We start from the raw sequence: 230,686 nt of genomic DNA on the forward strand, positions 1-230,686 counted from the left end.
TTTGAATACATAGAGGTGTTTTTGATTGGTGCTAAATTTAGAGGGTATCCCTATGTATAAAGACGTATATATGTTACAAATGGTTGCCTAGAATTTGATGAAATTCCTCTTTTTAAATTATTGCCAATCTTGCATTTTCTTTCTCGTTTTATAAATTCCGAGATAATTTTCTACGTTTAAATTACCCATCTATCGAAACTCCAACCTGTTTATTCTTCTCAAAATGAACATTGAAAAAGTAGTTTTGTCCTTCCTTTTCCTGAAAAGCCATTTCAAATCCTTCATCGCGCACCGATATTCCTGTGAGCTCGAAATGCTCTTCAATGGACACAAATTCCATTTCCGCGTTTTCAAATTGTTCTTTAAGTGCTTTTTCCGATTCAGATTTTATTACCGTTTCGTTATTAAGTGCATTGATTAAAATCCGTTTTTGATTTTCAGATATTCCATCTTTATCTCCTGCGATTAAAATTTCAATATCAGAATTCAAAAATCTTTTATTTACTTGCCAACCAACATCATTTCCGCTAGTACTAAAACTCTTAATTTCTCCAAAATCTGAGTCCGTCATTTTTAAATTTTTACTTCTAAATAGATTTCCAAATATTCCCATTCAGTTTGTTTTTTAGTTCGGTTGCTCAAATTACACACAAACATGGGGATAAAGGCCACAATAGCATTTAATACTATTAAAATTTGGTTTTTAATTTTTGAAAGAGATTATAATTTTAGCGAATGTTGGTTTCTATTTCTTTTTCAAATGTTGCATAACATTTACTTATAATATAAAATGTGGTTCTGTATAGAAGGATTTTCCGAAGAAAAATTAGCTATAACAAAACAGCCCTAACCTTTAATTAAGCAGTAACTACCGTATAATTTTAAACATTTTTGCCAACCTTCTTATTGCGGATCATCTGCTGCAATTTCTACTACATTTTTCCATTCTCCATCTTTATTTTTTTTCCAAATAGTAACTGCTCTACCTGTCGAAATAATCGGATTTCCAATGGAGTCGTTAATAGTCATCGTATTTTTTTCAATCATATATGCCATATCTCCACTTTCTGATACAGATACACTAATTGGTTCCCAGCTAATCGTAAAACCAGGTACTTTAGACATAGCCTCGACCATTTGTTTAATACTCTGTTTTCCTTCAAGTGTTGGTTGTCCAGACGAAATAAAAATGGCATCATCAGACCAATAACTTACTGTTTTGTCAATATTATTAGTTGCAGCAGATTTAGACCATTCTCTACTCAATTGCATCAGTTTTTGACCTTCCTTTTCAGTGTCAACTTTTTCTTGGTTACAAGAAATCAATAAAATTAAAGCGAATAAAAGTGATAATCTATTCATAATTTTAGAATTAAAAGTTTGCAATATTAGTTTTTCTTTCTTTTTAATTTTTGCCCACGATTATGTATAAAAATAGTTGCGGGTTTACTTACGAGGCTTTTCCGAAGGAAAATTAGCTATAACAAAACAGCCCTAGACTTTCATTCAGCAATAACTACCACATTATTTTAAACATTGCTGGCAGTAGTATATTTTTTATTCGAGGTTTTTACTCTACAGCTACAGATTTTGCTGGGGTTTCAGAAGCGTGTTCGTACACAATTTTCCATTCATTGTCTACTTTGCTATAAAGTAAACTTGCAGTATGAACGTCATTCTTAAAGCGCTCACCAGTTTTAAGCTCAACTTCAACAGTTCCTATCCAAGTACAAAGCACAGAAGTATCAGAGATAAATAGAAAATCCTCACTTACTTTCGTCAGAGAGAATGAATTTAAACCGCCAAATGCTTCTTTTAAGCCATTTTCCAAAGCTTGATAATCTGAAGTCGCACCCATTACACTCACACTCGTAACATCCTTAGAATATCCCTGCATTGCAGCCTCAACATTAAGGGCATTCAAATTTGAAACGATTTGGGTATTGGTATTCGAAATTTCTGTTTTTGCCGTTTCCTTATCGGCAGCTGTCATTTCTGTTTTTTCAGTTGCAGTTACTTGGGGTTCAGCCGTATCCTTACAGCCGATACATAAAATCGATGCGAAAAAAACTAAGACCCCTAAAAATTTGATTTGTTTCATTTTTTTAAATTTATTTTTTTCGCTTACTCTGTTCAGTTTTCAGCTTCCCTGTTATTAATATTAAGTTTGTTTACACGGTTGTATTACAATACTGTAAACAAATGCATATTCGCTTACAACTATTACGTTTATCTCACACATATGAGCTGTGATTCTTATTTATTTTTACAACAAAATTTTAAAGCATTCCAAGTCCCAGGCTACGCAGGGGTTTAAATTAAAAGGGGGAGAATAGCGCCTTAAGCACTAACCCAAATATATTAAAAAAATTTTATTATCATCTATGTATCAGACGCTTATTAGATCAATAGACTAGCTGACACCCAAACGTTTTACAAAAACCACCACGCCCTTGCCTTTCACACTTCGAGATTTCAAGCTCGTACTTCTCAGAGTAAAACTTCCAGTAAAAACTGATTGTGTTTAAAACAAAAAAAAAGCCTACAGATCTATTTTTTCAATCTGTAAGCCTAGAATAATAATGTCAAAAATTAATGAAGAAATTAGTTGTTTTTCACCTCAGTTCTTAGTTGGTCACTGGCATTTCTTTCACGTTATATTGAATGTCCGTTATTTTTAATTTCAACCAAGTCCATTTACCACTCTCCAATTCCCAACTTGCAATGCACTCAACAGGTATTTTTATTCCATTCCTTTCTTCGGTCTTAGTCGCAGTCACAGTCCATTCGGTAGGTTCGGTATCATTTGAATTTTGATAGCGCATTGCTACGAATTTTTCAAAATTCCCGTCTTTATCAAAGTGAAATTCGCCTGAACCTTTGGTTCCTTTATATTCCATTATGGCTCTGGCAGAATAGTCATCAATAGTTTCCCATTTTATGTAGTGACTTAAAGCCGCTGAAGGAAACCAAACGATTTCAGCCAAATATCGTTGCAAAGTTGCTTGGTTTACCTTTTCGTCATTTTTTGCATTTGCAACTTGAATAAGTGATAGTAGTTTAATTATCATTTCGCCTTTACCATCTTCAAATTTGTCTCTACCTACTACACTTAAAATTGAATTCATTTCAGTATTAATATTCCAATTGAACGCTGGCGGTTGAATAGTAAAATATTGTTCTGCCGTACCATTGTTCCAACTTGTTTGTTCGGGTTTCATTTTGAGCTGTAGTTCTTGAACTAAATGCACATTTGCAATCAATTTCTTTCCTATTATTCCGCTATTAGTCAACCATGTTTGAACAATTGGTGGTAAGCCAAGCATTGCTTTTTCGGTAACAATCTCTTGATTTTTGAGTTGCGAATTTTCAAACAGCCTTATTCTTTCTTCTTTTATTTTATGGTTAAAGTTGAAACTTGAATAACCAATTATTGTCGCCAATAGAATAATTAAATTGGCTACTGTACCAAATTTTGCGTCAGACCAATAATTAAAAATCAACAGCTGCGAAATAATCACAGCCAAAAAACCACTTAACCACCAATAGTCCGAATGAACAAGCATTAAAATGATTGTAATAGCAAAAAGTAGAAATGTCAAGAACCAAAATATTCCATAAGTTTTTGAAATAGGTTCTGAAATCGCATTAAATTCAGAGATACCAAAGGCTTTGAAAAATCCGAATAAATGGATAATTCCGTGTATTCCAATTAATATGGTTAGGGCTATTCGCATTGTTTTTTTTGCGGTTTGGCTAGGAGCAGCAGCGTTCCGTGGGGCTCCATTGATTATAGGTTTTGTTAGCAGAAGCTCCTATGTTGTTCATCATGGGGTGAATTTTTCAAATGTTGTCCCATTAAATTTAAATGCTCCATTTTCGTGTGTTCCAAGCCAAAGGTCGCCATTGTTGTCTTTGTAAATGCTGAATAAAGTAATGTCTTTAGAATTATCTTGAACTACATAATGCGTAATTTTCGTTCCATCATATTTCCAAACGCCACTTCGATAGGTTACAAACCACAAATTATTATTGTTGTCTCTTACTGTTGATAGATACTCGTCCAAATCGCTGTCCATTTCCCCATCTAAACCGCCTATGCTTTCGTGTCTTGTGTAAAATTTATTGCTTTTTAAGGTTGCGCTGTCGTAAACACTATACCGATATTCGGTATTGAACCAAAAGTCGCCATTTTTGTCTTCCGTAATTGAACGCACTCCGTTTGCACCCTCGTTGCGAAATTCTGTTACATCTTCTTCTGTAATCCATTCAAACGATTTTCCATCGTATCGGCAAACTCCAACAGGGTTTGTACCAAACCAAATGTTTTCTTTCTTGTCTTTATAAATGCTATAGATTTCAAAAGGAGTATAGAGGTCTGGTGGTTTAGGTAACTGCAATTCATTTAAAGTTATACCGTCATACCGATATACTTTCTCATTTTGATAAGCATGTTTAAACCATATATCTGTTGATTTAAGTTTCCAATCATTACTGGGTATGGCAGTTAATATCGTAAATGTATTTCCGTCAAACTTAGATATCGTAGAATTTGGGTGGCAACTGGTGAAGTATATGTTGCCAGATTTATCTTCTTTTATTTCATCAACTCTATTGTTTGGCAAACCATGCTTGGTAGTAAAATTAATCAATGTCTTTCCATCATATCTATACACTCCCGTTTCCCAACTTCCAAACCAATAAATATTCTTTTTGTCTTGATAAACAACCATTATACTGCTTCCAAGTTCTGTTATAGTATCGCCTTTTACAATGTTATCTGTTTTAACTTGTTGTTTATTGGTCTGTCCATTACAAGATATCAATAACATCAATGCGTTGAAAAATATAAATATGTTCAATTTTATTGTCATCTGTTTAAAAATTGTACTGTCATCATAGCGTTAAAACTAACCGGGTTTGGACATGAAAAGTTGCGAGTTGAAGCCGAAATTTTCCAATGTTTGTTAATTAGTTTAAAAGAACTAAAATTTTCCTATTTACTAAAATTAAGCATTTTTATGTGCGATGTTGCAATTTAGTGGTATGTGTCTACGGTGTGTAATCCTCTCAAAAAAAGTATAATGATTAATGAATTTAGGAGTTGTTTTTTGAAATTGAAAACACCGGATCCTGAATATTAAATTTTTGACAAATAATTATAAGCACGGTAGAAATAGTCATATGAAAAACCGGTAAAAGTAGTAATGCATATAATGGGACACCTAAAACTTGATATGGCCAATTATACGTCCATACGTCCAGATAAATGGTAATGACTTCCCCAAATGCAGGAAAAAAGGTCGAAATCAATAAAACTATCAGAAACTTTCTTTTTAAAGAGGTCACTTTTTGTAAGGTAATAATTGTTCGTTCCACCTTGTAAAGAAAAATAAAAGCAAGCATCCATGCGAAGGGTAACCAATAAGGAAAAGTTCTGCCAGCGTCTAAATCGTGATACTTCCAATGATTATTTTCAATCCCCCAGTTTTCTACCAATATTCCCAAAATAGCTGATAAAAACATACCTGCCATAAAAACCCATTTTTGAGTACTCTTTTGTTTGAGTGTTTTTATAAATACTTTTACGCATACCACAGCTAATATAATTGCAATTATAAAATCATATGAATGATAAAAACCAATTAATGCCCCCACAAAAGACAATTTCAAAAGTTCAAAGAGAATTTTACTGAACAACATTAACATACTACCAATGGTTAGCGAATCTATTAGGCCGATTTCGTGAGTGAAAATATTAAATTACGTGTGGCGAAACAAATAAAAGATAAATTTATGTCGTCGTGAAATGTTTTACTCAAGAAAAACACAATAGGCTGAAAGTCCTTTAGACTCACTCGCATTTGCCCGTGAGCACATAAATCCGATTGAGTACCTTTTTCAGATATCCAATTCGTCTTTAGAAGTTCAATTTTGAATTTATTCGAGATCATTTTTTAATTGTTGCCAACGTTAAATATTTGGCGACTTTGTAATTAAACAACTATCTTTCGATTTGGCACTAATCGCCCTATTTGCTAACCACAGTGTTACTCACCGTATTTATTTTTCAGGTCGATTACTAAATTCTTAAATACATAATCGTGTTCTTGTTCAATTCCAATTTTTTCTAAAGGTTGCCAATAAAACCGAGGGTATAATTCAGATGTATAAGTTGTTATTCTTGTCATTTTGGTCTGTCCGTTTCCTAACTCGTCAAATAAATAAATAGCTTCTTTAAATCCAAGCCATTTTCTACCAGTCAATTGATAGTCTATTACGTCCATTTTAAGAATTTTTCCTTTTTCTAGTTCCGTTATTTTTTCGACTATTAAACCACCCTCAAAATAACAAGTTCTTATTCCTCCGACTTTTTCTTCTTCCAAAATACATTTTTGAGGAATTGGAAGGTCAAGTTTCATTAAAAAAGGCTTTTCGGCATTTAATGTGTCAACTGATTTAATTGTTTCGTAAACTTTCATTGAAGAATAGGGAAGAATTATTTCCGACTTAATTTCAATAATATTAGTGTCGTTTTCTGTTAGTTTAGTCTCTACAAATCCAAATGTTAAGAATAGACACAATGGAAGAATAGAACTTTTTATTAAATTTTCTTTCTTACCCTTTTTGTTAGTCAAGTATTTAACCAGTGCTCCTAGAGCTACCGCTCCAATTATTAAAGGCATTGCCATTAAAATACAAACCATTCCTTCAAGTCCACCAGCAAAAAGTAATATAAAGAATATTACAAGTGAGATAATCAATCCCCATAAACTTGCCGACTTTAATGTCGATTTCCCTAAAATATATCCGAGTGCAAATGGTAGAAATACAAAGAAAGATATTCCATATCCGAATAATTCATAATGAAGTAATAGAAAGCCAAGTGACAAGAATGTCAGACTAATAATTATTGAAATTACGAACTCTTTTTTCATATGGTGGTAACGTTGTTATGTATGGTTTGTTCCGTGTTTAAGTACTTAATTAGCAAATAATAACCGAACCCGCCAGAACGACTCTGTCGGGCTAGTTGAGAATCCGCGAGTCCCGATTGTTATTGGGATTCGTAAGTAAGCTAGAACTAGCAATAAATTATATACGGTTTGTTGTAAAACGTTATTAATTCAACGGAAAGGTTAGTCCAACTGCAAATGCTCCAGCGTACTGTTCAACAGATGGCTGAAAATAATAGGTCAATCCTAAATCAACATTATTAGTGCTACCTAATTCTAATCCCAATGAAAAAGGTATATGGTAAATTATTCCACTTTTATCAATATTATGGTAAGCTGTAAATGTTTCGAATTTTCCAATTGAAGTTCCTATTCCAATTTCTACATATGGTGCTACATAAGGTATAGGTGCTCTTACTCTTACTTTCCCTCCTAATAAAAACGCTTTAGATTCGGCTTTTTCATCTGTTGGTTTATCATTCAAATCTTTCCCGTTTGAATAAGTTAAAATTAAACCTGCATATGGCCTCAATTCAAGCCAGGATTTGACTTTAAGGACTAGTTCGCCTTGGCCAAAAAAGCCATCAGCTACAATTTCGTCTATGCTGTTATTAGGTGCGCTAAGGCCGTATCCTATTTGTACGTTAATCGACTTTTCCTTTATAAATTGGGCATTAACTAAATTAGATGTCAGAATTATTACAATTAATATGAATGTTTTTCTCATAATGTTTTACAACAAGTGTATATTCAAAACAACAATTGCATATATCCGGCAATGTGCGTTATGATTTTAATTTTTTTCAATACCCAAGCATTCGAAAACCAAGCCAGCCATAGCCTACAAGGATTAATTAAGTGGGGAGAATATGGCGAGGAAGCAAAGCTTCAAATATATTAAAAAACCCATGTGTCTTGCGTTTCTTTAGGCTTTTTATGTGAAGAAAAAACAAAGCCGCTTAAAGCGGCTTATATTGGTTCGGTTTTTAAAAATTAAGGGGTTGTGCAACGGTTACCTGTGTTAGCTACAGTTTTTGTTCGGTATATAATTCCGCTTTATTTATGTCAATCAATAAATATTCTTTTTCTCCCAAAACAAAGTCGAAATAGAACGTTTTATCAATACATTCCACTTCGTCTGGCAAACAGTAATTCATATTCACTCTGATGATTTCTAAATCTCCAATATTTTCCTTTTTACTATCTGTTATCACAAATGAAAAATCCGTGTCAATATTTCCAGTTCGAGGCTTTATTTTGTAACACTCATTTATGATATTTTGCAAAGATAAAAAGTATCGAAGATTCATTTCTTTCTCCGATTCAGATTTTATGTCAAGGTGAGTTTTTAGATGTTTGCTTTTGTCAGTTCCGTGATAAGCAATCAATTTCGCAAAAGCTTCTTTATTTTCAGTTTCTACCAAGTGCAATAGGTCAATAACTTGGATTTCTGCATCATCATATCTTTGTTCCATTTTGATTTTTTCCGAAATATTTTCATTCGGACATTTTTCCGAAATCCATTTATCCCATTTGTCAATATCCGCTTGCCTAACCATCATTTTTCCAATTAGATTTCCTTGGTCTTGATTCATTATTCCTGAAATAGATTCCAATGCTTCTATATTACGTGTAATCTCACTTATAGACCTCTCTTTGTTATTAGGTTCGATATATTCCTTAAGATAAGTCAGACTTTCCTTAAATTCAGGATAACATTTATCTTTTTGTTTACAAGACAAAATGCTGAAAATTATTAGTATGATGAATGTTTGTCTCAAATTGTAACTAATGGAAAAGTGTGATTTTAATCTATTTGGTAGATGGTAAAAAACGTTATAATGAACTCCATAAACTCATATCTACTATCACCGAACGCACCTTAAGCTTGCAATTAAAACAACTGGAACACGATGGCTTAATAACCCGAAAGGTTCACACCAAAAAACCACCATTAAAGGTTGAATACGCCTTAACACCATTTGGTGAAAGTCTAACTCCCGTGCTTACATCTATTGCCAATTGGGGAAAGATTGTCGCTGAAGAAAAAGGCGAAATTTTAGAATAAACACCTTAGCAAAAGTTGAAAAACAACTACTGTACGTTCCGTTTATTATATTTGAAGAAGTATGGAATGTTATTTCACTAATAATATATAAAAGAAAAAACTAAATGGCTGGAGAAACAAATTTATCTGAATTAATAAAAGGAATGACGCCAAAACTGAACGAGGGAGCGTATGTGTTTTCAACCTTAAAAGATGTTAGTATAGTTGACCGGAAAGATACTATTTGTGAGTTCAAAGAAGAGGAAGGAACAACGATTGTTATTGCGAAAGAAAAAGCAGACGCGCTAAACTTGACCTATGAATATATTGCTTCTTGGATAACGCTTACGGTTCACTCCTCTCTGGATGCTGTAGGCTTGACAGCGGCATTTTCAACCGAATTATCAAAAAATGATATTAGCTGTAATGTAATTGCTGGGTATTACCACGATCATATTTTCGTCGATAAAAAAGACGCTGAAAAAGCAGTTAAGGTTTTGACGGCCTTATCTAAAAATCAATGATAAAACCAGTTGCTATTTCGTTAAACTAGTCGTCACTCCCTCGCAAAGACCCCAAAGGTTTTAAAAACCTTTGGGGTCTTGAAACTATTCAATTTTATAAAATCTAGTTTTATTTATCCAGTCTTTCTCAACACCTCCAGCGGCGAACTCCTTAAAACCTCTCGAATATTACTCAACCCAATCCCCAAAACCAATAGGGAAATTCCAGGTAGAAAAACCAAGAATGGGATTAGCGAAGGAGTAAATGGTTCTTCAAATACAAATACTGCCAAGAGCAAGCTGCTAATCAGTGCCAAAAGGATTCCCAAGAGGCTGCCCAAAATTCCTAGAAATAGATATTCTAGGGCGGTAATGGTTAGGATCTGTTTGTTTTTTGCGCCCAAAGTCCGCAATAAAACACTTTCCTTTATTCGCTGATATTTGCTGGTACGCACAGAGCCTATCAAAACAATAATCCCTGTAAGTATGCTGAAAAACGCCATAAAATTAATTATCCACGAAACCTTATTCAAAATATCTTCTACTACGGTGTACATCTGCCGTAAATCTATAACCGACACATTGGGGAATTTAGTTACCAAGGCGCGTTGCAACTTAGCCGAGCTGGCTTCTGTGGGCGCATAGGTTGTTAGTACATTAAACTGTGGCGCGCTTTCCAAAACGCCGCTAGGGAAAAGCACTGTAAAATTAGGTTGCAGATTTGCCCAATCCACTTTTCGGATGCTTTTAATTACGGTTGGCATCAGTACGCCTTGCACATTAAAAACAATAGAATCGCCAACACTAACATCAGCATCTACAGAAAGATTATCGGAAATGGAAACAGGAACAATCTCGCCTGCCTTTTGCGTTGCCACCCACTCCCCTTCCATAATTTCTTCGGAATCTATAAGATTTGCGCGGTAGGTGGTTCTAAATTCGTGACTTAAAACCCAGCCTTTTATTTGGATAGTACTATCGGTTCGCAAGCTGTTTACCAATTCATTTTTGATGCTGTGCATTCGCATAGTAACCAGCGGAATATTGTCTAAAACTGGCAAATCATTCGCTTTAAAAGTGTTTACAACCTCAGCTAATTGATCTGGTTGCACGTCTAAAGTTATCAGGTTCGCACTTTCTGAGGTTTGTCCTAAAGCAGTTTTATCCAGTAGAATATCCTTTGTAAAATATAGCGTACTGATTAAAAATGTACCTAAACCAATAGCTACAAGCAACACGATAGTTTGGTTGTTGGGACGAAATAAATTGAGCAGACTTTGCCGTGTAGTAAATCCTGCTCCTTTCGGAAAATAGGTTTTAACCAATTTCATGCTACCAATTGCAATTCCTGAAAGTATCCCGAAGGTTACCATAATTCCACCGATAAAGGCTAGCGCAAATAACCAATCTTGCAGCAACCAAAAGGAAAAGGCGTATAAAAACAAGACAATTACGGCAATAACAGCATATTTGGCCAACTGTGATTGCTTTGAAGATTCGCCACTAAATCGTAGCACTTCTAATGGCGAAACGTACCAAGTGCGCAATAAAGGCAGTAAAGCAAACAAAACCGACATTACTAAGCCCAAGAAAACGCCCATAATTAATGGCTGGGCGGTAATGCTAATTGTAAGATCGAAAGGTAAAAACTCTTTTAATACTATGGGGAAAAGTTCTTGAAGCCCTACTCCTATTGCGGTTCCTATAATTCCTCCTAAGATTCCTATTCCCGCAATCTGTATTAAGAAAATTAAAAAGCTTTGTTTTCTGGACGCGCCTAAACATTTTAAAACTGCAATAGCCTTTATTTTTTCTTTGATGTAAATATTCACCGAACTGGCAATACCTACACAGCCTAGCAATAGCGCAATAAAAGCGGTTAGATTTAAGAACGATCCTACATTGTCATAACGTCGCCCCAATCTGCTACTGGTGCTGGTGTGCGTATCTAAGTCGGCATCTTCTGCCTCGAGCATCGGTTGTAACTGTGCTTCCAAAGCCACCAAATCTGTATTGGGTTGCTTGTAAAAAAACTGATATTCTTTTCGACTTCCGAATTGTAACAATTCTGTGGCCTCAATAAACTGAAAAGGTATAATTACCAAGGGTGCTACAGAACTTGAAACCGCCGTATTGCCCGGTATAGCTTTTAATGCCCCCGCAATGGGCAAGGTTATTTCGCCTATTTTAATCGAGTCGCCAGCTTGAAGATTATATTGCAACATTAAAGTTGCATCTACTAAAACTCCCCCAGAAACTTGATAGGTAGTTGCTGCGCTAACAGGTGCTGTTTCAAGGGTGCCATAAAATGGAAAATCGCCTTGCAAACCACGAACACGCACTAATTTAGTACCGTCGTTTTTCGGAAAAGCAACCATGGACACAAAATTTACTTCGGAAGCATCGGGTTTTAGAGAATCAATAATTGCTTGAGCGCGCTCATTAGGAAGCTGCTTAGTATCAATAATAAAATCGGCACCCATCAAAGATTTTGATTGCCGTTGAATATTGGCTGTTAGGTTTTGGCTGAAAAGTTGAATGGAAACTACGGCAGCAATTCCTAAGATAATGGAAGCCATAAAAAGCAGTAATCGCGCCCTACTTGCCTTTGCATCGCGCCAGGCCATTTTAAAAAGCCAGGCGGTGTTGCTATTCGATTTTAACGGTGACTTGTTCAAATTTTTACAGTTGTTTCGTTCGTTAAAATCTTACCGCCTTTTAATCTTAAAATTTGCTGTGTTCTTGCAGCTAAATCTAAATCGTGGGTAATAATCACCAGCGTTGTTCCTGTCTCTTCATTAAGGTTGAAAAGCAACTGAATTACTTTCTCGCCAGTTTCTTCATCTAGATTCCCGGTAGGTTCGTCTGCAAATAAAATTGAAGGGCTATTGGAAAATGCTCTTGCTACAGCAACACGCTGCTGCTCACCACCAGATAATTGTGAAGGGTAATGATGCACACGATCGCCCAATCCAACCTTTTCTAAAAGTTCTTTTGCTCTGCTATTTGCGTTTTCGGCGCCTTGCAGCTCTAAAGGCACACTTACATTTTCTAGGGCCGTTAATGTTGGCAATAATTGAAAGTCTTGAAAAATGAAACCCACTTCTTCATTTCGAAGATGGGCGCGTTCGTCCTCATTTAGCGTGTTTAAAATATGACCGCATAATTCAACCGTGCCAGCGCTAGGGGTGTCTAAGCCTGCCGCTAATCCTAATAGTGTGGTTTTTCCACTACCTGAGGGACCGACGATGGAGAATGTTTGTCCTTTTTCAACGTCGAAAGAAACATTTTGAAGGACTGTTAATTGTTTAGAACCACTTTTATAAGTCTTCTCCAGCCCGTTAATCTTTAATATCTTTGCCATTTAAATTTTATAATAATTACCGACCTTATGCCGAAGCCCAAAATTAAAGAAACCCTTTTGAATAGTACAGTTTACAAATACCGAAACCTCATAAAGTTTTGTTATTTCGTACTGGTTTTTGTGGTGATATCCTGTGGAAATGACACAAAATCAAAAGCAACTGTAGTTACTGACGAAAATGCTACTACTGAAAATGAGACTACAGAAAACACTTCAAGCAAAACCATATTGTTTTTTGGCGATAGCATTACTGCCGGTTATGGCTTAAATGATACTAATGATGCCTTTCCCGGAATTATACAGTCTAAAATTGATTCTTTAGAGTTGAATTATGTAGTTGTAAATTCTGGAGTGAGTGGTGAAACTTCCGCTGGCGGAAAAAGTAGAATCGATTGGATTCTAAACCAAGATATTGATGTATTCGTTTTAGAACTTGGCGCAAATGACGGGTTGCGAGGTGTAGCTATAACTGAAACTAAAGCTAATTTACAAGCAATTATAGATGCGGTAAAAGCGAAAAGCCCCAGTACAAAAATTGTTTTGGCGGGAATGCAATTGCCACCCAATATGGGACAGGAATATACAACACAATTTAAAGCTATTTTCGTTGATCTTGCTTCAGAAAACAGTCTTGAGTTTATTCCTTTTATTTTGAAAGATGTAGGCGGCATTAAAGAATTAAATCAGAATGACGGGATACATCCCACGGCTGAGGGGCATAAAATATTAGCGAATACCGTTTGGGAAGTACTGGCTCCTGTGCTTAATTCTGAATCCTAAATTTTAAAATTCATTTATTGAAATCAATGTTGCCATTGTTCGCGTATTGTTCGCAAAAAGCACCTTTTCACGAACAATACCTGAACAATTAAAAAACACTCAAACTTCGAGTTTCAGCCCAATTTCGATTTCACTTTCGATTTCGATTTCGATTTCATCAGTGACTATGTCCTCCGCCACCTTCTTCCTTCAATAACACAAAAGCACCTTTAATTAAAAACCTGCTGTCGGGTTTAATTTCGGAACTGTTTTCAATAGCTGTAAAACCGCGATATGTGGGTCCTATTTTAACTTCCATTTGGTGGATTTCAAACTCTTCGTCATTTTCGTTTTCAATTATCAAAACATATTTTTTGCCATCCATTTCAACAATAGCATTTTCGGGAAGCGCCATTTGGTTTTTCGTGCCCGTAATAATCTGTGCTTCCACAAACATTCCGGCTGTAAAGTTATGCTCGTCTTTCTCCTCAATATGACCGTGAATTAAAGCCACGCGCGAAGTTGGGTCTATGGAAGTGCCAACTAAATGCACTCCGCCATTAAAGGTTTCTTTTGAAGCTTCGGGCACCGTAAATAGTATTTCCTGTTCCTTTTTAAGTTGCATTAAATCCTTTTCAAAAACTTTCAGTTCTAAGTGAATATGGTCGGTATTCATAATTTCCATAATCTTATCGGCTGGCGAAACATAGGTGCCCGTATTCACAAAAACTTGGGTTACATTGCCGTCAATAGGGCTGTAAATATTTACTTGCGAAACAATATTGCCCGCTTGCACCGAAGCAGCATTTATATTCAACATTTCTAGGTTTTTCTTCAAGCTGTTGTAACGCGCCAAATTAGATCTATATTCACTTTCGGCCTTTAAAAAACTCTTTTGTGAAGTAATTTTTTCATCCATCATTATTTTCTGTCGGTCGTACTCAGATTTTAAATACGAAAGCTTCTCTGCGGTTTCTAAAAAATTCTGCTGCATCGTTATAAATTCAGGATTTTCCAGCGTTACCAAACGCTGTCCTTTACTAACTTTACTGCCAATTAATAAGGGCGTGTTTTTAATATATCCGCCAGCAAACGCGCTTATAATCGCTCTGCTCTGTGGCGGCACGTCAATCATTCCGCTGGTTTGCACTATTTCTGCAAAAGGTTGTTCGGTGAGTTGGCCGATTTCCATTTTTGCGTTTTCGAATTGCGCTTTGGAAAGATGAATATTCCCAGAATCGGTTACTTCTTTACTGATTTCTGAGGAAGCTTCTTCTTTATTTGAATTGTTGCAGGACACCGAAACAAGTACCAAAAGCAACAAAAGTGATTTTATATATTTCATAATTATTATTTTATAGAATTAAATAGTTGATTGCGATAACCGCTTGATTGTATTTATTGAGGTTTTCTAGATGTTGCAATTCAATTTCGTAAGCGTTTTCAAGACTTAAGATGTATTGAAAAAAGTCTATTTCACCATTTTTGAAACTGATATTTGCCGTTTTTAGAATTTCTTCGGAAAGTGATTTTCCTTCGGTTTCATAATATAGAAGTGCTTCTTCATATTTTGAAACTTCATTTAGCAGTTGAACTCTCCGCGAATTCAAATGAATTTTATAATCTTCCGTTTGCTGTAGACTTACTTCCGAAGCAATTTTCGAAGCTCTTATTTTTGAAGCATTCCCGCTAAAAAGCAACGGAATTTTTAGACCAATTTGGTATCCATACAGATTCTCGTTCAATCCAGAATTACTTCCCAGCGAATAAGTAAGGCTAATGTCTGGCAGCAAATGTTGCTTTTCGAGACTTTGTTTTGCTTGATAAAATTCATTTCTGTTTTCGTAATAATCTATCGCCGGATGTGCTTGCAAATCTGAAAGCGATAGTTGCAATTTCTCCAATGGCTGCGCCGCAATCAGCAAACTATCCTTAGATTGAACGACTGTTTTTAAACGCGACATTGCAATTTTCACATCCTCTTTACTCTGCCTGTAATCGGTTTCTAATTGTCGTTGTTTGGCGCGGGCGGTTATTTTTTCTAAATAATTGGTTTCTCCCAATTCAAAACGACGCTGGGCAGCGTGGGCAAAATTTTGATACAAACTGTCCAAACTTTCGTAAACGCGTTCTCTATTTTTCTCAAATTGAAATTGATAATATGCAGCTGCAACCACCCCATCAGTTTTGCGTTTCTGAATTTCGTATTGGCTGCTTTGCATTTCAAACTGGCGTTTATTTACATTTTTCTCTGCGAAATAAACCGTTGGAAATAGGAAGTTTTGCTGCACGCCAAAAATCTTAAGCGGCTCATTGTTTGGCCCCATATTATTTTCGTCAAACTCATAAAACACATTGGTTTTATCGAAGTTGAAAGCACTTCCTATCAAAGCGTCTGCTTCATCAACCTGAAGTGAAGATGCTTTTAAACCTGCATTATTTTCCAAAGCCATTTGCTGCAAATCGTTCAAATTATTCGACTTTTCTTGCGCTATTCCCGAAAAACCGAGGAAAAACAAAATAGTTATCATCGGTAAAGTCTTTCTTTTAGATTTCCGAATCTTTATCTTTTTATCCGAATCGAAAATTGAAAACAGCACCGGCAACACAACCAAAGTTAAAATGGTTGCAGTTACTAAACCGCCAATTACAACAGTTGCCAAAGGTCTTTGTACTTCGGCACCTGCATTGGTTGAAATAGCCATTGGTAAAAAGCCGAGCGCCGCAGCGGAAGCCGTTAGCAAAACCGCTCGTAGACGATTTTTAGCGCCGTGCACGATAAGTTCGTTTTTATCTGTCATTCCCTCTTTTTTAAGTTCTTTAAAATGTTCTATTAAAACAATTCCGTTGAGGACGGCAATCCCGAAAAGAGCAATAAATCCAACCCCAGCCGAAATACTAAAAGGCATATCGCGAATCCACAGTAACAATACACCACCTACTGCAGCTAGTGGAATTGCGGAATAAATCATCAATGCTTCCTTTACAGAATTAAAGGCGAAATAAAGCAAGAAGAAAATTAGCACTAATGCCACTGGCACCGCAAACAGTAATCTATCTTTCGCGCTTTGAAGATTTTCAAACTGCCCGCCATAATCTATACTGTAGCCCACGGGGAGCTTTACATTATCGTCAATCAATTTTTGCACATCGTCTACAACACTTTGCAAGTCGCGACTACGTACGTTGATGCCAACTACAATCCGGCGTTTGGTATCGTCTCGCGATATTTTTGCCGCGCCTTTGGTATATTTTATTTCAGCAAGTTCGCGCAACGGAACCTTTTCGCCAGTAGGTGTATCTACATACAGATTTTGCAGATTTGAAAGATCGCGACGGTTGTTTTCGTCAAGCCGCACCACGAGATCGAAGCGTTTTTCTCCTTCAAAAATGCTTCCCACAGATTTACCTGCAAAACCCATTGCAATCATTTCGTTTAAATCTTCAATATTGAGGCCGTAACGAGCAATTTTAGCTCGATCGAATTTCACATTCATCTCTGGCAGACCCACTACTTTTTCCACTGTAATATCATCGGCGCCATCAACATTTTCAACAAGACTCTTTATTTCATTAGCCTTATTGTTAAGCACATCCAAATCTTCACCAAAAATTTTGATTGCAATATCTGCCCGCACCCCTGTAATAAGCTCGTTAAAACGCATTTCAATGGGTTGGGTGAATTCCACTTCCATTCCCGGGATTATCGCCAAAGCTTCTTTAAATTTATCTGCCAATTCATTTTTACTGCTTGCCGAAACCCATTCGCTTTTTGGTTTAAGAGTAACAATAACATCACTTTCTTCCATAGACATAGGGTCTGTGGGAACCTCGGCAGCTCCAATGCGGCTTACCACCTGATCTACTTCTGGGAAATTTTCTAAAAGGATTTTTTCAATATGCGTCGTTATAGCAATCGTATTACTGAGAGAAGTACCCGTTTTTAGTACAGGTTGAATTACAAAATCGCCTTCATCGAGCGTTGGCACAAACTCGCCGCCCATAGTTGTGAAAAGATAAATTGTTGAAATAAGAATTAAAACCGCAACGCCTAAAACCAACTTTTTAGCACCCAATGCCCAACGAATTGTTGGTTCGTAAAAACGGTTTAGGAAAGTCATTATTCTAACTGAAATATTTCTTTTTGAAACTTCGGTAGGTTTTAAAAATACCGCTGCTGCCACAGGCACATACGTAAAGCAAAGCAACATTGCCCCCAACAATGCGAAGCTAAAAGTCATCGCCATTGGTTTAAACATTTTGCCCTCTACCCCGCTAAGTGATAGGATTGGAATAAAAACAATCAAAATAATAAGCTGCCCGAAAATGGCAGAATTCATCATTTTTGAAGAACTTTTTGCTGTGAGATTATCTTTTGCTATTTGTTTTTCTTCGGAAGAAAGTGCGTTTAGTTTTGAAGCATTTGTACTTATTTGAAACGCTACAAACTCAACTATAATAACCGCTCCGTCAATAATAATTCCGAAGTCAATCGCGCCAAGACTCATTAAATTTGCATCTACGCCGAAAATATACATTAACGATAAAGTGAAAAGCAAAGACAACGGTATAACCGAAGCTACAACGAGTCCCGAGCGGAGATTTCCTAATAAAAGCACCACTACAAAAATTACGATAAGCACTCCCAGAATAAGGTTTTCGGCAATGGTGAACGTGGTTTTACCAATTAGCACGCTACGGTCTAAAACTGGATTGATGTAAACACCTTCGGGCAGGGATTCTGCAATTTCAGCCACACGTTTTTTTACATCTTCGATTACTTGGTTTGAGTTGCCGTCTTTCAACATCATAATTTGTCCCAAGACTTTTTCACCTTCACCGTTTCCGGTAATTGCGCCAAAGCGAGGGGCACTTCCAAATTGTACCTTTGCGATATTTTTCACATAAATTGGAAAGCCATTATCGTTTTTCACAACGATGTTCCCGATATCTTCCAAAGAAGAAGCTAAACCCTCTCCGCGAATAAAATAGGCCTGATTTTCCTTTTCAATATAACCGCCGCCAGAAACGCTATTGTTCTTCTCCAAAGCTGTAAATACCTCCTGCGCCGTAATATCCATTGCGTTGAGTTTGTGCGTATTTATTGCAACTTCATATTGCTTTAAATGACCGCCCCAAGTGTTTACTTCTACTACCCCAGGAATTCCGGAAAGCTGCCTTTTTACAATCCAATCCTGAATTGTGCGAAGTTCCATGTTTGAATATCGATCTTCAAACCCAGGTTTTACATCTAGAATATATTGATAAATTTCGCCCAGTCCGGTGGTTATTGGACCCATCTGCGGAGTGCCAAAACCTTCGGGAATATTCTCTGCCGCAGACTGAATTTTTTCTGCAATAAGCTGTCTTGGCAAATAGGTGCCCATGCTTTCTTCAAAAACTATGGTAACTACTGAAAGTCCAAATTTTGAGGTGGAACGAATTGCCGTCACTCCTGGCAAATTCGCCATTTCGAGTTCCACGGGATAGGTTATAAATTGCTCCATATCCTGAGTAGACAGGTTACGCGAAGTGGTAATTACTTGTACTTGATTATTGGTAACATCAGGAACCGCACCAATAGATAATTGGGTAAGTGAAAACACGCCAAAGCCTATTAACACAAGCGTAAACAACCCAATAATGAGTTTGTTTGCAATGCTAAATTGAATGATTTTTGAGAGCATAACTAATTAAAGATTTATCCTTTTCAACGAAAATATTCGCTGAAAAATGAAATACTAAAAATTGATTTTATCCGCTTTAAAAAAAACGGTAAATAGAGACCATAGAAGTAATTGGAAATTTATATTTCCAAAGTGGTCTATTTAGTTATGCAAATTTTGGGGGTTGGAAAATAGAAACCTTTTCCAAAGAAGAATATAAATTTTGGTAATAGAAAGTGTGAGAATGGGCAATGAACAAATCGTCTTTTATAATAGCAATTTCAAAAGGTACAATTACAATATCAGTTGTAATGTGATGGCAAGAAATATGCTGAAAAGGTAGCTCTTGGTGTTCTTGCTCTTCTTCGTTATGATTTTTTTGATGTTCTGTTTTTAAAGAGCCATAATGTTTTTGGAAAAAGGTAGCGAAGTCGTCGCCGTAATTATCTGAATGATATTCAGCGTGCTCCATAAACCTGCCGAAAAGAAAAATATCTGACATACCAAGCCCTGCGCTTTGGAAAAAAACGAGAAAAGAGAGCGATATGGTTAGTAATATTTTCACTAAGGCAAAACTATTGAATTATATCGAGATAAATTATGATAAACATCAATTTAGCTGTTAACTCTATTTGCCCCTTAACGCAATAGTAAAAATAGCACAGTTTTAGAAATTTGAAAATATAGTGAATTCAAAAAATATAGGCTGAATTATTCCGTTCGTCAACAAGAAATTTTAACTTCGTATTAATTCATTCAAAGAATATGATAATCCACGATTTCAGTTACGAAAAATCAATCCTCAATCAGTTTATTTTGGAGATGCGCGATGTTTCCATCCAGAAAGATTCGATGCGCTTTCGAAAAAACATTGAACGCATTGGTGAAATTCTCAGTTACGAAATGAGTAAAACGCTTGTTTATAAAACTGAAGTTATAACAACACCTTTGGGAGAAAAGGAAATGCAAGTACCCGAAAATGATATGGTGGTTTGCTCCATTTTAAGAGCTGCATTGCCACTCCACAATGGAATAATTAATTTTTTCGATCGTGCGGAAAATGCTTTTGTTTCTGCGTATCGCCACCATCCAAATGATAGCGACGACTTTGAAGTAATTGTAAATTATTTAGCTTCTCCCTCTATTGAAGGAAAAACTTTAGTGCTTACCGACCCAATGCTGGCCACGGGTAAAACTTTGGAAAATGTGCTTAAAGCATTTGAAAGTCACGGTACACCGAAACAAATTCATATACTTTCAATTATTGGCGCCAAACCCGGAATTGAATACATAGAAAATATCTTTCCAGAAAACACCCATCTTTGGATTGCAACCGTGGACGATAAATTAGATAATCGCGGCTACATTCTTCCCGGACTTGGCGATGCCGGTGACCTTTGTTTTGGTCAAAAACTGTGATTATTTAAAATCCTCGACGTTATCGCTCAGGTCAAAAACTTTTTTCGATTTCAGAACTTTCGCAAGAATACTATATCCAGCTGCACTGCGATAACCGCCCGCACAATGCACTACTATTGGTTTGCCTGTTGGTATTTCATCAGCCTTTTCGCGTAATTGGTGTAGCGGAATAGCAATTGCACTATCGAAAAATTTACCTTCGGCAACCTCGCTATCATTGCGAATATCTACAATAGTATAATTTTCAGTATTGTTTTTGAAATCTTCTAAATTGAAATTATCAGATTTTTCTAAATCCTTTACTTCTATGGTGAATACAGATTTTACATTTACTTCATAGCCAATTTTTGCTGTGCGTTGCAGGATGTTTTCGGCATTTTCTATAGAATCTACGACTAAATGAAACTTTTCCTCCGGTCGAATAATGGAACCCAACCAAGTTTCAAACTTCGAAGTTGCAGAAACGGCCATAATATTTATACTGCCTGGTAAATGATGCTTTTTAAAATCTTCTTCATCCCTAGTATCTACTATTAAAACTTCGTTTTTTATCGTGCTAATAGCTACCTTATATTCAATTTCACCTAAAGTAGCACGCAAGTTTTTTGCACCGTTTTTGTTTACGTCCACATTATACCCAAAATAATGGGGAATAAAAGGTTGGGAGTCTAACAAATGGTTTACAAATTGTTCTTCGGTTTGCTTTTTGAAAGCCCAGTTACCCACTCGCTCATTTCCAAGGGTGCTGGACGAAGCGTCTGCGCTCATCCCTTTTCCGCAGAGTGAACCTGCCCCGTGCGCGGGATACACATAAGCAGTATCTGGCAAATCAGAGAATTTATTTTGAATAGAATCATACATCATTTTCGCCAAATCCTCGCGTTTTGCTATTTCATGACCTGCCTTTTCACGTAAATCTGGACGTCCAACGTCTCCTACAAAAAGCGTATCACCCGTAAAAAGTGCGGTTTTATTTTCTGCTGAGGCAACTATTGTAATGCTGTCTGGGGAATGGCCTGGGGTATTAATTGCCCTAAATGTGGTGTTTCCCATTATAATTTCATCGCCATCATCAAAAGGTTCATGCGGATAATCTGCACCAGTTTTTTCGCTGCAATATAGTTTTGCTCCGGTTTCATTATGAATTTGAAGATGCGAACTCACAAAATCGGCATGTGGATGCGTTTCAAAAACAGCGACAATTTTAGCGTCATTTTCTTCGGCATATTTATAATACTGAATTGGGTTTCTTTCGGGATCAACCAGAGCCATTTTTCCATCACAAATAATTGCGTACGAATAATGTGAAAGTGGCTTATATTCAAATTGTTTGATTTTCATAACTATATTTTTTTATGAATTTATGAAAGTCTTCTTAGACCTTAAAAAGAAGTGCAGAATTATAACAAAATTTTAAAACTATTGCTTTCTAATTTTAAAGAATAGCTCGTTTCCTTCCCTCTCTGGGATTGAATTATAAGCCGTCTCCATTTTTTCAATTTTGAATTTAGTTTCAAAAAGCGAACGGTATTCCTCTTTATTTCCTCCAAAAGGTGGCTTATCATTATTGAGTGGAATATTGAAAAGGAGCCCAACAAGTTTCCCGTTGGGTTTTAGTAATTGGTGCATTTTTTTTACATAATCTTCGCGAAGTGATGGATTTAATGCACAAAAAAAGGTTTGTTCCAAAATAAGATCGAATGTATTATCTAATTCAAAAAAATCTGAGTGTAGTAGATTTTCCTTTGGAAACAATGGCACGCGTTCTTTTAAATTTTTTAGCGGAATTGAAGAAAGATCGACCACCGAAACATTGGTAAAACCATTGTTTACAAGATATTCGGCTTCATAAGAGCTCCCTCCTCCTGGAATCAAAATCTTTAAATTTTTATCTGAAAGTTGATCGATGTATTCTTTTAAGGGTGTTGAAACATAGCCAATATCCCAGCCCATTTCGCCCGAAATGTATCTCCCACTCCAAAACGATTCGTCTAAATTTTTGCTATCCATATATTTATCGAGCAGGTTTTGTATAGTTACTCTCTATCCTTTTTCATTCCAGAACCTTTACCGTGCATTTTACCGTAATGCTCCTGAAACCATTCTGGCTCTTCTACTTCATTATCATACATATAATCGGCAATTTCTCGAATCGTATTCTCTGGAAAGAATTGGTAAGGCATCATTCCAAATTTTTTAATCGCCCCGGGCATTTTAGATATTTCTTCGGAAGGTTTTTTAGACCAAGCAACCATAGACTCTATAAATTCTTCTTTTGAAGTATCGTCAGTAATATAATGCATTTTCACAGCTACCATAGGCGGGGCCATCATTTGGTCTTCAGAAGATTTCGGATTGTGGCAAACATAACAGTTATTCTCCATCAATTTCTTCCCTGGATGCTCTTGAAATTCAGCAAATGCCAAATCTTTCGAGTCATTGTTTATACTGGAATATTTCTCTTTGGATTGCGTATTGCAAGCAAATAAAATACTTCCTAAAATAGCTAATGCGATTAATTTCATAAGTTTACTTTTAAGAATCAATTAAAAATTAAAGTGATTTTTTCGCCAAATAAAAATCGATTTTTTCTACTGAATCATCATTTATTCGTGCTTCCATCTCTTTTAAAGTTTTTGGCGGTGGAACGATAACTTTATCACCTTTTTTCCAATCTAAAGGCATTGCAACACCAAATTTATCTGAAGTTTGCAGAGCTTCTAGTGCTCTCAAAATTTCATTCATATTACGACCCACATTTAACGGGTAATACATAATCAACCTTATTTTCTTGTTTGGATCTATGAAGAAAACTGCCCTAACGGCCGCGGTTTCACTTTCATTGGGCTGTAGCATGCCATAAAGTTTGGCAACTTTCATATCTATATCGGCAATGATTGGGAAGTTAAAATAGACTCCAGTTTTTTCGCGCACATTGCTTACCCACCCTAAGTGAGAGTGAATGCTGTCAATACTCAATCCTAACAATTCGGTATTTAAATCGTCAAATTCGGGTTTACGAGTAGCAAAACCACTTAACTCAGTAGTACAAACAGGTGTGAAATCGGCTGGATGCGAAAACATAAGTATCCACTTATCTTTTGCGAATTCTGAAAGTTTTATTTCGCCCGTAGTTGTTTTGGCTGTAAAATCTGGCGCAATATCGCCAATTCTGGGCATTGACGTTGTTTCTTTGGTATCTTGATTCTCCATAATTTATTTACATAATTTTGAATTATAAAGGTAACCAATGACAACCCGTCTGGCAGTAACAATAGTTACATTTCAAACAAAATTTTTAAAAATTAGAGTATGAAATTAAAGCGAAATGATCTTAATACTGTTTCTAAAAAGTTCGATTTTACCTAGCGTTTCTAATTTTTTCAATAAACGCGAAACCACCACGCGCGAAGTGTGAAGTTCGTAAGCTATTTCCTGATGTGTAGAATTAATCACAGAATCATTCGTAACCTTTTGTTTGTTCTGAAGATATTTTACCAAACGTTCATCCATATTGTAAAAGGCAATACTATCAATGGTTTCGAGCATCTCAGTAAGGCGTTCTTGGTAACTTTGGAATACAAAATTACGCCAGCTTTTATACTTACCCGTCCACTCTTCCATTTTTAGGATGGGTATCATTATTAAGGTAGTATCAAGTTCTGCAATGGCGCGAATTTCACTTTTCTTTTGTCCCAAACAACAGGTTAAAGTCATGGCGCAAGTGTCTCCACGCTCCAAGAAATAAAGCAATAATTCATCGCCATTTTCATCTTCCCTCAAAATTTTTACGGCGCCCGAAATCAAAAGTGGCATAGACCGCACATAATCACCGATTTCGATTAATTTTTCACCTTCTTTTATTTCTTTTAAAGTCCCTACTTGATTTATTTCCTCGATGAGGGCTTCTTCAAAAATATTGGAAAAATTTTCTTTTAAATTATTGAGCATGCCACATTTATTTTGGTTGGATTTAAAAGAACGAAAATACCGAAATAAAACTAATTTTTCTTGGCTTCTCGCCTTTGCTGTCGCTCCAGTTTGTTGAAATATCCTCGAAAAAGAAAATTATGCTTTAATGCTTCCATATTTTCATTCAATTTCTCGGCTGCCTCCTTTATGTTAACCATTGTAGAATCAATATTTTTCACCAGAACTTCATCTTGAGTAATTTGATTTAATGCTCCTTTTCCAGATTTAATTTCGTTGATATATTCTTCCAAATTTTTGGTCACGTCATTGATATTATTGCTAGATTTTTCAAGATTTCCAAATACTTTCTGAAGTTGGTTTTTTGAAACTGTATCGCTCAAAAGTACGGCTGCGGCGCTTTCGTCGTAATTTATTTTGAAAATAATATTCTTGATTTGAGTAATTATCTCGGTAGCTCCCGAAGTCATATTTTTAAGTTCTTCCGCAGATTGCTGTATATCTTTTGCCATCAAACTATCGTTCACCAATGCACCCAAAGTACCTTTACCTGCAACTATTTGGTTTGTTATCTTCAATAAATCAGCAGTTAATAAGGCGGCATTTTCATTGGTAGTGTTTAGCGTAGAAAGCATTTCATCTGTACTAACTTTATTGTAGATTTTAATTGTATCACCAGAAACCACCTGTCTTGCATGCTCCTCTTTCCCTGGAATGATGTTTACCACCATGCTACCAACCAACCCGTCTGAACTGATTGAAGCAATAGCATCTGTTTTAATGAATTTTGAAGTTTTCTCTTCCACTGTCATTTGGACGGTGATGTTACCTTCATTTACCATTTCTATATTGCTTACTGTACCGATGTTAATTCCTGAATAACGCACGTTGTTACCCAAGGTTAACCCGTTTACGTTCGAGAACGTGGCATAGATTTCAATATTTTTACTGAACATTTGCTGCTTGCTTCCAATAAAATAAAGAGCAGCTATAAGAAGTACTGTGCCGATGACTACAAAAACACCGACCTTTATTTTTTGTGAAGTTGATTTTTCCATACTATTAGTTTTTAAAAAATGCTTGTACTTGAGGATCTTTAGATTGTGAAAGCTCCTCGAAAGTACCTTCTGCATAATTGATTCCATCCACCAATAAAATCATTCTATTTGAGATTACTCTCGCACAATCCACATCGTGCGTGATAATAAGGGAGGAGGTATTATATTTTTCTTGAATACTTCGCATTAGCTCAATAATTTCCTTTGCCGTAATCGGGTCCAAACCCGTTGTAGGCTCATCGTACATTATAATTTTTGGTTTCAGAATTAATGCTCTAGCCAAAGCAACACGTCGCTGCATTCCGCCAGAAAGTTCGGCGGGCATTAAATCTATAGCCTTTGATAAGCCAACATTTTCCAAAGCTTCTTTTACTAAAATTTCAGTTCCTTGAAAATTTTCAATTTTATCTTTATGACGCCGCAATGGAAATTCCAGATTTTCGCGCACAGTCATAGAATCGTATAATGCGCTTCCCTGAAAAAGAAAGCCTATTTCGGTTCTAAGAATGTCCAATTCCTTATGTCCCATTGTAATAATATCTTGATCTTTTATTCTGATACTACCGCTGTCGGGCTGAATTAAACCCACCAAACATTTTACCATGACCGATTTTCCCGAACCCGATTTTCCCATAACTACCAAGTTTTCTCCTTTAAAAAGTTTTAGGTTGAAACCTTTGAGGACGTGAATGTCTCCAAAACTTTTTTGAAGGTTTTTTAACTCGAGTACTGGTTTTATGTTTTCTTCAGAATTCATTTATATTTCAAAAAAGATATCGGTTACAAAAACAGCAATAAAATCGATAATAAATAGTAGCATCGAGATATAAACTACTGCACTATTTGATGCCTCTCCCACCCCAACGGTTCCTTTTGCACAATTATAGCCTTTATAACATCCTACCAAGCCAATGGCAAAACCGAAAAAAACCGATTTTACGGTTGCCGGAATTATATCGCCAAATTTTAAGGCATCGAAAACCTGATTAAAATAGAGCAAAAAGGAAACATCTCCTTTTAAATTTTCGATTAAAGCAGAGCCAAAAAGTGCAATTGCATCTCCCATAATTATTAATAATGGCAGCATTAATGTAGTGGCTACAACACGCGTAACTACTAAATATTTAAAGGGATTAGTGCCTGAAACTTCCATGGCATCTATCTGCTCTGTAACACGCATAGAGCCAAGCTCGGCGCCAATTCCGGAACCAATCCTGCCCGCGCAAATAAGTGCGATTATTACGGGCCCTATTTCGCGAACTATGGAAAGACTCACCATGGAAGCCATCCAAGATTGTGCGCCAAACTGCATTAAAGTAGGCCGTGACTGCAGTGTAAATACCAACCCTAAAATAAAACCAGTTACACCCACCAAAAGCAAGGAGCGATTGCCCATGTTGTAACACTGGCGAAGTAATTCCTTAAATTCAAATGGCGGACTAAATACTTCCCTGAAAAAACGCCCAGCAAACAAAGTCATATCGCCGATTTCGGCAAAGAATGATTTCGTGTTGGATACTATAGAAGTGGATTTATTCATAAAAAGTAAAATTCAAATGTAGTGTTCGTTATGTGCTATAAATATGATTTTAGTCAGCATATCAAGTCTTTAACAGATGAACTCATCTAAAAAGAAATAGCCCTAAACTGACTAATGTCATACCATTTTGATTAATAACTGCTTAGGTTTGACTTTTAATAAAGCTGAACTAATTTACTGTAAATGAATTAGTTTCGCAAAAAGAAACAACGAATCTAACAAATGAAAAATATCTTATTACTCACTTTCTCTTTCTTACTTATTGGCTGCTTAAATAGCAATAAAGTGATCAATGATGCGAAATCTGTTGACCAAAACACGTCAATTGAAACGGATAGTGAGTTAGTTGAAATTAACAGTATTATTCAACAAAATATTCCAATACCGATTGAAATAGTCGTGAATAAAGATGTGCCTATTCGCAAATATTTTAAGTGGATGGATAGTATTGTTGCCGATTATAATGAAAACCACAACTATGCTATTGATGAGTATATTATCGTGCATAACAACAAGTGGATTATGGACACGCTGGCACATACAGATTATTATTACTTAATGGATAGAGGAATTTTCAACGAAGATTCTCAAGCATTGAATGCACTTTATGAAGGACAAACACTGCTGATTCCAGATTCTGTACAAACTCAAAATATTAGAAAAGTTATGGCAAACACCTATCTAGATATAAATATTCCGGAGTATAAACTTCGTATTATAGAAGATGGAAAGGTTATAAAGAAGTTTCCTGTTAGAGTTGGCCAAAATAACAAGCGTTACTTAGCCATGGCAAAGGGCGTTGTAGATATGCGTACAAAACCTGGCATAGGAAAAATCGTTAGAGTTAATAAAAAACCATGGTTTATCAATCCGAAGGACAACCATAGGTATTTCAAAACAAATCGGGATGATAAGAAGGTTACGGAGCTTCCTGCAATTCCTTGGATAGAACCAGAAATTGACGGTCGCCGTTTTGGGCAACTTATTCACCCTACCACCAATTTGGAGACCTTGGGTAAAGCCTATTCCAATGGTTGTATTGGCTTACGAGAATCTGATGCTTGGATTGTGTATTACTATGCTCCTTTAGAAACGAAAGTGGTTATTAGATACGATTTATCGGGAAAAGATGCGGATGGGAAAGACGTTCAATTCGAAAATATTTATCCTGGTTTTGAGAATAAAACGTACAGAAGAGAAACCATTGAAGCTGCATTTGAAGCTATGGATGGAAAAACTGTAAACGTTTGCGATTGTGGCGATTTAAACAACTAATAGTTAAAGTAAAACATTAAAACTAATATTTATTGAATCGAAATATTATCGTGCTAATACAGCGAATGAGCGAAACATTTCAAAATTTAAAAATCCCACGCCAACCCTATTCCAAAAGAAATATAATTAAGCTTTAGTTCCGTTGAAACATTTGCAATTTCCAAATCTCTTGACAGCGAGCGGTACCGAAACATTGGGCGTAAAGATAGATTAGCGGTAAACTCATAATCAACGCCCACTGCAAGCTGCCATCCTAAGCCGTAGCTGGTTTCTTCGGAAATGGTGCCAGCATTATTTTCCAATTCTATAAGGTTGTAAATCACGCCAGCCCTTGCCAAATACGAATATGAAGAAGTACCAATGGGCCGGATAATCTGAAGCCCAAACATATATCCAGATTCCTGAAAAGTAATTTCTTCTGTTGAGAAATTATCTTCTCCTTTAAACTCATTCCATCCCCAACCCGCATAAGCAGACAAGTGTGGCATAATTTTATAAGCGCCAGTTAATTCAAATCCGAAACCGACTTTCGCATCAATATTTCCCATATTATTAGTAGGAAAATTAAGCGCCGGCCTAAATTCTACGGTCCATTTTTCCTGTGCGTTCACAGTAAATGAAATTAGCAGAATTGTCGCCGCGATTATAAAACTAGATCTCTTCATATTAGAATATTAGTTGTAATTCAAAATTAGCTTGAATATAAATTCTACGGAATGACAAAAATCATTTAAACATTGTTTCCCAATAACTTAACACACACTATTGTGTTAAGTTAGAATTATTCGCGAGTTGTTGACGTTTCCACCATTTTACTATTTCGTACCATAACGCGCTTAAAAAACCAATCCCAACGCTAATGCTTAACTGATTTAGACCAAGTCTTTCAAATTGAAAAAATCTAGTAAATGATGGTATAAAAAGAAGCGCCAAAGTTATACCTGCGGTTATTCCAATGATAATAGGCACCAAGTTATTTTTGTATTTAAAAGTGGTGAAAATTGAATTTATAAAAGAACGGTTTACGAATGTTAAAGCAATGTTTGCGCTTATTAGTGCCGTAAATACCATTGTGCGAGTAACCGCTTCATTGGCGCCGTTATTGACCGCAATTTGGTAAACAATGAGTATAGCTGCAGTTATTACCAATCCTTGAATTATACTTGTAAAAAGTTCATTCCAATTGAAAAACGTACTAGAAAAAGGTCTCGGTTTTTGAAGCATGGAATTCTTTTCCAGCGGTTCGTTTTCGTAGACTATAGAACAAGTTGGTCCCATTATTAGCTCCAACAAAATAACGTGTACTGGTGTGAAAATATTGGGGTAAACCCATCCCAACACTAGTGGAATAAAGACAGTAAGAATAATAGGAATATGTATTGAAATTATATATTGAATGGCTTTTTTTAAATTTGAATAGATTTTTCTACCCATCGCCACTGCCGCTACCATCTTGGAAAGATCGTCGTCTACAAGTATGAGCGACGCAGATTGTTTTGCTATTTCAGTTCCCTTTTTTCCCATCGCCACGCCAATATTAGCAGCTTTTAGCGCGGGACCATCATTAACGCCATCGCCAGTCATAGCCACGATGTGACCTTGTGCTTTAAGGGAATTGATTATTTTCAACTTTGCTTCGGGAAACATTCGTGCAAATATGTTTCTTTCTGAAGTAATTTTCTGCAGTTCAGCAGTATTCAATTTCACAAGTTCATCGCCCGAAACAACTTCTTCGGAACCTCTGAAATTCACTTTTTTAGCAATGGCAGCAGTAGTTTCAGCGATATCTCCAGTAATAATTTTTACTTCTATTCCCGCATTGTAAAAATCTTGAAACACCTTTGAAATGTTTTTCTTTGGAGGATCATAAAAACCGATTAATCCCTTAAACTCAAATTTAAAATCTTGCTGCTTTTTGGGCCAATTGGTTCCTTCAAAATGCGAAGTTCCAACCCCCAAAACACGATACCCTTGGGTAGCCAAAATCTCTATTTTTTGTTTGAGAAGTTCCTTTTGTACTTCACTTAAATTTGAAACAGCAATCAATGCCTCGGGTGCGCCTTTTGCAGCAATTATACGATTACCCGATTCATTTTCAAAAATATGGGTCATCATTGGGGGTTTACCGCTCAACGGATATTCATGAACCATTTTAAAATTTGGCCTTTCATCTTTTTTAACAATGGAACCGTAAAACTTGTGCAGCGACTGCTCCATCGTATCGAAAGGAATAGGCTCACTCGCCCACATTGCAATTGTGGTTAGCGCTTTTTCACTAACAGAAAGGGTTTCTTCAATCGAAGTAATTTTATCAGTTTCTAAGGTATAAAACCTATCGAGAGTCATTTTGTTTTCTGTAATTGTACCAGTTTTATCTACACAAATTACCGTGGCACTTCCTAATGATTCTACAGTTTTCATCTGTTTTACGATCACGCCCATATTCATAAGTCGCCACGCACCAAGCGCCATAAATGTGGTAAAAGCAACAGGAATTTCTTCTGGCAAAACGCTCATTGCAAGTGTGAGTGCTTTTAAAAGACTGTCCAAAACATCTCCAGAGTTGAAGTAATTAATTCCCCAAACCAATAAAAAAATAATCGCTCCCGCAATTACCATCTTCTTCACAAAATTGTTTATTTGAAGTTCTAATGTGGATTTTTCGGTAGAAATTTCTTCAATGCTTTTACCTATTTTTCCAACCTTTGTTTGATTTCCAACGGCAGATATTTCAGCAATTGCGAGTCCGCCCCCAACTTGGGTGCCCATAAATATTTTATTGTCTTCAGAAGTGGCATTTTTTTCTACCGAAAAGGATTCCCCCGTCAAAATGGATTCGTTAACCGAGAAATCATTGGAATGAACAATAGTTCCATCTGCAACTATTGTGGCACCTTCTTCCACCATTAAAAAATCGCCAACTACAACGTCTTGACTTTTTATTTCCACCACAATTCCATTCCGAATTACCTTGCAATTTGGTTGTGAAAGTTCTTTCAGCTTGTCTAGTGCATCGTGCGTTTTAGCATCTTGATAGAGGGATATTGCAGCAACTAAAAGAATTGCCGCTGCGAGAAAAATTCCGTCACCCGTATTTCCCGTAAAAAAATACAGCGTAGCGGCAACCAATAACAAAATAACCATTGGTTCTTTTATTAGCCCCTTTACTGCTTCAAAAAACGGATTCCTTTTCTTGGATTCAAGAACGTTTACACCAAATTTTTCACGTGCAGCTACTACCTCAGAATCAGAGAGACCCTGAATATCAAAATTTTCAATCGCCATATTTAAATATTACTGCCAATTTATTGGGAGGTAAAGTATTAATACTCCTCATTAATTTCTATGATTAATATCAATTGGAAAAACTAATGAACTTTTAATCTTCACAAAAAGTAAAAATTCAACAAAAAGTAACCTTCAATTTTTTAAAATAATGGTTAACCTTGTAGTAAACATTCTAAAAATAAAATCCTTTTATGGAATTCACTGAAATATTAGGTTACTTTGGCGCACTTATGGTTGGTGTAGTTCTTGGTCTAATAGGCGGTGGTGGATCAATCTTAACTGTTCCGGTACTAGTTTATCTTTTTGCATTAAATCCAGTTGTAGCAACTGCATATTCGCTATTTGTAGTAGGAATTTCGGCACTAGTAGGCGCTATTCGCAATATGAAAAAAAAGCTAGTCGATTTTAAAACAGCTTTTATTTTTGCTACTCCAGCCTTTATTTCTGTGTATTTAACAAGAAGATTTGTGCTTCCTGCAATTCCTGAAAACATATGGGTTTTAGGCAATTTTACGCTTACAAAGGACATTGCAATAATGTTGTTTTTTGCAATAGTTATGCTCGCAGCTTCTATTACAATGATTGTAAACAAAAGGCCCGAGCCAGAAACTGGTGCAAAAGTTTCATACAACTATCCATTAATTATTCTCCAAGGAATTTTTCTAGGTTTTGTAACTGGCGCAGTGGGCGCTGGCGGTGGATTTTTAATTATTCCAGCTTTGGTTTTATTGGCCAAAATACCAATGAAAAAAGCTGTGGCAACCTCATTGCTTATTATAGCCGTAAACTCGTTGGTGGGCTTTACTGGCGACCTTTCAACTCTTGAAATTCATTGGAAATTCCTATTAACTTTTACCGCGATTTCAGTCGTCGGAATATTTATAGGAATTAAACTAAATACCTTTGTTGATGGCAAAAAGCTCAAAAAAGGATTTGGTTGGTTTGTGCTACTAATGGGGATTTATATTATTTTTAAAGAGTTTTCAAATTAGTTCCTTTTGCTACTATTATAGAGGAATGTTCCCATGTTTTCTATTAGGTCGTGGCGCATCTTTGGTTTCTAACATTGCGAAAGTCTTCAGCAATTTTCGGCGTGTTTCCCTAGGTTGAATAACCTCATCAATAAATCCGCGTTGCGCAGCTTTAAAGGGATTGGCAAATTTTTCGGCATATTCAGCTTCTTTTTCTGAAAGCTTTAATTCAGGATTTTCAGAAGCAGCGATTTCTTTTTTGAAAATAATTTCACTTGCTCCCTTTGCTCCCATTACCGCAATTTCCGCAGTTGGCCAAGCGTAATTCATATCTGCGCCAATGTGTTTGCTGTTCATAACATCGTACGCGCCACCGTATGCCTTTCGAGTAATTACTGTAACTCGCGGCACAGTTGCTTCGCTTAAAGCATAAAGCAGTTTTGCACCATTTAAAATAATACCATTCCATTCTTGATCGGTTCCCGGAAGAAAGCCAGGTACATCCACCAAAACCAAAAGAGGGATATTAAAACAATCGCAAAAGCGAGTAAAACGCGCGCCTTTTTTAGAACTGTCCACGTCCAAAACACCCGCCAAACTCATTGGCTGATTTGCAACAATACCAATGCTTCTGCCTCCCAATCTAGCAAAACCAACAATAATATTATCTGCGTAATCTTTATGTACTTCAAAAAAGGAATCTTGGTCTATAATCCCCTTAATAACGTCGTGCATATCGTAGGGTTTGTTTGCAGAATCTGGAATAATAGTTTCCAATTCTTCCCTAAATTCATCACCCGTTTCAAAAGGTAGTTTATCTGTAACCATTTTGTTATTCTGGGGAAGGTAGCTTAGCAAGGTTTTAATCTGTTCTAAACACACAATGTCGTTTGAAGCTGTAAAGTGCGTCACACCGCTTTTAGTTGCGTGTGTTCGCGCGCCACCCAATTCTTCGGAAGTAACATTTTCATTGGTAACGGTCTTTACAACACTTGGGCCCGTTACAAACATATAACTACTGTCTTGCACCATTAATGTGAAATCGGTCATCGCCGGAGAATAAACTGCCCCTCCAGCACATGGCCCCATAATTGCCGAAATCTGCGGAATTACGCCCGAAGCTTGTACATTTCTGTAAAAAATATCTGCATAACCACCCAAAGACCGCACACCTTCCTGAATACGTGCGCCACCAGAATCGTTTAAACCGATAATTGGAGCGCCAACACTCACCGCGTGATCCATTATTTTACAAATTTTCTCGGCATGTGTTTCAGAAAGCGCACCGCCAAAAACCGTGAAATCTTGTGCGAAAACATACACCAAACGCGAGTTAATTGTACCGTAACCGGTAACAACGCCATCGCCGTAATACACTTCTTTTTGCATATCAAAATCGGTGGTTCGGTGGGTTACGAGAATGCCCATTTCTTCAAAAGAACCTTCATCGAGTAGGTATTCCACGCGTTCGCGAGCGGTAAGTTTTTTCTTTTCGTGCTGTTTTGCAATTCGTTTTTCTCCGCCGCCCATTTTTGCTTCGGAAATAATTTGGTGCAGTTTTTTATTGTTGTCGGTCATAGTTTTACTTATTTCTCCGCGTAACTCTTTGTTTTTCTCTGTGCCACTCTGTGAAATCGCAATTACGCAGAGTGGTACAGAGAACCGCAGAGGTTCACAAAGGTTTTAGTTAATAGGTAATCGAAGCTTTTCTGAATCTTTTAAATATTGTTTTAATGCGAAAAGCGCCGCAACCTTTGCTTCTTTTTCATTGATTGCATTTAACTTTTCTTCGGAATAGTATTTCTTTACAAAATTTGTATCGAAATTTCCGCTTCGGAAGGCTTCGTGTTCAAAGACGAATTTTCCAAAAGGAAGCGTTGTACTTACGCCTTCAATATGGTATTCTGAAATTGCTTCCAGCATTATTTGCATCGCCTCATTTCTATCTTTTCCGTAGGTAATCAATTTAGAAAGCATCGGATCGTACTGAATTGGAACTTGCATTCCTTCAGTAAATCCATCATCAACACGTATATTTTTCCCGCTCGGCGGACGATAAACTTCTAATTTACCGACGCTCGGCATAAAATTATTAAGAGAATCTTCCGCATATACACGAACTTCAAAAGCGTGTCCTTTAATTTTTAAATCTTCCTGCGAAAAGGAAAGTTTTTCATTATTGGCAACTTTTATCTGTTGTTCAACCAAATCGAGCCCAGTAATAAGTTCGGTAACGGGGTGCTCAACTTGAAGGCGGGTGTTCATTTCGAGGAAGTAGAAATTGAGTTCATCATCCAAAAGAAATTCTACCGTTCCAGCGCCCACATAATCGCATGCTTTTGCAACTTTCACGGCTGCCTCGCCCATTTGTTGGCGCAATTCTGGCGTTAATACTGACGATGGAGCTTCTTCCACAACTTTTTGGTGACGACGCTGAATGCTGCATTCGCGTTCGAAAAGATGAACCGTGTTTCCAAAATTGTCTGCCAAAATTTGAATTTCAATGTGCCTTGGTGAAGTAACATATTTTTCAATAAAAACCGAGCCGTCGCCAAAAGCATTTTCAGCTTCACTGATAGCGCGTTTCATTTGGTCTTCAAATTCTTCTGAATTTTCAACGATGCGCATTCCTTTTCCGCCACCGCCGGCAGAAGCTTTTATTAAAATTGGGAAGCCTATTTCTTTGGCAATTTCCTTGGCTGCATTAACATCAGTAATGGCTTCAGCAGTTCCCGGAACCATGGGAATGTTGTATTCTTTTACGGCGTCTTTTGCCGCAAGTTTGCTTCCCATAATACGAATGGCATGCGACTTTGGACCGATAAAAAGCATTCCACTTTTTTCAACAAGTTCGCCGAAATCTGCATTTTCACTCAAAAATCCGTAGCCGGGATGGATAGCATCCACGTTCAGCTCCATTGCAACTTTTATAATTTTATCCCCCAACAAATACGATTCGTTTGATGGTGGTGGACCTATGCAAACAGCTTCATCGGCAAATTTTACGTGCGGTGCATTTCTATCTGCTTCGGAATAAACTGCAACCGTTTTAATGCCCATATTACGGGCGGTTTTCATTATTCGCAAAGCTATTTCGCCTCGGTTGGCAATTAATATTTTTTTAATCATTTTTTTCAAATTCAATTAACAAAGCTCCTTTATCTACAGTTTCACCTTTGGAAATATTTACTGATTTGATAATCCCGTCGCGGGGTGCGGTTAAAGTGTTTTCCATTTTCATCGCTTCCAAAACGCAGAGAAAATCACCTTTTTTTATAGTATCTCCCGCAAAAACATTTACCTCTAAAATTAAGCCCGGCATTGGAGCATGCACTTCGTCTTTCTCCGAAACATTCCCCAACGAAAGTCCCATTTTGGAAATAAGGGCGTCAAGTTGGTTTTCTATCTTAACTTGATAGCGGTTACCATTAATTGAAACAGTATATGTTTTTTTATTAAAATCTGAGTGAAGGGTTTCAACAGAAATGGATTTATTGTTAATTATAATATTGGATTTATCTGTATCGGAAATTACATCGAGTGTTTCCAAATCTTTCGAATTCAATGAAAATTCAAAATTCTCATTGACAATCGCTTTATATTCTTCTTCCATAAATAGAAATTTTGCTAAAGGTAATATTTGTGGAAAGATAATGCCAATAGGATTTCCTTATAAATGAAAAAGGTGTTTAAAAAGTAGTATTTCTGTCGGTTCTGACGCAGTCGAGAACTTCTAGTTTTGGTTAATACTTTTTAGACACCTTTATTTGAAAAAAGAATGTTACAACTATTTTTTAGGTTTGTCTGGTGCCGATTTATCTGGCTTTTCTTTTAGTTCAGCTTCAGACTTTATTTTTTTCCGTATTCCACTTAGGGCAGTTCTTAATTCGTTTATACGGGTTTCTAAATCTTTATTCGGCTTATAGTCTTCTCCTTTGGCACCGGCCTCAATATTAATTGATTTGGTTAAAAAATCGAGATGCTCTAATTCTGCTACCTTTTTTGCTTTGGAACCTGCTTTTCGCCAGATTTTCTTAAAATTCTGATTAACCTCATCCCATTTGTTATCAATTTTTTCATCTTCAAGAATTAAGAGCAGGCACAAATCTATATTCAAAAATGCGATCATATCCCAATAGTCAAGATCTTCAGCCTCAGATTTTTCATTTAAATTATTTTGCTGCTCTTCAAGTAGCTGTTGAGCATCGATAACCGATCTAAGTTTATATTTTTCTTTATCTATTGTAAATTCACTTCCGTGATTTGTAGTACCACTAAAAGCCAATAAACACGCGATTTCTATAGAATTTACAAGCGAGTAAATTTTGTTTGTGTTACCGTCATTTTCATATGCTCTTTCGTAATGAGAAATTGCATTTTTATAGGCAGTTGTTCGTTTCTTACTATCTGGTGCAAGCAGGGCCAAACGTTTGTAGGCACTTCCCAAGAGATTGTGACGCTCCGCAGTATTGCCCGCAAAAAGCAATATATCAAGCTCGTTAATTACACGTTCGCTGTTTTTATACGCCGCCGCTATCAAATCTGGAGTAACATTTTCATTTTCGAAAATTTCCTTGATATACAACTTTGAGCGCGTGTTGCAATATTTTTCCATACAGGAAAATGAGAATTCAGCATTTTCTCTTTTTAAAAGCTCTTCATAATTTGCGACAGCTTCAACGTACATAGCTAGTTCTTGGTAAATTTTCGATACTCTTTCAATAATTTGCGGAGTTCTAAAAACGTCCCTATCTACCGCCGTCATAATAATATCCAATTCAGCCAAATGGTCATTATCTGCACTAGTTGCCATTTGTAATTGATTGAGCAGATTATCGAGATGAATTTCGGCCTCTTGTGGCACAATATAACTTGGCGACCAAGAACCTTTACTGCCAGATATTCCTTTTAGTTTAAAGAACGGATCTCCATAACATTGATATGCACCCCACGTATTGTTACCTGGGTGTTTTTCATAAATAAAATTACGCGCATTTTTTACGGCATCGCCAAAATTATCGCCAGAGAACATACTGCTGTAAAAAACCTGCGCAAAATCTAGCGCCGCGGCATCGTTCACTGCCCATCCAGCAGCTATTACAGCTTTTACACCTATGCTAATTAATTCGGTGCCGATATTTGCCGCCAGTTTGTAGCGATTGCGATAAAATCTTTCATCTTCGGCATTGCTATATCCAAGGTGGCAGCAGTTTACAAAAACGAGTTCTGGCACCACTGGCATCTGTTGAATTTCGAATACAGTAAGAAAAATATCCTTCCCGATAACCATTCCAGATTGTCGTGGAGATTTTGGATTGAAAACTCCGTGACCGGCTAAATGTATTATGGTATAATCGTTACAGAAAAAATTCTTGACAATGCTTTCGGCATTAGAACCTATAAGTTCGGTTGTAGGATAACCCACGTTTTCCAAAGTATCTTTCACCATTATTCCTTCTTCTTTTGCACCGGGCAATTGAGAGATAAAACCATCTAATATAGGATCTGCAATTATTAAAGCTCCTTTATTGGCAACTCGTTTAATATTAATTCTATAATCTTTTGTGGATAGTTGCCGTATCATTCCCGCATTTATGCATAATGGTTTAGAATTGGTAGTATTATCTTGAAGCAGTTCCCAAGGATAGGAAGCAGTTTTAGCATCGAGAATCCACGAAATATTTCCTTTTCGTTTTAGTTTCTCTTTTAAATTATTTGGAATTAATAACTCGAAGAGCGTTTTGGCAGTGCAAGCAGACCATTGGTTGCTGCTGGAAACTTCAGAAATAAATAAGTCTATTAGCGGTGTACTGCTGAAAAGTTCATTTTCTTCTTCTCTGGAATCGCCCGTAGATGAACCAAAAACCATACTTGCAGGTTCGCCCGTTTGCTCATTAGCCGCTTTATATTTTATGGTAATTCGGTTCCACCATCCTTCAGATGTGTCTAGTGGCGTTCTTTTTTGAATTCCCAATAAATTTTTAATTCGTTTATTACCTATAATTATATTGTAAGTTGAATTTTCCTTATTGGCTATTTTATTGAGCACATACATACAGTTTAAAGCTCTGTCTGCGTAAAGTTCAATAATTTCAATATTTTGAACGGTTCTATACCCTTCATCAGACAACATTTTTACTTTGTCGTTTGCACGGTTTACCCCGTCAATAATGGCTTTAAGAGAACCTTCAACAGAAAGCCCTCCATAACCAGTGGCCACAATTAAAGAGGAAACGCCAATCCCTTTTTTAGGAATTGCCGCACCACGAATGCTAAGCAAATAATTTAATACTCCTTGCTCTACAGATTTCGACAATTGAAAAGAGGTTAGTTGGTCTGGCTCTCCCAGCCCAACTATAATGGCACCTTCAAGATCGCTACCTTCCATCTTGTGGAAAACTGCATTGGTGCCAATTTCACCCGGATAAAGTCCCAATCTATGTTTGGAAGTTAGGCTACCGGCGAGATAATTATCTATGGACCTTTCGGCATAAAGTACTCCATCATTTAAAAAATGACCGGCTATAATTGGGTATGAAGAGTACAATAAATCGCCATTACTTACGCTTACCGTTACCGGAATTTGGCTGCTAACTGCTTCTGTTTCTTCGTCAAGTCCTAGGATTGTTCTTTCTAATCCAGTTTCTGAAAGGTCAAAATCAATGTCTGGTTCTGCTCTAAATATTTTTTCTTCGCCACGTAAAAGTGGTTTTGTATTACGAAGTAATTTTGTTTGCCCTGTTGAAAGTATTTCTTCTATGGCATTAAACATATCGGGTTCGTTAGCCAGTGCACCGTGAGTAACAGTTGAATAATAAACGTCATTGCTTTCAACAAGCTGTTTTGGTATGCCCAATGCCCAAGTTACACTTTGATCGCCTTCACTGGTGTAAAGGAAATAGAGTTGTTTTTTCGGAGGAATTTCATCAAGGTAATAACCACAAGGAGTCATTTTATCTTTTCCAGCAATATATACCATACTTGAATAATCTATTTCGTCCCTTTTCTTCAATATATTATCGCGGTAATTTTTGAAATATTCTAAATCTGATTTAAGCGGAAGTGGCCAATCTGGTTTTCCGAAGTATTTCCGCATATTTTCCCAAGTTTCCATTTTCGCAAAATCATTCTTAGCATCAGTAGTTAAAGGCAACAAAGCCAATAGCCCCGGAAGTTTAGAGAACATTTTAAGCAGTCCTTCTTTAGTATGGAAAAGATCTAATTTGCTCAGCTTTTTAATAATGGCGTCTTCCCCAAACAAAACAGTAGGAATTCTAAATGAACCACCAAGAGGCGATCCCAAATAGAGTATTCTAAAACCTTTTGAAGCTTTTAAATCTTGCCAAGTATCATCGTGATTCAGAATAAAATCGCGCACCAAAAGTCCACCCATGGAGTGTCCAATAATTTTTATAGGTTGCCCAATTTTAAGCAAACTTTTAATTTTTGTATTGAATTCACTCGCACATTCAGGCAATGGTTTGCGCCAATCAAAAGGATAAACAACCACATCATATTTAGCAGATAACCATTTATAAAGTTTGTAATACGAAGTTTTTACAACAGAATCTGCCACAATCTTGTTAACATTGGAATACCCAAGATTTATCAATCCACCGGAAAGAATACGGCCGTAATGAAGCCATATTTCCTTGTCTTTTTGTGAAAGGTTGGAACCCATAATTCCGGGAAGCATAATCACGATAGGCTTTAAGCCTGAAGGTGGCAATTCGGAAGGATACAATTCGCCACATTCCAAAAGTGCTCTATCGCTGCCGGGAATTTGACTTTGTGGTATAGATTTAAAGCCGGGTATCAATTGACCTTCGGCAGTTTTAAGCACTAGCTCTATCGCTTCCCGCGTTTTATCATTTATAAAATATTTTACGTGATTTACCTCTGCACCTTGGTCAAAGAAATACTGAATATTGTTTTTGCGTTTTGCACCCAAATACATGGAATCTGTATTCACAACCAAATCATTACGCTGCCAATAGAACAATTTTCCTAAGATTACAAAAAGTCCCTGTCCTGAAAAACTTACTCTTCCGTTCCCCGAAATAATTGCCAACGGCTTACCGTCAATAGCAGATTCTGGGGCGGGATCGTTCAAGATTTTTATAAAGGGCGATTCTGGTCTTTGCGCCTCCAAGCCCGGAAGTACGTTTATATCGTCTTTACTTTCTACGGCTGCTGAGAGGAGTTCTTTCAGAATATCTCCAAATGCACCTCCTACAACATTCAATAAATTGAAGAATACGTTTAGAATATGATCTAATCTTTTTGAAGCCAATTTGGTTCCTGCCGCGGGACAGCCTACCCTAATAAACTTGGCAACGGTAATCTTTTTATCCTTAAATATTTTATTAAGTGCTTCTATATTATCAATATCAGCTTGCCTGTCGCCTTCCTTTTCAAGTAACGCAATGTGGCGATTATTAAACCCAATGGAAATTTCGTCGTTACTATTACTGTATTTATTTAAAATGTCGCCTACAATTCCTCCTCTAGAATGGGTGAGCATATGCACCACAGAATTATCGGGGAGCATTTGAGCGAGTTTCACAACATTCTCCAACGGACTTTCAGTAAGTGTTCTGTGCTGAAATGCGAGTACATTTTTACCGTAAAGTTGGTGAAGCGTGCTCCAAACAGGAGTAGCTTTTAAATCTTGAAAGGCCCCAAATGTGTCTGAATTTGTACCGTGTATAAATAGAAAAAACGGACTGCTAGAAGCTTTACCGTCAAAGGTTCCGAATTTAAAATTTGAATCTACAGTAAATAAAGCCGCTCCAGTAGCCAGAAAGTCTTTTGGAATTACGGTAGGGTCAATTTCATTTTGCAAATGTTTGTCTTCCAGTTTTTTTGAAAGATCTGCCACGCCTTTGCTTATGGTTTTTTTTGCTAAAACTTTCAAAAGTTTTAGTGCAATTTTTCCTATTATTCCCCTTTCTGTTGAAGGCGCTTCCACAGAATGTGGCAGTACAAAAACATCTGAATGTAAATCGCGACTTCCGGGCGGTTTCAATGCTGGATCGAGCTCAGGAAATACTTCGTGCATCGTGGAGGCATCGCACATCCAAGTGGTGCCATCGTCAAGAACTAACTCCAGCAACTTATCATTAGCCTCCAGATGTATTTCGTGTTGGTTAGAAACATCTCTATTGCTTGCCTGTAAATTATAAACTACAGCTCCTTCATCATCGGTTTCCTTTTTGCCATAAACCACCAGTTTTTTAATTGGATCCATATTATTGGGTATTAGGTTATTTGAAAAAATTGATTCATTTATTTAATTTAAAAATCACACATCAAGCATATATCGCTTAAAAACAGCAACTTAAATAAATAGTTGCAGACTGATTGAAGCACTACTAAAAGTGTATTCTTCTGAAAATGAGCTAATTAAATAAAGGGGAATTCTATTTTGAGGAGTTTAAAAAGTTACAATAATTTTTCAAACTTCAAAGGATTTTTACGTGACGTATTTTAAACGGCGGAATTAGAAATGATTTTTTGAAAATATCTTTTAGCTTTAATATCTTTAGATAAAATGAATAGATATGAAAAAGTATATTTTTTTGGCCACCGTTTTTGTTTTTTTCACTTCCTGTGCTCAGCAGAAAAAGAAAAGCGATGTAGCACTAAAAACAGAGCCGCAAACCTATAAAATTGAAGAAGTAGTTAAAGACCTCAATAACCCATGGGGAATGACTTGGCTTCCCGATGGCAGCATACTCATTACGGAAAAAGAAGGTAGATTAATTCATTTTAAAAATGGCGAAAAGACCGCGATAGCAAACGTACCAAAGGTTTACAATAGTGGACAAGGTGGTTTACTCGATATTGAATTGCATCCCAACTATAAAGTAAATGGGTGGATTTATATTACGTATGCTTCAGAAGAAGGTCCGGGTAATGGTGGCCACACAGCTTTAATGCGGTGTAAATTAGAAGGCAATTCGCTTATAAATATTGAAACACTTTATAAAGCGACACCCAATACTACTGCTGGGCAACATTTTGGGTCACGGATAGAATTTGATAATGATGGATTTGTGTATTTCTCAGTCGGCGAACGTGGCGAACGAGAAGTAAATCCGCAAGATATAACACGTGATGGCGGAAAGATTTACAGGTTGAATGATGACGGCAGCATCCCAACAGACAATCCTTTTTACAACGAACCAAATGCTAAAAAAGCAATTTACACCTACGGAAACCGAAATCCACAAGGCATGGCGAAACATCCCGAAACCGGGAAAATCTGGATGCACGAGCACGGACCAAAAGGAGGCGACGAAATAAACATCGTTAAAAAAGGCGCTAATTACGGCTGGATGACGGTTACTTATGGAGTAAATTACAGCGGTACAAAAATTACTGATGAAACTACAAAAGAAGGAATTGAGCCACCTGTTTATTATTGGGTTCCATCAATTGCACCTTGTGGGATGGCGTTTGTAACAGGCGATAAATACCCACAATGGAAAGGCAAGTTATTAGTGGGCTCGTTGAAATTTGCTTATGTGGAATTGCTTACCCTTGATGGTGAAAAAGTAATAAACCGTGAAAAAATCGCGCAAGATATAGGTCGCGTACGCAATGTAAAAATAGGTCCCGATGGGTTAATTTATATAGCTGTAGAAGGGCAAGGAATATTTAGATTAATTCCTGAATAATCGAACATAAATTGTCCGGTTTAGCGCAGTCGAAACCTAATTAGTTTCGACTGCGCTAATAGTTCTCGACTGCGCTCGAACAGACAGGGCTTTTACTTTTTAGTTCCTTTTTTCTTTTTTCTGAAAAAATCAAAAGCGAACCAACCTATTAAAACAATTACAAAATACATTAAATATGAAACTGGTTTTCCGCTACCACCAACGGTTGTGAAAAGGCGTTCCCAACGTACTCTTTTATTGATTCCATCCCAGCTCATCCACACAAAAACAGGTTTCCCTACCACGTGGTTAAAAGGCACAAAACCCCAAGTACGAGCATCTTCACTGTTGTTGCGGTTATCCCCCATCATCCAGTAGTAATCCATTTTAAAAGTATAATCTGTAATAGCTTTTCCGTTCAATAAAATTTCAGTTCCAGATTGGGTGATTTTGTTTTCTATGCCAATCTCACTTCCTTCGTAAACTTCAATTACGCGTTTGTACAGTGGCAATGTTTCGGGAGTGATGGCAACTGTTGCGCCTTTCTTCGGAATATACATAGGTCCGAAGAAATCGTTATTCCAAGGATAATTTTGATTGTTTGGAAAAATACCTTCGTTCCATTCACCTTTTTCACTTCTAAGACGAGAAACACTAACCACATTTGGGTTATTTTTCAGCATATTCAAAGATTCGTCCGAGATTGCACCAAAACGATATGTGTTGTTTCCAAAACCATAACGGTCGGTAATGTCATAACGATTATGCAACATTTCAGGATTTAGCTGGCCGCTTACTTGAACGTCATAAGAAAATTGAAGTCGCGCTCTATCTGGCAACTCATTCTTTTTTCCGTTTATATATACATAGCCATCGCGTACTTCCAATGAATCGCCCGGAAGCCCAACACAACGCTTAACATAATTAGATTTTTTGTCGATTGGTTTATAATAATATTTACCATCGCCGTACTGCTGAAAAGCATTCACCGTATCTACAGGCCAGTTGAAAACTACAATATCATTATGCTTTATATCTTGAAAACCTGGAATTCTGAAATATGGTATTTGAGGCTCTGGCAGATAAGATTTTTTATGAACCACAGGAATAGTATCGTGAACCATAGGAAACGATACAGGGGTCATAGGCGTGCGAGCCCCGTAGTGGAATTTGCTCACAAAAAGGAAATCGCCAACCAAAAGTGTTTTTTCCAACGAAGAAGTTGGAATGGTAAAAGGCTGCATAAAATACGTATGCACAATGGTTGCAGCAACCACGGCAAAAAGAATAGAACTAACCCACTCGCCAGTAGAAGTGCGGGGCTTTAGGCTCCTATCTGCTATATACGTAACCTTTTGTGTGTAGTTGATGTAATAAATATAAAGGCCAAAAGTTACAATCCCCAAAATAGTATCGGTTGTAGAATTGCGACCAAAACTGCGCAATGTTTCCACCCATACAACTGGAAACATAATTAAGTTTACAATTGGAACAAAAAGTAAAATCGTCCACCACCACGGACGATTAATAATCTTCATTAAAACCACCGAATTGTAAACTGGCACAGCGGCCTCCCAAGCTTTTCTACCTGCTATTTGATATAACTTCCATGTTCCAGCAAAATGGATTACCTGAACTATCAAAAAAAATATAAACCATTCTGTCCAACTCATCGTTTTATTCTTTATTACTATTTTTTATTCTTTATTGATGTTTACGTTTAAATTCCCAAAACATCTTTCATCGTAAAAACACCTTTATTATCCTTTAAAAATTCTGCGGCTAAAATAGCACCTTTTGCAAAACCTTCGCGACTGTGTGCTTCGTGTTTAAACGATATAGCGTCTATCTCAGAATCATACGAAACTACATGTGTTCCTTTTACGTCCTTTTCTCTTTTAGCGGATATCTTCAAACTATTTTTATCTGAAGTATTTAGTTTCCAATCCTTTTTATCACTGTATTTTAAAATTCCTTCAGCAATAGTAATTGCTGTCCCGCTTGGCGCATCCTTCTTTTCAAGGTGATGAATTTCCTCTACCGAAACATTGTATTCCTTCCAAGGTGCCATCAACTTTGCAGCGTATTCATTTATACTGAAAAAGAGATTTACTCCAACACTGAAGTTGGACGCATAAATGAAACTTCCGTTACGCTTTTCACATAAATTTACCATTTCATCATAACTGTCCAGCCAACCAGTAGTGCCCGAAATTATCGGAATACCGGCTTCAAATGCCTTTGAAATATTTGCAATGGCAGCCTCTGGAGAAGAAAATTCAATAGCAACCTCTGCATCTTCAAGATTTCCTTCGGAAGAATTGCTGCTGCTTTTAAAAACAATTTCATGACCTTTTTCCAAAGCTATCTTTTCAATGATTTTACCCATTTTCCCATAACCTAAGAGTGCTATTTTCATAGTAAATTTATTTGAAACGATAGGTTAACGACATTCCATACTGCGGTTTTGCCGTAAATTGATTGTAATCAAAATTAGGCTCGAACGATAGATCTTCACTCACTTCATATTGTTTAAGATGCGCATCTACATTGGCATCTACAACGTTCAACAAATAAAATACAACAGTTACAATTACGCTAAGGCCTTTGTTTTTTTGTGCAGATTTTTGAGCGTTTATCAAACGGTCGTCTGATATTCCTTGAAATTCATCATCGCTAAAACCCGCAAGTCTGCGTTTATAAGCATTTCTGAAGCGTTGGTATTCATCATCTTGTTGCTTATAAAAATAAACTCCTGTTGCCATTCCGGCATAAATAACTGGAATTTTCCAGTATTTTTTATTGTAAGCCTGCCCCAGTCCTGGCAACACGGCAGAATAAAATGCAGCTTTGGCCGGAGCCAGTGGCTGGTATTCTTCCTGTGGCAAAATAGTATCGTTTACAACAATTACCCTTTCTTCCTTTTTTACAGTCAAAGAATCAGGAGTCTGCGCAAACATTGATGTAGCGAAGATTAGAAATAAAATATATAGGAAATTACTTTTCACTTTTTATGAGCTTCAAAATACGTTCGAAGTCTTCTTGACTTTTAAAAGGAACAACCAATTGACCTTTACCAGATTTTGTAACCTTTACATCAACTGAAGTTTCAAAAAGATCTGTTAACTCTTTTTTTGCTTTTTTGGCGAAAGTTGGAGCTGCCGGTTTCTGTGGAGCCGCTTTTTGATTGGGATTTTTAAAATTTCGAACCAAAGCTTCTGTGTCGCGAACAGAGAGATTCTGACTTAAAATCTTTTCGTAAATATCAAGCTGATCGCTTAAATCGTCAACATTTATCAACGCTCTACCGTGCCCCATTGTAATGAAACCATCGCGCATTCCGGTTTGGATAATAGGATCTAATTTCAGCAAACGCAGATAGTTAGCGATTGTGGAACGGTTCTTCCCTACTCTGTCGCTCAGTTCTTCCTGAGTAACGCTAATTTCTTCAATTAATCGTTGGTACGAAAGTGCAATTTCAATAGGATCTAAATCTTGCCTCTGAATATTTTCAACCAAAGCCATTTCTAAAGACTCTTGGTCATTTGCAATACGAATGTATGCTGGAATGGTTTCTAAACCCACCAATTTTGAAGCACGGAAACGACGTTCCCCACTTACTAATTGGTATTTATTGAAATCTAATTTACGAACCGTTATTGGCTGAATTACGCCAAGTTCTCTAATAGACGAAGCCAATTCGCGAAGCGATTCTTCATTAAAACTGGTTCGCGGCTGAAAAGGGTTTACTTCAATACTTCCCAAATCTAGCTCGACAATACTCCCAACAACTTTGTCGGCATTTTTGTCTGCTACAGATTTTATATCATTGGACGGGTCTTTCAACAAAGCTGAAAGTCCGCGGCCTAAGGCTTGTTTTTTGGTCGCTTTCGCCATTTATTCTTTTTCGTTTTTCTTAATTAATTCGTGCGCAAGGCTTAAATAATTATCGGCTCCTTTGCTGGAAGCATCGTAACTAATAATGCTTTCGCCATAACTGGGCGCTTCACTTAAACGTACATTGCGTTGAATGATTGTTTCAAAAACCATTTCATCAAAATGCTTTTTAACCTCATCAACAACTTGGTTTGAAAGGCGTAAACGCTGATCGTACATTGTTAGCAACAAGCCTTCAATATCTAGGTTTGGATTGTGGATTTTCTGAACGCTTTTAATCGTATTTAAAAGCTTTCCAAGACCTTCCAAAGCAAAGTATTCACATTGAATTGGGATAATTACAGAATCTGCTGCCGTTAATGCATTCAGTGTTAATAAACCCAATGATGGGGCGCAATCTATAAGTATATAATCATAATCTGCTTTTAGGTCTTCAATGGCCTTTTTCAGCATATATTCGCGGTTTTCTACATCTACCAATTCAATTTCAATAGCCACCAAATCTATGTGCGATGGTATTAAATCTAGGTTTGGTGAATTTGTGGAAATTATAGCATCCTTTGCAGTAGCACTGTGCTCAAGTAATTGGTATGTGCCAATTTCAACGCCTTCTACATCTACACCCAATCCCGAGGTAGCATTTGCCTGCGGATCTGCGTCTATGAGCAGTACTTTTTTCTCAAGAACGCCTAAAGAGGCTGCTAAATTTACTGAGGTCGTGGTCTTGCCTACGCCTCCTTTTTGGTTTGCAATTGCAATTATTTTACCCATTAATTTGCTTGAGATTTTAGCAGATAAAAGTACAATTAATTATGAGGATAGAAAATCATTTTTGTTAACAGGAACCCCTCCTTCAAAATAATTAGGTTTCTGGCAAATGCAGAAACCTATTATTTTGACACCTCCCCTTAAAAAAAAGGGGAGGAACCATTTTTAGTTTTATTTGGAGTTTTTTACTTGGATTTTTGTGAACGAATCATTTCTTCAAGCATATCCCACATTTTTTGAGGTACTTCTTCCAGCTGATTCATTTGGCCTGCGCCTTTTAACCATTCGCCACCGTCAATAACTACTACTTCGCCGTTAATGTATGCTGAAAAGTCTGAAACTAAATAAGCGGCGAGATTAGCCAATTCTTGGTGTTCGCCAACACGTTTTACCGGTACTTTTTTAGCAGGATCGAATTTTTCTTTTAAATCGCCCGGAAGTAATCTGTCCCAAGCTCCTTTTGTTGGGAATGGACCCGGAGCAATCGCATTAAAACGAATGCCGTATTTTGCCCATTCTACCGCCAAAGAGCGCGTCATTGCCAACACGCCAGCTTTTGCCGTTGCACTTGGCACAACATAAGCTGAGCCTGTAAAAGCATAAGTTGTAACAATATTTAAAACGGTTTTATTGATTTCTTTTTTATCTATCCAATGTTTTCCGAAAGCGAGTGTACAGTTTTTTGTTCCTTTTAAAACAATGTCGATTATAGTGTCGAAAGCATTTGCAGAAAGTCTTTCGGTTGGTGAAATAAAGTTGCCTGCAGCGTTATTCAAAAGAACATCAACGCTACCAAATTCTTTTACCGAAGCTTCAACCATTGCTTCTACTTCGTCATAATTACGAACATCGCATTGCACGGGCAATACTTTTCCGCCGGTAGATTCTTCAAGTTCTTTTTTTACGGATTGTAGTTTTTCTATATTTCGCGAAGTAATAACCACATTGGCGCCCAATTCTAAAAAGTAGGTCGTCATTGCTTTACCAAGGCCGCTTCCGCCGCCAGTTACTACTATTGTTTTTCCTTTTAATGCGTCGTCACGCAGCATTTTTGCAGTGTAGTCCATTTTTTTCTAAATAATGATGTTGTACAAATATACGCAGACTTAAAGGAGCACAATTTATATTACGAAAGTTTTTAAATCTGCTCTAATACAGAATAGCTATTTCAAAATAAGGATTGTAAAAGGCGATGCTTTCAGAAAAAAATCATAATTTTATAAACGCCACTCATTCAGCATAATAAAGCTATCCCCTCCCCAATTTTAATCTTTTAATAGTTACTGTATGGAACCATTATGTAAAATTTCAGTGAAAATGCTATTGCTCGTTTTTACTTTTTGCCTTTTAACATCCTGTTATTCGGTTCGAATTGTAAGCACTAAAGGAGCTCCCATGCCGCCGGATGAAATGACGCGAGATGATTGGTACAGAGATAAAATGGTGTTTGAGCTGGATACCGTTATAAAAGCTGGAATAACTACAGACGATATTACTTTCCGTGTTTTAAAGGATAAATGTGAAACCGGAAAATTGTTTTCGGTTGAATATAAAAACACCTTCAGCGGCAGCCTACTTTTCCTTGTTTCTTTCGGCAACAAACGCAAAGTGAAGCTTAAATATGTATGTATGAAACCTGAAAATTAAAACTATGGCTACAACTACCGTTTTCAATAAAACCGAATGGGATACACTTCATAAAAATGGACCCTTCCCATTAAAGAAACTCTATATAACTAGGCTTGAAGGGAAGGCGAACATGCCGTCCACAATAGATCGTTACAACGATGTTGCCCTTGAAATACAAAGGCTTCTGAAAGATAGCAGCGATAACAACGAAGGGTTTAGAGCCTACGGATCGCGCTGGTCTATGTCTAGCATTGCACATCAAAAAGACCGTGTGCACCAAAACAATTTAATGAATTTAGACATTAATATTTTCCCTACAGACTTGCATCCTCAATCTCCTTTTGATGCGGAAAATCTATATTTCTTTGAATGCGGAAATACAATTAAAGAAATTTCCCAAAAGCTGGAAGAACACGGTAAATCGCTAAAAACTACTGGCGCCAGTAATGGGCAGACAATTGTTGGCTGTATATCAACAGGGGTTCACGGTTCAGCTTTAGATGTTGGGTCTGTACAAGATTACGTGGTTGGGCTCAATTTAATAATCGGACCAAAGCCAGAAGACAATATTTATTTGGAACGGCACACCAAGCCAGGTCTTAACAATGCTTTTGCGCAAAAATTAAACTCAAAAGTAATTCGCAATGATGATTTATTTAACGCAGCCTTGGTGGGATTGGGCTCCTTCGGCTTTATACACGGCGTGCTGCTTGAAGCCGAAAATATTTTTCTATTAAAAAGATATGTGCGTAAAATAGATAAAAATGTAGCCTTGGAGCTGGCGAGAACAATGGATTTTAAAAATTCTACTTTTAAAATTAATGGCGAAGTTGATGCAGCCGGAAAGCCTTTGCGCCCTTATCATTACAAGGTTTTTATGAATCCATACACCGATGAAAGTAAATATGTGGTGGAAGTAATGTATAAAAAACCTTATAAATTACCCTATCCCGATCCGTTTACAAAAATACAGCAATCTATCTATCGAGATTTGATTTATCTATTGATAAAAATAAGTGAAAGCTTTCCCGCAAGTATTCCGTGGTTTATAAAAAGACTGGAGAAAACAATTCTTCCAGCAGTCGACGAAGAAACCATTGGAACTTTATACGAAACTTTTTGGGATGCTGCCTATCAAGGCCCCGCCTTCGCGTGTTCCGTAGGCGTAGATATTAAAGATAGTGCGAAAGCGTTGGAGGTTGTTAGCGCGATGACTAAAAAAGAGGGGCCAATACCCGGAATTTTTGCGATGCGTTTTGTGAAAAAATCTGATGCCACGTTGGCCTTTTCTAGATTTCCTATTACGTGTATGCTAGAAATAGACGGCGTGCTTTGGACCGAATCTGGCAATCTTATGAGTCTCGAAAATTATGGAAAACGAATTATCGAAACTCTTCAAAAAAACAATATCCCTTTCACTTTACATTGGGGGAAAAATGCAAATTGGGCATTTCCCGGACTGGCAACGAAAATGTACGGTACTAATGTAAAAGTTTGGAAAGAGCATCGAAGCAGTTTTTTATCCAAAGAAATGGCGAAAGTTTTTACAAATGATTTTCTGAATACTTTGGGTTTAGCAGATTTTGAGGAAAACGCCGACCAAGATTTAATTGCTTCAAGGCTGTAGTAAGTTAACAAAGCTATAAAAGATGGCTTTTTAAGGGTTAAAGAATGTGAAATATTATAACTACGCGTTAATCTAGCTATATATTGTAGCTATGGAAAAAATATTAGTAGCAGGTGCCAACGGTACCACGGGGAAAAAGATAATTTCAATTTTAAAGAATTCTGATAAATATGAACCTGTTGCAATGGTTCGAAATGAAGAACAAGTTTCGCATTTCAAAAATGAAGGTGTAAAAACTATTCTTGCAGATCTTGAAAAAGATGTAAGCCAAACAACAAAAGGCATAGATCGCGTAATCTTTGCAGCTGGCTCAGGCGGAAACAAAGTTAAAGAAGTAGATCAGGACGGTGCAAAAAAGCTAATGGATGCATCTAAAAAATACGGAGTAAAGAAATTTGTAATGCTAAGCTCTATGGGAGCTGATAATCCCGAAGAAGCTTCAGATTTAAAAGATTATTTAAAGGCCAAACACAACGCAGACGAACATCTGAAACAATTAGGTATGGAATACACGATTGTACGTCCCGGTGCTCTGACAAATGACGATGGAAACGGAAAAATTGAAATAGCCGATAAACTCAATAAAAGCGGTGAAATTTCCCGTCGCGATGTAGCTGAAACATTAGTGGGCTCGCTGGAAGATTCAGTTGCAAAAAATAAAACCTTCGAAATTTTGAAAGGTGACACTTTTATTAAAGCAGCACTCGAAAAAATTTAAAAAGTAAGATTACATAAATACCAAAAAAGCACGTGAGTTTTATCACGTGCTTTTTTTATGAAAAATGTGGAATAATGATCATTTCGAAGTCCAAAGTAATTTCTGCGCCGTACCGTGATCGCCTAATTGGTATACGCTCATAGAAGCTGCTTTAAATTGTATCGCTTTGAAAACATTTTGTGCTAAGCTGTCTAAAAGTATTGTTTGCGCCACCCCAAGACTTATGTGTGGGTCAAAATTTTCATAACTGTATTTCTCCACAAAATTTGGAACATATTCTACGGTAGATTCACTTATCGAACTGCCATCAGGGTTTTGTACAAACGATTTTTCGGTGCCGTTACTTACATTAAAAGGTTTTAAAAGTTCGATTGTTTTTTTGTGAATTTCCATCAATGGCGCTGAATTTTCAACGCGAATCATCGAAAAACTTTCTGCTTTGTCTTCGTAATAAAAAAGACTTTCTGCCTTTAAACTGTCATCTTTAATATTTTCAAACAAACCTTCCAAAGCTGTATTCACTTTCGACAAATCGCTTTCATTTATAAAACACTGCAATAATGTAATATGCGGCACATGCTTTTCGTCCAGCCTAATTGTTTCAGGATTGTTGTTTTTAATAAGTGAATTAAGCTGAAGCGCCTGCACATTCATTTCTTCCGAAGGGATTAATAACACATCAATCGCAATAACATTCTGTTTTTTTGGAGCACACGATAGAAGCCCGAAACCAATAGCCGCGGCTAAAAAATATTTCTTCATAAATTAAAACTGATTACTCAACGATCATTTTTATGGTTTGCACAAAAGTACCTTCTTCCAGTTTCAACAAATAAATTCCTTGAGATAGATTATGATTCCAAGTTATTTTTCCGCTTGCGTTCGCCCAAGTATTTTGCATAAGTTTTTGCCCAGTAATACTGAAAACCGTGGTTGTTAGATTTTTTGCTGAAGTGTTATTCGGAATTACAATATTGATAGTTTTTTCAACAGGGTTTTGCGCAAGAATAAATTGATTGATAAATTGATTTTCGCCAACCGATAATACACCATTTCGTATTTCGTCTAAAGCAAATTGGGCACTTGCCGCAGTTACGGTTACGTGGTCTTCATTTTCGGTGGGAATGTAAAAATTCACAAAAGGTGAATCGCTTAAATTTGGAATTGCAAACCAATCTGGATTATCAATCGCCAAAGAACTCATTGTAGGTATAAAAGAATATAAATCTTGTTGCAGTGCGTCAATAAAATCTATCAGCACTGGGTTGCCGCCACCATCGCCAAGGGCATCGCTGATGCTACCCGTCCCACCTGGTGCGCTGTCCACACCATCTGTATTAGTTGGTGCCCGCGACGTTGTTTGGTAAGTGTCAACTGGAGCGCCAAAAAAGTTTACAGTAACATCGGTAACCGTGTTGGTCTGATTTGCCAATGGCGTAAATTTAAGCGCAACATCTACATCTGTAAAAGCATCTATTTCGAGGTTGGTATCAACAATCGTGATACCGGGGCTAGCAGTAGTAGTACCATTTCCGCTGCCGTTAATCATTGTTACATTTCTTACGGAACTGGGGAAACCAAGTGCATCGAGTTCAGCCTGAAATTCATTTCTAAAACCGGGAGCTCCCAAGGGCAATACTTTTGTTGGGTCCTGCTCATAAGTGGATCCCGCCAAAAGATGGCCAAGCAAATGATCTGTAAGCATTTCTTTAGCAGCTGGCGAATTTAATAATTGGTCAACAACCTGTTGTGCGGTGGGATCACCCACTTGTTCTGCAAAATAGTTTATCAAATACTGAACACTTATCGGAATATTTGCGCCGCGATGTGGCGAATCAAACGAAATATAAAGTCTTGTTTCAGGGTCGAGGCTATTGCTTTCCATATACGAAAGCGCATAGCGCGCAATCAGCCCACCCATACTTGGGCCAAGTACTACGAGTTCGTTATCGCCAACTTTGTCTGCATTTAATTGCTCAATCATAGCAACTAGAACCATGGCGTTACGCAGAATATAATCACCGCCGCCGTCAATGGTTTTACCATCAGTGGTATAAACCGGAGCGTTTAGAATTACAATATCATAACCCTCATTTCGTAAAATGTCTGCCATGTTTTGTCCACCAAAACTTAAGCTCGCATAAAGGCCAGGAATATCTCGACCGTCACCCGGATCGAAGCCATCCAATACAATAATGGGATTATCTAAAATGCCATCAACATTATCTAAATAGATTTCATATTCACCTTGGCCAAAATAAGCTTGGGTTTCTTCATAACCTTGATAGGCTATGTTTGCAGTAATTGTTTCAACTGCTAAACTCTCGGGATATACTGCGTTTTCAGGGATATTTTGAAAACGTATTTGAGCGAAAGCGAATTGTGTGCTGAGGATTAATAGAAATATGTAAAACTTTTTCATTGGTAGTGGGTTTGTGATTCTGCTCGGTAAGTTAGTGAAATTTAAAAAGATAGCTTTTGCTTAAAAAATGAATTTCACATTTAAAACTTCAAAAACCAGCGCATCAACTTCAATCTAAAAGGGGTATGCGGAGAATAACGAATGGATGGATCAAGCCAAGTTGGTTTATCCATCACGCTTTTGTAATGTGTAAAAGTTTTGAAACCTGCCTCGCCGTGGTAGTTGCCAATACCACTATTTCCTACCCCACCAAAAGGTAAGTTGGAGTTAGTAATATGCATCACAGTTTCGTTAATGGCGCCACCACCAAAAGAGATTTCTTTTAAAATTTTCTTTTTTATAGAACTGCTTTTAGTGAAAAGATAGCACGATAAAGGTTTGGGAAGGCTGTTTACAATGGCGATAGCATCTTCAATAGTTTCATAAGTGAGAATCGGAAGGATTGGGCCGAAGATTTCTTCCTGCATAACCGCATCGTCCATCCTTACATTTTGCATTATTGTAGGCTGAATGTAACGAGATTGCGCATTTGTTTCGCCGCCGAAATAAATTTTTTCCGGCTGAAGCATTTTGGTGAGCCGCTCAAAATTAGCGTCGTTTATAATTTGAAGATAATTATCATTTTCAAATGCAAAATGCTGACTTTTAATTTCTTGCTTCGTTTGTTCAAGAAATTCCTTCTCAATACTTTTATGAACCAAAACATAATCTGGTGCAATACATGTTTGCCCTGCATTTAGAAATTTTCCCCAAACAATTCGTTTTACTGAAACTTTTAAATTGCAGCTTTCCGTTACTATTGCTGGGCTTTTTCCGCCGAGTTCTAAAGTTACGGGAGTTAAGTTTTCGGCGGCAGCTTTGTAGACTATCTTGCCTACTTTAGTGCTTCCCGTGAAAAATATCTTGTCGAATTTTTGCTTTAATAGTTCTTGGGTTTCTGCTACGCCACCTTCAACCACAGTGAAAAAAGCTGGGTCGAAATTTTCCTTTACAATTTTAGCCATTGCAGCTGCAGTGTGCGTTGGTAGTTCACTAGGTTTTAAAACTACTGTATTTCCAGCAGCTATTGCCGCAATTACTGGGGCGAAAGAAAGTTGGTACGGATAATTCCACGCGCCTATAACTAAGCAAACGCCCAATGGTTCTGGAATAATATAGCTGGAAGCAGGAAAATTTAGAATTCCTGTAGGAACCTTTTTCTTAGCTGCCCATTTAAAAATATTGCTTCTGGCTTCTTTAATGTCTTTATAAAGAAGCGAAATTTCTGTGGAATAATTATCGAATACTGACTTTTTGAAGTCTTTGTAAATGGCTTCGTGCAGCAAATCTTCATTTTGCTCCAAAGCCTGTTGAAGGGTTTTGAGTTGCGCTCTTCTAAAGTGTAGATTTTTAGTTTTGTGCGTGTTGAAGAAATTGCGCTGGATAGTAATAATTTCTTTCATGGAATCAATTTTCATTAAAAATACTTTTAATGAAATTGAATCTTGTTAAAGAAAGTAGAAAGTTACTATTTATCCCTATTCAAAATCTTGTATTCTTCATAACAACCACTAATTGCATCGAGAATTTGAAGATCGTTTGCCGTGCGAATAAAGTCTTTAGAATAGCTGCATTTGTTCAGTATTTCATCAATGTCTGCACGTTCTAGTTGCAATACGGCCATTAATGTTTCACGATCGAACTTGCTTTGAAGAAGGTTTCTAATTTCGTCGTCTTCCTTCATTTGGCGGAGTTTTTTCATCTGTCGCGGTCGTTTTCCGAAGACATTATAAAGAAAATCTGCAGGATTGAAAATGGAACTTAAAACTTTGCTAACTGCGCCAGGTTGGTTACTTCCGCCTTCGTAGCCGGTACTAAGCCCAGAAATTCGGTAACGGTAATTGTCGTAAATAGGTATTAATTTTGCGTCAATTTCTACATAACCCGTAAGTTGTACAGGTCTAATCACGACTTCTTCCAACGCAATACCAAGCTCAGTCATCTTCACTTTAATGTCGCCAAATTTTAACCAGTCATTTGTTACGCGAACGCGAAGTGATTTAAAACCAAGGTACGAGAAAAACAGGGTGTCGTTTACTGCCGCCATAATTTCGAATTCTCCTTTTTCGTTGGTCGTGGTTCCTTTTACCTGATTCAGATTTACGATGTTCACGTTTTCCATAAGCTTGTCGTCCGCATCGTTCATTACGGTTCCTTTAATAAGATTATTATCTTGCGCAAAGGAATTTACGGCAATTGCAAGTAGGGCAATAAAGAGAATATACTTTTTCATAAAATGTTTAATATACAGAAAAATTTATTGGAACGATATGTTTGATTCTTTTTCAATTTTAGCCTTCAAGGTTTCTTTTACCCCGCCGAACCATTCGTTTTTTAAAATACTTAATACAATACTGTCTCTTCTGCCATTGGGAGCGGTACAATTGCTGCGCAAAATTCCTTCTACGGTGCAACCTATACTTTTTATTGCGGCTATACTGCGTTCGTTGTTAGCATCTGCACGAAATTCTACACGATCTAGTTCAAGATTTTCAAAAGCAAAATCCAGCATTAGCATTTTGCACTGTTTGTTTAGCCCGGTGCCTTGAAAAGCATTGCCGTACCAAGTGTAGCCAAGTTGAATTGTGTTGTTGTTTTTCTGAAAATCGTAGAAACGCGTACTTCCTGCAATTTGTTGGGTGCGTTTGTCGAAAACTAGAAAAGGATATGTTACTTCCTCTTTTCTTCCGCGCAATGCCAAATCTATGTAGATTTTTAAATTTTCCAAACCATTTGCTGGTTGCAGCGAATACTTCCAAATTTCTGGCTCATTCTCTGAGAAATGCAGAATTTTATCCATATCGTGATAGTGTAGCGGAATTAGCCGCACACGCTCGTTTTCCAATATGTATTCCTGCAGAAAATTGAAGGTTGCCATAAGTTTTAACAAAAAACGGGCCTCGTTATAAAAGGCCCGTAAATATACTTATATAGACTCAAAAGATGAACGAAAGTTTAATCTTTTGAGATTGAATGCGAATGCGTAGAGTAATAACGAATAGTATATTTAAAACTAAACTTAAAAACTCATAAGCTTCTTACTCTTTTCTTCTGCGTCTGCCGCCAGTTCCTTTGCTATCTGGACGGTCGCTACTTCTGCGACTTTTACCTTTAAAAGCTGGTTTGTCTCCACCACTAGCACCACTGCTACGTTTTTTGAAGCCACCTTTTCTGTCTCCTCTGTCTCCGCGATCACCACGGTCTCCACTTCTATCGCCTCGGTCGCTTCTTTCGCCTCTTCTTTTGCTACGGTCTCTTCCGCCGCCGCCACCGCCGCTGCTTCTGCCGCCACGACCGGTATCTTTAGAAATTTCAATGTTGATTTGTCTTCCTTCGAGTTTAAAGTCTTTAAAAATACCCATCACCACTTCTTGGTGTGTTGTATCAGTATTAAAGAATGAGAAACTGTCTTTTACATCAACTTTATAAACATCATCTTTTCCTAGTTGAAGTAAATCGCGAAGGAAATCCTTCAAACTCATCCAATCAAAATCGTCTTTGCTACCGATGTTTAAGAAATAACGCGTACTATCTTTTGAACCTTCATCTGAGAAGTTGCGTTCGCCAGAAATATTTAAATCTTTACTATTCTTGTAGTAATTCAAGAAACGTGTAAATTCTACTGAAAACACTTTTTTAATAAGTTCCTCTTTAGAAAAATCTTCCAATACTTCGTTTATATTTGGAAGGTATGGGTTTATCTCAGGATTTATTGCAGTGTCTTTAATGTTGTTTGCTAAATGAAACATCTGTACTTCACAGATTTCCATTCCTGAAGGAATTTCCTTAGAAACGAATTTCTTTTGGATCATCTTTTCGATAGTGTGTATTTTACGCACTTCACTTTTCGAAACGATTACCATAGAAACTCCAGTCTTTCCTGCACGTCCTGTACGACCACTACGGTGCGTATAGATTTCAGTTTCGTCTGGCAATTGGTAGTTTATTACGTGTGTAATATCGTCTACATCAATTCCACGTGCGGCAACATCTGTTGCAACAAGCATCTGTATTTGGCGTGAACGGAAAGATTTCATTACCATATCGCGCTGACCTTGGCTTAAATCGCCGTGTAGTGCAGCTGCGTTGTAGCCATCTTCAATAAGTAGTTCAGCAACTTTTTGAGTATCGCGTTTTGTTCTACAGAAAATTACTGAGAATATATTTGGGTTCGCATCTGCTAAACGCTTTAAAGCGCTATAACGGTCGCGAGCATTCACTAAATAATACTCGTGTGAAACTTGATCAGAACCTACGTTTTTGGTTCCAACCGTGATTTCAACGGGCGTATTCATAAATTTTTTCGCAATTGAAGAAACTTCTTTCGGCATCGTTGCGCTAAAAAGCCAGGTGCTTTTATCTTTTGGCGAATGTGAAAGAATTTCGGTGATGTCTTCATAAAAGCCCATGTTGAGCATTTCATCGGCCTCATCAAGCACGCAGTATTCAATTTTTGAAATATCAACCAAACCACGGCCAATCATATCTTTCATACGACCAGGAGTGGCAACAATTATTTGCGAGCCTCTTTTAATTTGACGCGCTTGGTCTGTTATACTCGCACCACCATAAACAGCGGTAACGTTAAGGCCTGGCATATATTTACCATAAGCAATCATTTCATTTGTAATCTGAAGACAAAGTTCGCGTGTTGGCGAAAGGATAAGACCTTGAGTTGTACGACTGTTTACATCAATTTTTTGCAACATTGGGAAACCAAATGCTGCAGTTTTACCTGTTCCTGTTTGCGCTAGTGAAACCATATCGGTTTCGCGATCTAAAAGAATTGGAATTGCTTTTGCCTGTACTTCTGATGGGGTTTCAAAACCCAAGTCGGCGATGGCTTTTAGAAGATTCTCTTCTAAGCCGAGTGCTTTAAATGCTGTCATTTTTTATAATATTATTTTTTATATGTGTGCTAACGGGAAGCGACTGGACATATAAAAAATCGGACAGCTTCACTATAACACTCCTCACCCTGAGGACTTTCTTTGAAATCTAATGTCGTTCGACCTAAGATTTTTCAAGGGCGCAAAAGTAACGTAAAGTTTTCATTCAACAGTTATAGTTGGCAATTTATTTTGAAACAGAAAAAATCTTGTATCAAATCGGCAATTTAAATGACAATATTCAGTCATTAAAAAAATATCTAAATAATACCTTTAGTATTTCTATTTTTGAACAAAAACCGATTCATTTAAATTGTAATTATGATAAAGCGTATAATAATGCTAGGGATTGTTTTAAATTCTCTTTTGGCCATTTCCCAAACTTTTGAAATTGGACCTTTGGTGCAGTATCACCGTACAGCCTTTACTTTTGAGGACAGAAGCAAAATAGTTGTGGGTGACAATAATACAGATTATGGAACAACAACCACCGAAAGCGACAGCCATATTGCCTTTGGGGGTTATGCGGCTTATTATACCGAGAATACATTTTCCTATGCCGCAGATCTTTTTTATGTGGCTACCTCCTCTCCAAATTATGGCGATAATACTTTTCAAAGCATTAATTTAATCCCAACTGTTGGGGTAGAAATAGGTAATTCAAACTTGCATTTTAATTTGGGAATCGGCGTTGGTTTTATTTTGAACAAACCGTCTTTTGAAGGTGTAAATGATGTGGAACCAATAAACTATAAGGCAATAGATGGTCTAGTAAAACTTGCAATACAATACAGAATTAGAGAAATATTGAGTATTGACGGCGGCGTTCTTTACGGTGCAAATAACATAGTAGACGAACAACGTCGATTTCATTTTTATTTAGGAACCCGAGTGCCTTTAAATTTGTTTTTGGATTAACGTATTAGAAAATTTTGGGGTTTCTAACTTTGTACTGCAACTGCCACTTATTTTGAGAGGTAATCAATCAACTGTCGCATGGCCTTGCCACGGTGACCTATTTCGCTTTTTTGCTGCAACGTCATTTCTGCGAAAGTTGTTTCAAAACCTTTAGGTTGGAAGATTGGGTCGTAGCCGAATCCAGATTCTCCGCGAAGATCTTTGGTGATTTCACCTTCACAAATTCCTAAAAACATAATTTCTGAATGGTTCATAGAAAGCGCGATGGCTGTTTTAAAACGTGCGCTTCTGTCCTCTTTCCCTTGTAGATTTTTCAGTAACTTTTTAATATTTTCTTCAGAATTGTTTGATGCACCCGCGTAACGCGCGCTGTAAACTCCGGGTTCATTATTGAGCGAATTTACTTCCAATCCAGTATCATCTGCAAAGCAATCTAGTTTATAATTATCGCGCACATAGTTTGCTTTCAGAATGGCGTTCCCCTCGATAGTGTCTGCAGTTTCTTCAATGTCTTCATTGCAGCCAATATCGTCCAGACTTAGTAATTCTAAGTGGTGCGGAAGCATGGCTTTTACTTCTATAAATTTGTTTTTGTTATGGGTGGCGAAGACGAGTTTCATTTATTTAGATATTAGATTTTAGATGTGTGACGTGAGATTTGAGATTTGAGATTTGAGATAAAAATTTTTAAATTTTGAACATTGAATTTTTCATTTGGATTTTTCAAGATTATACCTCTCAATAATCTCATCAGAAGCCTTAATAGTTTTCTTCATCCACTCCATTTCAATTTCAAATACTTCTTCTTCAGAAAGTTGCCAGTTTACATCACTCTGTTTCATTTTTGAAACCACGCTTTGCAAAATAATTGCTGCGGAAACCGAAATATTCAAACTCTCAGTGAAACCATACATTGGGATTTTCAAAAAACCGTCTGCAGCATTCATCACTGTATCGCTCAAACCATCACTCTCTTTTCCGAAGAAAAAGGCACTCTTTTTTGAAACATCAAACTCGTGGAGCATTGTAGAGTTTTCGTGTGGCGTTGTTGCGATAATTTGGTAACCGGAACTTTTCAAGGTTTTTATGCAATCATTTATTGAATGGTATCTTTTAAAATCGACCCATTTTTGTGCCCCCATCGCAATTTCTTTATCGATGCGCTTACTCACTTTTTCTTCCACCACATGCAGATCCTGAATACCAAAAACATCGCAGGTACGCATAACGGCGCTGGTATTGTGAAGCTGGTAAACATCTTCGGTAACTACTGTAAAATGACGCGTCCGCTCCGAAAGCACATTTTTAAAACGAGTATTACGGTTTTCGGTAAGGTAGGTTTTAAGATGTTCTAAAAGTTTTAAATCCAAGTTGAGTGGGTTATTGAGTTATTCGAAAAAATCGATTTCCTTTTCGATTTCGATTTCACTCGGCTAAGATAAAAGTTATTAGTTTAATGGTTTGTTTCTGAAATGAGCAATTTTGAATAACTTAGTCACTAAATATTTTGAAAATGAAAATTGCAGTATTAACAGGCGCTGGCGTAAGCGCCGAAAGCGGAATTAAAACTTTTAGAGATAGCGATGGTTTGTGGGAAGGCCACGATGTTATGGAGGTTGCTTCGCCCGAAGGTTTTGCGCGCAATCCCGCTGCAGTGCTCGATTTTTACAATCAGAGGCGACGACAACTATTAACCGCGCAACCAAACGCCGCACATATTGCTTTGGCAGAGCTTGAGAAAACCCACGATCTAACTATTATTACTCAAAATGTAGACGATCTGCACGAAAGGGCGGGCAGCACAAATGTTATTCATCTTCACGGTGAGCTATTAAAAGTAAGAAGCACATTTGATGAAGATTTAGTTTTTGATTGGAAAAAAGATTTGAATCTCGGCGATTTTTGCGAACACCACCATCAATTGAGACCGCATATAGTCTGGTTTGGCGAAATGGTGCCAATGATTGAAGTTGCAGCCGAAGTGGTAGAAAAAGCAGACGCAATTATTATTGTAGGAACTTCGATGCAAGTTTATCCAGCTGCAGGCTTGGTACAATATGCAAAACAGGATGCGAAAATATATTTTGTTGATCCAAAACCTACAATTTCAGAAAATAAAAGAATCATCGTTTTTGCTGAAAAAGCTTCCACCGGTGTTCCAAAGGTTGTTGAACTTTTAAAATAAAGATTATGCTACCCGAAGATTTAAAAGAAAAATTGATGGAGGTTGATAGTCGCAGCAAAAAGCGATTGGAAATTGCTTTTTGGATAACCAAAAAACCACACTACGTTCGTGAAACCTTGCAATGGTGTTTTAATGAGGAAAGCGAACTTTTAGTTCAGTCTGCCTATGTTATGGAAATTATCTGCCAGTATAAACCTAAATATTTTTTTAAGTACAAAAGGCTGTTTTTTGAACAACTTCCCAATATTAAAAACCACTCGGCACTACGGTCTTCTGCAAAAATTTGCGAAATGCTTTGCCATTATCATTTTATGAAAACCTTCGGCATTGTATCAAATATTTTAATCGAAGAACAACTGAAAATAATTACCGAGTGCAGTTTTGATTGGCTAATCACCGAACAAAAAGTTGCCTGCCAAGTTCCCGCTATGCAGTGTCTTTATTATTTGGGAAAGGATAATGACAAAAAATGGATTTACCCAGAATTAAAAAATATTTTAGTGCAAAGCGCACCTAACAAAAGTGCTGGTTATCAAGCCAGAGCTCGTAAAATCTTAAAGCGAATTTGATAAAAATTTCCTGAAATAGTTAAAATTAAGTTTATCATTTTAAATAAAACCTGATATTTTTTAGCTTTACATAAATTTAAAAACTACCAAAATGAACTACAGATTATTACTCGTACCAATTTTCTCTCTAATTATTGCAACTTCCTGTAAAGAACCAAATAATAAAACTGCCGAACCCATCGTCCCTGCTGATACTCGAGCAACAATGGAGTACAACGAAAATCAATTAGATACCGCCGCCAAACAAACTAAAGATGAAAAATCTTTTACCTTTAGTGGCGGAGGAATTGATCCATTTTGGAGCGTAGATTTTGTCAACGGACAAATTCACTTTAAAGCCCCTAGTGCAAAGCTCAGATCTTATGTTGCTCCAATCCCAGAACCAGAAGTTTCAGGAAATTCTACAAAGTATATTGCAAAATCGCACCGAGTTATTATGGAGGTTTTAATTACAAAAGAAGAATGTGTAAATGCCTCTAGCAGTAAAAAGAATTCGCATAAAGTGAAAGTTTCAATTAAGCCAGTTTCTGAAGAAAATTATAATGTTTATGAGGGCTGCGGCTCTTAGAAGGGAATTTAAAAGTGAAACAATTTAAAGCACTAACTATGAAAAATCGACTATTAATTATCACCTTTTTAAGTGCGATAGCATTTACATCCTGCAAAAATGAAACTAAAAAAGCTGCGACTGAAGACACTAATTTAGAAGAAACAGATATTCTTGAAAATGAAATAGATTCACCTGAAAATGTGTGTTATAGTTTTATTTCTGAAAAAGATTCTGTTCTCCTAAAAATGAATAAAATAAATGATAACGTTGCCGGAACCTTGAGCTATAATTATTTTGAAAAGGATAAAAATGAAGGCACTTTTGAAGGCACAATGGTTGGCGACACCCTTCGCGCAGATTACACTTTTAATTCTGAAGGAACCAAATCTGTGCGTGAAATTTTATTTGTTCAAAAAGGAAACAATTTAATTGAGGGTTTTGGCGATGTTGAAGAAGTGAAAGGTAAAATGAAATTTAAAAAAGACGCTAAATTTTCACTAAACAAAAACATGCCGCTAAAGCAAGTTGATTGCGGAAAAAATTAATTAAAATTGAATAATTTCAAGTATTCTCGGAAACATAATAAACTATAAAATGCCAACTTTTATAGTTTGGTTGAAACGATAAATCACGAAACATTCAACTGCTAATCAAAACTTTCAAATAGAATTAACAGCTAACGTTGTACATCTTCTAGCAGAAAATCTTCTACCTTAACATTTTCATCTTTGCTGTGTAGCACCGCAATATCGCCTGTAGATTCAAAAATTACAGCTCGCACTTGCGATAGTTCCAAAACGTTTGCCTCCCGAAGTTTAGACCTAAGATCTGCCTCAGTAACCCTGGCTTTTACCAAATTATCCTGTAGAATCTTTTCGCCATCCATTAATAGCAACGGCTGATTGTCTATTAGTTTTTGCACAAATTTATAACGCCGAATCATTGCCACTGAAATTTGAAGTATATAAACTGCCGCCAATCCAACAACTCCCTGCAACAAACTCACCGATTTCGATAAAACTGTAGTGGCAATAATAGAACCAATGGCAACTGTCATCGCAAAGTCGAAACTGCTCATTTTTGAAAAACTCCTTTTTCCTGCCAGTCGGGTAAATATGATTGTCGCAACATAAATTCCTGCCGCTGTTAATACTATGGCGATTATTGAGGTTGTGGATGCTTCAAACCATTTAATCATAACTTCTGTTTTTAATTAATACTAAATTTCTATCTATTGAATTTATAATATTCTAAATGTGGATGAGGTGTCTTGTTGATGGAATGTACAATAGCTTCCATTCCCATTACGCTAAAGGTGATACCGTTTCCGCCAAATCCTAAAATATAATGCTCGTTCTTTTTAGGGTCTGGTTTGCCGAAATAAGGCAATCCATCTTTTGTTTCACCAAAAGTTCCCGCCCACGAATAATCTAACACAAAAGGAATATCTGGAAAACACTTTGAAAAACTTTTAGTCAGTTGTTTTTCCTTTTTAGGAAGCAAAGCATCGCGACGAATAGCATTTTTGAAATCGCTATCGCCACCGCCCATAACTATACGTCCGTCATCGGTACTTCTGAAATATAGATATGGCGAGTCAGTATTCCAATAAATATGTTTTTTGAATGCGTGCGGTATTTTTTCGAATGCTTCGGATGCCAGCGCGAATGTGCTTTTCAAATCTACGATGTTTTCTTTTATTGTCTCAGTACTCTCGTAACCTGTACAACGCACAACATCTTCCACTTCAATAGTAAGTCCGTTTTTTGTTTTGGCTATAAGCTTTTCATTGTTAGATTTTATTTCATCAATATCTGTTCGATCATAAATTTGTAAGCCACGATCTGAGCAGTATTTTAAAAGATCGTTCGCCAATTTATAAACATCCATCACCGCGCCCGACTTCGATTCGATGGCGGCATGAGCTTTAAGTCCGAGTTTTTCTAATTCTGTTTTTGAAAGCCACTTCACCTTAAAACCATGTTGTTTGCGGGCATCAAATTCATCTTTCAAAAAAGCTTCATCTTTTTTAGAAGAAGCAAAATAGACACTATATTTCTGTTGAAAACCACAATCGCTTTTCACTTCAGCTATAATTTTCTTTAAATCAGTAATCGATTTTTCACAATTCTGGTAACTGGAAACTGCGCAGGTCAACCCTACTTGCTCGATTAACTTATGCAGCGGCACGTCTATTTCATATTGCAGCATTGAGGTGCTAGCGGCAGTGCTCCCGTTGCAAATGTCGCGACGATCCACCATTACTACTTTTTTTCCTTCCTCTAAAAGTTTGTAGGCAATGAGTGCTCCGGTAATGCCAGCACCTATAATTAATACTTCAGAAGAATTTTTTTGTTGAAGTGAAGGATAGCTTTGTGCTAGCGAATTTTTGATGAGCCAAAAAGGCTCATTAGAGCGAACATCCATAGTTGAAATTTTTCTTAAAGTTAAAAAATCGCTTGCCTTAAGTAATACCCTTTAATATTTATTTAATGTTTTCAATATTGAAATTTTAAAACCCATTAACACTTTTCGTTAAACAGTTCTCAATTGTGAAATTGCTAAGAAAGTATTTGGCTTTATAAATTTAATTTTATTGAAAATTGTAAAACAAAAACTATGAAAACTACAAACGAAAAAGCCAAAGAACACAACCACGATAAACTTGTAAGCAACTTACAAGAGCTGTTGGAAAAAAATTATGACGCCCAAAAGGGTTTTACAAAGGCGATGGAAGATGCTAAAAACACTAGTTTAAAAAGTTTTTTACAGCATCAAGCCGCACAACGTAACCGATTTGCTACGGAGCTCGATCTTGAAATTCGTAATTTAAATGAAAAACCAAAAGAAAGCGGAAGCTTTACGGGCGATTTACATAGAACTTGGATAGATATTAAAAGTGCTGTTGCTGGAAATACAGACGAAGCGGTTTTGGAAGAATGTATTAGAGGCGAAAAAGCTAGTTGGAATGAATATGAAGAAAAGTTGAAAGAAGAAAACTTCCCTCCAAATATTTCAAGTGTGCTTCAAAAACAAGCTACTGAAATTCACCAAACACTTAATCGTGTTAAAACATTAGAAGACCTTGCCGATGTTGAATAAATCAGCACTATGAAGAAGAAAAAGGCAGGAAATAAGCCCTGAAACTTAATTGTTTCGGGGCTTTCCGATTTAATATATTCGTCAAAGTTTAAGACTCCACTGGAATACCTGCATTTTTAATAGCCGCAAATCCGCCAGCTACATCTACCACATTATGAATTCCTCTACTTTTCAATATTGAAGCCGCAATTACGGAACGATACCCGCCCGCGCAATGCACGTAGAATTTTTCATTTGCTGGAAAATCGTTTAAATAGTCATTCAAAAAACCAAGCGGTGCAAGCTTTGCATTTTGAAGGTGTGCGACAGTATATTCACCATCATTGCGGACATCAAAAACTGGAATGTCGCTTTGCAATTTCTTCTTAAAAGTTTCGGCATCTACAGACTCCAAAGTATCAATTTCTTTTCCAGCTTCTTTCCAAGCTTCAATACTACCATTTAAATAACCCAAGGTTCTATCAAAACCAACACGAGATAATCTCGTTATTGCTTCTTCTTCCCTTCCTGGGGAAACAACCAATAATATTTTTTGCGAAACATCTGCCAATAGAGCGCCTACCCACGGAGCGAAACCACCGTCTAAGCCAATAAATATTGAACGTGGTATATGTGCTTCAATAAACTCTTTTTGATTTCGAACATCTAACACAATTGCACCAGTTTCATTCGCCATCTGCTCAAACGCTTCAGGATTTAAAGGTGTTGAACCTTGGGCAACAACTTCATCAAAAGCTGTGTAACCTTCTCTGTTCATTTTAACATTCATGGGGAAGTACAGGGGTGGTGGCGTTAAACCATCGGTTACTTCATTTATAAATTCATTGCGGGTCATATCTGCGCGAAGCGCGTAATTCATTTTCTTTTGGTTACCCAAAGTGTCTACCGTTTCCTTCATCATATTTTTTCCGCAAGCGGAACCGGCGCCATGAGCAGGATATACAATAACAGCGTCGGCAAGTGGCATAATTTTATTCCGAAGACTGTCAAATAAAATTCCAGCGAGATCTTCTTGTGTAATTTCATTCGATTTTTGCGCAAGGTCCGGACGGCCCACATCGCCTAAAAACAGTGTGTCGCCACTGAAAATTGCATAATCTTTTCCCTTTTCATCTTTTAGCAAATAGGTAGTACTTTCCATAGTATGTCCAGGCGTGTGTAATGCAGTAATAGTAACTTCGCCCACTTTAAATACCTCTCCATCTTTTGCTATAATAGTTTCAAAAGAAGGATTTGCATTTGGCCCAAAAACTATAGCAGCATCGGTTTTTTGTGCGAGTGTTACGTGACCGCTAACAAAATCTGCGTGAAAGTGCGTTTCAAAAATATATTTAATTTTTGCGTTGTCGTTTTTAGCACGTTCCAAATATGGTTTTGTTTCGCGCAATGGGTCAATGATTGCGGCCTCGCCGTTGCTTTCTATATAATAAGCACCTTGCGAAAGGCAACCTGTATAAATCTGTTCAACCTTCATCTTTTCCTGTTTTCGGCAAATATAAGGATAGTATTTACTTTAATAAAAAACGAATAATTTAAAGTTTTCATTTTCACATATTATTTGCATTTAGACTTCTAACTTATTTTATCTTTACCAGTTAACTTAATAAACCAGTTATGAAAAAACTTATCTTTATTCTATTGTCAGTTTTTATTGTCTCTTGTGCTACAGAGAATAATCAAGAAGTAGTAATTCGTGAATTAGCTAAAAAAGATGCCATTGAAAAGTTACAACTTCCCGAAGGCACAATGTTTAATGACGACAATGTAGAAGTAACCGAAACGGAAACAGGCGAAGCCAACCTTGGCGTTACTTATTTGGTTAAAGTTACTATTAAGTCGCAAGACCGCGATGGCAAAGAAATCGTTAAAACTCATACTTTTAATTATAAAAAAGTAGGCGAAGGCGGCTTGTCACCACAGGATTACGAACTCACTTCTTTTGAATAACCCAGCTAAACTATCTATGAAAATATTATTTATTGCAGCTATTTCGTCGTTTATATTTTCGTGTAATTCTACACAGAATACAACCGATTCGAAAATACAAAGCGTTGAATACGCAAATACAATAACCGCAGCGGAATTAAAAACCCTTTTATACGTTTATGCAGGCGACGAAATGGAGGGCAGAATGACTGGCTCCAAAGGTCAAAGAAAGGCTGCTGAATTTATCCGCGATTTTTACAAAAAAGAAGGAATTGCTGCCGCTCCAGGAACTGTTGATTATTACCAAGATGTGCCATCAAGTTTTTTCGAGGGCCGAAGAGATCCGCTGGCTTCTGAAAATGTGGTCGCCTATATTAAAGGTTCTGAAAAACCGGATGAGATTATTGTAATTTCTGCCCATTTAGACCATGTAGGTACAGATAATAGCGGTAATGTTTTTAACGGCGCAGATGACGACGGTAGTGGTACGGTTTCAATTTTAGAAATAGCCCAAGCCTTTAAACAGGCTGTTAAAGATGGTCATCCTCCAAAAAGATCGATTCTTTTTCTGCACGTAACTGGTGAAGAAATTGGGCTTTACGGTTCGCGTTATTATACCGAAAACCCGTTATTTCCATTAGCAAATACGGTATGTAATCTAAACATAGATATGATTGGAAGAATTGATCCCGATAAAAAGGACAATCCAAATTATATTTATTTAATAGGAAGCAATAAATTGAGCCAAGAATTGCAAGATGTATCTTCCGCAATGAACGATAAATACACACAATTAGAGTTGGATTATAAATATGACGATCCAAACGATCCGAACCGTTTTTATTACCGAAGCGACCATTATAACTTCGCGAAAAACGATGTTCCAATTATTTTCTATTTCAACGGTGTACACGAAGATTATCACAAAATGACTGATACGCCTGATAAAATTGAATACGATTTAATGGCTAAACGCGCTCAATTAATATTCTATACAGCTTGGGAAATTGCCAATCGTGAAAATAGAATTGTTATAGATAAGAAATAAGGGAAACTGGATGGTTTGAAACAGTATTAAAAAGAAACATAGAAACCAAAAACTTGATTTGAAAAAATCCTCCTCAAAAAGGGAGGCTTTTTTTTTGAGTGTAAATCAATTAGCTCAGAATAAGTCCACAAAAAAAGCCTCTCTAATAAAAGAGAGGCTTTGTTTTTGGGTGGAAGACCGGGTTCGAACCGGCGACCCTCGGTACCACAAACCGATGCTCTAACCAGCTGAGCTACAACCACCATTTATTGTGTTATAAAAAACACAACTTCGCTAAGCGGATGCAAATATAAATCAAATCTTACGGTTCCGCAATACTCTTTCAAAGAATATTAAATTAAATCGAAAATAGAATCTACTGCGGGGTATCGCTCGGTAGTAAAACCTTCGCCATATTCAGTACCAATAAGCCTTCCCAAGTCTTGAGCTCGGTAAGTTATGCTATCCCTGAAATTTGTAGAAGTAATTGGAGTCTCCGGCTCATTGGCTTCTTTTTGATGAAATTGGCTTTTGTACTCAAAAACAGATTCCAACTTTTTCTCCATAAATCCTGTAACATCAACGACAAAATCGGGTTCAATATTTTTCCATTGAATATAATGGTAAACGTGTTTTGGCCGCCAAGCTTTTTGATGATTACCTTCGTAGATACTTTCAATTTTCTGTAATCCACTTAAAAAACAAGCATCGCTAGCCAGTTTACTAGCTTTTCCGTGATCAATATGTCTATCGTCAATAGCATTGCAAAGCACAACATCGGGCTGATATTTTCTAATAATCTTTATTATTTCTAATTGAGCCGCCGCATTATTCACTAGAAATCCATCAGAAAACTCAAGGTTGTGGCGAAATTTTACGCCCAACACTTTAGCCGCAGCTTCAGCTTCTTGATCGCGAATTTCCGCAGTACCACGCGTTCCGAGTTCACCACGGGTTAGGTCTAAAATACCTACTTTTTTACCGTTATTTATTTCTTTAGCCAAGGTTGCCGAACAGCCCAATTCTACATCGTCGGGGTGTGCGCCTATGGCAAGTATATCAATCTTCATAACATATGCCCTCGCCGCGGCAAGGGTATCTTTTAATTAAACTAAATTTTTATTTGAAACTGCTTCAAAAGCACCTTCTAAATCGGCAATTAAATCTTCTGTTTCTTCTATTCCAACAGAAAAACGTAAAAGTCTGTCACTTATTCCCTGCTCTTTTCTTGCCTCTGGAGTTAATAATCCGTGAGACGTTTTTGCGGGTGAAAGAATAGTAGATTCTACTCCCGCTAGGCTCAATGACGGTTTTATCATTCTTAATGCTTTTAGAAATTCACCTACATTTAAAGATTCATTAATTTCAAAAGAAAGCATTCCTGTGTAGCCCCGCATCTGCTTTTTTGCAAGTTGGTGTTCTGGATGCGATTTTAATCCAGGGTAATAAACCATTTCAACCATGGCGTGGTTTTCCAACCATTTTGCCATTTTCTTGGCATTTTTATTTTGAGCTTTTACACGAAGCACCATCGTTTTCATACTGCGTTCCAAAAGCCAAACGGTATAATCGCTTAAACTTCCTCCTAAATTTTTAGCAAGATTCCAGATTTTTTTAATGTGTTCTTCGCTTGCTGCAACAGCACCCGCACAAATATCGCTATGACCACCCATATATTTTGTGGCGCTATGTATCATAATATCAATTCCAAAATCTGCCGGAGTTTGATTTACGGGAGATGCAAAGGTATTGTCTATCATCGTAACAATTCCGTGTTGCTTTGCCAAATTAGAAATCATTTCTAAATCTGTAATTCGCATCAATGGATTTGAAGGAGTTTCAACAAAAATAACCGTTGTGTTTTTCTGAATTTTTTCCGAAAAATCCTTTTCCGAAAATCCTTCGGCAAAAGAATATTCTATTCCAAATTTATGAAACTCTTCAACCACAAAATTATACGTGCCACCGTATAAAGTTTGCGGAAGCACGACGTGGTCTCCTTTATGTAAAAACGCCAACATAGTGGTACTAACTGCAGCCATCCCACTTCCGAAGATAAGTGCAGCTTCACTCTTTTCGAGCATTGCAATTTTTTTACACAGCGCTTCTTGGTTTGGAGTGTTGAAATAGCGTGGATAGCGCTTCACATCCACATCTTCATACGCATAGCTGCTCGACATAAATAAAGGTGAAATGGCTCCTTTAAACTGTTTGTCTTCTACTTCGCCAACGTGTGTGCAGATAGTGTTGATTCCTATGTTTTTTGATTTCATTATGTATAAATTTTCGATGTGCTTAAAGGTATAAATTAGTTTAAAATTAAAGCGTCAATAATTTTCTTAAAGGATTTATTTATTTTAGTGTTATAAAAACTCCATAAATGACATCTATTTGGTCTGATACAGCAACGAAAAATTACAAACAAAATCTTCGTTATTTGTTAGAAGAATGGGGTTATAGCGTAATGAAAGACTTTATAAATAAAGTGGAAAAAACTGTGGAAAATCTAAAAAATTATCCAGAACTAGGCGCATTTGATGAAAGTATCGGATGTCACAAAATATTGATTGTAAAACAAATTTATCTTTTTTATGAAGTGCATAATGGAGATTTGCACGTCTTAGACATGTGGAATAATTATAAAAAACCATTTTGGAATTAAAGAAATTCCTTTCTTATTTCTTCCATCAATTTATCATGTTCTGTTGATTTTCCGTTTTGGATTTCCTCACGTGAACGAGTGATGTTTTTTTTAATTTCTTTCAAATAAGCTTCTCTCGAAAATAAAATTTCTGTGAGTTTCTTTACTTCTTCCACAGTAAAACTGTTATCCTTCAATTTGCGATAATAAGTAGGCTTCGGAATTTGAAGTTTTTCAATAATATAAGCCGCTTTATAAGGCGAATTTTTTATAAGCTCGGGAAGCTCATTTATATAATTGGAATATTCTGAAACTAAATGTATCATTTTTTGAGATTTTTAGTTTCAAAAATAGTGATATTTTCAACAAAACACAAAGCAATTATGTTTTAATAATGTGCCGTTTTAAGAATTTAATACTTTCCCAAATCACTGCAAACCGCCAACGGCTACTGTAAACTTTTAATTATCTTTATAAAAAATTTGCTATAAAAATTAATCGATGAAACTACTACTCACCCACATAAAAGAACTACTTCAAGTACGCGAAGATTGCCCTTCAAAACTTAGTGGCGTAGAAATGAAAGAACTCCCAACGCTAAAAAACGCATGGGTGTTTATAAACCACGGCATAATTGAAGATTATGGCACAATGGATAAAATGGGGCCGCACCAAGGTTTTAAAACTTTGACTTGCAGTGGAAAAATTGTACTTCCCGCTTGGTGCGACAGCCATAGCCACATAGTTTATGCTGGCAATCGCGAACAGGAATTTGTAGATCGAATTAATGGCTTCAGTTATCAGGAAATTGCAGAAAAAGGCGGAGGAATTGTAAATAGTGCAAAAAAACTACAAGAAACTTCGGAAGAAGATTTGTACCACCAATCTGCCGCACGATTAGAAGAAGTGATGCGTTTGGGAACTGGCGCAATAGAAATTAAAAGCGGTTACGGACTTACCACCGATGCGGAACTAAAAATGCTTCGCGTGGCAAAAAAGCTAGCCGAAGAATACCCAATTACAATCAAAACAACATTTTTGGGAGCGCACGCCATTCCCACAGAATTTAAAGGCAATAAAGAAGGTTATCTGGATTTACTCTGTAACGAAATGCTTCCAAAAGTAGCTAAAGAAAAGCTCGCCGAATATGTAGATATTTTCTGTGAAGAAGGTTATTTTTCGGTAGCAGATATGGAACGAATTCTTACTGAAGGGAAAAAACACAACCTAATTCCAAAAGTACATGTAAATCAATTTAATAGCATCGGCGGAATTGCGGCAGCAGTAAAACACAATGCATTAAGCGTAGATCATTTGGAAGTTATGACGGATGAAGATATTGCTGCGCTTCAAAACAGCGAAACTATGCCAGTGGCGCTTCCCTCCTGCTCCTATTTTTTAAGTATTCCATACACTCCCGGTCGAAAAATAATTGATGCAGGACTGCCTTTGGCGCTTGCAACCGACTATAATCCTGGTTCTACACCAAGCGGAAATATGAATTTTGTGGTAGCAACGGCCTGCATAAAAATGCGACTTACGCCTGAAGAAGCCATAAATGCTGCAACTATAAACGGTGCGTATGCAATGGGATTGAGCAATACCCACGGCAGTATAACCCGAGGAAAAGTCGCCAACCTCATCATTACAAAACCAGTACCTTCTTACGGATATCTGCCTTATGCTTTTGGAAGTAATTTAATAGATTCTGTAATTATTAAAGGCAAAGAGGTAGAATGAGTTTTCTAAAAATATATTCTGAAAAAGATATAGCTTCCTATTTAAAAAAACGAGGTGGTGAAACTAAGTTTGGCGAAAAAGTAGGCTTTGTTGAAAAGCTTGAAGATTTAAAAAATCATACCGCTAAATATGTGCTTTTAGGAATTCCTGAAGATATTGGTGTTCGTGCAAACTATGGAAATCCAGGAACTTCAAAAGCTTGGGAAACCGCATTGGGAAGCCTTTTAAATATTCAACACAATCATTTTACAAATGCTGAAAACGTAATTCTTTTGGGTGAAATAGACTGCGAAACTCAAATGAAGCAAGCTGAAAGTATTTCGAAGGAAGAACCTCATTATGCCGAAGAACTTGGCGAACTCGTTACCCAAATAGATCACAAAGTTTCAGAAGTTGTAAAATCAATTGTTGAAGCTGGAAAGTTTCCCATAATCATCGGTGGCGGCCACAACAACAGTTTTGGGAATATAAAAGGCACTTCCGAAGGATTAGAAAAAGCAATCAATTGCATCAATTTTGATGCGCATACAGATTTTCGGTCTTTGGAACATCGTCATAGCGGCAACGGGTTTTCGTATGCTTATGTAGATGGATTTTTAGATAAATACTTCATCTTCGGACTTCATAGAAATTATACTTCAGAAGCTGTTTTTAATTCAATGGAAAAGAATTCGCACAGAGTGAATTTTAATCTGTTTGAAGATATTTCTATCCTTCAAAAACTATCATTTTCCGAAGCATTAAAAGAAGCAGAAAATTTCTGTTGTAACGAAAACTTCGGAATAGAATTAGACATGGATGCCATTGAAATCATGGGCAGCAGCGCAATCACGCCCAGTGGATTTACGCTTACTGAGGCCAGAAAATTTGTTTCATATTTTTCTAAAAACAACAACGCTTGTTACCTTCATATTTGCGAAGCTTCACCATCTGCTGGAGTTTTTCCGAATCAAATTGGTAAGGCGATTGCTTATTTGGTGAGTGACGCAATTAGTTAGAAATTTAGAAAATAGTTCGGAAATTCATAAAAAGGCAAAATAAATTAAAGCATTCTTAGTATCTTCATTCAAAAAATATGCTTTATGAAAAGTCTACCCTATATTTTACTTGCTACAATATTACTTATAGCTTGTAAAAATAATTCCGAAAAAATTGCGGAAGACACCTTAAACACGCCATTAATCGAAGTTGACAATGGTGACACCAGTACAAATAAAGGATTAACGATTACTCCAATAGAGCATGCCTCCATGGTTCTCGATTTGGATGGAATTGTAATTTATGTTGATCCGGTAGGAGGCAAAGAATTGTTTTCAAAAAATACTCCTCCCAATTTAATTTTAATAACTGACATCCACGGCGATCATTTAGACGTTCCCACTCTTGAAGGAATAGTAGTAGAAAACACAAAACTGATAGCTCCAAAAGCAGTTTTCGACAAATTGCCGAAAAATCTTCAAAACAAAACACACGTTTTAAATAATGGTGAAAAAACTTCAGATTTCAATATAACTTTTGAAGCAATTCCGATGTATAACCTTAGGACAGAGGCTTTAAAATTTCACGAAAAAGGACGCGGAAATGGATATGTTCTTGAGAAAAATGGCGAGCGAATTTACATTTCTGGCGACACCGAAGATATCCCAGAAATGCGCAATCTTCAGAACATTGATATCGCTTTTGTTTGTATGAATTTACCATACACAATGACGGTCGATAAAGCTGCCGAAGCAGTTTTAGCCTTTAAACCAAAGACCGTTTATCCCTATCATTACCGCGGAACAGACGGTTTAAGTGATGTTTCAAAATTCAAAACGTTGATAGAAGCTGGTAATCCTGATATTAAAGTAACACAGCTAGACTGGTATCCAAATAAATAATTTCAAATTTTAAATATTTATGATGAAGAATTACAAATCAAATTTTAAATCTATTCTAGGTGTAACCTTGTTTTCGGTGTTTTTTATTTCAGCTTGTAAAAATAATTCTGAAGAAAAAGTAGTCGAAAAGGAAACCGGAAAGATGGAATATCCAGCAGAATGGATGTATAACCAACGCGCCTATCCCAACAATTACATCAATAAAGAGGCTTATAAAGAAGCTGTTTTTCAGTCCAAACAAATTCTTGCAAACAGATCTCCAGAAATGGCTGGCGAATGGACATTTGTTGGTCCGTTAAATACCGGCGGAAGGGTTACCGATGTTGCTATTGCACCAGATAATGACGACCATCTTTACGTTGCTACTGCCACTGGCGGAATTTTTAGAAGTTACGATGCAGGTGCAAACTGGACTCCAATCTTTGATGAAGTAACAAAACCTTCCATTGGCGATATTGCCATTGCTCCTTCCAACGCACAAATAATTTATGCCGGAACCGGTGAAGCCAATGGAAGCGCTACGGATGGTGCTTATTTTGGCGATGGAATTTACAAAAGTGAGGATGCTGGTGACACTTGGACTAATGTAGGTTTGCCAGAAAGCAACCACATTGGTCGTTTAGTTGTTGATCCCACAAATCCGAATCGCGTTTTTGCCGCGGCCACTGGCGAATTGTACGGTAAAAACAACGAACGTGGAATTTATAGAACTACAAATGGTGGTGGAAACTGGGAACAGGTTCTCTTCGTGACAGATTCAACGGCGGCAATAGATGTGGCGATGAATGTAGCAAATACAAATATTATTTATGCTGCTATGTGGGAAAGAACCCGCAAACCTTGGCAACGCGATTATGGCGGGGTAACTTCTGCAATTCATCGTTCTATGGATGGAGGAACAACTTGGTCAGCATTAGGAGCCGCGAATGGTTTGCCCGCGCCAAATGTTCAAACGGGTAGAATTGGAATTGCTGTTTCAGAATCTGATCCCTCAACTGTTTATGCACGTTTTACGACTAATGAAATTACCAATGAATTCAATGGCTTATATAAATCAACAGATAATGGAGATAACTGGACGCAAGTAACCACAGCCGGGACACTCAGCGGAATAGATGCAAACTTTGGTTGGTATTTTGGAAACGTTCGCGTTAACCCAACCAATTCAGCCGAAGTATATGTTGTAGGTTTTGAAATTGCAAAATCTACCAACAGTGGCGCTTCGTGGCAAACATTACCGGGAATGCATGTTGATCATCACGCCCTAGATTTTTCTAGAACCAATAGTGACTTCATGCTCTCAGGAAATGATGGCGGCGCATATTTTTCTAATAACGGCGGAAGTAGTTGGACTAAGTTTGTAAACCTTCCCATAACGCAGTTTTATAATATTGAAGTCGATTATCAGCATCCTGAAAGGCTTTATGGGGGAACCCAAGATAATAACACCATACGCACACTTACAGGCGGACTTGATGATTGGAACTCCATAATTGGAGGCGATGGTTTTCATGTAAATGTAGATCCAATAGATAATAGTTTTGTTTACGCAGAATCACAATACGGGAATCTGCGTCGTTCAACCAATGGTGGATCGTCTTTTCAAAATGGAACTAACGGAATTAGTGGTAGTGATCGCGTAAACTGGAACACACCTGTGATTCTTTCCCCTTTTAATCCAGAAAAAATGTTTTATGGTAGTAACAAGTTATATACATCAACAAGAGCGGTTTCTTGGTCTGCCATTAGCCCAGATTTAACTGATGGTCTTCACCCGAGCGGTTCTTTGGCTTTTGGAACACTAACTGCAATTGCGGCTTCTTATAATAATCTTGACGTTATTTATACAGGAAGCGATGATGGAAATGTAAACGTTACTTTCGATGGTGGAACAACGTGGACGGACGTTAGCGCTGGTTTGCCAGATCAATACATTACTTCTATCGCAATGGTCCCTAGTGATGATATGACTGCCTATGTTGCCGTTTCTGGCTTTAAATATTTGGACTATACGCCACACGTTTTTAAAACTATAGATGGCGGGCAAAATTGGACAGATATATCATCCAATCTACCAAATATTCCAGTGAATGATATCATTACCTATCCTGCCGAAAACATACTGTTTGCCGCAACCGATCTAAACGTTTGGTATTCTAAAGACGACGGTGCTAGTTGGGCGATTTTAGGAAATAATCTACCAATGACGGTGGTTATGGATTTAAAATTTCACGAACCCACGAAAACACTTTATGCGGGAACATTTGGAAGAGCAATGCACAGTTATGATGTGAGCGATATTTTAGGTGTTGATGAAAATGAATTGACCTCAAATTCAATTAAAATTTATCCAAATCCTGCCACTACAGCGTTTACGATCTCACAATCGCTTTCTGCAAAAGGAACCATTCAACTTTTTGATGTTTCAGGGAAAAAGATAAAGGATTTGTTCAGCGGAAATTTTGGAACGAATAAAAACATTACTGTAAAAACCGATGGTCTTGCCGCTGGAATTTATTTAGTAAAAGTAAATAGTGGGAAACAATCTGTTACGAAGAAACTTATAATTAATTAATAAACCTATTGTCTGGTCGAGCGTAATCGAGACCTAATTTGCAGTTCTCGACTGCGCTCGAACGGACAATTTACTGCTTTTCACAAAGCACTCCCCAAATAGAAAGTGCATTCTTCGATGTATTTATTTTTACATTTTCTTCATCGATTACTTTAAAATCTGATGCATTTGCATATTGTGCATCAAAAATTGCAGCTAGTGAAAATTTAGGGTTTTTAAAATTTAAAGTCTTCCAACTTCCGTCTGAAATATAAGTTCCTTTTTCAGAAATTCTTATAGCTTTCTCGTCTGTTTCCGGCTGTGGAATACTGTTGAAATCAAATTTAAAAGTGTTGTTTTCAAAAAGTTGTACTGAAATTGAAGCAACTCCGTTTCCTAAACTTTTATAGGAAACAGCTTCACTTTTCCCCAAAACAACTTCTTTAGATTCCTTGGATGAGTTCACTGCAGTTTTTTTACTTCCGCAAGATGAAATGGTTATCACCAAAGCAATTAGAATTATATTTTTCCACATAATTTAGCGTATCAATTTTTTGTATTTAATTCGCTTCGGCATCAAATCGCCACCCAAACGTTTCTTTTTATTTTCTTCGTATTCACTGAAACCGCCTTCAAAATAATATACTTCACTATTTCCTTCAAAAGAGAGAATGTGCGTACAAACTCTATCTAAAAACCAACGGTCGTGACTAATAACTACGGCACAACCTGCAAAGTTTTCTAAGCCTTCTTCAAGTGCTCGCAGCGTATTTACGTCCAAATCGTTCGTTGGCTCATCCAGTAAAAGCACGTTGCCTTCTTCTTTTAAAGTCATTGCGAGGTGAAGTCTATTTCGTTCACCACCAGAAAGCATCGAAACTTTTTTGTTCTGCTCGCTTCCACTGAAATTGAAACGACTTAGGTAAGCGCGTGAGTTAACTTGACGGCCTCCCATCATTATCAATTCCTGACTATCACTGAAATTTTCCCAAATGGTTTTATCTGGGTTAATGTTTGAGTGTGCTTGATCTACATAGGCAATCTGCGCCGTGTCACCCACTTCAAAAGTACCTTTGTCGGGCGTTTCTTCACCCATAATCATTTTGAAAATGGTGGTTTTACCAGCACCATTCGGACCAATAATTCCAACAATTCCCGCTTGTGGTAATTTAAAGTTTAAATCTTCATACAGCAATTTATCGCCAAATGCTTTTGAAACACCTTTAGCATCAATAACATTGGTTCCCAAACGCGGACCGTTCGGGATGTATATTTCCAGCTTTTCGTCTAATTGTTTTTGATCTTGGCTTAAAAGTTTGTCGTAATTCTGCAAACGCGCTTTTTGTTTTGTTTGGCGTCCTTTCGCACCTTGGCGAACCCATTCTAGCTCACGCTCTAAAGTTTTTTGTCTTTTCCCAGCTGTTTTTTGCTCCTGTGCCATACGTTTAGATTTCTGATCTAACCAAGAAGAATAATTCCCTTTCCACGGAATGCCTTCTCCCCTGTCTAATTCTAAAATCCAACCTGCAACATTATCAAGAAAATATCTATCGTGCGTTACGGCAATTACGGTTCCTTTATAGGCAGCCAGATGATGCTCTAACCAGTGTACACTTTCTGCATCCAAGTGGTTTGTAGGCTCATCGAGTAAAAGTACATCGGGTTCCTTTAGTAAAAGTCTGCACAAGGCTACTCGTCTTCTTTCTCCACCTGAAAGCACACCTATTAATTTATCGGGCTCTGGCGTGCGCAAAGCATCCATCGCAATTTCTAATTTGGTGTCTAATTCCCAAGCATTGGTAGCGTCAATTTTATCTTGAAGCTTTGCCTGCTTTTCCATTAGCTCGTCCATTTTTGCAGGGTTTTCATAAACCTCTGGCAAACCGAACATATCGTTTATTTTGTTGTATTCATCTAGAATATCCACAACTTCCTGTACGCCTTCCTTTACAATTTCTAAAACGGTTTTAGTTTCGTCTAGTTTAGGCTCTTGTTCAAGATAACCTACGGTATAACCTGGTGCGAAAACCACATCGCCTTGGTAGTTTTTTTCTTCACCGGCAATAATTCGCAATAAGGTAGATTTACCACTTCCGTTTAAACCGAGGATACCAATTTTGGCACCGTAGAAGAAGCTTAAATATATATTTTTAAGAACTGGTGTTTGTGCATTTTGATAGGCTTTTGTTAGCCCAGACATTGAGAAAATTACTTTTTTATCGTCGCTCATTTTTAATAATTCGTTAATTCGTTAATTTGGAATTTGTTAGTACAGGAGTGTATTCATGGATTGGCAGCAATTGCTTAATTATTAGCCATTGTAATTACACAATAAACATTTATTAAACCCTGCCTTTCAGCGCATTAAAAACCCACGCATTAGCAAAAAAGCCTATCCCCACTGAAGCAAAACCCCAACCGGCAACATCGTCATAACGAAAAGCACCCAACGCAATTAAAACGCAGCCCATAATTATCATTACAAAAGTGGCCCAAGCTAGTACCGTATTTTTATTCATACTCATAGTTAAATTCTTTTATTTTTTTACTCTTCAAATTTAAGCGCAAAAACAAATATCGGCAATATATCGTAGAATTTCGTTAACAAAATGTCATAGTTGGAAAAAGAGGAAAGAAAAAAGAGGAAAGAAGAATGATAGATTTTACTTTAGTTATGGAAGTGAGTTCGCTGCATTTCGTATTTTTGCCCAAACTTATTTTTCCGATGGATTTAAACTTCAACAAAAACGAAGATCACAATAAATTACTAGTTTCAGATTTAAGAAACAAACTTGCTAAAGTTAAGCTTGGCGGAGGCCAAAAACGAATAGACAAACAACACGCGCAAGGAAAGCTTACGGCTCGCGAACGTATTACATATTTACTGGACGAAAAGAAACCGAGCATTGAAATCGGCGCTTTCGCTGGGGATGGCATGTACGAGGAACACGGTGGCGCTCCCGGCGGTGGTGTGGTTGTGAAAATTGGTTATGTGAAAGGCAAACAGTGCATCGTTGTTGCCAACGACGCCACTGTAAAAGCTGGCGCATGGTTCCCTATTACTGCTAAAAAGAATCTTCGAGCTCAGGAAATTTCAATCGAGAACCGCCTACCAATTATATATTTAGTAGATAGTGCAGGAGTTTATTTACCGATGCAAGATGAAATTTTCCCCGATAAGGAACACTTCGGAAGAATTTTTAGAAACAATGCTGTAATGAGTAGTATGGGCATCACGCAGATTGCAGCCGTTATGGGCAGTTGTGTTGCAGGTGGCGCATATCTTCCTATTATGAGTGATGAGGCTTTAATTGTAGACAAAACTGGAAGTATTTTTCTTGCAGGAAGTTATTTGGTAAAAGCGGCAATTGGCGAAAGCATCGACAATGAAACCCTTGGAGGCGCAACAACCCATTGTGAAGTTAGCGGCGTAACTGATTATAAAGCAAAAGACGACAAAGACGCACTCGATAAAATAAAAAACATTTTTTCTAAAATTGGCGATTTTGATAAAGCTGGTTACAATCGCGAAAAAGCTGTAAAACCAAAGGAGAAGCAGGAAGATATTTATGGTTTACTACCAAAATCGCGTGCTGAACAATACGATATGCGCGAAATTATAAAACGCCTTGTTGACGATAGCGATTTTGAAGAATACAAAGAAGGTTACGGCCAAACAATTTTAACCGGTTATGCACGTATCGACGGTTGGGCAGTGGGAATTGTCGCTAACCAACGTAAGTTAGTGAAGACTACGAAAGCAAAAACGAAACCGAGCGAAATGCAATTCGGCGGTGTAATTTATAGCGACAGTGCAGATAAAGCCACCCGATTTATAGCCAATTGCAACCAAAAGAAAATTCCGTTGGTATTTTTACAAGATGTTACCGGATTTATGGTGGGCAGTAAAAGTGAGCACGGCGGTATTATTAAAGACGGTGCCAAAATGGTAAATGCCGTTAGTAATAGTGTAGTTCCAAAATTCACTATTATAATTGGTAATAGTTACGGTGCAGGAAATTATGCAATGTGTGGAAAAGCTTACGACCCAAGATTAATTGTAGCTTGGCCTAGTGCCGAACTTGCAGTTATGAGCGGCAACAGTGCGGCAAAAGTATTACTTCAGATTGAAACTGCTTCCTTAAAAAAGAAAGGTGAAACAATCACTCCCGAAGTTGAAAAAGAAATGTTCGATAAAATAAAAGCGCGATACGACCGACAAATTTCGCCATATTTCGCAGCATCAAGAATTTGGACCGATGCTGTAATAGACCCACTCGATACTCGAAAGTGGATTTCTATGGGGATTGAAGCAGCCAACCACGCACCTATTGAAAAGGCTTTTAATATGGGCGTTATTCAGGTATAATTAGCAATCTCATTGTTTAGATTATAAATTGAATTTTTCCACATTATTATTAATGACTAAAAAGCATAAATGGATTTAATAGAAATTACTGGTAATATAAGGAGGCATCCGTGGGAAATAGCTCGAAAATTAATTGTCCACAAATTTATTTCTAAAGTTAAAAAGCAAAATATTAAAATCTTGGACGTAGGCAGCGGAGATGCTTATGTGGCTGATAGCTTTACTTCAACATTTGATAATTGTCAGTGTTATTGCGTAGATACGGGCTATACTCCTGAACTCATTAATAAATTTAAAGCTGATTTCAACAATAAAAATTTAAACCTTTATCCTTCGCTTAATGATGTAAAAATCGATTCTATTGACATTGTTACTTTACTGGATGTAATTGAGCACGTGCCCGACGACGTTGCTTTTTTGAAACAAATAATCGGTCACTCTTATATTAATGATGACACTCATTTTATAATTACTGTGCCCGCTTACCAGACGCTTTTCAGTAAACACGACGATTTATTAAAGCATTACAGAAGATATAATCTTAAGAAATTAAAGAAAACAATAAAAGCCTGTGATTTAAAACCAATTGAGAGTGGATACTTTTTTTCATCTTTAACAATTCCGCGGATTGCGCAACTTGGTTTGGAAAAAATAAAACCAAATAACAATAAAAATCCAGAGAATTTAGGCGAATGGAAAGGCGGAAAACTAAAAACATCTTTCGTGAAAAACATTTTATTACTTGATTATAAAATAGGAAGCGTTTTAAAATATGTAGGTATTAATTTGCCTGGATTATCCTGTTATATGATTTGCAAAAAAAATACTCCATAAATTTCGACTCATTGGATAACCTCATTAAAAATATAAACGTTTTATTTATTATTCCCTGTTATAATGAGGAATTTAGGTTAAAGGCGGAAGCTTTTTTACATTTTGAAAGTGAGAATCCGAATGTACATTTTCTGTTTGTTGATGATGGAAGTGAAGATCAAACCTCGAAAGTTATTGAAAATCTGTGCAGCAAAATGACTCACGCAAATGCCCTTATTCTCGATAAAAATATAGGAAAAGCAAATGCGATTAGAAGTGGCGTTTTAGCTTCGAAGGAAAATTTAAGTGATTTTGAATTTATCGGTTATTTAGATGCAGATTTGTCGGTTCCGCTTGAAGAAATAGCTGACTTTTTAAAGATACTTCAGAAGAATAAAAACATTAAGTTTATAATGGGCGCTCGTATTGCACGTATGGGAGCTAACATAAAACGTATACGCAGCAGGCATTATCTGGGTAGAATTTTTGCAACCTTAGTAAGCGTGTTGCTGAAAGAACCAGTTTACGACACCCAATGCGGAATTAAGCTGATTCATTCTTCTGTGGTTTTTGAACTTTTTAAAGATGAATTTATAAGTAAATGGCTGTTCGATGTAGAATTACTATTTCGTTTTAAATTATTTTATCCGAATAACGAGAACGCCCTTTACGAACAACCATTAACGAATTGGACCGATGTTCCCGGGTCTAAACTAAACTTAAGTAATTTTTTAATCGCCCCAATTGAACTATTTATAATCTGGAAGAAATATCGAAAAGTATCCAAAAAGCCAATATAACCTAAATAAACCCATTGTAAGTTATGCAAAATAATACGCCTCCAGCTACTCCAAAAACATTTTTGAAAACGTTTTCTATAATACATTTTGCGCTTGTAATGGGCGTGTCGCTTTTTGCTGTAGTTACATATATGATAACTGAAAATCAAAAATTTTCAATAGATTATTCTGGTGATGTTATGTTCTTCGTGGTTCCTTTAATGGGCATTGCAGGAATAGTGGCAGGGAATTTTCTCTACGGAAACACTCTAAAAGGATTGGCTTCAAAAAATACTTTAAAGGAAAAACTGATCGGCTTTCAAACAGCGTCCATTATAAAATATGCACTTTTGGAAGGCCCTGCACTTTTGGGGATTGTAGCTTTTATGAATGAAGGAAATCAGTACTTTTTAAGTATTTCATTATTTCTTATCGGTTGGCTATTAATGCAAAGACCTACCCGAGACAAGGTTGAAAGAGATTTGATGTTGGAAGGCGCTTTAAAAAGTGAATTTCGGCAGGAAGACAAGCCAATGGTTTAAAGATTACTTCAATAAAAGCATTTTCAAAACCTCAGCACGTTTTATTTTCCCTGTTTCAGTATAAATAAATTGCCGCGTTGTATAAACTTTTTTGGGCTTTTCATAAGTTGAAAGAGCTTCGAAAATTTCGGAATATTCTTCCAGTTTCAGCTCTTTATCACTTTCAACAATTAAAATAACCCGCTGGCCCAATGCCTCGTCTTTTTCGGAAGCGATAAAAAATGGTTTATTTATGTGCAGCGAGAGTTTTTCTTCCACCGCTTCTGGGTGAACCTTTACGCCGCCAGTGTTGATTACATTATCAATTCTTCCCAAAAATTTAAACGAAGTTGGAGAAATTAATTCCACTACATCATTTGTTGAAACAGATTCTTCAGATATTTCGGGAGCTTGTATTTGCAAACAATCATTTTCAGTTTGTGAAAAATTTACTTTCGGTAGCGCGCAAAAAATAGTAGATTTTTCGGCACCATTTAATGGTCGGACAGCAATATGACTAATAGTTTCAGTCATTCCGTAGGTCGCAAAAACACTTGTGGAAATTTGCTGAAGTTGTTGTTCTAATTCAGCAGAAACTGCTCCTCCACCAATAATCAGTTTTTTCACTTTGTGCAAATCTGCCAAAGAATGAAAAACCTGATACGGAACCATTGCCGTAAAATCGAAATCGTTATCCTGCTTTTCCAAAGGGAACTTTTCGGGTGCGGCGGTGTGTATATCCCAACCCGCAATCATAGCACGCACTAACATCATTTTGCCTGCTATATATTCTGAAGGAAGACATAGTAATGCTTTGGTTTCTTCCCTTAAATCGAAATAGGTTACCGTGGCTGTAGCACTATTAAAAACGTGTTCTTTTTGAAGTTTAATTTCTTTGGGAACGCCCGTAGAACCGGAAGTTTTTACAATTATAAAATCATTATTGTCTAGCCATTCCAAAATGAATTTTCCAATAGCTATTTCATCACTTTCACCATTTTCAAGAAGTTGTTTTGCCCGTTCCATCAAAACTTCAACGGAAGAAAATGTTTCGCCGTTGAATCTAAATTTAGGATGTAGCACGTTTTTCACTATTCAATAAAAGTTGATTGTTGTGTACTTTCTTCATCTAAAACAATGGGCTCTTCAACTTTTCCGAAAAGCTTCCCGCTCCAGTCGGTCCATTTATAGCGATACGCCATAATTAGCAAAAAAATTGGGTATAAGATTAAAACCGGCGCAATTACGTCAATACCGGCTGTTGGTTCTGAAACATCTTTTAAAATGGAATTGGTTTTAAATACAGTCCAATCTGCCGTTACCAACAGTGCAGAAATTAAGTTATTACCCGCGTGAAAGCCCAGAGAGAGCTCCATTCCTTCATCCATTAGCGTCATTATTCCAAGGAAAAATCCTGTCCCTATGTAATAAATCATAATTATGTTGCCTAGTTTATCAACCTCTGGATTTGCTAAATGCAGCCCTCCAAAAACCACCGAAGTAATAATCAACGGCAACCATCGGTTTTTAGCCAAAACACCTATTCCCTGCATTAAATAACCACGAAAAAGATATTCTTCAAAACTGGTTTGTAACGGTATCATTATAACGGCAATTACTGCTAAAATTATAAATGGAACTAAGTCAAACTGCACAACATAATCTTGGGGATTGTTGTAATAATCAAGCCATGTAACTAATAAAGTTGTTATTGTAATAATTCCAAAACCGAAAAATACACGTCCCCAATCCGTTTTTTTACGAGACGTGGTAAGCTCCACAAAAGGTTGCTTGTGAAGGTAGCGCACCACAAAATAAATAGCCACTAAACCAACAGCAAAACTGAGCAACATCAGAAATAACGTAAGGTTTGAGTCTAAAACGGTAAGCAAAAGGTTTTGATCTTGAAGTGCATCCATGCTGCCGCCTTCCGAAATTGTTTTAACAAGTACCGCAACAATTAAAGGTATTGTTCCTATTTGGCTAGCAATAATAATGATGACGAATCCTACCAAATAGCGCCACCAATCGTGAAGAGATTTAAAAGCTTGTTTTATATACATTTTTTGATATTAGATTTTAGAAATTATATTATAAATAAAGTATTAAACTTGAAAGTCCCAATTAGCCGTTGGAACGTAATGCAACGCGCCATTTTTAACTTCCAGCGGACTTTCAATATTATTTGTGTAAAGGCTGCCCGTGCCCAAACCTTGCGGCAATTTACTGTTTTTTGTAAAGGTGTATTGCGAAATAGCGCTCAAACCAATATTACTTTCTAAGGCTGAAGTAATCCACCAACCTGCATTGTGTTTTTCGGCGAGCTTAATCCAAGAGTCGCTTCCGCGGAAACCACCAATTAATGAAGGTTTTAGAATTATATACTGTGGTTTTATAGTATTGAGCAATTCGTTTTTATCCACTTCAGAAATCACGCCGATTAGCTCTTCGTCCAATGCAATTGGAAGCGGCGTTTCTTCACAAAGTCGCGCCATTTCTTGCCATTGCGCTTGTTTTATGGGTTGTTCAATGGAATGCAATTGTAAATCTGAAAGCACTTTTAGTTTTTCCAAAGCTTCTTTATGTGAAAAAGCGCCATTTGCATCTACACGCAATTCTACTTCTTGCGCAGAAAATTCTTTACGGATAGATTTTAAAAGTTCTAGTTCAGTTTTAAAATCAATGGCACCAATTTTCATCTTTATACAAGTGAAACCTTGCTTTAGTTTTTCTGAAATTTGTTCTTTCATAAAAACTTTATCGCCCATCCAAACCAAGCCGTTTATAGCAATTGATTTCTCGCCACGCGTAAATTCCGAAGGAAATAATTCAAAAGGATTTGCTGATTGCAACGACTTAAAAGCTGTTTCTATCCCAAATTGAATTGAAGGGAATTTTTCTAAGTCTTCGTATAATTTGGCTTCACCTAATGAAATATTATCACAAACCCATTGTAGCTTTTCTTCGTAATCTGGACGGTCGTCGATGCTTAAACCTTTCAATAAACCACATTCGCCCACGCCAAAGCCTTCGTCATTTTTCAAAATTAAAAAATACGTGTTTTTGGTTTTCATAACACCTCGCGAAGTTCCGCTGGGACGTTTAAAATTTAGAATGTGTTTTTGAAAATTGGCTGTCATATTTTTCTCGTAGCAGTTTATAATTGTAGGCGCGCGATAGATCGCGCACCTACAATAAGTTTTTGCGACATTTCGAACAAATTATAATTCAATAGATTCACCAATTTCAAGCAGCATCAAATCTTTATTTGCATCGTAAAACTTGCGTTTTGCATCTTCGTGGTCTATTTCAATATAGCCGAAAGTATCGTAATGCACACCCAAAACTTTATCGCATTGTACAAAATCACTAGCGATTATGGCGTCGTCTACACCCATCGTAAAATTATCGCCAATGGGTAGAATTGCCAAATCTAACTTAGTGTACATCGGGATTAGTTTCATATCCATAGTTAATGCGGTATCGCCAGCAATGTAAATATTTTTGTGTTCACCTTCAATTACAAACCCGCCGGGTTGTCCGCCGTAACTACCATCTGCGAAACTGCTTGTGTGAATTGCGTTTACATATTTTACTTTACCGAATTCAAACTTCCAACTTCCACCGTGATTCATTGGGTGAACTTCAATGCCTTTTGGTTCGTAATGATTTGTAATTTCGAAATTGCTTACGATAATAGCGCCCGTATTTTTTGCAATTTCTTCGGCATCCAATGTGTGATCTTGGTGTGCGTGGGTTAAAAGAATATAATCTGCTTTTAAATCGGCGACTTTAATCTTGTCTTTTGCAAGGTCGTTTCCAGAAATAAAAGGATCCACCAGAATGTGTTTCCCATTAATTTCGATACCGAGACAATTTTGACCGTAGAAGGTAATTTTCATAGAAATATTTTTTATTACATAAATATACTAAACAAGATTGCAAACAAAAAAGTGCTGAGTGCAACCTTTTTCAATTCGCTGTCGAGCAGCATTGGGACTGTGTTTTTAAAAACCGTTTTTATATTTAAAAGAAAAGGAATAAATGCAATTAGATATACAAATTGAAGTGGTTCGCGATAATTAATAACCGTATAAATAATTGCACAAATCATTCCGAATAGCAATAAAAACGCGTGATATCGTTTTGATTTTTCGCTGCCTAATTTTACAACCAGGGTATTTTTTCCTGCCGCTGCATCGTTATCTATGTCGCGCATATTGTTCAAATTTAGAACTGCCGTGCTGAAACAACCAATAGCAATTGCGGGTAGTAATAGATGCCAATTAATATTATGAGTAAACAAATAATTGCTTCCTAAAACGCTTAATAATCCAAAAAAGAGAAATACAAAAACATCGCCAAAGCCAGAGTAGCCGTACGCTTTTTTTCCCACGGTATATTTCACTGCCGCAATCAAGGATACAATTGTAAGATTGAAAAACACAAATGAAATAATAAAGTTTTGGTTTCCGAAGGCCAAGAAAATCAAAATAGTAGCCAAAAAGAATGTGATGATTCCTGTGATAAACATTCCAGTTTTCATCTGATTTGGTGTGATAATACCAGAAGCTACCATTCGTCTTTCTCCCTGTCTTTTAGCGTCTGTTCCGCGTACGCCATCACCATAATCGTTAGCAAAATTTGATAAAACTTGAAAGCCGACGGTTACTAAAATAGCAAGCCAGAACAAAGGTGATTCTAAAACAGTTGTCCCTGCTAAGCAAACTGTTCCTCCATATTCCATATCCAATTGAACTGCTAAGAGATTGGTTTTCTCAAAAATCCCCGCACTCGCCCCAACAATAATCCCCGAAACAGAAAGCGGCAGCGTTCGCAATCTCGCAGCGGCAAACCAGGCTTTAATTTTTTTCATTCAATATATTTTTGAAGCTGCAAAAATACGTTTTAAAATGGGGTGCGGCAATTTTTTGGAAAGTGGTGTTTTCTGAATTGTTTTTCTATATTCGTAATCAGAATAAAACATATGAAAAACTCAAATATCCACAGTATTGCTTTGTTATTGCTTCGTCTTGGTTTTGGCGGAATGATGCTTACCCATGGAATTCCAAAACTATTAAAAATGCTTTCGGGCAATTTCGCTTTTGGAGATCCAATTGGAATTGGCGAAACAGCTACTTTAGTATTAGCGATTCTTTGTGAAGTGTTTTTTCCAATTCTCGTAATTATAGGTTTTAAAACACGCTTGGCTGCAATTCCTGTAATTATTACAATGGCTGTTGCCGCATTTATCGTTCACGCAGCAGATCCATTAGGAACAAAAGAAATGGCGATTCTTTATCTAATTGCATTTACTGTAATTGCTCTTTTAGGAGCGGGGAAATATTCTGTAGATAGGAAATAAGTGAGCAATCTTTAAAAAGAGAAATTATTAAATTCTTCTCAGAAAGTCTTAATTAAAAATCTTGACTAGCAATTCTTTCAGCAAATCGCCTTGCGGAAGATTGGCGGCGCCCACTCCTTTACTTTTCATATCTATATCGCGGATTGCACTAATAATTGCGCTTACTTTTTTCATTGGGTAATTGCGAGCAGCGGTTTGATAATCTTTAATAAAAAACGGATGTACCCCTAAAGCTTTTGCGGCATCGCCTTTATTTGAAAGTGCGTGGTATTTCAACAATTTAGCAAAAAAACCGTAAAGCAGTGCCACCGTCATCACCAACGGATTGTTTTTGGGGTTTTGAGAGAAATATTGAATAATGGCAAAAGCCTTTTTAATGTCTTTATTACCAATGGCATTCTGAAGTTCAAAATTGTTGAAATCCTTACTGATACCGATGTTTTCCTCAATTAATTGTGGCGTAATCTGGTCACCAGCTTTTAAGATAAGTTGAAGTTTTTCTAGCTCGTTGTTTACTTTGCTTAAATCGTTACCCAAAAATTCAACCAACATCTGCGCGGCTTTTGGCGTAATGGTGTAACCTTTTCCGGCTAAAACACGTTTTATCCAGTCTGGCACTTGATTGTCGTACAGTTTTTTGCTTTCAAAAACGACGCCCGTTTTAGCAACAGCTTTGGCTAGTTTTTTACGTTTGTCTAGTGTTTTATATTTATAACAAAGCACCAATATTGTTGTAGGCTGGGGGTTTTCGGCATAACTCACCAAATTCTCAATTGTACGCGAAAGATCCTGCGCCTCCTTAACAATTACAACTTGCTTTTCAGCCATCATTGGGTATCGCTTGGCATTGCTTATAATATCTTCCACCGAAACATCGCGTCCATAAAGCACCATTTGGTTGAAACCTTTTTCTTCTTCAGACAAAACATTTTCTTCAATATATTTCGAAATTCCGTCAATATAATATGGCTCCTCACCCATCAAAAAATAAATGGGTTTGGTTTTTCCGTTTTTAATATCGGTGATTATGGATTTTACTTTGTCGAGCGGCATTGGACGATTTTGTGTCTGTTCGAGCGCAGTCGAGAACTATTTTAGACCTCTCGACTGCGCTCGAGGGGACATTCAATATTGATTTGTAAAAGAAATCATCGTCGAAATTTGTTTCTTTGCGTATGCAAAAACTAAACTTCCCTGAATATTCCTTCCGCTTCAAAAGTAGCGAAAATAAAACGTTGGTTTTTGATGAAATTAGAAAAAAATTCGTTGTGCTCACACCCGAAGAATGGGTTCGATTACACGTTGTTCAATTTCTTCTAAAAGAAAAAAACTACCCCAAAAGTCTTATAAACGTTGAGAAACAACTGAAACTCAACAATACTACTAAAAGGTACGATGTGGTGGTTTTTAACAATGACGGGAGTATTTTTTTAATCGTAGAATGTAAAGCACCCTCCATTCCAATTTCGCAAAATACTTTCGATCAAATAGCGCGTTATAACATTGCTTTAGAAGCCAATTATTTAATGGTTACCAATGGTTTGGAGCATTATTATTGCCAAATGGATTTTGAAAGTGAACGCTATGTTTTTCTGAAAGATATTCCAGATTATAAATAGGTAGAAAAAACACTTCAAAAATCTATCTTTGCAAAGTGAACGTAGCAGTAGTAATACTTAATTGGAACGGACAGGAGTTACTTGAAAAGTTTCTGCCTTCAGTCGTCAAATTTTCTAAGGAAGCCACTGTTTATGTAGCAGACAATGCCTCTACCGATAATTCTGTGGCATTCGTTTCTGAAAATTTTCCATCGATAAAAATCATTCAAAACAAAGAAAATGGCGGTTATGCCAAGGGCTATAACGATGCTTTAAAAAACCTTTCCGAAGATATTTTCGTTTTGCTGAATAGCGATGTTGAGGTAACAGAAAATTGGTTACCGCCCGTAATTGCAGCGTTTGAAAAAGATATTTCGGTTGTTGCTGCACAACCAAAAATACTCGATTATAAAAACAAAGAATACTTTGAATATGCTGGAGCGGCTGGCGGATTTATCGATAAATATGGTTACCCATTTTGTCGCGGACGCATTTTCGATACTTTGGAAAAAGATAACGGACAATACAACGATATTTCTGAAATATTTTGGGCGTCCGGCGCTTGTCTTTTTGTAAAAGCTGAAACCTTTTGGCAAGCGAGTGGCTTAGACGAAGACTATTTTGCACACCAAGAAGAGATTGATCTTTGCTGGCGTTTACAATCTAAAGGCGGAAAAATACTTTATGTGGGTACTTCGGAAATATTTCATGTTGGCGGAGCAACTTTGGCTGTATTAAACCCCAAGAAAACTTTTTATAATTTCCGTAATTCACTACTAAACCTACTTAAAAACGTTGGCGGATTAAAGGCTTTTACTACAATCTTTATAAGAATGGTATTGGATGCAATCGCCGCTTTTCAATTTTTGCTACAAGGAAAACCAAGGCACTTCTTCGCCATTTTGAAAGCGCACTTCAACTTTTATTTATTGGTTCCAAGATTTCTTCAGAAAAGGAAAAAATTCGCTTCACAAATTACATATTTCAAAACCAAATCTATTGTATATCAGTACTTTATATTGAAAAATAATTATTTTAACAAATTATAGCATAAATTATTGTTAATCGTTTCTACACTGCATGCTTATTTGATAATTTTGGTCTATAATTTGATGACCACATTTTATAACAATAACAATTAAACAACTTAAAAAATTATGAAAAAACTATTGATTTTAGTAGTATGTTCAAGTCTCGCATTCACTTCTTGCGTATCGAGCAAGAAATATGCTGCACTTGAAGCAAAACAACAAACTACCCAAGATTTATTGAACACGGCAACCGTGAAACTTAATGACTGTATCGCAGAAAGAGCAGCTTCTACTGCACGTGCAAAAGAACTTGAAGAGCGTTTGGCTGATATGAAGAAGACAAATTCAGATCTTATTCAGAGTTCAAAAGACCTTACAATGCTAACTTCTAAAGGCGCAACTAACCTTGAGAAATCTTTAGAAAGCTTGAAAGAAAAAGACATGAAAATTACACGTTTGCAAGATGCACTTACCAAAAAGGATAGTGTTACCCTTGCACTTGTTACAAGTCTTAAGAGAGAAGTTGGTATGAACGATCCAGACATTGAAATAAATGTTGAAAAAGGTGTAGTTTATATTTCACTTTCTGATAAAGTAATTTTCAAAAGTGGAAGCTACCAGATTTCTGGCAGAGCTACAGAAATTTTAGGAAAAGTTGCAAAAGTAATCAACGGAAAACCTGATTTCGAAGCTATGGTTGAAGGACACACTGATAATGTACCTTACGGTAAGAGAGGTGAGTTGCTTGACAACTGGGATTTAAGTGTTAAACGTGCTACTGCAATTGTTCGTGAGCTTCAAAATCTTGGTGTTGCACCATCACGTTTAGTTGCTGCAGGACGTTCAGAATACGTACCATTAGTACCTAACACTACTGCTGAAAACAGATCTACAAACAGACGTACTCGTATCTTGGTTCTTCCAAAAATTGACCAATTTTACGATATGATTGAAAAAGAAATGAAAAATCTTGAAGCTGGAAAGTAATTTCTAAAACTTCAAAAATAATTAAACCCGGTCCTAATAGACCGGGTTTTTTATTGCCCTATTGAAAAGCATTTTTGAATAGGTTTTTGTACCTTAGTTAAGAATATAAAATTTTAGAATATGGAAGAATTTAGAACCGATTGGTCTCGCGAAGAACTTAAAGCCTACATTTTACTTTACTGCGCCAATGCTAATTTTGTGGAAACAAAAGAGGAAAAAGATTTTATATTGTCGAAGGTTGGCGAAGAAAAATACCAGAAAATTCACAAAGAATTTGATCGTGATAATGATTACCAACAAATTCAGAAAATTCAGCACTCCGTTTCGCGTTTTGATTATTCCAAAGATGAAATAGATAGACTATTTAAAAACATAATAAAAATGTTTTTAACCGATGGTTCTATTGATATTATGGAGAAGAATATCTATCGAGGCTTGCAACATTTGCTGAAATCGTAAGCATTATATTCTACGCAAATAGAATTTGTCCTGCTACTTTCTTTCAATTTTTTTTAGGTGTAAATTCTTCGGCTTAAAGCTCTAGACTTCCCTTACCCTCACGCACTACAATTGGCTCCGAGCCAGTAAGATCAATTACCGTTGAGGCAACGTTTCCGCCATACCCGCCGTCAATAACCAAATCTACCAGGTTGTCCCATTTTTCAAGAATAAGTTCTGGATCGGTAGTATATTCAATTACCTCATCTTCATCTTTTATGGATGTAGAAATTATAGGATTGCCCAATTCACGGACTATTGCAAGGGTTATTGAATTATCTGGAACACGAATACCCACTTCTTTTTTCTTCTTAAAAACATTTGGAAGATTACTATTTCCGGGTAATATAAAAGTATAGGGTCCTGGAAGATTTCTCTTTAATAATTTAAAAGTTGGCGTATCAATTTGCTTAACATAGTCGCTAAGATTGCTTAAATCTTCACAGACAAAAGAAAAATTTGCCTTCTCCAATTTTACGCCTCGCAGTTGCGCCACACGTTCCAACGCACGGTTATTTTTAATATCGCAGCCCAACGCATAAACGGTATCACTAGGGTAAATTATTACACCACCGTCGCGAAGTATTTTCACAACACGTTTTATTTCCTTGGGGTTTGGATTTTCTTCGTAGATTCTAATAAATTCGGCCATATACTATTTTTTAATTCTTCTTTTTTCCTTCGCTTTCCAGCTTTAATACTTTGTCGCCATCCGCCTGCTCAATGTAGAGCACTTTATTGCCCTTTTCGCCTTTGCGTGTAATATCATTTCCTTTAATGGTTTTGGAAATTTCTTTGGAAAAAGTTTCAATAACTTTCCCTTCTGCAGTACCTGTGCCCCACTTCCAAGAAACTTTCGAACCTTTGCGAATCATTATTTTTATTTAAAGTTACTAGAAATTTTAAGAAAACGAAATTTCAATTGTATTACTTAGCATAAAATAACTTTTTCAGCGTTATGGCAACTACAAAATTGTAATATGAAAAAATTCCTCTTTATAATTCTATTCGTTAGTTTTCAAATAAGTTTCATTTCCTGTTCAAAGGACAATGATAATAATCAAGCTGAACCTTTAACCGCAGAAACAGTGCTAAATGTTTCCTACGGAAATGATCCACAGCAAAAGTACGATTTGTATTTACCTGCAAACAGAACTTCCGCCAAAACAAAAATAATAGTTTTAGTTCACGGCGGCGGCTGGACTGAAGGTGACAAAGCCGATATGGATTTTTTCATTCCATACATCAAACTAAGACATCCCAACCACGCAATCGTAAACATAAATTACGTGCTTGCAAATGCTATTACACCTGCTTTCCCCAACCAGTTTTTGGATGTGGATGCGGTAATAAACAAACTGACTTCAGAAAAAGATGAACTTCAAATTTTACCTGAATTCGCACTAATTGGTGCTAGTGCTGGGGCGCATATTTCATTAATGTACGATTATGTTTACGATACAGACGACCAAGTTAAAATGGTTGGTGATATTGTGGGACCCACAGATTTTACAGATCTATTTTATAGCGATAATCCTAATTTTCCTTTTTTAATGGCTGCGCTAGTTGATGAAAGTGCTTACCCTTCTGGAACAAATTATCCTGAAGTTTTGAGTCCCGCACTGCTTGTTTCTAATAACAGTAGCCCAACATTGCTTTTCTACGGAAATGCAGATCCTTTGGTTCCTCTTACAAATGGAACGACTCTAAATTCTGCATTAAATAATGCCCAGATAGATCACGGATTTACAGTTTATGAAGGCGGTCACGGAGATTGGGCACCCCTAGACATTGACGATATGACAGAGCAAATAAGCGTCTATATTGATACTTATTTGGAAATTTCAGAATAAAATTATTGTTAGTTATCTAGCACTTTCAATTTTGCAAAACGAAGTAGTAATTTCTTTAAACCACCGTTTTCAAAATCGATTTCAGCTTTGGTATCTGCGCCAATACCTTCAACTTTAAGGATTTTACCTTTTCCGAAGCGAACGTGTTCTACCATTGTTCCCTCCGCCAGATTTGCATCCTTAGCATTGAAATTTTTGTCAGTATCACTAGAAACTGGTCTTATCCTTCGCAGTTTCCGAAGCTGCTCCTCTGTCGGGCCTGAAGGGGCTCGACCCGCAACAGGTTTTTTTAACCTTAGTTTGCTGTGGTCCACATCATCAAAAATATCTGAATCTAAAAGTGGCTTGTAGCGATTTTCAGTAATTGGAGTTAAGTATTCTAAAAAGCTTTCGTCAATTTCATCTATAAAGCGGCTGGGTTCAGCATCTATCAGTTTTCCCCAACGGTAACGAGATTGGGTGTAAACTAGATAAGCTTGCGTTTCGGCACGGGTTAAAGCTACATAAAACAAGCGTCGCTCCTCTTCCAATTCGCTTCGTGTATTCATACTCATTCCACTTGGGAACAAGTCTTCTTCCATCCCAACAATATAAACGTATGGAAACTCCAATCCTTTTGCTAAATGCACGGTCATTAAAGCCACACGATCATCATCGCCTTTATCGTTATCTAAATCTGTTGCAAGCGCAACATCTTCCATAAATTCTGAAAGCGATCCGATAGCATCTGCAATTTCTTTTTGCTCTTCCACAAAATCGCGCATTCCGTTTAGCAATTCCTCTATGTTTTCAATACGGGCTATACCTTCGGGGGTACCGTCTTTTTTTAATTCTTGTATAAGACCCGTTTTTTTCGAAACGTGTTCTGTAATAGTGAAAACATCATAATTAAGATTCAAAACCTGAAAACTTTCAACCATAGTTACAAAATCCTGCAACTTAGTTTTAGTTCCTGTATTTATTTTTAAATCGATTTTATCAATGTTTTTCATCACTTCAAAAATCGAACGATTGTAATGGTTTGCCGCAACAATTAAACGCTCCATTGTAGTTTCGCCAATTCCGCGTGCAGGATAATTAATAACCCGTTTTAGTGCCTCTTCATCTTTCGGATTTAACACCAAGCGCATATATGCCAAAACATCTTTAATCTCCTTTCGTTGATAAAAACTTAGGCCTCCATAAATTCTGTATGGAATATCTTTTTTCCGAAGTGCATCTTCAATGGCGCGACTTTGTGCGTTTGTACGGTATAAAATTGCAAAATCGCCATCTTTTAATTGATGATTCATTTTGTTTTCGAATATAGAGCTTGCAACAAATCGACCTTCGTCACCATCGGTCATCGTTCTATTTACAAATATTTTATTGCCCTCGTCATTTGCGGTCCAAACTACTTTATCGAGCCGCGTTTTATTTTTTTCAATAACGTTGTTTGCAGCATTCACAATGTTTTTTGTGGAACGGTAATTTTGTTCCAAACGAAACATTTTTACATCATCGTAATCCTTCTGAAAGTTTAGGATGTTGTTAATATTTGCCCCGCGGAAAGCATAAATACTCTGCGCATCATCGCCCACCACACAAATATTCTGGAATTTATCTGAAAGTGCCTTCACAATTAAATATTGGCTGTGGTTGGTATCTTGGTACTCATCTACCAAAATGTATCGGAAACGGTTTTGGTACTTCGCCAAAACTTCCGGGAAACGGGTAAGTAATTCGTTTGTTTTCAGCAATAAATCATCAAAATCCATCGCGCCAGCTTTGAAGCATTTATCTACATACGATTTGTAGATATCGCCCAATCGCGGCATTTTTGCCATAGAATCTGCTTCTATTAAGTCAGGATTGCTGAAGTATGCTTTTACAGTAATCAGACTGTTTTTATACGAAGAAATACGCGAGTAAACCTTCTTGTATTTATACACTTCTTTATCGAGGTGCATTTCTTTAATTACCGCACGAATAACACTTTGCGAATCTTGCGTATCATAAATAGTGAAGTTTGAAGGATAGCCCAATTTATCAGCTTCAAAGCGAAGTATTTTTGCGAAAATACTATGAAATGTTCCCATCCAAATATTCTTCGCCTCGCTTGCACCAACAATTTGGGAGATACGTTTTTTCATCTCGCGCGCCGCTTTGTTAGTAAAGGTTAACGCCAAGATGTTAAATGGATCTACACCTTTGGACATTAAGTACGCAATTCGAAATGTAAGCACTCGTGTTTTGCCTGAGCCAGCACCAGCTATAACAATCATTGCGCCGTCCTTTTGCAGTACTGGCGCTAGTTGAGCTTCGTTAAGTTGTTCTAAATATTTTTCCAAAACTTCATTTTCTTCAAGTGGTGAAAATAACCATTATCAAACTTTTAACGAAAATGAATTCACAGAAATTATAAACAATAATTTCGCGGAGAAGCTTTCTTTTAAAACTAAACATTTTTTTAAAACCACATTAATTTAAATATCTTTATAAAAAAACTAGCAATGGATTCTATCTTGTCTTTTCTAGCCCAAATTCCTTGGTGGGGTTGGGTTCTTCTCTTTTTACTGCTCGTTGTAATTCGCGATATATTTTTCAACAAGCGCCATACTGTTAGTCACAACTTCCCGCTTATTGGGCATTTTCGGTACATGTTAGAAAGCATCGGACCAGAATTAAGGCAATACATAGTTGCAAACAACCGCGAAGAACTTCCTTTTAACCGCATAGAACGCGGGTGGATTTATGCTTCTGCGAAAAACGAAAATAACTACGAAGGTTTTGGAACCGACCGCGATATTTATGAGCCAAATTACATTTTCATAAATAATGCAATGCTTCCGTATAAAGTTGAAAAAGAAAACCCAAACTATAAAAACCCGTATTTTTTGCCTTGTGCAAAACTAATGGGTGGATTCCATAAACGCCGTCGTCCATATCGTCCTGCCTCGGTAATTAATGTTTCAGCGATGAGTTTTGGCTCGCTATCTGCACGTGCTGTAGAATCGCTAAATAAAGGCTGCGCGATGGCTTATGCATACCACAATACTGGTGAAGGAGGACTTTCACCGTATCACAAAACTGGGGCAGATGTTGTGTTTCACTTTGGAACCGGATACTTTGGTGTTCGCGATGAGAATGGAAATTTCTCCATGGAAAAAATTGTGCAACTCGTTAATGATAACCCACAAGTTAGAGCCATTGAGGTAAAACTCTCCCAAGGTGCAAAACCAGGAAAAGGTGGTGTTTTGCCCGGATCAAAAATTACGCAGGAAATTGCAGATATTAGACACGTGCCTTTAGGACAAGACGTACTTTCTCCTCCTAATCATTCTGCATTTGAGGGAATTAAAGGCTTGGTAGATTTTGTAGAAAGTATTGCTGAAGCAACTGGATTACCTGTGGGAATTAAATCGGCTGTTGGTCGATTGGGTGAATGGGAACAGTTGGCGAAAATCATGAAAGAAACTGGCAAAGGCCCAGATTTTATAACTATTGACGGCGGAGAAGGCGGAACCGGTGCTTCGCCCCCAAGTTTTGCAGATCACGTTTCGTTGCCTTGGCTTTATGGTTTTGCTGAAATTTATAAAATTTTCAAAAGGCACGAAATGTGCCAACAAATAGTTTTTATAGGAAGCGGAAAATTAGGCTTTCCTGCAAAAGCCGCTATGGCATTCTCCATGGGTGCAGATTTAGTAAATGTTGCCCGTGAAGCTATGATGAGCATTGGCTGTATTCAAGCGCAGCAATGCCATACAAATAAGTGCCCCAGCGGTGTTGCAACACAAAATAAATGGTTGCAGCGAGGTATAAATATTGAAGACAAATCTGTACGCGCACATTTCTATTTTAAAAACTTTAGCAAGGAATTATTAGAAATGACTCACGCCTGTGGTTACGAACATCCCTGCCAGTTTACAATGGACGATGTGGATTTAACGGGTGGCGAAAAAAATCTGATAAAAACCCTTTCACAATCTTTTATGTACCACAAATGTGCAGTACAATTTGAAAGTATGAAAGCACTATCTCATTGCGAACATTTGGGTGGAAATTTCCACGAAAAAGAAGCCAAGAAAGAAGTGAAAGCAATGAAAAAAGAAAATAAGGTTCGGTATTGATTTATGGCAATCATTATTGTCTAAGTGCCATAAACAGTTTAAGTTTGTTGCCAATTTAAAAATTCTATGGAAGAAGCAAACCAAGTTATTAATTATGTAGCCTACTTATTGCCAGCAATCGTTGTGGGCGTAATTGCTTATTATTTTTTTAAAAGTCATACTGCAAATGAAGAAGGCAGAAGACGGTATTTAATTCAAAAAGAGGCGCAGAAGCAATTGTTACCGCTCCGTTTACAGGCTTATGAACGCATCGCACTATTTCTAGAACGCATAGACCCTAACAAATTGCTGGTGCGTGTAAAGCCATTTTCAGATTCAAAAGATGAGTATGAAATCTTGTTGGTGAAAAATATTGAACAGGAATACGAGCATAATTTAACGCAACAAATTTATATAACTGCGGAGTGCTGGAGCTTAGTGAATGCTGCAAAAAACGCTACTATTCAAATAGTTCGTCAAGCATCAATGAATGAAAAGGCTGCCAATGTAGATAAAATGCGCGAATGGTTATTGCAGCATTTTATGGAAGAAATTACGCCTTCGCAAAAAGCAATGGGCTACGTTAAAAAAGAGGTCCGCGAGCTTTTTTAAAACCTTGCTTTCTTTAAGTTAATCGTCGTTAGTTCGAATCTCGTTAAGCTCGTTGTTTTTATGATCGGCGTATTGATAGCCCAGCTCCCACCATTTTTTCATCATTTCCTTATCGAAGATTAGCGAATTGGTTGTTAAAACCGTAGGCGTATAATAGAGATTGATGATTACGTCTTTATTTGTCGCCGCAAATTTCCCGATACGTATATTCTGCTTTTCAATTCTATCTGCCATATAATTATGCATATTGGTTAGCAATGAAAAAACATTTTTGGAAGGAAGTCGATTATAATACGCAATCTCAGTTTCTAAAATAATAACATCTATTGTTGTAGCACCTCTATTTATAGCCTCTTCAATTGGAACCATACTGCCAAAACCTCCGTCGGCATACTCACAACCATCTTTTTTAACCAAGCTCATAAATGGTGTGTAATTTGAAGATATCCAAATCCAATCTAAAAAATCCTGATATTCAAAATCGTTGATTGATTTATATTCCACTTGATTTAAAGAAAGGTTGGAAACCGTTACCACCACATCTTTGTTCGATTCTTTCAATATATTGAAATACTCTTTAGTTAGAGTCTTTTCAATCAACTTGCGCAGATTTAAACTTTCGCCAAAGGTTTTTTTGCCTTTTAAAAAATTCCGAAGTACAGTAATATGATTTATAGCAATCTGTTTGCCGCCAAATTTATCTTCTTTAATAACGAAGGGGCAACTGCTGAAAATACTTTTTTGGTTTACTGAAGTATAAATATCGCGTATCTCCGAAACCTTATCCAACGCCAGATGCGAAATGAGCAAACTGCCTGTAGATGTGCCCACGAAAAGGTCGTACTTATGATTCAGCTCTTCAATTAAAAACTGAGCCACACCCCCTGCAAATGCGCCTTTACTTCCGCCACCCGAAATCACCATTGCTCTCATTCCTTTGTAATTGAATTTAAATAATTAGCTGCCTCATTAGACAGTTGTCTGCCTAAAACTTTCACTGCTTCGTGATATTTTTGATCCTGAAGCAAATTATTCAACATTGCTCTTGAATACTTCGCAAAGCGCCAAGTAGGATGTACGCATGCTTCAACTAAATTTTTCAGTGTTTCCGAATCCCAAAGTTGAAGCTCGTTTATATATTCAAAAGACTTTTCGCGAATTTCGAAACTGTTATTGGTTGAGGAATATCCTTTCAACTCATTTAAATAATTTTCCTTTTCTAAATTTTCATATCCGTCTGTAATCAGCGCCAAAGCCAGCCACAACTGTTTAATATTTTTATTCTGAAAACCGATAACACTTTTAGTTTGGTTGAGATATTCAGTTCGTTTCTCCGGAAATTGCATCCATAATTGATACAATGCAGTTTCCATAGTTACATAAGATTCGTCTTTTAACAAACTTTCATATTCCGTTTGAAGCTCCTTCGGAATAGTTTGCAGCGAAAGCGCAATAGCCTGCCGAACATAGAGATTGTTGCTTTCAAAAGCATTTTTATACAGTGGAAGCGTTTCAGAAAGCGGCTCGTCCACCAACTGAAAAACTGCTTCCTGCCCAATAAAATCATTTGGAAAAGTAAGTGCGGTTTTTAACAGATTCTTCTTCTCTGAAAAAGACGTCGTCCGAAGCGCAGAAATTTCAAAATACTTATTTATAAAAGGCGATTTCAGCAATGATTGATAAGCATCTTCACTTTGAAAAGCCGTTTGTTGCAACCAATCTTTTTCGAACGCTGAAATATCTACATCGGAAACCATTTTCACTTCCTTTAAAAAATCTTCGGTATCAACATTTTTGAATTTATATTTTTCCAAATAGCTTTTGATTGCCGTTTTAAAAGCGTCCTCCCCTATTCTTTCGCGTAAAATATGCAATGCCCACGCTCCTTTTTGGTAAAATGTAAGCGAGCTCGCCTTCGGATTTAAAAGCGATTCGCCATTGCTTTCATCGCTAATTGCCTTTAATTGTTCCGCGGTTTGATACAGTTGCCAGTAATAATAATCATCGCCAAAAATATTTCTTTCAGCCAGCAAGGCGTAGTAAGTTGCAAACCCCTCCTGCAGCCAATGGTCTTCGTTTGCCTTTTCAGTAACCAAATTTCCAAACCACTGATGCGCCAATTCGTGGGCGTTTACGTTTACATAATTTCTATCGTTAAAACCTGTAGAATCAACCACAAATGCTTCCGAAAAGAATGTAGCCGTTGTATTTTCCATTCCAGCATACAGAAAATCGCGAACCGGAACTTGTTTGTAATTTTGCCACGGATACGGCACGCCGATTTCAGTTTCTAAAAAGTCGAAAATTTGTTTGCTGTAACGATAGGTGGGTTCTACTTTTAGGGAATCCTTCGGATTGAAGTACAATTCAATAGGAATTCCAGAATTTGAAAGTATTTCTTTTCTATCAAAATCACCAATCGCGAAAGCTACAAGATAGCTGGACATTGGTTCTTTCATATCGAAACGCCAAGTATTTACTTCGTGTAAATTACCGAAATCAATTAATTTTCCATTTGCAATTACAGCTTTATCAATTGGCGCAAAAAGTTGTAAATCGAACTCTATTTTTTCGTTAACATCGTCTATGCTTGGTAACCAATGCGAAGTGTATTTTCCCTGACCTTGTGTCCAGATTTGATCTTCAAAAAAGTACAACGTTTGTTTCGGATTCATCACATACCAAAAATCTGCTTTGTATGTTTTTCCTTCTTCAAAATTTCCTACAAACCAAACCTTTTTTTCATCAGCAGTTATTTTGAAGATTTTAGTTTCAATTTCATTAATTTGAATATTTACAGCATCCATAAAAATAGAGTCTGTTTGTTTTAAAACCTTAAAAGTGGTTAAAAATCTTCCTTCAATTTTCTGTTCCGAAACATCAGTCCCAATTGAAGTTTCAATCTTCAAAAAATCCACGATATCAGTCTGTTGCGCTTGCAACTTAGAGTTTGCCGCAAACACAAAAAATAGTAGAAAAAGTAGTGCCGAAAATCGTCGCAGCAAATTAATAGACTTCAACTTCAAAAAATTAAACATAAAAAAAGGTTATTCTTGAGAATCAAAAATAACCTTTTTAAAAGTCTGTGAATTAATTTTCTATTCTAATATAATTCTTTTCACGCCTGTACCATAACTATTTTCAAGATTGATGAAATAAACACCGCTTGAAAGATTGGAAACATCGAAAGAATAATTATTCAATTCTGCAACCGAATTAAAATAATAAGCCTTTACAGATTTGCCGTCCACAGTATTGATAGTTAATCGCGAAACACTTTCGGGATACTTCGTTTTTATTTGAAATATTCCGTTTGAAGGATTCGGAAATATCGAAATGTCATAAACCTGCGTATTATCTATACTATTAACTCCCAAGATATTTCCGTAAACCATCGGGTTATTGCTTTGGTTTATAATGTGGGTATCCACGTAGTATATAGGGTTGTAACCGTCGTTACAGTCTGCACAAGTTTGTCCTGAAATACAATCGGGATTGTTTGGGTGACAAAAATCTTGATAAGAAGGATGAAAACGGTAGTCGAGATTAAAAGCAGTTCCCGCATATTGGGTTAAATCGAAAATATCTGGTGGCGAAATAGCGCCTGGACACCAACCAGCACGATTGTATTGCCACGTACCTTGCTGACCCGTACAATTATCGGGGTTGGGATTACAAGAGTTAAATAGATGCTGCTCAAAAGTTTCAACACCATCAATATCAAAGTAGTGATATGCATTAAAAAACTCTGCGGCATTTGATGTATTGTTTCCTCCCCAGCCGTGGCCAGTGTTAGAAACACGTAAATGTGAAGCTTCAACCTGCTCTGGTATATTTACGCTAAAAGTTTCAACGGGTTGCAAATTGGCAGGATCGCCAAAAGCATAACCATCGTCCCAAACTTCCACAACGTTGCTGTAAGCGTATTCAGGCGCGCCAGCTGTATATTCGGCGTCTAGGGTAAGTTGCCATCCACCAGTTCCCCAAGTGTCTATAAAAACGCGTATTTCTACCTCACCTTGAAGAAGCGACATATAATCGGTAATATTTAATTCGTGATCGCAAGCCACGCGATATGGTGTAATATATCTAATTAGCTGAATCCAATTGCCATCTGGCGCTTTCACATCTATAAAAGCCCAACGATCCCAGTCATCACAACCTCCGGGAATGCTAGGGCATTCCACTTCAAAAATTGCGTTTAGGTCGTTGTAAGCACCCACAGACTGCGGAAAAGTATGGGTTCCGTAATACCAACGGTCGTTTTGGCCCGTAAATTCAATTACCACATCTTCTAAACTACGCACTACTTGCGATGTGGCAGTTTCATTAACCGTAATGTTTCGGGTAAGTGTAGTTTCGTCGCCATCGGTTGTTTTCGCAGTAATTACAATTGTATGCGCTCCGTAATTAGCGGGAGTCCACAAATAGTAATAAAAACCTGTTTCTGCTACCGCTGGGTAATCTGTACCGTTAATATTTACAATCACTTCCGAAAGGCTATCGGGTGCATCAACAGAGGCATTCATATAAATTGGGTATGGTTTTAAAACTGGCATTTCTAACGGAAAAGCTTCCGTAAGCCTAGTTGAAAGTTCTGGAGTGGTAACCGCGTTCGCAAAAGCCGAGAACTGCAGGAACAACGCTAATGCAAATAATAGGTAGTTTTTTTTCATTTTTAAATAATAATCGGTTAAGAAGGGTGAAATGTCAAAATATCCTTCCCTTGGTTAGTTTTATAATCGTTGATGGACATTTCATAAAAAAAGGATTGCTTAATTTAGCAAAGATTTAGACAAATATATCATTTAAATCTAGAGACCAATTGGTTCGAAAGAATTATACCGAAACTTACCTCAATACTTTATGAATGCTAATTTCCTGCAAACTCCCATAGATTATCTTAAAGGCGTAGGCCCAAACCGGGCAGATTTGCTGAAAAAAGAACTCGGCATTCACACCTTTCAGGATTTGTTGAATCTTTTCCCGAATCGATACCTAGACCGAACACAATATTATAAAATAGGCCAACTACAACAAACCAATGCCGAAGTTCAAATTGTTGGAAAACTAACACATATTAAAACCGTAGAACAAAAACGAGGCAAGCGATTGGTTGCAACTTTTATTGACGAAACTGGCAGCATGGAATTGGTTTGGTTTCGTGGTCAAAAATGGATTCGTGAAAATTTAAAGCTGAATGTTCCGTATGTAATTTTCGGAAAAACGAATTATTTCAACGGCAGTTTTTCAATGCCACATCCAGAAATGGAATTGCTCGATGCGCACGAAAAAAGCATTCGTTCAGCCATGCAACCGGTGTATCCTTCAACCGAAAAATTGGGTAACAGCGGCATCACAAATAGGGTGATAAATGGACTGATGCAACAGCTGTTTTTAGAGAGCAAAAATGCCTTCGCTGAGACCCTCTCAAAACCACTTTTGGAACAGCTAAAATTAGCCTCAAAAAAGGAGGCACTTTTCAACATACATTTTCCAAAAAGTCAGGCACATTTAGCACGTGCAGAATACCGATTAAAATTTGAAGAATTGTTCTATATTCAACTGCAATTAATTCGAAAAAACCTTGTCCATAAATCTAAAATTAAGGGGTATACTTTTGATAAAATTGGGCATAATTTCAATACCTTTTTTTCAGAGCATTTACCCTTCGAATTAACCGAAGCACAGAAGCGAGTAATCAAAGAAATCCGCAACGATTTAGGTAGCAACGCACAGATGAATCGACTTTTGCAGGGTGATGTAGGTTCGGGCAAAACAATAGTAGCGTTAATGTCAATGTTAATAGCACTTGACAACGGTTTCCAAGCCTGCTTAATGGCACCGACTGAAATTTTGTCAGTCCAACACTATAACGGTTTAATGGAATTATGTAAAAGCCTCAACACCAGTATTGAATTACTTACTGGTTCAACCAAAACTTCAAAGAGACGAGAAATTCACAAAAAACTCGAAAATGGCGAATTAGATATCCTAATTGGCACACATGCATTGCTCGAAGATAAGGTGAAATTTAAGAATTTAGGGCTTGCAATTGTGGACGAACAACATCGTTTTGGAGTGGAGCAACGCAGCAAATTATGGCATAAAAATGAGTACCCACCACACGTGCTTGTAATGACCGCTACCCCCATCCCCCGCACCCTTGCCATGAGTGTTTATGGCGACCTAGATATTAGTGTAATTGATGAGCTTCCACCGGGCAGAAAAGACATCAAAACTGTGCATCGTTTTGATGCAAATAGACTAAAGGTTTTTCGCTTTATAAAGGACGAAATTAGCAAGGGAAGACAGGTGTATATTGTGTACCCTTTAATACAGGAAAGTGAGACCATGGATTACAAAGATTTGATGGACGGATACGAGAGTATTGTACGTGAATTTCCGCAGCCAAATTATCAAGTTTCCATCCTTCACGGGAAGATGAAACCTGCCGATAAAGATTATGAAATGAACCGTTTTGTGAAAGGCGAAACGCAAATTATGGTAGCCACAACAGTAATTGAAGTTGGCGTAAATGTTCCAAATGCCAGCGTGATGATTATTGAAAGTGCAGAGCGTTTTGGGCTTTCACAATTACATCAATTGCGCGGAAGAGTTGGTAGAGGTGCCGAGCAGAGTTACTGCATTTTAATGACCAGCCACAAACTATCCGCAGATGCCAAAACCCGACTTGAAACTATGGTTCGCACCAGCGATGGTTTTGAAATTGCCGAAGTAGATTTAAAACTTCGCGGTCCCGGCGATTTGATGGGCACCCAACAAAGTGGCGTGCTAAACCTTCGTATTGCCGATATAATTAAAGATTCTGAAATATTGAAAATCGCGCGTAGTTATGCCATTCAAACACTAAAAGCAGATCCTAATCTTTCTTCCGAGGAAAATATTCCTATTAACAATACCTATGCACAGCTCGTGAAGTATCGAAATATTTGGAATTATATATCTTAACCAAATAATATCACCAAGTTGAAAACAATAATTAATTAAATAATGCATGGTTTGCTTATATTTACATCGAATAATATGAAATAAATAAAACTTTATTTATTTCATTATCAAACTTTGAAAAACTGAAAAATCTCAAAAAACCTGTTATGAAAGGATTTAAAACTCTAAAAGCAAGCATCTTTTTATTTGTCGCAATTACTATCATTGCTTGTAACGACGATCATAACAACGGAAAATCTACGAACGCTTTACTTGGAGAGTGGGTTAGAAGCGATGTTACTAACGAGTTTGAATACAAATTAGTTTTTAGTTCAGACAACACCGGAATTAGAACCCAACGCGAAGGCGATGAAAATCAAGGAATATCGAGCGCTTTGACGTTTGAGTGGACTACTAATGATAATATATTAAAACTTGATTTCAACGGGGATATTGAGACTACCAATTATTCTATTAATAATGAAGGCCAGCTTTATTTAAGCGATATAACCGAATTCTATTTCACTAAAATAAAGTAGTCTTCTAGAATTCTCTGATTGTGGATTTACTTAAATTATAATTAGTCTTATCCCACTCACCTATTTAATTCATTGAGTACTTTTAACTGAATATTTAGGTAATCATTCCTCCGGAAATATTCTAAAAACACTCCCAATTCATTCTTCAGAAGGATATATTTTTATAGAAAACAATTCGCCACGGCCTGTAACAGATTGGACTATTTGGAATTATATTTTGTAAAAACTTAAAATGTCTTTCAGTTTTAATCGAAAAAGAAATACTTTCACCAAAAATTTAATCCAATGAAATCCCTACTCCGCTTATTTATTTGCGCATTCTTTTTCTCTATTTTACCTGTTAATGCGCAGGTTTTCAACCCTTACTACAACGGAATTGTCGAAAACGTTTCCGCCACAAACATTCTAGATGATTTAACAACATTGGTAGATTTTGGCGTAAAAGAACCCGGAACCAGCGCCATAGAAGACGCAAAAGATTGGATAATTGGCAGATACCAAACCTTAGGATACACTGCAATTGAAACGCAGCCTTTTACGGTTTTCGGACAGACTACTTCCAATATTATTATAACAAAAACCGGTAGCGTTTACCCAAATACACTTCTTATAATAGACGGGCATTACGACACTGTAAATGGTCCCGGCGCCAACGATAACGGTAGCGGAACCGTGCTTATAATGGAATTGGCCAGACTGCTGAAAGATGTAGATACCGAATATTCCATCAAGTTTATACATTTTAGCGGCGAAGAAGAAGGATTACTTGGCAGTGAATATTATGTAAACAATACTGTAATTCCTGAAAACTTAGACATTAAGTTAGTTTTGAATATTGACCAAGTGGGCGGCGTTGCCGGAATGAACAATACTACTATCGTTTGCGAACGCGACGAAAGTTCGCCAAACTCTAACAATGCTGCGTCTTCACAAGCTACGCAGGAAATGGCAAATTGTTTTGGGCTTTATTCAAACCTACAGACTCAAATTTCATACGCTTATGGTTCTGATTATGTTCCTTTTGAAAACAATGGCGAAGTAATTACCGGCTTATACGAAGCAAATGAATCGCCCTACCCACACGGTCCCAACGACATTATTGAAAACATGGATCCCAACTACGTTTTTGAGGTTGCCAAAGGCACAATGGGCTCAGCATTGCATTTTGCAGTTGCCCGCGAAACTTTGGGCGTTTCTGAAAATGGATTTGCTGAAAATATTATTGTTTATCCCAATCCTTCCAACGGCAGCGTAAACATACATTTAAACTCACTTTCTGAAGATCAAGTAGAATTAACGGTTTTTGATGTTTTAGGAAAAATAGTTTACAGCAATTCTTTAAATTCTATGACCAATATCTTGGATTTAGGCTTTTTACAAAGCGGCATATACGCCGCCGTCTTCAAAAATGGAAAGCACTTAGCTACCAAGAAAATTGTTATTGAGTGAAGCAATTTATTGTAGTTTTGGGATAAAGAGCTTTCATAATGAAACACAGTTTTATATTTCTCACCTCATATAACCAATTCTATATATGTGATAAAAATACGCCCGGAAGAACCGATTCTGACGATTTTTGGACACAAGTGGCTCATAATGACCGATTAGCGATTTAAAATAGAATTTTTGGAGTTAGCACAGCCAGTTACGGGCCGGTAATAGGAGAAATCCACATACTGGAGAAAGAGAATAAAACGGAGACTTTTAGTAACTATGACCACGTCGTTGAAGCCGGTTGAAATCTGAAATCTGGAATTTTACAAATTCACGATTGTGCCAACTCAATCGTAGAACTTGAAATTCAAATTAAACCTGACGATTACAAAATCCGAATTTATAGCTCTGACTTAGCTATCGAGGACGACGAGATTGGTGGAGATTCTTATAAAATTGAAATCTGGAGTGATAAAAACTTTGAAAAGGAAGTGCTGAAAAGATACCTCGCCGAGTAACACGCACCACATCAGACAACGAAGGTTAATACACCACTTCTTTAAAAATATTATTCTCCCCTACTAAACGATAATCTTCACAGATTTTCAATTAGTTTTGCAGTTACCAATTAGGCGCCAAAACAACACAACTTATACAAGAACATGGAACAAACTGAATTCTTAGAAAAAAATATATTTATTGATTTAAAAAACTTGAACGACGGATCAGACAATGAGACCATTCAACATTTTTCTGAGTCAGATTTTGAAACCGTGCTTGAACGTGTTGAACACTTCGGAATTGGTATTTATAAAATTGAGTCTTGGCAAAATGGCGCAGTCCACACAACTGCCACTCACGAAGAATCTAAAAAGAAAGCCACTGACCCAAAATGGTATAAAAAAGCATTCTTGACATTAAAATCTTCTCAATCCGGACTTATTTATTCTGCCACTTATAAAGTTTCAATTAAACTTTTAGCGCGAAATAGTGAGGACAACACAGAATTGAACTAAAATTACTTCCCTAGTTTTAATTTAGCCAATCCTCCTTTTTAACCTTTAATTCTGCTATAAATTCTGCAAGCTGCTTCATTAATTTTCTTGTCAATTAAATTACTTATCTGTACTTTTAGGATATGACAGAAGCCGCCATAGAAGAAGAGAAAAAAGAGCTCGCAAAGCAGTATAAACAGTTGCTCAAGATAAGTTACAGAACCCTTTCTAAAGAGGATAAAAAACTGATTCGCAGCGCGTTTAACCTTGCCGTAGATGCTCATAAAGAACAACGCCGTAAAAGTGGCGAAGCCTATATTTTTCATCCTATTGCTGTTGCTAAAATTGTTGCTGCAGAGATTGGTTTGGACGCCACCTCTATCGCCGCAGCGCTTTTGCACGATGTAGTTGAGGATACCGAATACGATTTAAATGATATTGAACGTATGTTCGGTTCCGTTGTGGCCCGCATTGTAGACGGCTTAACAAAGATTGCGCATATTAATATGTCTGAAGATGTATCTATGCAAGCCGAAAATTTTCGGAAAATGCTGCTTACATTAAATGAAGACATTCGTGTAATCATTATAAAAATTGCGGACAGGCTCCACAATATGCAAACGATGGACAGCATGCCGCCCGATAAACAACGGAAAATTGCTTCGGAAACTCTTTATATCTACGCGCCCCTAGCCCATCGCATCGGACTTTACAACATAAAATCTCAACTGGAAGACTTGGGTCTCAAATTTACTGAACCCGAAGTTTACTCAGATATTCTAGGTCGCATAAAGGAAAGCAAAGAAGAACAGGACGCTTATATTGATGCTTTCAATAAAGTGATAAAAAACACGCTGGACTCAGAAAACCTTGAATACGAAATAAAAGGTCGTCCAAAGTCCATCTTTTCTATCCGAAGAAAAATGCTGGCGCAGAACGTAACCTTCGACGAGGTTTATGATAAATTCGCTGTTCGTATAATTTATAAAAGCACGCCAGAAAACGAAAAATTCTTCGCTTGGAAAATATATTCAATCGTTACAGATCATTTTCGCCCAAATCCTATTCGTTTACGCGATTGGATTTCTTCGCCTAAATCTACAGGTTATGAAGCTTTGCACATTACCGTAATGGGTCCAAAAGGCCGTTGGGTTGAAGTGCAGATTCGCAGCGAGCGAATGAACGAAATTGCCGAAAAAGGATTTGCCGCTCACTATAAATATAAAAACAAGGAAAAAGATGACGGCGGACTTGAAAACTGGCTAGATAAACTGCAGGATACACTTGAAAATTCAGAGATTAGCGCTGTAGATTTTGTAGAAGAATTTAAACTGAATCTTTACGCGAAAGAAATTTTCGTCTTTTCTCCAAAAGGAGATTTATATTCTCTTCCGAAAGGCGCAACGGCTTTAGATTTCGCTTTTCACATTCACACCGAAATTGGGATGCACACTCGTGGCACAAAGGTGAATGGCAAATTGGTCCCTTTAAGCCACGAAATTAAAAGTGGCGATCAAGTTGAAGTAATTACAACCGATAACGCCAAACCCACCGCCAACTGGCTAAATTACGCCACTACCGGACGCGCACGTTCAAAAATAAAATCGTCTTTAAAAGACGAAAAGAAACAACTTGCTGAAGAAGGCAAAGTTATTTTAGGACGTAAGTTAAAGTCATTAAAAATAAATCTTGACGAGAGTACGCTTAATCAATTGGTGGTTTTCTTTAAAGTAAAAACCAGTCTCGATTTATATTATCGCGTGGGTGCGGGAATTATAGACAATCCAAAATTGAAAGATTTTGCCGCTTCGCGAAGTAATGCGTTCATCAGTTTCTTTAAAAACAGAATTCGGAAGCCAGACAAACCTGAAGATGTAAACAGAGAAGAAATCACCGAAAAATTCGATCAGCTTGTATTTGGTAAAAACGAAGATAAGCTAGAATATAAAATGGCGAATTGCTGCAATCCCATTCCTGGCGATGATGTTTTCGGTTTTGTAACGGTGAATGAAGGCATTAAAGTTCATAAAACTAACTGTCCAAATGCCTTGCAACTTCAGAGTAATTACAGCTATCGGATTATGCCCGCCAAATGGATTGATAGCACGCAGCGCGAATTTAAGGCAGTTTTAAATATTTCAGGCATAGACACCATCGGACTGGTAAATGAGGTTACGAAAGTTATCTCTAACAACCTTCATATAGATATGAAAAGCGTACACTTTGATAGTAACGACGGGGTTTTTACAGGAAAAATTGTGGTTGTTGTAAAAAACAAAACCATTCTAAATAATTTAGTAGACAACATCAAAAAAATAAACGGAATTGATAAAGTTACTAGAGTGTAAAAATTGAGTAACTTTGCAACCGTAATTATGAGTTCAAAAACAGATATAACAAATCAGGCAATTGTAAAGAACGTTTTCACCGGATTCCTTGAGCAAAAAGGACACCGAAAAACGCCAGAGCGCTATGCCATTCTTCAAGAAATTTACGATCACGACGACCATTTTGATATTGAATCGTTGTATATAAATATGAAGAATAAAAATTACCGCGTAAGCCGCGCTACGCTTTACAATACTATAGAATTACTTTTGGAATGTGGACTGGTACGCAAACATCAATTTGGGCAAAATCAAGCACATTACGAAAAATCGTATTTTGATCGCAACCACGACCACGTTATCCTCGGTGATGGCGAAGTAATCGAGTTTTGCGACCCACGAATACAAAGCATAAAAAAAACCATCGAAGAGGTTTTCGATATTGAAATAACAAACCATTCACTTTATTTTTACGGAAATAAAAAAACACCCGCCACAACCGATGACGGGAACAATCAATAAAAAATTATGGCAGTAGACTTACTACTTGGACTACAATGGGGCGACGAAGGCAAAGGAAAAATTGTTGATGTCCTAACGAAAAACTATGATATAATTGCACGTTTTCAGGGCGGGCCAAATGCTGGTCACACGCTAGAATTTGACGGTCACAAACATGTGTTGCACACCATACCTAGTGGAATTTTTCACGAAGGGACCATTAATTTGGTGGGTAATGGCGTTGTGATTGATCCAGTTATTTTCAAAAGAGAATTAGACAATCTTGCTAAATTCAATTTAGATCTTAAAAAGAGTTTGCTTATTTCTCGTAAGGCACATCTTATTTTGCCAACGCACAGATTGCTAGATGCAGCTTCCGAAGCTTCAAAAGGAAAAGCAAAAATAGGCTCAACTCTTAAAGGTATTGGCCCAACTTACATGGACAAAACAGGCCGCAACGGTATTCGTGTGGGCGATTTGGAAATGAATGACTGGCAGGAAAAATATCGCGCTTTAGCTGATAAGCACGAAGCGATGATTGATTTTTATAATGTTGATATTCAATACGACTTGGCAGATTTGGAAGCAGACTTCTTTAAAGCTGTTGAAGTATTGAAATCCCTTACTTTTATTGATAGTGAAGAATACCTTCACCAAGCACAGAAAGAAGGAAAAACCATTCTTGCCGAAGGCGCACAAGGCTCTCTGCTCGACATTGATTTTGGAACCTATCCTTTTGTAACCTCATCGAACACTACAGCTGCTGGAGCTTGTACCGGCTTAGGCGTAGCTCCGGGCAAGATAAAAGAAGTCTTCGGAATATTTAAAGCATACACAACCCGCGTGGGTAGTGGCCCCTTCCCTACCGAACTTTTTGACGAAGTAGGCGAAACAATGGGTCGTGTGGGTAACGAATTTGGCGCAACCACTGGTCGTCCAAGACGCTGTGGCTGGTTAGATTTAGTTGCGCTGCGTTACGCAGTTCAAGTAAATGGCGTAACTCAATTAATTATGATGAAAGGCGACGTTTTAAGTGGTTTTGAAACCCTTAAAGTTTGTACTGCCTATAATTATAAAGGAGAAACTATTCACCATTTCCCTTATAATATTGAAGCGGAAAACGTAACTCCAGTTTATACTGAAATGAGCGGTTGGCAAGCAGATTTGACTAAAATGACCGAGGATTCACAAATGCCAAAAGCATTGAATGACTATATAAGTTATTTAGAAAAAGAGTTAGAAGTGCCAATCAAAATTGTTTCTGTTGGACCAGACAGAAAACAGACAATTATTCGATAATCAATTTTTGGTAGATATTTTCGTTGCTAATGAAAAATAATTCTTTTGTGAAAATATCATCATTCCTATTTATTGGTGCTTTGTTTTTCTTCGGAATAAATCTTTCCGCACAAGAAAAACAAAAAGTCGATATCCAATCTGGTTATCTCGAAATACGGCCCGAATTTCCGAATGCCGCAATTTATACTAAAGACGAAACTGGGCAAGTTTACATCGTGCACGAAGGTGTAGAAATGTGGTGCGACCAAGCTTTTGTATATTTGAAGAGCAACTTCGTGAAAGCCTATGGCGACGTACGAATTACACAAGGCGATACGGTTTCCATGAATAGCAAATACGCTGAATACAACGGAAACACTCAGTTTGCATTTGCTACGGGCGATGTGGTTTTAACCGAACCCAAAACCACTCTTAAAACCGACACCCTCTATTTTGATAGAATAAAACAGCAAGCCTATTACAGAACCGGCGGCACCGTGCAAGATACTGCCAGTGTTTTGACCAGCCGCTCTGGCAGATATTTCGCTGAAAGTAAAAAATACCAATTTCTTCAAAACGTAAAAATTGTAAACCCAAAATATACGGTAAACAGCAATCAGCTCGATTTTTTCTCAGACACTGGAGCCGCGTATCTTTACGGGCCTTCCACAATTGTAAGCGAAACCAGCACCGTTTACTGTGAGCGCGGCTATTACGATACTCGTGGCGATACGGGTTATTTTGTGAAAAATTCAAAAATAGATTACGAAAATCGCACGCTTTATGGCGATAGTATTTATTTTGACAGAAATAAAAGTTTTGCTTCTGCCACTAATAATATTCGGGTTTTAGACACAATTAATAAAAGCCTAATCCGTGGTCATTACGCCGAAGTTTTCCGAGAAAAAGATTCGGTTTTTATAACGAAACGTGCCGTAGCTATTACCGTTCGCGATGGCGATTCAATTTATGTACACGCCGATACGCTGCGAGTAACGGGAAAACCAGATAATAGAATTTTGAAAGGATATTATCGCGCACGCCTTTTTAAACCAGGGAAAGTTGGCGATGAACCCACCAGCGGAAAATGCGACTCTATTTATGTGAATGAAAAAAGAGGAATCACAAAATTACTTCGGAATCCAGTGCTTTGGAGTGGCGAAAACCAAATGATTGGCGATACCATCCACCTACTTTCAGATACGATTACCGATAAACTTGATACGCTCAAAGTTTTTAACAACGCCTTTTTAGTTCAAAAAGACAGTTTGGGTTTCAATCAGGTAAAGGGCGAGCGGCTTATTGGGCTTTTCACCAATAATGAATTAGACACTGTAAATATTAATAAAAACACCCAAGTAATTTTTTATTCCCGAAATGATAAAGATGAATTGGTGGGGATAAATAATACGGTTTCTAGTTCTATCCAAATGTATTTGGAAGAGCAAAAGATTACCGGAATTCGATTTATAAAAAAAGCCGACGGAAAAGTTTATCCTCCTTCCATGTTGCCCGAAAACGCGCGGATACTGCCCGGTTTTCAATGGCGAGGCGAAGAAAGATTGTACAAGGTTGAAGATTTATTTAAAGGAAAACCGGCACCCATACTTCCGAAAATTACAGGTATTCCTTTACCCAAAGATGAAGGCGAATTTTTTGAAGATGTAACCGAAGATAAACTACAACTTCCCGAAGAATCAAAATTAAGTCCGAAAGATTTTCAAAACCGACCCGACGATCCAAAACCGGAAACGGCCCCCAAACCCCCAAAAGGGGCTTAAAAAATGAAAGAAGATTTCTACAAATATCAAGCTCAAACAACTCCGCATCCGTTGGCGCTAGAAATTTCGCACGCCAAAGGAAGTTATGTTTACGACACTTCGGGCGGAAAGCATTTAGATTTTGTGGCCGGTGTTTCTGCATCTACTTTGGGGCATTGCCATCCGCGGGTGGTTTCGGCAATAAAAAATCAAGCTGAAAAATATTTGCACGTCATGGTTTATGGCGAATATATTCAAGACCAACCTGTAGCACTTGCAAAATTGCTTGCCGAAAATCTTCCGAAGAATTTAAACACTACTTATTTAGTAAATAGTGGCACCGAGGCTATTGAAGGCGCTTTAAAACTCGCACGACGTGCAACGGGAAGAACCCAACTTCTGTATGCTAACAATGCTTATCACGGCAACACTATGGGCTCGATGAGCGTAATGGGTTTTGAAGAACGCAAAAATGCTTTTAAACCGTTGGTTCCAGATTGCTTCCCGATTACTTTTAATGACGAAGCAGATCTACAGAAAATTACTTCAGAAACGGCAGCGATTATTTTGGAAACAATTCAAGGTGGCGCAGGCTTTATTCAACCTGAAAATGATTATTTAAAAAAGGTGCGTCAACGCTGCAATGAAACAGGAACGCTACTTATTTTAGACGAAATTCAACCAGGGTTTGGACGTACCGGAAAACTATTCGCTTTTCAGCATTTCGGTATCGCGCCCGATATTTTAGTGATGGGAAAAGGAATGGGTGGTGGTTTGCCAATTGGCGCATTTACGGCTTCGCACGAGGTTATGGCTTTGCTTCAAGATAACCCGAAACTGGGACATATTACCACTTTTGGCGGAAACCCAGTTATTGCGGCTGCCGCTTTGGCAACGCTCCAAGAACTGACAGAAACGGATATTATAGCGCAAACACTTCAAAAGGAAAAACTTTTCAGAAAACTTCTGAAACACTCTATGATAAAAGAGGTTCGCGGAAGAGGACTAATGCTTGCGGCAATGATGGAAAATGCTGAAATTGCTACTAAAGTAATCCTTGCCTGTAAAGAGCGCGGGTTAATTCTTTTTTGGCTACTTTTTGAAGGTCGTGCAATTCGCATTACGCCACCACTCACAATCAGCAATGACGAGATTGAGGAAGGTTGCAACATACTGTCAGATGTTTTGAACACGCTGCAAGTACGATAAAAAACACGCAATCCTTTTAAATACAACGCTTTACCAATTGTCGTTTTGTTGATAAGTCCGTTAACAAGAAACGCGGCATAACTATTGAACTTATTTATACATTATTATCTTTAAAATAGAAGAAACCCGTTAAAACGTGCGTATGCAATTAAGTTCAAACGAGCATAATAACTTCTCGCTGGAAAGATTTGAATCTATGCTGAAAACCAACAGCGTTCTATTTTTCGACTCTGAGGAATTTGAAGAAATAGTGCATCATTACCTGGAAAACGGAAAAATTGCACTAGCCAAAAAGGCAACTAAATTAGGGCTGGAACAACACCCATCTTCCACAAACCTGAAGCTTTTTAGAATTGAAATGTACATTTTCGAAAACCAATTAGACATCGCTGATGAACTTTTGGATGAATTGTACCAATTAGAACAAAGCAATGAGGAAATATACATTCAAAAAGCAAATATCTTTTCGCGTCGCGACAAGCACAAAGAAGCAATTACACTTTTAGAGCAAGCTTTGGATATAACCGACGATGAAGCCGATGTGCTTTCATTATTGGGTATGGAGTATCTTTTCATGGAAGATTATGAAAATGCAAAGGTTTATTTTATGAAGTGCTTGGAAGAAGATGATGAAGATTATTCTGCGCTTTATAACGTAATCTATTGCTTCGAATATTTGAATGAATACGAAGCGGCAATTGAATATTTAAACGATTTTCTAAACAAAAATCCTTACTGCGAAGTTGCTTGGCACCAAGTGGGCAAGCAATATTACGAACTTAAAGATTATACAAAAGCGCTCGCAGCCTATGATTTTGCTATTATAAGCGACGATCGTTTTATAGGCGCGTATCTCGAAAAAGGTAGAGTGCTCGAAAAATTAAAAAGGTATAGCGAAGCTATCGACAGCTATTCTATAACTTTAGGATTGGACGATCCTACCTCCTACGCTTTATTGCGAATGGGCAAGTGTTACGAAAAAATAGGCAATGCCGAAATGGCAATTCAATTTTACACTAAGTGTGTAGAGGAAGATTCGCTGTTAGACAAAGGCTGGATTGCTATTACAGATTTCCACACAAAAAACAAGCAATTTCATAAAGCGCTTTATTACATTGAAAAAGCCATTAGCATTGATAGTGAAAATGTACTTTATTGGAAACGCTATGCCAAAATAAACAACAAATTAAGTCTTTTCGAGGAAGCTGAAGTAGGTTACCGAAAAGCTTTGGAATTGGGTAATTATGAAATTGAATCGTGGTTAACACGAGGCGATCTTTTAACCAATTTAGGTGAATTTGAGGCTGCCGTTAATAATTTTAACCAAGCCTTAGAGTTCTATCCCGAACACGCCGAAATAGAATATCGTCTTTCTGGGCTATATTTTACGCTTAACGAAAACGATAAAGGAGCGTTTCACCTTAAAAACGCGCTTAAATCTGAACCCGAATTTTTGATGATTATTGAGGAATTATTTCCGCAGATATATCAAATGAAAACGGTGGAGGAAATAATCAAACAACACAAAAATCCTTCGATTTAATTTCTGTATTTTTGGGGTTATTTGAAAAGTAAAACTATGCCTCAAAGAAATTTTCTTCAGTATTTAGTTATAACTGCAAAAGGCCTCGCTATGGGCGCCGCCGACGTGGTTCCTGGTGTTTCGGGTGGTACAATCGCCTTTATTTCTGGAATCTACGAGGAGCTTATAGAAACTATTCATAACATAGATCTTGGCTTTTTTAAAATTTGGAAAAAAGAAGGGTTTTCTCCAGCTTGGAAACAATATAATCTCGGTTTTTTACTCGCACTTTTTTCGGGAATTTTTATAAGTATTATCTCCCTCGCAAAATTGATTACCTGGCTTTTAGATGTTTACCCAATAATGGTTTGGTCTTTTTTCTTCGGATTAGTAATTGCCAGTATTGTTTACGTTGGTAAACAAATAACTAATTGGAGGTTAGCCGTAGTGGTAATGCTAGTTATCGCTTCTGTGGCTTCGTACTTAATAACAATTGCAGATCCCGTTGGCTCTCCAGACAGCACGTGGTTTCTATTTTTAGCTGGCTTCATCGCTATTATTGCAATGATTCTTCCCGGAATATCGGGCGCATTTATACTCCTACTTTTGGGCGCATATACAGCGGTTATTGGCATTGTAACCCAATTAGGCGAAGGAGTTACCACATTAAATAGTTCGCTTTTCTTAGGCGCATTAGGTAAACTTACAGTATTTGCCATAGGCGCAATTATAGGGCTAAAAGCATTTTCCAAAATATTAAATTGGATGTTTAAACATCACAAAAACCTTATTCTAGGAGTGCTTACAGGATTTATGATTGGTGCGCTTAATAAAATTTGGCCTTGGAAAGAAGTGTTGCAATACCGTTTAAACCATGCGGGAGACGAAGTTCCTTTTATTGAAAGAAGCATCCTTCCCCAAAATTTTGATGGAGATCCACAAATTATGTACGCTGTTCTATTTGCTATTATTGGTTTTCTAACAATTTTCTTATTGGAAAAATTAGCAGTTAAAAAAGAGACAACTAAATCGTAAGTCAAGCACAACTTAATGTATATCTTAAACTTTGAAAATTAAATTTTGAATTAAAATGTACGAAAACCGCTCTGTTTCAGATAAAGTCTGGCTGATCTTAAAAGGACTGGGGATGGGCGCGGCCAATAAAGTACCCGGCGTTTCTGGTGGCGTGGTTGCTTTTGTAGCGGGTTTTTATGAAGAATTTATTTATTCGCTTCAAAAGATAAATAAGAAAGCTTTAAAACTATTAATTGGCGGGCGCTTTAAAAGCTTGTATCGCTATACCAACGGGCAATTTTTAAGCTTGTTGATTTTTGGAATGGTGATTAGTTATTTTAGCATTTCCAAAATTTTAGATTTTCTAATTGTTCATTATGAGCTCTACGTGTGGAGCGCTTTCTTCGGAATGATTATAGGTTCCATTTATTTTATTGCCAAAGATTTTGGCGACTGGAATCGCAAATACGCGGCTTATCTGCTCTGCGGTGTTGTTGCTGGTGTAGCGATCAGTTTCTTGGAACCCGCAAAAGAAAACAGCAATCTAATTTTTGTGTTTTTCTGCGGAATAATAAGTGTCTCGGGAATGACGTTGCCTGGGCTTTCCGGATCTTTTATCCTAATGCTTTTAGGAAATTATGTTCTACTTTTAGTGGATTCCGTGAATGCATTGTTTGATACGTTTGCAGATATTTTTCAATGGGATTTTAGTTGGATTTACAACGTACAACGCATAGAGCTTTTAGAGGTGTTGGTGGTTTTTTCTTTAGGTTCATTGGTTGGCTTGGTCTCGCTTTCGCATCTTTTAGCCTTTGTTTTAAAACGTTTCAAAAAAGCTACTTATGCCGTAATCATTGGTTTTATTGCAGGTTCTTTGGGCGTAGTTTGGCCGTGGAAAATAGAAAGACACGCGCTGGACAGCCTCGGAAATATACAAATTGACGCCAGTGGCAGAGAAATAATAACTGGCTATTCTCGCTATTTTCCTTCACAAATTAATTCAGAAACTATTCTGGCAATCGCTTTTATTATCATCGGTATATTGATTGTTCTTAGCCTAGACTGGTACGACAATCTTAAAAAGAAGCAACATGTCTAAGTTTGGATTGATAGGTAAAGACATCAGTTATTCTTTTTCGAGAAAGTATTTTTCTGAAAAATTTGAACGCGAAAAGTTTCCGCATACCTATGTAAATTTCGATATTCCTTCTATTGAATTCTTTCCGAAGATTTTATTGGAAACTGACGATTTAAAAGGCTTTAACGTAACAATTCCTTATAAACAGGAGGTTATTCCGTTTCTCGACAGTTTAAATCCAGAGGCTAAAAAGATTGGTGCCGTAAACACGATTAAAATTTCCGAAGACAAAAAACTTACAGGTTATAATACCGATTTCTTCGGATTTAAAATGGCACTAGAAGCATTTTTACCACTTCTACAAAAAACAGCGCTTATTTTAGGCACGGGTGGAGCTTCTAAAGCGATTACCTATACTTTGAGCAATTTGGGTTTCGATTATAAATTTGTAAGTCGAAAAAGTGGCGTCAACACCTTCCTGTATTCTGAACTGAATCAGGAAATTATTGAAAACCATCTTCTAATTGTAAACTGCACACCACTGGGTACTTTTCCTAATATTACCGATTGCCCGCCCATTCCGTACCAATTTCTAACAAAAAATCACTTGCTCTTCGATTTAATCTACAATCCATCCGAATCTGAATTTTTAAAACGCGGAAAACTAAAAAGTGCCGAAACCAGCAACGGACTGAGAATGTTAGAGCTACAAGCCGAGAAAGCTTGGGAAATCTGGAATTCATAAAAATAGTACAAAAACACTCAAAAAAACGCTGTGTGCTTTGCCAATTGCACAGTTGTTAGTATATTGACCCTCTAAGAAAATGAACCTAAACATTGAAACAAATGTCTGACGAAAAACTGCCCCACGACGAAAACGAAAAAGAAATTACAACCAACGAATTAAATCAGGATATTAGTACTGCTTCAGAAAATTCCGAAACAACGGACGAAAGTGTAGTTGAAACTGAAAATGTTTCCGAAGAAAAAGATGCTTCTGAAGAAAATTCAGAGAATAGTATAAATACTGAAGAAGAAAACGTTGTGGAAAAAGCAATGGTCGAAGAAACAGAGGCTGTTAAAGAAAATGAATCATTAGAAGCTAGTCCCAGTGAAAAGGTTGAAGCTTCCGATAACGAGCCTTCAACAGACACAGCTAAAGAGGAGGATTCTCCCGCCACTAAAGCTTCAGAGGACGAAGATGATGAGGAAGAAGTTGCTTCGTCTGAAGATGAAGACGAAGAGGAAGACGTTGAAGAGAAAGCCCAAAAAGATTACAGTACGCTTTCAGAAAAAGAATTGGTTTCTGAGCTTGATAAACTTCTGAAATCGAAAAGAATACAGGAATTAAAGCACGACGTTGAGGAAATTCGATCAGAATTCAATAGTAAATTCAACGAAGAGCTTGAGCATAAAAAGGAAGAATTTCTAGCCGAAGGCGGAAACATCATCGACTTCCACTACACTACTCCGCTAAAAAAAGAATTCAATTCGCTTTATTTCGATTATAAGGAAAAGCGTAACAGTCACTATAAAAACCTTAAAAAAGACCTTCAATCCAATCTGGATAAGCGTTGGGAATTAATAGAAGAGCTGAAAGGACTTTTGGGTGCCGAGGAAAATATAAATACTACCTACAAGCACTTTAAAGAAATTCAGGAAAAATGGCACGTTGCAGGCGCTATTCCACGAGATAAATACAATACTGTTTGGAATACGTACCATCACCACGTTGAGAATTTTTACGACTTTTTACATTTAAACCGCGAGTTTCGCGATCTAGATTTTAAACATAATCTAGACGCCAAACTAAAACTTATTACCCGTGCCGAAGAGCTTGCTCAAGAAGCAGACATTAACAAAGCATTCCGCGAATTGCAGATGCTTCACAAAATGTGGAAAGAAGATGTAGGCCCCGTTGCTAAGGAATATCGCGACGAAGTTTGGGATAAGTTCAGTGAGGCTACCAAAGTTATTCACGATAAGCGCCAAGGACAATTGGCCGAAATGGAAAAGGATTTTGAAGATAATTTGGAAAAGAAAAACCAACTTATTGAAGAAATAAAAAAGGCTTCCGAAGAAACTAAATCTAGTCACCAAGCTTGGCAAAACGCCATCAAAAAAGTACAAGAGCTTCGTGATGCTTTTTTCAATACAGGAAGAGTTCCAAGAGCTAATAATAAAGAAATCTGGAAAGCTTTTAAAGATGCTACGGGCGGTTTTAATCACCAAAAAAACAGTTTTTACAAAAACCAGAAAAAAGAACAATACACAAATCTGGAAAAGAAACGCGAGCTTATAAAACTTGCGGATGAAAGTAAAGACAGTGAAGATTTTGACGCCACAACCCAATTGATGAAGAAAATCCAAAACGATTGGAAAACCATTGGGCACGTACCGCGAAAGGACAGCGACAAAATCTGGAAACAGTTTAAAAAAGCTTGTAACCATTATTTTGATAGACTGCACGCGCAGAAAAACGAAGCTAATAAAGAAGAAGTAGTTCACTTTGAAGCCAAACAAGCAATGCTTGAAAAACTCGCTTCATTTGAATTAAGCGGCGATCATAAAGCCGACATAAAATCTATAAAAGAAAACATTACTGCTTGGAAAGAAATAGGCCGTGTACCTTACAACAAACGCAATATTGAGCAGAAATTCAATAAAACATTGGATGGCTTGTTCTCTAAATTAGATTTGGGTAAAAAGGAAACCGAGCTTATTAAATTCGACAATAAACTGAATACGCTTGTAAATCGTGAAGACGATCGCAAATTGCAAAACGAGCATTTCTTTATTTCGAAAAAGATAGACGAAACCCGTGATGAAATTCGCCAATTGGAAAACAATTTAGGTTTCTTTCGCCATGTACCCGATGACAACCCAATGGTAAAAGAAGTGCATAATAACATTGCACGCCATAAAGAGCAGCTTGAAGTTTGGAAAGCGAAGCTTACCAAAATTAAAGAGATTAGAGAAGACTAATTGATATACGATTTTAGATTTACGATTGTAGATTGATTAAAAATTTTAATGGGAAGATTAGCATAATTTTATAGCTATTCTTCCCATTATTTTTTTTAAATATGTTTTGTCACGAATGGGACATTTGCTGTATTCAAAATAAATTCAACCAAGATTTTGTCCCTAGCGGAACAATTATGAATTCGGATTAAATTCTACCAAGATTTTTCCCCTAGCGGGACGAACACGGGTTTTTTTATAATCTGCAAACTGCCACTGAACACTGTCTACTGAAGTTTTGCCTCATTCCAGTAAACGTCCATTTCTGCAAGCGTCATATCTTTTAAAGATTTTCCGCTTTCCTTTGCTTTGCCTTCTAAATACTGAAAACGTTTGATAAACTTCTTATTTGTACGTTCCAGTGCGTTTTCCGGATTCACTTTTAGAAATCGAGCGTAGTTTATCATTGAAAATAGAACATCGCCAAATTCGGCTTCTATTTTGTCTTTGTTATCGTCGTTTATTTCGTGTTGTAACTCGCCTAATTCCTCTTGTAATTTTTCAAAAACCTGTTGCGGTTCTTCCCAATCAAAGCCAACACCTGCTACCTTTTCTTGAATTCTACTCGCTTTTACTAATGCCGGTAAGGATGTGGGAACGCCTTCCAAAACACTTGTTTTACCTTCTTTCAGCTTTAAATTTTCCCAATTGCGTTTTACTTCTTCTTCATCTGCAACAATTACATCGCTGTAAATATGTGGGTGACGAGAAATCAATTTTTCACAAATGCTGTTACAAACATCAGCGATATCAAAATCGTTGGTTTCACTGCCTATTTTCGCATAAAAAACAATATGCAACAATACATCACCCAACTCCTTTTTCACTTCCTGAAGATCTTTATCTAAGATTGCATCGCCCAACTCATAAGTTTCCTCAATGGTTAAATGGCGCAACGTTTCCATTGTTTGCTTTTTATCCCACGGGCACTGCTCGCGCAATTCATCCATTATGGTTAATAAACGATCGAAGGCTTTTAATTGGTCTTTTCGGGAATTCATAAATTGGTGTTAGGTGTTAGGTGTTAGGTGTTAGGTGTTAGGTGTTAGGTGTTAGGTGTTAGGTGTTAGGTGTTAGGTGTTAGGTGTTAGGTGTTAGGTGTTAGGTGTTAGGTGTTAGGTTAAAATTAAAAAAAATAACCACGGAATTGAGCATGTATTTTGCGTGAATTTTTCTGAAATAAAAAACCCCCAAACCTGAGTAGGTAAAGGGATTTTATAATTCAAAAATCTAGTAACTAAATACTAGGTTTTACGTGATGCTGCACTTTTAGTAGATCCTCCTTTTTTACCAGAAGAAGCCTTTGGTGATGCTGTTTTTGGAGCGGCACTCTTTGGTGCTGCGCTCTTTTTAGCAGCTGGTTTCTTTGTTTCTTTAGCTGCATCGCCGGCTTCATTATCGTCGCCTTTCTTTTCTTCTTCAGCTTCAGAAAAATCTGTGATTCCGTTTTTGATGAGCATATTATACCACTGCACCACTTTTTTGATGTCGCTTGAATACACGCGATCTTCATCATAGTCTGGCATTATACCGAAGAAGAATTCTTCTAATTCCTCTTTAGAACCTTTGTGGTCTATGGTTGCCTTTCCATCTTCTTTTTCAAAAATCTTTTTGAAAACTACACGAAGTGGAACTTCTTCCGTTAGGGTATAAATAGCTATTTCTGAAAGTAGGCTCACATTGTGGCGTCCACTTACGTTTATAGTTTTACCGTCTAAAAGCGATTCGGCTAAAAAGCCCGCACGGGTTTGTGATTTTAATTTATAAAGTCCAGGTTTACCGGAAATGGAAAGCACTTTTTCTAAGCTCATAAAATACCTTTAAAATTTTTTAACAGATACAAATATCTTTGGTTTGATTAATATATACAAGCGAGTTAACGTTTCTTTTTTGCATTAGGGAATTTCATCTTGTAATCGATGCCCACATTGCCCTTAGAAATGTTTGCTAATTTGCTTTTTATCAATCGTTTTTTCAGCGGTGAAAGCTTGTCTGTGAAGAGAATACCTTCAATATGGTCATATTCATGTTGAATAATTCGCGCTACAATTCCACTAAAACTTTCTTTGTGTTTTTTAAAATTTTCGTCTTCATATTCAATTACGATGTTTGGTTGGCGAAAAACATCTTCGCGCACATCAGGAATACTTAAGCAACCTTCGTTAAACGCCCATTCATCACCAGTTTCCTCAATAATTCGGGCATTCATAAATACTCTTTTAAAGGTAGAAACAAATTTTTGTTCTTCCTCCGTAAGATCTTCATCATCTTCAAATGGGCTTGCATCTACTATAAAAAGACGGATAGGTAAATTTACCTGTGGAGCCGCAAGACCGATGCCGTGCGCCTCATACATAGTCTCAAACATATTTTCGAGCACCACATCCAGTTTAGGATAGTCTTTCGTTATTTCTGCGGTTTCCTTTCTTAAAACTGGGTCGCCGTAGGCTATTATGGGTAAAATCATTTATTAATGTTTAATGGCTAATGAATATTGAATAATAATTATCTATTTAAATTTTTTTCGGCGGTAATTCTTGAAGCTATGAAAATGGAAGTCAATTCTGCAGATTCTTTGAGCAAAGGCTCACAGCTTTCTTTAGGCAAAAGATTTTCATCCATTAAAAATTCAATCCAAAAATTGCTCTCATCTGCTTCTTCAACAACAATACTAAGTTTGGCTATAAAACTCTTCTTTGATTGCCCCAAACAAGCTGCTCTATAATTAGCTGCAACTGACGTTGAACATCGAATAAGCTGACCTTCAATATGACTTCCCAATTTTGTTTTAGGTAGTGAAATAGCCAGTTTAACACATTGATGCGCAAAGGTTTTGGAGCGTAGTTTTAAATCCTTTTCCATATTTATAAAATTTTAAAAATGAAATTATTCATTAAACAATATTCATTATAAATTATAAAGATACTCCTGCAAAATTATTGTCGCACTAATCTCATCGACCAATGCCTTGTTTCGGCGTTGTTTCTTTTTTAGGCCGCTGTCTATCATTGTTTGGAAAGCCATTTTACTGGTGTAACGTTCGTCGACACGTTTCACTTCTATATCTGTGAAAACATTGGAAAATTTCTTTAAAAACTTCTGAATTTCTACTTCTATGTTGGAATGGGTTCCATCTTTTTGCTTTGGCTCGCCCACCAAAACCAATTCTACTTTTTCTGAAGCAATATATTTCTTTAAAAAATCCATCAATTCAGAAGTGGCCACCGTTGTTAAACCCGAAGCAATTATCTGCAACTCGTCTGTAATAGCGACGCCTGTTCGTTTGCTACCGTAATCTAATGCTAAAATTCTTCCCATAGAGATTGCAAAAATAAGTGTTTGTGAATTACTATACTAAAAATCATTAGTTAATTGAATTGGAGGTTTTATATTTGTGAAAATAGAAACAGGAAACATGACTTATGGGAAACAGGACGAAAGCGTCTAATTTGCCTGTCTTGGTTCTTGATTCCCTTTAATCTTGATTGCAAAAAAATATGAAAGACCTTCAACAAACTATAGAAAAAGCCTGGGAAGACCGTTCCCTACTTTCCGAAACTGAAACTATTGTAGCCATTCGCGAAGTGGTAAACTTTTGCGATCTGGGCGTATTGCGTTGTGCAGAACCTACTGAAAACGGCTGGCAAGTAAACGAATGGGTTAAAAAAGCCATCGTGCTCTACTTCCCTATTCAAAAAATGAAAACCATTGAAGTCGGTATTTTTGAATATCACGATAAAATTCCTTTAAAATCTGGTTACGAAGCCAAAGGCATTCGCGTGGTACCACACGCTGTTGCACGCCATGGCGCTTATATTTCCAGCGGTGTAATTCTTATGCCAAGTTATGTAAACATTGGTGCTTACGTAGATGAAGGCACAATGGTAGATACGTGGGCCACAGTGGGCAGCTGCGCACAGATTGGTAAGAATGTACACCTAAGTGGCGGTGTAGGCATTGGCGGCGTTTTAGAACCGCTGCAAGCCGCACCAGTAATCATTGAAGACGGCGCTTTTATAGGTTCGCGCTGTATAGTGGTTGAAGGTGTTCGTGTGGGTAAAGAAGCCGTTTTGGGCGCAAATGTGGTGCTTACCGCTTCTACTAAAATTATAGATGTAACAGGCGATACTCCAGTTGAAACAAAAGGATCGGTTCCTGCTCGTTCGGTGGTAATTCCAGGGAGTTACACTAAGAAATTTCCTGCGGGAGAATACCAAGTGCCCTGCGCTTTAATTATTGGGCAACGAAAAGAAAGTACAAACCTAAAAACATCGTTGAATGATGCTTTGCGGGAATATAATGTGGCTGTTTAAAATTGCTTCGAAAACTTTATAAATTCAATAATGAAAAACTTCCTTTTATCATTTATTCTCCTTTTCACCACAGCCCTATTTGCGCAAAACGTTGAAGAAGTGGATGCCGCTTCAGATAAACTTTGCAGTTATTTGGCAACATTAGATTATATTGAAAATGATGAAATAAAAATGGATATTCTTTTCCGCGACCCTATGGATAGCGTTTTGGCGGATGTGCCGATAGATGAGCTGGAAGATTTTCAAAAACGTTTATATTACAGACTACAGCGTAATTGTGTGGTTTTTCAGGAGCTACTGCAAAGACTGGAACCACACAAAGACGATGTTGTTCTAGCCACAGAAAAACCAATAGCTAAAATTTCGAATAAAGATTTAAAGCGTTTTAAGAAAACAGAAAACTTCAGCTACTTTGAAGCCGACGGAATAAAAACAAATGTGACTATTAAAGATGGTTTTTGGCAAGATGATTTTGCAGACAATACCTATTCCAAGTTAACTTTTGAATGGACTGGTACTAACCAATTTGAACTTGAATTTATAAAAAGCAATAACGAAACGCGCGCTAATTTAAGCATCCCCGGCGATAGGTATTTATATGAAATAGTTGAAAAGACAGATACCTATTATTTGGTAAGCGCAACAGTGGAAGCACAGAAAATGTATCAAGTATTTAAATTGTATTACGAAAAATAGCAGCTTGGTTTAGCTATAATTTTACTACCAGCTTCCGCCGCCGCCGCCGCCAAAACCACCACCCGAAGATCCACCACCACCAGAACCGCTGCTGGATGGCGAACTTACCATACTAGTTTTTGCATCCGAAATAGAACCAGCAAACGAATTTGAAAAATTGTGCATCGTAAACGCACCGGTAGAAGATGTGTACCAACTTGGCGGTTGCAGATTTAACGCTTCAAATTTCTTCGCCCATTGATCGAACAAACCAAAAGCGAGCGCATAACCCATTGTAGTTTCAAAATAAGAAGGGCTATCGCGCAAGAGCATTTTCAGTTTGTTTTCTTCGGCTATTTTTATAAAGTTTTTAAACCCTTTTAAATCTGAAAGTATTTCGGTGCCTTTGGAATTTTTCTTCACCAAATGCACGCTCATAAACAATAAAAATATCGTTACCGGAATTACAGCCAAAGCCGCAAAAAGTCCCCACGTAATTAAAAAGACAAAGAATAGTAAAACACCAATCAGCAAGGTTGCAACAATTGTTCGGGTTTGCATTTTCTTGGCTTCTGCTTCGTAATATACTTGTGCCTTCGCCTTCAGCATTGCTTTGGCACTCGCCATTTTTGTATAAAATGTATTCACCAAACTACTAATTAGCACTTCTTTTTCTCCTTGTATTGCACCGCTACCAAAGAGACCATTAAATATTTCGGCTTCATAATCTGGAGCGCCATCGGGCAAGGGTCGCAATCTAATTAGTTTGGTATCTTCCTTTCCAAACCAACCTTTTTTCGGAATTTGAGTCATTGTAATTAACCCTCTCGATCCCCAATGAGGAATTAATGACAAAAGGTCTTGCGTGTCTTCGTTATCATCTATTAAAAAGCCGGCCATTGGTGGATCTATTCCGCTGGGCGGAAAATAACTCGTGGTTGCCACTACCCTATCATCTTTTCCGTATTTATTCCAAACACCATAAAAAGCAAGCAATAAACCTCCTAAAATTAGGGTCCAACCAGAATCTGTCCAAAAGGGCCACCACGGTTTTATTTCCTTCACAGTCCCTAAAGGCAGATTTATTAAAACTGTAACGTTCTCGCCAGCATACGATCTAAAATCTGGAAGACTCGTAGCACTAAAAACATCGTTATCGTATTTTATTTCATAATCGCTAGTAACCTTGTTTTCGCCATTAAAACCTGTGTAAACAAAAATATCGTCCAAACTTAAAGGCGCATTACCGGGTAGATGAACGTTGAAATCTATTTTTTCAAAAATCGTATACCATTCATCCGACTTAATATTCCAATAGAAAACTATCTTTTCATCTTCAAAAAGAAAAGCATTGTAAACCCTGTATTTAATTTCGTAATGCTGCGGCCCAATCACCGTTACATCTTTATCGCCAATCTTTATCTCAAGTCGGTCACTTAGCTTTTGCACAAAGTCGAATTCAGCTTCAAATTTATGGGTAGGAACGTCAATATTCCTAATTACAATCTTCCTGTCTTCCTGCGTTCCATCAGCGTTGCGTAAGTCGTATTGGGTTGTAATCGCTCTAAAAATACCGTGCCTTTCCTGGTTAAATGTAAGGTCGTAAACTTCAACTACATCAAAATAACCATCTTCGTGGATGTAGATATCCACCTGAGATTTATTTACAATAAAATCTTGTGCAGTAGCATTCAGAAAAAAAAGCATTCCTATAAAAAGCAGAAATAGTTTTTTAAAGAACAGATAATTGTAAGTTGTAGTATTTTTGGGCAGCGTGCAATTCATAATAAATAATATAGCGATTTAGTTATGGGGTTACTCGCTTAATAAACAAGTAACCCAAAACTCAATAACTCGAAATTTCAATCAAAACTCACTTTTACATTTTCGCGCGTAGCCTCGTCAACTTCAAAATAGTCGAAATGCTGATAGTTTAGCATTCCAGCAAAAAGCACTCCCGGCAAGCTTTCGCCATAAGTATTGTTTTCCCGAACAGTGCCGTTGTAATATCTGCGGCTGCGCTCTAAATTCTCTTCAATTTCATTTAGTTTTTGCTGCAAGTCTAAAAAGCTAGCATTTGCCTTTAAATCTGGGTACGCCTCGCTTAATGCAAAAATACTTCGCAGAGTTTGCTGCAGCTGATTTTCCGCTTTAATCTGCGCGTTTATATCGCCAGACGGAACCGCCATTGCAGTGTTTCTGGCAGCAATTACACTTTCCAAAGTTTTCTTTTCGTGTGCTGCGTATCCCTTTACTGTTTCCACAAGGTTTGGGATTAGATCGTAACGGCGTTTTAGGGCAACATCTATATTGCTCCAAGCGTCTTTTACCACGTTTTTGTTTTTTACAAAACGGTTGTAAACAATCGCGAACAGTAGTGCCACGACAACTAGTACGCCTATTAAAAGTAGAATTATACTCATAGTGTTGGTTATTGGTTGTTAGTTCAAAATGAAATCTAAGATACTATAATTTCTGTGACTTAGTGGTAAAGATTAATCTGAAATTGGGTTTTAAAATATTGTTTTTTAGCCATTTACTGCCGCAGCACGATACACCCACATATTTTTGTTTATATTTTAAGAAGAAAAGAATAGCTTTGACGTCTATGAAATTGTTCGAATTTGAAATGGATAGCAACCGCAATCTCTTGCCTAAAGACGGCGAAGTTTATTACTACGGAAAAATATTTTCTGAAGCAGAAGCTAGCCGTTATTACGAAACGCTCCTCAATACAATCGATTGGAAAAACGACGAAGCCATTATCTTCGGAAAAAAAATTATTACAAAGCGAAAAATAGCTTGGTACGGCGATCGCGAATTTGAATACACCTACTCTAAAGTCACCAAAAAAGCGCTTTTGTGGACGGCAGCATTACGCCAACTTAAAACACAAATTGAAGCCGAAAGCGCCGAAACATTTAATAGTTGCTTGCTGAATCTCTACCATTCTGGCGATGAAGGCATGGCGTGGCACAGCGATGCCGAAAAAGATTTAAAAAAGAATGGTGCGATTGCCTCAGTAAGTTTTGGCGCGGAGCGCAAATTTGCTTTTAAACACAAAGACACTAAAGAAACCGTGACCCTAAACTTAGAGCACGGCAGCCTTTTAATTATGACCGGCACCACTCAAAAGCACTGGCTACACCGTTTACCTCCCACTAAAAAAGTAGATTCACCAAGGGTTAATCTTACTTTTAGAACGATTGAAGTGTAATTTTTTTTTAAGTTTTAGGGTACGTATCTTCTTACTTTCTAGCTATATGCTAGTTATAAATAAAAACCTATATTTGAAATTCTCCCCATAGTCCACTGAAGCTTTATGCGAAAGTGGGCAATTAATTCCCTCCGCCCGCATGTCGCCGAAGTTTTATTAAACACTCATGCGTTGTGCGAAGGAGGGTAATTAATTTTCTCCATTGTGGTATTCCGTAATGGGGGAATTTTACTTTAAATTATATTTGAAAATAGACTTGCTCACAAGAGTGGGATGAACGCAATTAAGGTTTAGATATTCAATTATATGTACGTTGCCCACAAGCCGAAAAAAAATATGGATATAGAAAAATTAGAAATAGAAAATTTCAGACATATCAAATCTGAAACTATAAAATTCGGCAAAAGATTAACCGTAATTTCTGGCCAAAATGGGACAGGTAAATCATCGATCTTAGGTTGGGTCGCTCAACTTTGTGACTTTAAGAAAACGAATAAACGCTTAACTGATGAATATTTTAAAGAAGATTTCAGCAATGTGTTTATGTTTTGTCCTACCAATGACTATCATAAAAATTACAAAGTAACTTTTACTTATAAAAACGAAGAAACACTAATATCTGAAGAAAAAATAATAACTACACGTCTATTAAAAGAAACTGAAAAATCTAAAATTCGTTATCGAACTGATTTTGATGGCAGAGGAAAAGCTTTGGATTATCCAGTAATTTATTTAGGCTTAAAGAGATTAATCCCGTTTGCAACCGAAAAAAATGTACGTATTAAAACTACAAATGTTCCTGATAAATATATAAATACATTTTCTAACCTATCAAAAGAAATTCTACTTCTTATAGACGATAAAATTAATCCTGAGGCAGTTAAATCAGCTAATAAAAATACATTAGCAATGAAAACAGACTATTATAGTCATTTAGGAAATTCCGCTGGTCAAGATAATATTGGTCAGATTTTATCAGCACTACTTTCATTCCAAAAATTAAAGGACGACCTTAATAAGGAATATAGTGGCGGTATACTTTTAATCGATGAGATTGATGCATCATTATATGCCGGTTCGCAAATTAAATTAGTTGACAAACTATATCGCTACGCAGAAAATCTCGATTTGCAAATTATATTTACAACTCATTCTTTAGAAATTATTAAACATTTGGAAACCAAAATTGGAGATGACACAATAATAAACCACCTAATCATTCGTGATGGTTTTGTAAATAATGTATTAAATCCAACTTATGATTATGTAGCAAATAAAATTAAAAATCAAATCCAAAAAACTAATCAAATTATCAAAAAGAATTTTATTTGCGAGGACAATATTGCTCAACATTGGACGAATAATTTACTAAATGGAACTGATTTAAAAAAAATGCTGAAAGTTGAAAAAGGTCCATTTCCTGAAGGTACGATTGTTTCTATGTCTCAAACAAAACATAGTCTTTTTAAAGATGTAGGATTTATTTTAGATGGAGATGTAAAGAAAAGATTTGCAAAAAAAAAGAGACCTAATAAAACTGTTTTTCTACCAGATGAAAGTCGACCAGAAACAGTTATGTATCAATTCCTAAAAGAATTATCTGATAACGACCCTTTCTGGGATGATAATGCCAATTTTACAAAACAAACCTGTTTTGGCAATTACCAAGGAAATAATAAAAGCGTTCACAAAAGATGGTTTGAGGATTCTGGAAATAAAAGATTTTTTGGAAATACATATTCTAAAATATTCACGAGATGGAAAAGGGACAATAAAGCGAAGGTTATAGACTTTCAAAACGAATTGAGGAGCATCGTATAGGCCAGTGGCCTACACTGTATAAAAAAGATAGGGCAATTTAGTGCTAAGCCCAATATTTCAGGTGTATTAGCAATGTCGCCAATTTTTTTGATTCACAGCTTAATTTTATTTTATATTTTAAAAGTTGTAACGTAGTGGTTAGCTTTAATACAATAAGTGAAAATAAGTGACAATTAAGCTAAGTCAAAATCTAGTTTAAAGCATGTGCCTTTAACTTTGTAAACTATGTACCTTAACGAACATTTAGAAAAATGAGTAAAAATTTAATTGCCTATTTTGACTTGCTTGGTTATAAGCAATTTATTGAAAATAACACTAAGGAATTAACTTCAATTCGAGTAGGTCATATTTTGAGAGACATTGAAAACTCTTTGACTTTAAGAAAAACAAAAAAGATAAACAAAGCCACTGTGATTGCTGACTTGGAATATAGTAAAGTTAACTGTTTAAATATTTCCGACACCATTATTCTCTGGACGGACGATTTTTCTGAGAAAAGTGTTATAAACTTTGTAGAAGTTTCTTCGCAGTTAAATTTTATGCTAAATAAATACACTTTTCCTTGTCGTGGTGTATTAATCTTAGACGAATTTGAGATGATTTCAGGTAATGTTAAAAATTCCAAAGGATTTACTTATAGTCCAAATATTATGTATGGAATTGGATTGTTAAATGCACATATTAAATCGGAAAGTTTTAATATGGCGGGAACCATAATCGATAAATCTTTTCTTCAAGAATTTGAATATAATTCAAAAATAATGGAAACGATAAAAGAAAAAACATTTAAATATTTGGTCCCTTATAAAGAAAACCGTGAGGTCGAAGAATTAGAATATGTATTTAAAATAATCGAAAGTAAATTGAATAATACATCTTTTGAAAATGTAAAAAATGATATAATTAAAAATTTTAATAAAGATAATAAAGGTGTTGATGAAAGTACTAAACTAAAGTTAGATAATACAATCCATTTTTTAAATAGTCATAGCTGGGAATAAAAACTTCTGCCAACACTGTATGAAAAAAATATGGCAAGCAAGTGCTAAACCCAATGATTCAGGCATATTTGCGAGATTGCTAAATCTCTTGATTTGGCTTTTAGTGAATTACGATAACCCGAGATAGAAAGAATTTAAGCTTGAGGTAAATTCAAAAAGTTATCGCTTAAAACCATTCCTTTTTCTTTTTTATAATAGATTATCATTCAATAGAATAAAAACAGTATGAGCCAAATTAAAGAATGTCCTAACTGCCAATCTGTGATAAAAAGCGGCATAATATCGAGTAACTCTTTATACTCGAAAATGGATACCTCAATCATCAATGAATATAATGAAACAAAAGCCGAAGGTTATTGTTCAAAGTGCGGAAAGGAGCTTTACGAAAAATACACTAATCAAATAATTTCGGAAAGAAGAAATCTAACAGACCAAATACAGAGGCTAATTACAATCATTCCTGTAATTTCTGTACATACACCATTGAACTGGGATTATGAGATTATCGGAATGGTAACTGGTCAATCATCTACTGGAACTGGTGTTATAACGGAATTTACATCGTCATTTACAGACTTTTTTGGAGCGCAATCAGGAAGGCACAACGTAAAGTTGAAAGCAGGAGAAGATATGTGTTTCCTACAATTAAGAAAACAGGCATTGGATCTGGGTGCAAATGCAGTAATAGCAACCGATATTGATTATTCAGAAATTGGTTCAGGAAAAGGTATGTTAATGGTATGCATGGCTGGAACTGCTATTAAATTAAAAAATGTAGAAGTAATCGGCAATGGAAAATCTGAATTACTCACGAAATTGCGAGAAGTTGATGAACGATTAAAATGGTTATTTCGATATAAAACTAATCACGAATAAAGAGAGCACAAAACAACTTTGATTACCAAAGAACTGAAGTAAGAAACAGCACATCTATTCATTGATTTTTAAATCCTATCCTCTTCCAATTCATCAAAATAGTTTTTAATCCTTACCTTCCACCATCAAGCAATTAAAAAACATTCACCCCCAATGCCTACAAAACAATCCCTCCTCAATTGCACGGCAGCCTATTTAGAAGACGAACTGCACTACGCTAATTTACTGCAAGCTACTACCGAGTACAAAGCCATTTTAAACGAGCTCTGCGGCGAAGAGATGGATGTTGACGCTGGCCGCACCGATCTTGAGTTTAGCAATGGCAAAGCGCTTGGCACTTATTATACGGCCACGTGTTTAGACGATTTGCTTAGAACGCGGCAGTTTATAAAAGGCATCGATAGCGCTATAAAAGATAAACTTAAAAGCCAAAATCAACTTCATATTTTATACGCTGGCACGGGGCCGTTTGCAACGCTGATTCTGCCTTTGTTATTGCGACATTCGGCACAGAATGTCCACTATACTTTAGTGGAAGTGAATCCGCTGAGTTTTAAAATTCTGCAAAATGTAATTTCAAAATTAGGGTTGGAGGATTATACTATTACATTAGTGCAGGATGATGCAACTACTTATAAAATAGACCCACAAAATGAGCCAGATATTATACTAAGTGAAACCATGCAAAATGCTTTGGCGAAGGAGCAACAGGTTTCAATATTTCTAAATTTGATGCAACAAGTAAAGAAAGACACCCTATTTATCCCCGAAAAAATAGAACTGTTTCTAGGCTTTTCACCAAAAGGAATTGCTGCAGATAAAATTGAAGCCAACCACTATCACAAAGAGAAAAAAGTATTTGAGGTAAGTAAAGAAGCTATGTTTTCTGAAGATAGAGTCAATACTCCACAGACTGATGAATCGATATTTCAAAAATCACAAACGGTTATAACTGCTGAAAAGCTGGAAGAATACGGTCAATTATATCTTTTAACGGAAATACAAGTTTATAAGGATGCGAAAATTAATATTAGTGAAAGCGGTTTAACCACGCCGCTTCGGTTAATGGATATTAAAAATACGATGGCATCAATAACTATTAATACACACTATGAAATCTCCGCAGAGCCAAAACTTGAATATAAAATAAGCATTTCAGAAAAAGTTCAAACTACCACGCTCGCTTAGTGAAATCAATTCTCGATAAAACCTTAAACACTAGAACACAGCATTTTTCAAAAAAACTCTTATATTTGATACTCCTCAGTTTACAAATAGTAACTCCCCAATTTTTATTTTGAATTAAATAGGTTCGTAAAAGCGGTATAAAGCAGCATCATTCCTATTCGATTATAAAAACGATACCAAGTAATCATGATGGAATTTTCGAAAAACGCCTTTTTTTACTTCGCCTTTTTAATATTTTCATACAGTTGCGGCGAGGCTCCACCTGAATCTGTTTCAATAGATGAAAACGCTACAGTGTCTTTAGATTTAGACCCTATCACCGAAATTATAATTAAAGATGGCACCAGTGTTATTGCTATGCAAAAGTTAGATTCGGTTACTAACAGTACTCCTTTTAAAAGAGAAGATTACAAGGTAGTTTTAGAAACCGATGAAAATCTTAAAATGAATGAAGCCGGCGAATTAAAAGTTTGGATTGGCGGTACAGATATAATAAAAGCCCCGCTCCCCGATAAAGTACAGGATGAAACATTGATTCCTGCTAGCATTGGACAATACGCTAAAATTACTCCCTATGCCCCAGATTTTACCGTAACCCCTTTAGAAATAACATGTGTTCGCATTCACCCCAGTGGCTCGGATGTTCGTTTTACACTTATCCCAAAAAAAGCTGGTACCTTAAAAGTGAGCGCTAATATTGAGCTTTTCGATACGGCAGATTGCACGGGCACTTCGGTTCCAAAAACTGCGGCAACGCTAGCTGTAGTGGTTAAAGTAGATAACAAATTTGTGCTTATGTCTAAATTACAAGAATTGGGAACGGTAGTTTGGGACAACTTTTTAAGCTTTTGGAGCGCACTCATCGCCCTTTTATTTGGAGCGTTATTTTTTATAATTCGCCGTAGAATAAAGAAAAAAACAGGCTACGATCCTAAAGATGAAGATGCTGTTTAGCTTCAAATTATACAAGTTTTGCACTTGTACCTTTCTCCAAAAATCTTTCCGAATATATATTAATGAAGTTTATACGTTGATATTTCATAGCAGCTTAGTCACTCCTATTTTCAATCGAAATCTCCACCAATGAAAAACACTTTTCTAATTTCGCTATTAGTTTTCAGCCTTATTGGTTGCGCTAAAAAAGCAACCGTTATAAATAGCAATATTATTACGACAGATATCACCAACTTTTGGAATGCGTATGATAAAATTGCCACTACGCAGGATTCCGTATTGCAGTATAAATATTTGGACAGCCTATATATCCAAAAAGGAAGTGCAGGGTTGAAAGGGATTATGCAAGCAAGAAATTACACGCCCGCAGATTATATAAACGCTATAAATAGTTATCCAAAATTCTGGGCTTCAATTCGCGAAAACACTTTAAAAACCGATGAATATGAAAAAGAATTAAACAGCGGTATTGAAAAGATAAGAGCAATTTACCCAGAAATGAAACCTGCTAAAATGTACTTTACAATTGGAGCTTTACGCACCGGCGGCACATATTTAGACAGTCTCGTTTTAATAGGAAGTGAAATTGCAATGGCAGATAAAAACGCGATAACTTCTGAATTTCCGGAAGCGACGAGAGTCGGAAGACGTTTGTATTTTGACAGCAATCCTATTAATGGTTTGGTGCTTATAAACGTGCACGAATATATACACACCCAGCAAAATGAATTAGTGCACAACCTACTTTCATATTGCCTTCACGAGGGAGTAGCAGAATTTGTTTCAACGGTTGCAATGCAAACCTCGTCTGACGCACCAGCCATAAATTACGGAAAGCAAAACCAAGCGGTAAAAAAGAAATTTGAAGAAGAAATGTTTTACGGCAACAACGTTTCTCAATGGCTTTGGAGCGATGCCATTAATGAATTCAACACAAGAGATTTAGGTTATTATATAGGTTATCAAATTGCTGAATTGAATTACAATAGCGCACAAGATAAGCAGGCAGCAATTAAGGAAATGATAGAATTAGACTACACTAACGAACCACAAATTGAAGATTTTATAAACAGAACCCAGTTCTTTTCTAAACCCATAGAAACACTTTACAACGATTTTGACAATTCGCGGCCAACTGTTTTAAAAATAAAGGAATTCGAAAATAAAAGTGTTTCGGTAAATCCGAATACAAAACAACTGACTATTGAATTTTCCGAACCGCTTAACGGGCACAACACTGGCGTGGATTATGGTCCGTTAGGGGAAGATAATTTTCCAAAAGTTGTTGACAGATATTGGGCCGAGGACAATAAATCTTGGATAATAAAAGTAGAATTAGAACCCAATAAGCAGTATCAGATTTTAATTTCAAATAATTTTAGAACGGAAAAAGGGATTCCGCTAAAGCAATTTTTAATTGAATTTAAAACTTCGGAAAAATAAAGCTAGTAACAGGGCATAAAAAAGTTCAATTAAATTGTATCCTTTTCAACAGTTATGAGTCTACTTTACGAACCTTAAAAGCAATATTATGAATACTTGTAAATGTACCAATTGCGATTGCACCAAATGCAATTGCAAAGACTGCGCAGCAAATACCTGCTCCTGTGAAAGATGTGAATGCAAAAAATGCAGTTGTTGTTAAATTAGCAAAGGTTGGTGTAAAAGCTAACCTTTGTTTTTATTTTTGAATATGGAAACACAACGAATTTGGCGGCTGCATAATGAAGAACTTTATTTTTTCATTTTAAAAAAGGTGAAAAACGAAACTGCCACCAGCGATATTTTTCAGAATACCTTTTTGAAAATTCACAAAAACCTGCAGCAGGTTAAGAAGGAAGAAAAAATAAGGGCTTGGGTTTTTCAGATTGCGCGGAATGAGATTGCCAATTACTTTAAAAATGAATCGAAATATTTAGCCCCAGTTACAGAAGTGGAAGAAACTGTTAGGGATAAAAACCAAGCATATTGCTGTTTTGATAAGTTTATAAACGACTTACCTCCCAAATATCGAGAAACCGTTGGATTGGTTTATATTGAAGGAAAAAAGCAAGATGAGGCTGCAAAAATTTTGGCTATCAGTCTTGCAAATGTAAAGGCGCGAATTCGGCGTTCTAAAGACATTTTAAAAGAAAAATTTAGCGAATGCTGCAAATACGAGTTTGATGAAAACGGGAATTTAATTGGGGAATCCGATTGTTCAACATGTAATTAGACTAGCTAACTATTCTCAACTTCATTCGTATATTTGTAAAAAAAATAATCCTATGCGAATCCTCCCAATAATCGGTTTCCTTATATTTTTCATTTCCTGTAAAGAAGAAAACAAACAACTCACCGCCCAGCAAATTATCGATAAAACCATTGAAAATGCTGGTGGCGAAAAATACGACGTTGCAACTATAAAATTCACTTTTCGCGATATTAAATACAGTAGTCACCGCCAACAAGGCACTTTTGAACTTACACGAACTATCACAGATTCGTTGGGAGAAACACGCGATGTATTAACCAATAGCAACTTTGATCGATTCGCAAATGGCACAAAACTTACTTTGGCAGATTCTACTGTTAGTAAATACTCCAATTCACTAAACTCTGTGCTATATTTTGTGCAATTACCTTACGGTTTAAACGCGCCTGCGGTTAATAAAGATTTGGTTGGCGAAGCGGAAATAAACGGTAAAAAATACTACGAAGTGGAAGTTACTTTTGCCCAAGAAGGTGGCGGTACCGATCACGAAGATGTTTATATGTATTGGATAAGCCAAGATGAATTTACTGTGGATTATTTCGCCTATAAATTCTTTACAGGTAAAGGCGGCATACGTTTTAGAAAAGCGTATAACCCAAGAATAATTAAAGGTCTCCGTTTTGTAGACTACGAAAATTACCAAGTAGAACCTTGGGAAAACGTGAGTTTAACTACAGTTGATGAGCTTTTTGAAGATGGAAAATTAGAGTTGCTTTCAGAAATTAAAACGGAAGATGTTACCGTAGATTTCTCCAAAAAGCAATAAAATAGCAAATTGAAGGCTTAGAAATCAATTTCTGATGAAAATTTTTTCCTTCTTTCCTTTTGAAATAGTAAACCGCAAATATTACAGTTACTAGTATCCCCCAGAATTAACGAAGAACAAAGCATTCGCTAAAAACAACTTCCCATTCTGCCAAAAGGAACGGAAGGACACATCGTCTACCATATAAATTACGCTGCCACTCCCCTTTTTCGCTTCAGCAAAAACGATGGAGTTTTTTAAACCTTTTTTCGCCACATCGCCCGAAAAACCTGATACACTTTCGGCTTCACCATTTATATAACCTACGTTATAACCATCGCTTAAAAATTTATAGGAATCGTTGCCTAGCTTCAAACTGTAATAAGTGTCGCCATACCCAAATGCCAACGGATGGGTATTGTCGAGCGTAACTTTGTAGATACTTCCGGTAATCATATCTTTAGTGCCATCCAGCTCGCGTTGTGCGTAGGGAACCATATTTGCTACTGTATCCTTTTCTTTTTTGGTGTTTTCATCTTCGTTTTTAACAAGATCAAAACCTTCCTTCCCTTCAAAAACTCGCATTGCACTACCAATAGCCACAACTTTTCCGCCTTTAGAAATCCAATCTTCGAGAGTTTTAAAAGCATCCTCATCGAATATCTTTTTGTAATTGCCTTCGGGAAGTACTAATACATCATAATCGCTCCATTTAATTCTGCCAATATCGTCTGTATTTATTGAAGTAATTGGGTATTTTAGTTGTGTTTCAAAAAAGTGCCAAAGTGCGCCATAACTTAAAGATGATGTGCCTTCGCCCTGCAACATGGCCACCTTTTTATTTTTAATTAAATGTACATTCTGCGATCCGAAATCGGTTAATTTATCTGCGAAACTCGTTGGCGAAGCGTAAAGTTGGCGACCTAATTCATTTGCTATTTCGGTAGTTATTTTATCGAAATCTGCGTTGGTTTTATTGTCACTTCGAGTAATAATTAAACTACCACGACCAAAAGTATTCCCACCAAAACCGAGTTCATTTTCTGAAAAGCGCACTTTAATATCATTTTGAAGCAAGGTTGAAAGAAACTCTGCATCTTTTAAACTGTTCCATTTTGCAATGTATCCCGCTGCATTTGGCGAAGCTATATTTAAGACCGTTTTACTCGGGTTGGCAGCATTTGCAGAAACCAAAGTAGTGCTGGCAATAGTTTCCAAGCCAAAAGCATACGGAAGACTCCAAGCAGTAATATCATAAGTCAACGGCGTAGAAAGCGCTGCATTAGGTTCAAAAAGTACTTGCACCATTTTCCCTTTTGGCTGGTTGGTACTTACTACCAATGCGCCGTTTGCATCCATTGAACCCTTTTTATTTTGGGTATAATTAAGGCCCGAAACGGTTCCGCCGTTTGCGTATCCGTATTTAATTTCGTGGCGATCCAGCATATTCGTCAATGCTTTTAGGTTATCTGGATTCCCTTTAAGCACAAAGCTTTTATACTTTAAATTATCATTTTTAAAGAATTTCCCAAATTCAGAATTAAGCTTAGCTGCTTTTTGCGAAGCAACTTCAATAGTTGAAAGCCCGGTGGTGGTGTGATGTGCCACGCGATCAACAAGGGTGAGTTCAATATCTTCATCATTTATAATTCCCAAACCTGCCATTCCGTGGCCAGCTTGCTCGTAAGTCATCCCGATAGCGCCCATAAATAGCGGATACGTATCGCCATAACTTGGATACAGCAAGTCGAAACTTTCGCGAGTAAAGAAAAGCCAACCGTTTTCATCAAAATATTTAGCGTTATTCTTACCTATTGTATTTTGGAATTCGCGTTGCCAAGGCGTAATAGTTTCGTGAAACGGTTCTGCCGCAGGTGCAAAATAGTACGGATTATTAATATATTGCTCGTGAAAATCTACGTGAATCTGCGGCATCCACTGATTGTAAATTTTTAAACGTTGTTGCGTTTCCACTTGACTTGCCCACATCCAATCGCGATTTAAATCGAATAAATAATGGTTTGGTCGTCCGCCAGGCCAAGGTTCGTTGTGCTCAATTGCGTCTCGCGATGAGTTATATGGCGAAGCTTTCATTTGGTTGTACCAGTTTACATAACGATCGCGACCGTCAGGATTTACACCGGGATCCATAATTACAACTGTATTTTTAAGCCAATCTGCGTGTTCGGTAATTAATTTATAAGCGGTATTCATTGCTGCCTCGCTACTACTCGCTTCATTACCGTGCACATTATAGCTAAGCCAAACAATTGCTTTTTCTGGCGAAGCAGTGCCTGCTAATACACCAATGTTCTTTAAATTGTCTGTTCGTATTTTTTCCAAATCTCCCAAATTTTCTTCGGAAGAAATTACAGCATAAGTAAGCCTTCTGCGTTCATTGGTTTTTCCGTAGTCGAAATATTGCACTTTTCCGCTATTGGCTGCTACATGTTCAAAATACGCAACCACGTCTGCGTGACGCGAAAATTCAGTGCCAATTTCATACCCCAAAAATTCCGAAGGAGATTGAAGTTGAGCGAAGATTAGTAACGGGCATACTAGAAATAATAGAGTGAAAAAACGCATCATTTTATACTATTTAAAAGGTGGTCTAAAACTACTAAAGTTTTACCAAATTCAGAATTCTGAATTCTGAATTCTGAATTATAATGTATTTTTGTTCGAATCGTTTTAAAATTCCTATGCCAGCCCTTTCTATTCCTTATAAAAAAACAAGTTATTTCTCTAAATTGATTTGCGATTATCTCGCTGAAGATGACGCTCTGAAACCTTTTTATAAACGTTTTCCAAAATTGGAAAATTTCAAACATCAATTCGAAGAAAAACAAAAGGATTTTACTGAAGAAAAAAGGCATTTATTGGCGAAACGAATAATGTTTCAATACGGCGATAATTCTATTTCTCAAGCTACGCTTAGCAATATTGATCTGCTAAAAGAACATTCCACATTTACAATAACCACAGGGCATCAGCTTAACCTTTTTACTGGTCCGTTGTATTTTTTATATAAAATATTTTCGGCAATCAATCTTGCAGAAAAACTGAATAAAGAATACCCAAAAAATCATTTCGTGCCAGTTTATTGGATGGCAACTGAAGATCACGATTTTGAAGAAATTAATTATTTCAACCTCTTCGGAAAAAAAGTAAAGTGGGATAGACCTTCTGCTGGCGCTGTTGGCGAATTTTCAACGGAAGGCTTAAACGAAGTGAAACAGCAACTAAAAAAGGAGTTTGGCGAAAGTGAAAATGCCAAAAAACTTATATCGCAGTTTGCCGATGCGTATATTAAACACGACAACCTTGCGGATGCGACACGCTATTTGGCGAATACCTTGTTTTATCAACACGGGCTTGTAATTGTTGATGGAAACGACGCCGATCTAAAACGATGTTTTATTCCCTATGCTGAAAAGGAGCTTACAGAAAACCTCAGCTTTAAAATGGTTTCGGAAACAACAGAGAAAATTACAAGTTTGGGTTTTTCGGAACAAGTTCATCCGCGGGAAATCAATCTTTTTTATTTAGTAGAAAATATTCGCGAACGCATTATTGAGCGGGAAGGCAGGTTTTATGTGAATGCTACGGAACTATCTTTTTCGAAAAAGGAAATTATACAAGAATTGCACGAAAATCCAGAGCGATTTTCGCCCAATGCATTATTACGCCCGCTGTATCAAGAGGTGATTTTGCCCAACCTTTGTTACATTGGCGGTGGCGGAGAACTGGCGTATTGGTTCCAATTAAAAGATTATTTTAATACGGTAGAAGTGCCATTCCCTATATTATTACTTCGGAATTCTGCGCTTTTGATTCCGAAAAATCTTTCAGAAAAACTTAAAGAATTAAATACCGATATCGAAGAATTATTTCTTCCGCAGCACGAGCTTATTACACGTCATACCTATAAAATTTCAAAAATTGAAATAGATTTTTCAAAACAAAAAGAATTTCTAAAACAGCAGTTTAAAGATTTATACACCTTAGCCGAAAAAACCGACGTGTCATTTTTGGGAGCTGTTGGTGCGCAGGAAAAGAAACAATTAAACGGTTTAGACAATCTTGAAAAGCGTTTGCTGAAAGCCCAAAAACGAAAACATACCGAAGAAATTGAACGTTTAAAAAATATTCAAAATGAATTATTTCCAAACCACAGTTTACAGGAACGGCAGCTTAACTTTTCTGAATTTTATTTGGAATACGGACCGGAATTGCTCGATGTAATAAAGGAAAATTTGGATCCGTTGGACTTCAATTTTACTGTTTTGGAATTATAATGAAATCCGTTAATAGTGCCCTTTTAAGGATAGAACAATAATCCTATCTCCCTTTACTTCATAAACTAATCTATGCTCCTTATTAATTCTGCGGCTCCAGCAACCAGAAAGATTATATTTTAATGGTTCTGGTTTACCAAGACCTTCAAAAGGATGATCTATGGCATCATTTAAAAGCTGAAAAATTTTTTGTAGTATTTTTAGATTGCCAGATTTTTTGTGAAAAGCAATATCTTCATTGGCCTGTCCCGTAAAATCTAGAACATATTCCATTGTTAAGACTTTAAATATTTCTCTAAATCTTCTTGAACCACGGTTGTATAATTACTTTCTTTATACTGTTCTTGACTCTTTTTAATTTTTTCAACAAAATCAGGGTTGTATGGACTATCTTCGTCTCCAGTTTCAAAAGTAACTTTTAGTTCTTTCAAATATTCTGTGATTTTTTTCATTTTATCACTTTCAGCATGGACGATGATTGTCTTCATAATAACATTTATTTTTATGAATAAATATACAAATTTAATCCAAAACAAATAGGTTTTAAAGGACCTGTTAGGTTTAATCAGCAGTCATATTTAAAAAATATTCGAGTATTCGCAGTAAAAATTACCACTGTTGAAAAGCCATTAAAAAATTCCGCACAACTCATTTACCAACTTATATATTTAAAGTATTTTTGCCTATGCAAAATAACGTCCTCATTTTAGACTTTGGTTCGCAGTACACCCAATTAATCGCAAGACGCGTGCGGGAGCTGAATATTTACTGCGAAATACACCCTTACCATCACATTCCAGAAAACTTGGATCCTTTTAAGGCCGTAATACTTTCGGGTAGTCCGTTTTCCGTTCGCGCGGAAGATGCGCCACACCCAGATTTATCACAGATTCGCGGTCATAAACCTCTTTTAGCGGTTTGCTACGGCGCACAATATTTGGCGCATTTTAGCGGTGGAAGCGTTGAACCTTCAAACATACGCGAATACGGAAGAGCGAAGTTATCGATGATAAAATCTGGCGAGGCTTTCTTTAAAGATATTCCTGAAAACACAAACGTCTGGATGAGCCATAGTGACACTATCGCGCAGCTTCCAGAAAACGGAGTGCGACTGGCTAGTACCGTGGATGTTTTGAATGCAGCTTACAGAATTGATGGCGAAGAAACGTATGCAATTCAGTTTCACCCAGAAGTATATCACACAACTCACGGCAAGCAATTGCTAGAAAATTTCTTAGTAAATATTGCCGATGTCCCACAAACGTGGACTCCAGCAGCTTTTGTAGACACAACTGTTGCAAATTTAAAAGAGCAAATTGGCGACGGCAAAGTAGTGCTTGGCTTAAGTGGTGGCGTAGATTCTACCGTTGCAGCAATTCTTCTGAATAAAGCTATCGGTAAAAACTTGTATTGCATTTTCGTAAATAACGGATTACTCAGAAAAAACGAATTTGGTAGCGTGCTTCACCAATATAAAGATATGGGGCTAAACGTAAAAGGCGTAGATGCTTCCGAACGTTTTTTGAATGCTTTGAAAGATGAAAGCGATCCTGAAAGAAAACGTAAAGCTATTGGCAACGCATTCATTGAAGTTTTTGATGATGAAGCGCATCTTTTAACTGGTGTAGATTGGTTGGCACAGGGAACTATTTATCCCGATGTTATTGAAAGTGTTTCGGTAAACGGACCTTCAGTTACCATAAAAAGTCACCACAACGTTGGCGGATTGCCAGATTTTATGAAGCTGAAAATCGTGGAACCATTACGCATGCTTTTTAAAGATGAAGTACGCCGCGTTGGAAAGGAAATGGGCATAGATGCAGAACTTTTAGGAAGGCATCCTTTCCCTGGTCCAGGGCTTGCAATTAGAATTCTAGGCGATATTACCGCAGAAAAAGTTCGTATATTACAAGAGGTTGACGCTATTTTTATCAACGGACTTAAAAAGTGGGATCTTTACGACAAAGTGTGGCAAGCAGGAGCAATTCTTCTGCCAGTAAACAGCGTTGGCGTAATGGGCGACGAAAGAACTTACGAAAAAGTAGTTGCGCTTCGTGCTGTAGAATCTACCGATGGTATGACTGCAGATTGGGTAAACCTTCCCTACGAATTTTTGCAGGAAGTGAGCAACCACATAATAAACCGCGTTAAAGGCGTTAATAGAGTAGTCTACGACATAAGCTCTAAACCGCCCGCGACTATAGAGTGGGAATAAATAAAATTCGAGACTATGTTTTGCAAATTTAAAAAACTGATTATCCCTATGTTGAAGTGTTTAATATACGTTTCTGTAACCTTACTATTTATGATTAGTTGTGGCTCTGCAGCCCAACAACAGTATAAAAGTCACGCAGTTCAAAAAGGCGAGACGGTTTATAGCATCGCAAAGCAATATAATATTTCGGAAGAGACTATTTACAACCTCAATCCCGATTCTAGAAATGCTTTAAAAGTTAATAGTTTGTTGATTATTCCTTCCAGTTCTATAATTAGCTCTGGGACTAATGATAACAACTATCGCGAGCATAAAGTTAAAAGGAAAGAAACCCTTTACGGAATAGCCCAATTATACAATGTTAGTGTTGACAATATTAAAAAGTTGAACAAAGAGTTGTATTCCCGTGGTTTGGATAAAGGCGAGCGATTATTGATTCCCGCATCTCCAAAAAACACGGTTATAACTGGCTCCAACTCAGAAAATACTTTGCCTGGCACACAGAAATATACTGTTAAGGCGAAAGAAACGAAGTTTGGTATTGCTAGAAAATTCGGGATTAGTATTGCTGAACTTGATGATCTAAATCCAGATTTAGAGGAAGGATTAAAAGTTGGAACAACCATTATAGTTCCCGACAAGTCAGTTATAGAAAATGCAGAGATTGACGAAGAAAACTTTCAATACTATGAAGTAAAGCCTAAAGAAGGTTTTTACAGATTGAAGGTGAAATTTAATCTTTCTGAAGAAGAAATCGTTGCTTTAAACCCGTATGCAAAAGAAGGTTTGAAAGAAGGAATGATTCTTAAAATACCGAAAGAAAAAACCTTGGTTTCTCAAGATGATATTTCAGAAATTAACCTTGAAAAGCGAATCGAAAACAAAAAAATGAAAACGGTTGCTTTAATGCTTCCGTTCCGTTTAATGAGCAACGTTGGCGATTCAACAAGTACAGACACCAATTTATTAAAAAAAGACCCTACTCTTCGCGTTGCCTTAGACTTTTACAGTGGCGCACTTATGGCTGCTGAGTTTGCAAAAGACAAAGGTATTTCAGTTACGATGAATGTTTACGACACTGAAAAAAGCGAAAGTAAGGTTGCATCTATAGTTTCAAAAAGCGAATTCAAAAAAGTAGATGCGGTAATTGGTCCGCTACTTCAAAAGAATGTTGAAAAGGCTTCGGCTATGCTAAATGATGACAAGATTCCGGTCTTTTCTCCTTTAAGTAATCGAGATATGGCAATGACCGATAATTTGTTTCAGACGTTGCCTACAGATGCAATTCTTCAAAAAACAATGATTCGCTATATAAAAGAGCACAGTGCAGGGAAAAATATTATTATAATTTCAGATTCAAAGCGATCTCAGCAACGGGAGATGATTCTGAGTGCTATCCCTTCAGCAAAAACTGTAACGCCTCGCGGCGGCGGTTATGTACAATCCAGCGATATTAGTGCAGTAGCTACTGATGGAATAGAAAATTGGGTGGTTTTAGAATCTCAAAATCCAGTTTTAATAAGTAGCGCGGTAAATGCTGCGGCCGCAATGTCTGGCAGTTACAAAGCACGATTATTCACTTTAGACAGAAACGATGCTTTTGAATGGCACGAAGTATCCAGCACCCGTTTGGCAAAATTAAACTTCACCTTCCCATCTGTAAATAGAAATATTGCAGAAGACGATCGCAATCCATTTTTAATAAGTTACAAAAATAAATACGGCGTACATCCCAATAGGTATGCCATTCGAGGTTTTGATATAACCTACGATGTGCTTCTGCGATTGGCTTCAGATAATGACATTTACGATGCTATTTATCCTGAAAACGAAACGATTTATGTTGAGAATAAATTTCGATACGAGAAATCGGCAACCCACGGCTACTGCAATGAAGCTGCGTATATTTTAAAGTATAACAACGAACTTAAATTTGAAATTGTAGAATGAGTACCGCCAAAGTAACCTATTTGGGAAATCTTCGCACCGAGAACGAACACCTAAAATCAGGCAATACGTTTATAACCGATGCACCCACAGACAATAACGGAAAAGGCGAAGCTTTTTCACCCACAGACACTGTCGCCACCGGACTTGCAAACTGTATGATTACCATGATGGGCATAAAAGCTCGTGATATGAAAGTGAATATGGACGGCACCACGGCAATGGTTACCAAATTTATGGCAGCAGATCCGCGTAGAATTTCAAAAATTGAAGTGATTTTAAACTTTCCCGCAGGAATTGATGAGAAATCGAAAAAAATACTTGAAAACACCGCACGTACTTGTCCTGTTCATTATAGCCTTCACCCTGATGTTGAAAGGGTGATTGTTTTTAATTGGGGGTAAAACAGTAAATCTTGACTTCGGTCGACGAGACATAAAAAGGACATTTTATAAGACAACGACATACATTTTTAGGTACTATTTTTGATTAACTGTTACTATGAAATTACTCTTTGTCTCCATATTTTTCTTTCTATCTATTCCACAGTCCAGTACTGAGAAAATTCTGTGGCAAGAAAATCAAAAACTTAGTTGGGAAGATTTTAAAGGAAAAGCTGTGCCTAGTGCCAGCTTTGTAGCAACCACCAATACGGGAATTAGTTTTGAATATTCCTATTCAATGAAGAATAACGAAGTGAACGTTAAATATTCTGTTACATGTTTTTTCTATCCGCAAGGTTCCTGGTTTATCCCAGAAAAGGTTAATTCACACATTTTAAAACACGAACAAGCACATTTTGATATATCTGAACTTCACGCTCGAATGCTTCGAAAGAATTTAGCGGGAAAGAAATTCACGAAAAAGATAAAGTCTGAAATTGAAAGCATTTATACCCAAGTAGAGCAAAAAAGACGCGCAATGCAAACAAAGTTTGATGCAGAAAGCGACCATTCTCGAAATCTAGAAAAAGAAGCTTTCTGGCAAAAATACATCACTCAACAACTCGCCGAATATGAATCTTGGAAGTAGCCCAGACCCAAACCACTTGGTGGAACTAGCAAACTACAAAATGCCTTTCGGAAAATACGAGGGTTACTATTTGGTAAATATTCCTGAATATTATTTGGTTTGGTACAGACAAAAGGGTTTCCCCGAAGGAAAATTGGGGCGAATGATGGCTGAAATGTATGAGCTGAAATTAAACGGACTCGAGGGTTTGCTCAAAAAACTCATAAAAAAGAAGTAGCAGTTGACAGCTATAATAAGCTGTGAGGTAGAATATAATTTTATAAATGAAAAAAATCCTTAGTTACATTTGGCCTACCACGGAACATTTTTCTTCTGAAATAAATGGTACGTTAGAAATAACTTACTTCAATGGTAAAAAGGTTTTAGATACTGCAAACGCCAACTACTCCTACGGATCGCTTCAAAAAATACTAGAAATTGGTTTAGAAAAAGTCGATTTAAAGTCGGTTGAAAATTTGCTGCTTTTAGGAATGGGTGGCGGAAGCATTATAAAATCGCTTCGGCAAACTTTTAATTACCAAAAAAACATTGTGGCTGTTGAAATAGATTCCACAATAATAGAACTTGCCAAAGATGAATTTGGTATTTCCGTTTCACAAAATCTTCAAATTATAGAAAGTGATGCTTTTCAATATGTAAAAACTTCCAAAGAAAAATTTGAATTAATTATTATCGATTTATTTATCGATGTAAACGTCCCACCTATTTTCTTCGGAAAAGAATTCTGCGAAAACGTATCGCGTTTGCTTCAAAAGGAAGGTTTTTTAATTTTTAATGTAGGTATTCATCTCAACAAAAATTCGACTACGGTTGAAACAATTACTTCCAATTTTGGGGATGCTTATACCTTTCAAATTTTTAAAAAAGTGAATGGAACTAACACATTGCTTGTAGCGCAAAAACACGCTTATTAAATTTATTTCCATTCGTTCAATTATCTCTTAACAATTAACTAGTATCGTTTCCTCCTTTCCACAATAAAAATGTACCTTTGCATCCCGTATAGTCATTTCAGCAAAGGCACTCATGAACACTACAAAATACATCTTCGTTACGGGCGGGGTTTCATCATCATTAGGAAAAGGAATTATAGCAGCATCGCTCGCTAAGTTATTACAAGCCAGAGGCTATCGTGTAACTATTCAAAAATTGGATCCATATATAAATGTAGATCCAGGAACACTAAATCCTTACGAACACGGCGAATGCTATGTAACCGATGATGGCGCAGAAACCGACCTAGATTTAGGTCACTACGAGCGTTTTCTTAACGTAAATACTAGTCAAGCAAACAACGTAACAACTGGTCGCATTTACCAAAGTGTGATTCAAAAAGAACGCCGCGGCGAATTTTTAGGAAAAACGGTACAGGTTGTTCCCCACATCACAAACGAAATTAAAGAACGTGTTCAACTTCTCGGAAACACGGGCGAGTACGATATAATTATCACCGAAATAGGTGGTACTGTAGGCGATATTGAATCATTACCATACATTGAAGCAGTACGCCAAATGAAGTGGGAAATGGGCGACGACAACGCATTGGTTATTCACTTAACCCTTGTACCCTACCTTTCTGCCGCTGGTGAACTAAAAACAAAACCCACCCAACACTCGGTAAAAACTTTGATGGAAAGCGGAATACGCGCAGACATTTTGGTTTGCCGTACAGAGCACGAACTTTCAGACGATTTACGTAAAAAGCTGGCCCTTTTCTGTAATGTAAAACAAGAAGCGGTTATTCAATCTATTGATGCTTCGACAATTTACGATGTTCCAAACATGATGCTTGAAGAAGGTTTGGATACGGTTACGCTTCAGAAGTTAAATTTGAAGAATTCAAAAAAACCAGATTTAAAACAGTGGAATAAATTTCTTGAAAGACACAAAAATCCAAAAGGCGAAGTTCATATTGGTCTAATTGGAAAATATGTGGAATTGCAGGATAGCTATAAATCTATTCTTGAATCTTTCATTCATGCAGGCGCAGAAAATGAAGTAAAAGTAAAATTAGAATTTATTCATTCTGAACATATAAATGCTAAAACCATCGGCAAGAAATTGTCAAAGCTCGATGGAATTTTAGTGGCTCCCGGATTTGGTGAGCGTGGTATTGAAGGGAAAGTTGCAGCAGTGAAGTATGCACGAGAAACCAATTTACCATTCTTAGGAATCTGTTTAGGAATGCAAATGGCAGTTATTGAGTTTGCTCGAAACGTTCTGAATTTGAAAGATGCTAACAGCACCGAAATGGATACGCAAACCAAAAACCCTGTAATTAGTATTATGGAGGACCAAAAAAATATTACAGACATGGGTGGTACCATGCGTTTGGGATCTTGGAAATGCGATTTGAAAAAAGGAAGTATTGCTAGCAAAGTATACAAAACTGACACTATTGAAGAGCGTCACCGCCACAGATACGAATTCAACGATAAATATCTTGCACAATTTGAGGCTGCAGGTTTAATGGCTACAGGTGTAAATCCAGGTACGGGGCTTGTAGAAATTATAGAAATACCCACGCACCCTTGGTTTGTTGGTGTGCAATATCACCCTGAATATAAAAGTACGGTTGCCAATCCGCATCCGCTATTTGTAGCTTTTGTAAAAGCAGTGCACGATCACTCTTTGAAGAACAAATAGGACAATTTGACGCAATACTAAAATAGGCGGGATTATTGTCTTGCCATATAACATTAACGATAATACACTTTTGAAATATTTCAAAAGAAGAAACAAAAGATGGAACAAAAGAAATTCGACTTAAACTCACTTGTAGGCTTTTTATTAATTGGTGGTATCCTAATTTGGATGTTGTACATGAACAAGCCCACCGAAGAAGAACTTCAAGCTGAAAAAGCTAAAACTGAAGCTGCAGCAAAGCAAGAAGCTGAAACTCAAAAAAAGGCAGGAGACATTACATTAGCAGATGCAACAGCTGATACAATGGAAGCTGTTAAACCTGGTGATTCTCTAGCTTTAGAAGCATTGAGAAATAAATTAGGATCCTTTGCATATTCAGGAACGCTTCCTTCTGCGACGGATGAATCTACCATTTTTGAAAATGATGTACTTTACTTAAAAGTAAACAACAAAGGTGGATACATATCTGAAGCACTTTTAAAGAATTTCACCAAATATGATTCTGTTCCAGTATATCTTATAAAGGATGGAAGCGCTTCATTAAATCTACAGTTTACTTCTGAAAACAGAACTTTAAACTCTCAAGATTTATATTTTGAACCTACGTTGAGCCAAAGTGGTAATGACCAAGTGCTTTCCATGAAGTTAAAGACTTCTGAAAATGGGTTTATTGAATACCGATACACATTGCATCCGGGCGAATTTATGATGGACTTTAGCATCAATAGCCAAGGTTTAGATGGGGTTATTAATACTTCGCAGCCAATGTATTTAGATTGGAAATTGAAGGGGTATCGCCACGCAAAAAGTATTTCGTACGAAAACCGATACTCGCGTTTAACGTATGAATACGAAGACGAAAAACATTCTAAACTTTCTCCATCGGGCGAAGATGATGAATTGGAAAAAGATGTTACGTGGATGAACTTCCGCCAGCATTTCTTCAGTTCTATGTTACTTACAGACACTCCGTTTAAAGAAGTTAAGCTTACCTCTGTAGACTTGGTAATAGATGAAGAGATAGATACAACCTTCACCAAACAATACGGTGCAAAAATGCTTTTAGAACCTAAAAATGGTGCTATATCGTATGATATGAATATGTATTACGGGCCATCTGACTATCAGATTTTTAAAGAATACGGGCGTAATCTTGACGAAGCAATGCCACTTGGTTGGGGTATTTTCGGTTTAATAAACAAATACATTATCATCCCGCTTTTTGCATTTTTAACTGCTTTCCTTCCTGCGGGAATTGCAATTATTGTTTTAACAATTTTAATAAAACTAATGCTTTCGCCCGTTCAATACAAACAGTATTTGGCGCAAGCAAAAATGAAGGTTTTAAAACCTGAACTTGACGAGATTAAAGAAAAGTTTAAGGGTAATAGCTTAAAAATACAGCAAGAAACAATGAAGGTTCAGAACTCTGCAGGCGCCAGTCCGCTGAAGGGTTGTTTGCCCGCTATCCTTCAGATTCCGGTGTTTTATGCGCTCTTTACATTCTTCCCATCTGCGTTCGATTTAAGACAGAAAAGCTTCCTATGGGCAGACGATCTTTCCAGTTATGATACTATTGCGGAATTACCTTTCCACATACCGTTTTATGGAGACCACGTAAGTTTGTTCCCAATTTTGGCATCTATCGCCATCTTCGTTTATATGATGATGACTATGGGCCAAAGCATGCAGCAAACGCAGCAACCAGGAATGCCGAACATGAAATTCCTTATGTACCTTTCGCCATTATTTATGTTGGTATTCTTCAACAACTACGCGAGTGGTTTATCACTTTACTATTTTGTTTCAAACTTAATTACCATCGGAATTATGCTTGTAATTAAAAACTTCATAATTGACGAAGATAAAGTTCACGCCAAAATACAGGTGAAAAAAGCTACTCCAAAGAAACAAAACAAGTTTCAACGCAAAATGTCTGAAATGATGGAGCAAGCTGAGGAACAGAAAAAAGGCGGAAAAAAATAAAACAGCTATAAACGCTGGAAGAGTTAAAGCCTTCCAGCGTTTAAAATAGATTACGAATTACACCGTTTACTTTTAAGTAAATGAATATTTCTGAAATGAAAAAAATAGCTTTCATCTTCTTTATTGGAATTTTCTGCACTATTAGTGTTTTTTCACAAAGTGATATAAACCAAATGGACGCACAAGGCCAACGCCATGGACTTTGGAAGAAAACGTTTGACGGAACTACTCAGCTTCGTTACGAGGGCACTTTTGACCACGGTAAAGAAGTTGGTGAATTCAAGTTTTACTGCGAGGAATGCAAAAGCCAACCAATGGTTACTAAAAATTTTACTGGCAAAGACAATCTTGCCGATGTGAAATATTTCACCATTAAAGGAAAACTCGTAAGCGAAGGAAAAATGAATGATAAAGACCGCATTGGCGAATGGGTTTATTATCACGAAAAGTCTAAAAACGTAATGACTCGCGAGCAGTATACCAATGGTAAATTGGACGGCAAGGTTGTTACCTACTACCCTAACGGAAAAATCACCGAAGAAATTAATTATAAAAACGGCATTAAAGAAGGGGAAAGCAATAACTACTCTCCCGATGGCGTATTGTTGAATAAATTGCTGTACATCAACAATCTATTACAAGGTCCCGCAACTTATTACGATGCTTATGGCAATGTTGTTATTGAAGGATTTTATAAAAATAATAAGAAGCACGGACTTTGGAAATATTACAAAGACGGAAAAGTAGTTTTGGAAGAAACGTATCCGAAGCCCACGGATAAATAATTATCCTTTCAAGTAAGGCTATCTAAAAGCTTTCGACCACCATATCCTAAAAGTATTTTATCTTTACACCCTCATTACCCAAAGCCATTTTGGCCGAAGGCTTATACATTTTAATTATTATGAAAAAACGAGTTGTTGTCGGACTTAGCGGAGGCGTAGATTCCAGCGTTGCAGCCTATCTTTTAAAAGAACAAGGCTATGATGTTATTGGTCTTTTTATGAAAAATTGGCACGACGATACGGTAACCATTTCTGATGAATGTCCGTGGTTGGAAGACAGTAACGACGCAATGCTCGTAGCCGAAAAACTTGGTATTCCTTTTCAAACTGTAGATTTAAGCGAACAATACAAAGAGCGAATTGTAGATTATATGTTTCGCGAATATAAAATGGGACGCACACCAAACCCAGATGTGCTTTGCAATCGCGAAATAAAGTTTGATGTTTTTATGAAAATCGCTCTCAGTTTGGGTGCCGATTTTGTTGCAACTGGACATTACTGTAGAAAAGGTGTTATTGAGAAAGATGGAACAGAAACTTTCCAATTACTTGCAGGCAAAGACCCAAATAAAGATCAATCCTACTTTCTGTGTCAACTTTCGCAGGAGCAGCTTTCAAAAACCCTCTTCCCTATTGGAGAATTATTAAAACCTGAGGTTCGTAAAATAGCTGCAGCGCAAAATTTAATTACCGCAGAAAAACGCGATTCGCAAGGTTTATGTTTCATCGGAAAAGTGAGATTGCCTGAATTTCTTCAACAAAAACTAGCGCCTAAAGATGGTGCAATTGTAGAAGTGCCAGCAAGTTTTTCAGAATATAAAATGAAAGTTCCAACTTTTTCTTCCGAAGAAGAGAAACTGGAATATCTTTCTGCAAAACGCACCTATTCAATGACCGACGGCAAAAAAGTGGGTATTCATCACGGAGCGCACTATTTTACCAAAGGGCAACGTAAAGGCTTAGCCGTGGGAGGAACCAAAGAACCGCTTTTTGTAATTGATACCGATGTGGATGAAAATGTAATCTACACGGGGCAGGGCAAAGACCATCCAGGGCTTTACAGGCGCGGGCTGTTCGTTAAAAATGAAGAGATACATTGGGTTCGCGAAGACCTAAAACTCGCAGAAGACGAAAAAGTGGAAGTTATGGCGCGAATTCGCTACAGACAACCTTTGGAAAAAGCAACCTTGCACCGTACAGTTTCCGGACTTTATGTTATATTTGAAAATCCACAATCTGCTATCACCGAAGGACAATTTGTTGCATGGTACGAAGGCTCAGAATTATTGGGCAGTGGCGTAATTTCCTAATAAATAAATATGATGAAAAAATTATCCCTTTTAATTTTTGTTTTAAGTACCACTTTTGCTTTTGCGCAAATAGAAGACGCGCTTGTATTTTTGGAGTCGAAAGATCCAACCGTTGTTGCGGCGGCTCTTTCCAATCCAACTACCATTTTAAGCCAGGCAGCGATTAATAGAAAAACTGCACAAGGCACCCCCATTGACGATAGAGACGTTCCACTTAACGAAGCTCAGAAATCTGATATTAATGCATCTACCGGAATTACTGTTCTTGCAAAATCGAAATGGCTAAACGCTGTTTACGTTCGCGGAACTGAGAATAATATAAATAATTTATTAAACTTTCCATTTGTTGCAGATATTGAATTTGCAGACAAAAGTTTAAATAGACCTACCAACGGAAGACAATTTACAAATGATAAGTTTGAAGTTGAAAACGAATCGCAATCTAGAGTAATTTATAATTACGGAGATGCTACCAATCAAACAGAAATGATTACTGTTGACTATCTTCATGAAAATGATTTTATTGGAGAAGACATTCTTGTTGCCTTTATGGATAACGGTTATCCTGGTGTACTTACAAACCCTGCATATGCTACATTAAGAAATGAAGGCAGATTGTTAGGTTATTATGATTTTGCTGCCAGAGTTGAAAATTCTAATGGTAATGGAAGTCACGGTGCTAGTACTTTTAGCGATGCAGCAGGCTTTCTAGATGGACAATTTGTGGGTACTGCTCCAGGCGCATCTTACTATTTATACATTACAGAAGATAGTGATGAATCTCCTGCTGAGGAAGCCTATTGGGTTGAAGCATTAGAGCGCGCAGATAGTTTGGGCGTATATGTTACAAATACCTCTTTAGGGTATCAAGATTTTGACAACTCATCATTCGATCATACCTATCAAGATCTCGACGGGCAAACAACTATTGCCGCGAGAGGCGCAAATGCAGGATTTGATAAAGGGATGATTAACGTTACCTCTGCCGGAAATGATGGCCGACCAGGTAATTTTGGATATGTTGCTACTCCAGGCGATGCGCCAGGTAGTTTTACCATTGGTGCAGTAACCAGTTCTGGCAGCCCTTCAGATTTTAGTTCGTATGGTCCAACGGTTGACGGGCGTATCAAACCAGATGTTGTTGCTCAAGGTTCGAGTGCCGCTGTGGTAGATCAATTCGGAAATGTTACAACTTCAAGCGGAACATCATTTAGTTCTCCAATTATGGCGGGTGCAGTAGCTTCCTTATGGAGCGCATTTCCACATATGAAAAATGAAGTAATTGCACAGGCAATTCGCGAGTCTGCAAGCAGATACACTAACCCAACGGATAAATTAGGTTACGGTATTCCAAACTTTGAAGAGGCTCTTAACTCCCTACTTTTATTAAGTGTTGAAGATCAAATGCAGGATAATTATTTCGCACTTTATCCAAACCCTGTAAGCACTCAAATAAATATTTCTTTCCCAAAAAACTCAGAAAACGCAGAGTTTACGCTTTTCAATGTTTTAGGTGAAAGAATTCTTCAAACTAGAATTACTTCTATGAATAACAGCGTTGATGTTTCTGGATTAAATTCAGGAATGTACATTGCTTCTATCACTTCAAATAACAAAACAACAAGCTATAAAATCATTAAAAAGTAGTGCAAAACCGGATTACCGAACTTTTTAATATAGAACATCCCATTGTTCAGGCTGGAATGATTTGGAATAGCGGTTGGCGTCTCGCCTCCGCTGTTTCTAATGCAGGAGGCTTAGGACTTTTGGGCGCAGGCTCTATGTATCCTGAAGTGCTTCGCGAGCATATCGTGAAATACAAAAAAGCTACCGATAAACCTTTTGGGGTAAACGTACCCATGCTTTATCCAGATATTGATAAAATTATAAATATCATTATTGAAGAAGGCGTAAAAATAGTTTTCACCTCAGCTGGAAATCCGAAGACATATACTTCAAAATTAAAGGAGAACGGAATAACAGTTGTTCACGTGGTGAGTAGTGTGAAATTTGCACTGAAAGCACAAGATGCCGGAGTAGACGCAATTGTTGCCGAGGGTTTTGAAGCGGGCGGACATAACGGTCGCGAGGAAACCACAACTTTCACATTAATCCCGATGGTGAAGGAACATTTAAAAGTTCCATTGATAGCCGCAGGTGGAATTGCCACTGGTCGCGGAATGTTGGCTGCTATGATTTTGGGCGCAGACGGGGTACAAGTAGGAAGCCGTTTTGTTGCTTCGGAAGAAGCATCTTCGCACCACGCTTTTAAACAAATGGTTGTTGACGCTAAAGAAGGCGACACTCAGCTTACTTTAAAAGAATTGGCACCCGTAAGAATGCTTAAGAATAAATTCTTCGAAAGCGTAATTCAGCTTTATACTACCAATCCTACAAAAGAAGATCTTGTAAATCATTTAGGTCGTGCGCGTGCAAAACGCGGTATGTTTGAAGGAGATTTAGAAGATGGCGAATTAGAAATTGGTCAAATTGCCGGACTTATTCACGACATAAAACCAGCGGCACAGATTTTAAAAGACATGCTTCAAGAATTTGAATTAGCTAAAAAGGAAGTTACTAAACTTTAGAAATTTCTAATTAGCAGAATATAATTTACAGAACATTAAAAAACCCTTCCGAAACTAATCGGAAGGGTTTTCTTTTAAATTAATAATCTGTACTTATTCCTTAATAAGTCTTTTGGTTATTCTACCGTTTTCACCTTGTATAATTACTATATAGGTTGCTGCGGCCATTTCAGAAATATCGATAGCCTTTTCAGTGCCCATGCTTCTAAGATCTATGCTTTTCACCATTCTTCCTCTAATATCAAAGATCTCGAGTTTTTCTAGTGAAAGACTTTGTGGATTACCTATGGTAACACTATGCTTGGCAGGGTTTGGATACATTTGTATACTGCCAATGTTTGCATTGTTATCGCCTACACCCAATACACTTTCAACGATAAGTTCAAAGTCGCAAGTTGATACGTTACCGTATTCATCTTCCGCAGTAAAGGTAATGGTATAAGTTCCATCAGATAATGGTGTGCCAGCTACAGGATCTTGTGAAATTATTGTTACAGGATCTGTGCAATTGTCTATTGCAGTTGCTTCACCATTTGCAAAGTAATCTGGGAGAATGTAAAATACATTCCCAGGTCCCGGATCAACAGTTTGGTCTAGTGGACACGTGAGAACAGGCGCTAAAAGATCTACAACTGTTACCTCAGCGGTACAAGTTGCTAGATTGCCATTAACATCAATTGTAAACACTTGAACTGTTACTGGGGTTCCAATATCACTACAACTAAACATTGTAATATCTACAGCTACAGCAAAAATGCCACATATATCTGTATTGCTAGCTATTACATCCATTGGATCTAAAATAGCGGTTCCATTAGCACCAAGCTCCAAAGTAAAGTCTTGACAAACCAAGACCGGGCTTGTGTTATCTTCAACAGTTACTATAGCGGTACAAGTACTGCTGTTTCCATTTACATCGGTGACAGTAAGAACAACCGTGTTATCGCCTACGTCTGAACAATCAAAGGTATCAATATCCAAAGCGTAAGTAGCTATTCCACAAGCATCCGTACTTCCGCCATCGACATCAGCTCCTACAATGGTTACCACACCAGTTATTGGATCTAATTGTACTGTGATGTTTTGGCAGTTTGCAACTGGCGCTGTAATATCCTCTACTGTTACAATTGCTGTACATGTATTAGAATTACCGTGAATATCTGTAACCGTTAACGTTACAGGGTTATCACCCACATCGCTACAATCAAAACTACTTGGACTTACAGATGATGTTGCAATTCCGCAAGCATCAGAGCTGCCACCATCAACATCTGCGGCAACAATTGTTGCATTTCCAGAAGCGTCTAATTGTATCGTTATATTCTGGCAGACCATTGTTGGTGGCTCGTTATCCGTTACCGTAATTGTAAAGCTACATACTGTTGTATTTCCACCGGCATCCGTGGCCGTGTATTCTACAGTGTTTACTCCTACAGGGAAACTACTTCCGCTTGGAAGGCCTCCAGTTTGAGAAGCCGTTGCGCTGCAATTGTCAAAGACTAATGGCATTGCGAAATTTACAACCGCACTACAGAAACCAGCATCAGAATTAGCTGTTATATCTGCAGGACATACAATGGTTGGTGGTATACTGTCTTCTACAGTAACTACAGCCACACAAGTACTTGTATTTCCATTTACATCCGTTACCGATAAGGTTACGTTGTTAGGACCAATATCTGCACAAGTGAAATCTGTTACATCTATAGAAGTGCTTGCAATTCCGCAGGCATCTGTACTACCTCCATCAACATCTGCTGCCACTATGGAAACATTTCCTGTAGCATCTAATTGTACAGTTATGTTTTGGCAAACTGTTGTTGGTGCTACATTGTCTTCTACATTTACTGTAGCATTACAAGTACTTATATTTCCTATTGCATCTGTAACTGTCAACATAACAGTGTTAGCTCCTACATCTGCACAAGTAAAGCTACTAGGCGAAACACTCAAAGTAGCAATTCCGCAATTATCTGTGCTACCACCGTCAACATCGGCTCCTACTATGGAAACGTTTCCTGTTGCATCTAATTGAACAGTAATGGTTTGGCATAAAGCTATTGGAGCTTCTACATCGAGTACGATTACATCAAAACTACAAGTGTCTGTATTTCCTGACGCGTCTGTAGCTGTAAATGTATTGGTTGTAGTTCCAACAGGGAAAGTACTTCCACTTGGTAATCCTACGGTTTGTGAGATAGTACTACTTGGCAAATCGTAAATCAAGGTTCCATTAAATACTCTTGGAGTGAAAACACTTCCAAATGGGGTATTAGAAGCTGATCCCATTGACATCGATAAATCGGCATTAGAATAGTTTTGATTAGCTCCCGTTCCATTGGTATAATTGTGCCCGTGTGTTGCATCCATTACTATAGCAATTCCATAACTCGTTGCTGCGTTTAAAGTAAATGGAGTAGTTAGAACCGCTAATGACGGATTATCTATACCTGCAGCAGTTCCAGTACCTGAGCCCACTAACGTCCATAATCCAGCGTTTGTTTCATTGCCTACATGCGTTCCTGGCGTGGTATAAACATCAATACTAAATGCGCCACCAGCTCCGGCAGCAGTGTTCACTTCAAGCGAATTAATATTTAAATTAGTACCCGCGATTGTAACATTAAAATAAACAGCACCTCCAAAATTACCACTATTGTTTGAGGCAAAGAGTGATGTTAATGAGCCTGATCCAACACAATTATCTGTCGCTGTAGGCATAGGGTAAGTAACAACTGCGCCACACATACCAGCATCGTTATTTACTATCATATTTGCTGGGCAGGTAATTACTGGATCTTCAGTATCATTCACAGTAACGTCGAATGAACAAGTTACAATTGGATTGATACCATCATTATACTCAAAAGTGTTTGTAGTTGTACCTACTGGAAACGCACTTCCAGAAGGAAGACCTGCGGTTTGCGTTAGACCACCATTAGCGTCCCGCGCAAAGGCTATACCATCTAAAGCTGTTGCTGTAACACCAACAAAGGTAACTACACCCGAAGTAAGATCTAAAGTTGCTAAATAATTTGGCCCACTACCACCAAAACCATCATTCACGCCAACATACATAACGTCGGCTATACTCGAATCCATAGTGCTTAATTTTGGATTAGCAAGTGGTGGAAATCCATTGAAAGTAACCGCTGCAATAGCAGTATCTAAACCAGTGACTTGATTAACGCTATACAAAGTACCGCCACCATTTGCATCACAACGATATAGCGTGCTGTTGGCAGAAAAAGCCATTCCATTACCAGGATTGCAGCTACCCGTAGAACCTATTAAATTAATAGCAGCGGTTCCAAGATCAATATCGCCTAAATCAACACATCCACCTCCCAGGATTGCATCAATAAACATTTTATTATCGGAAGGTCGCGAAGACATATCAAAAACTGGAGAACCTCCAGTGCCTGTTTGAGGGGTAAGAACCCCAACTTCGGTTCCAATTCCTGAAGATGGATCAATTGTTAATAGAACTTGCATATTATCTGAAATTCTTTTTCCTATTCCAAATAATTGTCCTGATGCAATATCATATTCTAGACCACCAACGTTATTAAAACCAATTGGTCCTATAGCAGTTGCTGAACCAGTTAATGGATCGATAATATGAAGCGTTGAAGGTGCTGAGCTACCTACTGCAGTTGTGCCGTATAAAATCTCTGTACCTATTGGACAATTATCTGTTACAGTTGGCATTGGGTAGGTTACCACTGCACTACATACATTTGCGTCATTATCAACTATAATATTTCCAGGACAAGTGATTACCGGATTTTCAATGTCATTAATTGTAACATCGAAGGAACAGCTTTGCACTGGATTTATCCCATCGTCAAATTCAAAAGTGTTGGTAGTTGTACCAACTGGGAAAGTACTTCCGCTTGGCAATCCTGCTGTTTGAGTAATTGCACCGCTTGCACCAAAAATGGTGTAGCCATTCCATCGGTCATTTGCATATATCCACGCTTGACTGTTTTCATAAGCAAAACCGAAATCGGTCGTGGTTAAACCGATTGAAGTCGCAGCGCCGTATGCACCTGTTGCTCTATCATATAAATGAACAGATTGGGTGGTTTTGTCATAAATTGCATATTCACTACCCACTATACCAGTATAACCTACAGAATATAAGGCATACACAGAACCAACAGGTATTCCTGTAAGTACTAATGTTCCACTTGTAATCCCTGTAGCTCTGTCAACTTGTGTAATTGACCCGGCATCGTAATAAATTATTTCATTATTACCATAATCTAGGTCTCCACAAGATTGATTATTGGGTTGATTAGCGGGAAAAATAGGTGTTAAATTACCATCTGGACAGTCTCCTGCTAGGTCAGTGCTAAACACACCAGCTGTAAAACCTCCGTTTGCTTCTGATTGACTTAAGGATGCATTCCACCACACACCTCTATAAGAAATCCCACTCGCAACATCGCTAATAAAAGCACCAGTCGTACCATCAAAACAATCTAAAGGATACGCAGCAGATCCAGCATTTGCGCTATAATATCTATCTGCTATAGGATTATAACTAACTCCAGATCTATTTCCGGTACCACCTGCTGAAGAAATTAATTGTAACGTGGCAATACCATTTGCCAATGGAGAGCTACTGCAACCGGAAGGAGTATCGACCGTGTAAGTAACTACAGCACCACAAATTCCCGGATCATTGTCTTGGATAATGTTTCCTGGACAAACAAATGGGCCACCGACTCCGCCACTAATTACATTAACAATAGCAGAACAGGTTGAAGTTGCTCCATTGTCGTTTGTAACTTCAACTGGAATCGTGTTCATACCTATATCTGCACAAGTAAAACTGACTGTTGGAGCTAAAGGGCTTCCAGCCAAAACTGTATAACCACCGCAATCAACAGTAACGCTATGCAATAAGTCGGCTGCATTTACAGTTGCATTTCCGGAGGGATCAAGTGTAACATCAAAAACTGGAGCAACAATTTCATAATCGTAATCTATACCCCAACTAACTAAGTTCCCCGTGTCTGCACCGGCATTATCAGAGACTGTTAATTCCCATACGCCCAATGTACTTTGTCCATCAAAAACTGATAGTGGATTGTTTGGAGTAAACAATCCGCTGATTGTTGGTACAGTTCCAGCGCACTCATTTTCAATTGGATTGGCTGCTTCGTCATCAAGTATCGCATCTATATCATTACCACCACACCCAAATGTGCCTGGAGGTGCACCAATTCTATCAACAATTGTTACGGTTGGCCCTGCAGGAGATTTTATTTTAATTATAAGATCACCGACAAAGGTGTGTGTTAAATTTAAAATAATATCTAAATCTGAAATCGTAACATTTTCGGTAACATTCATGAGGGAAGTTATTCCAGCCGCATTATTATCTGGTATTGCCACTCCAGGACTTTCAGATTTTGATCCCGTCATTGGTATCGCACCTGAACCTTTACAAATAATTACAGGTGGGTCATTGGTTACATTAATATCATCAGTAAGTATAGTTGATGCACCACTACAAAGATCATTAACAGTATAAGTAACTGTCACCAAACCTGGACCGCCAACACTTGGATCAAAAGTAAATGTACCGCCATTATCGGTCACACCCGGACCGCCGTAAACACCACCTGCTGGCGTTCCACCAGAAAGACCGGTTTGAATTCCGTCAGAAAGGCAAACTTCGTCAATAGTATCAAAACCTGAAAAACCTGGTGGTAAATCAAAAGCTTCTGTACCATCTGTTTTACTTGATGATGATCCTTGATTAGCACTAAATCCTAATCCTCTATCTGCAAATGCTTGCCAAATTGTACATAAGTGAGCACCTCCATAAAGCGCTTGATCTGCCGCAATAATTGCATCGCGACCATCAACAAATCCTGGGCTACACGGCTGTATTTTTAATCCTTCAGTTACAATTGCCAAGGCAACATTATTTCCACCTGTACCATTATAAAAATCTGGATCAAATCCGTCTGTTGCAATAATTTCCCAGGTCATATCCCAAAGCATAGTAGCCCAAACTTCTCCAACACCGTGTGGAGCTACCATAGTAATAATATCATCATATGTATGGTTGTTAACGGCAAAGTCAGTACTGTATCTCTGAGTTCGAACCCCAGGACCATTAGTAGGTTGGCCTAAAAGATAAGTACCTACCCCTCTAGCATCAGTTCCTGTGTCTCCGGCTTCAATGGTTACTAATAGACCATAAAAGTCGCTCCAACCTTCGCCCATCTGTTCTTGGTTACCTAAACAACCAACATTTAGAGCACCTCCAGTTAGCCTATTAGAAACACCATGGCCATATTCATGAACAACAACTCCAGCATCAAGATTACCATCATGTGAAGGGGTAGCGTTGTTACATAAAAACATATTCATTGTTGGATTTGAACCATCGGCAGGAGTACCAAAAGTAGCATTACAATTACCTGGCGCTTGGGCATTGGCATTAACACTGTCTGATCCTAATCCTCCATTTCCATAATTATTTTCTTGAAAGTTCCCACTAACTTCATCAAAACCATATTGATATAAAACATCGTGCGTTATATTATTCCAATAAAACAAATTAGTAATATAGGGTGCTGTATTTAATGCTGGATCTTGCGCTAAATTAATAGGAAAGTCAAATGTTAGCGAAGCAGTTCCATCTGGACGATCTAGAACTTTATGAGCATCAACATTATTACCTGTAGTTACTGTAAATTCGGCACCAGTAGCACCATTTGTATCATGCCACCCAAAAGGAGAAGCCATAAGATCCTCTGGATCAATTACCAAGGTGCGTGTCATACTGCCATGGTTTGGAGATTCCATAGGCATGGCATATACTCTATAACCGCTTGCTAAAGTAGATACAGGCTCATTAATTGAGGGAACAGCATTTTTTTTGTTTACTACCTCCGTTTCAATTTCTGTTAAAGGACCAAAGACTGATACCATTTCAATTACATTTTCTCCGTGAAAATGCTCATTATGTTCATCCATAATATTACAAGAAACCGTCCAATTTTCTTTGTCTATTATTTTTCCTGTTGAAGCATCCACACGAAAATTCCACCAATCCGTTGAAGTTTTTTCGGCTATGGAAAGTTCCCAAACAAGTTGTGTGCCTATTCCTTCTCTATAATAGTACATTAATTTTACGGGAACATCCACTAAAGATATTCCTGCTTTATTATAAATGGCGGCTTTATTTTTGCCGCCTATACTTTTTAATTCTTGAAGATTGGAAACTTTGTAACCCATCTGTCCAGCCACAGAAGAGATTGCCTGGCTTGCCGAAATTGCTTGTGAATTACTTTTAAGTGTTGCACTTACATCTGTTAGAAATTTATTGTGCTCCGTTAAAACTTTACCAGTTTTATCTAGATGAACACTAGATTCTGTGCCATACACTTCCAAACCGTTAATAGCTTGTCTTAAATAAATGTGGTGAATGCCGCTCGTTCGGCTTATGTGCTCATTAGTAATTACATACTGATTACTTTTTTGCTGTATTAGTTGGTTTAGCGAAATGGTTGATGGTTTTGCGGCCATTTGCGCTGCTTCCTTTTCTTTTTCAGGGTTTTTGTGCTGTGCAGATAGCTGAATAGTCAGCATACACAACACCATTAGGAGTAGTGTCGATTTTTTCATAATAAAAATATGGTTTAGTTAGTTCCATAAATTTAAAATAAAATATTGGGAATCAACGGGTTAAAATCACAAAATTTTAACAATTACAATAATTGCAAAAACTTTGACAAAAAAAAACCTCCCGAATTGGGAGGCTTTGTCTTAAAAAAATTGTGTGTATTAAAGTACTTTTACGTTAACCGCGTTCAATCCTTTTTTTCCTTCTTGAAGATCAAATTCAACTTCGTCACCTTCACGAACTTCGTCGATTAGGCCTGAAATGTGTACAAAATGTTCTTTGTTGGTTCCTTCTTCAGTGATAAAACCAAAACCTTTGGTGTCGTTGAAGAATTTTACTGTTCCTTTGTTCATTGTATTTAAATAAATAATTAATATAAGCGGCAAAGATAGTATTATTATTAACATAGAAGCTAATTTCTAATATTTATTTTAATAATCTAAAAAATTAAATTATTCATCTTAATTTAACGCTTCCACTAAACATTTTCCCTTTCAAGCCCCTCTTTTCCTTTATAAGCGTTAATTGAATACGCCTAGTCGCTATTCATTAAAAGTATAGGTGTGAATTTTTTTCGATTAAAAAGACTTATTCCAGTTTAAGCAACCAAAATATTATAAATCAATTGCTATTTGATTTTTTAAGATATCTTCAAAAGTCTCCCTTTTTCTAATTAAGTGCGCTTTTCCTTTATACCAAAGTACTTCAGCCGGTCGATAACGCGAATTGTAATTGCTTGCCATTGTAAAGCAATAAGCCCCCGCATTATGAAACGAAAGCATATCTCCTTCGTGTATTTCTGGAATTCGTCTGTTATTTGCAAAAGTGTCAGTTTCGCAGATATAACCTGTTACTGTGTAAAAACGATCTCTACCGTGTGGTCGAGAAATGTTCGAAATTTCGTGTTGCGAACCGTAAAGCATTGGGCGAATTAAGTGATTAAAACCACTATCAACTTGCGCAAAAACGGTAGAAGTGGTTTGTTTTATTACATTCACTTTTACTAAAAACTGTCCTGCTTCACTCACCAAAAACTTACCTGGCTCAAAAGCTAAGGTTAGTTTTTTGCCGTATTTTTTACTGAAATCATTAAAACGCTTACTCAGTTTTTTTCCAAGTTCTTCTACATTAGTTTCAATATCGCCTTCTTTATAAGGTACTTTGAAACCGCTTCCGAAGTCAATAAATTCAAGATTATCGAAATTTTCGGCAGCATTAAAAAGTATTTCCGAAGCGTAAAGAAAAACATCAATATCAAGAATATCGCTACCCGTATGCATATGGATTCCGTTGATGTTCATCCCCGTGTTTTCAACAATCCGTTTCAACAAAGGCATTTGATGGATAGAAATTCCAAACTTACTATCAATATGTCCCACGGAAATATTTGCATTCCCACCAGCCATAACGTGCGGATTTATACGAATACAAACCGGAGTTTTGGGGTGTTTGGTTCCAAACTGTTCCAAAATGGAAAGATTGTCAATGTTTATCTGTACGCCAAGTTTAGCCGCTTTTTCTATTTCTTCCAAAGAAATTCCGTTTGGCGTATAGATTATGTTTTCAGGTTTCGCACCCGCTTCTAAGCCAAGCATTACTTCCTGAATAGAAACGGTATCTAAACCGCTACCCATATTTACGAGCAGTTTCAAAATTGAAATATTTGAAAGTGCTTTTACTGCATAATTAATCTTCAACTTCTCCACCTTATCAAAAGCGCTGGTTAAACGTTTATACTGCTTTTCAATTTTAGCAGCGTCATAAACATAAACAGGGCTTCCAAATTCTTGGGCAATTGCCAAAAGGTCTTGATTTTTCATGGGTTTTGAGAATAAGTTTTTTTTAATTTAGGGCACAAATTTAAGAATGTATTGCCAAATACATTCCTCTCAGATACTTAATTTTTACAATTCTGTAAATCAATGTAAAAACAGAAGTACAAAGCTTTAAAAAACATTAGTCCATTCCTACAACATTTGTTATTTTTGCGTTCCATAAACAAGTACAAAACCGATACTATGAATTTACACGAATATCAGGGAAAAGAAATTTTAAACAGTTTTGGCGTTGAAATACAGCGCGGTATTGTGGCTACAACTCCAGCAGAAGCTGTGGAAGCCGCAAAAAAACTTACCGAAACAACGGGAACAGGCTGGCACGTTATTAAGGCTCAAGTTCACGCAGGTGGTCGCGGAAAAGGTGGCGGTGTAAAACTAGCTAAGAATATAAAAGAAGTTGAAGATATTGCAGGAAATATAATCGGGATGAACCTTGTTACTCCGCAAACAACTGCGGAAGGTAAAAAAGTACACCAAATTTTGGTTGCTGAAGATGTTTATTACCCTGGCGATAATGAGCCTGAAGAATATTATATGAGCGTTCTATTAAATCGTTCAACTGGAAGAAATATGATTATGTATTCTACCGAAGGTGGAATGGATATAGAAACGGTTGCTGAAGAAACTCCACATTTAATCTTTACAGAAGAAGTTGACCCTGCAGTTGGCCTTTTAGGCTTTCAAGCTAGAAGAATTGCTTTCAATCTTGGATTGAGTGGAAAAGCATTCAAAGAAATGACGAAGTTCGTTACGGCACTTTACAGAGCTTATAACGAGTCTGATTCTTCTTTATTCGAAATAAACCCTGTACTAAAAACAAGCGATGATAAAATTATAGCTGTTGATGCTAAAGTAAGTATTGATGACAATGCACTTTTTCGTCACAAAGATTATTTAGCAATGCGCGATATTCGCGAAGAAAATGCTGTAGAAGTTGAAGCGCAAGAAAAAGGCCTAAACTATGTTGACCTTGACGGAAACGTAGGTTGTATGGTAAACGGTGCCGGACTTGCAATGGCAACTATGGATCTTATTAAACAAGCTGGTGGAGAGCCTGCAAACTTCCTTGACGTTGGTGGTACAGCAAACGCAGAACGCGTAGAAGCTGCTTTCAAGTTAATTTTGAAAGACCCGAACGTAAAAGCAATTTTAGTAAATATTTTTGGAGGTATTGTTCGTTGTGATCGTGTAGCTCAAGGTATTGTTGATGCTTACAAAAACATGGGAACTATCCACGTGCCAATTATTGTTCGTCTTCAAGGTACAAATGCAGATATTGCAAAAGAATTGATTGACAATAGTGGACTAGACGTTCAGAGCGCTATTGAATTTCAAGAAGCTGCAGATAAAGTAAAGGCAGTACTTTCTTAAAAAAGAATATATTTTATTTAAAAAAACCCTTCGCAGTTGCGAAGGGTTTTTTTTTGCATTTATAATTGATGAAGGATAATCTTTTAGAAGAGCTTCTTAAAATTTTGAAAAGCTATCATAATTGTTCTGCAACCATTTTTTCAATTAAAGCAACATCCGTTTCAGAATCAAAAGATTTTTTAGCCTGCTTTAAAAGTGCGGTCATTTCTTCTTTTACTATATTATGATAGTATTCTTCGGCCGTAGGTTGTTTTAGAAGATACATCATCATCCACAGTAGCTTTTCTACCATGATTGGGTCGTGTTTGCAGTAAGTACGCAATGATGCCATAACATTATACATTAGCTCCTTAAACGTTACAACTGCAACTCTAAGATTTGCCTTTTCTTCGTGTACAATAATTCCGTTGTCTGCTTTTTGCATCCGCAACGCAAACAAATCGGTTAAATAATCAACAGCATTAATTGCGGTTCCAGGATCGTTTATTCCAGGAGACATTGCTTTTACTGCAATCTCTGTAATCTGCTTAAAAGCCAAGGCATAATTATCTTCAACGAGCTCTCCACGCGCAAAACTGATGTTGGATATTAAGGAATCAACTATTTTAGCATCCAACGGTTTCTCAGATTTTAGAAAAATTCCATTTTTCAGAACAAAAAGCCCTTTTGGCACCGTAATAAAAATCTTGGTTTCCTCCTGTTCGCATGTTTTTAATATGTTTAGAATAGAAATATTCTGAAAATAGCCACTGCGTCCCGCGTTGTATTCAAACCAATTGGAAGTATCTGGAAAATCCTTTGTTTGCCCCTTTTCTGAATCAATCAGTTTAATAAGCCTCCTTTCAGCCTTCGCGAAAATCCCATCCAAAATATTGTTAATCTGTATGCTCTGCGAAATGTTGTGAATAAAATAAATAAAAGCTATCAAGCAAATAATAGTTAATACAATACCCAAAAGCACCGAAAACCCCGGAAGAGTATATTTATCTTCACTAGGTTCTATTGAGAAAAGTGTAAAAATATTATAAAGAATCGTCGCGAGGTAAGTACCTAAAATAAACTGGTGTCGCTTGTCGCTAATTAAACCCGGAAGCAACCGTGGAGAATAATTACTCGACGCTTGACTTAACAGAAGCATTACCATTGAAAAGCTAAAAACCATTAATGATATTAGTCCCCCAAGACAAGCGCTAAGTACGGATAATGCGGTATCGCCATCTTCCACCATCAACAGTGGAAATACGTCCATTATTTCTCTCGAAATTCCCCGTCCCTCCAGATAAATCATTATAATAGCAACGATAAAGCCCGTAATAGCAAGCAAGGTCGGATAGAAAGCTATTTTGCTTTCTATAGTATTGAAGAAATCAAAAACACGATTGAATATTTTTTTCATAGCGATTTAGTTAGCAATATAAAAGTACTGAAACGATATGCTTTAAATCTTAAAAAGGAATTAATGTTATAAATGAAGATCGGAAGCGCGACATAAAGTCATATTAAATAACAAGAATTACGACAAAATGTCCACTTTCGAGTTGTGGAATTATAATTGAATATTGAATGGAGAAATTAAGTTAAAACTCAAAACAATATATAGATATGAAAACAGTTAATAAAAGTAACATTTGGCTGCCAGGATTATTAGATAATTTACTAATGGACAGTAAATTGGATGCTTTAAATCACAATTATGAAACATTTAGCATTCCCGCGGTTAATATTATTGAAAATTTGACGAATTTTGCAATAGAACTTGCAATTCCGGGTTTTAGAAAAGAAAACCTTACTATTGAGGCTGAGGAAGATACATTGATTGTAGCTTCAAAAAAAGCAGAATCGAAAGAGGAAAAAGATAACGATTTACGTTATACGAGAAGAGAGTTTAACTACAACAATTTTGAACGTAGTTTTACACTTCCAGAAAATATAAATACAGAAGATATTCAAGCCAACTATGAAAATGGTGTTTTGAAGATTATTCTTCCAAAAATAGAGGAAAAGAAAGCTTTGAAGAAAATGGTTGAGATTTCATAATTGAAATTTAATTTGGTTAGTTAGTTGAAATGACCGCGTGCTACTCAATCGGTGCGCGGTTTTTTCATGGTGCTAATTAGGCCCTCTTCTCCTTTTTCCGCCTGTGCTTTTTTGCTCACTTTTTAACTTGCGCTCCTCCCGTCTAATTACTTCAGGTTTTTTAGTTTCTTCTAATTTTTGACGATTCTCCTTTTTATAATCCTTCGGTAAGCCATCACTGTCTTTTACAGATTCTTTTAAAGCTTTTAACTCTTCCGCAGTAAGATCGCGCCACTGCCCTACTGGCAAATCGCCCAACTCCAAATTCATTATTCTAATTCGCTGCAGCGCTACAACTTCATAGCCCAAATATTCACACATTCTTCGAATCTGTCTATTTAAACCTTGCACCAAAAAAATCCGGAATTCAAACCTGCTGATTTTTTCAACTTTACATCTTTTTGTAACCGTATCTAAAATAGGGATTCCGGAAGCCATTCTTTTTACAAATTCATCTGTAACATGTCTATCAACTTTTACAATGTATTCCTTTTCGTGTTGGTTTCCCGCACGAAGTATTTTATTTACAATATCGCCTTGATTAGTCAATAACAACAATCCTTCGCTAGGCTTGTCTAATCTCCCAACAGGAAAAATACGCTCTGGATGCTTTACAAAATCTACTACATTATCATCAAAACGGGTATCTGTTGTGCAGGTTATACCCACGGGTTTATTTAGCATTATGTAAACCTCGGTATCATTTTTAGTAATAAGTTTATCGTCTACTCGCAGTTCATCGCCCGGCATCACTCGATCTCCAAGTGTACTCTTTTCGCCATTTACAGTCACGCGGCCTCTTTCAATTAAAGTATCTGCCTCGCGGCGGGAACAGTAACCACTATCGCTAATAGCTTTATTCAATCGTACGGAGTCTGGGTGATGCATCTCTTTTTTTTTTGCAAAGATACCATTATTGCCACGCATATAAAAAAGGTTAAAATTGATTTAATTCCTTCCTCAAACTTTCTGAAAAATTGTAGCTTCATCAAAAATTTAAAAATGGCTATACTCGGTTCCATTATAAAAACAGCGATCGATCTTCGCGGAGCAATAGTTTCAGAAAAATCGGCTGTTGAATCGCAAAAAGAAGTTTTAAAACATTTGCTTGAAAGTGCAAAGGATACTGCTTTCGGAAAATATTACGGATTCTCAAAAATTCTTGAATCTAACGATATTCAGAAATCCTTTTCAGAAAAAGTGCCGTATTTCGATTATAACCAAATGGAGTCTGAATGGTGGTGCAAAACTCAAGAAGGATTGCAAGATATCTGTTGGCCAGGCTCACCCAAATATTTTGCCCGAAGCAGCGGAACAACAGGGAAAACTTCAAAAAGAATACCTGTAACCGAAAAAATGATTGAAGCCATCCGCACCACTGGGATTAAACAAGTTGGTGCATTAACGAATTTTGAAATCCCTTCAGATTTCTACGAAAAGGAAATAATGATGTTGGGCAGTAGTACAGATTTAGAGAAACAAGATCAATTTTTAGAAGGCGAAATAAGCGGTATTAGCGCTAGCAATATTCCGTTTTGGTTTCGCGGATATTACAAGCCTGGCGAAGAGATTGCACAAATGGAGGATTGGGACCAAAAAGTTGAAACCATAGCCAAGAATGCTCGTAAATGGGACATTGGCGCTCTCAGCGGAATTCCATCGTGGATGGAGCTTATGATGAAAAAGGTAATTGAATATCACGACGCAAAAAACATTCACGAGATTTGGCCCAATTTGCAAGTGTTCACTTCTGGCGGCGTAGCGTTTCAACCCTATGAAAAAAGTTTTAATCAATTGTTGGCGCATCCAATTATTGTAATTGATACCTATTTAGCTTCGGAAGGATTTTTGGCGTTTCAAAACAGGCCAGATACTACTTCAATGAAACTTGTGACGGACAACGGAATTTATTTTGAATTTGTCCCTTTCAAGCCTGAATACATAAACGAGGACGGATCACTTTTACGAGATGCACCCGCATTAACCATTGCCGAAGTTGAAAAAGATGTGGATTATGTTCTAATTATCAGCACTGTTTCTGGCGCTTGGCGCTATTTAATTGGCGACACAATTGCGTTTACAGATATTGAAAAGGCCGAAATTAAAATCACTGGTCGCACTAAATTCTTTTTAAATGTTGTTGGATCGCAGCTTTCAGTTAATAAAATGGAAGTCGCTTTACGCGAAATGGAGGAGAAATTCGATATTGAAATTCCAGAGTTTACCATTGCTGCAGTAAAGATTGATGGTGAATTTTATCACCATTGGTATTTGGGTTCTGAAACTAATATAAATGCTGAAGAAATAGCCAATGCGCTGGATGAAGCCCTAAAAGAAGCTAATAATAACTATGCCGTGGCGCGTTCAAAAGCATTAAAAGGCGTGATAGTAACTACGATAGATTCAGCGATTTTCCACGAATGGAATGCTAAAAATAAAAAGAAAGGCGGACAAGTAAAGATGGAAAAAGTGATGGGTGAAGAGAAGTTTGCAGCTTGGGAAGCATTTGTGAAAACGCAGAAATCTTGATGTATTAGTCTTTCATTCCTGCAATTTCGGGGTCTTCCTCTACTTTATTTTTGTTAATAAGCTCCATTACTTCTTCAGGTGAAATATAAAGTCTGCGGATTCGCTCTTTGTATTCTTCAGTTAGATTTGCGTTTTCTAAAATGAAGTTTTTCGTCTTTAAAATATAATCACCCATTCCGTGGGCAACTGCATAAGTATCAGCGGCACGTTCTACTTCCTTAATGTGTGCTGAAGAGAAAAGATACTTCAATCCAAAAATTACCATCCCAACGTTTGTGCGTTCGCGATAATCCATTAAGTGTCCAAGTTCGTGACCAATCCAACCCACTTTTACGTCTGAAGGAATATCGTCCATGGTGAATTTTTCGCCTTCAATTTGGATATTTCTACTTATCAAAATAACGTATTCCCTCTCACTACTAGCCTTAAACAAACTAGTAAACCGCGGTTGTGCCTGCATTGTAGACTTTTTAATATTATCCTTAAATTTGAATTCAATTGCAGTATCGTACAATTCTGGATAAAATGATATAGCCTCAATCACTTCCTTTTTGATACTCTCGGGAATTATTTTATTGTCTAAATTGATGTTTTGCGTCGGACTCATAGAAAGAGAAAAATACAAAATAGGTTTAATGAGAGACGTTAAAAACATTGTAAATTTTGGATTTTGTTAATTCGAGATTTGTTATTTTCTATTATTCTTTTTTATATCATAGAATACTATTTCAAAATCGAATTGCGCAATAAAATAGAAACTATAATGGCTCGAGATGAATCGCGCGCCTACAGGGTTTCTAATTGCTTTTGAAATGTTTTTATTTTATCGCGGAGCTTGGCAGCCATCATAAAATCTAAATCTTTTGCCGCTGTTTCCATCGCTTTGCGAGTGTCGCGGATTTTCTTTTCTATTTGTGCTTTTGTCAAATACTCAACTTCAGATTCTGCAGCTAGACTTTCTGCTGTTTCAAAAGAATAAGCGGCTTGTTTTGACTTAGTCAACGCATTTTCAAACGACTTTTTAATTGCGGTTGGAGTGATGCCGTGTTTTAAATTATAAGCAATCTGTTTTTCCCTTTTGTAATTTGTACTGTCTATAGTCTTTTGCATACTATTGGTTATTTTATCTGCATACATAATTGCTTTCCCGTTCAGGTTCCGAGCGGCACGCCCTACTGTTTGAGTAAGCGAACGTTCGCTTCTCAAAAATCCTTCCTTATCGGCATCTAGAATTGCGACTAACGAAACTTCTGGCAAATCCAATCCTTCTCGCAACAGGTTTACTCCTACCAAAACATCAAACAGTCCAAGACGCAAATCCTGCATAATTTCCACCCGTTCCAAAGTATCCACATCGCTGTGAATATAACGAGTGCGAACTTGTACTCGAATTAAATATTTGGTAAGCTCTTCAGCCATTCTTTTAGTTAAAGTAGTAACTAAAATACGTTCGTCTTTTTCAATGCGAAGATGAATTTCTTCTAACAAATCATCAATTTGGTTTAAGCTTGGACGTACTTCAATTGGTGGGTCCAGCAAACCAGTAGGGCGAATTATCTGTTCCACAAACACACCGCCACTTTTTTCAAGTTCATAATCTGCAGGTGTTGCTGACACATAAATTACTTGGTTTTGCAGCGCCTCAAATTCCTCAAACTTTAACGGACGGTTGTCCATTGCCGCTGGCAAACGAAAACCGTAATCCACCAAATTTTCTTTTCGCGAGCGGTCACCACCATACATTGCGCCAACCTGCGGAATAGAAACGTGACTTTCATCTACGATCATTAAATAATCTGATGGAAAAAAATCTAACAAGCAGAATGGACGTGTGCCCGGAAGTCTCTGATCTAAGTAACGCGAGTAGTTTTCAATACCGCTACAGTAACCTAATTCACGAATCATTTCTAAATCGAAATTGGTACGTTCATCAAGTCGTTTAGCTTCCAAATGTTTTCCTATTTCACCAAAATATTCTACCTGCTTCACCAAATCATCCTGAATATTATGAATAGCACCTTGTAACACATCGGGAGAGGTTACAAACATATTTGCAGGGTAAATATTCAATCTTTCGTATTTTCCTTTTATATCGTTATTTTGCGGATCAAACACCTCAATTTCTTCAATTTCATCTCCAAAAAAATGGATTCTGTACGCATCATCTGCATGACCTGGAAAAACATCTACCGTGTCACCCTTTATTCTAAAACGGCCGTTATGAAACTCTGCTTCGGTTCGCGAATAGAGACTTTGTACCAGACGGTGCAATAGTTTTGTGCGGGAAATAGTTTGCCCTTTTTCTAAACTGATTACGTTTTTTTGAAATTCGGCTGGATTTCCGATACCATACAAACAAGAAACCGACGAAACCACAATTACATCCCTCCTGCCCGAAAGCAAGGACGAAGTTGTGCTAAGTCGCATTTTTTCAATTTCTTCGTTTATGGAAAGATCTTTCTCTATATAGGTGCCGCTACTTGGGATAAATGCTTCGGGCTGATAATAATCGTAATACGAAACAAAATATTCCACCGCATTTTCGGGAAATAAGTTTTTAAATTCTGTATAAAGCTGCGCGGCCAAGGTTTTGTTATGAGCCAAAACAAGTGTAGGTTTTTGCACCTGCTCTACCACATTGGCTACGGTGAAGGTTTTTCCAGAGCCAGTAACTCCGAGGAGTGTTTGGTATTTTTCGTCGGAATTAAGGCCTTCCACCAAGGATTTTATGGCCCTAGGTTGATCTCCCGTAGGCTGAAATTCTGATGCAATTTTAAAATTCATATTTTCTTTTTCAATGCGTTACAAAAGTACAAAAAATAGAGGTGAGACGTGAGCATTGAGACTTGCGAGGTGAGAAGTAGACTTCCCAGATTTTTGATATCTGTTTTTCATTAAAAATCAGCTGCGTTCTTTGTGCCTTTGCGGCGAATCGATTTCAGGCAAATTCAACAATTATGTACTTCATAAATGCTATTGCGGATTATGTGAGAAATGAATAAATCAGTATTTTTTATAGTGCCCAAAAATATATGAATACATAGTCTTATTTGTTTATTTTTCAAAATGTTAACAGTTATCACTACAAAACAATAAGTTTTTCTTAAGTTTATTGTCCTTTAGAAAAAAGGAAATTATTTATAATAATTATATGAAATCTATAATCCTCCGAATCTGTATTCTTCTGTTTTCAATATTTGCTTTCAATTCGTGTAAAGACGATGAAGGCTCAGGTTATGTTCCTTTAAATATTGTGGCTAACCCAGATTCTGGAGAGGTATTTCAAAATTCATCCTTGGAAATTGTAGTTTTTATTAACGACTCAAACATTCCTGCTGATGGTGTAATTTCAATTACGGCACCACAAAGTGGAACGGCAATAATAAATAATAATGGCACTCCCGGAAATATTCTTGACGATACAATTAAATACATCCCAAATGCTTCATTTTCAGGTGAAGTAACTTTTGAATATACTGTTTGCGACCCAACGGAACAAAGTTGCGGCACGGCTACAGTAACGGTCGATGTTTTGCCATTTTCGCCTGTAAATTTTGATATTTCTATAGTTCCCTTCGATAAGCTTTCAGATTATAATTTTTTTGAAGGAAACCTAGCCGAATTATCTCCTGTTTACGGTGTTTTACCCTATGAACCCATAAACGCCCTGTTTTCAGATTACGCCCACAAAAAGCGTTTTGTTTGGATGCCCTACAATGTAAAAGCAACCTATGTGGCTGATGGAGATGTCTTAAATTTTCCCACCGGAAGCATTTTAATTAAAACCTTCTTTTATGAAAATGTATTGCCTAATAACACCACTCAAAACATCGAAACTCGTTTGCTAATTAAAAAAGCTGAAGGTTGGATTTTCGCCAATTATATTTGGGACGAAAACCAACAAGAAGCCTTTCTTAATACAACGGGCTACGGCTTTAATGTTCCTGTTGAATGGGTGGAAAACGGCGAAACAAAATCGGTTAATTATAGAATTCCTTCAGATTTGGAATGCTTTATTTGCCATAAGTCCAACGACATAATTTTTCCTATTGGCACAAAGCCTCAAAATTTGAATGCTATTTATGAATATGCAGATGGCGTTGAAAATCAGCTTCAAAAATGGGAAGAAATAGGATACCTTTCAAACACCAACATTCCCGCAAATATTGAAACGGTACCAAGTTGGAAAGATATTTCACAGAGTTTAGAAACAAGAGTACGTTCCTATTTTGATGTTAACTGCGCCCATTGCCATGTAGTTGGTGGGCATTGCGGAGCGCGTTCGTTGCGGTTGGCATTTAGGGATAGCCATGACCATGATAATTTAGGAATCTGCACAGATCCAGACCTTCAAATTCCGGGATATGACGGGGCAAAACTCATTACTCCTGGCGATGCAGAAAATTCAATTTTATATTTTAGGGTATCCACTACTTTAGAAGAATATGCAATGCCTATGATTGGGCGTTCTTTGGCAGACGAAGCGTTTCTTCCTGTTTTGGAAGAATGGATTAACTCCCTTACAATAATTTGCGACTAATCAATTAAAACTAATTATATGAAAAAATTAATTACGCTATTCCTAATAATGACATTTATTGGAATTGGAAATGCACAGGTATCTTTTACCCCCGCACCTGTTTCTACAACCGGCTCCGAGCGAGCTGTGGTTGATATGAACGGCGATTTTTTAGACGATTTGGTTTCGGTATCTACTACCAATGTCCAAATACATTATCAACAATCAGATGGCAGTTTTATAGAGACAAACATCACTACTTCTCCTGCAGATAATTCGCCTTCCTGGAGTCTTGCCGCCGCAGATTTTGATGAAAATGGTTTTACCGATTTGCTTTACGGTGGAAATAACGGAGTGACTTTTATGAAAGCAAATAATAATGGTACCGCCTTCGAAGAAGTTTCTTTTCCAGAATACGTTTTTTCACAGCGTTCCAATTTTGTAGATATCAATAACGACGGTCACTTAGATGCTTTTGTTTGTCATGATGTTGCACCTAGCGTCTACTATATTAACAACGGAGATGGAACCTTAACTTTTCACCAAGGTGATATTGGCGACTTTCCCACGGGTGGAAATTATGGTTCTGTTTGGATAGATTATGACAATGACGGCGATATGGATGCGTTTATTGCGAAATGTAATGTAAACGGAGATGTAAATGAGAGAAGTGAAAACCAACTGTACGAAAATGACGGCGCAGGTAATTTTGTAGAAGTCGGCGAAGCTACTGGATTAAAAGACAAAATGCAAACTTGGTCTTCTACTTGGGCAGATTTTGATAACGACGGTTTTTTAGATGTTTTTATAGGAAGTAGTGACAGCAGTTTTACCCATAAATTAAATAGAAATAATGGCGATAAAACCTTTACAGATATTTCTGATTCAACTGGAATAAACGCATTGACCACAACCGGAATCGAAAATTGCAGCTACGATTTCAATAACGATGGTTTTGTGGATATTGCATCTAATGGAAATATTCTTTTAAACAATGGCGACTTAACCTTCACTTTAATCCCTTTGGCATTGCCGAATAACAATGGCTCTTTGGGCGATTTAAATAACGATGGGTTTATCGATTCATTTACGGGTGGAAATATTTATTACAACGATGCCAACGCAAACCACTGGTTAACCGTAAATACTATTGGTGTAGATAGCAATATTAATGGAATTGGCGCTCGCGTTGCCATTACCTCAGCCCTGGGCAATCAAATTCGCGAAGTGCGAAGTGGGGAAGGTTTTAAATATATGAGCACGCTAAACACCCATTTTGGGCTAGGTTTGGATACTGAGATTACAACGCTTACTATTACTTGGCCATCGGGCATTGTAGATGTTTTAGAAAATGTAGCTGTCGATCAGGTAATTTCCGTGGTTGAAGGGTCTACGATTCTGGGTGTAAATGATAATTTGGTGAGCAATCTTATTCTTTATCCCAATCCAACTGAAGGCGTTTTAAATCTTGGCAATTTAACCGATTTCAAAAATCCAGCATTTTCAATTTTCGATGTTCAAGGAAAAAAAGTGATGGATGCTGAATTAGGCGAAAACACAATTGATGTATCAAAATTGGCAGCAGGAAATTACATTCTTAAAATTCAGGATAACACTATTATTAAGACACAACGATTTATTAAGAAGTAGGTTTTAACGGTTTAATATATCGCTTGTTTCGCATGGCGCAGCGCGCTGCTGGCAGCAGCTTCGTCTTTAGTCCTACAGTGTCGTATGCCGTTTTATTATCATTTTAATTTTGTCTCCACGAAGTACATTTTCATTTTTCCTTTGCCTTTTGCAAGTATTCGTCCACGGCTTTTAAAAAATAAGGAGGGTTCATCTTTTAACAATTCATAGGTTGTATGGCTAATATTTATTTTTTCTTTCTCGCCGTTACTTTCCATTCTTGCCGCCGTATTCACAGAGTCTCCAAATAAATCATAAGCAAATTTCGTTTTACCTACAACGCCTGCTACAACTGGGCCTGAATGAATACCCACCCTCATATTCCATTGAATATCATTTGTCAAGTTTCTTTCAATAAGAAAATCAATCATTTTTTGAGCAGCTTGTACGCATCTTTGCGCATGATGTACATTTTCTTCTGGCAATCCACAGGCAGCCATATAAGCATCCCCTATGGTTTCAATCTTCTCTATTTCAAATTCATCCATGATATCATCAAATCGACCAAATATTTGATTTAGCTCTTCAATTAATTTGGTTGCACTAATTGTAGCCACCAATGCTGTAAACCCTTCAAAATCTGTAAATAAAATGGATACATTATCATACTTTTTGCTAGTCGCTTTTCCTGTGTTTTTTAATTCTTGGGCCACTTTTTTAGGTAGGATATTCAATAATAATTTTTCCGATTTTTCCTTTTCTTTGGAAATTGTTCTGTAATACCAGAATAAGGTGAGCAATAATAAAGAGCTAAATCCAAGAATGATAATTTGATTTCTTTTTTGCTGATAAAGAAGATCAACTTCCACCTGTTTTTGAGACACTTCATAATTGGTACGTAAATCTGCCATTTTCGCTACCTCTTCGAGGTTCGTAACACTGTCTCTGTAAGCAATATGCCTTTTATAATAGTCATAAGAGGCACGCGTGTTTGCTTCCAGCTCATAAAGTTCAGAAAGCGTAAGACTGGATTCGCTAATTTGTTTTTTCAAGCCGTGTTTGAGAGCCAAATCGAAGCTTCGTTGTGCATAAGCCAGGGCTGTGGCGCTATTTCCCTGCTTCATATATATATCAGACATATAAGTGAGGTACTCAGAAATCGCATAATAATCCTCCAATTCCTCCAAAACTGTAATGGCGTCATTCATATGTGTTTTGGCGAGCGAGTCTTTACCCAATTCGGCATAGACCATACCTACATTTCCTAAGTTATAGGCCGTACCAATTTTATAATTTGCTTTTTCAAAGATGAGACCGGATTCTTCAAAATTTCGCAACGCCAATTCGTATTTTTTACTGTTAAAATATTCGTCTCCGGCATTTAATAAGGTTGTGGCTAACGCAATAGAATCGCTGGTTTTTCTTAATATCTGAATAGCCTTATCGTAATAAAATTCAGCGTTGGTAGAATTTCCAATTTCTGAATAAGTGTCAGCAATAGCAGTATAGGCACTGCCTTCTCCTTCAAGATATTTAGCTTTCACAGAGGCTTCAGCGCTTTTATAGAAAGCGTCCAAAGCCGCATTTAAATCTCCCGCAAGTCTATGCGAATTTCCCTTCTGAATATACCCTCTATGAAGGTATAAATAGTTGCCCTCTTGCTTAGCTAAGACGATAAGTTCTTTAGCATATCCTATTGAAGCATTCAGATTATGTATCTCATTGAAAGATAAGTTTCGAAGCAGTTCCAATTTTTCTAAACCTCTAAGTTCGTCTTCCTGATATATGGTTAATAGACTATCTGCTAGCTTTTGATCTTGACCAGAGACTATACCTGAAACGAAACAAAATAAGCCAATTAATAAATAATATGCTTTTCTATTTAAAAACATATAGTTGATATCAAGAATTGATCTTAAGCTTTGGATCTATAGCATACTCACGAGTCACTCCATTGTGTGAAATAGTAAATTTGATAATATAAATGTAGCTTTTGTTCGTTACTGAATTGTTTTTAATGGTCGCAGTAACATTTCCAACAGATCCGACATTTAAATCCGCTGTATCGAAAAAATTTGGACTCCCTCCTGTTGGTACGTGATGTACACTTACAAGTTTAGCCTCATATCCAGTATCTGCAGTATTTTCAAGTTGTTGAGGAAGTGTCCATTGCATAGAATAATTTTTAAATACAGTAAGTTCAAAATCCTTGTGACTCTTCCAACTATTTACTAAAAAATCAGAAATGACGTCACTATGCTGATTACTCCTTAAGGAAGTGTGCTTATCAATTTGATTTTCCGTTGCGTGTGCACCAAGTTCAAATAGTTGTTTTGTTTTCACATATATTTCGACGAACCTATTCTTTTTTAGTGCACTTTCTTCATTGCTTGTGTCCATAATTAAATATTTAAATTGGTTATATAATTAAAGAGGTATTAGTTCAGGATTGGAAAGGACAAAAGAAGCTTATACGAAAAGAGATGAGGAAATACCTTAGTAAGATAGGCTAAATTAATGGCTTAGACTAATTTGAATCGATGTTTATAATTGGCTGTCAGACTTTTACACATTTCAGCTCCTGAGGTTGAGCTCTGGTCTATTTAAATGGCCTACGTGCTTGTGCATGGTTAGTGGCGTGTTTAAGTAGATAATTAGGCAAATAAAACAAGAATAAAAATCCGCGAGGATTTTCGTAAGTAGGCGAGGACTAGCCATTAATTATTAATGTTGTTGGCAAAGCGTTTTTTATATTCCGTTTTTTATTCAATTAGTTTTTGTTTTTCAGAACGTCAAATCCGAAAAATCCATCTCGAATTTCAAATTCCACACTTTTATATAATTCCATTTTTTCATAAAATTTAGGAATGAATACTAATTCTTTCCTTTTGCCTTTATATTCAATTATAAAAACAGGCTTATTTTCAGAGCCAGCTTTTCCTGGTCTTTTGGGAAGAAAAGTTCGGTCAATAATTTCATAATTTTCAATTGTTGTTTTTTCGTCTGCTAAATAATAATTAGTTATCATAAAAAAAGAGCAAGCAAGAAATCCAAATCCGCAAACGTAATGCATAGTAGAATAAAAGTAAAGTCCAATTCCGCTATAATTATATGTTTTTCCGAAATTCTTAAAATCTAATAAAAAAGAGATAATTCCAACAACTAATATTATTCCAATTAAAATTGACAATTCAATAATTGTATTTCTGTAAATTACAACTTGCCAAACCATTGAAAAAATTCCTAAAATGAATATTGTCGGATAAAATATTTATCTTTGTTTTTTCGTCATTTTTGCGTTTCGGTCAAAATGTTTGCCAACGTTACGTATAAGAAACGTAGGGCATGAGATAAGCACTTTCGTTTCGGTTTATTACTTAGCTAAATATAAATATTTTGCTTTTATCTTTTCTACTATAAACACCAAATTTTATATTTAGCGGACTTTGTTAATATCCACAGGTCTTCGGTTTAGAACAAACGCCCTATGTTTTTTATACCTTGTTGGCAATAGTTATTTTTTCAACTGTCTGTTTTTTACTACTGCGAAAACAAATACAATTAATACGTGAGTCAATAAACAAATGGCTAATCTAAAGAGAAATCCTAATCCATATTCATCGTGTCCCCAAATTGCTTTTCCATAAATTAAGAACCCAACATATACAATTATTAAAACCCCGTTTGCGATGAAAAATTTGTTGAATTTTTCCCAACCAGAAAGCATATAAATACTTGCAATCCAAATAACAATTGGGATAAGAATGATTAATAATAATTCCATTTTATTTCGTCTTATTTTTGTCAGCGATATTGAAGAAAATATTTCGTAATTCGCTTTTGTCTGTCAGTTCAAAAATTTCAAGCAAAGAGCATATACTTTCAGCTTCCCAAGCATACTTTGAAAGATTTCGATTATATCTATTCAAAAGTTTTTCAAGGTTTGATTGAGTTGTTATTCCGTTAATTTCCTTTTCCAATACAAGAATAAACTCGTTCAAATTATTTACTGAATTTTTCCAATCTCCCCAATCATTTTCCGCTTCGAGTATTTTTTCTGCAATCTTTTCGTCAGTTTTATTTTCAAATCGATTTTCCTCGAGCAAGTCAAATAATTCATCGAAAGTCAGTAAAGGAATTTCTGTCATGTTAATAAGAATCGGTTTCGGATTTCAGTTTTTCTTAATTATTGCCAACATGTTTATATATGAACGCTCAAAATATTATGGCGTATATATTATATTTAGCGCCAATTTCTTGAGCGTCCATCAAATATAATATAAATCGCCTCTTCAAAATGCACTGTTTTTACCGCTCAATTTTAACTTGATATTTATCCAAAAGCCCCACAACTTCTGGCAGCGAAAACTTTGCGCCTTTTATTCGATTTTGCTCGGGATTTATGGAATAGTTGGTGGCATTTCTTAAATCTGCCATTTCTAAATTCGTGTTTTGAAAAGTGGCATTTTGTAAATTGCAGCCAACGAGCTTGGATTTTTTTAAATCTGCCTCGCTGAAATCTACCCCTTTCAATTGTGAATTCATAAAAGCGCTTTTATTCAATTTCACTTTATAGAAAATAGAATGATCTAATTGGCAGGTATCAAAAGTTGCAGCAAAACCAAATTCATTGCAAGCGTCTAATTGCAAGCCTAACATTTTGCAATTTTTAAATTTCACATCCTGAAAAGAAACATTAGCCAATTTAGCGTTACTGAAATTGCAGTCAATAAATTCACATTCCAAAAACTGAATTTTGGAAAGAATAGTGTTTGAAAAATTGCAACTTACAAAAGTGCAATATTCATAATCAGCAACTTCCAACTCCCTTTCAGAATAATTGATATTTGTGAACGTTTGCTCGTCTATATACTTAGAATCCATTTTTTTAGCAACTTATTTCTGGGCAATCAATATTTGAAATTGTATCCACTTTCACAACTCTTTTTATTTCAATTTTATCGCCATAAAACTTAGGTTCAACGTTGAAAATTATATCTAAAAAAGCCTTTGTTCTTGCTAAATATTCACGCGATTGAACCATAAAACCATTCGTCCCATTAATGCCTTTTGCGTTATAACCGATAGCAGTAATTCCTCTGTGTTCAGCTATATAAATCGCTCTTTCATTATGAAATTGCTGCGAAATAATTGTAATATCTACCTGTCCAAAAATTGCTCCCGCCCGCACAACAGAATCTAAAGTTCGGAAACCTGCATAATCTAAAAAGATTACCTCTTCCGGAATTCCGCGTTTTATAAGCTCATTTTTGAACGTAATAGGCTCATTGTAATATTGCGACCCATTATCACCACTCACCAAGATAAAATCAATTTTATCATTCGTATAAAGTTCTACTGCAGCATCAATTCTATATTGAAAATAAAGGTTTATTCCGCCGTCCTTATAATATTTTGCGGTCCCCAAAAGCAATCCCACTCTATTTTTTTGAATAGTTGAAATACTTGAAAAAGTCTTGTTTTTGCTAGCGTTTTCTATTGTATAATTTGAAAAGAAAATCAGTCCCAAAACCACAAAAACAATCAATCCAATACTTTGTTTTAACCTTTTTTTGAGCATTTTTTTTAATTGTAAAAGTCAATTTTTATTACTTCACCTTTGAATCTCTTCTAAAGACATCTGCTAAATTAAATAGTAGAATACAGAAAAACACCCATATTAAACCTGCGATAAATCCACCCGCAATATCTGAAGGATAATGCACACCCAAGTAGACTCTACTAATACCGATGCTAAAAATAATAACTATCAATAGAAGAATTGCAACGTATTTAAGCAATATATTTATTTTAAAACGATGCAAAAGATAGATTAAAAACCCGTAAAACGCCATTGCGCTCATCGCATGTCCACTGGGATAACTTAAGGTCTCTACAACAACCATATGATCAATCCCCGGTCTAGGACGATCTACTAAGCGTTTGAGCATAACGTTTGATATTGAAGCCAACATTAGCACAAAAACAGTTTGAAGAATGTACTTCCAATTTTTAAAATAGAGCACAGTCCCAATTATCGCGATAGCCAGCATTATTAAATAGCCATAAATATCACCCACATCTGTCATGAAAAAAAAGTACTCGGTGAGTAAGGGAGTTCGAAAGGAAATAATGTAATCTGAAATCTGTTGATCGTATTTTGCTAATACATCTTCCTTTAAAGTTTCGGTTAATTCAATAAAAATACTAATTCCAGCAATTACAAGAATTAATGCCGCTAGAACAATAAGTATATAGGGGAGTTTGGGATTGTCTTTCCTAAAAGTGTGTCTTAGAAAACTACCTAATTTCTTTATAAATTCGTATAATGTTTGCCTCATGCCAAATTGAAAAGCTTCAAATATAAGGGCAAATTAGCAGGTATGGATAACTTTTAAGCGTTAAATTTCGGGAAGAAATAAACTCCAATCTAAGATCAAAACTTTATTTTCAATCCACTTATTGAATTTCTATTGTCGTTTATAATCTGAAGATTTTACGCGTTATCTTATGCTTGAGAATGTACACCAAACATATTTCCTTCGGTATCATGCGCTAAAACGATAAAGCCGTATTCTCCAATAGATTGTTTGGCTTTAAAAATTTTACCGCCAGCAGCCTCAACTCTTTTTTGTTCAATACTACAGTCCTCGCTGCCAAAATATACTAAAGTAGAATTTCCGCCAGCGTCAACTCCTTCCATTTTTACTAATGCGCCAGCGGCTCCGTCGCCATTCATTTCCATTGGAAAAAACAACATTTGCAATTCGCCTTCAGAATCGGGCATTGGCATCTCGGATAATTCGAGTTTAAGCACGGTTTCATAAAATTTTTGGGCTCTTTTTAAATCGTTCACATAAATTTCAAACCAAACTACAGGATTCTTGCTTTTCATTTCATTATATTTAAAAGGTTACATACCAAATATAGTGAAATCACTTATTTTGAGATTGAAATATTCTGAAGATTATTCTCGTAAGTTCTTTATTTCAATCCATTTACTCATATATTTAGTGCTTTGTAGGGATTGGTGTTGCAGGATTTGACCAAGAAAATTATGCTGCCGATGCTCTGCTAAATTCTCAGAAATGGTGTAGCTATTATTTATAAATGCATCGGCAAATAGACTTTTCTGAAATCGTTTTTGAACATTATTGAAACCGTTTTGTTGCGCTACTTTCCAGCTATTTTGGTTGGAATATAGCTCGATGGAAGCCGTAATAAACTCTTCTTTTGAAGAAGTAATTGCGCCACCAAAAGGAAGTTTCCCGCACATTCCTTCCGCACCCAACTCGGTAGTTACTGAAGGTAAACCAAAACGCATCGCATCTAAAAGTTTGCCTTTAAGTCCGGCGCCAAAACGAATGGGAGCCAATTGCACTCGGTAATTGCTCATTGTAGTTTCCACATTTTCGGCCCAACCTTTTACAATAAAACCCTCCTTTTTATTATTAAGCTGAAGTATTTGCTGTGGCGCATAAGCTCCATAAATATGTAGTTCCGCCTGCGATAATTGTTTCCTAATTTCGGGCCAAATCTCCTTTAATTGCAAGACTGAATCTACGTTTGGCGCATGCAAAAGGTTTCCTATTGCAATAAAATTCTGACGATTTTCAAATGAAGGAATTGTTTTTTCTTTTGAAATATTTTCAACTAGAAAAGGTAAGTAATGAAGTATTTTAGAAGAAATATTAAAAGTATTTTGAAGCAAATCCATTTCGTATTCTGAAATGATAAGCGAAAGGTCGCAACGCAAAATACTCGCTAATTCGCGTTTTGCGGTTTCCGAAAACAGGTTTGCTTCAGAAACTTGTTTGCCTTTTTTTATTGCTTCTTCCCTAGCTTTCCGTAGAAAATGTAAATCTTCGGTATCGAGAATTTTTAAGGCATCCGGGCAATTTTCAGAAACACGCCACCCGAATTGCTCTTCGGTAATATAGCGATCAAAAATGACGATTTTAGGATTTACTTCTTTTACAAATTCATCTAAAGAAGCATTGTTCAATTGAATGTTTTTGACCGAAATATGTTGCGCTTCAAGATTTACAGTTTTGTCTGACACAGCGGCTGTGCTGGCGAAGATAATTTCGAAATTTTGATCGGTAAACAATTCAATCAACTGCATCATTCTGCTTCCCGCAGCAGTGGTACTGGGCTCGGGAAAGGTGTGGCCGATGATGAGAAGTTTTTTCAATTGTAGATTTTTTTCAAAGATACGGGTTTACAAGAAGTGTAATTACCCCTTATAAATTCGCAATAGAAATAGACGCAGTTTTAATAGATTTTTTCTTGCCGTCAACCATTGTCCAAGCAGCATAAAGCGTATTTCCGGCAATTTCCAACTGCGGGAAACCACTGGCACGTTCAAAACTGGTTTTTGAAATAGTAACAGGAAAACCTTTGGTGCCATCGGCGGAAACTCGCATTACTTGAATTAGAGTTTCTTTACCAATATTTTCCATCCAACTTACAATAGCAGTATTTTCTGAAGTCATTACAACATCAACCCTGCCCATAGTTTCATAGGTGTTTATTTGAATTGGGGCTGCAAAAGTTTTGCCTTTATTACTTGAAAATGCAAGCTGTACTTTGGGGTTGTCGTTTACCGCGGTAAACCAAGCAACCACCGAGTTATTTTTATAGGAAGCAATGGAAGGACCATTAACTGGACAACCAGGAATTTCCCAATTATCATTATAAATTGGTTGCGATTCCGAAAATGAATCATCAAAAAGTCCGATGCGAGAAATGTCCCTAACTTCAGTATCCGTGCGGTCTCTATAAACAATTAATGGTGCGCCATCGATAGATGTTATTGCCGTTTGGCAACAATCGCAAACACTATTATCTAGCTCTACACTGGTTTGCATTGAACCATCTGCGTGTATTACTCGTCCGCGAAGGGTCATTGCTCCCGAACCGTGATTGTCGTGACCTCCAGCTTCTGCCGTGGTGTTTCTTCCATCTAACCAGACCGCATAAAAAGAAGATTTTCCTTGGGGCACTATCGAAACAAAACCATGTTCGCTGGCAGTTCCGTCATTGTGTAAAAGAATATCTTTTTGCCAAGTCTGTGTTTCAGCTGAATAAAGGTTTATTTTGGCATCATACGTATATTTCCCGTTGGCAGATTTTTGTAGATAGCTGATTAAAATATTTCCATTATTTTCAGCAATGGCAGGGAAATCTGCCCAATTTATAAACCAATCATTTCCAGAATTTACTTTAAAAGGTTTTGTCCAATTGCCAGCTTCAAAAGTTGAAAAATACAATTCTGAAATGGAATCTTTCTTTTCAACCCACGACATAAAAAGTTGCTTTTCTGTTCCGAAAAGTCTCGGCAAAGCGCTGTTACCAACAGTTGGGTTTTCTAATACAACAACGGTTTCCGCAGTAGGTTCAAATTTAGAAGAAGTTGTAGCTTCCTTTTTTGTTTCCGTTTTACAGGTAGCGAGTATAGTTACACTAAGAAAAAGAGTGAAGAATAATTTTAAAAAATTCATTGGCTAAATATTTCTGTTCTCCCAGTTTTTAGGGTCGCGACTCGTGTGAAATAGAGCGATTACTTTTATAGTTTCGTTTTCAATAATATAATGGATTCCATAAGGGAAGGTCCTGCAATAACTAACACGAACGTCTTTAAATTTAAGCTGGAATGAAAAAGGTGTTTTTCTGATATATTCGAAGCCGTTATTAATCTCTGTTTTTAACCTGTCCGAAAGTTTACTGCTCCGTTTTTTATACCAATCCAAGGCATCCACAACATCTAAAGTTGCTTCTTCAGATATTACAATAGGATACATTAATCAGGTTCGTTTAATCTATTTTCAAACTCGTCCAAAGAATAGAATTTCATTTCTCCTTCTGAATTTTTCTTCAAACGATGGTCAAGTTCGGCCATTTGTGAGTCTGAAAGTTCTCGATTCTGTTCGCGCTTTAGTAATTGCTTTATTTCTTTCAAGACTTCTTCGCTTTCAGAATCCAACAATAACTGTATTAGCTCTATTTTTTCTGCTTCAAGGTTCATTTGCAATTAATTAATGAACTAAGATAATAAAATTATTAACCACTACCCTTCAACTGCGCTCAAGGTAACTATCTTACAACCTCCGCGTAAAGATCAAAATCTTCGGCAGCTGTAATTTTTACATTGAAAAATTCACCTGCACGCAAATAGTCATCTTCAGCATTAATCAATACTTCGTTGTCTACATCTGGGCTATCAAATTCGGTTCTTCCCACAAAATACCCACCTTCTTTTCTATCAATTACTACGCGGAATTCCTTGCCAATTTTTAGCTGGTTCAATTCCCAAGAAATCTGAGATTGTATTTCCATTATCTGGTTGGCGCGGTCCATTTTTACATCTTCTGGCACATCGTCTTCCAAATTATAAGCGTGTGTATTTTCTTCGTGACTATAAGTAAAACAACCCAAACGTTCAAAACGCATGTCTGATACCCATTGCTTCAAGGTTTGGAAATCTTCTTCAGTTTCTCCCGGATAGCCAACGATAAGTGTAGTTCTAATTGTCATTTCGGGAACGGCTGCTCTAAAATCTTCCAATAATTTTGTAGTCTTCGCTTTTGTAGTTCCGCGGCGCATCGACTTCAAAATAGAATCTGAAATATGCTGCAGCGGAATGTCTATATAATTACAAACTTTCGGCTCGTTTCGCATTACATCTAAAACGTCCATCGGGAAACCCGTTGGGAATGCATAATGCAAACGAATCCATTCTATACCTTCCACTTTTACGAGCTCTTGCAACAATTCTGCAAGATTTCGTTTTTTGTATATGTCTAAGCCGTAATAAGTTAAATCTTGAGCGATTAATATCAATTCCTTAACGCCTTTAGCAGCGAGCTTTTCAGCTTCAATTACCAAATCTTCAATTGGCGTACTTCTGTGTTTTCCACGCATAATTGGGATGGCACAGAATGAACAAGGGCGATCACAACCTTCGGCAATTTTAAAATATGCGTAGTTTTTTGGAGTTGTTGTAACTCGTTCTCCTATTAATTCGTGTTTATAATCTGCGCCCAAAGCTTTTAGCAGGCTTGGCAATTCAGTAGTACCGAAATATGCATCTACATTTGGAATTTCCTTTTGAAGATCTGGCTTATATCTTTCGGAAAGACAACCAGTAACAAAAACTTTATCTACAATGCCTTCCTCCTTTTTTTGAACGTATTCAAGAATAGTGTTTATACTTTCTTCTTTAGCATTTGCAATAAAACCGCAGGTATTAATAACCACAATGTTACCTTCCTCCTCGTGTACCACTTCTTTATTGCTGGCACGCAGTTGGCCCATCAGCACTTCGCTGTCGTATACATTCTTGGAGCAACCAAGGGTTACTACGTTTATCTTGTTCTTCTTTAAGGTTTTGGTACGCATATAATTTTTTATTATCGGGGTGCAAAGATACCACGAAAAAACCGAAACAAATCACAAAACGCACTGGGTAATTCTGACTCCTATTAGTGGCTTTCTGCAAACTGCCATTAAACACTGCCAACTTTTTTGAGTAACTTTACAACTCTTAAAAATTCAAATATTTTATACAGATGAAAAAAATAACTTTTCTGCTGGCCTTTCTATGCGCCGGCTTTTTGTTCGCTCAAAAGACGATGACACCTGAGCTTTTATGGCAGGTGAAAAAAGTAAGCCCAATTGGAATTTCTAATGATGGAAAACAATTGTTCTACAAGGTTTCAACTCCGAATATGGAAGAGAATAGCTTTGATTCCAAATATTACAAAATGGCTGTAACAGGTGGAAACTTTGCGGAAATTTCAAAAGAAGAAGCAATTGTCGCCGATAAGAATGTTTCTCCAAATGGACAATTCCAATTAATAAATAAAGCCGTGCATGTTAAAGACATTACGGGAAAAGATATTTACAGCGACTTACCCAATAGCGATGCCTATGTTTTTACTTCATTAGACTATCGCCATTGGGATACTTATAACGATGGTAGCTACAATCACGTTTTTTATAAAGATGTGAAAACAGGTGCCGAAACAGATATTACTCCGCAACAACCTTATTATACGCCGCAAGCACCTTTTGGTGGCGATGAGGATTATATCTGGGGACCAAAAGGCGAAAACATCTATTATGTAAGCAAAAAAGTAGCTGGAACAGAATATGCTACTAGCACGAATACAGATATATACAAATACAATCTAGCCAGTAAACTAACTGAAAATATTACTGAAGAAAATAAGGGATACGATACCCAACCGGGGTTTTCGAAAGAAGGAGCGCTGGCGTGGCTTCAAATGAAAACTGATGGTTATGAAGCAGACAAGAATGATATTATCGTGCTTCAAAATGGTGTGAAACAAAACTTAACCGCGCAATGGGATGGAACGGTAAATGATTTTACTTGGGCCAACAACAATAAAGACATTTACTTCACAGCTCCGGTTGATGGAACCCAACAAATTTTTAAAGTTGATTATCCGGGCAAAACCAAAAAAATGCCAGTCGTGGAGCAACTTTCAAAAGGACAATTTGACGTTACAAGTATTGTTGCCGAAAAGAACGGTCAGTTAATTGTTACCCGAACTGACATGAATCACGCTTCAGAAATTTTCTCTTTCGATTTGAAAAGCAAAACCTTCAACCAGCTAACCCAAGTAAATAACGAATTCTACGGAAAGTTAGATTTGCCAACAGTTGAAAAAAGAATGGTTACAACCAAAGACAATAAACAAATGTTGGTGTGGGTAATTTTACCGCCAAACTTCGATAAAAATAAAAAGTATCCAACCTTGCTTTATGCTCAAGGTGGGCCACAATCTGCGCTATCTCAATTTTATTCTACACGTTGGAATTTTCAATTAATGGCTTCGGAAGGCTACATTATTGTAGCACCAAACCGTCGCGGAATGCCAGGACACGGTGTGGAATGGAACAAAGCAATTAGTGGCGACTGGGGCGGTGGTGCAATGCAAGATTATCTTGATGCAATAGACGATATTTCAAAAGAAAGCTATGTAGACAAAGACCGTTTAGGCGCTATTGGCGCTAGTTTTGGTGGGTATTCTGTGTTTTGGTTAGCTGGAAATCACGATGGTCGATTTAAAACATTTATCGCTCACGATGGGGTTTTTGATACGCGCGCAATGTACGGAACTACAGAGGAATTATTCTTTGTAAATTACGATATGGGCGGTGCTTATTGGGAAAAAGACAACGCTACAGCACAGAAGTCATTTAATGAATTCAATCCAATCTCTTACGTAGATAAATGGGACACTCCAATTATGATTATTCAAGGAGGAAAAGATTATCGCGTTCCAATTGAACAAGGATTAGGAGCTTTTCAAGCAGCACAGTTAAAAGGAATAAAGAGCAAACTTCTTTATTTCCCCGAAGAAAACCACTGGGTGTTAAAACAACAAAATGCGCTGGTTTGGCAACGTGAATTTTTCAGTTGGCTGAAGGAAACACTGTAAAAAGACTTAAGACCGCTTCGCTAAAAGACGTAAGATGTAAGACTAAAAAAAGCCACGAATTCACAAATAGAGAAAAGAATATAGTCAAATAACCTGCAAGGTTTCCAAAACCTTGTAGGTTTTTTTTATGCTTAGTATTCGAATTTTTAGCCTCCGTAAGGATTGAAACTATCGAAAAAAGTGAGAAGACTGCTTTGCGAAAGATGAAAAAGCAGAATTAATATTATATAAAAAATTACATGTCCTTTTTTGAAATATTTCTTATTTAGAAAATAAACCCCTAAAATAAGTAATCCCAAAAGAAACGGAATAAAAGACAAATAAGGAAAAGCAATAGATTTATATAAATCTATTGGCATCAAAGGATTTGGCACCGATTTTATGAAATATCGAATAATATTAAAACCATGATAACCAGTAAGAATTCCCACATAACCTACTAAGAGTATTAGTATATATTGAAAAAGTTTGCTGGGTTTTTGAGTTTCTTTAGCTTCCATTTATTTAAAGAATGAATCTACAAATTCATGTTTGTTGAACACTTGAAGATCTTCCATTCGTTCGCCAACGCCAATATATTTTACAGGTATCTGAAACTGATCGCTAATGCCTATAACCACGCCACCTTTTGCCGTACCATCAAGTTTCGTGACAGCTAGTGAAGTAACTTCGGTTGCAGCGGTAAATTGTTTGGCTTGTTCAAAGGCATTTTGGCCGGTAGATCCGTCCAAAACCAAAAGCACATCGTGCGGTGCATCTGGAATAACCTTTTGCATTACACGCTTCACCTTTGTAAGCTCGTTCATTAAATTTACTTTATTGTGAAGTCGGCCAGCTGTGTCTATAATAACCACATCTGCATTTTGAGTTACTGCGCTTTGTAAAGTATCAAAAGCAACACTTGCAGGATCACTACCCATACTTTGCTTAACAATTGTTACATCGGTACGGTCTGCCCAAATCTGGAGTTGATCAATAGCTGCCGCACGAAAAGTGTCTGCAGCTCCCAAAACTACTGTTTTCCCGGATTTTTTAAATTGATAGGCAAGTTTACCAATAGTTGTTGTTTTACCTACGCCGTTTACGCCAACAACCATAATAACGTATGGTTTTTTGTTTTGAGGAATTTCAAACTCAGTTGCATTTCCCGAATCAATTTCACTTAAAAGTCCTGCAATTTCCTCGCGGAGAATTTTATTCAATTCATCGGTTCCCAAAAATTTATCTCTGGAAACTCTTTCTTCAATTCTAGTAATTATTTTGAGAGTTGTATTTACGCCAACGTCACTGGAAACTAAAATTTCTTCAAGATTATCTAGAACGTCAACATCAACTTTGCTTTTTCCGGCAACAGCTTTACTTAGCTTATCGAAAAAGGAAGTTTTGGATTTTTCAAGTCCTTTATCGAGCGTTTCTTTTTTCTCTTTCGAAAATATTTTTTTAAATAGACTCATGGTTTTGTGTTCAGTGGTACGTAATCAATAATCAGTAAAATTAGTTGATTTTTTCACTTAAACAAAGTTTCAAACTTTGTCAAATTTTAAAATTTACGATTGCATTGTTATTTTCAGGGAAAACGATCTCAACCATTTGCTCTGAAAGTGATGAATTGGTAGCAATACGAAAAGCCACCTTCGTAAAAAAGTGGCTTTATCTTAATATTTTAAGCTGGTTATTTTTTGTTCAACCAGTCGTTTACCAATTCTGGGGCCATAATAGCTTCAGAAAATGTATATGCCCCTGATTTTGGCGATTTAACCATTTTTATTGCTTTGGATAAACGCTTTGAACCTGTTTGTAACGATGCTACTGATTTCTTTGCCATGACTTATATTATTTAATCTCTTTATGAACCGTCATTTTCTTAAGAATAGGGTTGAATTTCTTCAACTCCATTCTATCCGGTGTATTCTTTTTGTTTTTGGTAGTGATGTAACGAGAAGTTCCAGCTTGTCCAGACTCCTTGTGCTCAGTGCACTCCAAAATTACTTGTACTCTATTTCCTTTTTTAGCCATTGTAATAGACTTTATTGATTAGTGCAATTATTTAGTTAAAAAGCCTTTTTCGCGAGCTTCTTTCATAACCGCAGAAATACCTTTTTTATTGATGTCTTTTATAGCAGAAGCCGAAACACGAAGGGTTACCCACTTATCTTCTTCTGGGATATAAAAACGCTTTTTCAGCAAGTTTACATCAAACTTACGTTTGGTTTTATTCATTGCGTGCGATACGTTATTCCCAACCATCGCTTTCTTTCCGGTAAGTTCACAAACTCTTGACATTCCTTAACCTTTTTAGTTATTTTTAAAACAGGGTGCAAATTTAAGTAATTCTTTTGTTATGCACAACAAAAGAAAATTAGTTTTTTGATATTTCTTTTAGAAGTATCTCAAAGGCCTTATTTATAGACTTTTCAATAACACGATAACGGTCATTTCCAAAGTTGAATTTCTCTGAAATCACTCCTTTGGGCGAAGCAATAGCAATGCATACCGTGCCAACTTCATCTTTTCCGTCGCCTTTTGTGGGACCAGCAATTCCGGTAGTTGCAATTGCATAATCTGTATTAAAAAGTTTGCAACAATTAATAGCCATACTTTCTGCTACTTCTATACTTACAACAGTATATTCTTTAATTAGAGAAGCTGGAACGCCAAGAAGCTTAGTTTTTAGCTCAGTTTTATACGGAATTATACTTCCTGATAAAAAAGTAGATGCGCCAGCTTCAGCAATAATGTGTTGCACTATCGCTCCACCCGTGCAGCTTTCTGCCAAACTTAAAGTCTGATTTTTATCATTGAGAATATGTGCTATTCTGCCAACAATACTAGTTTCATCTTCAAAGCCTACTGCAATGTCTGCAAGCATTTCGTTTAAAACCGCCATTTGCGAGTCGATACTATCTTTTAGGAACTTTTCGTCCTTTCCTGAGGAAGACAACCGCAAACGCACCTTTCCTAAAGAAGGCAAATAGGCTAACTTAATATTTTCTGGCAAATTATTTTCCCAATCGGCAATTCTTTCGGCAATTATACTTTCGCCAAGGCCGTATGTTAATAGCGTTTTATGATAAATAAATGGTCTGCTAAAACGGCTTATAATCTTGGGCAATACTTCATCTTGCAACAGATTTTTCATTTCGTAAGGAACGCCAGGCAGAGACACAAAGACTACTCCGTCTTTCTCCATCCACATTCCCGGTGCTGTGCCGTGCAGATTTGTTAAAATAGTGGCTTTCGATGGAACCATTGCTTGTTGGAAATTTGCAGGCAAAGGTTTGTTGAGATTATATCTCTTAAAAAGTTGCTCAATATTCTGCAGCACTTCTTTATTCTCAACCAAAACATCGTCGAAAAAATCGCAGAAAGTCTGTTTTGTAATATCGTCTTTCGTGGGACCTAATCCGCCGGTAATTATAACGAGATCGGCGTGTTGCTTAGCATCTTTAAAAGCTTGCAATATATGGTCGCAGTCATCTTGTATTGAAGTAATTTGATAAACCTTTACCCCTACTTTGTTCAGCTCTTTTGAAATATGAGCTGAATTTGTATCAATAATTTGGCCGATGAGAATCTCATCGCCGATAGTAATAATTTCTGCAAGCATATTATAATTGGAAATCTTTTCTCAACTCCTCAAACACAAGGTTTAAAGTGGAAACCACGTTTTCCAAGTGTGGAAGAACTGTAGCTTTATTTTTAGACGTTTTGGACCACGCTTCAATGCTCGTGATATCTTTTAGCGCATCTATACCGAACATTTCAATGTTCGGCTTCATTTTATGGGCAAATTGATATGCCAATTCTCTATTCTCGTTTTCTATGGCTTCTTTCATAGAATTTAAATCTGGCGGAATTTCATCTAGAAATGTCTGCGCCAATATCTGCAAAAAATCCTGATCTCCATCAGCGATTTCACTCAGATTCTCCTTTTCATAATATTTAGTCATCTTATTTTACTTTTATGGAAAACATTTCTGTTTCACCTATATAACCCGTTAATACATCATCGGTCTCAACTCTCCCAACACCTGCGGGCGTTCCGGTAAAGATAATATCCCCAATTTTTAGTGTGAAATATTTCGAAATATATTCGATTAACGCATCAATTTTCCACATCATCAGCATAGAATTACCCTTTTGAACGGTTAATCCATTGCGTTTCAGGCTGAAATCGATACTATTTATGTCTTTAAATTCTTCTTTTTTGATGAAATTTCCTATAACCGCAGCTCCATCAAATGATTTTGCCTTTTCCCAAGGCAATCCATTTTCCTTCAATTTAAGCTGTAAATCTCTAGCAGTAAAGTCTATCCCCAAACCAATTTCGTCATAATATTTATGTGCGAATTTTTGATCAATGTGCTTTCCAATTTTGTTGATGCGAACCAACAATTCTACTTCGTGCTGTACATCGTTTGAAAATTCTGGAATAAAGAACGGTTGCTTCTTTAATAATATTGCGGTGTCCGGTTTTAAAAAGATAATGGGCTCGGTAGGTTTGGCGTTATCGAGTTCTTTTATATGATCGGCATAATTTCGACCAATGCAGATTATTTTCATCTTGCAATTAAAATTTTGTGTTTAACTTTTGAAGTCGGATACGTGTTAATACCTGTTTGGTATAGAGTGGAAAATCAGCATTGAGCAACCATCCATAATAGCCAGAATCCTTTTCAAGAATTTCTGTTACCACACTTCCTTTATATTTTCCGAAGGAGAAAACCTCAACACCTTCCTCATTATAACCTATAAAACCAGCAAAATCGGCATGGTCTCTGTGAGAACTAAAATCGGCCAAAAAATTTACATCGTTTTCGAGCTCGCTATATTTGTCTAATTGCGACTTTAAAACTTCGTAGGTAGCATTTGTATCTGCAGCTGCACTGTGTGCATCTTTTAAATCTTTGTTACAATAAAACTTATAGGCTGCTTCCAAAGTACGTTTTTCCATTTTGTGAAAAATAGTTTGTACATCTACAGACAGCGCTTTTTTCATATCAAAATCTACCTCCGCACGAAGCAATTCTTCTGCTAGTAACGGAATATCAAAACGATTGGAGTTAAAACCACCCAAATCGCAGTCTTTTATCAAAGCGTAAACTTGAGGCGCAAGATCTTTGAACGTAGGCTCGTTTGCAACCATTGCATCCGTAATTCCGTGTATTTCGGTAGATCCTGCAGGAATGGACATTTCAGGATTAACGCGCCACGTATGACTTTCCTTGTTACCGTTAGGATATACTTTTAGGATAGCAATTTCTACGATTCTGTCTTTAGCCACATTAATTCCTGTGGTTTCAAGATCGAAAAAGCAGATTGGTTTTTTTAAGTTAAGTTCCATTGTATTATTTTAAAAAGGCAAAGATACCTCTTATTCAAACTTTGAAAAAAGGTTAAAACTGAAAAGAGGATTTTGAGTCTCAAAATCCTCTTTTTCAATATTTTATATAATTTTAAATTTCTCGATTTACATCCCAAGCTTCCAAATAATCGGCTACTTGTTTTACAAATTGTCCACCCAAAGCACCGTTTACAACTCTGTGGTCATAACTGTGCGAAAGGAACATTTTAAAGCGAATTCCTATAAAATCACCCTCTGGAGTTTCAATAACCGCAGGCACTTTACGAATGGCGCCCAAAGCCAAAATACCCACTTGAGGTTGGTTGATAATTGGTGTACCCATAATACTTCCGAAGGTCCCCACATTAGTAACAGTGTAGGTTCCACCCTGAATATCGTCTGGTTTCAGTTTGTTTTCACGAGCTCTACTTGCAAGATCGTTCACCGCTTTACTCATTCCAAGTAAATTTAACTGATCTGCATTTTTAATTACAGGAACAATCAAGTTACCATCGGGAAGTGCCGCAGCCATTCCAAGGTTAATATTTTTACGTTTTATGATGTTATTACCATCAACGGCAATATTCATCATTGGGAAGTCTTTTAGGGCTTTTGCCACAGCTTCCATAAATATTGGGGTAAAAGTTAAATTCTCTCCTTCACGTTTTGCGAAAGCTCCTTTTACTTTATTTCTCCAATTCCAAACGTTAGTAACATCGCATTCCACAAACGACTGAACGTGCGCAGAAGTTTGCGTACTTTCCACCATGTGGTGTGCTATAAGTTTGCCCATTCGGGTCATTTCTGTAACCTCATCGCCGTTACTAAGTGAAACAGCAGCTTTTGGTTTTGCAGTTTCCTGTTTTTTGGTTTCAACAACCTTTTGTGGTTGCTCAGCGCTCGAAGTTTGTTTTGCCGTAGAACGATTTTCAACATATGCTAAAATATCGTTTTTGGTAACGCGACCATCTTTCCCAGTGCCTGCTATTGCATCAAGTTCAGATTGTGCAATACCTTCAGCGGCAGCTATATTTTTAACTAATGGCGAATAGAAACGATCTCCTGTGTTTTCTATTGCCGTTTGTGTAGATTCTTTTGCAGTATCAACATGTTGTTCAACTTGTTTAACTACTTCTGGTGAAGGGGTGCTTTCGGCTACAGATTTTTCTGTGTCGTTATTTCCACCTTCAGTTTCAATTATGGCAATGGTTTGCCCCACTTGCACCACATCATCAACGTTAAAAAGTTTTTCAATCAAAACCCCGTCAACTTCACTTGGCACTTCGCTATCTACCTTGTCGGTAGCTATTTCAAGTACCGCCTCATCAGCCTCTATTTTATCTCCTACTTCTTTAAGCCAGTTGGTCAAGGTTGCTTCTGCAACACTTTCGCCCATCTTGGGCAATTTCAATTCAAATTTTGCCATAGTATAATTTCAATATCGAATTTTGTAAGCACTCTCGCGCTCGTTTTAAAACGTTGCAAAATTAGTTAAAATTTGCTCGTTTAGTGTTTCAATTATCTTAAAAAACAACTACTCCGCCCTTTTCGTCGCTTTGATCACTTCCTATTATGAAGTTACAGCCAGTTGGGCGAATGCGGAAGAGATTGTTTTTGCCTTTTAGCTGTTTCATTATTCTGAAAATTTCATTGTAAGAAATATATTCAACATCAAAAACTAATAGACTGTTTTCTAGCACAATTAGCGTGTGCATGTTTTTTGATACCATCTGAAAAACGGTTGCCGTACTCGCCGAGAGATTCTCGAGCAGCTCAATGTTTTCAGTGAAAAAATAGTTTCTTTCAAGCTTCGGCTGCATATTTACATTTGCTTCCGAAGAAAACCTTCGCATTGTTTTGGCCAAAGCCACACCTGCAGAAACCGAACTTTCCAAAAAGAAGTTTTTATTGAAATGTTTTCCGTAAAAAATCTGCATCGCACCGTAAAAACGTTCAAAATACGCATCGTCCTTTTTGGTGCTTTCACCTTTATAGTGCAGGACTGTCGTGCTTCCTAAGTAATGATTATTATATCCGGCTTGGGTTATTTTATAAGACAAATCTATGTCTTCTCCATACATAAAATAGTCTTCATCAAATCCTCCTACCTCGTTGTAAATACTTCTTTTAAGAAACATAAAAGCGCCAACAAGCACATCTACGGGACCGTGTTCTGTTTCTGAAAATTGATTGGCGTAATATTTTTTAGTGAAGCCTGTTAATTTTAAAAGAGAAACTTTTGGCGTAGGAAGGTTGCGTTTGCTTTCGGAAAGGAAATTACCCGTCCCGTCCATTAAATAAACTCCTAAAGCGCCAATATCTGCAATGCTTTCAGAATATTTTAAAGCTTGTTGAAAAGTATCTTCTGCAACCGCAGTATCAGGATTTAAAATACAAACATATTCGCCTTTTGCAATAGCAACGGCTTGGTTGTTTGCTTTACTGAAACCCACATTTTCTTTATTTTCAATCAAAACCACTTTCGGGAAATGGGTTTTGACCATTTGGCAACTATCGTCCTTGGAGTCGTTATCTATTACAATAATTTCAGCATCCAGATTTTCAATTGCTTTTTGGACAGAAAGAATGCATTGTTCTAAAAAATAACGCACATTATAATTAAGAATAACAACGGATAGTTTCAAGGATTAAGTGTTTTTAAGTGAAGTTTCAAATGGAACACGATGCAGGATACTTCGCCCTAGGGTAACCTCATCTGCATATTCAAGTTCATCACCAACGGCAATACCACGTGCAATTGTAGTGGTTGTAATATTGTAGGGCTCTATCTGTTTATAAATGTAAAAATTGGTAGTATCGCCTTCCATAGTTGAGCTAAGTGCGAAAATAAGTTCGCGAACGCTTCCTGCTTTCACTTTTTCAACAAGAGACGGAATGCTTAAATCGCCAGGTCCAATGCCATCCATTGGCGAAATTTTTCCACCTAAAACGTGATAATGACCACGATACTGGCTCGTATTTTCAATAGCCATAACATCGCGTATGTCTTCCACCACGCAAACCAGTTGTTCGTCGCGACGTGGATTGGCGCAAATTTCGCAAAGTTTTGAGTCGCTAATATTGTGGCAGTTTTCGCAAAAATTTATCTCTTCGCGCACTTTTACCAAACTACCAGCTAATTTTTGTGATTGCTCCTTGGGTTGTTTTAATAAATGTAACACCAAACGCAAGGCAGTCCGTTTTCCAATTCCTGGGAGCTGGGACATCTCATTTACTGCATTCTCAAGAAGTTTTGAAGAAAATTCCATAGCCTAATTCCTGCTGCGAAGTTATAAAAAAAATGCTTCAGAAAAAGATGTTTTTCCTGAAGCATTTCTAGTATAAAAAATTGTTTTTAGTTTATAAGAAGCTTTTTAGTTGCTGTTCCTTCTTCACTATTAATACGAACAAAATAAGTTCCAGTAGTAAGTGCTGAAACATTAAACGCATGCTTGTTTGAAGCTAAAGCTTCTGCTTCATAAATAAGCAGTTTTCCAGTAATATCAAAAATTCTTACTTCAACTTTCATTGCTTTTGGCAAAGCGATAGTAAATTCAGAAGATGCAGGATTCGGATATATTGAAACATTACTTTCAGAAATTCTATCTTCAACCCCAGCAATTGCAGATACTAAAGGAGAAGACCATAATCCTCTACCATAAGTTCCAGCATAAAGCAAACCATCAACATTGTTTATTTCTAACTCATTTACATATACGTTAGGCAATAAGTTGCTATATGGCTGCCAATCTGTGAATGTGTTGTCTATATAATAGATTCCATAATCCATTCCTAAATAAAGACCGTCTTGGCCATTATCGTCCCACACTACAGCGAAAGCACTGAAGTTTGGAAGGTTCTTTTTATAATTAATCCAGGTTTCACCACCATCTATTGAAACCAATACGCGATTAGTAGCACCTACCGCTACTGCTATTTTATCGGGATTTGTTGGATGAATAGCGATTGAATTTATGGTTCCGCCCGGGCTAGTTGCCTGAACCCAATCTGTAGCTCCTCCATCAGTAGTTTTATAAAGAAAAACTGATCGTGAGGCATACATTACTTGGTTGTTAGAAGGAGCTATTTTTAAGTTATCTAAATTCGCTCCCAGATTTTGTGAAATAGCCGTCCAGCTGGTTCCAAATGTTGTTGACTTATAAACAATATTATAGCCTACATAAATTACACCATTATCTGTAGGATCTTGTTCAAAAGGTGTAACCCAGTTTCCTGACCCACTACCTGGTTCGTTAAGACCTGTATATGAATTTCCGCCATTACTGGAACGATACATTTGTCCGCCTTGTGAAGTCCCGAAAAACATATTATTATTTGCTTTATCTACAAATGATTCCATTCCATCTGCGCCCAACCAGTCTTTCCATCCTGTGGCAGCTTTGTAAAAAGAAGTACCGTTATCCTGTGCACCTCCTGAAACAATAACATCTGCGGTTTGTGACACACCAATTTTATAAAATTGACGTATTCCAAGACCATCTGTTAAGTCTTCGTAATAATTTGCGCTAACCGTTCCTGTGTTTGCTGCTTTATATACACCTCCATCAGTAACTGCAAATAATGTAGTTCCATAAAATTGAAGATCATCCACATCTGCGTGGCAATAGCCTATATTTTGTGAAGCGGCATTTCCAGGTACCCAATCTGAGGTACAAGAAAAGTCAACACCACCATTGGTTGAACGCCAAGTTAGAATTCCTGCAATGTGTACTTCATTTACATCGGTTGGATTTACAGCAATAGCCATATCTCGTGGAGCTTGTCCGTTATTATCGTTACCACTAGTGCTATAACCAAAAAAGTTAAGGCCTCCGTGATTCAATTTTGTAAAAGAGTCTCCTACATCGCTTGAAGTGTAAAAACCACCGAATCTACCGCCCGAAGCCTCTAACACATAAACTACATCTGCATCATCTTCAGAAACCCCAATCATTTTAGGTCCAGAAGCAAAACCACCTATTGTAGTAAAGGTTGCCCCTCCATCAATAGATTTATGGAAACCTGTTCCTGTAGCATAAACAACTGAAAGATCGCCAGGTTTAAATTCAATATCATAGCCTCTGTTATCAGTTACTGGCTTCACCCAATTTATTCCTCCATCTGTAGAACGATAAACACCTGCATTGTCTGCGGAAGCAAACATCATACTAGTATCAGCAGGGTTAATTAATATTTTGTTTACGTTACTATTCCCTATGGTTCCTAAAAGCGCCCAAGTTGCTCCTGCATCTGTAGATTTATAAATACTACCGTTAGTTGAACCAAAAAAGTACGTATCAGAATTTGAAGGATCAATAGCCACTGAATAAACCGAAAGATTCGAAAAATAATCGCTTAGCGGTGTCCAAGTTTGTGCACCATCTGTTGTGCTCCAAACACCACCTGTGTTTGCTCCAACAATCATATGATCTGGATCTCCTTCATCAATTGCAAGGCCAGTAATTCTACCCACTCCAGGATTCCATCCAGAAGTTGCGTTCCATGATGTTGGTCCTAATTCTTGCCAATTATCGGTAAGAACACGTCTGTTAGACGCTGTTTCGTTTAGATAAGCATTCCATTGTTGAAGTTCATTTAAGCGTTCTTGGTTTGAGGGAAGATATCCATCTTCTTTTACTCTGCGCAACGCATTGTACTCCCATCTTTTAAATTGTTTGTAACCTGTTCCTCTGCCTTTGTCTGTATTAGCAAAGTAAGTTTCAGCACTGTCTATAACATCTTGCACCTTATAGGTACCGGCATCAATCATTTGTAGATATTCTTGTGCCTGACTGGCAAAAGAACCCAATAATAATGTAAAAATTAAGAGTAATTTAAAACGCATTTTTTTAAGTTTAAGGGAGTTATACAATTTTTTCAATCAAAGATTTCAAATGTATTAAAAATAAAAATTGTGGGGTAAGCATTCTTTGTATTTTTACCCGAATTAAATTTCCTAACCATTAGCATCTAAATTTTATGCAACCATTACATATACTGCTACTTATTCTTGCTTACTTTTTAGTTCTAATACTAATTTCCTATTTCACGAATAAGGGTGGTAGTAATGCCGATTTCTTCAAGGCAGGCAAACAGTCGCCTTGGTATTTAGTAGCTTTTGGAATGATTGGCGCGTCGCTTAGCGGGGTAACATTTATATCTGTTCCTGGATGGGTGGAAGCTTCAAAATTTAGCTATTTTCAAGTGGTTTTGGGATACATAGTGGGTTATGCAGTTATCGGAACTGTACTTTTGCCATTGTATTACCGATTAAACTTGACTTCAATTTATAGTTACTTAGAAGGAAGATTCGGTAATGCTTCGTATAAAACAGGGGCAAGTTTCTTTTTGCTTTCAAGAGTAGTTGGTGCCAGCTTTAGATTATATTTAGTAGCTGTAGTATTACAAAGTTTAATCTTCGACGACCTCAACATTCCTTTCTGGGTTACTGTAACCATTACAATATTATTGATTTGGCTTTATACCTTTAAAAGCGGAATAAAAACCATCGTTTGGACAGATACGCTGCAAACTCTCTTTATGCTTGTAGCGGTTGGAGTTTCAGTATATTTTGTTTCCACAGATTTGGGACTTTCGGGAAGTGATCTTTTCACTTTTATTGCAGATAGCGATATGAGCCAGATTTTCTTTTTTGACGATTGGAAATCGAGCGATTATTTTGTGAAACAGTTCCTTAGCGGAGCTTTTATAGCTATTGTAATGACTGGTTTAGATCAAGATATGATGCAGAAAAACCTAACCTGCCGCAACCTGAAAGATGCACAGAAAAATATGTTTTGGTTTACTATTGTACTTACCATCGTGAATTTTGTGTTTTTGGTTCTTGGATTATTACTAACCGTTTATGCTTCTCAAAACGGAATTGACGCCCACAAAGACCAATTGTACCCAATACTCGCAATGCAAAATGAATTTGGAATTGGCGTTGCAGTGCTGTTTATTTTAGGATTGATTGCCGCGGCATATAGCAGTGCCGATAGCGCATTAACGGCGCTAACCACTTCTTTTAGTATAGATATTTTAGATATTGAAAAGAGATACGACGAAGCAAAGCAAATACGTGTCCGCAAACTAATTCACATATTGGTTTCTGTTCTTTTGATTGTCGTAATAATATTCTTCAAATATGTTATTGCCGATGAATCTGTAATTGCAAAACTATTTGTATTTGCTGGCTATACGTATGGTCCACTCTTGGGACTTTATGCGTACGGACTTTTCACAAAATGGAATGTGAAAGACAAACTCGTTCCCGTAGTAGCAATATTGACGCCGTTTGTAGGCTATGCAATTAGTGCCTTAAGCCTAGCATACTTGAATTTTGAATTCGGATTTTTTATACTTATTTTGAATGGTGCGCTTACGTTTTTCGGCTTAATATTGATTCGTACCCAAAAGAACTAAGGTGCAAGCTACTTCGCTTTCAATATTATTTTTTTTAAGAATTTCATAAAATTCAGGATTCTCTGTGCCGGGATTAAAAATAACACGCGCTGGTTTTAGTGAGACTATATAATCGTAATATTCCACTTGGCGCTTGGCGTTTAAATAAAGTGTTACTGTATCAATAGCTTCAAGCGGTTGCTTTTCTGTAATAATAGAAACACCTGCAACTTCACCTTGTTTTAAACCAATTGCTACAACGGGATGTCCGTATTTTACTAATCTGTTGATAGCTATGTTTGAATATCGTCCGGGATTAAGGCTGGCGCCAAGTACTAATGTGTTCTTCATTTCAAATATTTTTTTATGAAAAATACAATTCTACCTTTCAAGATTTCACAAAGATTCGTTAAAATGAAAAATCGCATGAAACAATTGTAACTTTTATACGTCTATGTAGTAGTTAGAGTTATTGTTCTTTACTGCGACAATTTTACGTTGATGGTTAGTGTTAATTATAGCAGTAAAGATTCAAACCCGGAGCAAATGCTTCGGGTTTGTTTGTTTAATACCAACTGTGTTATTGTTGTGTTAAATGACGGTTTGTAGTGAAACTATTATGTGTTTTAATCTGTCTATATATTAGATACCTAAAATTTCATTTTATAATTTATTTGAATTAGCCTTTAACGAATTATACCTTTTTTAGGTAAAAGAAAAGCCTTTCAGTTTTACTGAAAGGCTTTCTTTATTTTATCTGTTCTGAAGTGTTTTACCACCTAATTATGGCGCTTCCCCACGTAAATCCACTTCCAAAGGCTGCCAAAACAACCAAATCGCCTTCCTTAATTTTTCCTTCTTCCCAAGCTTCTGTAAGTGCAATAGGAATGGAAGCGGCCGTTGTGTTTCCGTATTTTTGAATATTATTGAAAACTTGGTCGTCTGTCAATTTCAATTTATGTTGAATAAACTGCGAAATACGCAAATTAGCCTGATGCGGAATAAGCATATCAATATCTTTCACTTCAAGATTATTGGCTTCTAAACCTTCTTTAATTACTTCTGAAAAACGAACAATGGCGTGTTTAAAAACAAACTGCCCATTCATTACCGGATAATATGGAATATCTTCTTGCGGATTTTCAGCTATAATTTGTGGCACCCAATGCTCTGTGCTGGGGCCTTTAAGCGAAAGTTCGTTTTTATGTTGTCCTTCGCTATGAAGGTGTGTTGAAAGAATGCCTCCTTTTTCATTTTCATTTCTCGAAACCACTACAGCTCCTGCGCCATCACCAAAAATAACCGATACATTTCTACCTCGCGTAGTAAAATCGAGTCCGCCGCTGTGGTTTTCGCTACCAATTACTAAAACGTTTTTATACATTCCTGTTTTCACAAATTGATCTGCTACCGACAAAGCATATATAAAACCGCTGCATTGATTACGAACATCCAAAGCAGGAATGGTGCGCATTCCCATCATTTCCTGTACTTCTACCCCGCCGCCCGGAAAATACATATCTGGACTCAATGTGGCAAAAACAATCATATCAATATCGTTTGGCACAAGCTTGGCGCGTTCTAAAGCGATTTTTGAAGCCTTTACCGCCATTACCGAAGTAGAATTGTCATCGCCTTTCTTTATATGTCGGCGTTCCTTTATTCCCGTTCTCTCTTGTATCCAAGCGTCATTAGTATCCATCAACTTTGAGAGATCGTCATTAGTAACTATATTTTCGGGCACGTAAGATCCCAAACCAGTAATTTTTGAAGTGTACATTTATTTCAATTTTAAATAGAGTTGAAAGATAAATATATAACTCATTTCAACGAAGTAAAATGTGGTTTATATAGTATGCGCGCATAGCAAATTGATATTACAAATTTTGAATATCTTTAGTCCTTAAAATTTTTAATATGAAAAAAATCATTGCAGTTATCGGGTTCCTTGTCTTGTCTTCAAATTTTGTTGCTCAGGAAAAACTAACCTACCAAAAACCTCCACAAGAAATTTTAGAACTAGTCGATGCTCCTTTAGCACCATCCGTTTGGATTGATAGCAAAGGAGAAAATGTCGTTCTCTTTTATCGCGATGCCTATAAATCAATCGCTGAACTATCCGAGCCAGAGTTACGTCTGGGAGGACTGCGAATAAACCCCAAAACAAACATTGGTAGCCGCACAAGATTTTATAATAATATAATGGTGAAAAAAGCCACCGAAAAAGATGCGCGGCAAGTATCGGGAATCCCCGAAAACCCAAGGATTTCTAGTTTTACCATTTCTCCGAACCAGAAAATGGTTGCATTCTTAAATACTTCGGAAAACGGCGTACATGTTTGGCTTGCAGATATTGAAAAAGGTACTGCCAAACAACTCAGCACTCTAAAAGTAAACGCCAATATGGGCAATCCTATTAATTGGTTTAAAGACGGGGAAGCGCTTTTGGTAAACGTAATTGCGAAGGATAGAAAAGAATTAATAAACACTTCCGAAGCAATTCCCGAAGGACCAACAGTTACAGTTAGTGATGGTGAAAAAGCCCAAAACAGAACCTACCAAGATTTGCTAAGCAGCCCAAACGACGAATACAATTTTGAGCAATTAGCGCTTTCAGAAATAAAGAAGATTTCTGTGGAAGGATCGGTTACCGATTTTCTTCCCACTGCAATGTACGATGATATCGATTTTTCGCCAGACGGAAACTATGTAATGGTGAATTCACTTAAAAGACCCTTCTCTTATATTGTGCCTTACAACCGTTTTCCATTTGAAAGTACTATTTACAGCAGCGACGGAAAACTGATTCAAAAAGTAAATGATGTTCCGTTAAACGAAGTAGAACCAAAAGGTTTTATGGCAACCCGAATGGGGAAACGAAGTATGAATTGGCGCGCAGATAAACCCGCAACTATTTATTGGGCAGAAGCTTTAGATAAAGGCGATCCTGAAATAAAAGTAGATTTTCGCGACGCAGTTTATGAATTGCAAGCTCCTTTCAACGGAAAAGAAAAATTACTTCTGAAAACTATAAACCGTTATTCTGGCATTACCTGGGGCGATGATAAATTAGCAATTGCTAGTGATTATTGGTGGAACGACCGAAACACGAAAAGTTATATTTTTAATCCGTCTAATGCTTCGGAAAAACCAAAGGTTATTTTCGACAGAAATTATCAAGATAAATATAACGATCCGGGGAATTTTGTAACCACCCGAAACGATTTTGACGAACGAGTACTCGAATTAGAAAACGGCAACGCTTTTTTAATGGGCGATGGCTTTTCGGAAAAAGGACAATTTCCTTTTATAGATGAATTCAATCTAAAAACACAGCAAACTAAACGCATCTATCAATCTGAATATACCGATAAATTGGAAAACCTCAATTCGGCAATAGATATGAAGAAAGGGAAAATTTTGGTGCGCATAGAATCGCAGAATGAATACCCAAATTATTACTTCAGAAATATTAAAAAGAAGAACGATTTAACGCCAGTTACTTCTTTTGAAAATCCTTTTAAAAGCATACAAAACGTCCACAAAGAAGTTATTACTTACAAGCGCGATGACGGCTTGGAACTGGAAGGAACTTTGTATCTACCAATTGGTTATGATGTAAAAAAGAAAGAAAAAATGCCGATGATTCTTTGGGCGTATCCACGTGAATTTAAAGATAAAAACAGTGCCTCACAAACCACTACAAACCCAAATGAATTTATTTATCCGTACTACGGATCGCCTATTTATTGGGTAACGCAAGGTTATGTGGTTTTGGACGATGCCGCTTTCCCAATTGTGGGTGAAGGCGATGAGCAACCCAACGATACTTTCAGAACGCAGTTAGTTGGCAATGCAAAAGCTGCCATTGATGCGGTTGATAAAATGGGCTATATTGATAGAAATCGCGTTGGCGTTGGCGGACATTCCTACGGCGCATTTATGGTGGCAAATTTATTAAGCCATTCTAATCTCTTTGCAGCTGGAATTGCGCGAAGTGGCGCTTACAATAGAACATTAACTCCTTTCGGTTTTCAAAGTGAAGAACGCAGCTATTGGGATTCGCCGGAAACATACAACACCCTATCACCTTTTATGCATGCCGACAAAATGAAAAGGGTACGGTAAAGGGACATCCTTTACAAAGTTAAAGGGACATAGTTTACACTTTTAAGATTCATAAATTGCTTGAAAAAGCGATTTATCATGGTCTGGAAAGCAAAAACTAAAATGGAACAAAAGGTAGAATTTATTCACGAATGGTTAACCCAAAATTACACCATCACAGAACTTTGTAGGTCATTTAATATATCGCGACCTACCGCTTACAAATTGATTTCTCGGTATGAAAAAATGGGATTATCGGGCTTAATTGAGCAAGAAAGAGCCCCGATTAATCACCCCAACAGAACCGATCAAAAAGTAGCGGATTCAATTTTAAAATTAAAGAACAAACACATGCTCTGGGGTGCCAAAAAAATCCGCATATTGTTGTTTAAACAGTATCCAGAGGAACTTATCCCAAGTGTGGTCACGGTCCACAACATCCTTTCTAAAAATGGTCTAGTTAAACCTCAAAAACGAAGCAGAAGAGTCAAGCCCGTGTATCCAATTTTCGATCCCAAGAAGTGCAATGAAGTTTGGAGCGCAGACTATAAGGGGAAGTTTTTAATGGGTAATAAAATATACTGTCATCCGCTTACTATTGCCGATTCCAAAAGTAGGTTTTTGTTTACTGCCAAAGGACATTACAAAGAAAATTTTATCTCTGTTAAGCAAGAGTTTACAAAGGTTTTCAGAAAATATGGCATTCCAAAACAGATACATACCGACAACGGAAGTCCCTTTGGATCTGTAGCTGCTATTCAAAGATATACCAGGCTATCTTATTGGTTTATTGAACTGGGAATAGACCCGGTTTATTCCGATCCCGCACGACCAGATCAGAATGGACGACACGAGCGTATGCACCGTGATTTAAAGGCAGCTTGCGCCAAACCCTCATCATTCGATTTAAAGGCCCAACAACGTAGTTTAAATCGTTTTGTAAAAGAATATAATCACATTAGACCCCACGAAGCTTTAGGAATGAAAACCCCAGCAGATTGCCATGATTTTTCCAACAGGCCATACCCTGAAAAGATCCCAAAATATGATTACCCAGCAACAATGAAAGTGATGAAAGTATGCCAAAATGGAGCCATGCGGTGGAAGTCGTATTATTGGGTATATTTAAATGCTGGACTTAAGGGCAAATACGTCGGTGTTGAAGATCAGGGAAACGGAATTTGGAGAGTATTTTATAGAGATGTATTTTTAGGGTACTTTAATGAAAATAGCATAAGAGATAAACAAGTATCAATTAGACTAAGTCAGAATCTAGTGTAAAGCATGTGACTTTAACTTTGTAAACTATGTGCCTTAACGAACAAAAGTCCGTTGTTGCTAATTCACGGCGAAGCAGACAATAATTCGGGTACTTACCCATTGCAAAGTGAGCGCTATTTTAATGCCTTAAAAGGTTTAGGTGCAACGGCTCGATTGGTTATGCTTCCGAAGGAAAGTCATGGCTATAGCGCAAAAGAAAGCGTGCTTCATGTGCTTTGGGAACAAGATCAATGGCTTGATAAATACGTGAAGAACAAAGCCGAAAATGATGTAAAGCTGACCGAAGAAATAAAGAAATAGTTGTAAAAAGAAAAAAGGGCGCAAATTAATGCGCCCTTCTTAAACAACCTAACCAATTAAATAATTGAATATTTTTACTTTTTCATAGCAATTTAATACTCGATTACTTCCTGTAAATATACCACACTTTGTTTAGTCTAATTGTTAAAGGATTAAACAATGTTTTGTTAAAGTTTAGTTGAATTTTTTCATAACTGTTAAACACTCCGTTTAATTCATTTTCCCCCTACCCTTTCATCACTTAAAATTTTCTGTGACAACGTGTCAGCATCCAATCAATTGGTACTTTCTTTGACTATACTAATTCAAGAAAATTAATTTAAGTATAATAAGATTTCCGCCTACGCTGGAATTAAAAACAACACTAAGAAAATGAGCAAAGGAACTATCAATGTATCAGTGGATAATATTTTCCCACTGATAAAAAAGTTTTTATACAGTGATCACGAAATTTTTCTTCGTGAATTAATATCGAACGCTACCGACGCAACTTTAAAAATGAAGCATTTGGCCAACATTGGCGAGGCTGAAGGAGTTGAATACGGTAATCCGATGATTGAATTAAAGTTGGATAAAGAGAAAAAACAACTTCGCATTATAGATCAAGGAATTGGGATGACCAAAGATGAGGTTGAAAAATACATCAACGAAATCGCCTTTTCCGGAGCAGAGGAATTTCTTGAAAAATACAAAGATAAAGATGGTAAAGATGCCGGGATTATTGGGCATTTCGGTCTTGGTTTCTATTCTGCCTTTATGGTTGCAGAAAAGGTAGAAATTATTACAAAGAGTTATAAAGATGAGCCAGCGGTTCATTGGGCTTGTGATGGTTCGCCAGAATTCACTTTAGAAGAAGCAGATAAAAAAGTAAGAGGTACAGAGATTATTCTTCACATTGCTGAAGATTCTACCGAATTTTTGGAAGATAACCGCATCTCAGAATTATTGGTGAAGTATAACAAGTTTATGCCAATCCCAATTAAATTTGGAACACGCACTGAAACCCTTCCAAAGCCTGAAGATGCTAAAGAAGAAGACGAAGCGCCTACTGCGGAAGTTGATAATATTATCAACAATCCAAGTCCGGCTTGGACAAAGCAGCCAACAGAACTTGAAGAGAAAGATTACAATTCATTTTACAGAGAGTTGTACCCGATGCAGTTTGAGGAGCCACTTTTTCACATTCACTTAAATGTAGATTATCCGTTTAATCTTACTGGGATTCTTTATTTCCCGAAGATGAGCAACGATATGAGCATTCAAAAGGATAAAATTCAACTTTATCAAAACCAAGTTTTTGTTACAGATAATGTTGAAGGTATTGTTCCTGAATTTTTAACAATGTTGCGCGGTGTTATTGACAGTCCAGATATTCCATTAAACGTTTCACGAAGCTATTTACAAGCTGACGGTGCAGTTAAGAAAATTGCTAGCTACATAACACGTAAAGTTGCAGATAAGCTGAAAACTCTTTTCAACAACGACCGTGAAGGTTTTGAAAAGAAATGGAACGATATTAAAATTGTAATTGAATACGGAATGTTGACCGAAGATAAATTCTTCGAAAAATCGAAAGATTTTGCACTTTACCCAACGGTTGACAATACATACTTTACTTTTCCAGAATTAAGAGAAAAGATAAAAGATGCGCAGACTGACAAAGATGGTAATCTTGTAATTCTTTATGCCTCTAATAAAGAAGAACAACACAGTTATATTGAAGCAGCCAAAGAAAAAGGTTATGAAGTATTGCTTTTAGATTCACCAATTATTACACATTTACTTCAAAAGGTAGAAGGAAGCGAAGAAAAAATCTCTTTTGTACGTGTAGATAGTGATCACGTTGAAAGCATTATTAAAAAAGACGAAGAGCAGATTTCTAAGCTTTCTGATGAAGAAAAGGAAACTTTGAAAACATTTTTGGAGGGCGTTATTCCGAAGGAAAAATTCAGCGTACAGTTGGAGGCCTTGGATAGCAATGCAAATCCGTTTATAATTACCGAGCCAGAGTTTATGCGAAGAATGAAAGATATGCAGAAAACTGGCGGCGGCGGCGGAATGTTTGGTATGGGAGGCTTCCCCGATATGTATAATTTAATTGTGAACACTAATAATGAACTTATAGGTGAAATTTTGAACACCAAAACCGAAAAGAAAAAAGAACGCTTGGTAAGTCAAGCTCTAGATTTGGCAAGGTTGAGCAAAAATTTATTGAAAGGTGAAGAACTCACAGCTTTTATAAAGCGTAGTTATGAAATGATTAAATAAAAACAAGCATCTTAATTACCTGAAAGCCATTACTGTATCTACAGTAATGGCTTTTTTCATGAACAGAGATGAATAAAAAATAATAATTTTCTTAAAATTTTTAAATTTTCATAGAAATAACCTTTCATAAAGGAGCTAATTTCAAATATTTAACATACTTTTAATGGTATAACTATAAATAACTTTAATTATGAAAAAAATTACTCTTTTCTTGCTTCTGACGCTGTTTGCGACGCTTTTCGCAGAAGCTCAAGAAGAAAGGTTAGCTACGGGAATTCGTAATGTGCAATCTTCACAGATTCAAACAACACAATCGCGTGCCGTATCAACTATTTATGAAACCAGCCATACTGGGGCAAATGGAGCCGAAATAACGGCCGCTGCAAATGGTCCAAACACCTCTATGGCGGATGCTATAGTACTAGCGGGAACAAATAGAGTTTTACAAACTATTACTGTCGAAGTTTTTAATCTTGCTTCTAATGCTCCTTACAATTTAAACCTACGTATTTATACAGATTGCACCACCAACGGAGCGGCTGGTGCTTGCGGTAGCGGTCCCGGAACTTTAATTCCGGCGTCTTCAGTAACACAAGCTGTAACCCCTGGCCCAATAGGCTCTATTTATTCGGTAGTTTTTACATTGCCCAATGTTAATATTTATTCTGAGACAGACAATGAAATTTCAGTTGCCTTAAACGCAAGTAGAAATGATGTTTACTGGATATTAAATGAAAATATAGCAATTGGCTCACAACCCGCGGGAGATCCACCTACCGGCGTTGTTCAACGATGTGGAAGCGCAGTGGCCAACAATGGATGCGCACGAGCTTTTGGCGGCGTTTTAAATAATTTCGCCTTAAAAATAGAAGCAGAAGCTGCCCCACCAAATGATTTATGTGCGAACGCTATTACGATTGCCGGAAATGGACCAATAAACGGAACAACTGTTTTTGCGTCTATAGATGCAGCGCCAACGTGTATCACCACCGTAACTGCACCCGGAGTTTGGTATAAATTTACCGATAATAGCGGTGCCGGTGCTACTGTTACGCTAGATTTATGTACTTCAACTGCTTATGATTCAAAACTAAGTGTATATCGTGGAAGTTGTGCAGGTTTTATATGCGTAACTGGCAATGATGATTTTTGTGGTCTGCAAAGTAGAGTACAATTTGCCACTACTCCAGCAACTACTTATTATGTTTTAGTTCATGGTTTCGGTTCAGCTACCGGGCCCTTTCAACTTAATGTTGCAGGATTCCCTATTATAGGCAACGCACCAACTATAGTTTGTCCATCAAACATAACTGCAAACAACTCACCCGGGACCTGTGGTGCCGTGGCTAACTTTGCAGGAATAGCTTTTGACACCGAAGATGGCAACATCTCTGGCGATATTGTAGCAACACCACCAAGCGGCAGTACTTTCCCCGTGGGCGATACAACGGTAACAATGGCTGTTACCGATAGCGATGGCAATACTTCATCTTGTAACTTTGTAGTTACGGTTGTAGATAATCAAAATCCTGTTGCAATGTGCCAGGACATCACTATAGATTTAGACCCGGTTACTGGTATGGCAACAATTACAGCTGCTGATATTGATAACGGATCTACGGACAACTGCGCCATAGCGTCTAGAACTTTAAGCATGTCTTCATTCGATTGCTCGAATGTTGGTGCTAATACCATAACAATGACCGTTACCGATACGGCAGGAAGAACTGCAACTTGTACTTCAACAGTAACTGTTCAGGATGTTACTCCTCCTGAAGTATTCTGCGTAGGTGGCTTTGGAATTTTCTCTGAATCTGAAGATTTTGAAGGTGCTACCATCCCAACTGGATGGACTACTGTAATTAATTCTGGCGGACATGATTGGACCTTTGGAAGCGGAGATATGCCAACTGGTGGTGATTTTACAACCAATGCAGCAATTTTTGACGATGATGCCGCTGGACCTGGAACTGCAAATATAGCGAGTCTTTTATCTCCTGTCTATGATTTAACGAGTGCAAGCAACGTACAACTTTCGTTTGATTATGCACTTCAGGATTTTGCTGGCTCAGGAGTTTTATTTGCTGAAGTTTGGGATGGTACTGCTTGGCAACAAGTTTTTATTATCGACAATGCAGATACAAATCCTACAAACACTGGAAATATAAATGTTTCTGCCTTTGTAAATGCAGCATTTCAAGTTCGATTCACCTTTGATGATGAAAATGCTGGATGGAATTGGGGAGCTGGTGTTGACACCTTCTTATTAAGCTATGAATCTGCAGCTGGTGGAGGACTTGATGTTTTCCTTGATGCAAATGGAATGGCTTCTGTAAATCCTAACGATCTTGTTACTGGTGTAAATGAAGCTTGTGGATATACCATTACTGCCGGAGGTGTTGGTGGAGGAACAATGGGTTCTCTTACTACTTTATTCGCTACAAACAATGGCGGATCTGCAAACTGGACTGTAATGTATGACCTTACCGTAGGACCAAATGATATTGACATCACCGATCTTGATGTAAATACGGATGCTACAGGTCCTTTCAATTTAAATTTCTACACCTTGGTGGGAACTCACGTTGGCAATGAAACCAATGCCGCTGCTTGGGGAGCCCCTAAAAGTTCAGGTGCCGGTACCGCTCTTGGAACTGATCTTCCTAGCAATGCCGTTCTTGCAACACCAGTTACGTTAACAGCAAATACCACCTATGGTATAGCCATTACGATGGATGTTGATGTAAACTACACTAACGGAACCGGATGTCCTGGAAATCAATGCTTCGACAATGCAGACCTATCGTTAGCCTTAGGTAAAGCTGTTTCAGGAATATTTACTGGATCGGTATTTTCACCACGTATTTGGAATGGAACTATCCATTATGTAACTAGTGGTGGTTCTGGTTTAGAATTCACTTGTGCAGATTTAGGTGAAAACATTGTTGAGGTAACTGTTACAGATGCTAGTGGAAACTCTTCTACCTGTATGGCAGTTGTAAATGTAATAGACAATATTGCACCTGTTATTACTTGTGGCCCAGAGCCAACAGTTAGCGCAACGGTATCTGACAGTCCTGCATTAGCTATTCCAGATGGTGATCCAATTGGAGTAACTTCAAGCATAACTATAGCTGAAGATGTAATTATTTCAGATTTAAATATTAATCTAAATGTTACGCATTCTTGGGTTGGTGATGTTAGTACAACAATTACCTCACCCGCCGGCACATCTGTTACAATAGTTGATAGACCAGGTTATACTGGATCAGGATTTGGTTGTAGTGGAGATGATATCTTAGCTACACTTGATGATGCAGGAACAGGCCCAGTAGAAAGCCAGTGTGGTGCTGGAGTACCAACAATTGACGGTACATTCACACCTAACAATCCTCTTTCTGCTTTCAATGGTGAAAGCACAATGGGTAATTGGATTATTACTATTTCTGATGCTGCGGGTGGTGATACAGGTACACTTAACTCTTGGGGTATAAATTATTCATACGCAAACACAAATACTGATGTTGTTATTGAATTAGGCCCTAACGGTACTGCTTCCATTGATCCTTATGATATTATCAACAGTGTAATTGAAGCTTGTGGAATTGCTACCGCTGCAGTAGATGTACCTACCGTAAGTTGTGCAGATATAGGAGCGCCAATTCTAGTTACTGTTTTTGTAACAGACGGAAGTGGCAATTTAGCTTCTTGTTCAGCAAACATTATTGTTGTTGACAGATTGGCTCCAGTGATTACTTGCCCTGCAGACCAAACAGTTGATCCAGGACCAGGTAATATATTCTATATTTTACCAGATTATTTTGCAACTGGAGAAGCCATAGCTGACGATAACTGTACAGACCCAGTTACTAATACAACTCAAGTTCCTGCTGCAGGTACGGCATTGCCTGATGGTGTTTACACTATTAGTTTTACCGCTACTGATGAATACGGAAATATGTCATCTTGTGATTTTGAACTTTCAGTTCTATCTGTCCTTGGTGTGAATCAAAACTCTTTGGAAGCTGGTGTGGCTTTATATCCAAACCCAGCGAGCAATGTTGTAAACCTTGTTAACAAGACCAACATCTCTCTAGAGAAATTGATGATTTATGACATAAACGGAAGACTTGTAAACCAAGTAGACCTTCGTACAATGCAAGGCGAAAAAGCAGTAGATGTTTCATCTCTTGCCGCTGGAATTTATATGGTACAGATAATTGGTGATAACGCTAGTACAGTGAAGCGTTTAATTAAAGACTAATTTTTCTATTATAAATAATCAATTTAAAAAAGAAAGCCTTCCTACTAAAAATAGGGAGGCTTTCACTTTTTAGTAAAATGAAGCATGACAAGAGCCTCAAAAAGATTACTTTTAAAATCTTAAAAATAAGCTATGTTACCTTGGCATCAATATTTAATGGGAGTGCTATTTGTGCTTGCCGGAATGAATCATTTTCGAAAACCAAAAATATACGAGCGCATCATGCCTCCGTATATTCCTGTTCAAAGTACAATGGTAATGTTGAGCGGTATGGTAGAAATGGTGCTTGGCTTTATGCTAATGAATAAAAACACCCAAGAAGGAGCAGCTTGGGGAATTATTGCAATGCTAATAGTGTTTATACCTATTCACATTTATATGCTCCAAAATGAAAAAGCAGCGATGAAACTACCTAAATGGTTGCTTCTTCTAAGACTGCCACTACAATTTGGACTAATGTATTGGGCGTATTTATATACTTAGGTGAAGGAAGATTTCTTTATTTAACTGAAAATTTCATTTAAAATTTCTGCTAAACGAATTCCACCTTTTTGAAGTTGAAAGCGAAAAGTGTCTGTATACTTATACATATAACCGTAACCTAGGCTTTCACCAACTTCAGTATTCTTGTAAATCTCTTCACAAAGCTCACGGCTTTCATACATCCAATCTAAAACAGTGCCTTTTTGAATAACAGCTACCTGCTGCTTCGAAAGTACATCGGTATTTGCAGCTAGTTCTGTATAAGACATATTATACGAATCGATCATTTTTGAATCCCATACAGCGTGTAGATTTGTGCCATCCTTAAACCAACGAACTTGAAAATCATTTCCCCCTTTATCCTCAGCTAAACCAATATGCAAAGGCTGGTGTAAATCTCCCATAAAGTGAACCAACATTTTAAGGTAAAAAGCCTTTTCACCTTTGGTAGACTTTTCGCTTTTTAGTGCAGAAATACAATTTTCAATTGCCTGAATTATATCGCCATCTTCACTTTTAGGATGAGTTTCATATTTGTCCCCAAATGGAAAACTTACATAATGCCAAGGTCGGTACTTATCATAATTACGGTCACTTTTAATGTCATCACCATAATTTGCTACAAAAGCTAGGGAGTGTCCGTCTAATATTTTCGCGATTTCCTTTCCAGCTTTTTTATTTAAATATTCATCGGCAACTTCACCAACTACTCTATGGCCTGTCTTACCCCAATCGTCTATGGCAAAAATGTTATTTGAAAATAATAAGACCAATATAATTGCAACAACTCTTTTCATATTTATAACTTTAATTTTCCATCAAAATTTAATGGAAGCAAAGATAGCAACCATAACTTCAAAATTGATTCTAAACTTTTCAAAAAAATAAAAAGAATTATACGCACGCATTTAGCTACATTTATAATCGTTTTCGCCACTTTACATTTTTTTGCTTGGGGTGAATACAAAGCAATATTACCGCGTTTTTTGTGTTAAAGCATACCATTAATCTGTAGGGACTAAAAAAATACTTATGAAACGAATTCTTATAATTTTTCTTTTTTTCATAGGAATAGCTACGGCACAGAACAAAAATTACATTTCTGAAGACCTGAAAATTACGCCACTCATTGATGGAACTCTTTTAATTCCCGAAACCAATGAAAAGCAATTGTTGGCAATACTAATTGGAGATAGTGGTCCAACAGATAGAAATGGAAACCAACAAATGATGGTTAACAATTCACTAAAATTATTAGCTGAAGGACTTTACAAAAATGATATTGCTTCCTTTAGGTATGATAAAAGAATTGTAAAACAAATGAAGAGCAACGCTCTAAATGAAAAAAACATTCGGTTTGACGATTTTATTGGAGATGCTATTGCAATTCTTAATTACTTTAAAAAAGACAAACGCTTTTCAAAAATATATATAATTGGCCATGGTCAAGGATCGCTTATTGGGATGGTAGCTGCACAAAATGGTGCAGATGGTTTTATTTCCATAGCTGGAGCTGGGCAGGAAATAGACGATGTAATTGTAGACCAATTATCCCAACAGGCACCGGGACTTGTAGACAGCGCACGAACTTCATTTGACGATCTTCGAGCTGATGGGGTGGCATATAATTACAGTCCAGGTTTGGCTTCCATTTTTAGAAAGGAAATACAACCTTTTATTTATACGTGGATGCAATACAATCCAAAAGTTGAAATCACAAAACTCAATATACCAGTATTAATACTTAATGGCGGAAAGGATATTCAGGTGCAAGTTTCCGAAGCAGAATTATTGCAACAGGCTAAGCCCGATGCAGAATATGAAATTATCCAAGACATGAATCATATCTTAAAAGAAATTGAGGGTAATGATCTGGAAAACAGCAAGTCCTACAATATTTACAATCTTCCCATTATTCCTAAAGTGATCACCATAATTAGCGATTTCATCAAAAAATAATTCAAATTAAAAAATAATTGTATTTTGCAGCAAAACCATTAAAAATGCAGGATACAGCCATCGAAATTATAAAGGACACTACTCCCCTTTTTACCAATGACACTATCGTTTTTGGTATATTAATGATTGCCTTAGGCTTCATTTTTTACACATCCTCAAAAGAAGAAGGATTCTGGAAGAAATTTTACGGTGTTGTTCCAGCGCTTTTTATGGCGTACTTCATCCCCGCCCTATTTACAACCTCCGGACTTATTTCACCAGAATGGATTTCTGTTTCAGAAACTGGTGAGCCAACTGTAGGAGAATCTAGTTTATACTATATGTCTAGCCGTTATTTATTACCTGCAGCATTGGTATTAATGACGCTGAGTATAGATATAAAAGGAGTTTATAATTTGGGACCAAAAGCACTAATAATGTTTTTGGCAGGTACTGCAGGTATTGTAATTGGTGGACCTTTGGCGGTATTAATTGTAGGTACAATTCATCCAGAGGCTGTAGGTGGCGAAGGAGCCGATGCAGTTTGGCGTGGGCTATCCACATTGGCGGGAAGTTGGATTGGCGGCGGTGCTAACCAAACCGCAATGTTAGAAATTTACGGCTACAACCAAAAGCTTTACGGCGGAATGGTTTTCGTAGATATTGTTGTTGCAAATATTTGGATGGCAATTGTTCTCTTCGGAATTGGGAAATCGGCAAAGATCGATAAATGGCTGAAGGCAGACACTTCTGCTATAGATAACTTAAAAGATAAAGTCTCAGAATATTCTAAAAAGGTAGATCGAAATCCTACTTTGAAGGATTTGATGATTCTAGCAGCAATCGCTTTTGGGACTGTTAGTTTCGCACATTTTGGAGCGAATTATATAAGTGCTTTCTTTACCTCGGTAGTAGATGGAATTCCAAAAGGCATAACCCGAAACATATTTACATTCCTAGATTCTAGTTTCTTTTGGATGATAACCATTACTACAATTATTGGGGTGTTACTTTCCTTTACCAAGGCAAAAACATACGAAGGTGCTGGAGCAAGTAAATTTGGAAGTGTATTTATCTACATTTTGGTGGCGAGTATCGGAATGAAAATGGATCTGACGCTAATTTTCGACAATATGTGGCTTATTGTTATAGGATTAGTTTGGATGACAGTACACGCCGGAATAATGATTTTAGTAGCCAAATTAGTTCGAGCTCCATACTTTTTCTTGGCCGTTGGAAGTCAAGCCAATGTTGGTGGCGCAGCATCGGCACCCATTGTTGCTTCAGCATTTCACCCTTCATTAGCGACGGTTGGCGTACTCTTGGCTGTGTTCGGATATGCTATAGGAACGGTGGCAGCAATTTTATGTACAGTTTTAATGCAATTGGCTTCTGGCGGATAAAATTTCAAAAAAAATATCCATATTTGCAGCTTCGTAAACCGAAGCTGTTTTCAGCCTTAGCCTGACCTTTAAAAAAATACAAAATGCGTTATTTCCTTTCTATTACAATAGTATTTCTGACCTTAATTGGCTGTTCTACAAATACAGACATGATGAATCTTACGGGCAATGTAAAAGGCTTGAAGAAAGGCACTATACTTCTGCAAAAATTCGAAGATACTTTGTTAGTTACTGTAGACTCAATTATTGTTGATGGGAGTTCGGAATTTACTTTTTCTGAAGAGGTGAAGAGTCCAGAAATCTATTATTTATATGTGAGATTGAAGGACGGAACACTACGCGATGACCGTATAACGTTTTTTGCTGAAAGCGGACCAATCAATATTCAAACGAACCTGAAAAATTTCGGAAACGCTGCAGTTGTAAAAGGCTCCGAAAACGATAGTATTTTAAAAGAATTCGATAAAATCAAGCAACGCTACATTGTAAAAAATTTAGAATACATTGAGCAACGTCTTAAAAGCGGAAAGAAAAATAACGACTCGTTAGAAATGGATTTAAACCGAAAGCAACGGTCATTGATTAGCAGTAAATATTTTACAACAATAAACTTTGCGCTAAACAATAAAGATTACGAAGTAGCTCCTTATTTAGTATTGAGTGAAGCTTATAATACTAATATAAAATATTTAGATACCGTTTATAATGCGCTTGCACCAAAAATAAAAGACTCCAAATACGGTAAGGAATTGGAGTCTTTTATTGTAATGCGTAAAAAGAGTGATACTATCTTATAGTGCGTTAATCTTATCTATAAGTTTTCTACCGCGTTCTTCAAGTTCTGCGTGTACGGTATTAAAATGTTTCTTTTTATTGTCAACATCCTTTTGATTTACCTTTGTTATAAGATCATCAAAAGTGATGATTGCTTCATCGATAAGTGCTTCTGCTTTTTTATTATCCTTATCAGCATTGGTTAATTCCCAAATGTAGACAGCTTCAATAATATCGCCCAAAACATAGTTAATGTCTTTTTTTAAATCTCTTACGTTTGCCATTTTTATTCGTTATTTATATTGCTATTAGTTATTCTCGGTTATTTTTTAAATCGGGCAAAGGTACGAACATTTAGGGAATGTACACCTCCAAAAAGCTTGCTGAATTTGTAATAAATTTTATTTCAGGTAATTGAGCCGGAATTAAAATTGTTTGACCCATCTTTATTGATTCTGAAAAGTCGTCGGTTTCAATTATTGCTTCCCCTTCCACACACATATAAACTGTAAATGAGGGTATTTGTTCTAAATCTCTAGTGTAACTTTTAGAGAGCACTAGTTTATTCACACAAAAAAAATCTGTTGTTCCAATATGAGTGGGAGCATTTTTCGCTTCAGAATAATCTACTTTAGATTTTGAAACACTAAAATCTATCGCCTCCAAGGCTAGATCTGTATGTAATTCACGCATCTGTCCGTTAGTGTCGGGTCTATTCCAATCGTAAATTCTATAGGTTATATCTGAGGTTTGCTGAATTTCAGCCAGTAAAACGCCAGCACCAATTGCGTGGATTGTACCTGGTTTTAAAATAAAAGCTTCGCCTTTATTTACTGGCACAGAATTTAGTATTTCAGTAATCCTATTTTTTGAGAGCGATTCAAGATATATACTTTGATCCATCTGCTGATTAAAACCTACAATTAGCCTCCCATCCTTTTCAACATCGAGAATGTACCACATTTCAGTTTTTCCGAATGAATTATGTCGTCGTTTCGCTAAAGAATCGTCCGGATGCACTTGAACTGATAGATCTTCGCAGGCGTCTATAAATTTAAATAGCAATGGAAATTGATTGCCAAAAGCGTTATACACTTTCTCTCCAACTAATTTCTCTTTATAATTTTCTAATAACCAACTTAAGGATTTTCCTTTAAGTGGTCCATTTTCTATTTCTGAAATATTTTCTTCAACACCAGTTATTTCCCAACTTTCGCCAATATTATCATTTCCATGTTTATGAAATAACTCATTTAATTTATTTCCTCCCCAAACTTTTTGTTTCAGTATAGGGTAAAATTTAAAAGGATATAAAGGTGAAATTGTAACCATCACTTTCCGTTATAAACAACGAAGTTACGGGGTGTTTCATATAATTTTATTGAAATGCCGTATTTCGAATCGATTCGATTTCTAATTTTATTCCAAATTACCACGGCTATGTTTTCCACCGTGGGATTGAAGTTTTTAAATTCTGGAACTTCAATATTCAAATTTTTGTGATCAAATGAATCTTCAATCTCTTCTTTTATAATATTGCTCAAAATTTTGAGGTCCATTAAAAAACCTGTTTCTGGATCAATTTCACCAGAAACTCCAACCTCTAACTCATAGTTATGTCCATGATAATTAGGGTTGCTACATTTTCCAAATACAGCTAGGTTTTTAGCATCATCCCATTCCTTTCTATAAAGGCGATGGGCTGCGTTAAAATGCGCTTTTCTATAAACAGTTAGGCTCATACAGATAGATGCTGATAAAATTTATCGAATATAATTTTGAACCAAGCCGTATATATCTCCGGATTGTTATTAATGTCTTTTTTCACTTCTTCCATCTCCATCCATTTCCATGATGCCACTTCTTCAGGATTAATTTGCGGCGTTCCATCAAAGTGTCCTATCAGAATATGATCTAATTCGTGCTCGGTTAGACCATTCTCGAAAGGTGCTTTATAGATGAATGAAGTTGTTTCTTTCAAATCTGTGGAAAAACCCATTTCTTCAAAAAGTCTTCTTTTGCCAGCATCAAGCGATGATTCACCATCGCGCTGATGACTGCAGCAAGTGTTTGTCCACAATCCTGGTGTATGATATTTGTGAAGCGCCCGTTGTTGCAACATCAATTCATTTTTATCATTAAATACGAAAACTGAGAATGCGCGATGAAGAACACCTTTTTCGTGCGCCTCCTGTTTGGGCATTAAGCCCAATCGCTCATCATTTTCATTAACGAGGATAACTTGTTCTTCAATCATATTAAAAAGCCTTAGGGTTCAAAAATACGAAAAGGACGGCTGTTCTAAAAGTAAAAAGCGCCCAATAGTATCTATTGAACGCTTTTCCATAAACATAATCTGGTCAGCCTAATTTTTTATAATAAACATTGATCTTCTATTGAGTTGGTGTTCTTCTTCGGTACAATCTACATCGTTACTACATTGGTTTATCAGTAAAGTTTCTCCGTAACCTTTAGCAGTCAAACGAGATTTGTCGATGCCTCTTTCTGCTATCCAATTTAGTGTAGATTGAGCCCTTCTTTCCGAAAGCTTCATGTTATAGGCATCTCTACCTCTTGAATCTGTATGCGATTCAATGTGGATTATTAGCTCTGGATAAAGTTCCATTGCATATAATATTTTGGCCAATTCTATTTCGGCATCGGGACGAATAAAGTCTTTATCGTAATCGAAATAAATAGGTTGAAGTTCTAGCATACAACCTAAATCGTTTGGCGGACAAGGCTGCTTTAGCTTTAATTGAATATCAATATCTATCACCCCTCCAACTTTTGGAGTCTCAACAACTTCTTCTTTTGGGTAATATTCTTTTTTGGTAGCTCTAATAATATATCTTGTGTCACATTCTGTGGTAAAACTAAATGCGGCATCTTCACCGACGGTTACTGTTTCAATAACTCTATTGTCCGCGCTAAGCAGTGATACTTCAGAACCAGGAAGTAATTCTTTGGTATCAATATCAGTAACGATACCATTGATTGTCATCACACATTTTTCATAGAAATAATAAATTTCATCATCAATAGCACCACGTCCACCGGCAGCATTTGAAGTGTAATATCCAGCCCCTTTAGATTCTTTGATTATCAGTCCAAAGTCATCTTTATTTGTATTTATGGGAGGTCCAAAATTAGAAACCTGAGTCAAGTTTCCATTATTATCTAAGGTTGCCACGTAAATATCGAGCCCACCATTACCAAAATGGCCGTCACTAGAAAAATAAAGATTGTTATCTTCACTGATAAAAGGAAATGTTTCTCTAGACCTTGTATTTACTTCTGGCCCTAGGTTTACTGGAACTCCGTAGGTAATTTCACCAACGGAATCTTTTATAATATCTACTCTATATAAATCTGACCTACCATAACCACCAGGCATATCTGAAGCAAAGTATAGTCGCTTTTCATCGTTATTTAAAGCAGGATGAGCTGTACTAAAAGATTGCCCATTAAAAGGAAGCTCTAATATATCTTCCCAGGATTCTTCACCCTTTTTATCTTCTTTTAAAGTAGCTCTATAAATTTTTAATCTAATTACCCTTTCTTTATCATACCCTTTTTTTCCATCTTTAAAGTTGTTTCTAGTAAAATACATGGTTTTACCATCCTTTGAAAAAACAGGAGTAGATTCATGGAGGAAAGTGTTAACATCTCCTTTTAATAATTTAGGATTAGAAAGTCCACCATCAGCATCCACATCTGCAGTATATAGATCTAAGTAAGGCATATTGTTCCAATTATGCGCTTTTAATTCTGAACGCTCTTGGGAAGTAGATGAGTAAGCGATTTTATCCTTATAGTACGTTGGACTAAAATCTGACCATCGCGTATTGATGGCTACACTATTAATTATATATTTAAATGGATGTACGCCTAAGCTTAGTAAATATTCAGGATCGTTATCGAATTTTTTTATATTCTTTTCTCCGCCGCCCTTACTGAAATAAATATTCATTATTTCGTCAGACTTCACGTAGTTGCTTACACTTTTTAAAGTTTGCGCAATACGGTAGTAGTATTCAGTTTCAATACCATTTGGAAATTCATTAAGAAGTTTGAAATACCATTTTTCAGCATTTACATAGTCGCTATTGTAATAATAAGTATCACCAAGTTTTTTATAAATCTCAGCAGAGCTATAACCATTCTCAACAACCTTTAGATAGATCTCTTGAGCATTTATATAGCCATATTTATCAAACTGCTCATTAGCCTTGGCTATTTTTACTTCTTGGGAAAACACCAAGTTTGTGAACAACATTAAAACTACTAACGTACTATTACGCAGTATAATAAAATACTGCGTTTTTAAAAAACAATTTACATTTAAACCTGCATCCATTATTGAAAAGCTTACTTATGTTTTTATAAACTAAGTGTCTAAAGCACTCATTCTATTCTATGGTGAGTTAGATCTTCACATTCATTAAGCAAATTAGGGAGTCCGGGGTTTGTTTTTTAAGTATTTATAATTTGAAATTAATCCTTTATAATGAACATGGATCTTCTGTTAAGTTGATGTTCTTCAGCAGTACAACTCACGCCGTTTGAACATTTGTTTATTAGACGACTTTCACCATATCCTTTTGCAGATAGTCTCTTTTTATCGATGCCTTTACCTACTAACCACTTAAGGGTAGATTGTGCGCGACGTTCAGAAAGAGCTAGATTGTATCTATCATTACCACGTGAATCTGTATGCGACTCTATGTCGATATTAAGTTGAGGATATGTTCTTAGCGCAGCAAGAATCTTAGCTAATTCAATTTCAGCATCTGGACGAATGAAAGATTTGTCGAAGTCGAAATAGATTGGCTGCAGTTTCAAAATGCAGTTTAAGTCATTAGGATCACACCCAATACGTTGTAATGGAATAGGAACATCTACTGTTCCTGTAACGAATGGAGTTTTAATAGTTGTTTCGTAAGGCGTGTAGTCTACTTTTACACCTCTAACTATGTATTGCATACCACATCCAGCTATAAAGCTATAAGTGCCATCAATTTCAGAAGTGGTTTGATTCACCAATTGATTGTTTGCATCAAGTAAGCTTACTTGTGCATCAGCTATTGGCTCCTTTGTGTTTTTATCAAATACGATTCCCTTTATGGTAATTGTGCAAGACTCTTTTATTAAATAAATTTCATCGTCAGCACTTCCTCTCTCTCCACTTCTATTTGAAGAGAAATAGGCTATACGATCTTTTTCGTTTATAATAAAACCAAAGTCATCTTTAGAACTGTTAGAAGGTTCTCCTAAATGCTGAACTGTACTAGGCATACCTTTTTCATCGAGTGAAGCTACAAAAATATCGAATCCACCAAGTCCTGAACGACCATCGCTTGAAAAATATAGATTGTTATTGTCGCTAACAAACGGAAAAGAATCTCTACCCCCCGTGTTTACGTTGGGTCCCAAATTTACTGGGGGGCCATAACTATTGTTTCCCAAAATCTCTACAAACCAAATATCATTCATTCCAATGGCTCCCGGCATGTCTGAAGA

The 230,686-nt window shown here is 36.9% G+C and carries 204 protein-coding genes, 1 tRNA gene and 2 pseudogenes (2 of these 207 running past the window's edge); 89 read left to right on the forward strand and 118 right to left on the reverse strand.

What is annotated here, in order from left to right; genetic code table 11:
• The 10 genes from AC3RVF_RS04625 to AC3RVF_RS04670 all read right to left on the reverse strand — a co-directional run.
• Positions 1 to 11: the beginning of a DUF4386 domain-containing protein gene (locus tag AC3RVF_RS04625; protein ID WP_489692882.1), read on the reverse strand. Its footprint begins 676 nt before the window's first position; 11 of the gene's 687 nt are visible here — the first part of the coding sequence; its start codon is at positions 9 to 11; the stop codon falls past the left edge of the window.
• A gap of 170 nt (positions 12 to 181) precedes the next feature.
• Positions 182 to 571: a hypothetical protein gene (locus AC3RVF_RS04630; protein WP_489692883.1), complete on the reverse strand. Its 390-nt coding sequence runs from the start codon at positions 569 to 571 to the stop codon at positions 182 to 184.
• A 332-nt stretch (positions 572 to 903) separates the two neighbouring features.
• Entirely contained in the window at positions 904 to 1,362 is a 459-nt protein-coding gene (locus AC3RVF_RS04635; RefSeq protein WP_489692884.1) for a YybH family protein, read from the reverse strand.
• 208 nt (positions 1,363 to 1,570) lie between these two features.
• Positions 1,571 to 2,101, reverse strand: a complete 531-nt coding sequence (locus tag AC3RVF_RS04640; RefSeq protein WP_489692885.1) for a YybH family protein — start codon at positions 2,099 to 2,101, stop codon at positions 1,571 to 1,573.
• A gap of 526 nt (positions 2,102 to 2,627) precedes the next feature.
• On the reverse strand, positions 2,628 to 3,737 hold the full coding sequence (locus tag AC3RVF_RS04645; RefSeq protein ID WP_489692886.1) for a DUF6920 family protein: 1,110 nt from the start codon (positions 3,735 to 3,737) through the stop codon (positions 2,628 to 2,630).
• Positions 3,738 to 3,827: 90 nt separating this feature from the next.
• The gene (locus tag AC3RVF_RS04650) at positions 3,828 to 4,874 is read right to left on the reverse strand and encodes a ligand-binding sensor domain-containing protein (protein WP_489692887.1); all 1,047 of its coding nucleotides are present in this window, start codon (positions 4,872 to 4,874) and stop codon (positions 3,828 to 3,830) included.
• A gap of 223 nt (positions 4,875 to 5,097) precedes the next feature.
• Positions 5,098 to 5,673 (reverse strand): hypothetical protein, encoded by a 576-nt coding sequence (locus AC3RVF_RS04655; protein WP_489692888.1) that lies wholly within the window; start codon positions 5,671 to 5,673, stop codon positions 5,098 to 5,100.
• A gap of 377 nt (positions 5,674 to 6,050) precedes the next feature.
• Positions 6,051 to 6,938: a hypothetical protein gene (locus tag AC3RVF_RS04660; RefSeq protein ID WP_489692889.1), complete on the reverse strand. Its 888-nt coding sequence runs from the start codon at positions 6,936 to 6,938 to the stop codon at positions 6,051 to 6,053.
• A gap of 184 nt (positions 6,939 to 7,122) precedes the next feature.
• Positions 7,123 to 7,683: a hypothetical protein gene (locus AC3RVF_RS04665; RefSeq protein WP_489690864.1), complete on the reverse strand. Its 561-nt coding sequence runs from the start codon at positions 7,681 to 7,683 to the stop codon at positions 7,123 to 7,125.
• A 298-nt stretch (positions 7,684 to 7,981) separates the two neighbouring features.
• Positions 7,982 to 8,698 (reverse strand): hypothetical protein, encoded by a 717-nt coding sequence (locus AC3RVF_RS04670; protein ID WP_489692890.1) that lies wholly within the window; start codon positions 8,696 to 8,698, stop codon positions 7,982 to 7,984.
• 50 nt (positions 8,699 to 8,748) lie between these two features.
• Between AC3RVF_RS04670 and AC3RVF_RS04675 the strand changes: the two are divergent.
• Together AC3RVF_RS04675 and AC3RVF_RS04680 are read left to right on the forward strand one after the other, a co-directional pair.
• Positions 8,749 to 9,024, forward strand: a pseudogene (locus AC3RVF_RS04675) (winged helix-turn-helix transcriptional regulator); the annotation flags it as partial.
• A gap of 104 nt (positions 9,025 to 9,128) precedes the next feature.
• Positions 9,129 to 9,527 (forward strand): ACT domain-containing protein, encoded by a 399-nt coding sequence (locus AC3RVF_RS04680; RefSeq protein WP_489692891.1) that lies wholly within the window; start codon positions 9,129 to 9,131, stop codon positions 9,525 to 9,527.
• 113 nt (positions 9,528 to 9,640) lie between these two features.
• On the opposite strand, the gene AC3RVF_RS04685 is transcribed toward AC3RVF_RS04680, so the two are convergent.
• Both AC3RVF_RS04685 and AC3RVF_RS04690 read right to left on the reverse strand, forming a co-directional pair.
• Complete coding sequence (locus tag AC3RVF_RS04685; protein WP_489692965.1) at positions 9,641 to 12,133, reverse strand: ABC transporter permease; 2,493 nt, start codon at positions 12,131 to 12,133, stop codon at positions 9,641 to 9,643.
• Positions 12,134 to 12,180: 47 nt separating this feature from the next.
• Positions 12,181 to 12,870, reverse strand: a complete 690-nt coding sequence (locus AC3RVF_RS04690) for an ABC transporter ATP-binding protein (protein ID WP_489690860.1) — start codon at positions 12,868 to 12,870, stop codon at positions 12,181 to 12,183.
• Positions 12,871 to 12,897: 27 nt separating this feature from the next.
• Here AC3RVF_RS04690 and AC3RVF_RS04695 point away from each other — a divergent pair, with 27 nt between their 5' ends.
• Positions 12,898 to 13,650 (forward strand): arylesterase, encoded by a 753-nt coding sequence (locus AC3RVF_RS04695; RefSeq protein WP_489690859.1) that lies wholly within the window; start codon positions 12,898 to 12,900, stop codon positions 13,648 to 13,650.
• A gap of 157 nt (positions 13,651 to 13,807) precedes the next feature.
• Here AC3RVF_RS04695 and AC3RVF_RS04700 read toward each other — a convergent pair whose 3' ends face one another.
• The 3 genes from AC3RVF_RS04700 to AC3RVF_RS04710 form a co-directional block, all read right to left on the reverse strand.
• Positions 13,808 to 14,974, reverse strand: coding sequence for an efflux RND transporter periplasmic adaptor subunit (locus AC3RVF_RS04700; RefSeq protein ID WP_489690858.1), 1,167 nt, complete (start codon positions 14,972 to 14,974; stop codon positions 13,808 to 13,810).
• 10 nt (positions 14,975 to 14,984) lie between these two features.
• Positions 14,985 to 19,316 (reverse strand): CusA/CzcA family heavy metal efflux RND transporter, encoded by a 4,332-nt coding sequence (locus tag AC3RVF_RS04705; RefSeq protein ID WP_489692892.1) that lies wholly within the window; start codon positions 19,314 to 19,316, stop codon positions 14,985 to 14,987.
• Between the two features lie 145 nt (positions 19,317 to 19,461).
• On the reverse strand, positions 19,462 to 19,797 hold the full coding sequence (locus AC3RVF_RS04710) for a hypothetical protein (RefSeq protein ID WP_489690856.1): 336 nt from the start codon (positions 19,795 to 19,797) through the stop codon (positions 19,462 to 19,464).
• Positions 19,798 to 20,060: 263 nt separating this feature from the next.
• Between AC3RVF_RS04710 and upp the strand changes: the two genes are divergently transcribed.
• A complete protein-coding gene (gene upp, locus AC3RVF_RS04715; protein WP_489692893.1) occupies positions 20,061 to 20,714 on the forward strand; it encodes a uracil phosphoribosyltransferase in 654 nt (217 codons plus the stop codon).
• Here the strand turns inward: upp and AC3RVF_RS04720 are convergent, their stop codons facing one another.
• The 8 genes from AC3RVF_RS04720 to AC3RVF_RS04755 form a co-directional block, all read right to left on the reverse strand.
• A complete protein-coding gene (locus AC3RVF_RS04720) occupies positions 20,715 to 22,055 on the reverse strand; it encodes an MBL fold metallo-hydrolase (protein ID WP_489692894.1) in 1,341 nt (446 codons plus the stop codon). It lies immediately after the preceding gene.
• Between the two features lie 78 nt (positions 22,056 to 22,133).
• Positions 22,134 to 22,724 (reverse strand): methyltransferase domain-containing protein, encoded by a 591-nt coding sequence (locus AC3RVF_RS04725; protein WP_489692895.1) that lies wholly within the window; start codon positions 22,722 to 22,724, stop codon positions 22,134 to 22,136.
• Between the two features lie 26 nt (positions 22,725 to 22,750).
• Entirely contained in the window at positions 22,751 to 23,239 is a 489-nt protein-coding gene (locus AC3RVF_RS04730) for a c-type cytochrome (protein WP_489692896.1), read from the reverse strand.
• Between the two features lie 28 nt (positions 23,240 to 23,267).
• Positions 23,268 to 23,927: a peroxiredoxin gene (locus tag AC3RVF_RS04735; protein ID WP_489690851.1), complete on the reverse strand. Its 660-nt coding sequence runs from the start codon at positions 23,925 to 23,927 to the stop codon at positions 23,268 to 23,270.
• Between the two features lie 105 nt (positions 23,928 to 24,032).
• Positions 24,033 to 24,665 (reverse strand): Crp/Fnr family transcriptional regulator, encoded by a 633-nt coding sequence (locus AC3RVF_RS04740; protein WP_489692897.1) that lies wholly within the window; start codon positions 24,663 to 24,665, stop codon positions 24,033 to 24,035.
• Positions 24,666 to 24,715: 50 nt separating this feature from the next.
• Positions 24,716 to 25,702, reverse strand: a complete 987-nt coding sequence (locus AC3RVF_RS04745; RefSeq protein WP_489692898.1) for an MlaD family protein — start codon at positions 25,700 to 25,702, stop codon at positions 24,716 to 24,718.
• A gap of 4 nt (positions 25,703 to 25,706) precedes the next feature.
• Complete coding sequence (locus AC3RVF_RS04750; RefSeq protein ID WP_489690848.1) at positions 25,707 to 26,459, reverse strand: ABC transporter ATP-binding protein; 753 nt, start codon at positions 26,457 to 26,459, stop codon at positions 25,707 to 25,709.
• Positions 26,460 to 27,242, reverse strand: a complete 783-nt coding sequence (locus AC3RVF_RS04755; RefSeq protein ID WP_489692899.1) for an MlaE family ABC transporter permease — start codon at positions 27,240 to 27,242, stop codon at positions 26,460 to 26,462.
• A gap of 222 nt (positions 27,243 to 27,464) precedes the next feature.
• On the opposite strand from AC3RVF_RS04755, the gene AC3RVF_RS04760 reads away from it, so the two are divergent.
• The gene (locus AC3RVF_RS04760; RefSeq protein ID WP_489690846.1) at positions 27,465 to 28,517 is read left to right on the forward strand and encodes a L,D-transpeptidase; all 1,053 of its coding nucleotides are present in this window, start codon (positions 27,465 to 27,467) and stop codon (positions 28,515 to 28,517) included.
• Between the two features lie 86 nt (positions 28,518 to 28,603).
• Here AC3RVF_RS04760 and AC3RVF_RS04765 read toward each other — a convergent pair whose 3' ends face one another.
• Together AC3RVF_RS04765 and AC3RVF_RS04770 are read right to left on the reverse strand one after the other, a co-directional pair.
• Complete coding sequence (locus AC3RVF_RS04765; RefSeq protein ID WP_489692900.1) at positions 28,604 to 29,182, reverse strand: outer membrane beta-barrel protein; 579 nt, start codon at positions 29,180 to 29,182, stop codon at positions 28,604 to 28,606.
• A gap of 97 nt (positions 29,183 to 29,279) precedes the next feature.
• Positions 29,280 to 31,802: a cation-translocating P-type ATPase gene (locus AC3RVF_RS04770; protein ID WP_489692901.1), complete on the reverse strand. Its 2,523-nt coding sequence runs from the start codon at positions 31,800 to 31,802 to the stop codon at positions 29,280 to 29,282.
• A 194-nt stretch (positions 31,803 to 31,996) separates the two neighbouring features.
• Here AC3RVF_RS04770 and AC3RVF_RS04775 point away from each other — a divergent pair, with 194 nt between their 5' ends.
• On the forward strand, positions 31,997 to 32,797 hold the full coding sequence (locus AC3RVF_RS04775) for a sulfite exporter TauE/SafE family protein (RefSeq protein ID WP_489690843.1): 801 nt from the start codon (positions 31,997 to 31,999) through the stop codon (positions 32,795 to 32,797).
• A 15-nt stretch (positions 32,798 to 32,812) separates the two neighbouring features.
• Here AC3RVF_RS04775 and AC3RVF_RS04780 read toward each other — a convergent pair whose 3' ends face one another.
• The 4 genes from AC3RVF_RS04780 to AC3RVF_RS04795 all read right to left on the reverse strand — a co-directional run bounded on the left by AC3RVF_RS04780 (position 32,813) and on the right by AC3RVF_RS04795 (position 42,026).
• Entirely contained in the window at positions 32,813 to 34,354 is a 1,542-nt protein-coding gene (locus AC3RVF_RS04780; protein WP_489692902.1) for an acyl-CoA carboxylase subunit beta, read from the reverse strand.
• A gap of 105 nt (positions 34,355 to 34,459) precedes the next feature.
• Positions 34,460 to 35,902, reverse strand: coding sequence for an acetyl-CoA carboxylase biotin carboxylase subunit (gene accC, locus AC3RVF_RS04785; protein ID WP_489691204.1), 1,443 nt, complete (start codon positions 35,900 to 35,902; stop codon positions 34,460 to 34,462).
• Positions 35,898 to 36,389 (reverse strand): acyl-CoA carboxylase biotin carboxyl carrier protein subunit, encoded by a 492-nt coding sequence (locus AC3RVF_RS04790; RefSeq protein ID WP_489690841.1) that lies wholly within the window; start codon positions 36,387 to 36,389, stop codon positions 35,898 to 35,900. Before AC3RVF_RS04790 ends, accC begins: the two co-directional genes overlap by 5 nt.
• Positions 36,390 to 36,563: 174 nt before the next feature.
• Entirely contained in the window at positions 36,564 to 42,026 is a 5,463-nt protein-coding gene (locus AC3RVF_RS04795) for a DUF7379 domain-containing protein (protein ID WP_489692903.1), read from the reverse strand.
• Between the two features lie 313 nt (positions 42,027 to 42,339).
• Here AC3RVF_RS04795 and AC3RVF_RS04800 point away from each other — a divergent pair, with 313 nt between their 5' ends.
• Complete coding sequence (locus tag AC3RVF_RS04800) at positions 42,340 to 43,458, forward strand: PQQ-dependent sugar dehydrogenase (RefSeq protein WP_489690839.1); 1,119 nt, start codon at positions 42,340 to 42,342, stop codon at positions 43,456 to 43,458.
• 92 nt (positions 43,459 to 43,550) lie between these two features.
• Here the strand turns inward: AC3RVF_RS04800 and lepB are convergent, their stop codons facing one another.
• From lepB to AC3RVF_RS04830, 6 genes are all read right to left on the reverse strand, one after another.
• Positions 43,551 to 45,110 (reverse strand): signal peptidase I, encoded by a 1,560-nt coding sequence (lepB, locus tag AC3RVF_RS04805; RefSeq protein ID WP_489690838.1) that lies wholly within the window; start codon positions 45,108 to 45,110, stop codon positions 43,551 to 43,553.
• 47 nt (positions 45,111 to 45,157) lie between these two features.
• On the reverse strand, positions 45,158 to 45,856 hold the full coding sequence (gene dapB, locus AC3RVF_RS04810) for a 4-hydroxy-tetrahydrodipicolinate reductase (RefSeq protein WP_489690837.1): 699 nt from the start codon (positions 45,854 to 45,856) through the stop codon (positions 45,158 to 45,160).
• 7 nt (positions 45,857 to 45,863) lie between these two features.
• Positions 45,864 to 46,445, reverse strand: a complete 582-nt coding sequence (locus AC3RVF_RS04815) for a DUF5683 domain-containing protein (protein WP_489690836.1) — start codon at positions 46,443 to 46,445, stop codon at positions 45,864 to 45,866.
• Positions 46,435 to 47,334, reverse strand: a complete 900-nt coding sequence (locus AC3RVF_RS04820; protein ID WP_489690835.1) for a ParB/RepB/Spo0J family partition protein — start codon at positions 47,332 to 47,334, stop codon at positions 46,435 to 46,437. Before AC3RVF_RS04820 ends, AC3RVF_RS04815 begins: the two co-directional genes overlap by 11 nt.
• Positions 47,335 to 48,105: a ParA family protein gene (locus AC3RVF_RS04825; protein ID WP_489690834.1), complete on the reverse strand. Its 771-nt coding sequence runs from the start codon at positions 48,103 to 48,105 to the stop codon at positions 47,335 to 47,337.
• 182 nt (positions 48,106 to 48,287) lie between these two features.
• On the reverse strand, positions 48,288 to 49,169 hold the full coding sequence (locus AC3RVF_RS04830) for an SDR family oxidoreductase (protein ID WP_489690833.1): 882 nt from the start codon (positions 49,167 to 49,169) through the stop codon (positions 48,288 to 48,290).
• 220 nt (positions 49,170 to 49,389) lie between these two features.
• On the opposite strand from AC3RVF_RS04830, the gene AC3RVF_RS04835 reads away from it, so the two are divergent.
• The 3 genes from AC3RVF_RS04835 (at position 49,390) to AC3RVF_RS04845 (ending at position 52,076) form a co-directional block, all read left to right on the forward strand.
• Complete coding sequence (locus AC3RVF_RS04835) at positions 49,390 to 49,749, forward strand: hypothetical protein (RefSeq protein WP_489690832.1); 360 nt, start codon at positions 49,390 to 49,392, stop codon at positions 49,747 to 49,749.
• A 4-nt stretch (positions 49,750 to 49,753) separates the two neighbouring features.
• The gene (locus tag AC3RVF_RS04840; RefSeq protein ID WP_489690831.1) at positions 49,754 to 51,358 is read left to right on the forward strand and encodes an FAD-linked oxidase; all 1,605 of its coding nucleotides are present in this window, start codon (positions 49,754 to 49,756) and stop codon (positions 51,356 to 51,358) included.
• A gap of 91 nt (positions 51,359 to 51,449) precedes the next feature.
• Complete coding sequence (locus tag AC3RVF_RS04845) at positions 51,450 to 52,076, forward strand: SDR family oxidoreductase (RefSeq protein ID WP_489690830.1); 627 nt, start codon at positions 51,450 to 51,452, stop codon at positions 52,074 to 52,076.
• Between the two features lie 78 nt (positions 52,077 to 52,154).
• Here AC3RVF_RS04845 and AC3RVF_RS04850 read toward each other — a convergent pair whose 3' ends face one another.
• The 6 genes from AC3RVF_RS04850 to AC3RVF_RS04875 form a co-directional block, all read right to left on the reverse strand.
• Positions 52,155 to 52,838 carry a 2'-5' RNA ligase family protein gene (locus tag AC3RVF_RS04850; RefSeq protein ID WP_489690829.1) on the reverse strand — a complete coding sequence of 228 codons (684 nt, stop codon included), beginning with the start codon at positions 52,836 to 52,838 and terminating at the stop codon, positions 52,155 to 52,157.
• Between the two features lie 13 nt (positions 52,839 to 52,851).
• Positions 52,852 to 54,498: a T9SS type A sorting domain-containing protein gene (locus AC3RVF_RS04855; RefSeq protein ID WP_489690828.1), complete on the reverse strand. Its 1,647-nt coding sequence runs from the start codon at positions 54,496 to 54,498 to the stop codon at positions 52,852 to 52,854.
• Between the two features lie 80 nt (positions 54,499 to 54,578).
• Entirely contained in the window at positions 54,579 to 55,955 is a 1,377-nt protein-coding gene (locus AC3RVF_RS04860) for an aldehyde dehydrogenase (protein ID WP_489690827.1), read from the reverse strand.
• Positions 55,956 to 56,005: 50 nt separating this feature from the next.
• On the reverse strand, positions 56,006 to 56,770 hold the full coding sequence (locus AC3RVF_RS04865) for a carboxypeptidase-like regulatory domain-containing protein (RefSeq protein WP_489690826.1): 765 nt from the start codon (positions 56,768 to 56,770) through the stop codon (positions 56,006 to 56,008).
• Between the two features lie 24 nt (positions 56,771 to 56,794).
• A complete protein-coding gene (locus AC3RVF_RS04870) occupies positions 56,795 to 57,415 on the reverse strand; it encodes a GNAT family N-acetyltransferase (protein ID WP_489690825.1) in 621 nt (206 codons plus the stop codon).
• 160 nt (positions 57,416 to 57,575) lie between these two features.
• Positions 57,576 to 59,426, reverse strand: a complete 1,851-nt coding sequence (locus AC3RVF_RS04875) for a DEAD/DEAH box helicase (protein ID WP_489690824.1) — start codon at positions 59,424 to 59,426, stop codon at positions 57,576 to 57,578.
• Between the two features lie 321 nt (positions 59,427 to 59,747).
• On the opposite strand from AC3RVF_RS04875, the gene AC3RVF_RS04880 reads away from it, so the two are divergent.
• On the forward strand, positions 59,748 to 60,344 hold the full coding sequence (locus tag AC3RVF_RS04880) for a hypothetical protein (protein WP_489692904.1): 597 nt from the start codon (positions 59,748 to 59,750) through the stop codon (positions 60,342 to 60,344).
• A 47-nt stretch (positions 60,345 to 60,391) separates the two neighbouring features.
• Here AC3RVF_RS04880 and AC3RVF_RS04885 read toward each other — a convergent pair whose 3' ends face one another.
• Positions 60,392 to 60,964, reverse strand: a complete 573-nt coding sequence (locus AC3RVF_RS04885; protein ID WP_489690822.1) for a non-canonical purine NTP diphosphatase — start codon at positions 60,962 to 60,964, stop codon at positions 60,392 to 60,394.
• 90 nt (positions 60,965 to 61,054) lie between these two features.
• Positions 61,055 to 61,714, reverse strand: coding sequence for a TrmH family RNA methyltransferase (locus AC3RVF_RS04890; RefSeq protein WP_489692905.1), 660 nt, complete (start codon positions 61,712 to 61,714; stop codon positions 61,055 to 61,057).
• Between the two features lie 143 nt (positions 61,715 to 61,857).
• On the opposite strand from AC3RVF_RS04890, the gene AC3RVF_RS04895 reads away from it, so the two are divergent.
• The 4 genes from AC3RVF_RS04895 to AC3RVF_RS04910 all read left to right on the forward strand — a co-directional run bounded on the left by AC3RVF_RS04895 (position 61,858) and on the right by AC3RVF_RS04910 (position 64,193).
• Positions 61,858 to 62,529, forward strand: a complete 672-nt coding sequence (locus AC3RVF_RS04895; protein ID WP_489692906.1) for an SIR2 family NAD-dependent protein deacylase — start codon at positions 61,858 to 61,860, stop codon at positions 62,527 to 62,529.
• 5 nt (positions 62,530 to 62,534) lie between these two features.
• Entirely contained in the window at positions 62,535 to 63,098 is a 564-nt protein-coding gene (locus AC3RVF_RS04900; RefSeq protein WP_489692907.1) for a hypothetical protein, read from the forward strand.
• A gap of 91 nt (positions 63,099 to 63,189) precedes the next feature.
• The gene (locus AC3RVF_RS04905; RefSeq protein ID WP_489690818.1) at positions 63,190 to 63,666 is read left to right on the forward strand and encodes a hypothetical protein; all 477 of its coding nucleotides are present in this window, start codon (positions 63,190 to 63,192) and stop codon (positions 63,664 to 63,666) included.
• Between the two features lie 38 nt (positions 63,667 to 63,704).
• Complete coding sequence (locus AC3RVF_RS04910; protein ID WP_489690817.1) at positions 63,705 to 64,193, forward strand: hypothetical protein; 489 nt, start codon at positions 63,705 to 63,707, stop codon at positions 64,191 to 64,193.
• Between the two features lie 131 nt (positions 64,194 to 64,324).
• Here the strand turns inward: AC3RVF_RS04910 and AC3RVF_RS04915 are convergent, their stop codons facing one another.
• Both AC3RVF_RS04915 and AC3RVF_RS04920 read right to left on the reverse strand, forming a co-directional pair.
• Positions 64,325 to 64,846 (reverse strand): DUF421 domain-containing protein, encoded by a 522-nt coding sequence (locus AC3RVF_RS04915; protein WP_489690816.1) that lies wholly within the window; start codon positions 64,844 to 64,846, stop codon positions 64,325 to 64,327.
• Between the two features lie 29 nt (positions 64,847 to 64,875).
• Entirely contained in the window at positions 64,876 to 66,075 is a 1,200-nt protein-coding gene (locus tag AC3RVF_RS04920) for an NAD(P)/FAD-dependent oxidoreductase (protein WP_489690815.1), read from the reverse strand.
• 192 nt (positions 66,076 to 66,267) lie between these two features.
• On the opposite strand from AC3RVF_RS04920, the gene AC3RVF_RS04925 reads away from it, so the two are divergent.
• Positions 66,268 to 66,750, forward strand: coding sequence for a ferritin-like domain-containing protein (locus tag AC3RVF_RS04925; protein ID WP_489690814.1), 483 nt, complete (start codon positions 66,268 to 66,270; stop codon positions 66,748 to 66,750).
• A gap of 88 nt (positions 66,751 to 66,838) precedes the next feature.
• Here the strand turns inward: AC3RVF_RS04925 and AC3RVF_RS04930 are convergent, their stop codons facing one another.
• On the reverse strand, positions 66,839 to 68,224 hold the full coding sequence (locus AC3RVF_RS04930; RefSeq protein WP_489690813.1) for an MBL fold metallo-hydrolase: 1,386 nt from the start codon (positions 68,222 to 68,224) through the stop codon (positions 66,839 to 66,841).
• A gap of 140 nt (positions 68,225 to 68,364) precedes the next feature.
• Here AC3RVF_RS04930 and AC3RVF_RS04935 point away from each other — a divergent pair, with 140 nt between their 5' ends.
• Together AC3RVF_RS04935 and AC3RVF_RS04940 are read left to right on the forward strand one after the other, a co-directional pair.
• Entirely contained in the window at positions 68,365 to 68,697 is a 333-nt protein-coding gene (locus AC3RVF_RS04935) for a hypothetical protein (protein ID WP_489690812.1), read from the forward strand.
• A gap of 16 nt (positions 68,698 to 68,713) precedes the next feature.
• Positions 68,714 to 69,724 (forward strand): M28 family metallopeptidase, encoded by a 1,011-nt coding sequence (locus AC3RVF_RS04940; protein ID WP_489692908.1) that lies wholly within the window; start codon positions 68,714 to 68,716, stop codon positions 69,722 to 69,724.
• A gap of 167 nt (positions 69,725 to 69,891) precedes the next feature.
• Here AC3RVF_RS04940 and AC3RVF_RS04945 read toward each other — a convergent pair.
• The 3 genes from AC3RVF_RS04945 to AC3RVF_RS04955 form a co-directional block, all read right to left on the reverse strand.
• A tRNA-His gene (locus AC3RVF_RS04945) sits at positions 69,892 to 69,967 on the reverse strand.
• A gap of 89 nt (positions 69,968 to 70,056) precedes the next feature.
• Positions 70,057 to 70,773, reverse strand: coding sequence for a bacillithiol biosynthesis deacetylase BshB1 (bshB1, locus tag AC3RVF_RS04950; protein WP_489690810.1), 717 nt, complete (start codon positions 70,771 to 70,773; stop codon positions 70,057 to 70,059).
• Positions 70,774 to 70,809: 36 nt separating this feature from the next.
• Entirely contained in the window at positions 70,810 to 71,976 is a 1,167-nt protein-coding gene (locus AC3RVF_RS04955; RefSeq protein ID WP_489690809.1) for a trans-sulfuration enzyme family protein, read from the reverse strand.
• A gap of 107 nt (positions 71,977 to 72,083) precedes the next feature.
• Here AC3RVF_RS04955 and AC3RVF_RS04960 point away from each other — a divergent pair, with 107 nt between their 5' ends.
• On the forward strand, positions 72,084 to 72,365 hold the full coding sequence (locus tag AC3RVF_RS04960) for a type II toxin-antitoxin system RelE/ParE family toxin (protein ID WP_489692909.1): 282 nt from the start codon (positions 72,084 to 72,086) through the stop codon (positions 72,363 to 72,365).
• Here AC3RVF_RS04960 and AC3RVF_RS04965 read toward each other — a convergent pair.
• Positions 72,362 to 72,670, reverse strand: coding sequence for a hypothetical protein (locus AC3RVF_RS04965; protein WP_489690807.1), 309 nt, complete (start codon positions 72,668 to 72,670; stop codon positions 72,362 to 72,364). The two genes, AC3RVF_RS04960 and AC3RVF_RS04965, sit on opposite strands and share 4 nt — an antisense overlap.
• A 175-nt stretch (positions 72,671 to 72,845) precedes the next feature.
• On the opposite strand from AC3RVF_RS04965, the gene hutI reads away from it, so the two are divergent.
• The 4 genes from hutI to AC3RVF_RS04985 all read left to right on the forward strand — a co-directional run bounded on the left by hutI (position 72,846) and on the right by AC3RVF_RS04985 (position 78,539).
• Positions 72,846 to 74,084: an imidazolonepropionase gene (gene hutI / locus AC3RVF_RS04970; protein ID WP_489692910.1), complete on the forward strand. Its 1,239-nt coding sequence runs from the start codon at positions 72,846 to 72,848 to the stop codon at positions 74,082 to 74,084.
• The gene (locus AC3RVF_RS04975) at positions 74,081 to 75,082 is read left to right on the forward strand and encodes a formimidoylglutamase (RefSeq protein WP_489692911.1); all 1,002 of its coding nucleotides are present in this window, start codon (positions 74,081 to 74,083) and stop codon (positions 75,080 to 75,082) included. The genes hutI and AC3RVF_RS04975 overlap by 4 nt, the downstream gene beginning before the upstream one ends.
• Positions 75,083 to 75,166: 84 nt before the next feature.
• Positions 75,167 to 75,964 carry an MBL fold metallo-hydrolase gene (locus AC3RVF_RS04980; RefSeq protein ID WP_489692912.1) on the forward strand — a complete coding sequence of 266 codons (798 nt, stop codon included), beginning with the start codon at positions 75,167 to 75,169 and terminating at the stop codon, positions 75,962 to 75,964.
• A 19-nt stretch (positions 75,965 to 75,983) separates the two neighbouring features.
• Complete coding sequence (locus AC3RVF_RS04985; RefSeq protein ID WP_489692913.1) at positions 75,984 to 78,539, forward strand: T9SS type A sorting domain-containing protein; 2,556 nt, start codon at positions 75,984 to 75,986, stop codon at positions 78,537 to 78,539.
• 70 nt (positions 78,540 to 78,609) lie between these two features.
• On the opposite strand, the gene AC3RVF_RS04990 is transcribed toward AC3RVF_RS04985, so the two are convergent.
• The 3 genes from AC3RVF_RS04990 to AC3RVF_RS05000 all read right to left on the reverse strand — a co-directional run bounded on the left by AC3RVF_RS04990 (position 78,610) and on the right by AC3RVF_RS05000 (position 81,043).
• Complete coding sequence (locus AC3RVF_RS04990) at positions 78,610 to 79,053, reverse strand: hypothetical protein (RefSeq protein ID WP_489690802.1); 444 nt, start codon at positions 79,051 to 79,053, stop codon at positions 78,610 to 78,612.
• 3 nt (positions 79,054 to 79,056) lie between these two features.
• Positions 79,057 to 80,748 carry an energy-dependent translational throttle protein EttA gene (gene ettA, locus AC3RVF_RS04995; protein WP_489690801.1) on the reverse strand — a complete coding sequence of 564 codons (1,692 nt, stop codon included), beginning with the start codon at positions 80,746 to 80,748 and terminating at the stop codon, positions 79,057 to 79,059.
• A 112-nt stretch (positions 80,749 to 80,860) separates the two neighbouring features.
• Positions 80,861 to 81,043: a CAL67264 family membrane protein gene (locus tag AC3RVF_RS05000; RefSeq protein WP_489690800.1), complete on the reverse strand. Its 183-nt coding sequence runs from the start codon at positions 81,041 to 81,043 to the stop codon at positions 80,861 to 80,863.
• Between the two features lie 200 nt (positions 81,044 to 81,243).
• Here AC3RVF_RS05000 and AC3RVF_RS05005 point away from each other — a divergent pair, with 200 nt between their 5' ends.
• The 4 genes from AC3RVF_RS05005 to AC3RVF_RS05020 all read left to right on the forward strand — a co-directional run bounded on the left by AC3RVF_RS05005 (position 81,244) and on the right by AC3RVF_RS05020 (position 85,021).
• A complete protein-coding gene (locus tag AC3RVF_RS05005) occupies positions 81,244 to 82,887 on the forward strand; it encodes an acyl-CoA carboxylase subunit beta (protein ID WP_489691203.1) in 1,644 nt (547 codons plus the stop codon).
• A gap of 69 nt (positions 82,888 to 82,956) precedes the next feature.
• On the forward strand, positions 82,957 to 83,721 hold the full coding sequence (locus AC3RVF_RS05010; protein ID WP_489690799.1) for a class I SAM-dependent methyltransferase: 765 nt from the start codon (positions 82,957 to 82,959) through the stop codon (positions 83,719 to 83,721).
• Positions 83,722 to 83,732: 11 nt separating this feature from the next.
• Positions 83,733 to 84,500, forward strand: a complete 768-nt coding sequence (locus AC3RVF_RS05015; RefSeq protein WP_489690798.1) for a glycosyltransferase — start codon at positions 83,733 to 83,735, stop codon at positions 84,498 to 84,500.
• 23 nt (positions 84,501 to 84,523) lie between these two features.
• Positions 84,524 to 85,021, forward strand: coding sequence for a hypothetical protein (locus AC3RVF_RS05020; protein WP_489690797.1), 498 nt, complete (start codon positions 84,524 to 84,526; stop codon positions 85,019 to 85,021).
• Positions 85,022 to 85,024: 3 nt separating this feature from the next.
• On the opposite strand, the gene AC3RVF_RS05025 is transcribed toward AC3RVF_RS05020, so the two are convergent.
• The 5 genes from AC3RVF_RS05025 to menA all read right to left on the reverse strand — a co-directional run bounded on the left by AC3RVF_RS05025 (position 85,025) and on the right by menA (position 89,876).
• The gene (locus AC3RVF_RS05025) at positions 85,025 to 86,083 is read right to left on the reverse strand and encodes an AMP-binding protein (protein WP_489692914.1); all 1,059 of its coding nucleotides are present in this window, start codon (positions 86,081 to 86,083) and stop codon (positions 85,025 to 85,027) included.
• Positions 86,084 to 86,091: 8 nt separating this feature from the next.
• Positions 86,092 to 87,063, reverse strand: coding sequence for a CPBP family intramembrane glutamic endopeptidase (locus AC3RVF_RS05030; RefSeq protein WP_489692915.1), 972 nt, complete (start codon positions 87,061 to 87,063; stop codon positions 86,092 to 86,094).
• 42 nt (positions 87,064 to 87,105) lie between these two features.
• Positions 87,106 to 88,140: an o-succinylbenzoate synthase gene (locus AC3RVF_RS05035; protein ID WP_489690794.1), complete on the reverse strand. Its 1,035-nt coding sequence runs from the start codon at positions 88,138 to 88,140 to the stop codon at positions 87,106 to 87,108.
• An 81-nt stretch (positions 88,141 to 88,221) separates the two neighbouring features.
• Positions 88,222 to 88,902 carry a metal-dependent hydrolase gene (locus AC3RVF_RS05040; RefSeq protein WP_489692916.1) on the reverse strand — a complete coding sequence of 227 codons (681 nt, stop codon included), beginning with the start codon at positions 88,900 to 88,902 and terminating at the stop codon, positions 88,222 to 88,224.
• A 14-nt stretch (positions 88,903 to 88,916) separates the two neighbouring features.
• The gene (gene menA, locus AC3RVF_RS05045) at positions 88,917 to 89,876 is read right to left on the reverse strand and encodes a 1,4-dihydroxy-2-naphthoate octaprenyltransferase (protein ID WP_489692917.1); all 960 of its coding nucleotides are present in this window, start codon (positions 89,874 to 89,876) and stop codon (positions 88,917 to 88,919) included.
• A gap of 111 nt (positions 89,877 to 89,987) precedes the next feature.
• Between menA and AC3RVF_RS05050 the strand changes: the two genes are divergently transcribed.
• A complete protein-coding gene (locus AC3RVF_RS05050; protein ID WP_489690791.1) occupies positions 89,988 to 90,365 on the forward strand; it encodes a DoxX family protein in 378 nt (125 codons plus the stop codon).
• A 48-nt stretch (positions 90,366 to 90,413) separates the two neighbouring features.
• Here AC3RVF_RS05050 and holA read toward each other — a convergent pair whose 3' ends face one another.
• Positions 90,414 to 91,418: a DNA polymerase III subunit delta gene (holA, locus tag AC3RVF_RS05055; protein ID WP_489690790.1), complete on the reverse strand. Its 1,005-nt coding sequence runs from the start codon at positions 91,416 to 91,418 to the stop codon at positions 90,414 to 90,416.
• Between the two features lie 122 nt (positions 91,419 to 91,540).
• Between holA and AC3RVF_RS05060 the strand changes: the two genes are divergently transcribed.
• From AC3RVF_RS05060 to AC3RVF_RS05075, 4 genes are all read left to right on the forward strand, one after another.
• Positions 91,541 to 91,984, forward strand: a complete 444-nt coding sequence (locus AC3RVF_RS05060) for a type I restriction enzyme HsdR N-terminal domain-containing protein (protein ID WP_489690789.1) — start codon at positions 91,541 to 91,543, stop codon at positions 91,982 to 91,984.
• A 35-nt stretch (positions 91,985 to 92,019) separates the two neighbouring features.
• Positions 92,020 to 93,012: a glycosyltransferase family 2 protein gene (locus AC3RVF_RS05065; RefSeq protein ID WP_489692918.1), complete on the forward strand. Its 993-nt coding sequence runs from the start codon at positions 92,020 to 92,022 to the stop codon at positions 93,010 to 93,012.
• Positions 93,013 to 93,120: 108 nt separating this feature from the next.
• The gene (locus tag AC3RVF_RS05070) at positions 93,121 to 93,981 is read left to right on the forward strand and encodes an OmpA/MotB family protein (RefSeq protein WP_489692919.1); all 861 of its coding nucleotides are present in this window, start codon (positions 93,121 to 93,123) and stop codon (positions 93,979 to 93,981) included.
• A gap of 120 nt (positions 93,982 to 94,101) precedes the next feature.
• Positions 94,102 to 94,440, forward strand: a complete 339-nt coding sequence (locus tag AC3RVF_RS05075; RefSeq protein WP_489690786.1) for a hypothetical protein — start codon at positions 94,102 to 94,104, stop codon at positions 94,438 to 94,440.
• Between the two features lie 73 nt (positions 94,441 to 94,513).
• Here the strand turns inward: AC3RVF_RS05075 and AC3RVF_RS05080 are convergent, their stop codons facing one another.
• Both AC3RVF_RS05080 and AC3RVF_RS05085 read right to left on the reverse strand, forming a co-directional pair.
• A complete protein-coding gene (locus AC3RVF_RS05080; RefSeq protein ID WP_489690785.1) occupies positions 94,514 to 95,131 on the reverse strand; it encodes an L-threonylcarbamoyladenylate synthase in 618 nt (205 codons plus the stop codon).
• 10 nt (positions 95,132 to 95,141) lie between these two features.
• Positions 95,142 to 95,354 carry a hypervirulence associated TUDOR domain-containing protein gene (locus AC3RVF_RS05085; RefSeq protein ID WP_489690784.1) on the reverse strand — a complete coding sequence of 71 codons (213 nt, stop codon included), beginning with the start codon at positions 95,352 to 95,354 and terminating at the stop codon, positions 95,142 to 95,144.
• A gap of 105 nt (positions 95,355 to 95,459) precedes the next feature.
• Between AC3RVF_RS05085 and AC3RVF_RS05090 the strand changes: the two genes are divergently transcribed.
• Positions 95,460 to 96,332: an alpha/beta hydrolase fold domain-containing protein gene (locus AC3RVF_RS05090; protein WP_489690783.1), complete on the forward strand. Its 873-nt coding sequence runs from the start codon at positions 95,460 to 95,462 to the stop codon at positions 96,330 to 96,332.
• Between the two features lie 8 nt (positions 96,333 to 96,340).
• Here the strand turns inward: AC3RVF_RS05090 and AC3RVF_RS05095 are convergent, their stop codons facing one another.
• On the reverse strand, positions 96,341 to 98,662 hold the full coding sequence (locus AC3RVF_RS05095) for an ATP-dependent helicase (protein ID WP_489692920.1): 2,322 nt from the start codon (positions 98,660 to 98,662) through the stop codon (positions 96,341 to 96,343).
• A gap of 162 nt (positions 98,663 to 98,824) precedes the next feature.
• Between AC3RVF_RS05095 and AC3RVF_RS05100 the strand changes: the two genes are divergently transcribed.
• Both AC3RVF_RS05100 and AC3RVF_RS05105 read left to right on the forward strand, forming a co-directional pair.
• Positions 98,825 to 100,441 carry an FMN-binding glutamate synthase family protein gene (locus AC3RVF_RS05100; RefSeq protein WP_489690781.1) on the forward strand — a complete coding sequence of 539 codons (1,617 nt, stop codon included), beginning with the start codon at positions 98,825 to 98,827 and terminating at the stop codon, positions 100,439 to 100,441.
• Between the two features lie 66 nt (positions 100,442 to 100,507).
• Positions 100,508 to 101,032, forward strand: coding sequence for a DUF7935 family protein (locus AC3RVF_RS05105; RefSeq protein WP_489690780.1), 525 nt, complete (start codon positions 100,508 to 100,510; stop codon positions 101,030 to 101,032).
• Between the two features lie 18 nt (positions 101,033 to 101,050).
• Here AC3RVF_RS05105 and AC3RVF_RS05110 read toward each other — a convergent pair whose 3' ends face one another.
• Genes AC3RVF_RS05110 through AC3RVF_RS05120 form a run of 3 tightly spaced genes read right to left on the reverse strand, consistent with a single transcriptional unit; the run spans position 101,051 to position 105,708 of the window.
• The gene (locus AC3RVF_RS05110) at positions 101,051 to 101,965 is read right to left on the reverse strand and encodes a patatin-like phospholipase family protein (RefSeq protein WP_489690779.1); all 915 of its coding nucleotides are present in this window, start codon (positions 101,963 to 101,965) and stop codon (positions 101,051 to 101,053) included.
• The gene (locus tag AC3RVF_RS05115; RefSeq protein ID WP_489692921.1) at positions 101,962 to 104,070 is read right to left on the reverse strand and encodes a M1 family metallopeptidase; all 2,109 of its coding nucleotides are present in this window, start codon (positions 104,068 to 104,070) and stop codon (positions 101,962 to 101,964) included. Before AC3RVF_RS05115 ends, AC3RVF_RS05110 begins: the two co-directional genes overlap by 4 nt.
• A 60-nt stretch (positions 104,071 to 104,130) precedes the next feature.
• The gene (locus AC3RVF_RS05120; protein WP_489692922.1) at positions 104,131 to 105,708 is read right to left on the reverse strand and encodes a T9SS type A sorting domain-containing protein; all 1,578 of its coding nucleotides are present in this window, start codon (positions 105,706 to 105,708) and stop codon (positions 104,131 to 104,133) included.
• Positions 105,709 to 105,898: 190 nt separating this feature from the next.
• Between AC3RVF_RS05120 and recG the strand changes: the two genes are divergently transcribed.
• The 14 genes from recG (at position 105,899) to AC3RVF_RS05190 (ending at position 124,625) form a co-directional block, all read left to right on the forward strand.
• Complete coding sequence (gene recG / locus AC3RVF_RS05125) at positions 105,899 to 108,004, forward strand: ATP-dependent DNA helicase RecG (protein WP_489690776.1); 2,106 nt, start codon at positions 105,899 to 105,901, stop codon at positions 108,002 to 108,004.
• A gap of 146 nt (positions 108,005 to 108,150) precedes the next feature.
• The gene (locus AC3RVF_RS05130; RefSeq protein ID WP_489692923.1) at positions 108,151 to 108,522 is read left to right on the forward strand and encodes a hypothetical protein; all 372 of its coding nucleotides are present in this window, start codon (positions 108,151 to 108,153) and stop codon (positions 108,520 to 108,522) included.
• A gap of 285 nt (positions 108,523 to 108,807) precedes the next feature.
• Positions 108,808 to 109,971, forward strand: a complete 1,164-nt coding sequence (locus AC3RVF_RS05135) for a M28 family peptidase (RefSeq protein ID WP_489690774.1) — start codon at positions 108,808 to 108,810, stop codon at positions 109,969 to 109,971.
• A gap of 647 nt (positions 109,972 to 110,618) precedes the next feature.
• Positions 110,619 to 110,972: a hypothetical protein gene (locus tag AC3RVF_RS05140; protein ID WP_489690773.1), complete on the forward strand. Its 354-nt coding sequence runs from the start codon at positions 110,619 to 110,621 to the stop codon at positions 110,970 to 110,972.
• A 122-nt stretch (positions 110,973 to 111,094) separates the two neighbouring features.
• Entirely contained in the window at positions 111,095 to 113,299 is a 2,205-nt protein-coding gene (locus AC3RVF_RS05145; RefSeq protein ID WP_489692924.1) for a RelA/SpoT family protein, read from the forward strand.
• A 27-nt stretch (positions 113,300 to 113,326) separates the two neighbouring features.
• The gene (locus AC3RVF_RS05150; RefSeq protein ID WP_489691202.1) at positions 113,327 to 113,800 is read left to right on the forward strand and encodes a Fur family transcriptional regulator; all 474 of its coding nucleotides are present in this window, start codon (positions 113,327 to 113,329) and stop codon (positions 113,798 to 113,800) included.
• Positions 113,801 to 113,806: 6 nt separating this feature from the next.
• Entirely contained in the window at positions 113,807 to 115,078 is a 1,272-nt protein-coding gene (locus tag AC3RVF_RS05155; RefSeq protein ID WP_489692925.1) for an adenylosuccinate synthase, read from the forward strand.
• Positions 115,079 to 115,107: 29 nt separating this feature from the next.
• Positions 115,108 to 116,838 carry an OstA-like protein gene (locus tag AC3RVF_RS05160; protein ID WP_489692926.1) on the forward strand — a complete coding sequence of 577 codons (1,731 nt, stop codon included), beginning with the start codon at positions 115,108 to 115,110 and terminating at the stop codon, positions 116,836 to 116,838.
• A gap of 3 nt (positions 116,839 to 116,841) precedes the next feature.
• The gene (locus tag AC3RVF_RS05165; protein WP_489692927.1) at positions 116,842 to 118,026 is read left to right on the forward strand and encodes an aspartate aminotransferase family protein; all 1,185 of its coding nucleotides are present in this window, start codon (positions 116,842 to 116,844) and stop codon (positions 118,024 to 118,026) included.
• Between the two features lie 142 nt (positions 118,027 to 118,168).
• Complete coding sequence (locus tag AC3RVF_RS05170; protein WP_489690768.1) at positions 118,169 to 119,569, forward strand: tetratricopeptide repeat protein; 1,401 nt, start codon at positions 118,169 to 118,171, stop codon at positions 119,567 to 119,569.
• 36 nt (positions 119,570 to 119,605) lie between these two features.
• On the forward strand, positions 119,606 to 120,583 hold the full coding sequence (locus AC3RVF_RS05175) for a DUF368 domain-containing protein (RefSeq protein WP_489690767.1): 978 nt from the start codon (positions 119,606 to 119,608) through the stop codon (positions 120,581 to 120,583).
• A gap of 55 nt (positions 120,584 to 120,638) precedes the next feature.
• Positions 120,639 to 121,661, forward strand: a complete 1,023-nt coding sequence (locus AC3RVF_RS05180; protein ID WP_489692928.1) for a DUF368 domain-containing protein — start codon at positions 120,639 to 120,641, stop codon at positions 121,659 to 121,661.
• Complete coding sequence (locus AC3RVF_RS05185; protein ID WP_489692929.1) at positions 121,654 to 122,385, forward strand: shikimate dehydrogenase family protein; 732 nt, start codon at positions 121,654 to 121,656, stop codon at positions 122,383 to 122,385. The genes AC3RVF_RS05180 and AC3RVF_RS05185 overlap by 8 nt, the downstream gene beginning before the upstream one ends.
• 101 nt (positions 122,386 to 122,486) lie before the next feature.
• Complete coding sequence (locus AC3RVF_RS05190) at positions 122,487 to 124,625, forward strand: DUF349 domain-containing protein (RefSeq protein WP_489692930.1); 2,139 nt, start codon at positions 122,487 to 122,489, stop codon at positions 124,623 to 124,625.
• A gap of 266 nt (positions 124,626 to 124,891) precedes the next feature.
• Here AC3RVF_RS05190 and mazG read toward each other — a convergent pair whose 3' ends face one another.
• The 5 genes from mazG to ruvX all read right to left on the reverse strand — a co-directional run bounded on the left by mazG (position 124,892) and on the right by ruvX (position 127,982).
• Complete coding sequence (gene mazG / locus AC3RVF_RS05195; RefSeq protein ID WP_489690763.1) at positions 124,892 to 125,665, reverse strand: nucleoside triphosphate pyrophosphohydrolase; 774 nt, start codon at positions 125,663 to 125,665, stop codon at positions 124,892 to 124,894.
• Between the two features lie 243 nt (positions 125,666 to 125,908).
• Complete coding sequence (locus AC3RVF_RS05200; RefSeq protein ID WP_489690762.1) at positions 125,909 to 126,475, reverse strand: DUF5606 family protein; 567 nt, start codon at positions 126,473 to 126,475, stop codon at positions 125,909 to 125,911.
• A gap of 65 nt (positions 126,476 to 126,540) precedes the next feature.
• Positions 126,541 to 127,131 (reverse strand): peptide deformylase, encoded by a 591-nt coding sequence (gene def / locus AC3RVF_RS05205; protein WP_489690761.1) that lies wholly within the window; start codon positions 127,129 to 127,131, stop codon positions 126,541 to 126,543.
• Positions 127,132 to 127,169: 38 nt separating this feature from the next.
• Complete coding sequence (locus AC3RVF_RS05210; protein ID WP_489692931.1) at positions 127,170 to 127,526, reverse strand: four helix bundle protein; 357 nt, start codon at positions 127,524 to 127,526, stop codon at positions 127,170 to 127,172.
• Positions 127,527 to 127,571: 45 nt separating this feature from the next.
• The gene (ruvX, locus tag AC3RVF_RS05215) at positions 127,572 to 127,982 is read right to left on the reverse strand and encodes a Holliday junction resolvase RuvX (protein WP_489692932.1); all 411 of its coding nucleotides are present in this window, start codon (positions 127,980 to 127,982) and stop codon (positions 127,572 to 127,574) included.
• Positions 127,983 to 128,161: 179 nt separating this feature from the next.
• Between ruvX and AC3RVF_RS05220 the strand changes: the two genes are divergently transcribed.
• Positions 128,162 to 128,977 (forward strand): 2,3,4,5-tetrahydropyridine-2,6-dicarboxylate N-succinyltransferase, encoded by an 816-nt coding sequence (locus AC3RVF_RS05220; protein ID WP_489690758.1) that lies wholly within the window; start codon positions 128,162 to 128,164, stop codon positions 128,975 to 128,977.
• 30 nt (positions 128,978 to 129,007) lie between these two features.
• Complete coding sequence (locus AC3RVF_RS05225; RefSeq protein WP_489692933.1) at positions 129,008 to 129,673, forward strand: hypothetical protein; 666 nt, start codon at positions 129,008 to 129,010, stop codon at positions 129,671 to 129,673.
• 24 nt (positions 129,674 to 129,697) lie between these two features.
• Here the strand turns inward: AC3RVF_RS05225 and AC3RVF_RS05230 are convergent, their stop codons facing one another.
• Positions 129,698 to 131,437 carry a DUF2207 domain-containing protein gene (locus AC3RVF_RS05230; protein ID WP_489692934.1) on the reverse strand — a complete coding sequence of 580 codons (1,740 nt, stop codon included), beginning with the start codon at positions 131,435 to 131,437 and terminating at the stop codon, positions 129,698 to 129,700.
• 77 nt (positions 131,438 to 131,514) lie between these two features.
• Positions 131,515 to 132,075 carry a LemA family protein gene (locus tag AC3RVF_RS05235; protein ID WP_489690755.1) on the reverse strand — a complete coding sequence of 187 codons (561 nt, stop codon included), beginning with the start codon at positions 132,073 to 132,075 and terminating at the stop codon, positions 131,515 to 131,517.
• A 185-nt stretch (positions 132,076 to 132,260) separates the two neighbouring features.
• Here AC3RVF_RS05235 and AC3RVF_RS05240 point away from each other — a divergent pair, with 185 nt between their 5' ends.
• The 9 genes from AC3RVF_RS05240 to AC3RVF_RS05280 all read left to right on the forward strand — a co-directional run bounded on the left by AC3RVF_RS05240 (position 132,261) and on the right by AC3RVF_RS05280 (position 141,729).
• Positions 132,261 to 132,869: an alpha-ketoglutarate-dependent dioxygenase AlkB family protein gene (locus tag AC3RVF_RS05240; RefSeq protein ID WP_489692935.1), complete on the forward strand. Its 609-nt coding sequence runs from the start codon at positions 132,261 to 132,263 to the stop codon at positions 132,867 to 132,869.
• Positions 132,870 to 133,205: 336 nt separating this feature from the next.
• Positions 133,206 to 134,690, forward strand: a complete 1,485-nt coding sequence (locus tag AC3RVF_RS05245; RefSeq protein ID WP_489692936.1) for an ATP-dependent nuclease — start codon at positions 133,206 to 133,208, stop codon at positions 134,688 to 134,690.
• 251 nt (positions 134,691 to 134,941) lie between these two features.
• Positions 134,942 to 135,691 carry a hypothetical protein gene (locus AC3RVF_RS05250; protein ID WP_489692937.1) on the forward strand — a complete coding sequence of 250 codons (750 nt, stop codon included), beginning with the start codon at positions 134,942 to 134,944 and terminating at the stop codon, positions 135,689 to 135,691.
• A gap of 306 nt (positions 135,692 to 135,997) precedes the next feature.
• Positions 135,998 to 136,567 carry a heavy metal-binding domain-containing protein gene (locus AC3RVF_RS05255; protein ID WP_489692938.1) on the forward strand — a complete coding sequence of 190 codons (570 nt, stop codon included), beginning with the start codon at positions 135,998 to 136,000 and terminating at the stop codon, positions 136,565 to 136,567.
• A 153-nt stretch (positions 136,568 to 136,720) separates the two neighbouring features.
• Positions 136,721 to 137,755 carry an SAM-dependent methyltransferase gene (locus AC3RVF_RS05260; protein WP_489692939.1) on the forward strand — a complete coding sequence of 345 codons (1,035 nt, stop codon included), beginning with the start codon at positions 136,721 to 136,723 and terminating at the stop codon, positions 137,753 to 137,755.
• 186 nt (positions 137,756 to 137,941) lie between these two features.
• Positions 137,942 to 138,709, forward strand: coding sequence for a hypothetical protein (locus tag AC3RVF_RS05265; RefSeq protein ID WP_489692940.1), 768 nt, complete (start codon positions 137,942 to 137,944; stop codon positions 138,707 to 138,709).
• 129 nt (positions 138,710 to 138,838) lie between these two features.
• On the forward strand, positions 138,839 to 140,152 hold the full coding sequence (locus AC3RVF_RS05270; protein WP_489692941.1) for a gliding motility protein GldB-related protein: 1,314 nt from the start codon (positions 138,839 to 138,841) through the stop codon (positions 140,150 to 140,152).
• 250 nt (positions 140,153 to 140,402) lie between these two features.
• The gene (locus AC3RVF_RS05275; RefSeq protein WP_489690745.1) at positions 140,403 to 140,924 is read left to right on the forward strand and encodes a sigma-70 family RNA polymerase sigma factor; all 522 of its coding nucleotides are present in this window, start codon (positions 140,403 to 140,405) and stop codon (positions 140,922 to 140,924) included.
• Positions 140,925 to 140,976: 52 nt separating this feature from the next.
• Positions 140,977 to 141,729, forward strand: coding sequence for a DUF6503 family protein (locus AC3RVF_RS05280; protein WP_489690744.1), 753 nt, complete (start codon positions 140,977 to 140,979; stop codon positions 141,727 to 141,729).
• A 90-nt stretch (positions 141,730 to 141,819) separates the two neighbouring features.
• On the opposite strand, the gene AC3RVF_RS05285 is transcribed toward AC3RVF_RS05280, so the two are convergent.
• Positions 141,820 to 144,297 carry a M14 family metallopeptidase gene (locus tag AC3RVF_RS05285; RefSeq protein ID WP_489690743.1) on the reverse strand — a complete coding sequence of 826 codons (2,478 nt, stop codon included), beginning with the start codon at positions 144,295 to 144,297 and terminating at the stop codon, positions 141,820 to 141,822.
• A gap of 113 nt (positions 144,298 to 144,410) precedes the next feature.
• Here AC3RVF_RS05285 and bshC point away from each other — a divergent pair, with 113 nt between their 5' ends.
• Positions 144,411 to 146,006, forward strand: a complete 1,596-nt coding sequence (gene bshC, locus AC3RVF_RS05290) for a bacillithiol biosynthesis cysteine-adding enzyme BshC (protein ID WP_489690742.1) — start codon at positions 144,411 to 144,413, stop codon at positions 146,004 to 146,006.
• 9 nt (positions 146,007 to 146,015) lie between these two features.
• Here the strand turns inward: bshC and AC3RVF_RS05295 are convergent, their stop codons facing one another.
• A complete protein-coding gene (locus AC3RVF_RS05295) occupies positions 146,016 to 146,279 on the reverse strand; it encodes a Txe/YoeB family addiction module toxin (RefSeq protein ID WP_489690741.1) in 264 nt (87 codons plus the stop codon).
• 2 nt (positions 146,280 to 146,281) lie between these two features.
• Positions 146,282 to 146,494: a DUF2683 family protein gene (locus AC3RVF_RS05300; RefSeq protein WP_489690740.1), complete on the reverse strand. Its 213-nt coding sequence runs from the start codon at positions 146,492 to 146,494 to the stop codon at positions 146,282 to 146,284.
• Positions 146,495 to 146,691: 197 nt separating this feature from the next.
• Between AC3RVF_RS05300 and guaA the strand changes: the two genes are divergently transcribed.
• The 12 genes from guaA to AC3RVF_RS05360 all read left to right on the forward strand — a co-directional run bounded on the left by guaA (position 146,692) and on the right by AC3RVF_RS05360 (position 160,515).
• Positions 146,692 to 148,221 (forward strand): glutamine-hydrolyzing GMP synthase, encoded by a 1,530-nt coding sequence (gene guaA, locus AC3RVF_RS05305; protein WP_489690739.1) that lies wholly within the window; start codon positions 146,692 to 146,694, stop codon positions 148,219 to 148,221.
• 15 nt (positions 148,222 to 148,236) lie between these two features.
• Complete coding sequence (locus tag AC3RVF_RS05310; RefSeq protein ID WP_489690738.1) at positions 148,237 to 150,171, forward strand: amino acid ABC transporter substrate-binding protein; 1,935 nt, start codon at positions 148,237 to 148,239, stop codon at positions 150,169 to 150,171.
• Positions 150,168 to 150,572 (forward strand): OsmC family protein, encoded by a 405-nt coding sequence (locus tag AC3RVF_RS05315; RefSeq protein ID WP_489690737.1) that lies wholly within the window; start codon positions 150,168 to 150,170, stop codon positions 150,570 to 150,572. The genes AC3RVF_RS05310 and AC3RVF_RS05315 overlap by 4 nt, the downstream gene beginning before the upstream one ends.
• A gap of 97 nt (positions 150,573 to 150,669) precedes the next feature.
• The gene (locus AC3RVF_RS05320; RefSeq protein WP_489690736.1) at positions 150,670 to 151,200 is read left to right on the forward strand and encodes a DUF922 domain-containing protein; all 531 of its coding nucleotides are present in this window, start codon (positions 150,670 to 150,672) and stop codon (positions 151,198 to 151,200) included.
• A complete protein-coding gene (locus AC3RVF_RS05325; RefSeq protein WP_489690735.1) occupies positions 151,184 to 151,417 on the forward strand; it encodes a DUF3820 family protein in 234 nt (77 codons plus the stop codon). The genes AC3RVF_RS05320 and AC3RVF_RS05325 overlap by 17 nt, the downstream gene beginning before the upstream one ends.
• Before the next feature lie 46 nt (positions 151,418 to 151,463).
• Positions 151,464 to 152,114: a spermidine synthase gene (locus tag AC3RVF_RS05330; protein ID WP_489692942.1), complete on the forward strand. Its 651-nt coding sequence runs from the start codon at positions 151,464 to 151,466 to the stop codon at positions 152,112 to 152,114.
• 112 nt (positions 152,115 to 152,226) lie between these two features.
• Entirely contained in the window at positions 152,227 to 153,846 is a 1,620-nt protein-coding gene (gene pyrG, locus AC3RVF_RS05335) for a CTP synthase (RefSeq protein WP_489690733.1), read from the forward strand.
• A gap of 99 nt (positions 153,847 to 153,945) precedes the next feature.
• On the forward strand, positions 153,946 to 155,832 hold the full coding sequence (gene yidC / locus AC3RVF_RS05340) for a membrane protein insertase YidC (protein ID WP_489690732.1): 1,887 nt from the start codon (positions 153,946 to 153,948) through the stop codon (positions 155,830 to 155,832).
• Positions 155,833 to 155,927: 95 nt separating this feature from the next.
• Positions 155,928 to 156,617 (forward strand): toxin-antitoxin system YwqK family antitoxin, encoded by a 690-nt coding sequence (locus AC3RVF_RS05345; protein WP_489690731.1) that lies wholly within the window; start codon positions 155,928 to 155,930, stop codon positions 156,615 to 156,617.
• A 119-nt stretch (positions 156,618 to 156,736) separates the two neighbouring features.
• Positions 156,737 to 157,927, forward strand: a complete 1,191-nt coding sequence (gene mnmA / locus AC3RVF_RS05350) for a tRNA 2-thiouridine(34) synthase MnmA (RefSeq protein ID WP_489690730.1) — start codon at positions 156,737 to 156,739, stop codon at positions 157,925 to 157,927.
• A gap of 9 nt (positions 157,928 to 157,936) precedes the next feature.
• Positions 157,937 to 159,574: a S8 family peptidase gene (locus AC3RVF_RS05355; RefSeq protein WP_489690729.1), complete on the forward strand. Its 1,638-nt coding sequence runs from the start codon at positions 157,937 to 157,939 to the stop codon at positions 159,572 to 159,574.
• Positions 159,574 to 160,515 carry an NAD(P)H-dependent flavin oxidoreductase gene (locus tag AC3RVF_RS05360; protein WP_489690728.1) on the forward strand — a complete coding sequence of 314 codons (942 nt, stop codon included), beginning with the start codon at positions 159,574 to 159,576 and terminating at the stop codon, positions 160,513 to 160,515. Before AC3RVF_RS05355 ends, AC3RVF_RS05360 begins: the two co-directional genes overlap by 1 nt.
• Before the next feature lie 93 nt (positions 160,516 to 160,608).
• On the opposite strand, the gene AC3RVF_RS05365 is transcribed toward AC3RVF_RS05360, so the two are convergent.
• The 3 genes from AC3RVF_RS05365 to lysA form a co-directional block, all read right to left on the reverse strand.
• Complete coding sequence (locus tag AC3RVF_RS05365; protein ID WP_489692943.1) at positions 160,609 to 168,168, reverse strand: M36 family metallopeptidase; 7,560 nt, start codon at positions 168,166 to 168,168, stop codon at positions 160,609 to 160,611.
• Positions 168,169 to 168,327: 159 nt separating this feature from the next.
• A complete protein-coding gene (locus AC3RVF_RS05370; RefSeq protein ID WP_026451656.1) occupies positions 168,328 to 168,519 on the reverse strand; it encodes a cold-shock protein in 192 nt (63 codons plus the stop codon).
• Positions 168,520 to 168,780: 261 nt separating this feature from the next.
• Complete coding sequence (lysA, locus tag AC3RVF_RS05375) at positions 168,781 to 169,986, reverse strand: diaminopimelate decarboxylase (protein WP_489690726.1); 1,206 nt, start codon at positions 169,984 to 169,986, stop codon at positions 168,781 to 168,783.
• Positions 169,987 to 170,184: 198 nt separating this feature from the next.
• Here lysA and sucC point away from each other — a divergent pair, with 198 nt between their 5' ends.
• A complete protein-coding gene (sucC, locus tag AC3RVF_RS05380; RefSeq protein WP_489690725.1) occupies positions 170,185 to 171,375 on the forward strand; it encodes an ADP-forming succinate--CoA ligase subunit beta in 1,191 nt (396 codons plus the stop codon).
• A 115-nt stretch (positions 171,376 to 171,490) separates the two neighbouring features.
• Here the strand turns inward: sucC and AC3RVF_RS05385 are convergent, their stop codons facing one another.
• Positions 171,491 to 172,771, reverse strand: coding sequence for a DUF2254 domain-containing protein (locus AC3RVF_RS05385; protein ID WP_489690724.1), 1,281 nt, complete (start codon positions 172,769 to 172,771; stop codon positions 171,491 to 171,493).
• Positions 172,772 to 172,977: 206 nt separating this feature from the next.
• Between AC3RVF_RS05385 and AC3RVF_RS05390 the strand changes: the two genes are divergently transcribed.
• Entirely contained in the window at positions 172,978 to 173,412 is a 435-nt protein-coding gene (locus AC3RVF_RS05390) for an Hsp20/alpha crystallin family protein (protein ID WP_489690723.1), read from the forward strand.
• 72 nt (positions 173,413 to 173,484) lie between these two features.
• Here the strand turns inward: AC3RVF_RS05390 and rluF are convergent, their stop codons facing one another.
• Positions 173,485 to 174,378 (reverse strand): 23S rRNA pseudouridine(2604) synthase RluF, encoded by an 894-nt coding sequence (rluF, locus tag AC3RVF_RS05395; protein ID WP_489690722.1) that lies wholly within the window; start codon positions 174,376 to 174,378, stop codon positions 173,485 to 173,487.
• Positions 174,379 to 174,453: 75 nt separating this feature from the next.
• Between rluF and AC3RVF_RS05400 the strand changes: the two genes are divergently transcribed.
• A complete protein-coding gene (locus AC3RVF_RS05400) occupies positions 174,454 to 175,980 on the forward strand; it encodes a GH3 family acyl-acid amido synthetase (RefSeq protein WP_489690721.1) in 1,527 nt (508 codons plus the stop codon).
• Between the two features lie 4 nt (positions 175,981 to 175,984).
• On the opposite strand, the gene AC3RVF_RS05405 is transcribed toward AC3RVF_RS05400, so the two are convergent.
• Positions 175,985 to 176,635, reverse strand: coding sequence for a hypothetical protein (locus AC3RVF_RS05405; RefSeq protein ID WP_489692944.1), 651 nt, complete (start codon positions 176,633 to 176,635; stop codon positions 175,985 to 175,987).
• Between the two features lie 131 nt (positions 176,636 to 176,766).
• Positions 176,767 to 178,764: an excinuclease ABC subunit UvrB gene (uvrB, locus tag AC3RVF_RS05410; RefSeq protein ID WP_489690719.1), complete on the reverse strand. Its 1,998-nt coding sequence runs from the start codon at positions 178,762 to 178,764 to the stop codon at positions 176,767 to 176,769.
• A gap of 367 nt (positions 178,765 to 179,131) precedes the next feature.
• Here uvrB and AC3RVF_RS05415 point away from each other — a divergent pair, with 367 nt between their 5' ends.
• Together AC3RVF_RS05415 and AC3RVF_RS05420 are read left to right on the forward strand one after the other, a co-directional pair.
• On the forward strand, positions 179,132 to 180,520 hold the full coding sequence (locus AC3RVF_RS05415) for an Ig-like domain-containing protein (RefSeq protein WP_489692945.1): 1,389 nt from the start codon (positions 179,132 to 179,134) through the stop codon (positions 180,518 to 180,520).
• An 18-nt stretch (positions 180,521 to 180,538) separates the two neighbouring features.
• Positions 180,539 to 182,149: an FG-GAP-like repeat-containing protein gene (locus tag AC3RVF_RS05420; protein WP_489690717.1), complete on the forward strand. Its 1,611-nt coding sequence runs from the start codon at positions 180,539 to 180,541 to the stop codon at positions 182,147 to 182,149.
• A 98-nt stretch (positions 182,150 to 182,247) separates the two neighbouring features.
• Here AC3RVF_RS05420 and AC3RVF_RS05425 read toward each other — a convergent pair whose 3' ends face one another.
• The 14 genes from AC3RVF_RS05425 to rimO all read right to left on the reverse strand — a co-directional run bounded on the left by AC3RVF_RS05425 (position 182,248) and on the right by rimO (position 193,528).
• The gene (locus AC3RVF_RS05425; RefSeq protein ID WP_489690716.1) at positions 182,248 to 184,020 is read right to left on the reverse strand and encodes an adenylate/guanylate cyclase domain-containing protein; all 1,773 of its coding nucleotides are present in this window, start codon (positions 184,018 to 184,020) and stop codon (positions 182,248 to 182,250) included.
• 10 nt (positions 184,021 to 184,030) lie between these two features.
• A complete protein-coding gene (locus AC3RVF_RS05430; protein ID WP_489690715.1) occupies positions 184,031 to 184,528 on the reverse strand; it encodes a hypothetical protein in 498 nt (165 codons plus the stop codon).
• A 370-nt stretch (positions 184,529 to 184,898) separates the two neighbouring features.
• Positions 184,899 to 185,360: a hypothetical protein gene (locus AC3RVF_RS05435; RefSeq protein WP_489692946.1), complete on the reverse strand. Its 462-nt coding sequence runs from the start codon at positions 185,358 to 185,360 to the stop codon at positions 184,899 to 184,901.
• Between the two features lie 282 nt (positions 185,361 to 185,642).
• Entirely contained in the window at positions 185,643 to 185,912 is a 270-nt protein-coding gene (locus tag AC3RVF_RS05440; RefSeq protein WP_489692467.1) for a hypothetical protein, read from the reverse strand.
• A 1-nt stretch (position 185,913) separates the two neighbouring features.
• Entirely contained in the window at positions 185,914 to 186,276 is a 363-nt protein-coding gene (locus tag AC3RVF_RS05445) for a hypothetical protein (RefSeq protein ID WP_489692466.1), read from the reverse strand.
• A gap of 160 nt (positions 186,277 to 186,436) precedes the next feature.
• Entirely contained in the window at positions 186,437 to 187,012 is a 576-nt protein-coding gene (locus AC3RVF_RS05450) for a pentapeptide repeat-containing protein (RefSeq protein WP_489692947.1), read from the reverse strand.
• Between the two features lie 4 nt (positions 187,013 to 187,016).
• Positions 187,017 to 187,709 (reverse strand): SanA/YdcF family protein, encoded by a 693-nt coding sequence (locus AC3RVF_RS05455; protein WP_489692464.1) that lies wholly within the window; start codon positions 187,707 to 187,709, stop codon positions 187,017 to 187,019.
• A 28-nt stretch (positions 187,710 to 187,737) separates the two neighbouring features.
• A complete protein-coding gene (locus AC3RVF_RS05460) occupies positions 187,738 to 188,469 on the reverse strand; it encodes a phosphatase PAP2 family protein (RefSeq protein ID WP_489692463.1) in 732 nt (243 codons plus the stop codon).
• 167 nt (positions 188,470 to 188,636) lie between these two features.
• Complete coding sequence (locus tag AC3RVF_RS05465; RefSeq protein ID WP_489692462.1) at positions 188,637 to 189,023, reverse strand: VOC family protein; 387 nt, start codon at positions 189,021 to 189,023, stop codon at positions 188,637 to 188,639.
• A gap of 72 nt (positions 189,024 to 189,095) precedes the next feature.
• Positions 189,096 to 190,322, reverse strand: a complete 1,227-nt coding sequence (locus tag AC3RVF_RS05470) for a glycosyltransferase (RefSeq protein ID WP_489692948.1) — start codon at positions 190,320 to 190,322, stop codon at positions 189,096 to 189,098.
• A 49-nt stretch (positions 190,323 to 190,371) separates the two neighbouring features.
• The gene (locus tag AC3RVF_RS05475; protein ID WP_489692460.1) at positions 190,372 to 191,631 is read right to left on the reverse strand and encodes a hypothetical protein; all 1,260 of its coding nucleotides are present in this window, start codon (positions 191,629 to 191,631) and stop codon (positions 190,372 to 190,374) included.
• Positions 191,632 to 191,634: 3 nt separating this feature from the next.
• Positions 191,635 to 191,931, reverse strand: coding sequence for a type II toxin-antitoxin system RelE/ParE family toxin (locus tag AC3RVF_RS05480; protein ID WP_489692459.1), 297 nt, complete (start codon positions 191,929 to 191,931; stop codon positions 191,635 to 191,637).
• Positions 191,931 to 192,155 (reverse strand): addiction module protein, encoded by a 225-nt coding sequence (locus AC3RVF_RS05485; protein ID WP_489692458.1) that lies wholly within the window; start codon positions 192,153 to 192,155, stop codon positions 191,931 to 191,933. The genes AC3RVF_RS05480 and AC3RVF_RS05485 overlap by 1 nt, the downstream gene beginning before the upstream one ends.
• A gap of 68 nt (positions 192,156 to 192,223) precedes the next feature.
• Positions 192,224 to 193,528, reverse strand: coding sequence for a 30S ribosomal protein S12 methylthiotransferase RimO (rimO, locus tag AC3RVF_RS05490; protein WP_489692457.1), 1,305 nt, complete (start codon positions 193,526 to 193,528; stop codon positions 192,224 to 192,226).
• Between the two features lie 170 nt (positions 193,529 to 193,698).
• On the opposite strand from rimO, the gene AC3RVF_RS05495 reads away from it, so the two are divergent.
• Positions 193,699 to 195,597 (forward strand): S9 family peptidase, encoded by a 1,899-nt coding sequence (locus AC3RVF_RS05495; protein ID WP_489692949.1) that lies wholly within the window; start codon positions 193,699 to 193,701, stop codon positions 195,595 to 195,597.
• A 146-nt stretch (positions 195,598 to 195,743) separates the two neighbouring features.
• On the opposite strand, the gene AC3RVF_RS05500 is transcribed toward AC3RVF_RS05495, so the two are convergent.
• The 13 genes from AC3RVF_RS05500 to AC3RVF_RS05560 all read right to left on the reverse strand — a co-directional run bounded on the left by AC3RVF_RS05500 (position 195,744) and on the right by AC3RVF_RS05560 (position 206,786).
• Positions 195,744 to 196,097 (reverse strand): hypothetical protein, encoded by a 354-nt coding sequence (locus AC3RVF_RS05500; protein ID WP_489692455.1) that lies wholly within the window; start codon positions 196,095 to 196,097, stop codon positions 195,744 to 195,746.
• The gene (gene ftsY, locus AC3RVF_RS05505; protein ID WP_489692454.1) at positions 196,098 to 197,051 is read right to left on the reverse strand and encodes a signal recognition particle-docking protein FtsY; all 954 of its coding nucleotides are present in this window, start codon (positions 197,049 to 197,051) and stop codon (positions 196,098 to 196,100) included.
• A 218-nt stretch (positions 197,052 to 197,269) separates the two neighbouring features.
• The gene (locus tag AC3RVF_RS05510) at positions 197,270 to 197,422 is read right to left on the reverse strand and encodes a DUF4295 domain-containing protein (protein WP_489692453.1); all 153 of its coding nucleotides are present in this window, start codon (positions 197,420 to 197,422) and stop codon (positions 197,270 to 197,272) included.
• A gap of 8 nt (positions 197,423 to 197,430) precedes the next feature.
• A complete protein-coding gene (rpmG, locus tag AC3RVF_RS05515) occupies positions 197,431 to 197,613 on the reverse strand; it encodes a 50S ribosomal protein L33 (RefSeq protein WP_014782808.1) in 183 nt (60 codons plus the stop codon).
• A 27-nt stretch (positions 197,614 to 197,640) separates the two neighbouring features.
• Positions 197,641 to 197,880 carry a 50S ribosomal protein L28 gene (rpmB, locus tag AC3RVF_RS05520; protein ID WP_014782807.1) on the reverse strand — a complete coding sequence of 80 codons (240 nt, stop codon included), beginning with the start codon at positions 197,878 to 197,880 and terminating at the stop codon, positions 197,641 to 197,643.
• A gap of 76 nt (positions 197,881 to 197,956) precedes the next feature.
• Complete coding sequence (locus AC3RVF_RS05525; RefSeq protein WP_489692452.1) at positions 197,957 to 199,204, reverse strand: CinA family nicotinamide mononucleotide deamidase-related protein; 1,248 nt, start codon at positions 199,202 to 199,204, stop codon at positions 197,957 to 197,959.
• A 1-nt stretch (position 199,205) separates the two neighbouring features.
• Positions 199,206 to 199,547 carry an Hpt domain-containing protein gene (locus tag AC3RVF_RS05530; protein ID WP_489692451.1) on the reverse strand — a complete coding sequence of 114 codons (342 nt, stop codon included), beginning with the start codon at positions 199,545 to 199,547 and terminating at the stop codon, positions 199,206 to 199,208.
• A gap of 1 nt (position 199,548) precedes the next feature.
• Positions 199,549 to 200,160: a fumarylacetoacetate hydrolase family protein gene (locus tag AC3RVF_RS05535; RefSeq protein ID WP_489692450.1), complete on the reverse strand. Its 612-nt coding sequence runs from the start codon at positions 200,158 to 200,160 to the stop codon at positions 199,549 to 199,551.
• A 7-nt stretch (positions 200,161 to 200,167) separates the two neighbouring features.
• Positions 200,168 to 200,941 (reverse strand): exonuclease domain-containing protein, encoded by a 774-nt coding sequence (locus AC3RVF_RS05540; protein WP_489692449.1) that lies wholly within the window; start codon positions 200,939 to 200,941, stop codon positions 200,168 to 200,170.
• Between the two features lie 112 nt (positions 200,942 to 201,053).
• Positions 201,054 to 202,367, reverse strand: a complete 1,314-nt coding sequence (locus tag AC3RVF_RS05545; protein WP_489692448.1) for a dihydrolipoamide acetyltransferase family protein — start codon at positions 202,365 to 202,367, stop codon at positions 201,054 to 201,056.
• A 97-nt stretch (positions 202,368 to 202,464) separates the two neighbouring features.
• The gene (locus tag AC3RVF_RS05550; protein ID WP_489692447.1) at positions 202,465 to 203,586 is read right to left on the reverse strand and encodes a glycosyltransferase family 2 protein; all 1,122 of its coding nucleotides are present in this window, start codon (positions 203,584 to 203,586) and stop codon (positions 202,465 to 202,467) included.
• A gap of 3 nt (positions 203,587 to 203,589) precedes the next feature.
• On the reverse strand, positions 203,590 to 204,210 hold the full coding sequence (recR, locus tag AC3RVF_RS05555) for a recombination mediator RecR (protein ID WP_489692446.1): 621 nt from the start codon (positions 204,208 to 204,210) through the stop codon (positions 203,590 to 203,592).
• 86 nt (positions 204,211 to 204,296) lie between these two features.
• Complete coding sequence (locus AC3RVF_RS05560; protein ID WP_489692950.1) at positions 204,297 to 206,786, reverse strand: T9SS type A sorting domain-containing protein; 2,490 nt, start codon at positions 206,784 to 206,786, stop codon at positions 204,297 to 204,299.
• A 134-nt stretch (positions 206,787 to 206,920) separates the two neighbouring features.
• Here AC3RVF_RS05560 and AC3RVF_RS05565 point away from each other — a divergent pair, with 134 nt between their 5' ends.
• The gene (locus AC3RVF_RS05565) at positions 206,921 to 208,366 is read left to right on the forward strand and encodes a sodium:solute symporter (protein ID WP_489692444.1); all 1,446 of its coding nucleotides are present in this window, start codon (positions 206,921 to 206,923) and stop codon (positions 208,364 to 208,366) included.
• On the opposite strand, the gene AC3RVF_RS05570 is transcribed toward AC3RVF_RS05565, so the two are convergent.
• Both AC3RVF_RS05570 and AC3RVF_RS05575 read right to left on the reverse strand, forming a co-directional pair.
• Positions 208,337 to 208,696 carry a CoA-binding protein gene (locus AC3RVF_RS05570; RefSeq protein WP_489692443.1) on the reverse strand — a complete coding sequence of 120 codons (360 nt, stop codon included), beginning with the start codon at positions 208,694 to 208,696 and terminating at the stop codon, positions 208,337 to 208,339. The two genes, AC3RVF_RS05565 and AC3RVF_RS05570, sit on opposite strands and share 30 nt — an antisense overlap.
• A gap of 421 nt (positions 208,697 to 209,117) precedes the next feature.
• Positions 209,118 to 210,125 (reverse strand): 3-oxoacyl-ACP synthase III family protein, encoded by a 1,008-nt coding sequence (locus tag AC3RVF_RS05575; RefSeq protein WP_489692951.1) that lies wholly within the window; start codon positions 210,123 to 210,125, stop codon positions 209,118 to 209,120.
• Between the two features lie 137 nt (positions 210,126 to 210,262).
• Here AC3RVF_RS05575 and AC3RVF_RS05580 point away from each other — a divergent pair, with 137 nt between their 5' ends.
• The 6 genes and pseudogenes from AC3RVF_RS05580 to AC3RVF_RS05605 all read left to right on the forward strand — a co-directional run bounded on the left by AC3RVF_RS05580 (position 210,263) and on the right by AC3RVF_RS05605 (position 221,048).
• The gene (locus tag AC3RVF_RS05580; RefSeq protein ID WP_489692952.1) at positions 210,263 to 212,473 is read left to right on the forward strand and encodes an alpha/beta hydrolase family protein; all 2,211 of its coding nucleotides are present in this window, start codon (positions 210,263 to 210,265) and stop codon (positions 212,471 to 212,473) included.
• A 102-nt stretch (positions 212,474 to 212,575) separates the two neighbouring features.
• Positions 212,576 to 213,733 (forward strand): integrase core domain-containing protein, encoded by a 1,158-nt coding sequence (locus AC3RVF_RS05585; RefSeq protein WP_489692953.1) that lies wholly within the window; start codon positions 212,576 to 212,578, stop codon positions 213,731 to 213,733.
• Positions 213,734 to 213,775: 42 nt separating this feature from the next.
• Positions 213,776 to 214,033: pseudogene (locus tag AC3RVF_RS05590) on the forward strand (alpha/beta hydrolase family protein); the annotation flags it as partial.
• A gap of 372 nt (positions 214,034 to 214,405) precedes the next feature.
• Positions 214,406 to 216,301 (forward strand): molecular chaperone HtpG, encoded by a 1,896-nt coding sequence (gene htpG, locus AC3RVF_RS05595; protein WP_489692954.1) that lies wholly within the window; start codon positions 214,406 to 214,408, stop codon positions 216,299 to 216,301.
• A gap of 190 nt (positions 216,302 to 216,491) precedes the next feature.
• A complete protein-coding gene (locus tag AC3RVF_RS05600) occupies positions 216,492 to 220,565 on the forward strand; it encodes an HYR domain-containing protein (protein ID WP_489692955.1) in 4,074 nt (1,357 codons plus the stop codon).
• A 132-nt stretch (positions 220,566 to 220,697) separates the two neighbouring features.
• The gene (locus AC3RVF_RS05605; protein ID WP_489692438.1) at positions 220,698 to 221,048 is read left to right on the forward strand and encodes a DoxX family protein; all 351 of its coding nucleotides are present in this window, start codon (positions 220,698 to 220,700) and stop codon (positions 221,046 to 221,048) included.
• Between the two features lie 20 nt (positions 221,049 to 221,068).
• On the opposite strand, the gene AC3RVF_RS05610 is transcribed toward AC3RVF_RS05605, so the two are convergent.
• Positions 221,069 to 221,845: a S1/P1 nuclease gene (locus AC3RVF_RS05610; RefSeq protein ID WP_489692956.1), complete on the reverse strand. Its 777-nt coding sequence runs from the start codon at positions 221,843 to 221,845 to the stop codon at positions 221,069 to 221,071.
• 235 nt (positions 221,846 to 222,080) lie between these two features.
• On the opposite strand from AC3RVF_RS05610, the gene AC3RVF_RS05615 reads away from it, so the two are divergent.
• The 3 genes from AC3RVF_RS05615 (at position 222,081) to AC3RVF_RS05625 (ending at position 225,186) form a co-directional block, all read left to right on the forward strand.
• Positions 222,081 to 223,007, forward strand: coding sequence for an alpha/beta hydrolase (locus AC3RVF_RS05615; RefSeq protein ID WP_489692957.1), 927 nt, complete (start codon positions 222,081 to 222,083; stop codon positions 223,005 to 223,007).
• A 44-nt stretch (positions 223,008 to 223,051) separates the two neighbouring features.
• Positions 223,052 to 224,389 carry a DUF819 family protein gene (locus AC3RVF_RS05620; protein ID WP_489692435.1) on the forward strand — a complete coding sequence of 446 codons (1,338 nt, stop codon included), beginning with the start codon at positions 223,052 to 223,054 and terminating at the stop codon, positions 224,387 to 224,389.
• Between the two features lie 83 nt (positions 224,390 to 224,472).
• Positions 224,473 to 225,186 carry a DUF4369 domain-containing protein gene (locus tag AC3RVF_RS05625; protein ID WP_489692958.1) on the forward strand — a complete coding sequence of 238 codons (714 nt, stop codon included), beginning with the start codon at positions 224,473 to 224,475 and terminating at the stop codon, positions 225,184 to 225,186.
• Here the strand turns inward: AC3RVF_RS05625 and AC3RVF_RS05630 are convergent.
• The 6 genes from AC3RVF_RS05630 to AC3RVF_RS05655 form a co-directional block, all read right to left on the reverse strand.
• Entirely contained in the window at positions 225,181 to 225,447 is a 267-nt protein-coding gene (locus tag AC3RVF_RS05630; RefSeq protein WP_489692433.1) for a hypothetical protein, read from the reverse strand. The two genes, AC3RVF_RS05625 and AC3RVF_RS05630, sit on opposite strands and share 6 nt — an antisense overlap.
• A 70-nt stretch (positions 225,448 to 225,517) precedes the next feature.
• Positions 225,518 to 226,495 (reverse strand): type I phosphomannose isomerase catalytic subunit, encoded by a 978-nt coding sequence (locus tag AC3RVF_RS05635; RefSeq protein WP_489692959.1) that lies wholly within the window; start codon positions 226,493 to 226,495, stop codon positions 225,518 to 225,520.
• On the reverse strand, positions 226,495 to 226,905 hold the full coding sequence (locus tag AC3RVF_RS05640) for a 6-pyruvoyl trahydropterin synthase family protein (RefSeq protein WP_489692431.1): 411 nt from the start codon (positions 226,903 to 226,905) through the stop codon (positions 226,495 to 226,497). The genes AC3RVF_RS05635 and AC3RVF_RS05640 overlap by 1 nt, the downstream gene beginning before the upstream one ends.
• Complete coding sequence (gene idi, locus AC3RVF_RS05645) at positions 226,902 to 227,420, reverse strand: isopentenyl-diphosphate Delta-isomerase (RefSeq protein ID WP_489692960.1); 519 nt, start codon at positions 227,418 to 227,420, stop codon at positions 226,902 to 226,904. Before idi ends, AC3RVF_RS05640 begins: the two co-directional genes overlap by 4 nt.
• Positions 227,421 to 227,528: 108 nt before the next feature.
• Positions 227,529 to 229,523: an OmpA family protein gene (locus tag AC3RVF_RS05650; RefSeq protein WP_489692961.1), complete on the reverse strand. Its 1,995-nt coding sequence runs from the start codon at positions 229,521 to 229,523 to the stop codon at positions 227,529 to 227,531.
• 137 nt (positions 229,524 to 229,660) lie between these two features.
• Positions 229,661 to 230,686 carry the 3' portion of an OmpA family protein gene (locus AC3RVF_RS05655; protein ID WP_489692428.1) on the reverse strand. Its footprint extends 912 nt past the window's final position, so 1,026 of the gene's 1,938 nt are visible here — the last part of the coding sequence; the start codon falls outside the window, past its right edge; it ends in the stop codon at positions 229,661 to 229,663.

The organism is Aequorivita sp. IT1183 (genome assembly GCF_058068265.1).

Excerpts from the sequence above, each read along its gene's own strand:
- AC3RVF_RS04630 (WP_489692883.1), bottom strand. The coding sequence starts at position 571 with ATGACGGACTCAGATTTTGGAGAAATTAAGAGTTTTAGTACTAGCGGA.
- AC3RVF_RS04635 (WP_489692884.1), bottom strand. The coding sequence starts at position 1,362 with ATGAATAGATTATCACTTTTATTCGCTTTAATTTTATTGATTTCTTGT.
- AC3RVF_RS04640 (WP_489692885.1), bottom strand. The coding sequence starts at position 2,101 with ATGAAACAAATCAAATTTTTAGGGGTCTTAGTTTTTTTCGCATCGATT.
- AC3RVF_RS04645 (WP_489692886.1), bottom strand. The coding sequence starts at position 3,737 with ATGCGAATAGCCCTAACCATATTAATTGGAATACACGGAATTATCCAT.
- AC3RVF_RS04650 (WP_489692887.1), bottom strand. The coding sequence starts at position 4,874 with ATGACAATAAAATTGAACATATTTATATTTTTCAACGCATTGATGTTA.
- AC3RVF_RS04660 (WP_489692889.1), bottom strand. The coding sequence starts at position 6,938 with ATGAAAAAAGAGTTCGTAATTTCAATAATTATTAGTCTGACATTCTTG.
- AC3RVF_RS04665 (WP_489690864.1), bottom strand. The coding sequence starts at position 7,683 with ATGAGAAAAACATTCATATTAATTGTAATAATTCTGACATCTAATTTA.
- AC3RVF_RS04680 (WP_489692891.1), top strand. The coding sequence starts at position 9,129 with ATGGCTGGAGAAACAAATTTATCTGAATTAATAAAAGGAATGACGCCA.
- AC3RVF_RS04685 (WP_489692965.1), bottom strand. The coding sequence starts at position 12,133 with ATGGCCTGGCGCGATGCAAAGGCAAGTAGGGCGCGATTACTGCTTTTT.
- AC3RVF_RS04690 (WP_489690860.1), bottom strand. The coding sequence starts at position 12,870 with ATGGCAAAGATATTAAAGATTAACGGGCTGGAGAAGACTTATAAAAGT.
- AC3RVF_RS04695 (WP_489690859.1), top strand. The coding sequence starts at position 12,898 with ATGCCGAAGCCCAAAATTAAAGAAACCCTTTTGAATAGTACAGTTTAC.
- AC3RVF_RS04700 (WP_489690858.1), bottom strand. The coding sequence starts at position 14,974 with ATGAAATATATAAAATCACTTTTGTTGCTTTTGGTACTTGTTTCGGTG.
- AC3RVF_RS04705 (WP_489692892.1), bottom strand. The coding sequence starts at position 19,316 with ATGCTCTCAAAAATCATTCAATTTAGCATTGCAAACAAACTCATTATT.
- AC3RVF_RS04710 (WP_489690856.1), bottom strand. The coding sequence starts at position 19,797 with ATGTCAGATATTTTTCTTTTCGGCAGGTTTATGGAGCACGCTGAATAT.
- upp (WP_489692893.1), top strand. The coding sequence starts at position 20,061 with ATGATAATCCACGATTTCAGTTACGAAAAATCAATCCTCAATCAGTTT.
- AC3RVF_RS04720 (WP_489692894.1), bottom strand. The coding sequence starts at position 22,055 with ATGAAAATCAAACAATTTGAATATAAGCCACTTTCACATTATTCGTAC.
- AC3RVF_RS04725 (WP_489692895.1), bottom strand. The coding sequence starts at position 22,724 with ATGGATAGCAAAAATTTAGACGAATCGTTTTGGAGTGGGAGATACATT.
- AC3RVF_RS04730 (WP_489692896.1), bottom strand. The coding sequence starts at position 23,239 with ATGAAATTAATCGCATTAGCTATTTTAGGAAGTATTTTATTTGCTTGC.
- AC3RVF_RS04735 (WP_489690851.1), bottom strand. The coding sequence starts at position 23,927 with ATGGAGAATCAAGATACCAAAGAAACAACGTCAATGCCCAGAATTGGC.
- AC3RVF_RS04740 (WP_489692897.1), bottom strand. The coding sequence starts at position 24,665 with ATGCTCAATAATTTAAAAGAAAATTTTTCCAATATTTTTGAAGAAGCC.
- AC3RVF_RS04745 (WP_489692898.1), bottom strand. The coding sequence starts at position 25,702 with ATGGAAAAATCAACTTCACAAAAAATAAAGGTCGGTGTTTTTGTAGTC.
- AC3RVF_RS04750 (WP_489690848.1), bottom strand. The coding sequence starts at position 26,459 with ATGAATTCTGAAGAAAACATAAAACCAGTACTCGAGTTAAAAAACCTT.
- AC3RVF_RS04755 (WP_489692899.1), bottom strand. The coding sequence starts at position 27,242 with ATGAATAAATCCACTTCTATAGTATCCAACACGAAATCATTCTTTGCC.
- AC3RVF_RS04760 (WP_489690846.1), top strand. The coding sequence starts at position 27,465 with ATGAAAAATATCTTATTACTCACTTTCTCTTTCTTACTTATTGGCTGC.
- AC3RVF_RS04765 (WP_489692900.1), bottom strand. The coding sequence starts at position 29,182 with ATGAAGAGATCTAGTTTTATAATCGCGGCGACAATTCTGCTAATTTCA.
- AC3RVF_RS04770 (WP_489692901.1), bottom strand. The coding sequence starts at position 31,802 with ATGGCGATTGAAAATTTTGATATTCAGGGTCTCTCTGATTCTGAGGTA.
- AC3RVF_RS04775 (WP_489690843.1), top strand. The coding sequence starts at position 31,997 with ATGGAATTCACTGAAATATTAGGTTACTTTGGCGCACTTATGGTTGGT.
- AC3RVF_RS04780 (WP_489692902.1), bottom strand. The coding sequence starts at position 34,354 with ATGACCGACAACAATAAAAAACTGCACCAAATTATTTCCGAAGCAAAA.
- AC3RVF_RS04790 (WP_489690841.1), bottom strand. The coding sequence starts at position 36,389 with ATGGAAGAAGAATATAAAGCGATTGTCAATGAGAATTTTGAATTTTCA.
- AC3RVF_RS04795 (WP_489692903.1), bottom strand. The coding sequence starts at position 42,026 with ATGGATCCAATTAAAAAACTGGTGGTTTATGGCAAAAAGGAAACCGAT.
- AC3RVF_RS04800 (WP_489690839.1), top strand. The coding sequence starts at position 42,340 with ATGAAAAAGTATATTTTTTTGGCCACCGTTTTTGTTTTTTTCACTTCC.
- lepB (WP_489690838.1), bottom strand. The coding sequence starts at position 45,110 with ATGAGTTGGACAGAATGGTTTATATTTTTTTTGATAGTTCAGGTAATC.
- dapB (WP_489690837.1), bottom strand. The coding sequence starts at position 45,856 with ATGAAAATAGCACTCTTAGGTTATGGGAAAATGGGTAAAATCATTGAA.
- AC3RVF_RS04820 (WP_489690835.1), bottom strand. The coding sequence starts at position 47,334 with ATGGCGAAAGCGACCAAAAAACAAGCCTTAGGCCGCGGACTTTCAGCT.
- AC3RVF_RS04825 (WP_489690834.1), bottom strand. The coding sequence starts at position 48,105 with ATGGGTAAAATAATTGCAATTGCAAACCAAAAAGGAGGCGTAGGCAAG.
- AC3RVF_RS04830 (WP_489690833.1), bottom strand. The coding sequence starts at position 49,169 with ATGGACTACACTGCAAAAATGCTGCGTGACGACGCATTAAAAGGAAAA.
- AC3RVF_RS04835 (WP_489690832.1), top strand. The coding sequence starts at position 49,390 with ATGGAACCATTATGTAAAATTTCAGTGAAAATGCTATTGCTCGTTTTT.
- AC3RVF_RS04840 (WP_489690831.1), top strand. The coding sequence starts at position 49,754 with ATGGCTACAACTACCGTTTTCAATAAAACCGAATGGGATACACTTCAT.
- AC3RVF_RS04845 (WP_489690830.1), top strand. The coding sequence starts at position 51,450 with ATGGAAAAAATATTAGTAGCAGGTGCCAACGGTACCACGGGGAAAAAG.
- AC3RVF_RS04850 (WP_489690829.1), bottom strand. The coding sequence starts at position 52,838 with ATGAAGAAATATTTTTTAGCCGCGGCTATTGGTTTCGGGCTTCTATCG.
- AC3RVF_RS04855 (WP_489690828.1), bottom strand. The coding sequence starts at position 54,498 with ATGAAAAAGTTTTACATATTTCTATTAATCCTCAGCACACAATTCGCT.
- AC3RVF_RS04860 (WP_489690827.1), bottom strand. The coding sequence starts at position 55,955 with ATGAAAATTGATTCCATGAAAGAAATTATTACTATCCAGCGCAATTTC.
- AC3RVF_RS04865 (WP_489690826.1), bottom strand. The coding sequence starts at position 56,770 with ATGAAAAAGTATATTCTCTTTATTGCCCTACTTGCAATTGCCGTAAAT.
- AC3RVF_RS04870 (WP_489690825.1), bottom strand. The coding sequence starts at position 57,415 with ATGGCAACCTTCAATTTTCTGCAGGAATACATATTGGAAAACGAGCGT.
- AC3RVF_RS04875 (WP_489690824.1), bottom strand. The coding sequence starts at position 59,426 with ATGACAGCATTTAAAGCACTCGGCTTAGAAGAGAATCTTCTAAAAGCC.
- AC3RVF_RS04880 (WP_489692904.1), top strand. The coding sequence starts at position 59,748 with ATGATAAAGCGTATAATAATGCTAGGGATTGTTTTAAATTCTCTTTTG.
- AC3RVF_RS04885 (WP_489690822.1), bottom strand. The coding sequence starts at position 60,964 with ATGAAACTCGTCTTCGCCACCCATAACAAAAACAAATTTATAGAAGTA.
- AC3RVF_RS04895 (WP_489692906.1), top strand. The coding sequence starts at position 61,858 with ATGAAAATTGCAGTATTAACAGGCGCTGGCGTAAGCGCCGAAAGCGGA.
- AC3RVF_RS04900 (WP_489692907.1), top strand. The coding sequence starts at position 62,535 with ATGCTACCCGAAGATTTAAAAGAAAAATTGATGGAGGTTGATAGTCGC.
- AC3RVF_RS04905 (WP_489690818.1), top strand. The coding sequence starts at position 63,190 with ATGAACTACAGATTATTACTCGTACCAATTTTCTCTCTAATTATTGCA.
- AC3RVF_RS04910 (WP_489690817.1), top strand. The coding sequence starts at position 63,705 with ATGAAAAATCGACTATTAATTATCACCTTTTTAAGTGCGATAGCATTT.
- AC3RVF_RS04915 (WP_489690816.1), bottom strand. The coding sequence starts at position 64,846 with ATGATTAAATGGTTTGAAGCATCCACAACCTCAATAATCGCCATAGTA.
- AC3RVF_RS04920 (WP_489690815.1), bottom strand. The coding sequence starts at position 66,075 with ATGGATGTTCGCTCTAATGAGCCTTTTTGGCTCATCAAAAATTCGCTA.
- AC3RVF_RS04925 (WP_489690814.1), top strand. The coding sequence starts at position 66,268 with ATGAAAACTACAAACGAAAAAGCCAAAGAACACAACCACGATAAACTT.
- AC3RVF_RS04930 (WP_489690813.1), bottom strand. The coding sequence starts at position 68,224 with ATGAAGGTTGAACAGATTTATACAGGTTGCCTTTCGCAAGGTGCTTAT.
- AC3RVF_RS04935 (WP_489690812.1), top strand. The coding sequence starts at position 68,365 with ATGAAAAAACTTATCTTTATTCTATTGTCAGTTTTTATTGTCTCTTGT.
- AC3RVF_RS04940 (WP_489692908.1), top strand. The coding sequence starts at position 68,714 with ATGAAAATATTATTTATTGCAGCTATTTCGTCGTTTATATTTTCGTGT.
- bshB1 (WP_489690810.1), bottom strand. The coding sequence starts at position 70,773 with ATGAAGATTGATATACTTGCCATAGGCGCACACCCCGACGATGTAGAA.
- AC3RVF_RS04955 (WP_489690809.1), bottom strand. The coding sequence starts at position 71,976 with ATGAAATCAAAAAACATAGGAATCAACACTATCTGCACACACGTTGGC.
- AC3RVF_RS04960 (WP_489692909.1), top strand. The coding sequence starts at position 72,084 with ATGACATCTATTTGGTCTGATACAGCAACGAAAAATTACAAACAAAAT.
- AC3RVF_RS04965 (WP_489690807.1), bottom strand. The coding sequence starts at position 72,670 with ATGATACATTTAGTTTCAGAATATTCCAATTATATAAATGAGCTTCCC.
- hutI (WP_489692910.1), top strand. The coding sequence starts at position 72,846 with ATGAAACTACTACTCACCCACATAAAAGAACTACTTCAAGTACGCGAA.
- AC3RVF_RS04975 (WP_489692911.1), top strand. The coding sequence starts at position 74,081 with ATGAGTTTTCTAAAAATATATTCTGAAAAAGATATAGCTTCCTATTTA.
- AC3RVF_RS04980 (WP_489692912.1), top strand. The coding sequence starts at position 75,167 with ATGAAAAGTCTACCCTATATTTTACTTGCTACAATATTACTTATAGCT.
- AC3RVF_RS04985 (WP_489692913.1), top strand. The coding sequence starts at position 75,984 with ATGATGAAGAATTACAAATCAAATTTTAAATCTATTCTAGGTGTAACC.
- AC3RVF_RS04990 (WP_489690802.1), bottom strand. The coding sequence starts at position 79,053 with ATGTGGAAAAATATAATTCTAATTGCTTTGGTGATAACCATTTCATCT.
- ettA (WP_489690801.1), bottom strand. The coding sequence starts at position 80,748 with ATGAGCGACGATAAAAAAGTAATTTTCTCAATGTCTGGGCTAACAAAA.
- AC3RVF_RS05000 (WP_489690800.1), bottom strand. The coding sequence starts at position 81,043 with ATGAGTATGAATAAAAATACGGTACTAGCTTGGGCCACTTTTGTAATG.
- AC3RVF_RS05005 (WP_489691203.1), top strand. The coding sequence starts at position 81,244 with ATGGATTTAAACTTCAACAAAAACGAAGATCACAATAAATTACTAGTT.
- AC3RVF_RS05010 (WP_489690799.1), top strand. The coding sequence starts at position 82,957 with ATGGATTTAATAGAAATTACTGGTAATATAAGGAGGCATCCGTGGGAA.
- AC3RVF_RS05020 (WP_489690797.1), top strand. The coding sequence starts at position 84,524 with ATGCAAAATAATACGCCTCCAGCTACTCCAAAAACATTTTTGAAAACG.
- AC3RVF_RS05030 (WP_489692915.1), bottom strand. The coding sequence starts at position 87,063 with ATGTATATAAAACAAGCTTTTAAATCTCTTCACGATTGGTGGCGCTAT.
- AC3RVF_RS05035 (WP_489690794.1), bottom strand. The coding sequence starts at position 88,140 with ATGACAGCCAATTTTCAAAAACACATTCTAAATTTTAAACGTCCCAGC.
- AC3RVF_RS05040 (WP_489692916.1), bottom strand. The coding sequence starts at position 88,902 with ATGAAAATTACCTTCTACGGTCAAAATTGTCTCGGTATCGAAATTAAT.
- menA (WP_489692917.1), bottom strand. The coding sequence starts at position 89,876 with ATGAAAAAAATTAAAGCCTGGTTTGCCGCTGCGAGATTGCGAACGCTG.
- AC3RVF_RS05050 (WP_489690791.1), top strand. The coding sequence starts at position 89,988 with ATGAAAAACTCAAATATCCACAGTATTGCTTTGTTATTGCTTCGTCTT.
- holA (WP_489690790.1), bottom strand. The coding sequence starts at position 91,418 with ATGCCGCTCGACAAAGTAAAATCCATAATCACCGATATTAAAAACGGA.
- AC3RVF_RS05060 (WP_489690789.1), top strand. The coding sequence starts at position 91,541 with ATGCAAAAACTAAACTTCCCTGAATATTCCTTCCGCTTCAAAAGTAGC.
- AC3RVF_RS05070 (WP_489692919.1), top strand. The coding sequence starts at position 93,121 with ATGAAAAAACTATTGATTTTAGTAGTATGTTCAAGTCTCGCATTCACT.
- AC3RVF_RS05075 (WP_489690786.1), top strand. The coding sequence starts at position 94,102 with ATGGAAGAATTTAGAACCGATTGGTCTCGCGAAGAACTTAAAGCCTAC.
- AC3RVF_RS05080 (WP_489690785.1), bottom strand. The coding sequence starts at position 95,131 with ATGGCCGAATTTATTAGAATCTACGAAGAAAATCCAAACCCCAAGGAA.
- AC3RVF_RS05085 (WP_489690784.1), bottom strand. The coding sequence starts at position 95,354 with ATGATTCGCAAAGGTTCGAAAGTTTCTTGGAAGTGGGGCACAGGTACT.
- AC3RVF_RS05090 (WP_489690783.1), top strand. The coding sequence starts at position 95,460 with ATGAAAAAATTCCTCTTTATAATTCTATTCGTTAGTTTTCAAATAAGT.
- AC3RVF_RS05100 (WP_489690781.1), top strand. The coding sequence starts at position 98,825 with ATGGATTCTATCTTGTCTTTTCTAGCCCAAATTCCTTGGTGGGGTTGG.
- AC3RVF_RS05105 (WP_489690780.1), top strand. The coding sequence starts at position 100,508 with ATGGAAGAAGCAAACCAAGTTATTAATTATGTAGCCTACTTATTGCCA.
- AC3RVF_RS05110 (WP_489690779.1), bottom strand. The coding sequence starts at position 101,965 with ATGAGAGCAATGGTGATTTCGGGTGGCGGAAGTAAAGGCGCATTTGCA.
- AC3RVF_RS05115 (WP_489692921.1), bottom strand. The coding sequence starts at position 104,070 with ATGTTTAATTTTTTGAAGTTGAAGTCTATTAATTTGCTGCGACGATTT.
- AC3RVF_RS05120 (WP_489692922.1), bottom strand. The coding sequence starts at position 105,708 with ATGAAAAAAAACTACCTATTATTTGCATTAGCGTTGTTCCTGCAGTTC.
- recG (WP_489690776.1), top strand. The coding sequence starts at position 105,899 with ATGAATGCTAATTTCCTGCAAACTCCCATAGATTATCTTAAAGGCGTA.
- AC3RVF_RS05130 (WP_489692923.1), top strand. The coding sequence starts at position 108,151 with ATGAAAGGATTTAAAACTCTAAAAGCAAGCATCTTTTTATTTGTCGCA.
- AC3RVF_RS05135 (WP_489690774.1), top strand. The coding sequence starts at position 108,808 with ATGAAATCCCTACTCCGCTTATTTATTTGCGCATTCTTTTTCTCTATT.
- AC3RVF_RS05140 (WP_489690773.1), top strand. The coding sequence starts at position 110,619 with ATGGAACAAACTGAATTCTTAGAAAAAAATATATTTATTGATTTAAAA.
- AC3RVF_RS05145 (WP_489692924.1), top strand. The coding sequence starts at position 111,095 with ATGACAGAAGCCGCCATAGAAGAAGAGAAAAAAGAGCTCGCAAAGCAG.
- AC3RVF_RS05150 (WP_489691202.1), top strand. The coding sequence starts at position 113,327 with ATGAGTTCAAAAACAGATATAACAAATCAGGCAATTGTAAAGAACGTT.
- AC3RVF_RS05155 (WP_489692925.1), top strand. The coding sequence starts at position 113,807 with ATGGCAGTAGACTTACTACTTGGACTACAATGGGGCGACGAAGGCAAA.
- AC3RVF_RS05160 (WP_489692926.1), top strand. The coding sequence starts at position 115,108 with ATGAAAAATAATTCTTTTGTGAAAATATCATCATTCCTATTTATTGGT.
- AC3RVF_RS05165 (WP_489692927.1), top strand. The coding sequence starts at position 116,842 with ATGAAAGAAGATTTCTACAAATATCAAGCTCAAACAACTCCGCATCCG.
- AC3RVF_RS05170 (WP_489690768.1), top strand. The coding sequence starts at position 118,169 with ATGCAATTAAGTTCAAACGAGCATAATAACTTCTCGCTGGAAAGATTT.
- AC3RVF_RS05175 (WP_489690767.1), top strand. The coding sequence starts at position 119,606 with ATGCCTCAAAGAAATTTTCTTCAGTATTTAGTTATAACTGCAAAAGGC.
- AC3RVF_RS05180 (WP_489692928.1), top strand. The coding sequence starts at position 120,639 with ATGTACGAAAACCGCTCTGTTTCAGATAAAGTCTGGCTGATCTTAAAA.
- AC3RVF_RS05185 (WP_489692929.1), top strand. The coding sequence starts at position 121,654 with ATGTCTAAGTTTGGATTGATAGGTAAAGACATCAGTTATTCTTTTTCG.
- AC3RVF_RS05190 (WP_489692930.1), top strand. The coding sequence starts at position 122,487 with ATGTCTGACGAAAAACTGCCCCACGACGAAAACGAAAAAGAAATTACA.
- mazG (WP_489690763.1), bottom strand. The coding sequence starts at position 125,665 with ATGAATTCCCGAAAAGACCAATTAAAAGCCTTCGATCGTTTATTAACC.
- AC3RVF_RS05200 (WP_489690762.1), bottom strand. The coding sequence starts at position 126,475 with ATGAGCTTAGAAAAAGTGCTTTCCATTTCCGGTAAACCTGGACTTTAT.
- def (WP_489690761.1), bottom strand. The coding sequence starts at position 127,131 with ATGATTTTACCCATAATAGCCTACGGCGACCCAGTTTTAAGAAAGGAA.
- AC3RVF_RS05210 (WP_489692931.1), bottom strand. The coding sequence starts at position 127,526 with ATGGAAAAGGATTTAAAACTACGCTCCAAAACCTTTGCGCATCAATGT.
- ruvX (WP_489692932.1), bottom strand. The coding sequence starts at position 127,982 with ATGGGAAGAATTTTAGCATTAGATTACGGTAGCAAACGAACAGGCGTC.
- AC3RVF_RS05220 (WP_489690758.1), top strand. The coding sequence starts at position 128,162 with ATGAAAGACCTTCAACAAACTATAGAAAAAGCCTGGGAAGACCGTTCC.
- AC3RVF_RS05225 (WP_489692933.1), top strand. The coding sequence starts at position 129,008 with ATGAAAAACTTCCTTTTATCATTTATTCTCCTTTTCACCACAGCCCTA.
- AC3RVF_RS05230 (WP_489692934.1), bottom strand. The coding sequence starts at position 131,437 with ATGAATTGCACGCTGCCCAAAAATACTACAACTTACAATTATCTGTTC.
- AC3RVF_RS05235 (WP_489690755.1), bottom strand. The coding sequence starts at position 132,075 with ATGAGTATAATTCTACTTTTAATAGGCGTACTAGTTGTCGTGGCACTA.
- AC3RVF_RS05240 (WP_489692935.1), top strand. The coding sequence starts at position 132,261 with ATGAAATTGTTCGAATTTGAAATGGATAGCAACCGCAATCTCTTGCCT.
- AC3RVF_RS05245 (WP_489692936.1), top strand. The coding sequence starts at position 133,206 with ATGGATATAGAAAAATTAGAAATAGAAAATTTCAGACATATCAAATCT.
- AC3RVF_RS05250 (WP_489692937.1), top strand. The coding sequence starts at position 134,942 with ATGAGTAAAAATTTAATTGCCTATTTTGACTTGCTTGGTTATAAGCAA.
- AC3RVF_RS05255 (WP_489692938.1), top strand. The coding sequence starts at position 135,998 with ATGGATACCTCAATCATCAATGAATATAATGAAACAAAAGCCGAAGGT.
- AC3RVF_RS05260 (WP_489692939.1), top strand. The coding sequence starts at position 136,721 with ATGCCTACAAAACAATCCCTCCTCAATTGCACGGCAGCCTATTTAGAA.
- AC3RVF_RS05265 (WP_489692940.1), top strand. The coding sequence starts at position 137,942 with ATGATGGAATTTTCGAAAAACGCCTTTTTTTACTTCGCCTTTTTAATA.
- AC3RVF_RS05270 (WP_489692941.1), top strand. The coding sequence starts at position 138,839 with ATGAAAAACACTTTTCTAATTTCGCTATTAGTTTTCAGCCTTATTGGT.
- AC3RVF_RS05275 (WP_489690745.1), top strand. The coding sequence starts at position 140,403 with ATGGAAACACAACGAATTTGGCGGCTGCATAATGAAGAACTTTATTTT.
- AC3RVF_RS05280 (WP_489690744.1), top strand. The coding sequence starts at position 140,977 with ATGCGAATCCTCCCAATAATCGGTTTCCTTATATTTTTCATTTCCTGT.
- AC3RVF_RS05285 (WP_489690743.1), bottom strand. The coding sequence starts at position 144,297 with ATGATGCGTTTTTTCACTCTATTATTTCTAGTATGCCCGTTACTAATC.
- bshC (WP_489690742.1), top strand. The coding sequence starts at position 144,411 with ATGCCAGCCCTTTCTATTCCTTATAAAAAAACAAGTTATTTCTCTAAA.
- AC3RVF_RS05295 (WP_489690741.1), bottom strand. The coding sequence starts at position 146,279 with ATGGAATATGTTCTAGATTTTACGGGACAGGCCAATGAAGATATTGCT.
- AC3RVF_RS05300 (WP_489690740.1), bottom strand. The coding sequence starts at position 146,494 with ATGAAGACAATCATCGTCCATGCTGAAAGTGATAAAATGAAAAAAATC.
- guaA (WP_489690739.1), top strand. The coding sequence starts at position 146,692 with ATGCAAAATAACGTCCTCATTTTAGACTTTGGTTCGCAGTACACCCAA.
- AC3RVF_RS05310 (WP_489690738.1), top strand. The coding sequence starts at position 148,237 with ATGTTTTGCAAATTTAAAAAACTGATTATCCCTATGTTGAAGTGTTTA.
- AC3RVF_RS05315 (WP_489690737.1), top strand. The coding sequence starts at position 150,168 with ATGAGTACCGCCAAAGTAACCTATTTGGGAAATCTTCGCACCGAGAAC.
- AC3RVF_RS05320 (WP_489690736.1), top strand. The coding sequence starts at position 150,670 with ATGAAATTACTCTTTGTCTCCATATTTTTCTTTCTATCTATTCCACAG.
- AC3RVF_RS05325 (WP_489690735.1), top strand. The coding sequence starts at position 151,184 with ATGAATCTTGGAAGTAGCCCAGACCCAAACCACTTGGTGGAACTAGCA.
- AC3RVF_RS05330 (WP_489692942.1), top strand. The coding sequence starts at position 151,464 with ATGAAAAAAATCCTTAGTTACATTTGGCCTACCACGGAACATTTTTCT.
- pyrG (WP_489690733.1), top strand. The coding sequence starts at position 152,227 with ATGAACACTACAAAATACATCTTCGTTACGGGCGGGGTTTCATCATCA.
- yidC (WP_489690732.1), top strand. The coding sequence starts at position 153,946 with ATGGAACAAAAGAAATTCGACTTAAACTCACTTGTAGGCTTTTTATTA.
- AC3RVF_RS05345 (WP_489690731.1), top strand. The coding sequence starts at position 155,928 with ATGAAAAAAATAGCTTTCATCTTCTTTATTGGAATTTTCTGCACTATT.
- mnmA (WP_489690730.1), top strand. The coding sequence starts at position 156,737 with ATGAAAAAACGAGTTGTTGTCGGACTTAGCGGAGGCGTAGATTCCAGC.
- AC3RVF_RS05355 (WP_489690729.1), top strand. The coding sequence starts at position 157,937 with ATGATGAAAAAATTATCCCTTTTAATTTTTGTTTTAAGTACCACTTTT.
- AC3RVF_RS05365 (WP_489692943.1), bottom strand. The coding sequence starts at position 168,168 with ATGAAAAAATCGACACTACTCCTAATGGTGTTGTGTATGCTGACTATT.
- AC3RVF_RS05370 (WP_026451656.1), bottom strand. The coding sequence starts at position 168,519 with ATGAACAAAGGAACAGTAAAATTCTTCAACGACACCAAAGGTTTTGGT.
- lysA (WP_489690726.1), bottom strand. The coding sequence starts at position 169,986 with ATGAAAAATCAAGACCTTTTGGCAATTGCCCAAGAATTTGGAAGCCCT.
- sucC (WP_489690725.1), top strand. The coding sequence starts at position 170,185 with ATGAATTTACACGAATATCAGGGAAAAGAAATTTTAAACAGTTTTGGC.
- AC3RVF_RS05385 (WP_489690724.1), bottom strand. The coding sequence starts at position 172,771 with ATGAAAAAAATATTCAATCGTGTTTTTGATTTCTTCAATACTATAGAA.
- AC3RVF_RS05390 (WP_489690723.1), top strand. The coding sequence starts at position 172,978 with ATGAAAACAGTTAATAAAAGTAACATTTGGCTGCCAGGATTATTAGAT.
- rluF (WP_489690722.1), bottom strand. The coding sequence starts at position 174,378 with ATGCGTGGCAATAATGGTATCTTTGCAAAAAAAAAAGAGATGCATCAC.
- AC3RVF_RS05400 (WP_489690721.1), top strand. The coding sequence starts at position 174,454 with ATGGCTATACTCGGTTCCATTATAAAAACAGCGATCGATCTTCGCGGA.
- AC3RVF_RS05405 (WP_489692944.1), bottom strand. The coding sequence starts at position 176,635 with ATGTTTTTAACGTCTCTCATTAAACCTATTTTGTATTTTTCTCTTTCT.
- uvrB (WP_489690719.1), bottom strand. The coding sequence starts at position 178,764 with ATGAATTTTAAAATTGCATCAGAATTTCAGCCTACGGGAGATCAACCT.
- AC3RVF_RS05415 (WP_489692945.1), top strand. The coding sequence starts at position 179,132 with ATGAAATCTATAATCCTCCGAATCTGTATTCTTCTGTTTTCAATATTT.
- AC3RVF_RS05420 (WP_489690717.1), top strand. The coding sequence starts at position 180,539 with ATGAAAAAATTAATTACGCTATTCCTAATAATGACATTTATTGGAATT.
- AC3RVF_RS05425 (WP_489690716.1), bottom strand. The coding sequence starts at position 184,020 with ATGTTTTTAAATAGAAAAGCATATTATTTATTAATTGGCTTATTTTGT.
- AC3RVF_RS05430 (WP_489690715.1), bottom strand. The coding sequence starts at position 184,528 with ATGGACACAAGCAATGAAGAAAGTGCACTAAAAAAGAATAGGTTCGTC.
- AC3RVF_RS05435 (WP_489692946.1), bottom strand. The coding sequence starts at position 185,360 with ATGGTTTGGCAAGTTGTAATTTACAGAAATACAATTATTGAATTGTCA.
- AC3RVF_RS05440 (WP_489692467.1), bottom strand. The coding sequence starts at position 185,912 with ATGGAATTATTATTAATCATTCTTATCCCAATTGTTATTTGGATTGCA.
- AC3RVF_RS05445 (WP_489692466.1), bottom strand. The coding sequence starts at position 186,276 with ATGACAGAAATTCCTTTACTGACTTTCGATGAATTATTTGACTTGCTC.
- AC3RVF_RS05450 (WP_489692947.1), bottom strand. The coding sequence starts at position 187,012 with ATGGATTCTAAGTATATAGACGAGCAAACGTTCACAAATATCAATTAT.
- AC3RVF_RS05455 (WP_489692464.1), bottom strand. The coding sequence starts at position 187,709 with ATGCTCAAAAAAAGGTTAAAACAAAGTATTGGATTGATTGTTTTTGTG.
- AC3RVF_RS05460 (WP_489692463.1), bottom strand. The coding sequence starts at position 188,469 with ATGAGGCAAACATTATACGAATTTATAAAGAAATTAGGTAGTTTTCTA.
- AC3RVF_RS05465 (WP_489692462.1), bottom strand. The coding sequence starts at position 189,023 with ATGAAAAGCAAGAATCCTGTAGTTTGGTTTGAAATTTATGTGAACGAT.
- AC3RVF_RS05475 (WP_489692460.1), bottom strand. The coding sequence starts at position 191,631 with ATGAATTTTTTAAAATTATTCTTCACTCTTTTTCTTAGTGTAACTATA.
- AC3RVF_RS05480 (WP_489692459.1), bottom strand. The coding sequence starts at position 191,931 with ATGTATCCTATTGTAATATCTGAAGAAGCAACTTTAGATGTTGTGGAT.
- AC3RVF_RS05485 (WP_489692458.1), bottom strand. The coding sequence starts at position 192,155 with ATGAACCTTGAAGCAGAAAAAATAGAGCTAATACAGTTATTGTTGGAT.
- rimO (WP_489692457.1), bottom strand. The coding sequence starts at position 193,528 with ATGCGTACCAAAACCTTAAAGAAGAACAAGATAAACGTAGTAACCCTT.
- AC3RVF_RS05495 (WP_489692949.1), top strand. The coding sequence starts at position 193,699 with ATGAAAAAAATAACTTTTCTGCTGGCCTTTCTATGCGCCGGCTTTTTG.
- AC3RVF_RS05500 (WP_489692455.1), bottom strand. The coding sequence starts at position 196,097 with ATGGAAGCTAAAGAAACTCAAAAACCCAGCAAACTTTTTCAATATATA.
- ftsY (WP_489692454.1), bottom strand. The coding sequence starts at position 197,051 with ATGAGTCTATTTAAAAAAATATTTTCGAAAGAGAAAAAAGAAACGCTC.
- AC3RVF_RS05510 (WP_489692453.1), bottom strand. The coding sequence starts at position 197,422 with ATGGCAAAGAAATCAGTAGCATCGTTACAAACAGGTTCAAAGCGTTTA.
- rpmG (WP_014782808.1), bottom strand. The coding sequence starts at position 197,613 with ATGGCTAAAAAAGGAAATAGAGTACAAGTAATTTTGGAGTGCACTGAG.
- rpmB (WP_014782807.1), bottom strand. The coding sequence starts at position 197,880 with ATGTCAAGAGTTTGTGAACTTACCGGAAAGAAAGCGATGGTTGGGAAT.
- AC3RVF_RS05525 (WP_489692452.1), bottom strand. The coding sequence starts at position 199,204 with ATGCTTGCAGAAATTATTACTATCGGCGATGAGATTCTCATCGGCCAA.
- AC3RVF_RS05530 (WP_489692451.1), bottom strand. The coding sequence starts at position 199,547 with ATGACTAAATATTATGAAAAGGAGAATCTGAGTGAAATCGCTGATGGA.
- AC3RVF_RS05535 (WP_489692450.1), bottom strand. The coding sequence starts at position 200,160 with ATGAAAATAATCTGCATTGGTCGAAATTATGCCGATCATATAAAAGAA.
- AC3RVF_RS05540 (WP_489692449.1), bottom strand. The coding sequence starts at position 200,941 with ATGGAACTTAACTTAAAAAAACCAATCTGCTTTTTCGATCTTGAAACC.
- AC3RVF_RS05545 (WP_489692448.1), bottom strand. The coding sequence starts at position 202,367 with ATGGCAAAATTTGAATTGAAATTGCCCAAGATGGGCGAAAGTGTTGCA.
- recR (WP_489692446.1), bottom strand. The coding sequence starts at position 204,210 with ATGGAATTTTCTTCAAAACTTCTTGAGAATGCAGTAAATGAGATGTCC.
- AC3RVF_RS05560 (WP_489692950.1), bottom strand. The coding sequence starts at position 206,786 with ATGCGTTTTAAATTACTCTTAATTTTTACATTATTATTGGGTTCTTTT.
- AC3RVF_RS05565 (WP_489692444.1), top strand. The coding sequence starts at position 206,921 with ATGCAACCATTACATATACTGCTACTTATTCTTGCTTACTTTTTAGTT.
- AC3RVF_RS05570 (WP_489692443.1), bottom strand. The coding sequence starts at position 208,696 with ATGAAGAACACATTAGTACTTGGCGCCAGCCTTAATCCCGGACGATAT.
- AC3RVF_RS05575 (WP_489692951.1), bottom strand. The coding sequence starts at position 210,125 with ATGTACACTTCAAAAATTACTGGTTTGGGATCTTACGTGCCCGAAAAT.
- AC3RVF_RS05580 (WP_489692952.1), top strand. The coding sequence starts at position 210,263 with ATGAAAAAAATCATTGCAGTTATCGGGTTCCTTGTCTTGTCTTCAAAT.
- AC3RVF_RS05585 (WP_489692953.1), top strand. The coding sequence starts at position 212,576 with ATGGAACAAAAGGTAGAATTTATTCACGAATGGTTAACCCAAAATTAC.
- htpG (WP_489692954.1), top strand. The coding sequence starts at position 214,406 with ATGAGCAAAGGAACTATCAATGTATCAGTGGATAATATTTTCCCACTG.
- AC3RVF_RS05600 (WP_489692955.1), top strand. The coding sequence starts at position 216,492 with ATGAAAAAAATTACTCTTTTCTTGCTTCTGACGCTGTTTGCGACGCTT.
- AC3RVF_RS05605 (WP_489692438.1), top strand. The coding sequence starts at position 220,698 with ATGTTACCTTGGCATCAATATTTAATGGGAGTGCTATTTGTGCTTGCC.
- AC3RVF_RS05610 (WP_489692956.1), bottom strand. The coding sequence starts at position 221,845 with ATGAAAAGAGTTGTTGCAATTATATTGGTCTTATTATTTTCAAATAAC.
- AC3RVF_RS05615 (WP_489692957.1), top strand. The coding sequence starts at position 222,081 with ATGAAACGAATTCTTATAATTTTTCTTTTTTTCATAGGAATAGCTACG.
- AC3RVF_RS05620 (WP_489692435.1), top strand. The coding sequence starts at position 223,052 with ATGCAGGATACAGCCATCGAAATTATAAAGGACACTACTCCCCTTTTT.
- AC3RVF_RS05625 (WP_489692958.1), top strand. The coding sequence starts at position 224,473 with ATGCGTTATTTCCTTTCTATTACAATAGTATTTCTGACCTTAATTGGC.
- AC3RVF_RS05630 (WP_489692433.1), bottom strand. The coding sequence starts at position 225,447 with ATGGCAAACGTAAGAGATTTAAAAAAAGACATTAACTATGTTTTGGGC.
- AC3RVF_RS05635 (WP_489692959.1), bottom strand. The coding sequence starts at position 226,495 with ATGGTTACAATTTCACCTTTATATCCTTTTAAATTTTACCCTATACTG.
- AC3RVF_RS05640 (WP_489692431.1), bottom strand. The coding sequence starts at position 226,905 with ATGAGCCTAACTGTTTATAGAAAAGCGCATTTTAACGCAGCCCATCGC.
- idi (WP_489692960.1), bottom strand. The coding sequence starts at position 227,420 with ATGATTGAAGAACAAGTTATCCTCGTTAATGAAAATGATGAGCGATTG.
- AC3RVF_RS05650 (WP_489692961.1), bottom strand. The coding sequence starts at position 229,523 with ATGGATGCAGGTTTAAATGTAAATTGTTTTTTAAAAACGCAGTATTTT.